Below are 230,686 nucleotides of genomic sequence, written 5' to 3' on the forward strand. Positions count from 1 at the left end.
TAGAAAATCTTAGTCAAAAAAATTATATAAGTTTGCGTACGATTCAAAGAAAATTAAGAGAACTTAATACTATTTTGAAAAACTATCATTTATCTTGCAGCTTGAAAAAAGGTAATCCGATAGAAGGAGAAGAATACCGTATCCGATACTTTTTTCACTTGATGTATTGGCAGTCATTCGACGAAAATCATTCTGATATATTATCAAGTATAAAAAATAAACGTCAACTATTAGAAAAATTTGCGAAACATGCGCCATATACGCGTAGTATAGATAGAAAGAAATGGATCAGCCTACTAAGAATTTCGTTGCAACGAATGAAACAAGGCCACCCGATTACGTATGTCCCAGAAGAGATGAACAAATTTGTGCATCCATTGATAACAAAAGAAGAGTTTACGCATTACATACTAGAGCCTTTTTTTGAAGCAAACTTCTGGTCGATGAATCACATCACTCCAACAGAGCAAGCTTACCTTTATTTTATGTTTGGTGTAATGAATACCTATTTGGAAGAAGATTTGTTGGATGCTCCAGATAAAGTACAAGAAAGTTGGGGCTGGATTGAATCGTCTATTGTAGAAAATTTTGAAAAAAACTTCAAGATTTGTTTTACAACTTCAGAAAAAAATTATCTATATGTCAATTTGGCAATGATCCATTTGTATTCAAGGGTTTTTGGGACAAAAAAGAAGGTGGATGCTTTCGGAAAATCAGCAGAAGACAGAGATTTTCAGCATATATTTCCAGTGATGTATCCAATCATGCAACAGTTTTTTGGTGGGGTAGCTCGCAGAATTCCAGAGCTTAATACTTATTATGAAAAGAACAGTCGGTTGATTTTTCAATACTGTATGCTAGTCAGGGACATTTTTATAAAACACGAACAACCTGTCATATTCTATATTCAATCGAAGTACGGTAAAACTCAGGAATTATGGGCAAAGAAAAGGATATTATCTATGACTGAACGCCCAATAAAATATAGTGCATCCGCTGATCAGTTACCTGATATTGTCATTAGCGATTATCCTATCGACAAAAAGGCATATGATCAAACGAATACACAGATATTTTACTGGAATGGACAACCTACAAAAAATGATTGGGCGCGTCTGAAAGCTGAGATCATAAAAATCAGGAATGAGAAAAATAGATCCATATTGGAAAAATTGGATTTCGTTAATTAAGAACAGCAGATTTTTTATGCCAAGATCAAGACATCGCCAAAAGATTGTTTTCTTTAAAATCAACAAGATGACCAGAAAGCAAGAGTTCATTGAGCTCTTGCTTTCTTTTAGTTTTAGGAAGGAACATCCTGATTTTATCTTCGCTAAATCCAGTCAAAAGTTTTGCAGGTTGGTCGTAGATAATCGGTTTTTTCAATAAAGAAGGGGATGTACGAATCTCAAGGTATAGTTCACTCAAACTAAGCTCGTCTATTCTATGAACAAGATTTTTATAACTAATAGAATGAGTAGAGAGCATTTCGGTCACGCCGTTGTTTGTCAATTTTAGTAAGTGGATAAATTCATTTTTGGTTAGTGGTTGACGAATTAAGTTTTGTTCGATAAACGGTATATCATGGACGATAAGCCAACGTTTTGCGCGTCTTGAAGACGAGCAGCCAGAACCTGTATACAATTTAATCATCATACATTCCTCCAATAGCTAAGTATTTATGAAATAATAACATGAAGAAATAGTCGAAAAGTGCCATTTAGAGGTGTAAAATAAGAAAATGTTGTCACGTATAATGGAACTAGCTAGATAAGAAATACTATTAAATCAAGAAAAAAGAAAGAAGGCACAAGTATGTCAAACACAGCCGACGCAATAGTAGTGATCGATTTACAAAAAGGGGTATGTTTTGATTCTTCGCCGATACACGAATTAGAAACAGTGACAGCATTAGTGAATAAAAGAATCAAAACATACGAAACGATTGGGAAACCAGTTATTTTCGTTCAACACGAAGATGATCAATTAGTACCAGGAACAAAACCATGGGAGCTATTGTCGGAATTATCTATTCCTGAGCACAGTTATTTTGTGAGAAAAACCCATGCGAATTCATTTTATAAGACTAATCTGAGTATGTTATTAACTGAATTGGACTGTCATTCGATCGAATTATGTGGGGCACAAACAGAGTATTGTATAGATACGACTGTGAAGTTTGCTCATGGATTAGGATACCAGCTTATGATGTGTAGAGGAGCAACGACAACTTATGATAATCCTTTTATGAAAGCAAAGGAAACAATCGCTTTTTACGAGAAAATTTGGGATAAACGATTTCTGACATTTTTGGAGCAATAAGTTGTTTCTTCGTTTAAAAAAAGCAGAATGGATACTGGTTTATCCATTCTGCTTTATTACGTAAAATGAGAAAATAATCCTGTTCTATTTTTATGGGATAAACCATTTATTTTTTGTATAAAAAATGTTTGCGTTTACATATAATTCTCCTAGAAACATAAAAAGGAGTGAATAGCTTGAGAACAAAACAAGTATTAAAGGGAGCGTTGGTCATTTTATTTGCTGTAAGTACAAGCGTCCCGCAATGGACAGTATATGGAGAGAGCATTTCTTCCGAATCGGAATCTCGGGAGGTAGAAACCACAGAAACTACTGATGCTGGAAATGAAACGAAATCGAGTACTTCACAAACAGAAACAAATACTGAAACAACGGCTGAGACATCTGTTACTAGCACAGATCAAGAAACGACCGCTACCACAGATAACCAACAAACAGAAGAAGCAACAGCTACAAAAATGTCAAACGACGAATCCTCTTCTGCTAAAGTAAGTGACAAAGAGAATGGGACAGAAAATGATGATATCGGTAAAGGTGAAAATTTCAATGGTAAAGAATATTTGAATTACTTCGGTAAACAGATGACAGAAATACTTAATGGACCAACAGAAGACATCAAGTCAAAATTAATAGAGTTATTAGTCACTGAGCTTGCTGTTAATGATTATGGTGTAGATAAAGAGATTATCAAACATCTGATTGCTACTTATCTATTGTACGATATCGCTTTTGCAAAAAACAGTGTGTTGATGTCGATGCTTGGAGGTACAGATGATGGGACAACGCCTACAGAAAACACAGGCTTCTATCCAAATACAAAACAACTTCATCAAACTGTACTAAACAAACAAGATGGCAAAATGATGGATGTATATGCATATTATGTCGATCAAGGTTCAGATAAAACAGTCATGATCCATGGCGGATTTCGAGGGAATTGGAATAACGGGATCGTTACAGAAGAATACAATGATTTTTATAAGGCCGGGTATAATTTATTATTTGTTGATTCCAGAGCGACTGGTAATAGCGGAGGCGATTATGTGACCTATGGACAATATGAGTCAGATGACGTCCTTTACTGGATAAATCAAGAAGTTCGAGAGCGGCCATCTCAAAAGATTTTACTTTATGGTGGTTCGATGGGAGCAGCTACGATGATGTCTGTATTAGCGAAAGATATTCCTGTCAATGTCAAAGGAATTATTGAAAATTGCGGATTTGCATCAATTGATGAACAACTACGTTTTACGTACAGCCAGACAGTAGTCCCCGCACTACCGGATGCCATAAAAAATCAGTTAGACATCATTGGGGATCAAGAGCATGAAGATTTATTTATGGGCCTTTTGAAACAATACTATTTTGATCAGGAGATGCATTTGGATACAAAAGCTGCTCTACCTACGATTGGAATGTCAGATTCATTGCCTAAATTGATTATCCATGGAACAGCAGATGATGTAGTACCTGTGTCTAACGCGCAAAAATTATATGAGTTATCAGGAGGGTATAAAGATCTTTTATTAGTAGAAGGAGCAGGGCATGGAAAGGCACAGGAAGTTGACCATGCTGCCTACACGAAACATGTAACGGACTTTTTGAAAGTAGTGTTCCATGATCAGATAAACGTAAAGTATGTGGATGAAAACAATAAAAGTCTACTCAAAGACCAGGACGAAATCCAGCTTTACGGAGCTTATGGAGAAAATTATATGACAGAGCAAAAGACATTCGAAGGATACGAATTAGCAAATGTTGAAGGACCGACTGAAGGGATTTTTAATGAGACGATACCAACTATTATTTTCTATTACAAAAAAATCCCAGTAGCTCCACCAAAAAAGCAAGATCCGACAGAGAATGCAGACAATAAGGGAAAGAATGAACCTCGAGAGGATCAATCAAGTGATGATACGCAACCGATTCAGATGACAGTGAAAGTACAAAAAAAGACAGATGCAAAAAAAAGAATGTTGCCGAAAACTGGAGAAAAGAAACATTCGCTTCTCATTTATTCAGGTGGATTTTTATCTGTTAGCACGATTATCACATGGATTTGGCGAAGAAAGAGAGGGTAAATGAATGAAATGGTTCAAGCGAATAGTGATTGCAGTACCAGTTATCATCGTAGTTATTTTAGTCACTGTATTTTTGATTAATCAAATCACACCAAAGCCGATTAGCTTGCTTGTTAGAAAACAATTTGACACAAGTGAAAAAGAACAAGTATATGCCCGACCAGATGATTTCCAGCAAAAAATCGAACAAATCGATATAAAAAAAGAAATATCCTATCCTTCAAAGTACAAAAATAATAATATGGATATCTACACACCGAAAGTGGAAAAGAAAAAATTACCGATTCTTTTCTGGATGCATGGAGGCGCATATGTAGGAGGGGATAAAAATGATTGTCGTGATTATTTGGAATATCTATGTTCAGACACGCAGCAAATCATCGTAAATATAGATTATGAACGATCACCGGAAGCAAAACATCCTACACCAGTTATCCAATTGAACGAAGCCATTCAAGCAGCTAAAAAAGAGATAAAAGATCAAGCAGATTGGTCGAATATTTCGATTGGTGGAGATTCGGCAGGTGCACAAATTAGTGGAGAATATTTGTTAGCACTTCAAAATGAAGAAATTAAAAAAGCTGATCATCTTGATCCGACTTTGGAGAACAAGCAGATTACGAAGTTTATTTCTTTGTCTGGTCTGTTGGATCCTTCTGCATTTACTCAAGTAAGTGATAAAATCTCTAGCTTTCTTTATGAAAAATGTGGATGGGCTTACTTTGATAATAAGGACTTTGAACAATCAGAGAAGGTCAAAAGTTTAGCCTTGGTCAGACATGCGGATCGTTGGACGCAAAACACATTCTTAACGGATGGAAATACAAATACGTTTACGAAACAAATGGAAGAAGTAACTTCTGTATTTGAGAAAGCGGGGGTGAAAGTCACAAAAGTAGATTATGCGGAGAAAAATGCTGTTTTGAACCATGAATATCAGTTTGATTTCAGCAATAAACAAGCGCAAGAAACATATCAAAAGTTAGTAATGTTTTTCAAGGAGTAAAGTCTTATGATGCAAAAGAGGTTGTAATCTGTCACTTAGCTCCAAGTCACAAGGAGCAATTTCAATAAACAAGCTTTTCATGGTTTATGAATATTGTAACTTGTGACTGAGGAGTTAGAGATGGCAAGGGGCACCTTTTATTCGAAATTTGGGAATATCACACGATTATTGTCACGATCTCTTTTACGTAAATTTTATAAGTCAGATTTGTTGTTTTGATCGTTTAAAAAAAGCAACAAATCCGAAGCCTGCGGAGGCAAGAAGGGACAAAAAGCCGAGTGGTAAGCAAAAGAATGCTGGTTCCACTAATATTCCGTTGTTATTGATATAAGGCTGGGAACAAAGATGAATAGCAAATAAAATCAATGCACTAGCGAAAAAAAGCAAAGAAATATGGATAGCTTTCATAAGCAGCACCTCCTTTTTTATAATTGTATGATAAATAGATTAAGAATCTATAAATGTGACAAGTTTGTTAGGATGTGAATAAAATGATCATCTAGCGAACTTGAAACAAAGATGGCTAATGATAAGCAATTAATGATTCAGCAATCAGATAGGTACAAAGTTTACCATCATACGTCTAGACCAATAATAGAAAATATGGGAATATAATAGAAAAGATTTAGGATACCCCCAAAAGAATTTCCCCAAAAATTCGATGTATCCTAAACTTTTTTATTTTACATCACAATCATATCAACTGTGAAATAAAATTACAAATGATAACCTAAAATGAGGCCAAAAGCCAGTGTTATCAAGGAAATACTTAATTTACCAAAATTTTTTTTAATTTTTTAGAAAATAAGAAACAAAAATAATAAAAAAAGAAAAGATAAATTTTTTACTACTGTATACTAACTTTGTTATCGCATCTAACAAGTAACTCGAATAATACCAATACAACCTTCTCCAAAGATGCGATGACATACGTTCTAACCCACCGACTATTGATGTTCTGTACCACCCTTGCAGAACCAAAAAAGCCACTACCAAATATTTGGTAGTGGCTTTTTTTGTTTTATGGATTTTTCGCTTTTTCTGTTATGGTGCTATTCTTTGATTTCAGAAATCGTATGTCGAACTTTAGCGATAGAACGACGTGATTCTTTTTCGTTGTAAAACATCAAAATCACATATAGAGAGTCCAAAATGCTTAGTTGAGAAATACGGGAAGCTAAAGCTTCAGATCGGAATTCTGTTTCTTCAGAAATAGAAATAAAAACGACATCGCCAAGTTTAGCAAGGGAAGAATTAGCTTGGCTAGTAATAACGATTGTTTTTGCTCCAGTTTTTCTTACGGTTTCAGCAATATGGATTGTTTCTTTTGATTGCCCTGTGTGAGAAATCAAAACAGCACAGTCTTTTTCCGTCAATAAAGAAGCTTCCATCAATTGAATATGGTAATCCGTGCTGTGAGAAGTTGCGATAGGGGAACGCAAAAATTTATGATAAGCGTCAGTTGCTACAATCTCTGAACCGCCAACACCGAAAAAATAGACACGTTTAGATTCATTGATAATAGTAGCCGCTTTTTTTAGATCTTTTTGTTGTAACAACTTTTTTGTGTCATTTAAAGTTGAAATACTAGACTCGAACACCTTTTGCGCCATAGTGAGCTCAGTATCTGTTTTCTGAATATTTTCGTGGATAGAAATAGCAGATAGATCATTTTCTTGGATCAACATCGCCATTTTGAAATCTTTAAATCCATTATAACCAAGTTTTTTTGTAAATTGAAAAAAAGTAGAGTCAGCAATACCTAGTTCACTTGCTAAATTGCTAATCGGACTATGACTTACTTTGCTTGGATTTTCTAAAATATAATCGGCGATAGCCTGTTCTTTTGGGCTGAAGTCGTTGTACATTGTTTTGATTTGTAGTCTTATGGAGACGCTCATGAGAATTCCTCCTTTTCATAATAAGATTATCATTTTTTCCGTTCTCATTAATGTTAAAGATACAAGGAGAGTAGGAAAAAATCAAACAAAAAATATTTTTGTAAAATCTATTTACAAAAAAATATTTTTTTGTATAATGAGGGTATAAGAAATGGAGGCGCTATCATGGAAATTGGTGTAATTGGTTTGGGAAAAATGGGATTGAATTTAGCTTTAAACTTAAAAGAGCACCATCACAAAGTACAAGGACTCGACATTTCAAGTACAGCTGTTAGTCAGGCAAGAGAAAATGACATTCCTGCTTATCAAGAGATCTCTGAATTTCTAGCTACTTTTGAGCAGAAAAAAATCATCTGGTTAATGCTTCCTGCTGGAGAGATAACCGAAAACATGTTAAGAAAACTTTTTCCAAAACTCGGACCAGGAGACATTATTATTGAAGGCGGAAACTCTTATTATAAAGATTCAATCCGTCGAGCAGAAGAGTTTCAGAAAAATGAAATCGGTTACTTGGATTGTGGGACTTCTGGAGGAATCGAAGGAGCACGACATCAAGCCTGCTTAATGATTGGAGGAGATAAAGAAACTTTTCTATCCGTGGAACAATTATTCAAAGATGTAGCAATTGAAAGAGGATATCTGTATGCTGGTGCATCCGGAAGCGGACACTTCTTGAAAATGATCCATAATGGAATCGAATATGGAATGATGCAAGCAATCGGTGAAGGATTCCAACTTGTACAAAAAAGTGAGTATGCTTTTGACTTGGAACAAGTCGCACGTGTTTGGAATCATGGTTCGGTGATTCGCGGCTGGCTGATGGAAATCATGGAAGATCAGTTAAACGAACATCCCAATTTAAGTAATTATCGGGGAATCGTTTCTGCATCAGGTGAAGCAAAATGGACGGTTGAAACAGCGCTAGAAATGGCTGTTCCAGTTCCAGTAATTGCAACTAGTTTGTTCATGAGGAATCTTTCACAGGAAGAAGATAGTTTTTCAGCAAAAGTAGTTTCAGCACTAAGAAATGGGTTTGGCGGACATGAAATAGTTGAAAAGGGTGAGTAAAATGCCAGATTATCATATAGCAATCGTTAATTCCAGCAGTTTCGGAAGAGTCTTTCCACACCACTTGGAAAGATTAAAGTCAGTTGGAGACGTTCATTTCTTTACTGTTGATCAAGAGATTCCAGGAAAAGAACTAGCGGAGTTACTTAAAGGATTCAATATCATTATTGCAAGTGTTACGCCATTTTTTCGACGAGATTTTTTTGAAAACAAAGATGAACTGCTATTGATTTCCCGACATGGTATTGGTTACAACAATATTGATTTAAAAGCAGCAAAAGAACACCAGACAATCGTATCTATCATACCTGCTTTAGTTGAACGAAATGCTGTAGCAGAAAATAATATAACTAATTTGTTGTCCATGCTTCGACGCACGACACAAGCACAAGCAAGAGTCAAGGACGATCGATGGGAAGATCGGGCGGAGTTCGTCGGTAGGACGCTGTTTAACAAAACAGTTGGTGTGATTGGTGCAGGAAATACCGGAAGCGGAGTAATCGAAATTTTGCGTAACGGTTTTCGCTGTGATGTTCTAGCTTATGATCCTTACAAATCAGATTTATACATCGAAAGCTTTGGTGCAAAAAAAGTAGAACTTCAAGAATTACTGGAACAATCAGATATCATTTGTTTATGTGCGAATTTGACAGAAGAGAACTATCACATGATTTCTGATAAAGAAGTCGATCAGATGAAAGAAAATGTTTATCTATCTAATAGTGCAAGAGGCGCTCTAGTTGATGAAGAAGCGATGATTAATGGTCTGAAAAGCGGAAAGATCGCAGGATATGCCACAGATGTTTTAGAAGAAGAACCGGGACGTCAAGATCATCCGTATTTAGCGTTTGAACAAGTAGTGATTACGCCACATATATCGGCCTACACAAGGGAATGTTTAGAAGCAATGGGTGAAAAATGTGTCAGAGATGTCGAACAGATCAGTCAGCACCTTCTTCCTGAACGTTCTGTCCAGACAAAGAGCAACTATATAAAAGGATGATGAAGAAAATGGTGAACGGTTTAAAAGTGAAAACAGGCCCTCAATTTTATTTATATGAAGAAGGTGGTATTTCAAAAGTTTCTGATCTCTTGAAATCATACGGCGCGAAAAGAGTACTGGTCACCCACGGAACGGTATCATGGGAAAAGGCGCTACCTAAATTAGTATTTTTGAATGACGAAACGATTCAATTTTTTTATCATCGTTATTCTGGAGAATGTAGTTATGCTGAAGCCAGACGAATAGCTACAATCATCAAAAAAAATGAAATCGATTTCGTAGTTGGCGTTGGCGGAGGAAAACTGACCGATCTAGTGGGTTATAGTGCCAATCTTGCAAGAATCGATTTCGGCGTCATCCCTACTTTAGCTAGTAATTGTGCTCCATGGACACCTCTTGCTGTCATGTATAAGGAGAATGGACAAGCAGAAGGGAAAACAGAACACTTTTACAGACAAGCTGCTTTTTTTATAACAGATCCCCAATTAGTGATTGATTCCCCTGTTCCATATTTCATTGCCGGGTTAGCAGATACACTAGCAAAATGGTATGAATCTGAGCTCATCTTAGAACAAGATTTTTTGCAAGATGAATCATTTTTGAAGCTAGCACAAGATACTGCGAAGATCTGCAAAGAAGAGATTTTGAATCATTCTGCTAAAGCAATCCAAGATATGGCACAAAGAAAACTGACATCGGAGTTCAAACAGCTTTCAGAGATTATCTTTGCTGTTGCTGGTTTAGTTGGAGGATTAGGAGATAAATACGCAAGAAATGCGGCAGCACATGCTATGCATGACGCTATCAGTAAATATATTCCGGAAAGCCATCGTTTTCTACATGGAGAAAAAGTAGCGTATGGGATTTTCTATCAACTGGCACTAGAAGGTCGCTGGGAAAAAATAGACGAGTTATATCCTTTGTATCGGGAATTAGAACTGCCGGTTTCTCTAGAACAAATGGGATTATTTCCGAAAGATAAACAGATAATAGATAAAATGGCTGAATTTATTGATTCGAAAGAGAAAGTGCATTTGATTCCTATAGAGGTAACACAGAAATCACTGATACAGTCAATGATGGAACTGGAAGGTTATATCAGAAAGATCTGAAGGAGGAGGACACATGGAAACATTAAGTGTAGTACAAAGTTTGTTGATTGCTTTATGGGTAGCCGCGGTTATGTCCCGCTGGTTAGGTGGAGGAGCCACGTTGACCTTACGTTTTTCTCCTTTGATGACTGGATTAGTCGTCGGGTTGATCATGGGGGAAGTTGCACAAGCGATGATTGTTACAGCCGCTTTGCAAATGATTTATATGGGGGTTTTTTCTCCAGGAGGATCAATGCCAGCTGAACCATCTATTGCAGCAGCTATCGCAGTACCAGTCGCATTATTAGGGGATCTGTCGCCAGAAGCAGCGATTGCCGTTGCGGTGCCAGTCGGATTGCTCGGAAGTTACTTGTATCAGTTTCGTTTTTTTATCAATACTTTTTTAGGTAAATATACAGACAAAGCTGTAGAAGATTTGAATACAAAAGCTATGGCCCGATCAATTATTCTTTATCCAACGGTTGCCTCATTTTTATTATTCGTTCCGCTTGTTTTCATTGCTTTATATTTAGGGGCGCCATTGATCGCTGATGTAATCAAAGCTTTAGAGGGAACAGTCGTTATCCACATTCTTGAAGTAGTAGGTGGAGGGTTAGCGGCAATCGGTATCGCTACAACTGTATACGTTATCGGTCGAAAAGATTATCTGGTCTTTTTCTTCCTTGCTTATTTTATGAGTGTTGTTTTGAAATCTTTAGATATTACGATGGTTACTTATGCCATTTTTGGGATTATTATCGCTTTGATCTTTGTCCAGTCGCAAAAAGGGAAACAAGTACAGCCTGCCACAAGCAATAACAATTCAGCATCTTTTGATGACGAAGATGACTATGATGACGGATTTTAATTTAGGAGGAATGGGAAATGGCTGAAATAATGGATAATCAAACAGGTGCTCCTGAAGAAATCACGAAAAAAGATGTAACAAAAGCCTATCTGAGATGGCATTTTGCAAACGAAATTCCTCACTCTTTTGAACGTTACTTGGCGCCATCACTACTATACGGAATGATGCCAATCTTGAAAAAACTTTATAAAGATGAAGACTCTTTAAAAGCAGCATATAAACGGCAGTTACTGTTCTTCAACACTCAATTAAGCTGGGGTGGCGGTGTGATTACTGGCCTAATGTCTTCTATGGAACAGCAAAGAGCAGAAGAAGAGTATGAAGAAAAAGAGATCTTGATGCAGGATGACTTGATGTATAACACGAAAGCGGGATTGATGGGGGCACTAGCAGGAATCGGAGATGCAATCGATTCAGGAACCGTCCAATATATTTTTATCGCAATCGCGGTACCTTGGGCACAACAGGGAAGTCCTTTAGGCGCACTTTTTCCTTTTATCTGCTTTGGGTTGTATCAGGTTTTACTAGGGGTATTTTTCGCAAGACAAGCTTTCACTATGGGCCGTAATGCTACAGGCCTAATGCAAAACACTGGTGTTCAGACAGCGATTGAAATGCTATCAGTTTTAGGGTTGTTTATGATGGGGGTGCTTGCGGGAAACTATGTAAAAGTAGAATCTTCATTGAAATTTGCGATATCCGGACGTGAGTTTGTTATACAGGAAATTCTTGATCAAATCGTGCCAGGGATATTACCTTTAGCTGTCGTAATGGGTGTGTACTTGTTCTATACGAAAAAAGGATTGAAAGTCACACAAGCATTATTATGGCTGACTGGAATATTAATTGTGCTAGCAGGAATCGGTATTTTATAAAAAGAAGGGAACGTGAATAAGATGGGTGTAGTCAATTTAGCGCGTGTGGATGAGCGTTTGATCCATGGGCAAGTAATGGTAACGTTATCTCAAAAAAGTGGAGTGAATTCCATTTTTGTTGTAGACGAAGTTGTAGCAAAAGATAAATTTATGAGAGATCTTTACAAAAATGCAGGAAGCCGTACAGGACAAAAAACAATTGTCATTACACCAGAGAAAGCTAAATTCTATTGGGATGAATATCAATTTAAAGAATACAATTGTATTTTGATCGCAAAAACAGTCCAAACGATTTACGACTTAGTAAAACACGGAATCCCCATGGAAGAATTGAATATTGGAGGGATTGCTCAAAAAAATCCTGATACAGATCTTTTAGTGACGAAATCTGTTTATTTAAATAAATCAGATGCTGAAAAATTGAAAGAAATGAATGAACAATATGGCGTAAAGAATGTTTATTTTCAAGCCACTCCATCTGCACCTAAAACAGGATTAAAAGATGTATTGAACAAGTTTGATTTGTCATAAACAAATGCTTAGAAAAAAGATAAAGAGGGCGAAAAAATGAAGAAGAACGAGATGTTTCGTGATTGGGAATTTCGTTATCGCTATATTTACCGTAAGCGCCGTACAAAAAAGAGTAAACAGCGTTTTCTTTCAGCATTAGTATCAGATATTTACAGTATGAGAACAGATGTGACAGTCATTGCTTACGATACGCTAGCCTACCGATCAAAAAATATTTATGTTGGAGATATCGAAAAAGCAGAGAAAGTTATCTGTACTTATTACGATACACCCGTTCATGCATTAGGAAGTTATTTCATGTTTGATTGGAAAGACCAAAGGAAAAAAACAATCTACTCTATATTATTGTCCTTCATTTTGTTGTTCAGTTTAGGTTGGTGGGGAATGATGATATATAACAAAAATCCTCATCACGTATTCGATCTGCTATCCGTACAAACAGGTATCACTGTACTAGCATTTGGGAGCTACTTTTTCTTATTGGGAAAAGCAGCTCGCGGATGGCCTAGCAGACAAACTTTTATTCGAAATACTTCATCCATATTAACGATGCTAGAAATGATCCGTACGATTGATGATCCGAGTGTAGCGTATGCGTTTGTTGATGAAGGCTGTTATGGAGAAAAGGGCTTAGACAGCGTGAGATCGGGTATGAAAAAAGAGGCTATTCTTTTTTATCTAGACTCTGTTGGGGCAGATACACCGCTACAGTTTTCGGGAAATTATTTTTCAAATAAAGAACAGTGGCTGAAACAAGTTGATAAGTTGAAAGAAAAAAACGTCAATTATATTTTTAGTGCAAGAAAAAAGCAAGCGCAGTTCTTCTATTTGACCAAAACAGATTTACGAGGGAAAACATTTAATTGGCAAAATGCCAATCAGATTATTGCTCTTTTTCGATAAGTAAAAAGTGCAAAACAAGGAGTGAGAAGACTAATGTTGGAAATCATGATCGTTACACATGGTAAGTTGAGCGAAGGACTGAAAGATGCGGCGGAAGTAATTGTCGGGACATCGAGCCATATTGAAACAATGTGCTTAGAGTCTGGGGAGGACATCCAAACATTCGGAGAGAAGGTCAAAGAAAAATTAACTATGATCAACACAGCAGAACCCATGCTAGTATTTGTTGATCTAATTAGCGCAAGTCCGTACAATCAAGCGCTCTTGGCAGTCAATGAACTGACTGAAGAAAAGAAAGCAGCCACTTATGTCATAGGGGGCGTGAATCTGCCAATGTTGTTAGAAGCAATCAATCATCAGATGCTTCACACACCGATAGAAGAAGCGGTGGAACAAATTGTCAAACAAGGAAAAGATAATTTAACTGTTTGGCATGCTTCAGCGGAAGAAAAAAAATTAGATGAGGACGATTTTTAGAAGGAAGGCTGAAAAGATGAAGTGGGGATTTAGATGGTATGGTGAAAAAGGGGATTCGATCCCATTAAAATATGTTCGCCAAATACCGGGAATAAATGGGATAATTGGAACTTTGCTGACTAAAATGCCTGGAGATGTTTGGGAGATTTCAGAAATTGAGGAGTTGAAAGCATCTGTTGAGAGCCAAGGACTGGAACTGCTTGGAATTGAAAGTGTAGCGATCCACGATGCAATCAAGGCAGGGACAGATGAACGAGATTACTATATTGATAACTATATACGAACAATCAAAAACTTGTCTCGATGTGGGGTTCGATTGATTTGTTATAGCTTCAAACCAATTTTTGGATGGGCGAAAACTGATTTGTTTAATGAAAACAACGATGGAAGCTATTCTCTTTTATACGATCAGAAAATCGTCGATCAGATGGAGCCAGGAGAAATGTATCAATTGATACACAGCCAGTCAAAGGGATTCAAATTGCCGGGTTGGGAAGAAGAACGGTTGAAAAAATTCGCTCAGCTGGAAAAACTGTATGAAGGAATGACCGAAGAAGAATTATTTGAAAATCTGACTTATTTTTTAGAAAAAGTGATTCCTGTATGCGAAAAAGCAGATGTAAAAATGGCTATCCATCCAGATGATCCGCCATGGGAACTTTTTGGTTTTCCTAGAGTGACGAAAAATCTTGGCGACTTGAAGAAAATTCTAAATGCAGTAGATTCTCCATATAATGGACTAACGCTGTGCACAGGATCTTTAGGGGCAAATCCGGAAAACGATTTAGTTGAAATCATCCATGAGGTAGGTTCGCGCATCCATTTTGTCCACTTCAGAAACGTGGAGTTTTTAGGAGAAAGAAAGTTCAAAGAAACGGCACATCCCTCTACAGAAGGCTCCCATGATATGTATCATATTATGAAAGCGTTGGTGCAAGAAGGGTTCGACGGTCCTATACGCCCTGATCATGGTAGAACCGTGTGGGGTGAAGTGGCTATGCCTGGATATGGCCTGTATGATCGTGCAATGGGACTCACTTACATGCAAGGTCTATATGAGGCGATAAGTAAGGAAAAACCACTGGGAGAGCATTATGAATAAAATCAAGCTCTTCATCTTTGATATGGATGGCCTTTTATTAGAAACTGGACGTTTAGCTTATCGTGCTTATGTAAAATCAGCACAAAAGTATGATTATGAAATGCGTAAGGAAGTCTATTATTTACTAACTGGCCAAACAGAAATGGCGATAAGAGAACAAATGGGCATTTTGTACGGAGAAGATGTTCCATATATCAAATGGCGAGAAGCAATCAATCAATATAAAGAAAAAATCGTGAAAGAAGATAAGAGAGTATATACGAAAAAAGGAACAGAAGAAATTTTAGCTTTTGCAAAAGAAAGAGGAATCCATACAATCGTGGCTTCGTCTAATACACAGGTAAAAGTAGAAATGTATTTAAAAATGGAAAATCTATATGCCTTGTTTGATCAAATCATTTCAGGGGATGATGTAAAAAAAGGGAAGCCGGAACCAGAGATCTTTTTGAAAGCTTGTTCAAAAATGAATATTCCTCCAAGTGAAGCACTTGTATTTGAAGACTCGATTGCAGGGATCGAAGCAGCAAGGCGAGCGGACATTTTGTCTTTTCTCATCAAAGATCATTTGATAGGGTTGCCCGATCATAATGGGAAGCATAAGTTGAAAGTAGATGTAAGTTTATATGAATCCAATAAAGCAGACTATGAATTTTATGACCTGCATCAAGCAAAACGATTTTTAGAAAGTAAAGGGTTGTATCTCTAATAAAGAGGACTATTTTCTAGTCCTCTTTATTTATTGTCCTGCACAACTGAGGGAACAGATGAAAAAGAAGTAATTTTTTATTTTGAAGTATCTACCTTATTTGTAGTGAACAATTTAGAACAAACACAAAACGCATCTACTGTTATCTACCAGTAGATGCGTTTAAAGAGAAGAACGAGAATCGTCCATATGAGGGTTTCCACTCCTTATGCAGATTTTTTTAATTCTTGCACTGCTTGTTCGATCGTAACACCTGTCGCTACATGATTGGTATTTTCTTTGTCAAAAACGACAAATAGATTCAAATCTGTATCCAAGGTTACTCGATATTGTATATCTTTGTTATAGAATGTCATAGCCATTCTCCTTTCTTTAAATACTTGCTGAAAGGCAACGAACGCGTTGATAACGAAATTCCATTTATAAGTATACCACCAATTGAAAGGTTTTCATAGTTAAGAAATTTTAAAGTCAAAAAGCAAATAAACAAGAAAAAAAAAATGAATCAAACGCGGTTATCCAACTTTTTTATTTCTTCGAAGACTACAAATTTTATATTTCACTACATTATCCTTGTGTTATTAGAAAAAGCATGATATATTAAATGAGTAATCTATTTTGAAACGTAATTTGAGCGATATATCTACATAGATAAAACTCCTTTTGCCTATCAAATATTTATTGCAACGAAAAAACGTACATTGATACGTATCAGGAGGAATTTATTTATGAATAACGGTACAGTAAAATGGTTCAACGCAGACAAAGGTTTTGGCTTTATCACTGGTGAAGATGGAAATGATGTATTTGCACATTTTTCAGCTATCCAAGGTGACGGCTTCAAAACTTTAGAAGAAGGCCAAGCAGTGTCTTACGATGTTGAAGATGGTCAACGTGGCCCTCAAGCAACAAACATTGTTAAAGCTTAATAAAAATTGACTTTTAACCGTCTTTTCTTTCGAAAAGACGGTTTTTTTGTACGAAAAAATTCATTGGTCGTTGAATAGGCTGAATAGTAGTGTATAAAACAATTTTGTGGAGCGTGAGGCTTTTATGGTAGAGGAAAATACGAATAAAGTGATGTTGATAAAAAGATTCCTATCTTGAATATGAAACGAGATGTCTTGAAAATGAATGAGTTTGACCAATCATTATCCTATCGAAATTTACAGTTTCGTTCGATTGGTCTGTCAATTAATGAAAAAGTAAAAAAGAATATGTTCTAGGAAGAGGGCGGCACATCTACATTTTTAAGTAACGGACAGTTCAAATATCAAGCATTGAAAGAGGCTATCCTACTGTTTGAAGGAATACGAGTATATAAAAACGACAAAGAGGAAAAAGTAGTTCATTAAATCCCTTCAAGTGATGAAAGAATGAGATCTAATAAAACCTGATCTTTCATCTGTTTTTTTAATAACGTAATAATTTTTTTATTTTTTGTGCTTTCGCCGTTATTGTAGAGTGATTTAGCATTCTTATTTTTAAAAATAACTGTGTTACATATTAAAAAAGGCATAATAGTTATAAGTTTTTTTAAAGAATATTTAGAAATTATTAATTTTCGTCTGAAAACAAAAAAAGAAAGCGTTATTATTTTAGTCTATTTTCAGGGGGGAACCTTATGATAAAAAAACTATTTTTACTATTAATATTAACGCTAGCAATGGCAGGTTGTTCTGACTCTGGCTCAGCAACTGAACTGATCACAAAATCAACTGAAGCCACGACAGAGGAGTTAAAATGTGGAAACGATCACAGTGACTACAGAGGCTTAAATCGACGATGCATGGGAATATTAGGCAGAAGCAATTGTAAGCATCGATGTAGTAATCGAAGAAGGTGTAGAAGAAGCAACAGAAAAATCAAAAGAAAGATCAAAAGAAGCAATCTGTGCTGTGCATCGTATACAGACGTCGAAGATGCGGTACTTTTAAACCACGTCAGGAGATGTTCATTTATGTCTAGGGAAGCTGGCGATGAACCAAAACTAGAGTACGCTTTTAGTTTTGCACGTGAGGATGAAGATAACCTTAAAACTTACGACATTTTAGCTTGATCTAAGATGGTTAAAGCTTTTTAATGAAGTAAGAGGAGATAGAAGGCTTTTCTAGTTATATTAGGTAAGATAAATTCCTTTTTGCTCCAAATTTGCTAAACATTCTGCTAGATAAACTTCATCGTGTTCCGGATAAATCGGCACGTTGCGCTCTACAGTAGGTAAATCAAAAAATGCTTCGCATGATTTGCCACGATACATAGGATTTTTCCACTCTGGTGCTGGGCTGTAACCACGTTTTTCCATTTCATCCATGACAAGCTGATGATATTGGAATAATCTATAAGGAGAATAGTGAAAAACATAATCCACAGTAGCATGTTTCTTTCCCCAGCCATTTCCTCTTAATGCACAGCATTCCCGATGTTGTCCTAAAAGCTGTTGACGAGGAAGCTTTGAAATCAATTTTTCATGCCATAATCGCATAGAAATGTCTCCTTTATATATAGATTGTTAACCTTAGACGTTAAATGAAAAAACCAGCAACAAGGCTGGAAAAAATCACTTCAGTTTGCTTGCTGTTTCTGAGCGACCAATTAGGTAATCAACGGAAATATCGTAAAAGTCAGCGATATAGATTAATTCAATGATGCTTGGAATTTCTTCTCCTTCTTCGTACTTACGATATTTGAATAAAGGAATACTTAACGCGCTAGAAACAGCTACTTGAGATAAAGATCGGCCAGTTCTTAAGAAATTCAGACGACAACGTAAAGTATCCAGTAAAATAGCTTCTTCGATACTCATTTAATCACCTTTCATTATAGTAGAATAGTTATAATGACTATAGAAAGCTACACATGCAATCAATAGTACTCAATGTTTTTTATTTAAACGTATCAAATAAAGAATGACGATCAATAAAGACAAAACCAGTCCTGATAATTCTTTTATAAAAACACTATCGGGTTCAAAGTAGTTGTAATTAAAAACTTTCCACATAAAGTAGATAGCCGGAAGAGTCAAAATAGCTAAATAAAACCGTTCTTTGTTCCAATTCATAAGATAAACAATACTTGCGACCAGTGCGACCGCAGGCACCCAAAACAAAACTCTCACCAACGTAATCATGTAACGGACTCCTCAACGATTCATATAATAAAAGATAACATGTTATTGCATACATCACAAATGAAATGCTAGGAAAATAAAAGAAGAATAGATCAATGAAAAATGAAAAAGCAGAACAGTTTTCTGCTGATAAGCAGGAACTGTTCCGCTGAATGTGTCTTATCTATCGAGAAAAAATCAATGGATTGATATCTAAGTAATTCAATACATATAAAAAGAGGACGATCGCATTCACTAAAAAGGAAAGAATGATGATCCCATAGCGAATGGAAACATATTTAACAAATACTTTTGTTTGAATACGGGCATATCTTTTTCCTTTATAGCTGAGCATCATGACAAGAAGCAAAAGGGTAATCACACCTTGAAAAATCATTCCAATAAACAGAATTCCTGAGGTTTGATAATTTAATTGGAGAAAATAAGCTGCTGCCGCAACTAAATCGAATAAAATCGCAATAAATGGCAAAATAATCACTCCTAACATTGAGAATAAATAAAAGAATAACATTTTTTCTAAAATAAGCAAATAAAAATTAAAGTAACAAAATAGTTATGACACAAGTAAAAGAAATAAGAATAACAATATTATTTTACTTATATTTTGGAACTTGCGAGAGTTTATCATCCGTGCTATAGTTGAAAAGTAACAAAAATAAATTTTATTTATGATGTACCTTTAGCTCAGTTGGTTAGAGCAGACGGCTCATAACCGTCCGGTCGTAGGTTCGAGTCCTACAAGGTACATAAGAGGTTGTGAAATCAGCGTTTTGACCTGAGTATTAGAGAAACAAACGGAAAAATAGTTCCTCGTATTTTGCCGTTTGTTAAGCTAATACCGAGGGTCAGCTGATTGAACACCATTTAAGAAAGAGGTCGTGAGCCTTCCGTTTCACTATGTGTCATAAAAAAGCCAATCTACTTTGATAGAAAAAGCACGTAGGACTAAAACAGTTCTGCGTGCTTTTTTTATTGTGTGTTAAATATCGTAAATGAAGATAGATATTTTTATGATTCGACGATAGAGACGTTGAAATCTTTCAACAGCTCTAAAGCGGATTCTCCGTGTTTTCTACTGGAGACTAACATTGGATCAACAAAAAAGTCTGCTTCAGGAAAAGCACTCTGCAGGCCTATCAGATTAGAGAGTACACACAAGTTTGTTTCAATCCCGACTACTTCGATCTCTTTTTGTTCTTCTTTGCTTTCAAATAAAGTTTCCTTGATTTCAGCTAAAGTTTCAGGTGGAATCGTAAAGTAATACTTTTTAATCACTCGTTCATTTTCTTGTGGAGAAAGAAGAGGGATCAATTGCAAATCTTCTCGTTCTTCTTCTTTGTCCTTCAGTTCAACTGGAATATCCCGTGTGAAGAGAATATATTCATTATTTTGGCGTGCTTTAGCTAATCTTTGAGCAATACGTTCTGCCAATTGATCTGACTCTGGAATATAAAATTCGCTGTTTGGATAAAGAATATGATTTTGCATATCAATAATAACTAACATTTTCTTTCCTCCTACATTCATATCGTCATTTTATTCTTTTTAATAAAAGTTTTTTAAAATATAAGCAACACCAGCTTCTTCATTCGTCAGCGTTACTTGGTTTGCAATTTCTTTTACTTGTCGCTGTGCATTCCCCATCGCAATACTCAACCCGCTGTAATTCAACATAGCAATGTCGTTTTCTTGATCGCCAAAAGCCATGATGTCACTCGATTCGATTCCAAGGTAATCCGCCAGAAAAACAAGTGAATGAGCTTTAGTGATACCTGTAGGCGTGATTTCTAAGAAATGCGGATCAGAGAATACTGATTGGATACCATCTGCTTGCAGATCTCTTTGTAGCTTCTGTAGTTTTTCTTCACTCTTATCTGTTAATGCTAATTTAAGATAGCTAAGAGAAGGATCTTCCAACATATTTAAAATTTGATCAAAAGAATGGTTCTGTAAATTGAAATGTTCATAATAAGGGTCATCTTTGACTAGATTTGATTCATCGAATGTCAGCTGATCATCTTGGGTTTCTCGGCTAGCAATGATGGATATTTTCGCTTCTTGAGCATAGAAGAAGGCTTTTCTCAGTGTATCGCTATCTATTTTTGAACGTCTGAGAACTTTCGCCATTTTTCCATCCTTCATTTCAGCAATCAGTGAACCATTGGAAGAAATCAAATAGCCACCGATTCCTAATTCGGAAAAAATATCTTTAGCAGAAATGCTGTTCCTTCCGGTAGCGACGGTTACGATTCCGCCATTTTCATCAAATTTCCGAAGTGCTTGGATATTTTCTTCTGGTATCTTTCCATTTCGATCAAGCAAGGTACCGTCTAAATCAATCGCTGCTAGTTTCATTTTATCTTCCTACTTTCTTTTTACATATCTATTTTTCTGTTACCTTAAGATTAAATGAGAATTTAAAAAAATGAAACTAACTTGCTTTGTCATTATGAATTTTTTCAAAAAACATTCTTAAGAAAAAGGTGGCTATATATAGTAGTTTTTGGTCAATACCTTTGAATAAAAAGCCATGAAAAACGAATAGTTAGCGCTTACTAATGCGTTTTGTGATAAAAAATTTTTAAAATATTCAATGAAAACAAAGCATATATTTTGCTTTAAAACCAAATGAGGAATATTCTAGATGTAGAACAGGTTAGAAAAAGATTAGAAAAAGGAGTGATTTTGATGGAGAAGAGATACGGCGTAGTTCCTGTGGTAACTGCTTCAGACGAAAATTATGCTCCTTACTTGAGCGTGATGATCGCAACTGCATTAGAAAACTGCAATAAAACAAGACGCATAAAATTTTATGTGATTGACGATGGTCTATCAGAATATAGTAAAGAAGGATTGGAAGAAACGGTAAATAAATATTCAAGTAATGCAAGTATCCAATTCCTGACAGTGGAAAAAGATATCTACGAAGACTTCCTAGTCAGTGACCATATCACAACTACCGCTTACTTAAGAATTTCTTTACCAAACTTATTAGCTAAAGAGGATTATAAGAAAGTCCTTTACTTAGATTCAGATGTGTTAGTACTAGACGATATCGTAAAACTATATGATGAGCCGTTAAATGGAAAAACAATCGGCGCTATTATCGATCCAGGCCAAGTGAAAGCTTTGGAAAGATTAGGAATCGATTCCGATGACTTGTACTTCAATTCAGGAGTGATGGTGATTGACATTGATCAATGGAATAAAAAAGAAATTACAGAAAAAACTATCCATTACCTCAGTGAAAATGGCGATCGAATCATCTATCACGACCAAGATGCTTTGAATGCTGTACTTTATGAAGATTGGGAACAACTTCATCCAAAATGGAACATGCAGACTTCGCTGATTTTTGAACGTCATCCAGCACCAAATGAAAAATATGAACGTCAGTATAGAGAAGGAAATGAAAAACCTTCGATCGTTCACTTTACAGGACATGATAAACCTTGGAATACGTTGAAAGATCATCCGTATACCAATTTATACTTAAAAAAATTAGCACACAGTACTCTAACGAAAGTAGGCGAGATCAATGAATAAAAAAGAAATAGCAGTAGTCGCAAGTTGTAACACAAAATTCGTACCACATTTAGCTGCATTATTTGTCTCAGTATTAGATAATTGCAACCCGTCTAAATTTGTTCGGTTCTATGTGATTGACGATGATATCGATTTTGAAAGTAAACAGCTTTTACGCTTCTCAGTGAAAAACGCACGAATGAACTCAGATGTGGAATTCTTGAAAATCAATAAAGAATTCTTTACAAATGTGGTAATCAGCGATCGTATTCCAGAAACAGCTTATTATCGTATTGCGATTCCGGAATTGTTCCGCGGCACAGAAGTTGAACGTATCTTATATATGGATTGCGACATGATCGCTTTACAAGACATCTCTAAATTATGGCGTCTTGATTTTGGGGATTCAATCGTAGCAGCTGTTGAAGATGCAGGGTTCCATCAACGACTGGAAAAAATGGAAATTTCAGCTAAATCAATGCGTTATTTCAACTCAGGTTTGATGCTGATCAATGTGAAAAAATGGTTAGATGAAAATATTACGCAAAAAGTATTAGATTTCATCGAACATAATCCAGAAAAATTACGATTCCATGACCAAGATGCATTAAATGCTATCTTACATGACCGTTGGTTACCACTTCATCCGCGTTGGAATGCACAAGGCTATATCATGGCAAAAGCAAAAAAACATCCAACAGCAGCAGGTGAACGTGAATACGAAGAAACTCGCAACAATCCTTACATTATCCATTTTTCAGGACATGTGAAACCGTGGAGCAAGGATTTTGAAGGGCCAACGAAGAAATATTACGAAAAATATGCAGGGATGACGGCTTTCCGCTGTGTAGCTAAATTCCCTAAATATCCAAAATACGCAAAAGTTCAACCAAAAACAGATGTAGTTGTTAAATAATAGAAGACAACAACTGAAGAGGGGGAGTAGGAATGGAAATTACAATGTCTAAAAATGCAGTAGAGACGTTAATTGAAAAGGTTGGGGAAAATACAAAAATCGCACTCGCGCTTATCAATGATTCCGATCCATTTTTAAGGGACAAAGGTGCTTTTGCAAAAGGCAGCTTTTTTCAAATCATTCCTTTTGTTTCGGAATTTGGAGAATATGCGACTAAAATCGAGCATCCATTATTGGACATCTATACATCTAAATTAGAGCAAAATTATTTCGGTAAACGATTGAACATGGACTTCAACAAACAGCTTGACAGCTTTTCATTAGAAAATGAAATCGCAGTACTCGATTATAATATCAAATTAAAGAACTGCTTCTTCAGCTAATAGTTTCGAGAAAGTCCAAAAAGGAGGTATACATTGAGATACTACTTTGTGGATGAAGAAAAGAATGTAACAGAAACAGATGAAAAAAAATATAATTGGCTCGTACTTGATAGTGCAAAGCCCGAAGAGATTGAGCAAGCAATCGAAGAATTCGAGCTTCCTGATGATATTTTCGTAGGAACCGAATATCCGGAAGAAGTTTCTCGGATGGAGCGCCTTTATGAGACGAAACTAGAGCATCCATTTTCTTTGGTAGTGATTAATCTAGATCAGTCAGATAATCGTATCGAAAAAAAATTAACGCCAATATCTTTTGTACTTTCCGATAATCTCTTGATTACTTGTATCGATAGAAAAACCGAATTTGTGGATCGGCTGCTGACAAAGCATGGAAATCATTTAAACTCGTTTGAAAAGATCATCACGTATACATTATTAGATATTTACACCCATTACGTGAAAGAACTAAGAGAGATGAAAAAGCGAATTGACGCTTTGGATAAAGCAGCTCGTAAAACAACGGAAAATGAAGAACTGTATAAACAGGCAGATCTTGAAAGAGACATCGTATATATCGATCATACCTTAAGAGATCAACGGGAAACAATGGATCAATTATGGAATTCTGAAACTTTCATCAAACGTTTAGATGATGAACAGCTACTCTATGATGTCCATTTGAGACAGCGACAAACAGAAAAAATGATCGAGATATATCGAGATTTATTAGAGAGTATTGGTGATCTATTCAACGGGATGATGGACAATAATCTAAATCATATCATGAAATATCTAGATTCAGCTGCATTAATCATTTCCGTTCCGGCGTTGTTCGCAGGGATTTGGGGAATGAATACAGGAGGATTACCGGGTAAAAGTTCTGCTCTAGGCTTTATACTCGTAGTCTTTGGCTCTTTGATAGCAGCAGTAGTTTTAGGTTACCATTTATACCGGAAAGATTATACAAATTAAAGAATCTATTTAAAACAGGTATCAAACAAAGAAATTTGTTTTGGCAATACAATTTAAAAACTAGGAGGAATACAGCAATGACAGAACCAAAATTAATCGACCCGCGAAACTTGTACCATACGGAGAAATTTCCTAAACAAGATCAGGATACACCCGCTTTACAGCAGAATATGATTCCTGTTCCTGATTGCGGAGAAGAATCCTATGAAGGCAATAATCAACTAGAAAACCGCCGTGTACTAATCACTGGTGGAGATTCAGGGATCGGTCGTGCAGCAGCGATTGCATTTGCTAGAGAAGGGGCAGATATCGCTCTTCAATTCTTCCCAGGAGAAGAAAAAGATGCAGAGGAAGTAGCAAAATACGTGAAAGATGCAGGACGTAAGATTGTCTTACTACCTTTTGATCTTCGTGACGAACAAGCACCTAAAGAAATCATAGATAAAGCCGTGAGTGAACTTGGCGGGCTAGATACGATGGTACTAAACGCAGGACAGCAAATTTCTTGTCAGTCTATTGCTGAGTTACCACTTGAGCAAGTCAAAGACACATTTATGATAAACATCATCGCTATGTTTGCTTTAGTGAAAGAAGCTGTTCCGCATATCCCAGCAGGAGGAGCAATCGTAACAACAACTTCTGTTCAAGCATTCAATCCAAGCGAACATTTATTAGATTACGCAGCAACAAAAGCTTCAATCGCTAACTTTACGATCGGTTTAGCAAAACAGCTTGCACCTAAAGGAATCCGTGTAAATGGTGTAGCACCTGGTCCAATCTGGACACCATTACAACTAGACGAAGGACAACCTTCTGATTCGATCCCTGAATTTGGTCAGCAAAGTTTACTAGAACGTGCAGGTCAGCCAGGAGAATTAGCACCAGTTTATGTTTTCTTAGCATCGAATAAAGCAAGTTATGTTACAGCCCAAATTTACGGAGTAACTGGTGGAGAAGCGATCAACTTATAAGAAGTTGATCGTTTCACCCCTATGAGGAGGTGCGAAAATGAATAAAGGTGTAAAAACGATCGGAGTGATCGGAACGTTACTTTTGCTATCTGTGCTTTTGTTTGCGATACTATTAAGTGCAACCTATCCATTGCCTTTTCAGCTAGAGAAGTTTCGATTCTTTTCCATCACTAATTCATACGTGCAACAATATGTATTTTGGCTTGCCGTTGCATTTGCTATTTTGACAATTATCACGTTACTTGTTTTCCTGTTTTATCCAAAAACAATCGGAAACTTTCTACTGAAACATGGTGATGGGGAGTTGACGTTGGATAAAAAAGCAATTGAAGGAATGGTTCGTTCTCACTTGCATGAAGATGAATTCATCCATTCACCAAAAGTAAATGTCAAAGCAACGAAAAACAAGATCGCCGTCAATGTAAAAGGGGAGTTGAAACGAACTTCAGCACTCATTGGTAAAACAGGAACATTGATGAAAGAAATCGAAAATGAAGTACAACACATATTGGGAACAAAAGAGCCAGTGAAAGTATCGGTGAAATACACAGGCTTTGAAGAACCAGCTAAACGAAGCAATGACCGCAAACGAGTAGAATAGGGGGGGACCAAAAATGAAAGAACTATTTTCGACATACAAGCTCCCTATCATCTTTGGGGTACTTGGATTGATATTAGCCGTTTTATGGATCACCGTGGGCTTTTTCAAGACCTTATTGATCTTGATCATGGCAGCGATCGGCGTCGCTATCGGTTTTTATCTGAAACAAACGAAAATCTTAGATCACTATTTTAAATCTTAGGAGGAAACATCCATGAATAACAATAACAAAAATAATAACAATAAAATGAACAAACAAAAACCAGTGTCTGCACATCCAGACCCAACGACACCAAACCAATCAAATGGTGTGAACGATGAAAAGAACAAAACAGCACCAGTATCTGCACATCCAGATCCAGTAGTCCCTAACGTTCAACAAGGAGTAGAAGAGAAGAAACATGATGCAGAAAAGCATGCACCTCATCATCCAGGAACTCCAGAATCTAAAGTTCCAGAACAACATGATGCAATCGATCCTTCTAAACCTGTGGAAGAGCAAAAACATCCTTCTGACCATGCGAAAGCACAAGAAAAACTTAGTTCTGACCACACAAACGGACAAGGAAAACTTGGTTCTGATCATACAAATAACCAAGGAAAGCATGATTCTGAACAGGAAGATTCAATGCGCGGTGAGCTGAATTATGAAGATAAAGTTGTGCAAAAAATCATCGGAATCGCAATTGAACAAGTAGACGGTTTATTATCTGCAAACGGTGGTTTCTTCTCTAATGTGGCAGGAAAACTTGTGAATACAGATAATGTAACGGCTGGGATCGAAACAGAAGTCGGTAAAAAACAAGTAGCAGTTGATATGGATGTCATTGTGGAATATGGCAAAGATATCGAAAAAATCTTTGAAGAAATGCAAGAAGTAATCGGCAAAGAAGTAAAAAATATGACACACTTAGAAGTGATCGAAGTCAACGCTAACGTAGTGGACATCAAAACAAAAGAAGAATTTGAAAAAGATCAAGAAACGGTGCAAGACAAAGTAACTGACGCAGCGAAAAAAACCGGTGAATTTGCTTCGAATCAAACAGATAAAGTAAAATCAGCAGCTGGAAGCGGCGCACAAAAAGTAAAAGAAAATACAGAACCACGGGTTCAGTAATAAGGAAGTAAAACATTAGGAGGAACGAAACATGGGATTTATTTGGTCACTTATCGTCGGAGGAATTATCGGAGCAATTGCAGGAGCAATCACGAATAAAGGTTCTTCGATGGGGATTATTGCAAATGTCGTAGCAGGTTTAGTTGGATCAGCACTTGGTCAAGCATTGTTAGGTTCTTGGGGACCAAGTATTGCAGGAATGGCAATCGTGCCATCATTGATTGGTGCCATCATTTTAGTACTAATCGTATCATTCTTTGCTCGAAAACTGTAAAAAGACTTTTAAAAAGAGGTCGTGAAAAAGCTGTTCTTCATCAAGTAATAAGAACAGCCAAACAAAAATAGCTTCTCATATTTTTCATTTGGTTGGGCTTATTATCGAAGATGCAAGCTTTTGAACACCGTTTAAGAAAAAGAGGTCGTGAGCCTGCCGTTCAGCTACGAGTCACAAAGAACAATTTCAAAAAACAGCTGCTCATGTTTGATGAATATTGTGGCTTGTGACCGAGAAGCTGGCAGGAGAACACTGTTTATACGGAATAAGGGGCTGTGACAAGATTTTTGTCACAGCCCCTTATTTGTGTAGGTAAATTCCCAATTAGATTTTTAAAAGTTTTTTAAGGGAAACCCAGTATGTTAACCAGTTTTTCCTTAAATGTGTCTTTATTGATACAGAGAAGCTTCTTTAATAAAATAATGTCTCCCTAAATTTTCTTGAGAAAGGAAAGGTAAACATACAAAATAGTACGACCACTTGAAAGACCCAGATGATCCACAAATAGATCGTATGATACTGATGAAGTAAAAAGCAATGGATCAGAAACTCAAAGAGATTGAAAAAGACAAGGAAGAAATAATATCTCTTTTTTACTCTTGTCTGTTTTAGCCAATAATAGCTCGTAAAGTAATCTAGACAAACAAATAGAAGTAAACAAAGTTTCGTAAGAGCAGTAATCGTATCATGTTGCTCTGCTAGACGATTGACGAGCAGGAAAAATGTTGGTAATGGAATATAGATCACGAGTAAAGAAAGAAAAAAGTAAACAATAAATGGCATACTATTCCTCCTAATTGTGTGAGTTCGCCCTCATTTTAAAATAACGATATTTGTTTGTGAAGCTTTTTCGTGTCGTAACAAATGTTATCTAATGTGTTTTTAAATAAATAATCATTATTATCAAAATAATGTTAAAAATAAAAAAGAACAGTCCATCACTGTTATTCAAATCATTTTATCAAAACTACATAGTAAATGGTAAAAAGCAACATGACATAATATATAGAAGGCTTTACAGTATATATGGGAGTTTACTAAAAAAGAATGGAGTAAGAGTTAACACAATGGGCCATTAGCTGAAGTTTTAAGCACTTCAAGGTATGAAACAGAATGGCCTGTAATACTACATGATTATTTAGATTGCTCAAACTGCTATCAGTCTGGTGGAATGAATAAAGTATTATACTAAAAGCAGATCCAACTACAACGTAACAGGAAACCAGTTGTATCAGGAAAAGTGATAGTACATGGAGAAGAAAAGGCCCCCTTTGTATGAGTCAGTACATATCTTATTTATAGATAAAACGGTATTCAATCGAAATAAAAAATCTGAATAATAGACGTAAATAACTTCTAAAAGTCTCACACATCTATCATTCAGATTATTTTTTATTTACTGTTTGTTCTACTTTATTTTATTCTTCTGGTATAGTATTCGAGTCATTTTTATAGGTCAACAAATCACCTGGTTGACACTCCAAAACTTGGCAGATTTTTTCGAGAGTGGAAAAACGGATGGCTTTTGCTTTTCCATTTTTTAGAATAGAGATGTTTGCCATCGTAATGCCCACTTTCTCACTCAATTCAGTCACACTCATTTTTTTTTGAGCTAATACTACATCTAAATTAACGATAATTGCCATGTCGCACCTCACACTGTCAAATCATGATCTGTCTTAAGTAAAATCGCATGTTCAAGCAGTTTTTCCAGCACGCTTGTTAATGTGTATACTGCAAAAGGAATGAATACGACAGCGATTCCTACCAACATCAAACCTGGAGCATCGTCTAAATCCGCTACTTTCATAAATTTAGGAAGTAAGCCAAAAAAGGCGAAACCAATAAACAAAATGGTTCGTTCGATTTTTTTTAGTATGTTTAAGCTTTGAGTGGAAAAAGCTTGGTTATCTTCGATTTTTTTCAATAGTTTCAATAAGAAATAAGCAATAACGATCCCTAGGAAAAGGGCAAAGTAAATGACAGAAACAAATAATGTGGTCTGCCAATCAAAATTGAATCCTTTTTCGCTTGTAGCGATCTGAGTGTAAAAAAGTACGCCGAACAAAATAAATACGGCACTTATACCTAAAACGACAAATTTTAATAGCAATGTTTTAAATTTCATTTTTATCCCTCTTTTATCTTTGATAGCTAAAATATAGCAGAATAATTATTGCAAAACAACTATTTTTTATCGAAAAACAATAAAAATATATCGTTTATAAAAAAATGATAGAGTATGAGGGTGTGGAGTGCATTTAACAGCTTTTTTTGATTGTAAGAAACATTTAAAACCAGTTATTTTAGATTCTATGTGTGTCTCTTCTATAATGCTAGTTTAGATGCCTGGGATTATATTGGACAATACAGTTGGAGGATTTTTTATTATCTAGCGAAGAGAAGTGTAAGTTAACAGAACTGTATGAGAAAAAAGACAACTACGTAGTAGCTAACCGATTCATTAATTTTTTCAAGTTCATGTTTATTTACGTATCAGAATTTTTCTTATTCAATGGTTTGGTGTAATCACCACTTATTTGTCCTTTATTGCTTATACAATGTTATACAAAAGGAAAATCAAGATTGACGCATGGGGTGGTACTATCTAGCTGAAATAGCTTAATAAGCGCAAGTAGATGCATTGGATTAGTTTATAAATCAAAAGTGTTAGAGGTATTAAGAAGAAGTAGAAAAATAAAATGGATTGCCGAATAAAAAGTACCATAAATCCTAAAACATGTGCCAACAGATAGATGGCACATGTTTATTTTTTTCGATAATTTTGTAACAAAAATACGAAGATGAAAAAGAATAGAGATTCCCATAATGTAGTAGTCCAACTGAATTCTTTACTGATACCAAATACCATATTTCCTAGATTTGATACAATCAAATAGCCAATCGTTATGATCAATGAATAGTACAATCTTTTCATCATAGGACATACCTCGTTTTTATTTATAAGAATAGTATAAACCAAAGAAGTGAATAAGAAAAATGATAATATAAAAATAAAGCAAGAACGCATTAAAGTAACTAAAGTTATTTATTGTATTTTTTAATTCTCCGAAAAAATTTAATAAATAAATAGAATCTTGTAATAATAACTGAGCATAATCTTTGCAATTTTTAATCTTGAATAATATCCTTTAAGTATAGCCAGCAATCAAAAGTAAATAGAGAATAAGTAAGCAATTGTTATTTCAGTATCAGACTGGCAATAAAACGCCGTTATGATCCAACAATGTTTGGTAGCGCTTTATTTACTGGTGCTATGCTAACTGTTCGCTATCTATACTGTGATTGTCGGTAGAGTTATTTACAGGGTAAAAATAAGTTTATAGGAGGTGGAAAATGAATAAGGGGTTAAAAATAATCGGTGTTATCATGAGTTTACTGCTACTTTCAGTATTTCTAGCGATTGCGTTGATCAATGCGCCGTATATTATGCCTGAACAATTGGAACGATTTCGCTTCTTTACTTTAACGAATTACTACATGCAACAATATATTTTCTGGGCAGCTGTAGTATTTGCCGTTCTTGCTATTATCATCTTGCTAGTCGTTCTTTTCTATCCAAAGTCAAGAGGAACTTTCGTTATGAAACGGGAAGATGGCAAACTAACAATCGACAAAAAAGCGATCGAAGGGTTGGTACGTTCCCATTTACACGAAGAAGAGTTCATTCATTCACCTAAAGTACGGATACGTTCATCGAAAAATCGAATCCATATCCATGTCAACGGAGACTTGAAACGAACTTCTTCATTAGTAGGGAAAACAGGTGTATTGATGCAAGATATCGAAGAAGAAGTAACTAAAGTACTCGGAACAAAAGAAACGGTCAAAGTGGCAGTCACATACAGCGGTTATGAAGAACAAGAAGATACAAGAGACTACAAGCACTCTCGAGTGGAATAGGAGGGCCAAATAATGAAAGAACTATTTTCAGCATACAAGCTCCCTATTATCTTTGGGGGTCTTGGACTACTGCTAGCTGTTTTATGGTTAACGATTGGATTTTTCAAGACATTGTTGATCATAATCATGACAGCAATTGGCGCAGGAATCGGTTTTTATTTGAAACAGACAGGAATAGTTGATCAATTTTTTAAATCATAGGAGGAAACAAAGATGGAAAACAAAAACATGAATACAACGAATGGATCAGTTTTGGCAAATGAAAAAGGAGAAAACCGCATGATGAATGGTGAATTGACTTATGAAGACAAAGTCATCCAAAAAATCATCGGTTATGCATTGAAAGATGTAGATGGTCTATTGACATTAGATGGCGGATTTTTCTCAAATATGGCTGAAAAATTAGTCAACACAGATAACGTAACAGCAGGTATCAATACAGAAGTAGGTAAGAAACAAGTAGCTGTGGATCTAGATGTGATCGTAGAATACGGTAAAGACATCGAAGATATTTACAACCAAATCAAAGAATTGATCAGTACTGAAGTAAACAATATGACACATTTAGATGTTATCGAAGTGAATGTGAATGTTGCAGATATCAAAACACAAGAAGAATACCAAAAAGATCAAGAAACAGTACAAGACAAAGTAACAGAAGCAGCAAAATCAACAGGACAATTTGCTTCACGCCAAACAGATAAAGCAAAATCTGCTGTAGGCAAAGGTGCACAAAAAGTCAAAGAAAATAACGAACCACGTGTACAATAAGAAGTAAGAAGTCAGTTAGGAGGAATTTAAAATGGGATTTATTTGGGCATTAATCGTCGGCGGTATCATTGGAGCAATTGCAGGAGCAATCACGAATAAAGGATCATCAATGGGGATCATCGCAAACATCATTGCTGGTTTAGTAGGTTCAGCAATTGGACAAGCTTTACTAGGAACTTGGGGACCAACAATTGCAGGAATGGCTATCATTCCATCATTGATCGGTGCAATCATTTTAGTATTAGTCGTTTCATTCTTTGCACGTAAATTATAAGCAAATTGAAGAAAAACTTATGTTGAAATGAAGAACAAATTTGAGAACCGTAGCGACACTCGCTGCGGTTCTTTTTTATATATTTTATATGAAGTATTCTTTATTCCTTATGAAAAAATATCTTTAAAAATAAAAAAAGACGAAAATAAACGGTTTTCTATAAAAAGAAGACCGTTTATTTTTTGTCTTTATTTGTGTGAAAAACGAAAAAGAGCACAACACATCAAGCTTTTATTAATTGTCTGTCTTTTATAAATGCAAGTATTAATTCAAAAAAACAGAAGAAAAAAACAACTACACCTTCTTTTATACTCGTAATCGTAGAAAGGAGGCGAAAAAAATGAATACATTACCTATCAATACAGGAGATACAGCATTCATGATTTTATGTACAGCAATGGTTTGCCTGATGACTCCTGGTCTAGCTTTTTTTTACGGCGGATTAGCACGGAAGAATAATATACTAACGATCATGTCTCAATCTTTTCTCTCCGTTGGGATAACAACGATTATGTGGGTATTTGGTGGATTCGGATTGGCCTTTGGACGGGATATCGGCGGTGTTATTGGAAACCCGGCAGATTTCTTTTTGATGAGACATGTTACAAGCTTCCCCAACATGTTTCATGGTGCAACGATTCCATTTTTAATGTTCTTTCTTTACCAACTGATGTTTATCGTGATTACCGTTCCTTTGATGACAGGAGCTTTTGCAGGGAGATTGAATTTAAAAGGCTATATTATACTTGTTATTTTTTGGAATCTGCTGATTTATTTCCCTGTTTGCCACTGGATATGGGGCGGCGGATTTTTGGATCAGATGGGATTTAGAGATTTCGCTGGTGGAGCAGTCATCCACACGACAGCTGGATTCGGCTCTTTAGCATGTATCCTCACACTTGGTCAAAGAAAGATTCCTTTAGGAGAAAGAAGTCAGCATAGCAGTCTTATGGCAGCTGCTATCGGTACAGGACTGCTTTGGTTTGGCTGGTTCGGTTTTAATTCCGGTGGTGCACTTCGAGCAGATGAACAAGCAGTCAATGCATTTGGTTCAACATTCATCGCTCTTGCATTTGCGATGATTACTTGGCTGATCATTGCAAAAGTAAAAGGAAATGGCTTTGATTTTGTCGACGTACTAACAGGATCCGTTGCTGGATTGGCAGCCATTACGCCTTGTGCCGGTTATGTAGAAGCAAAAAGTGCCATGCTGATTGGGGTCATTGCGGGTATCGTCTGTCATGCTGCTGTTGATTTTCGTAAAAAGAAACAATGGGATGATGCACTTGATGTGTGGGGTGTTCATGGCATGGGCGGATTCACAGGTACGATTCTGATAGGGATCTTTGCATCTAACAGCCATCTACTAACGAATCCAAGCAGCTGGTACTTCTTAGGGATTCAAGTGATTGGTGTCATCATTACTGCCGTGTATGCCTATGTGCTGACAACAGTGATTTTAAAATCGGCGATGCACTTTACAACGATCACTACTACAAAAGAAGAACAAGAAGAAGGATTGGACTTTTTCTTCTTTGGCAACAAACTCAATTGAAACAAATTCAAATAGAAAAGAGGAAGATTCATGCAACAAAGCAAAACGAAAATTCCTGCAAAAAAATTAACGTTCTTTGGCTTTTTGGCTATGACCATCTCAATGGTCGTTTCATTATATGAATATCCCACATTCGCGACCTCAGGCTTCAGCTTAGTATTTTTCTTGTTATTAGGCGGTTTGCTATGGTTTATCCCTGTGGCATTGTGCGCAGCAGAGATGGCAACGGTGAAAGGATGGGAAAAAGGCGGTGTCTATACTTGGGTCAGTCGCACATTGGGAAAACGATTCGGTTTTGCCGCAATCTTTTTCCAATGGTTTGAGATAACAGTTGGCTACTTGACCATGCTGTATTTCTTAACTGGTGCATTATCCTATGCAACGGGTATTGGTGCTATACAAAACAATAAATATCTGAAATTGGCAATCCTATTGATTATTTTCTGGGCTATTTTACTCTCACAGTTAAAAGGAACCAAATACACTTCATTGATTGCTCGGATCGGTTTTGTAGCTGGTATCTTGTTGCCAGCATTAGTCTTGTTTGGCTTAGGGACCCATTATGTCGCTTCAGGCGCTCCACTACAAACGACACTGTCTATGAAAACATTGATTCCTGATTTTTCGAAATTGCCTACGCTGGTTGTTTTTGTTTCCTTTATTTTAGCATATATGGGCGTAGAAACATCTGCCAGTCATGCAAATGAAATGGAAAACCCTAAAAAGGATTATCCATTAGCAATGTTTGTATTGGTTATTCTGGCAATCATTTTAGATACTTTTGGCGGATTGACCGTCGCTACTACAGTACCTCAACATGGTTTGTCTCTTAATACAGGGGTGATTCAATCGTTAGAATTCCTATTAAGACACATTGATCCAAATCTTGCATGGATTGCGAAAATTCTTGCGATTCTTGTTTGTTTAGGTGTCATCGGAGAAATTGCTTCTTGGGTAACCTCTCCTTCAAAAGCACTTCACGTAGCAGCAGAAGAAGGATTACTTCCTGAATATTTTGCAAAAGAAAACACACACGGTGTTCCTGCTCATTTGATGATCGCAAATGGGATCGTTGCAACAATCTGGGCAGCCGTCTTTACATTAAGCGGCGGGGGGAATAATCTTTCATTTCTTGCAGCGATGTCATTGACTGTTGTAATCTACCTGATGTTGTACTTTATGTTTTTCGCGGGCTATTTGAAGCTGGTTTTTAAAGATGACAGTCTTGAAAGAGCCTATCAGGTTCCAGGCGGAAAAGTTGTAAAAGTAATCGTTGCTTGTTTAGGTCTTTTGACTTCACTTTTTGCTTTTTGTATCTCATTTGTTCCACCTGCTAGTATCGCAGCTGGACAGCACGGGATTTATGAAACGATTCTGATTGTTTCTTATCTTATCGTCTTAGTTATTCCATTTACGATCTACGCATGCCGTCATAAATTCCAGCATGCAGAAAAATAAAAAATGAAAGCTGGTTATTCAAATGGAAGTAAAAGAATTAGAACAATTGATTGGAAAAAATTTCCACTATTATCAAACAGGACAAGTGGCGGATTACATTCCAGCATTAGCTGAAGTGGATCCTAAACAATTAGGTATGGCGATTTATGATTTGGATACAAAACAACTGATTGAGGGAGGAGATGCCGATGTGCGCTTTGCCATCGAAAGCATGTCAAAAGTTCCCGTATTGTTATTAGCAATCAAAGACAACGGAATAGAAAAAGTCTTTCAAACAATCAACACGGAACCAACCGGTTTTGCCTTCAATTCTATCATGAATATGGAAATCAATCATCGCAAACATCCAATGAATCCTTTTGTTAATGCAGGAGCGATTGCAACAACCTCGTTGATTGCCGGTAAAGATGCAGATGAAAAATTTGAGCGAATCTTGTCATTTATGAAAGAGATCTGTGATGATCCTAATATCACATTGAATGAAGAAATCTATCATTCTGAATCAAGAACAGGTGATATCAATCGCTCTCTTGCTTACTATATGAAAGGTAATCAAATGATCGAAGGAGACGTACCGGAGATACTCGATGCTTATTTCAGACAATGCTCCCTCAATGTCACCGCTACAGGCATAGCAAAATTAGCTGTTGTGCTGGCAAATAAAGGAATTGCTCCTTGGAATGGCAAACAAATCATTACTGAAGAAAGTGCTACAATCGTCAAATCAATTATGACAACTGCTGGTTTGTATGATGAATCAGGAGAGTTTTCCGTCCATGTTGGTGTACCTGCAAAAAGCGGTGTAGGCGGCGGGTTGATGGCAGCTGTGCCAAATCGTTACGGCATAGGTGTCTTCAGCCCGGCACTAGATCCATTTGGTAACAGCGCAGCTGGTATCCAATTGTTGAAAGATGTAGTCAAAGAACTAGACGCTGACATCTTTGAATAACCATTCTTGAAAGAGGCTGGGGTAAAAGTCCAAACGGCTCAAAGCTACCTACAATGAGGCTGAAATTGTGAGCTTGTTTGACTTTTGTCCCAGTTTCTTTTTTTATTGGTTTTTGAAAGGGCTTTTCTAAATAAAAAGGAAACAAAAATACGATTTACAGATATGATTAAATAAACTCATAAGAAAAACTGGAGGCGTGTATCAGGAATGCTGGAAAATTACATCGAGCGAAATATATTTAGAAAAGTGTATCTGTGTGAACAATTATTTGAATTCCAAGAAATAGATATCGAACAAACAGCTATTTCACTAAGGGTGACTACACCAACGATCCTTCACGATCTAGAAAGTCTAGCCGAGTGTCTAGAATATTGCATAAAAGAACAAGTAAGAGAGAAGCATAAGTATAAACTCGTATTCAAACATGGTATTGCTCTTTCTGAGCTCACACAGTTTCTGTACGGTCAATCTTATTTTTTAAAGTTTTTAAGTTATTATTTTAATGGTATATTCACGAGTACAGAACTGGCTGATCTTGAATTTATTTCTTTGAGCAAAGTATATACAATCAAAAAAATCGTATTGGATTTTTTTAAAGAAAATGATTATTTGAAAAATAAAGAAATCATTATCCCAGAATTTGACTCGCGGAACATCTTGCTAGCTTTAGTACGTTATGTCAATTGGGAAGGCTATGAAAATAAAAATCCGTATGTAGAAGAAGCTTGTAACGAGTTGATTGATTATGTAGAGACTCATTTTTTTAAAAGAAGATATTCGGAAGATGAAAAGTCCTTTATCATACGAGGAATAGAGATCGCAATCGGAAGAAAGGCATTTCCCCTTGGACTGAAAGAAGAAGATAAGAAAAGCGCAGAAACGAAGCCGTTATTTCAATTAGTCTGTCAAGGATTGGAAGAGCAAAAAGGAATTCTAGACTTACAAGAAGAAGATGTCTATTATATTTTTTCTTTGTTCAACAGTAGAAATTATACCAATGAGAACATGGAGCTGTTAAGAAAAGATTTCGAAGTTGTTTATAAAAATTTTGTTCTCAATGACCTATCACTGAATGAATTGATTTTACAGATTATTAGTATCGCTGAAATCGACGATGCAGAAAATTTTATTTTCAAGCAATCCTTTTTACAATTTGTCCGTACGTTGTGGGCAGATGGACAAGTATTTTTACCGGAAAGGATCTATCTTCTATCAGAAAAAGAACAACTTCTGTACGGAAAAATTGTAGAAATATTGGAAGAGTGGAAAAAGAAAAATCAAATCCAACTAAGATGGAATGAAAATTTCATTCGAAAATTCGTCAAAAGTCTTTCTTTGATCAACAGTGAACAAGCGGGGAGACAGGAAATAGAAATTTTTGTTGTTTCAGAAAGTTCAGTCAAACAATTTTTTTATCGAACCCAATTTCATTTGTATGCGGAAGAAGGCATCGCTGAAATAAATCCTATTTTATTTCGTTCATTAGAAGAATTGCCTGATGAATGTCTATGTGCGAAAAAAAGAGTGGTTTTGTGCGATGCTGCTAGCTATCAAAATGGATTAGAAACTGAAAAGACAAAGATCTATCCAATCTCATTAAAAGGTGCAAACATCCATTTGTATCATATTGCTCAGGAACTTCACCTATTAAAAAAACATATTTCTTGATGAGATCTTAATTAGGAGACCTTCTATAAAGCTTTTTAATTGTCTGTAGAAGGTTTTTATTTGAGTCCTGATTCGTGCGAAGATCTACTTATATAACAAGCTTTCTCTGAAATTTTTTTAAAATGCTATTGACTTAGAGTCAACTCTAAGTAGTAGAATAGATAAAGTGTAACAAATCTATTTTCATTAAAAGAAGATAGTACGGAGGAGAGAATGTATTATGAGTACAGTATTACATGTATTGGATGCAATCAATAGCCCCGCAGATGTCAAAAAATTATCTGTTGAGGAAATGAAACAGTTGGCAGAAGAGATGCGCCAAAAAATCTTGCAAAAGGACAGCGATGTAGGTGGGCACGTTGGTCCGAATCTAGGTGTAGTAGAATTAACGATTGCGTTTCATTATGTATTTGATTCACCAAAGGATAAAATCGTTTGGGACGTTTCCCATCAGTCTTATGGTCATAAGCTTTTAACTGGTCGAAAAAATGGTTTTGAAAAAGGACATTACCGTGAAGTGAGCGGATATTCCAACCAACATGAAAGTAAACATGACTATTTTACAGTGGGGCACACATCTACATCTATCAGCTTAGCAACAGGTTTAGCTAAAGCGAGAGATCTGAAGAAAGAATCAGGAAATGTGGTAGCATTTATCGGTGACGGCTCCCTGAGTGGTGGCTTAGCTTTTGAAGGATTGAACAATGGTGGTGTTTTACAATCCAATCTAATCGTATTAGTAAACGATAATGAGATGTCTATTGATGAGAATCATGGCAGTTTATATAAAAACTTAGCTGAGCTTCGTCAAACCAACGGTAAAAGCAGCAATAACCTATTTAAAGCAATGGGATTTGATTATCGTTACGTGGATAATGGAAACGATCTGGAAACGGTGATCCGTTTATTTGAAGAAGTAAAAGATATTGATCATCCGATTGTACTTCACGTCCATACGGAAAAAGGTCGCGGTTATCAGCCGGCAATCGATAATAAAATGAAATATCATTGGCGTGTACCATTTGATCTGTCCACCGGGGAGGCAAAGCAGGTAACTTCTGGAGAAACATTTAATATGATCATCATGGATTATTTGGATAAGAAAATGCAAACAAGTACAGCTCCTATTGCCGCAGTCAATGCAGCGATACCAGGCGCCTTTGGACTGAAAACATTCCAAGAAAAACATCCAGATCATTATTTTGACGTGGGGATCGCTGAACAGCACTCTATCACTTTCGCTTCTGCTTTGGCTTCTCAGGGAGTACGTCCAGTCGTCTTCCAATCAAGTACTTTCTTGCAACGGGCATATGATCAATTATCACATGATTTAGCGATCAACGAGAATCCAGTGATTATTTTAGTCGGTGGCGGAACGATCTCAGCTAGTGACCGAACACACCAAGGAACATTTGACATTCCTTACTTATCAAGTATCCCGAACATCAAATATCTTGCTCCAGCAACAAAAGAGGATATGATCTCTATGCTAGATTGGGCGTTCGAACAAACAGCGCAGCCTGTAGCAATCCGAATTCCTACACATGGTGTAGAACATGGTACAGCTATCGCAAATGATTATAGTATTCCAGCCTATCAAACAGTAAATAATGGAGGAAAAGTAGCAATTTTAGCTTTAGGCGGTTTTCTTGAATTAGGAAAAGAAACAGTAAAAGCTTTTAGAAAAAAAGGAATCGAAGCAACGTTGATCAATCCAGGAACGATCACAGAAAATGACGTAGAAACATTAGATAAATTAAAAGAAACACATGAATTAGTCATCACATTAGAAGATGGTAGTTTGTCAGGAGGATTTGGCGAAAATATCAGTCGTTATTATGGTGATTCTTCAATGAACGTATTAAATTTTGGTGCAGAGAAAGAATTCACGGATAGCGTTCCTGTAGGGCAGCTTTATGAACGTTATCATTTAACACCAAAACAAATCGTTGAAGATAGTCTGCGTGTCTTGAATATTCAATAATTCATTATGCTCACCATCCAGATAATTGTTTATACTAGTATCTGGATGGTTTTTTCATTATAAAAAGCAAAGGGGTGGATGTTATGTATCAGCAAGTAGAAGAATATGTCAAAAAGTTCCAAGAAAAATATCCTAGTTATCAATCAGAAAAATTAGGTTTCTTTTCATTTGGGGATACAGAAAAAATGGCAGACGAGTTGAGCGAACTAGTTGTAAAAAAGATAAAGACTGGTACATCAAGTGGTTACGATCTGTATAAACAAGAGAATGAGCCTTTACCAAAAGTTGGTCAATTAGACGTGGTCCTGAATGGAAAAAATGAACCAGTTTGTATCATCAAAAATATAAATGTGACCATCTTGCCTTTTAGTGAAGTCACGAAAGAGCATGCTTGGAAAGAAGGAGAAGGGGATCGGACATTAGCTTATTGGCGGAAAGTCCATGCTGAGTTTTTTAAACATGCTTATAAAGAAGCGTTGAACATAGAATTTACAGAAGAGAAGCTGGTCGTATACGAAGAATTTGAAGTAATTTTCTTTTAGTAAGAAAGGTCTGCTGAAAGAAATAGCTCATTATTGACTCCTGAATAGAAAAGGGTTACATTTTTATATGAAGCTGTATTTTTATATAACATTACTGGAGGAGATATTGTGGATACACTGGAACAAATCAAAGGCGGAGTCGTCGTTTCTTGTCAAGCTTTGGAAAACGAGCCGCTACACAGTTCTTTTATTATGGGGAGAATGGCTTTGGCTGCAAAAGAAGGCGGAGCAGTTGGTATTCGAGCAAATACGACAGAAGATATCAATGAAATCAAGCGAATCGTTGATTTACCGGTAATAGGGATTATCAAAAGAGATTACGATGGGTCAGAAGTGTTTATTACTGCGACAGAAAAAGAAGTGGAAGAACTTTTGGAGACGCAAGCAGAAATCATTGCACTGGATGCAACTTCTCGTAAACGTCCGACAGAAAAAACAACTGCTGAACTTGTCCAAATGATTCACGAACACGGTCGGTTAGCTATGGCAGATATTTCGACTTTTGAGGAAGCGCTTCAAGCGCAAGAAGATGGTTTTGATCTTTTGTCTACGACTTTAGCAGGCTATACAGAATATTCACGAAAGACGCAGACACCTGATTTTGATTTATTGAATCAAATCATAGAACAAGTCGATATCCCAGTAATTATGGAAGGACATACTGACTCTCCTGAACAAGTAGAGAAAGCATATGAATTAGGTGCTTTTTCAGTCGTAGTTGGATCTATTATCACCCGTCCGCAATTGATCACTAAAAGATATGTCGAAGCCGCAAGTAAAGCAAATAACTAAAAAACACGCACGGCACAGATTCTTGACAAAAAAGAAAAATTGATAGATAGTTTAAAGCAGATTCTAAGAAGATGAAAAAAGCATTACTTTTCATTTTGTCTTCAAGATCTGCTTTTTAACGAATTTTATAGAAAGAAGGCGAAACCATGTTTGAACGGAGTCCTTCAGAATTGACAGAACGTGAAAATTACAAGTTGCTGATTGGTTCAGTCATCCCTAGACCAGTAGCAGTAGTAACGACTAAATCAGCAAAAGATATAGTGAATATCGCACCCTTCAGTTACTTCAATATCGTCAGTTCGAATCCACCCATCTTATCCTTGGCGATCCAGAGAAAACAAGATGCAGTAAAAGACACAGCAAAGAATATTCTTGAGACAAGAGAAGCTGTTATCCATATCCTTGATGAGGACAACGTAGAAGAAGTAAATAAAACAGCAGCCAATCTGCCTAATGAGGAAAGCGAACTGTACCTGACTGACTTGACTTTAACTGATTCAGTAATCATTTCAGTACCAGCATTGACAGAAGCAAAAGTTCGTTTTGAAACATCCTTATATGAACATGTCGAGATACGGAATAAAAATAAAGTAACAGCTGATTTATTTTTGCTAGAAGTACAGAAATATCATTTAAATGAAACAGTCTATGATGATAAGACAGGAAGGATCGATCCAAGAAAATTGAATGCTGTAAGCCGTTTGGCAGGAAATGATTATGCAGCAATAGGAGAAATTTTCACGATTGCACGTCCCGAATAAAAAGGAGCACTAGTTATGTTAAAAATAAGCTATAAACCATCGACAGATTCAAAAGAAATGAAAAAAGAATATGAAACAGTGAATGATTTTCTGCAAGGGCAGTACTTAGAAGTTCCGCCATTGCAAGACCATTTTGTCGTTACTACTGTTACTTTAGATGGTAAGGAAATAGAAATGCCAGATCAAACGATTAGCGGATTGTTTAATTACTTTAACAAATAAACATTTATTCCGAAAAGTGAAAAAACATATAAAAAAACACATAAAACTAAAAAATTATCAAAGAATCCTGGTGCAACTGAAAGAATTTGCAACGGGATTCTTTCAACTTATTTGTTATTTTTTTCTAAAAAATATTAAAGATTGTTAAATTTCACTATTTCATTTCAAATTCCATTGCCTAATCATTAGGAAAAGTCTATCATGAACTCGTAAATAGAATATAGTAATAACCTTGTTAGGTGAGGCTCCTATACAAACATAGGCTGTTGCCCAGAAACGTCGAAAGTCGCCAATGGGTAAAACAGAAACTGTCGGATTAAGGCTTTTTCCAATAGCTAAGAATGTTTTCTTTACGTTGTATAGTGCTAAAACTCGGACGATGAGATGATGCTAGGTCAGAATTCTTGTTCGAAAAGGTTTCTGACCTTTTCTTTATATTTTTGTGACTGACTTATTTGATGAGACAAACTCGCTCCTCACCTGACAAGTGGATTGCTGTGTGAGGAGGAGATGCGGTGAAAAAAAGAAAAAAGATCGATTGGTGGATTTTGGGTCCTTATTTGACTTTGTCCATGATCGGTCTTTTAGAAGTATACAGTGCCAGTTCTTATCGTTTATTGCAAGCCGATGAAAATACAAAAAGTCTATTATTGCGTCAACTAATTTTCATATTTTTGAGTTGGAGCGTGATCTTCTTAGCTCGTTCAGTCAAACTACACTATTTACTTCACCCTAAAATAGCAGGATACGGTTTAGCCTTATCGATTTTCTTTTTAGTATTAGTAAGAATAGGGATATTCGGTGTCACTGTCAACGGCGCACAACGTTGGATCTCTCTGTTTGGCATTCAATTCCAGCCTTCTGAACTGGCAAATCTTTTTTTGATTTTTTATTTAAGCTGGTTTTTTCGTGACGGAAATAGTAGCCCAAAAGATCTAAAAAAACCATTCCTGATTACAGTAGGTATAACTTTTCTGATTTTATTTCAGCCAAAGATTGCTGGAGCATTGATGATCCTTTCGATTGCGTGGGTCATATTTTGGGCAGCGGCGGTTCCATTTAAAAAAGGGATCTATCTAATCGTTACTTTTTCTGCATTGCTGATTGGAGCAGCAGGCGGGGTATTATATTTAGGAAATAAAGGTTGGCTTCCACAGATGTTTAATCATGCTTATGAAAGGATCGCGACTTTAAGAGATCCTTTTATCGATAGTCATGGTGCGGGCTATCAAATGACCCATTCGTTTTATGCACTATATAATGGTGGCATATTTGGGCGGGGATTAGGAAATAGTATCACAAAAAAAGGGTATCTTCCAGAGACAGAAACAGATTTTATTTTTTCGATTATTACAGAAGAGCTTGGGCTAATCGGTGCATTGTGTGTGCTTTTCTTATTGTTCTCATTATGCATGAGAATCTTTTGTTTAAGCAGTCGCTGTAAAAATCAGCAAGCTGGATTGTTTCTTTTAGGATTCGGAACTTTGCTATTCGTTCAGACGATAATGAACGTGGGAAGTATCGCGGGGCTGATGCCAATGACTGGTGTGCCATTGCCATTTGTTAGCTACGGAGGAACAAGTTATCTGATCCTTTCTTTAGGAATCGGAATCACGTTGAATATTTCTTCAAAGATACAGGCCGAAGAGTTGCCGCTCTATCGACCTGAAAAACAATAAAGAGAAACTGAGAAACTCTCAGTTTGAATTATCATAAAGTACAATCTTTTATTTTTCAAGCGAGAGGTTCTTTTAGAAAGAGGAATTCGCAATGAAAGTATCTCAAAAAATCATATTATCTATTTTGTTACTGCTTACATTAGTAGTTGGCTATTTTTCGATTGAGTTTATCCATGGATTTTCGTCTGCAAAACAGAGTTCAACTGTGAAAAAGGTAGAGCCGAAAAGTGTCCCTACCACACTAAATGTGGCTTTGATTGGTTCAGATGCTCGTTCGAAAGACGAAAACGGTCGCTCGGATTCACTTCTGGTTGCACAATACAACCAGAAAACACAACAAGCAAAACTGATCTCTATCATGAGAGATTCATATGTCGATATTCCAGGTTACGGAATGAATAAGATAAATGCAGCTTACTCTTATGGGGGAGTTGATTTATTAAATCAAACATTAAAGGAAAATTTCAAATTTGAAGCTCCCTATTATGCAAGTATCACATTTCAAGATTTTATCGATTGCGTTAATGAACTGTTTCCTGGTGGAGTCAAGATCGATGCAGAAAAATCTCTAGATTTAGATGGCGTATATATAAACAAAGGAGAGCAAGTGATGGATGGTAATACTTTACTCCAGTATGCTCGATTTCGGGAAGACAAAGAAGGAGACTTCGGGAGGATCAGAAGGCAGCAGCAAGTGATCAAAGCTATCTCTCAGCAGCTGAAAGACGTAACTTCAATATTCAAGCTACCCAAAGCGGTTGGGAAATTACTTGGTAGTATCCAAACGAACCTTCCAGAAAGTGTGCTTCTGGATTGTGGTATGGATTTCCTCAAAGACAATAATAAAAAGATCGATACATTATCCGTACCAGTAGACGGCAGTTGGGACTTCAACGACAATACGCCTTCCGGAAGTGTTCTGGAATTAGATTTGACCAAAAACCAAGAAGCAATCAAAAAATTTCTGAATAATTAAGTAAAGAAAATAAAAGAAGTTAGAAATAACAATCTATGTTATGTTCTGACTTCTTTTATTATGTTAGAATAAACAGGGATAAATAGTGAAAATAAAGGAATGACAAGCAAGAGAAGGAGGAAAAAATGAAAAGAAGTGACAAGCACGGCAAAAATCGAACAGGCGCTTATATTGCCGGCGCAGTGATCTTAATAGCAGCTGCGGGTGGCAGTTATTTTTACTACCAGCACTATCAAGAAAACCAAGCAGTAGAAGCTGGAGAAAAGACGGTTGAGCAATTTGTCCAAGCTTTGAACAAAGGAGATTATAACAAAGCTGCAGAAATGGCATCAAAAAAGGCGGCAAATAAAAGTGCATTATCTGAAAAAGAGATCTTAGAGAAATACCAGAATATATACGGTGCTGCTGATGTCAAAGGACTTCAGATATCGAAGCTAAAAGTAGATAAAAAAGACGATTCTACTTATAGCTTCTCATATAAAGCAAAGATGAATACCTCATTAGGTGAATTGAAAGATCTTTCTTATAAAGGAACATTAGACAGAAATGATGGTCAAACCACGATCAACTGGCAACCCAACTTGGTTTTTCCAGAAATGGAAGGAAATGACAAAGTAAGCCTGACCACACAAGAAGCAGCAAGAGGGAATATTATAGATCGAAATGGTGAACCATTAGCAACAACAGGCAAACTAAAACAATTAGGAGTCGTTCCAAGTAAACTTGGAGATGGAGACGAAAAAACAGCCAATATCAAAGCGATTGCTTCCTCCTTCGACTTAACAGAAGATGCTATCAATCAGGCGATTTCACAAAGCTGGGTACAACCCGATTACTTTGTCCCATTGAAAATCATTGATGGAGCAACGCCAGAACTTCCAGCTGGAGCTACCATTCAAGAAGTAGACGGCAGATATTATCCTTTGGGTGAAGCAGCTGCTCAGCTGATTGGTTACGTGGGAGATATCACAGCAGAAGATATTGATAAGAATCCAGAATTAAGCAGTAATGGAAAAATCGGTCGCTCAGGTTTGGAGATGGCTTTTGATAAGGATCTTCGTGGGACAACAGGTGGGAAATTAAGCATTACAGATGCAGACGGTGTAGAGAAAAAAGTTCTGATCGAACATGAAGTTCAAAATGGCAAAGATATCAAATTGACAATCGATGCGAAGGCACAAAAAACAGCTTTTGACAGTCTAGGAGGAAAAGCTGGGTCAACTGTTGCGACAACGCCAAAAACCGGTGATCTTCTTGCGCTTGCTAGCTCTCCAAGCTATGATCCAAACAAAATGACAAACGGGATCTCACAAGAAGATTACAAAGCTTATGAAGAAAATCCTGAACAGCCATTCATCAGTCGATTTGCGACAGGTTATGCTCCTGGATCTACGTTTAAAATGATCACAGCAGCAATCGGTCTCGACAACGGCACTATCGATCCAAATGAAGTGTTGACGATCAACGGGCTTAAATGGCAAAAAGACAGTTCTTGGGGATCTTATCAAGTAACGCGTGTCAGTGATGTATCACAAGTAGACTTAAAATCTGCTTTGATCTATTCCGATAATATATATATGGCACAAGAAACGTTGAAAATGGGTGAGAAAAAATTTCGTACAGGCTTAGATAAATTCATTTTTGGTGAAGACCTTGATTTGCCAATTAGTATGAATCCAGCACAAATTTCTAATGAAGATAGCTTTAACTCAGATATCTTGCTAGCTGATACTGGATATGGACAGGGTGAACTTCTAATTAATCCTATCCAGCAAGCAGCAATGTATTCTGTTTTTGCCAACAATGGCACACTTGTCTATCCTAAATTGATTGCAGATAAAGAGACAAAAGATAAGAAGAATGTCATCGGCGAAACAGCAGTACAAACGATCGTGCCAGATCTGAGAGAAGTTGTGCAAGATGTAAATGGTACAGCACATTCTCTTTCTGCTTTAGGGATTCCGTTGGCAGCGAAAACTGGTACAGCGGAAATCAAAGAAAAACAGGATGAAAAGGGGAAAGAGAACAGTTTCTTGTTTGCTTTCAATCCTGATAACCAAGGTTATATGATGGTCAGCATGTTGGAAAATAAAGAAGATGATGATTCAGCAACCAAACGAGCACCGGAACTATTGCAATACCTCAACCAAAATTATCAATAAAAAATTGCTTTTTAAGTACAGTAAAAGGACTGTGGCGTTATCGTCACAGTCCTTTTTTCAAATAAACGGTTTTCACGATGTCTCTTTCACAACTTCTTTTTGATTTACTCACACTTCATAAACTTTCTTTGTAAAATATTTGAGAACAAGTGGAGAAATAAGTGTACTTAATAAAATCACGATAACTAAAGGTGAATAGTACTGTGGTTCGATCAATTGACTTTGCTGTCCAATTTGTAAAATGATCAAAGCCATTTCTCCACGCGAAATCATACCAGCACCGACCATCAATGAACTATGTTGAGAAAAACCGGCAATCTGAGCACCAAAATAACCTCCAAGCAATTTGGTCAAAATCGCTACAAGCGTCAATATAGAAATAAAGAGTAGTTGTTCACTAAAGTCAGAAAAATCAACTTCTAATCCTACACTGACAAAAAATACTGGTATAAATACTGCATATCCTAAAGCCTCTACATTGTGGTATACTTCTTCTTTAACCTTTGTCTGACTGACAGCTATCCCAGCAAAAAAAGCACCAATGACAGAGCTAAGCCCAACAAGATCCGCTACGTAAGACATTCCTAAACAAATAACTAGCGATACGATGATAATAGAAGAATTTGCGTACACTTTTTCTGCAAATGAAAGTAGGAAAGGCGCAATCCATTTGACTAATAAGAAAATAAAAACAAAATAAATTAGCTGTTCAATCAAAACAAGCGGTAAAGAAGCATTGCTAGAAGCTTCCCCCGTTAGAAAAGATAGGCTGAAACTTAGAACTAAAACGACTAAAATGTCATCTACCACAGAAGCACCCAAAATTGTTGATCCTTCTTTTGTATTCACTACGTTTAGTTCTTTTAATACTTCTACTGAAATACTGACAGAAGTTGCCGCAAGAATAATCCCAAAGAAAATCGCTTCATTTCCCGAAACTTGGAATGCTTCGCCTGTCAACCAGCCAAAAACAACCGGGAAGATGATCCCAAGCAAAGCAACGAACATACCAGGTCGGAAATATTTTTTCAAAAGAGATAAATCACTTTCCAGACCAGCTAAAAACATTAATAAGATCACACCAATCTCCGAAAAGTCATGGACTAGAATATCAGGTTTGACCCAATTCAATCCAGCTTGGCCTAGCAAAACACCAACAAGTAATTGTCCAATCACTGCTGGGATACCTAATCTCCGCGAGATATGTGAGCCAATCGTTGTTGAAATCAATATCAGGCATAAAATACCAATAAATTCCATTCTCATCATTCCTTTGTATAAAATATAGCCCGAACTTAGCATAACATACATTATTGAAAAAATAGGAAAATATACTCACAAAAAAACCAACAATCCAAAAGATTTTTTTGGATTGTTGGTTTTTATACGGTCTATTTTAATAACTAAAAATGATTAACGTATAGTCATTTTTCTTATTCTGATGAAATTGATAATCTCCTGGATGCCCATGAAAATCAAAATAAAGCCGAATATTTGGAATAGAAGCATCAAACTTTTGAATGGATTGAACAATAAGACGAATCCGCCAATCAACAACAGAATACTATAAACACTCCAACTTTTAGCTTTTGTATTCATGCTGAAGAACAACTGGAACAAGCTGTTGATGATAACAGCTAATCCAAGAAGAATCGGCAGGATAGAAACGATTGCAGGTGCAAAAGCATAGACGATCAGAGCTAAGATCAGGAAAAAAAGACCACTGAACAGACCGATACTCCAAGAACCTGTTTTCCTTTTAAAACGGTAAGCCTCAAAAAGATTCAACAACCCAAGCAAAACAAGATAGGCGGTGATCAGATAACCGATAAAATGAAAAACAGCAGAAGGGTTTAGCACAATCGCAATCCCAGAAATAATATAAACAGCAGCTCTTAATAAGGCGTATTTTTGAATATTTTGTTTAATCGTCTCAAACATATAAGAAAACCTCCTTTGACTTATTTTAACGTGAACTAGTCATTTTACCAAATTAAATGTTACAAAATGAGCGAAGGAGAAGAATATCTCTGGAAAAATCAACTTCTGAGGATCTTTTCCATTTTTTTGCCTTTTGCTAGCTCATCGATCATTTTATCTAAATAACGAATTTCTTTCATCAAGTTATCCTCGATGTCTTCTACTCGTACACCACAAACAACACCTGTAATCAAGGAACGTGAAGGATTGGGGACAGGGGCTTCCGCAAAAAATTGTTCGAAAGTCACTTGTTTTTGTAGTTGATATTCTAGTTCTGTTTGGGAATAACCCGTCAGCCAACAAATGATTTCATCTACTTCCTCTTTTATACGATCTTTTCTCTCCGCTTTTGCTACATACATAGGATAAACGCTTGCAAAACTTGTCGTAAAAATACGATTTTGCGCCATAATCAGTCACCTTTCTTTTTTTCAAATTATTTACTACTTATAGTATATAAGAAAAAGAGAAGAAAAAGCGATTATTCAAAAAAACAAAAAGGATTGTGACAAAATTCTTGTCACCATCCTTTTTTCCGCTCTCTGACTTTTTACAATCTTCATAGCTCAAGTGCGCATCAGATAATCGAATGCTCCTAAAGCTGCAGTAGCTCCTGAACCCATTGAAACAATGATTTGTTTGTATGGACTATCTGTACAATCACCAGCTGCGAAAACGCCGGGGATATTCGTTGCGCCATTTTTCTCGGTCACTATTTCATTTCTTGGATTCATTTCGATCGTTCCATCTAGCCAATCCGTATTAGGGAGTAAGCCGACTAGAATGAATACTCCTGAAACAGCTAGTGTATGCATCTCCATCGTACGGCGATCGATATAGGAGAGAGATTCTACCTGATTCGTACCGCTGATTTCTTTCGTCGCTGCATGTTTGATAACAGTGACATTCGCAAGAGAGACTAGTTTATCCTGTAAGATTTGATCTGCTTTTAATTCTGGTAAGAATTCTAGAACATATACATGTTTTGCTAACCCAGCCAAATCGATTGCTGCTTCAACACCAGAATTACCACCACCGATAACAGCAATCTCTTTTCCTTTAAATAAAGGGCCGTCACAGTGTGGGCAATAAGCAATTCCTTTATTTTTAAACTCTTTTTCGCCTGGTACATTGATAGAACGCCAGTGCGCACCTGTCGCGATGATGGCGGTTTTTGCTTTAAGTGATATACCGTTAGCTAAGCCAATATTAATAAAATGTTGCTCTTTATTTAAGGAAACGGCCTGTTGATTCATCATAATGTCGATAGGGTAACTACGCACATGACTTTCTACTTGCTGCATCAATTTTGGACCTTCTGTGTAAGAGGTACCAATCATATTTTCAATCCCTAGTGTTTCAACGACTTGTCCGCCGAAAGAATCAGCGACAAGTCCTGTACGGATTCCTTTACGTGCTGCATAGATAGCTGCACTACTAGCTGCTGGTCCACCGCCAATCACTAATACATCATAAGGTTCTTTTTCAAACAACTCTTCTTCAATCAAAGGGCCAGTGATTTTTTCAACAATTTGTTCGATCGTCATGCGTCCGCTACTAAATTCTTCTCCATTTAAAAACACAGTTGGCACTGCCATGATTTTTTTATCATCGATTTCTTTTTGGAACATCCCACCTTCAATCATCGTATGAGTAATATTTGGATTTAATACAGCTAATATATTCAATGCCTGTACAACGTCGGGGCAATTATGACAAGTCAAGCTAACATAACTGTCAAAATGCAATGTTTGTGTTATTTTTTTGATTTTAAGACTCAAAGATTCACTGATTTTCGGTGCCCGTCCACTAATTTGTAACATAGCCAGTAAAAAAGAGGAAAATTCATGACCGAGGGGGATACCAGCAAAAACGATTCCACTTTCTTTGCCAACTGGATTGATAGAAAAACTAGGTGTGCGCATCGAATCTCTTTTTTCCCAAGAGATTTTAGGAGACATTTCTGCTATTTCCTTCGTAAATTCAGCTAGTTTTTGACTATTTTCACTATTATCCAAACTAACAGAAAAAACAATAGGAGATTCAATCAGTGCTAAATATTGTTCGAGATTTTGTTTAGTTTCTTTGTCTAACATATCCACCACCTAAATCTTTCCAACAAGATCAAAACTTGGTTTCAATGTTTCGCCACTTTCTTTCCATTTTGCCGGACAAACTTCACCTGGGTGGGTACGTACATATTGAGCAGCGCGAATCTTATCAATCAGTGCACTAGCGTCACGACCGATTCCATCTGCATTGATTTCCATAGCTTGAACGATTCCGTCTGGATCAATAATAAATGTTCCTCGCTGAGCTAATCCTTGCTCTTCATCCAAAACATCAAAAATACGAGAAATCTGATGAGACGGATCACCGATCATCACGTATTCGATTTTACCGATAGCATCTGATGTATCATGCCATGCTTTGTGAGTAAAGTGGGTATCGGTAGAGCAAGAAAAGACTTCAACACCTAAAGATTTCAATGTACTGTATTGTTCTTGTAAGTCTTCTAATTCAGTAGGACAAACAAAAGTAAAATCAGCTGGATAGAAGCAAAGAATACTCCAGTTCCCCATAAGATCTTTTTCACTGACTTCTAAAAATTCTCCTTGATGATAAGCATGTGCATTAAATTCTTCGATTTTTTTCCCAATCAATGACATAGTAAAACCTCCAATAATAATTATTTATTTATAATTATTGTAATTTAGTTGGAGTTGCAAAGTCAATGGATATTTTGTTATTTAATAAAGATTACTCAAAAACGAAGGTTAATTATAAAAATAGAAGAGGTCGCAAGAAAATGCTACTGCTGGAAATACTCGGGATAACGTTGAGTAACAGTTTCCTGTTCTTTCAGCATCATGTGTAAGTGCAATCCCGTTTGAAATCGAGCTTCTTCTGGTTTTTTATCAACTAAAGCCTTGAGTAAATCATAATGTTGTTCCATGATCGTTTCCCATGGAAGCCCCTGAATGGTCACTCGTAACCAGCGGAAACGTTCTAAATGGGTATTATGGTCATCTAACCAGTTCCAAACTTCTTTTCTTCCTGCAATTTCGAAACAAGCTTCATGAAATAAATTATCTGCACGGAAAAAAGCGCGTTCGTCATTTATTTTGACTGCTTTTTCTTGTTCTTCTAAAATCGTTTCTAGCACTATTCGTGTTTGTGTGTCCAATTTGGAACAACATTCAATCATGATTTGCTCTTCCAACTGTTCTCGGACAAAGCGAGCATTTTCTGCAGAAACAAGATTAATTTTTGAAACATACGTACCACTTTGAGGTATCGTATACACGAGTTCTTGCTGACGTAGTTGAATCAATGCTTCGCGAATGGGAGTCCGGCCGATAGCAAGATGTTCCTCCAGTGCCTTTTCAGATATTTTCCTTCCAGGTTCTAAGTCAGCATAGATAATTTGTTTACGAATCGCTTGATAAGCTTGAGATTGCAAGCTGCTTTTCATCTTTATTCCTCCAAAATCATTTCTATGAACGTAGTATAACAGAAGAGGTCTGAAAAACAATCTGGTATGTCACATTAACTAGTAAATTTGTATAAATAGTAAAATTTTGGTTGACATAGCGATTTTTATTGCATAAAATTCACTTGAATACAAAAACTAATATGTTAGTTTAGGAGGGGAAAAATGATTGATTTAAACAACTGGAGGAACTTTATCCCTGAATTATCTCAAAAAGAAGTAGAAATACCTCATTTTGACCGTGCATCATTAAGAGAAAATGGACAAAAAAATCCTGTCTGGATCCATTTCGGTGGCGGAAATCTTTATCGAGGATTTCATGCAGAAATCGCTCAACGTTTAGCGGATCTAGGCGAATTGTCCACTGGTGTCATTGTTTGTGAAACATTCGATGAAGAAATAATTGAAAGGGCTTACCAAGATTTTGATGATTTGATTCTTGAAGTGGTCATGCCAAGCAGTGGAGAGTTCGTCAAACGTATATTAGCTGCGACAGCTGACAGTCTGTATTGTCATCCAGATTGTTCTGAACACTTTGATAAGATGATTCGACACTTTGAAAATCCTAGTTTACAATTAGTTACTTTTGCTATTACTGAAAAAGGTTATCGATTGAAAGATACAAATAATAAATATATAGGACCGATTGCAGTCGATATAAAAAATGGTCCAAAGAAGCCATCACATACAATGAGTATTCTTGCTGCGCTACTTTATAAACGTTTTTTATCTGGAGCTTGGCCGATTGCACTTGTCTCTACAGATAATTTTTCACAAAACGGTAGTCAATTACGTACTTCTTTGCTAACGATCGCAAAAGAATGGCAAAAGGAAGGTTATGTACAAAATACATTTATCCAATACTTATCGAATGAAGAAATTGTTGCGTTTCCATGGACGATGATTGATCGTATCACCCCGAATCCTTCCTTGTCAGTTAGCAAAATGTTGGCAAAAGAGGGCTTTTCAAATATGTCGATTTTCCAAACCGCAAAAGGAAATAATATTGCTCCATTTGTCAATACAGAGGACATCCATTATTTAATCATGGAAGATCATTTTCCCAATGGACGTCCGAAATTCGAAAAAGCTGGGGTATTCTTGACTGATCGTGCAACGGTAGATAAAGCAGATACGATGAAGGTGACGACTTGCCTTAATCCTTTGCATACGTCTTTAGCTATTATGGGTTGTTTACTGGGGTATAGGAGCATAGCTGAGGAGATGAAAGATCCAGATTTATCGCTGCTAGTTTCTGAAATCGGGTACAATGAAGGCCTCCCAGTTGTGGAGTCTCCAGGTATCATTGATCCAAAGATCTTTCTGGAAGAAGTAATTACTGTGCGCTTTTCTAATCCAAATATTCCTGATATGCCTCAGCGAATCGCCACGGATACCTCTCAAAAGGTGGCGATTCGTTATGGTGAGACGATTAAAAAATATATGGAAATAGAAGTTAAAGACCCGCAGACACTTGTATTCATACCATTGACTCTCGCTGCTTGGCTTCGATACCTTATTGGCATTGATGATCAAGGAAAACCATTCATCCCGAGTCCAGACCCACTATTGACAGACTTTCAGCATAAGCTTTCCGATATTCAACTGGGTACGCAAGATACATCACATATTCATGAGAAAATGGCTCCTATTTTGTCAAATAAAGAAATTTTTGGTGTAGATCTTTACCAAGCAGAGCTTGGCAGAAAAATAGAAGAAATGTTCATCAAGATGGTAGCAGGACCGAATGCCGTACGAAAAACATTACAGGATTACTTACAAGAACATGGAGGAAATTTATCATGGAAATGACTTTTAGATGGTACGGATCACAGGAAGAAAAGATTACCTTAGATGAAATCAGACAGATTCCTGCGGTCAAAGGGATTGTAGGCACATTGATGGATATACCAGTAGGAGAGGTATGGCCTAGGGAGAGGATCAAAGAACTAAAAGAAGAAATTGAGTCTCGTGGGTTAACACTAAAAGTAATTGAAAGCGTCAATGTGCATGATGCCATTAAAATTGGATTACCTTCCCGTGAGCAGTATATCGAAAACTATAAGCAGACAATCCGAAACTTGGCAGAATATGGAATAGAAGTCATCTGCTATAATTTTATGCCTGTATTTGACTGGGTGAAATCTGACCTTGACTACCGCTTAGAAGACGGCTCATCCACGTTAGCTTTTATATCTGATGATATTCCAGATGATCCAAGAGAAATCGTCGCGCGCATCGAACATTCCAGCAATGAATTTGAATTGCCGGGATGGGAACCTGAGCGCTTAGCTCATATCAAATCCTTGCTTGAAGCCTATGCATCAGTAGACGAAGAAAAACTTCGAGAAAATTTTGCCTATTTTCTCCAATCAATCATCCCAACATGTGAAGAGGTAGGGGTCAAAATGGCTGTACATCCAGATGATCCGCCATACTCGATTTTTGGATTACCTCGAATCGTAAAGAATCGAGAAGATTTAGATTGGTTGTGCCGCATAGTAGACAGCCCTTATAACGGAATCACTCTTTGTACAGGGAGTATTGCAGAAGATCCAGAAAATGATGTATATGGGATTTTAGCAGAATTTTGTCAAAGAGATCGAATCCCATTTGCACATGTTCGAAATATTAAATTTTTAGCTAATCGAGATTTCTATGAGGCACCGCATAAATCCGAATACGGTTCATTAGACATGTACCGCATACTAAAAACAATGTATGACAACGGATTTAACGGATACATCCGTCCTGATCATGGAAGAATGATCTGGAATGAGACAGGAAGACCAGGATACGGCTTATATGATCGAGCATTAGGTGCTGTTTATCTAAATGGATTATGGGAAGCAATCGAAAAAGGAAACAAAAGTAAAGATAATTAGTGAAAAAAACTGTAATTTTATTATGTAAATAAGAAGGATGTTCAAATTCTTGATACATAAATCCGGAGGTTGTTAATAAGCATTCGGATTTATGTATCTTATTTGGTCTAGGAAGTAACTTGATTTTCTTTTTTCGATTGATCCATGAGTGCTTCTTCTTTTAATTCAAAGATATATTCTGAGATCCTCATAATCACTTTTTTCCAGTCTTCTGGTGTGATGATTCCTTTTAAAATATAGATTTTTTTGATATGAGAAGGCAATTGTTTCAAAGGGCAGTCGCTGATAACGATGTTGCAGTTCTCCATAAAATCATTTTGTATTTTGATCGATTCATTTGAAAAAATTTGTTCTATCTTAACGATCAGATCTTTACTGATATAGAAATCACGCGTATAGTTCACACCAATCACAATTCGCGGCTGTTTTTTGTAGCGATCATACAAATGTACTAGGTCTTCAACCATCCATTGCACATTTTCCTTTTCTAAAATAACTGGTAACAAGTGTTGATTTTGTTCTCTGAAATCCATATAAAATTGTTCAATGGCGGTTTGGACTTCTTTCAACACGCTATGTTCTTGATAAAGCATGAAAGTAGGAAGGGGTGTATTTGGTTGATTGAAGTTAAGAAATCCATTATAAAGTTTATTTCGTGCGAATGCCAATGAGTAAAGAATCTTTTCTTTTTCAGGTATAAACAAATCAAATACAGTACAAAAGGACTCCACCATTTCTCTTGAATAAAGAACATGAGGAACGTTTGCTTTTTTTAAAAGTTTGTATTGCTCCAAGCTTGTTTCTTCCGATTCGATTTTCGTGATAGAAAGTCGAGCTAAAATATTCACTAAGATGCGTTGTTCGCGACAAATTGGCAGATTAGGTCGCAAAATATCTACAGAGGGATCAATAAAAAAGTCAATATATTCATACTCTGTGAATTCTTTTTGTACGTCTTTCACAGAAGTTGCAGGAAAATTCTCTTTACATATTTTTAATAGAAAATATAATTTATCTATCATACCGCTATTTAGTCGGTCAAGTACTTCTTTTTTAAAAAAAGTATTCATCATAAAAGCCACTACTTGCGGATCTTCATCATAAAATTCTGTAGCAGTACTTGAAAAGATGTTCCAATAAATATCTAATGCTGCATATTGAATTTGTACCTCTTTTCCAGAAAAAGACTTTCTGCCATTATTAGAAAAGGAGATAGACAAACCGTACAATGCTAAAAATGCATTAATCTTTTTCATTTTCGTATACAAATAAGAGGCACTATAGTTTGTTTGCTGACTTAAACTGATAATCGAATTTGTCTGACAGCTGAACAAAGAAGTCAAGATCTGATAACTGACTGATTCGTTGCAGTATCTTCCAAATAGACGATAATAGCAGTAAGCCGGATCAATTCCTTCAAAATTCAACTTTAAAAAAGGTTTTTGCTTATCAATATGCAGTTCTGTTAGATTGAGACGCTCAAAGTCTTGTTCTAATTCTTTGATGTATAGTAAAAAATTTGATTCAGACATATGGAAATGATCTGCTAAATATTGTGTAGTAATAAAGAAACGATGTTCAGATAGGAAAAGAAAAATATCTAATTTTGTATTGCTTTTTTTCTTCAAGAGAAACGTTTTAATCGCTTCTTGAGTTTGCATGAAAGAGGCTCCTTTTTACTTAAATTGTTAAAACTTGAAAATATTACTGTTTTTTTCATAAATTTAGACAAAAAAACAGTAAACATATAGGTAGAATCTCTACTATCTTATTTCTTGCATACAAAAAAATCAAGGAGTGAGAGAGTTATGAGATATTCAACCATCTTAATATCAACATTTGCAGCCTTAAGCTTATCGCTTACTATAAATCAGACAGTCCACACAGAGGAGATAGAAACAGCCAAATGGACAGAAACCAAGTGGGCCAACGTCAATCGAATTACCTTTCAGGATGAATTTTCATCCTTCAATTCAGGAGTCGCAAAATTAAGAAAAGGACAAACAGCGACCATCAAAGCAAAAATTGACTATTCAGGAGACTTAGCACCTATACTACAATCAGCTGTTACATTTGAGAATGTTGATCCCGCTTTGTCGATTGGCTATGACGAGAACACTTTGACTATCCAACACAAGCAAGCGATATTTACCTTCACCGTTACATTAAATCAGGACTTGTTAAAACCAGCGCTTTTTACTGTCAAGGTATCAGATGGACTACCGAACGATCATCATCATTTAACGCCGTATAGTCAGCGGCAGACAATTGAGCAAGATTCAGCTATCGACTCAGGAGGAGATCTTGTTGAAGAACCAACAGATAAACCAGAAAATGAAAATAAGCCAGAAGTACCGCCTACAGAAAATCCAGACGGAGAACAGAAACCGGAAATAGAACCTGGAGAAGAACCCGATACAGAAACTCAACCAGAGCCAGACAATGAATCAAAACCTGAAATAACCCCTGGAGAAAAACCAGAGGTAGCCCCAGAAGAAAAACCAGATGTAACTCCAGAACCAGATACGGATTCTGGAAACCAAACAGTACCGGAAACAAATCCAGACACAGATAATGAAACTGAAAATCCAGAAAAACCAGAGGTAGATCCAGAAGAAAAACCAGAGGTAGATCCAGAAGAAAAACCAGATGTGACTCCAGAACCAGATACGGACGCAAGAGACCAAGGAATACCAGAAAAAATAAACAAAAAAACAATTCAAGAGGATGGAAAAAAAGAGAGTAAAAAATCAAATCTAGCAATTCTAAAAATAAATGAAGAGCAGCTGAATAAAAAATCACGAATATTTGATAGCGCCCAATCAGCTGAAACCTTAAAAAGTAGCAAGGATACAACCTTTGCTAGTCCTGAAACGAAAAATAAACAGCTACCAAAATCCGGAGAGTCACAAAACAAAGTTATACTGTGGAGCGGAATCATTCTATTAAGTATAGCAACAATGCTTTCTGCAAAAAGATTTAAACAAAACAGATCTCTCTAACATTTGAATAATGTCTGTGAACGCATTTTTCAAATAAAAAGAAATATCCAGAAAACGACCCCAAAATACCAGATTGAAATCTGATATTTGGGGTCGTTCATACTTTATCTTTCTTCATATTTATTTTAAGGGATATCTGTTTCTTTTGGAAGATGGTTCGGGATCTTTTTCACTTTCAATACATCTAAAAAGAAGGTAAAGATCGGAATGCCGACAATCAAGCCCCAAACGCCAAAGAACCGTTCGCTAACAAGTAAGACCACAAATGTATAAAAAATCGGCAGTTCTGTTTTGCTGGACATCAACTTCGGATTCAGCACATAAGACTCAATTAGATGGACAATCAAAATCGTAATCAGGATATAAACAACATCTCGGATGCCTCCTTGGGAATAAGCTATGAAAGATAGAGGAATACAAGAAATGATAACACCTGCTACTGGGATCAGACTTAAAATGAAAATCATGATCGCTAAACTCAGCAGCTGATGAAAGCCAAATACAGCCAAGGCGATTGTAGTGAGCAACGTGTTTAAAAGAGCGATAACAAATTGAGCTTCTAATACCAAACCAAATGTATTGACAAACTTATCGGCAAAATAGTAAATATCTTGAAAGAACCAAGAAAATTCACTTTTTAAAAACAATCTTGAGAATACAATTGTTTTTTTCTTTTCAATCATAAAAAAGAAACTTAAGATGAATGACATAGCAAACGCCACTGCCATTTTTCCTATATCCTGTAAATAGCCAAGCGCAATCGAAGCGCCATTTTGAAGCTGTTCAAAAAAATCGTTTCGCTCAATATAAGTATGGATATATTGTAAAACAGGATCTGCATCTTTTGGCTGATGCTCGTAAAAATCAATAACGGACTGGATCATATCAAATGTTTGATGAATAAGCATCGGGATATACTTTGTGAATGCCAGATAGATAAGGTAAACGATCAGTGTATAAATCATGATAGCTAAAACACCTGTAGGGATTCGGACAAATCGCTGAATGATTTGAACAAGATGAATCATCAAATAAGTAAAGATAAATGTGAGCAAAATGGTTGTAATCATACTTCTAACTAAGAAAAGAACAAAAACGACAAATAATAAAACAGTGAGACGGCGTATTTTTTCATTCGCCAAAAAACGCTGATAAACGGTCAAATCGACAACCTCCAAATAACAAAAAATAAACACGTTATTCATTATATGATGGAATATGAAAATAAGAAAGAGAAAGAGCAAAAAGAAAAACCGCTAAATGACGTTATCTTATGAGTTGGTTTTCCTCATAAAATCGTTCATCTAGCAGTTTCAGCCCTTTTTCTGGTCTTGATGAAAATTATCTAGCATTTTTCGGGTCAGATGTTGCAGTGTATCCAATTCTTCCTGTTCAAGTGGAAGATAAGACTTGATCTTTTGTGGAATACCTTCTGCTTGTTTTTGCAACGCAGCACCTTGAGGAGTCAGCGTAACATTTACGATTCTTTCATCACCCGTTTCACGCTGACGATTAATATAATTTTTTTCTGCTAACTTTTTTAGTAAGGGAGTCAGCGTACCAGAATCCAGACACAAATCATTTCCTAGCTCTTTCACTGAAGTCTTTTTCTTTTCCCATAAAACTAACATCACAAGATACTGGGTATAGGTAAGATTCAGCGGCTTGAGGAGGGGAGTGTAGTGTCTAATGATTTCCTTAGAGGCGGCATATAAAGGAAAACATACTTGATTAACTAAATATAGATCTTCCATTTTTCCACCTCCGCTGTTTTACTATAGTGTATCATAGCGGATTTACACAAAAAAGTCTATTCACTAACTGCTTTCAGAGTAACTTCTATATTTCCAGCTGTAGCTTTTGAATACGGACACACTTTATGCGCTGCCTCTAATAATTCTTGCGTTTCTTCCAGAGAAAGACCTTCGATAGATCCTTCAATCTCTACACCTAAGACAAAGCTCGTTTCACTTTCTGAATAAAGGGAAACTTGTGCACTGACAGTAGAAGCCCCAGAGATATTTTTTTGCTGTTTGATCAATTCTAATGCACTGTTAAAACATGCACTGAAACCAGCTGCAAACAATTGTTCAGGGTTGGTTGCATTTTCGACGCGTTTACCAGGAGCTGCAATATTCAATTCGAATGTACGATCGGGATTATGAACTTCTCCAGAGCGTCCGCCTGTGTTGATCATTTTCGTAGAATACATTTTTTTCATAAAATTACCACCTTTAATTATATTTTATACAATTGAATTTTACACAATATAATTGTGAAAAGCAAAGAAATGGATTGGCATAAGATAAATAAGAGAAAGCACATGAAACAGACGCGCTTTCTCGAATAGCAAACATATACAAAAAATATCAGAGACAAAAACTAATCTCATCATAAACATTACATATATTTCTCAAAAAGTTGTTTTCTTTCTTCAAAACTTACTTCACGATGGACCTGATGAAGCATCCATAAATAACCAAAAGGATCTCTGAACATTGAGTTAGTCACACCAAAGTCCATCATTTCTGTCATTTCTTGAATCTCTACACAGCCATTTCGTAATGCTTTATTATGTGTGTCCTCGATATCAGAGACGATGATATTGAACCAGATCGTATTTGGATGTTCAGCAGTAGGAGCAGTCAAACCAAGAGACGTGTTTTCATCCAGCATATGGAATCTCGTGCCATACAAGGTAAAAATGACTTCATTATTGCCTCTAGGGTAATCTGTTGCCTCAATCAGTTGTATTTCATCAAAGATTGTTTGATACAGTTCTAGTGCTTTCAAACTATCATTTAATACAAAATCGATTTCCGTTCCTTTATGCATAAAGATCTCCTCTCCTTTTCAGTCGAACAGTTACTAGATTCTTTTATTATACCAGTTAAAGAAAACGCATTCAAAAAAATAGCGGATTTACTTACCAACTCATTCGATTGGATGATAAGTAAATCCGCGTCCCATTACTTCTGCTACGCTGCTGACAATGACAAAGGCACTTGGATCGATTTCTTCTATCAATGGTTTCATTCGGGAAAATTCATGATCAGTCACAACGATCAATAAAACCTCTTTTGACTTTCGATTATACCCGCCTTTTGCCTCTAGCAGGGTAAGGCCACGTCCAATCTCAGCACTTAAGCGAAGGCGGATGTCTTCCAAATAATGTTCACTCATGACCATAACAGATTTCTTTCGATTGATACCTGTTTCGATATAAGTCATGACAATTGAAGTGATTGCAATAGATAAAATAGCATAAAGAAACTCTTCTATTCCAAAAACAAACAGATTAAGAGAAACAACGAATGCGTCTGTAAAAAATAAGCCAATCGAAGTATTCAAGTGGAAATATTTTTTAAAAATGAGGGGAGGGATCGTCGTACCGCCGCTAGAAGAGTTGTTTTTATATAAAATCGCAACTCCTAAAGCAAAAATCGCACTTCCAAAAATGACAGACAACAACCGATCTGAAGTAATCATTGTTTCTGGAACTATTGCAATGATTAAAGGAAAAACCAAGCTTCCGAAAAGTACTTTAAAAAAGGGTTTTTTACCTAAAAATAGAAGAGCTAGTACCAACATAACGATATTCAACACTAAAATAACTATAGCTCGGTCAAATCCTAAAGCAGCTTCCAGTAATATTCCTAGACCGCTGACACCTCCAGCAGCAATATGATGAGGCCCTAAAAACATATTGATAGCGACTCCTAATATGAAGAGGGCAAAAATAATTTTAATGTATGTCCATATAAATTGTCTCGTTTCTTTCATTTATCCACTTCCTTAATTCATTAATAATACTCTTATCTTATTATAACTTACTTTTCACCTTAAGTTAACTTTAATTAATAAAAAAATTAGGCTAGTCTAAATTATTATGTTTCATTCTTCTAGAATATACTTCTACGTTAAAAACTGTTAAAAAACTTTTACTTTAGAAAATTGGAGAAATTGATCGCTTAAGATAAATTCAGGACACTAAATAGTACAGGAAGTAGATTAAAACTTTTAAAAGTTTTAAGTCTATCTATTTGGCAAGTTTAAAAAATAAAAATTCGGTATCAAAAAACTGTTACCGATAACATTTTTGAAAGCGTTGTCTTTTGTTTCTCTATCACTTATAGTGATGACGTCATATTAAAACACAAGGAGGAAATCAATGGATACAGCTGCAATTTATCATCGACCGGAAAGTGAATATGCATTTCTATATACGAATACAAGATTTCGTATTCGGCTTCGTACTAGGAAAAATGATATCAAAAAAGTATATGTGCTTTGTGGAGATCCATATACCATAACAACTGAAAAATGGTATCAAAAACAACGACCAATGAAAAAATGTCTAAGTACCAATGTTCATGATTATTGGGAAATTGAAGTGACGAGCGAAACAAGGCGCTTACAGTATGCGTTCCATGTTGTTGGGGAAGATAACACGGACTGTTTTTACGGTGATCAAGGAATTTTTCCTTATCGAGAAAATGTGATTACTGAACCAAATTTTTATTTTCGAATACCTTATTTTCATCAAATCGATCGATTCACTATTCCAGAATGGGTAAAAGAAACAGTATGGTATCAAATTTTTCCCGAAAGATTTGCAAACGGGGACAAAGCAAATGACCCCGAACACACTTTACCTTGGGGAAGTAAAGATCCAGACCGAGAAGACTTCTTCGGGGGAGATTTGCAAGGTGTGAGGGATCATTTGGATTACTTGACGGACCTTGGCGTCAATGGCATCTATTTTTGTCCCATATTTAAAGCCACATCCAATCATAAATACGATACGATTGATTATTATGAGGTGGATCCCGCTTTTGGCGATAAAAAACTTTTAAAAAACTTGATTGATGAAGCACATAAAAGAGGGATACGTATCATGTTCGATGCTGTATTCAATCATATGGGTGTCCATTCACCACAGTGGCAAGACGTTCTCAAAAACGGAGAAAAATCGATCTATAAAGACTGGTTCCACATCCGTTTTTTCCCAGTAGATTCTTATCAGATGACTGACTTACCAGAAACTGCTGAAAATATCCCATATGATACTTTTGCTTTTACTCCATTCATGCCGAAACTAAATACAGCAAATCCAGAAGTGCAAAAATATTTGCTGGATATCGCAACTTATTGGATAAAAGAATTCGATATTGATGGATGGCGTCTTGATGTTGCTAATGAAGTCGATCATCATTTTTGGAAAAAATTCAGAGAAGCAGTTACAGAAATCAAACCAGACATCTATATCCTTGGAGAGATTTGGCATTCCTCTCAAGCTTGGCTGCAAGGGGATGAATTCCATGCAGTGATGAATTATGCATTTACAGATTCGATTAAAGATTATTTTGCAAAAAAGAAAATCACAGCTTCACAAATGGTCAGTGGAATGAATCATCAGCAAATGCTTTACAGAGATCAGGTGAACGAAGGAACATTCAACTTATTAGATTCTCATGATACTGCCAGGATCTTGACCCTTTGCCAAGGTAACAAAGAATTGATGAAGTCTGTGATGGCCTTTATGTTTCTTCAAAAAGGGTCTCCTTGTATCTATTACGGGACAGAAATAGGGATGACTGGTGAAGATGACCCGGATTGCCGCAAATGTATGATATGGGAGAAGGAGGAACAAGATCTAGAGCTATTCGGTTTTATAAAAGAACTTGTTTCTCTAAGGAAACAGTTGTCTAAGATTATTTCTGAAGGTTCTACTCAGTGGCTAATAGTAAATGATCGTGAAGATAAGCTCTATTTCACACGGGAACTAGAGGGACAGATCATCTATGTTTACTTTAATCAGTCAAAAGAACCTTGGGTAGTAGAACAGGAAAATGAGGTGATTCTTAGTCAAAATTGTCAGTTGTTAGAAGACGGGAAAGCAGAGATACGACAATACGGATTTTTGATCATGTGTTGAAAACTGTTACCGGTAACAACAAGAAAGCGTTTGCAAATGAAGATTTGTGCCCATTATAATAAGGGTGTAACAGCACGTTGAATACACAGGAGGAAATGAAGATGAAAAAAAGAAGTGTGAAACAGTTGGGTTTAGGGTTAATCTCTTTAGGAATCTTAGGCGGATTAGCGGCTTGTGGCAATGGTAACTCTTCAGCAGAAGGGGAAGCCGATGAAGGAAAAACGTTAACAGTTTCCGTTGATTCTGGATATAAAGATTATATAAACGAAATAAAAAACACTTTCGAAAAAGAAAACGATGTGAAAATCAAGCTAGTAGAAAAGGACATGTTCGATCAGTTGGAATCATTAGCGTTAGATGGGCCTGCTGGAAAGGGACCTGACGTTATGATGGCAGCATATGACCGGATCGGTGCGTTAGGACAGCAAGGACATCTGGCGGAAGTAAAACTGGGAAATGAAGCAGCTTACGATGAAACAGACAAAGCCCAAGTGACTTATGATGGAAAAATCTACGGAGAACCTGCAGTAATCGAGACCCTTGTTTTGTACTATAACAAAGATTTAGTCGATACAGCACCATCAACGTTTAAAGATTTGGAGAATCTATCCAAAGACAGTCGTTTTGCTTTTGAGTCAGAAGCAGGAAAAAATACAGGATTTTTAGCTAAATGGACTGACTTTTATTATTCCTATGGTTTAATTGCAGGTTACGGTGGCTATGTATTTGGTGATGATGGTACAAATCCTTCAGATATCGGTTTGAATAATGCAGGTGCTGTAGAAGGAATCTCTTATGCAACAGATTGGTTCAAAAATGTTTGGCCAAAGGGAATGCAAGACATAAAAAGTGCAGGAGACTTCGCCAGCCAGCAATTCATGTCCAATAAAACTGCAGCAATCATTGACGGTCCATGGCAAGCGCAAACATACAAAGAAAACAATATCAATTATGGTGTAGCCAAAATTCCTACTCTAAATAATGGACAGCCTTATCAACCGTTTGGCGGAGGAAAAGGATGGGTAGTCAGCAATTATGCTAAAAACAAAGACCTCTCTCAAAAATGGCTTGATTATGTAACGAATCAGGAAAATCAAGAAAAATTCTTTGAAATGGTAAATGAAATCCCTGCAAACCAACAAGCTAGGGAAACAGCAAAGGCTAAAAACGATGAATTAACAACAGCTGTGATTGAACAATATGAAACAGCTCAAGCGATGCCAAACATCCCAGAAATGGGCGAAGTTTGGACAGGTGCAGAAAACTTGATGTTCGATGCAGCATCAGGTTCAAAAACACCAAAAGAATCCGCAGATGAAGCAGTAAAAACAATCAGTGAAGCCATAGAACAAAAATACTGATTAAAATGATAACCGTCCATTTTTATAAAAAATGGAACAGGTGCTTCAGATAAAAGTGGCAAGAGCGAGATGGAAAATTATCTTGCTCTTGTTGCCATTATCTTAAAAGCAGTTTGCGGTTTAGCAAGTTTAGAGGGGGCATTCAGATGCAGCAAGATAAAACAAGCAATATCAACGAAAAAAAAATCACGCTTTGTTCACTTATTCCAGGGATGGGGCAGTTTGTAAATGGCCAAGCTTTTAAAGGTATCGTTTTTTTCGCCATATTCGTCCTATTCATTGGTCAGATGCTTCTGGGCGGATTTCATGCATTGGTAGGATTGGTTACTTTGGGAAGTATACCAATGGAAGATCATTCATTATTTATTTTGATTGAAGGCACTTTGCAATTCATCATTACAATCATTTTCTTGATTTTTTACGGTTTGAATCTTTTAGACGCTTATCGAGTAGCGAAGATGCGTCAAGAGGGCAAAAAAATCAATCGGACGATGAAGGAAGTCATACATAATATAGGTGATGAAGGTTTTCCTTATCTATTGACACTTCCCGCTTATCTTCTCATGATTTTTACGATCATTTTCCCAGTCCTAGTTACATTGTTCACTGCATTTACTAATTATGACTTCAATCATATTCCACCAGCCAGTTTGATTGATTGGGTAGGGGCTAAAAACTTTTTTAGTATCTTCTTTTTAAGCTCATATCGTAATACTTTTTTTGCAGTCTTTTCGTGGACCGTGATTTGGACTTTATGTGCAACAACTTTGCAAATCACCCTTGGTATTCTCACAGCGGTTGTTGCTCACCAGAAATTTATTAAATTCAAACGTATTTTCGGTATCATTTTCTTATTACCATGGGCGGTCCCAGCTTTTATTACTATCATGAGTTTTTCGAATATATTCAACGACAGCGTAGGAGCCATCAATACTCAAGTGATTCCTTTCCTAAACCAGCTTCCTTTTGTAGATATCAGTGCAATCTCTTGGAAAACAGATCCCAACTGGACGAAAGTAGCAATTATCTTAGTGCAGGGCTGGTTAGGATTTCCCTATATCTATGTGATGGTTACAGGAATCTTACAATCGATTTCAGAAGACTTATATGAAGCAGCAAAAATCGACGGAGCAAATGCATGGCAGCGCTTTTCAAACATCACGCTTCCTGCTGTCTTCCTAGTGGCAGCGCCAACATTTATTACACAGTATACGGGGAATTTCAATAATTTCTCCATGATCTATCTGTTTAACAATGGTGGTCCCGGAAGCGTAGGCGGAGGAGCTGGTTCTACTGATATTCTTATTTCCTGGATCTATAAACTTACGACTGGAACTTCTCCGCAATATTCTATGGCTTCAGCAATCACGTTGATTATCTCCATCATCGTTATCTGTGTGTCATTGCTGGTATTTAAAAAGACAAATGCGTTCAATATGGGGGATTAACAATGAAAAAATTTCATTCGAGTGCTCGATTCCAAAAACGACTTTCTCACTTTTTTACTTACTTTTTTCTTTTAATACTGTCAGTCATTATCATCTATCCGCTTTTGATCACAGCAAGTACTGCCTTCAAGTCAGGAAATATTGCAGCTTTTAGTTTAGATCTTTCAAGTGACTGGACTTTAGGAAACTTTACTCGGCTATTCAGTGAAACACTTTACGGGACTTGGTATAAAAATACGTTAATCATCTCTGTCCTAACGATGATCGTACAAGTAACTGTAGTAACTTTAGCTGGCTATACGTATAGCCGTTATCGTTTTATCGGCCGCAAATCAAGTTTGATGTTCTTTTTAGTGATTCAGATGGTACCGACTATGGCAGCATTGACTGCCTTTTATGTCATGGCTTTCCTATTAGAGGCGCTAGATAAGTACTGGTTCTTGACGATGATCTATATAGGCGGTGGGATTCCAATGAATACTTGGCTGATGAAAGGATACTTTGACACAGTACCAATAGATTTAGATGAATCTGCTAAACTTGATGGGGCAGGGCATTTCAGGATTTTTTTCCAGATTGTATTACCGCTTGTCAAACCGATGCTCGCCGTTCAAGCATTATGGGCTTTTATGGGACCTTTTGGGGATTTCATGTTAGCTAAGTTCCTGCTTCGTACACCTGAAAATCAGACTGTTGCTGTCGGCTTACAAACATTTATTTCTGATGTGACAAACCAAAGAGTCTCTCTTTTTGCTGCTGGGGCAATTTTGATTGCACTACCGATTTGTCTATTATTCTTCTTTTTACAAAAGAACTTTGTTACCGGCCTGACATCTGGCGGAACAAAAGGATAGGAGCAGAGTATCATGCAAACATTTCCGTTAAACTATTTTTCCGCATTACGTACGCCAACTCAAGTGTTTGCGGGACGCAAACTATTATCATGGCCTAAATTTTTCTTGATATTTGTATTTTTAGTTTCCTTGATGGTTATGCCTGTGACTCTTTTTTATGCCAATCAGATCCAAGCGATTCCATTAGAACAATTTCTATCCGTTCATTCGCTGATCGATGAACAAGGAACCAAAAAATTTTCTGAACTTGAATTATCTGAAACTGGGTTACAATCATCGCAACAAACGATAGCTGTGACCCCTGAAATTTTGGTAGGTGTGTCTTTATCTGAGAAACAACAATCCGATCATGGAACTTTTATTGATTTTGAGAAGGAACAATGGGTGATCCAACAAAAGGATAAATCTGGTATACGCCGCTATACGATGAATTATAGCCCATCTTTCCAACCAGATTCTGTACGTACGCCCGAAGATTTCCAACGATTTTTAGAAAGAGAATTTTATGCCAGTAATCGTCCAACAATCATTTTATCTTATAGTTTAAGTCTTGGTCTTGTCCTACTTGTCATGACGAGTCTCATTTTATTCGGGGCTTCCTTTTTCTTGTGGATGACAAGAAAAAGCCAACTTTCATCCATTCATACATTCAAAGAGAGTGCAAATTTGATGCTGAATGTTATGGGAATAGGTTCCATGGCAGCAGCAGTTGTAGGGTTTATCCACTTTGACTTTATCTTGATGCTAAGTGTCCAAACAACGATAACTGTCTTGCTGCTTTTATGGGTTTTTGTCAAAACAAGATTCAAAGATAAGCGTGTCGAATGACAAGTTTAAACGATTTATGCGACAATGAATGTGAAAAAAATGAAAAATAAAGTAGTTTTTGAAAAATTTCTGAAAAAATTAAACTTCTTAGTTGATTCTTTTCTTTTTTAGTATTAACGTAATAGGGTAGTTTTTTTAAGGAGGAAAATCATGTTAGAGAAAACTTTATACAATCAATTATTTTCACGTTCTTTCTCGCTCCCTGTCGAAGTAAATTATTGGGACGGTACAACGAAACAATACGGAGATACGGACACTCCTCCCCAAATCAAAATCAATATCCATGAAGAAATCCCAATGAAAGAGATTACAAGTAACGCTTCTTTGGCACTAGGAGAAGCCTATATGGATCATCGAATCGAGATCGAGGGAAGTATCCAAGCATTAATCAACGATGCTTATCAGCAAGCAAACAGCTTTTTACGAGGAAAAGATTATCTAAAATGGCTGCCAAAGAAAGAAAAACATACGAAACAAAAAAACAAAGAAGATATCCATGCGCATTATGACTTAGGTAACGACTTTTATAAACTTTGGCTAGATCCAACTTTGACTTATTCTTGTGCTTATTTCAACACACCTGAAGATACGTTGGAACAAGCACAAATCAATAAAGTCCATCATATCTTAGACAAACTCTTTATCAAAGAAGGCGAAACGTTGCTTGATATCGGTTGTGGCTGGGGAACATTGATGTTCACTGCTGCCAAAGAGTATAATGTCAAGGCAACTGGGATCACACTAAGTGAAGAACAATACGATTTGATTACCAAAAGAATAAAAGAAGAACATTTAGAAGATAAATGCCGTGTATTATTAATGGATTACCGCGAACTAAAAGGCGAAACGTTTGATCATATCACAAGTGTAGGTATGTTCGAACATGTAGGTTCTGAAAATCTTGAAGGTTATTTCAAAGTGGTAAAAGATTTATTGAAACCAAAAGGAACAGCTTTGATCCATGGAATCAGCCGACAACAAGGCGGTGCGACAAATGCTTGGATCAATAAATATATTTTCCCTGGCGGTTATGTCCCTGGTGTTACTGAATTAGTTGATAATATTACAAAAAACGATTTGCAACTGATTGATTTGGAAAGCTTACGTCGTGACTACCAATTGACATTAGAACATTGGACAAAGAATTTTCATCAAGTCCAAGATCAAGTCACGAAAGAAATGGGTGATTCCTTCTATCGAATGTGGGATCTATATTTACAAGCTTGTGCAGCTTCATTTGAATCAAGTAATATCGATGTGATTCAATATTTGCTTGTTCAACCTGGAAACAATGACATCCCAATGCATCGTGCATAATTGAGGCAAAAGTACTGTTTAAAGACTATTTAAAAAGAAGCTAAGTTTTATGATGCTCCAGAAGTGAACTTTTTTGTCTAACTTCTAGGATTGTCTCTAAAGCTTAGTTTCTTTTTCTTTATATTTTCATAATAAAAATTTGGTTCTTTAATTTTTAAACATGACAGAAAATTTTTTCTTCGTTATACTTGTAATAGAATACTATTTTATAACAAAGGGGATCGAATCAATGAAAAAAACTGTTATTTATACTAGTTTATTTGCAGCTTTGTTTTTAGCTGCTTGTCAATCAAATACCAATCAAGGCACATCTGGGAATACGTCTTCCAGTAGCGAACAGCGCTCTTCACAGGTATCGGACTCCTCAACAAAAGCAAGCACATCTTCGTCTAGCCAGACAAAAAGTTCTAGTGAAGCAAGTACTCAGTCAGATATCAAAGTGTCTGCAGCTCGTGCGATCGAATTGTTCCAAGATAAATACCCAGATACTGCAATTACTAGTTTGGAATTAGATAGTGATTGGGGATCTTACTTCTACAAGATAGAAGGTGTCGATGATCAAAAAGAATACGAAGCAAGAATTGATGCTCAAAATGAAAAAATGGAGACAGAGAATCCAGAAACTCTAGATCGAGATGAACAAAATGGTCAAAAGAAAAAAGAAGATGGTCTGGATGTTGATAAATTGATCACGATTGAGGAAGCAGCAAAAATCGCCGTCGACAAAGTAGGAAGCGGTACGGCAACAGATTGGGATTTGGATAAAGATTTAGGTACTACTTATTGGGAAGTCAAAGTAAAAGACGGCAATCAAAGTACATCAGTCAAGATCAATAGCCAAACAGGCGAAGTACTGTCAACTGAACAAGATGATTAAGAATTTCTTCGGAAAACAAGAGTTGATTTTTCTTTTAGTCATGATACACTAGATAAAATAACTTGTTTGAAGGAGCGATTTACTTGAGTTTAGAAACGACCTTTGCCAATCATATCTTTGCCAATCCTTTGATGAATGCATCTGGTGTCCACTGCATGACTACCCAGGAATTAGATGAACTGGCTCATTCAGAAGCAGGAGCATTTATCACTAAGAGCTGTACGATCAATGAACGAAAAGGAAATCCCGAACCACGCTATTTTGATGTTCCTTTAGGGAGTATCAATTCTATGGGACTTCCAAACCTAGGTTTTTCTTATTATCTAGAGTATGCTCTTGCGTATGAAAAAGTGCAGGAAAACCAAAATCAACCGTTATTTTTTTCCATTGCCGGGATGAGTGTCCAGGAAAACTTGGAAATGCTTGAGAAAATAGAAAAAAGTGGGTTTAATGGGATCACTGAATTAAATTTATCTTGTCCCAATGTGCCTGGAAAACCACAACTAGCTTACGATTTTGAGGCCACTTATGAAACACTGAAAGAAGTATTCAGTATCTTTTCTAAGCCTCTAGGAATCAAATTGCCTCCTTATTTTGATTTTGCTCATTTTGATCAGATGGCTGATATCTTGAATCAGTTTCCATTGACCTATGTCAATGCTATCAACAGTGTGGGCAATGGTTTGTATATCGATACAGAACAAGAAGCAGTAGTCATCAAACCAAAAGAAGGGTTCGGCGGCATTGGCGGAGAGTATATCAAGCCGACTGCTTTGGCAAATGTTCGCGCTTTTTATACACGTTTGAAACCAGAAATCCAAATCATTGGTACAGGTGGGATTCGGACAGGACAAGATGCATTTGAACATCTGCTATGTGGCGCAAGCATGTTACAGATTGGTACCGAGCTTCATAAAGAAGGGCCGGAAATTTTTTCTAGAATCATAAAAGAATTAACGCAGATTATGTCAGAAAAAGGATATACGTCAATTGACGAATTTAAAGGCAAATTACGCACCATTTCATAGCAAAGAGACGAAGGTCATGATTGATCTTCGTCTTTTTTTATAAAAAACACTCGTCTGTTCATTCCTGTGCAAGCGTACTCATTGTATGTTAGACGAACTTGTGGGAAAATAACAGAGGCAAAAAGGAGGATAATATGAATGATGCAACAGAATTAGCAAAAGAGCTTAAAGAAAAAGAATTTAGTTTTCAAGAACTAGTTACGGATATACAGAAAAAAATAAAGAAGCAAAATCATGAATTGAATGCGTTTGTCGCGCTTGAACCATTCGAGAGTAATTCCCACGAGCTATTGATTCCCCAGTCAGAAAAAGGGCCATTGGCTGGTATCCCATTTCCTTTAAAAATGCTCGGTCAAGAAAAAAAGGGATGGCTAGCTACTTCAGGATCTCGTTTATTTGAAACACACCGAGCTTCTCATACATCTAATTATGTGCGGCAAGCAGAAGCGATAGGTCTAGTTCCTTTTGGACAAACCAATGCGCCAGAGTTTGGTTTCAAAAATATTACAGACCCAGTCATCTATGGCCCAGCAAGAAACCCTTGGAACCTTGAATGTACACCGGGCGGATCAAGTGGAGGAGCTGCTGCTGCAGTTTCATCAGGAATCGTTCCTTTAGCTGGTGCTAGTGATGGCGGTGGTTCTATTAGAATACCCGCTTCGTTTTGCGGATTGATTGGGCTGAAACCTTCACGAGGGACGATGCCAGTTGGTCCATATGCTTGGAGAGGATGGCAAGGAGCTGCTATTGATTTCGGCTTGACAGTTTCTATGAGAGACACGGAGGCTTTATTTTATGGGATGAGAAGTATCCATTCCGGTGCGCCATATCAAGTATCACCAGTTGAGTGGCAAACACATCCAAGAAAAAAACGGTTGAAGATAGCTTTTTGTGTTGATTCACCGATCCATTCACAGATTAGTGAAGAGGCAGTACTTGCTGTAAAAAAAGCTGTAGATTTCCTTGAAAAAGAAGGGCATGATTTGACAGAGATTCCTTACCCACTAGATGGTCGTAAACTGATCACGTCTTATTATCAGATGAATGGCGCAGAAACAGCAGCAATGATCCGCTCGATTGAAACAGGCATCCAGCGAGCTGTCAGAAAAGAAGAACTTGAACCCATTTCTTGGACTTTGTTCCAATATGGTCAGAAGCTCTCTGCCGCTACTTACATCGATTCTCTGCATGTATGGGATGAAGCAGCAATTGTCATGGAAAACCTACATCAAGAATACGATCTATTCCTTTCACCAACGACTGCATTTACCGCCCCTAAAATCAGCGAAGATTTGCAAAGTGATGCGATAAGAGCACAGATGGAACACATCAGTGATTGTTCTGAAGTAGAAGCTTTAGACGTTGTTTCTTCCATGTTTGAGGAGAGCTTGAAGATCACACCTTATACACAGTTGGCTAATCTGACTGGACAACCAGCAATCAGCTTGCCTACTCATTTGACAAAAGAAAACATGCCTCTAGGAATCCAATTTATGGCTGCCAGAGGAAGAGAAGATTTGCTATTTCAAATCGGCTATCTATTTGAAGCAAATCATCAGTTCCATTTACCAAATCCATGGAAATAGCAGAAACAAGGAGAAGAAGAATGAAGAAAAAAAGATTGTTTGCTCTAATAACTAGTGCCTTTTTTATTTTAAGCGCTTGCGGTACAGCTGCCGCTAATCAGGAAGATAACAGCTGGAGTAATGTAGAAAAAAAGAAAGAATTAGTAGTAGCGACTTCTGGCACACTGTTTCCCGCATCTTATTATAATGATCAAAATGAATTAGTTGGTTATGACGTAGATTTGGCAAAAGAGGTGGCTAAACGGTTAAATGTCAAAATCTCCTTTAAAGAATACAACGTGGATGGACAAATCACTTCTGTTTCAAAAGGAGAATCAGATTTTGCTGCGAACGATTTTGGTATCACAAAAGAAAGAGAAAAAAAATTCTCCCTTTCAGAGCCTTTCAAATATTCATTTGACAGTATGATCGTACGAAAAAAAGATGATTCAGGAATCCACTCACTTGAAGATCTTAAAGGGAAAAAAGCAGCTGGCGAACCCAATACTAGCTATATGCGTTTAGCGGAAAAACACGGAGCTAAATTAGTCACATATGACAATGCCACGAATGATCAGTATTTAAGCGATGTAGCAAATGGTCGAACAGATGTTATTCTAAATGATTATTATCTGCAGAAAATGGCTGTATCTGCTTTACCAGATATCCCTGTAAAAATACTGGAGAACGTTTATTTCAATGAAAACGAAAGTGGTTTTTTATTGAAAGAAGGAAATGATGCTCTGAAAAAGAAAATCGATGGCGTATTAAAAGAGATGAAAGAAGATGGGACGACAAAGAAAATATCTGAAAAATATTTTCAAACTGATGTTTCAGTCAAACCGAAAGAAACGATGGCTGAGTCGGTGAGTGAGTGATGTACTTTCCTCTAATTGATTTTTCCCTCATGTGGACTTCGCTTCCTTTCGTACTGCAAGGCTTGGTATACACATTAGGGATTGGCTTCGTGTCGTTTCTTTTAGGAAATTTGGTAGGGTTGCTTTTGACAGTTTTAGGTCTTTTGGATTGGCTGCCTCTGAATGTATTTATTCGTTTTTATTTATCGTTCTTTAGAGGCATTCCCGCACTAGTCCTGCTGTTTCTGTTATATTTCGGGTTACCTTATCAATTAAGTGCCTTAACGGCTTCAGTCATCTGCTTTACGATTACCAGCAGTGCATTTATTGGTGAAATCTATCGAGGATCACTAGCAGGCGTTTCTTCAGGTCAGTGGGACGCTGGTTTAGCTTCTGGTTTTTCTTTCTTTGGGGTATTGAAATATATCGTTTTGCCGCAAGCTTTTCGAATCTCGGTACCGGCACTCAGTAACGTAGCTATGGATCTAGTGAAAGGTACTTCGTTAGCAGCAACAATCACAGTGCCAGAAATATTTCAAAAAGCAAAGATCATAGGCGGTCGGACATTCGATTATTTTTCTCTCTATATTTTAGTTGCACTGATTTATTGGGTCATTTGTATCGGGATCGAAAAAGTGCAACAGTATTTAGAAAAACGTTCTATCCATCAGTCAATCTGAAAAATAGAAATGGTGCTAGCGTGGCTGGCACCATTTCTATTTTTTGTTTCTTGTATATTCTGCCTAGTATTTTAAAACCATTTCATGTAAAATGTAAATCGAAAATATGTTCGGAGGTAGAAAACATGAAGACCCCGCTAACCATCGAAATAGAATCCTCGTTATACCAATATTGCATCGAGCAAGGCGGCTTGGTTGTAGAAGAAGTCACGATGCCTGATGACCAAGGAATTGTAGATACGCTTAGCTGCTTGACAAAATTTGATGGAAGCCGAGAATGGCGATGCTATGAGCTGAAAGTGACAAAAGCAGATTTTCGCTCTACAGCCAAACTGTCATTTGTTGGACATTATAATTATTTTGTTTTACCAAGTAAACTATATGAAGAAGTAAAAACTGAAATCCCTACAGGAATAGGTGTTTTAGTGTATCGTCCGTACACGGTTGAAGAGGAGATGCCTGCCTCTGGTACATTTCTGATTGCGAAAAAAGCAGCAAAGAAAGAGCTTGCTGTACCGGAAGAAGCTTTGACAAACCGCTTCATGGCTTCTTTATTCAGGGAAGTAAGAAAAGCAAAGCAAATGGAGCGAGGCGTAAAATATTTTCCAACAGATCAATTGTACAAAGAATTGAAAAGACGTTCAGAAAATCAAGATCCATTTTCTAACGAACGATATTATGAACGGTTTTTAGAGGAAATAGCTAGTCAGGCAATCAATGAGTTGCAAGAAGAAGTTATCGCGCTTCAGCATGATTATGAATATTTGAGGCAACAACAGCAGATCCGTCGGTTGCCTACAGAGCCATTGGAGTGAAAAATATGTACTATCCTTATTTAAGAGGAAAACAATTTGATCTATTAGCATTAAAAGAAGCACTGTCGCGAGGATTGCTCTCCAATAAAATCCAACCAGTGATCGAACCAGTACGTGATTCCGCTACGCTTAAAAATGTGATCGAATTATTTCAAAAAAAGCACCATCCAATCGCTGTGATCCAAAATCCCCAAGTAGGACAATTCAAATTATTCGATCAGCATGTGCACAGTTGGACAGTCAAAGAAAATAGCTCTGTCGTCCCTGCACAGATCTTAACGCCAGAAAATCTCAGTGAAGTACTGGATTCACCTCCAGCGTTTCTTGTTTTCGATGGACAGCACTACCCAAAAGATACAGAGGTGTGGAAACAGCTGGCAGGAGTTGATTCGAAATTTTTGATACCAGATACTAGTCGCTTTCGCATCTGGCTGCCCGAAAACAAAATTGTGATCCGTGACTCTTTTCAAACGAGAAAGCATGTTGAAAGTTATGCAGATAAAACAGATGACTTTTTTAGTGATGACTATCTTTTTTTCCACGCAGACGGATATATTGGATTTTCTGATTTCACGATCGAAGGTAGCCGTTATTTCGATAAAGGGTTCCCTAGCCGAGCGCTTGCTATCCATCTAACGTATATTGATGCTTACGGCAATATACGCGTGAAACATTTTGTCTCTGACAGTAACGACTCTGCTAAAGACCAAGCATTGAAGTTTCTTGAAGCAGGAGATAAAATGAAAAAATGGATCATGCGTCACCATCATCAACTCTTGATTACTTCAGGAATGATTGAATTATTGGCTCTTTACCAGCAACAAAAATTCCCTGGACTGGGAGTGTTGAAAAAGTGGTCACTTATGCATCATTTGGAACTTATTAGTCACCTGCTAGATCATCCAAAAGATTGGCTTAAATATTATTCAAAAGTTCAGGAACTATATGAAGTGATCCAATGATTAGATAATGTAAATGAAAAAGGAATAGAAAAGAGGAAACTGGATGTATATTCGGCAAACAAGGAAAGAAGAAGTAGAAGAAGTGGTAGAAATCATTAATGCCGCAGCGGATTTCATTGCTTCGCAAGGCTCTCCTCAATGGCAAAACGGGCAGAAACCAACAAAAGAAACGATTTTGAACGATATTGAAAGAAAAGAAAGCTATGTATTAATAGTGGAAGATCAAATTGCTGGAACAGCTGCATTAGTCTCAGGCGTGGATCCCGTTTACACAAAAATAGATGGTAGTTGGAAAGAATCAACTGGTCCTTATTTATCGATTCATCGTGTCGCTTTAGCAGAAAGTACTCGAGGAAAAAAACTAGCAAAACCGTTCTTAGAACATTTGTTGACGATTGCAGCCAGCAAAAATATCCAAGATATCCGTATCGATACTTATCCAGCTAATGAACCGATGGAAAAGACCATCTATTCTGCTGGATTCACTTATCAAGGGATGATTGAATTTCCTTTTGAACACGGCGAAAGAAAAGCATATCAAATAATAATCATCTGAGCAAAGATAAAGACATTAACACTACTGAAAAAAACAATCATATGATAGCCAAGAGGTTGTAACAGAAGTGGCCAGCTTCAAAAAACAAGAAAGAATTTCCGAAAATGCTTCTCAAATTTTTGTGGAATTTTAGCGTATTTTACGAAAAAGCTGCTTTCTGAAACTCCCTTCATCGAGAGGTCGTGACATAGCTTTTGTCACGACCTCTCGGCTTATCCTACGAGTATTATTCGATACATTTATATCAATAATCCTTTTTTTATTTTATCTGCAGCTTCTTGGAACGCTCCATCGTTTGACACGACTAAAAGTGAGGGGATAGCTTTCAAACGTTTCAACTGTGCTAAATCTTCTACATAAACCGCCAGTCTGGCTGAAATCTGTTCAGATGAATCTCCACGTTTTTTCAGGCGCGATTGCAATGTTTCTTTAGAGATCGTAATAAAGATAGGACGGACTACCGTCCCGAAATACTCATATAAATGCCAAAAACCATTTGCTGTCAAAACGGCGTAACAATTTCCTACTGTCAGTTTCTTTTTAATTTCTGCTTTACTGGAACCATATTTATGTTGAGCATATTGGTCCCACTCTGCAAATTCATTTCCCTTGATCATCTGATTGAATGTATTGTCAGAAACAAAATAATAATCCTCTTGATCTTTTTCCCCAGGTCTTGCTGATCGATTCGTGTAAGTAATGATCTTTTGTTCCGGCTGAAAAATAGCTTCTGCGAGTGAAGTTTTTCCAGAACCAGAAGGACCGATAAATACATAGCAATAATTCATTGTCATTTCTCCTTTGATGATTGAACAAGTGAAAAAGCTTTGGAAAATATTTCCAAAGCTTTTAAAAGCAACTTTGCTTTTTTGTATATTATACCAGCAAGCCGGTCACAATAGCACTTAAAAAGCTGACTAAAGTCGCTGTTAGCAAAATTTTCAATCCGTGTTTTGCGACAAGATTTCCTTTTTCTTCATTTAATCCCTTCATCGCACCAGAAATGATCCCGATAGAAGAGAAGTTGGCAAATGAAACGAGGAAGACAGATATAATTGCTGTTGTACGCTCAGTAAAATGGAAATTACCATTTGCTAATTCTGTCATAGCAACAAATTCATTTGTAACCAGTTTAGTCGCCATGATACTACCGGCATCCACTGCTTCTTTCCATGGGATTCCGCTGATGAAGGCAAGAGGGGCAAAGATGTAACCTAGGATCTCTTGGAAAGTGATGCCGAATATCCCGTGAAAGATAGCATTGATCATGGCAATCAAAGCAACAAAACCGATAAGCATAGCAGCAACCGTGATCGCCACATGGAAACCATCAAGAATGTATTCTCCCAACATTTGGAAAAATGTCTGTTCTTTGTTTTCTTCAATGATCAGCTCATCTTCTTTTTCTTCTAATACATAGGGATTTACAATTGAAGCCAGAATATAACCGCCAAATAAGTTCAAAACAAGGGCAGTGATCACATATTTAGAATCGATCAGTGCCATATAAGATCCGACGATCGACATAGAAACTGTAGACATAGCCGATACACTCATGGTGAACAAACGTTTCTCAGATAGGAAGGGTAATTCCTTTTTTATGGAAATAAAAACTTCCGATTGTCCTAAAATAGCAGAAGCTACTCCATTATAAGATTCCAATTTGCCCATCCCGTTGATTTTACTTAATCCTAGACCAACAGCTTTCATAAATAATGGAAGAATCTTGATATAGCGTAGAATACCGATAATAGCAGAAATAAATACGATTGGCATCAATACGGAAAGAAAGAAAGGTGCACTTCCTTTATTTGCTACACCGGCAAAAACAAAGTCAACACCTTGCCCAGCAAAAGCAAGAAGGTGATCAAACATTTTTGCCAATACAGAAACAACCGCTGTACCAAAAGTTGTACGTAATAATACGAAACCAAGAACAAGCTGTAAAACGAACATCACAATTAGTGGTTTCAATTTGATTGCTTTTTTATTACTGCTGATCAAAAAAGCAAGCCCTAATGTGACAAATAAACCAATAATACCTAATAAATAACTCAAATAATCACTCCTATTCCAAATTCCGTTTTATTTTACCTGTTTTGCAAATAAAATACTAATCTTTAGTGAAATTTTCATTACTTTTTTAGAGTGAAACGCATTCATTTTCCATTAGAAAATAAAGCGAACAAAATAAAAGGTTCAAAAAGTGTAACGTCTTAGTAAAGTCTATAAAAAACGAAACTATTGATTAAGCTAATAGTTTCGTTTTCAACATTTATAAGTAAACTTTTTCTATTGGTAATATAGATTTTCGGAAGGGTAGACAGGTGCGCAGGTAATATCGATTCCTAGTTTTTTCAATGTTTGTTCATCATTTTTATTGACCATCACAGTAGAGTGGGCTTGGGCTCCCTCAAGTTCAGCTAGTTTATCATAAGCAACTTGAGCGATTGGATTCGTTACTGCACTGATTGATAAAGCGATCAAGACTTCATTGATGCTTAGTGCATCCAAAGAGGAATGAAGTGTCTTTGATTTCAATCCTTGTATTGTTTCAAGAACTAATGGTGACAATAAAGGAATGTCATCTGCGATATGGGCTAAATGTTTTACTGCATTTAAGATAACTGCCGCTGACGCATCCATCAATGAACTTGTACGCCCGGTAATGATGACTTCATCTGGTAATTCGATTGCAATCACAGCAGAAGGATCTTTTGTAGGACTTTGCGCTTGAATCTTATCTGCATAGTCATGGGCAGGGACTACCACGTTTCGGTCTTCAGGACGTAAACCGACTTCTTCCATAATCAATTTGATTCGATTAACTGCTTCTTCGTCGATCAATCCTTTTTTGAAGTCGCATTCTGTTTGGAAATAACGACGGATGATTTCTTGTTTAGAGGCTTCTTGGACAACGGTATCATCCACGATCCCAAATCCTACACGATTCACACCCATGTCAGTAGGAGATTGATAAACAGATTCTTTACCAGTAATTTTTTCAATAATACGTTTGATTACAGGAAATGTCTCAACATCCCGATTATAGTTCACAGCTACTTTATTGTAGGCATCAAAGTGGAAGGAATCGATCATATTGACATCTTTTAGATCGACTGTGGCTGCTTCATAAGCAATGTTCAGCGGATGTTTCAACGGAACATTCCATACTGGGAAAGTTTCGAACTTGGAGTAACCAGCTGCATGTCCTTTTTGGCTTTCATGATACAGTTGGTTCAAGCAAGTAGCGAGCTTTCCACTTCCTGGGCCAGGAGCTGTCACTACAACGATTGGTTTAGTTGTTTCAATATACTCATTTTTTCCAAAACCATCTTCTGAGACGATTTTTTCTACGTTGACTGGATAGTCTTCGATTTCTGAGTGTTTATAGACCTTGATGTTTCGTCTTTCTAGTTTATTGATAAAGACTTTCGTGGCAGGCTGTCCACTGTAGCGAGTGATAACAACACTGTTGATTAATAAGCCATAACCACGTAATTCATCGATTAACCGCAAGATATCCATATCATAAGTAATCCCATAATCACCACGGATCTTATTACGTTCAATATCTCCAGCATAGACGCAAATCAGTATTTCAGCTTGATCTTTCAATTTTTGCAGCAATTTGATTTTCGCATCTTCTTCAAATCCTGGAAGTACACGTTTCGCATGCTTGTCGTCAACTAGCTTCCCACCAAATTCTAAATATAATTTGTCATAGTGGTTCACTCGTTCCAAAATATACGCTGACTGCTCTTCAATATATTTTTCTGAATCAAAACCAATTTTTTTCACTAGGTTCCCTCCTTAAGTACTAAAGCATTTTTTCATTTTTTTGAGAATTCGTCAACTGGAAGAGCGAAATTCCTCAAAAAAACAAAGAAAATGGTTTAAACCAACTTGTCTAGATAGTTATTCATTGGTATGATAGTTTTTGATAAGGAAGGTGCTACATGAAAAAAAGACAGAAAAAGAAAAACGCATATAAACACTATATCCGTTCGATTTTTACCGGTTATGAAAGAATGCTTGAAGATCCCGAATTGGAACAATTGACGTTTACTTATCTAAACGAAGAAACGCAGCTAACTCGTGATGAGCATCAGCGCATTCATTTCACAACAAGAGATCTGCCTAGTAAATAAAAAATAAGATAAAGGTCATTGGATTCGATTCTGTCCTATCAGATGGAAAGACTAGTTGATCGAAAAAAAGGCTGTACCAAATTTTGGTGCAGCCTGTTTTATGGAGCATTGCCCGCTCTTTTTTATAACAATTTTTTACAGAAAATGGTACTATTGAAGTATTAATAAGTGAAAAACAGATGAGTAAGAGGAGGCAAGTAGTATGAAAGAGCCAGATACAAATGCAAATTATGAGCCAGACGAACTAGAGGAGACGAACGCGGATCAGGATACAGGACAAGAATCGTCTTCTTTTTACGATATCAAAGAAAAAGCAAGCATGAATCTTTCCCAATTATTAGAAGACTTACAGGCTTTTGAAAAAGCTGTCCGCGAAGAAGATATCCCTGAGATCTACCGTTTATACAATGGCCGATTGAATGAAGAATTAAAAAGAAGCTCAAATGAAAATCACGAGATCGATCAATTGCTGATGCGTAAGATCCATGATCGTTTTTTACAGGAATTTCCTTTTATGGAACAAGTAGAAAGCATCTCGCCAACGATGAGCTATTACAAAATCGGCACTTATTACCATGATCGGCCCACGGTCGGTATTGATGCAAGTCTGCCAGAAATTTTTGTTTTGCCTAAGATCGATGAAGAGTGGGAGAAATATTCCCAACCGGAGTCAACGGACTATGACAAAAAAATCAATGAGCTAGACGCAAAGGTGATCACTGCTCAGACAGAAATTGAACGTTTAGATGAACAAATAAAAGAAATCAATCGACAAATGACTGATTTGAACGACAATAAAGGATTCTTGAATCGTAAAAAAATCGAGGAAGAAATTCAAGAATTAGAGAAGAAGAAGCAAGTACTATCTAATGAAAAATTAGGCTGGCTTCCTTATATTGAGACGCCTGAAACAATCCAGCAGCAAAAAGAAGCATTGAAGCAAGAAGCAAGAGCGGACCAGCTTCGTGCAGCCATCGTAGAAAAAGAACAAAGGCAAATCAGACGCTATTTCGGTAGCAAAGAGGGATTCGGTCAAGCAATCCATGAATTCTTGATGAATTATCTTGGCAATGAGAATCCTAATAATCAATCTAATGAAGGAGGTTCCGAGTATGAATGAACACGATGAAGCAGAATGGACAAAAAATGAAGAACAAACAGAAGATCATGAAGAAACGAACACTTCATTGGAAGAACAAACAAGTAATCCTCTGGATGACACAGAAGAAATCCCTATGCTAGAGGAAACAAAAATACACGAAAAAGAAAAAGTAACTCCGACGAATACGAATACTGCAGAAAACACCCATGCTTACGAAATAACTGAAAATCCCGGGTATTTAGAAGGAAAAGAGCAAGATCATCAAGATATCGTCAGTTTGATTGAAACAGCGGAAGCAGAATTAGCGGATTTACGTATGAGAAAAGATTTGATCGAATCAGATTTTCCACAATTATTAGAATCATATGATCGTTTTATATTGAATGAAGAACCAATCTCCACGATCGGAAAGACAAGCCTGATCGAATACTTCACGTATGAATTACTGAAACCGTTGAATGATATTGGTCTGGAACGGTCAAATTCAGCTTATGACACATGGAAAACAAGACATTTTTCGATCAATTATACGTTGAATGGACAAAACGAATTAGTCTTTTCCTTTGTATTACCGACCATCGATCAACGATACCAAGTGGAATCGATGAGTCTCCTAAACGTATCACCAGAGACAATGGAAATCAATGTCCAAGATGACCGGGTGCTTTCTTTGATCCGACACTGGTCAGTGGATCGAGTATTCTCTGCAGGGCAGATCACGATATTCAATCACAAATTGAATCAATTATTAGCCCATGCAAGAACACTTGGTTTTACCGTTAATCAGACATTACTAGACAATACGAAGCCACTTCGTTTGAATCTTCAGAGCGAATTTGAATTGACGAATGAAGTATTGGATGATATTTTTATCGTGGCAATGAAAAATCCATCCTACGATATGGAAAAGATCAACGAAACTACTTATCAAGTACGATTAGATAAAGGACAGTCTTTAACGATAACAACAAACGAAAAAGATCAAACAGTCTTGTCGATCTCATCTGGAGACTACCCACGATCTGTCATTGATTTCTTTATCAATTACGAATTCTTGGTCCCGTTAATGGTGAGAAAGTCCTGATTGGATAAGTTGGATTACCAGATGTCATTCAGATAATTCTGTTCCAAAGGACTTGCGGCAGTTATCCAGAATAATTGTCACAAGTCTTTTCTGTATGTACTAAATGGACGTGAATAACTTGCTGATGAAGGAGGGATTTCATTAGGAATGTCCACAAATAAAATAGCACAGCTTAGCTTATTGTCTGCTGCTTGTGTAGCAGGTAGGATCGCTTTTCAATTTATTCCGAATTTCCAGCCAATGACTGCTATTTTTTTATTTATAGTACTTTACTTAAGCTTAAAAGATGCGTTAATTGTCATGAGTCTTTCTATTGCAATCAGCAGTTTTTATTTTGGTGTTGGACCATGGGTCATCGGCCAATGGATCAGCTATACTGTTGTTCTGAGTTTGTTTTCAATCGTCTGCTTGAGAAAAACAGTGCAAAGGAATCTATGGTTAAAGGGAGTCTGTTTTTTTCTGGCGGGCATGGTTTACGGAATAGGTATGACCGTTTTTGATACGCTGTTATATCGTTTGCCTCAACCTTGGATCTATTACCTTCAAGGGGTGTCGTTTGATTTGATGCACAGTATAGGCAATGTTGTGTTCTTTCTTGTTTTTCTGCCAGTCGTCAAACGTTTTTACAATCATTCAGGAGGAAAAAATGAAAAAAATAATTTATAGTTTGCTTGCAATGAGTGTCAGTATACTCATTTTGACAAGTTGCAGTACAACCTATACACAATTGGCTTCCAACCAAAAGGAGGAAGTAAAAACATCGCAAAAAGCAACAATCACGTTACAAGAAAATGGTCAAAACTTTTCGGAAAAAGAAGTGGTCTTCAAAAAAGGCGATGATTTACTGAGTATTTTGAAACGAAATTTTGAAGTCGAAGAAGATAACGGCTTCATCACTTCGCTTGAAGGGCACTCACAGGATGAGAAAAATCAACTCTATTGGATGTTTACTGTGGACGGGAAAAGTGCTACTACTGGTGCCAAAGAGATCAAATTGAATGATGGACAATCGGTCATTTTCAATTTGTCTAAACTATAAGTTTCATAAAAAACTGTTAAAGGGCGAATATTGCCATAATTCAGTGAGTTCAGTTGATGAAAGAAGGAAAATAACATGGAAAATTTTAAAAAAAGCGGAATGTTTTCCGTAATTGCTGCTCTAGGGGCTAATATTCTAGTGGCTATCAGCAAATTTGTCGGCTATGCAATCAGTGGCAGTGCCGCCATGCTAAACGAAAGCATCCACAGTATCGTTGATTGCAGCAATCAGATTTTGCTGTTATTCGGTGATAAACAAGCCAATAAAGGACAGAGCGAGTTGCATCAATTTGGTGAAGGACGAGCAAAATACTTTTTCAGTACAATCGTCGCAATGATGCTTTTCTTCGGCGGTGGGGCACTTGGGGTGATGGAAGCTTTTGAAAAGTTGACGCATCCATCCCATGAAGTGGGTAATCCGATCATTGTTATAGCAATACTGTTATTTGGTTTGGTAATCGAAGGAAGTTCGTTACGCGTGGCAATGAAAGAAATCAAAGAATTGAATACTGAAAAACTTTCCACGATGCGCTTTTTGCGCGAAAGTCGACACAGTGAAATACTGATTATTTTTACGGAAGACTTGTGTGCTGTAATCGGTTTGGTCTTGGCTTTAGCAGGAACAATATTGACTTATGCAACCGGGATTGCTGCATTTGATGCGATCAGCGGATTGCTGATCGGTTTCTTGCTGATGGGAGCCGCCATTTTCCTAGCAAAAGAATTTTATAGTCTGATCATCGGTGAAAGCGTGACAGCAAGCGATTTGTCAAAAATCAAGTTAGCCTTTGAACGACCTGAAATCAGTCGGCTAATTGATATCAAAACAGTTCATTTAAGTCCAACGGAGATTTTAGTTGCAGCAAAAGCAGATATCGTTGGTAACAAAGAGAATGAAGCTTACTCGGTCATCAACGATATTGAAAAAAATATGCGTCAGTCTCTTCCTGACAAGAAGATGTATATATACATTGAAACAGATAAATATGACCCAAATTATTCTCGTAAATAAAACGTTTATTCATGAATTGAAGCAAAAATGAGAAAAATATAATCTTGTTTTTAAATAAAACGGCTACAATTTAGCGAATTTATGTTACAATGAGTCCGCTGTTTATTTGTTGTAATTAAAGGAGATATTTTAATGAACAAAAAGAAAAGTGCGCCATGGCTTCAAGCTTTGCATGCAGTGATGCCACTTTGTATAAGCTATATACCAGTAGGATTAGCTTGCGGAGTATTGTTGCAAAAAGTTGGATTTGATCCTCTCTTATCAGGACTGTTATCGATTCTGGTCTTTTCCGGTGGCGCGCAGTTTTTAGTTGCATCTATGCTTACGACGCAAGCATCATTTGCAACGACATTATTGATGGTTTTCTTTTTAGAATTACGCTATACATTATTAGGAGCAAGTCTTGCCGGTTTTATGAAAAAAGAAAAGCGGACGTTTTTGGCTGTCTTTTCTCAATCACTGAATGATGAAAACTATGCGGTGAACTACTTAAAGTTTTCAACTGACCCTTCCTGGAATAAAAGAAAGGCTTTATATGTCAATTGGTTCTCAATGACTGCATGGGCCGGTAGCAATATGATCGGTAATTTTTTCGGCTCGGTGATTCGAGTAGATGCTGACCTTGTCCATTTTGCTTTGACGGCCATGTTCATTTTCATGTTTATCATGCAGATGAAAAGCGCACTACTGATCTTTACAGGTTTATTCTCAGGCGTATTAGGGGTCGTATTCATGGTATTATTCCAAAATACTTTCGGATTGATTGCAGCAACAGTCATTGCTTCATTTGCCGGATTTATGCTGGAGAAGGCATTCAAAAAAGAAAAAGCTAAGAAACTAAGAGACCGCGGTAAAGATGTCAATGAGCCGCTCTTCAACTTCCCGGAACAGGAGGCCAATCACCATGACTAAACTATATTTGCTACTTTTAGTTGCTTGTCTGTTCATCGTGGCATATATCCCGCGCTTGTTCCCGATGCTTTATTTTACTCATCGAAAAGTGCCATCCTGGTTCAGTGACTGGATGAAATATGTACCGGTGGCATTATTTGCGGCGTTAGCTTTTAAAGATGTTTTCATTACTCACGAACATCTGGATATTGCTTGGAATATTAAAATAGCTGCAATGATTCTAGTAGCAGGCGTGGCTTACAAAACACGTTCGATGGCGTTGTCAGTTTTGACAGGACTTGCGTCTGTCTTTCTGCTGTCTATGCTTTAAACTGTTTTATTTTATTAAAAACAGAGATTGCGACATAAGTTGTTCAAACTGATCTATCCGAACTGCATTTGCAACAGTCAATTCTGGATGCAAGTTTATTCGTAGGGATAAAAAAGATTAGTGTTGGCTTATGATGCAAGCTCTTTTTTATTTTAGGAATTAGAGAGGGATTTGTCCTTCTATGATTTTTTGCTATAATAGGGAATATGTTTATTTTATGAAAGAATAGTTGAGGGAATTTAAATGAATAAAAAATTGATGCAAGGAACATTTTGGCTAACCTTTGCTAATCTTCTATGTAAAGTTTTAGGGGTAGTCTATTTGATTCCCTGGCTAAGTATGATGGGGAACAATCAAGATGGTATGCTTGCTACGACATTGTATAATGTTGGCTATCTTCCTTATGGATTGTTCCTGATGCTTGGTACAGTCGGATTTCCAAATGCGATTGCAAAAAAAGTAGCTGTAGCCACAAAAGAAGGAGATAACGCTGCTTGTCGGCTGATTTTTAGAAGTACGATCAATATCATGTTTGTCATCGGTATCGCCTCTGCTGCACTGATGTATTTATTTGCTCCTTTACTAGCCGGAATCAGTCCGATTGCTAACGTTAATAATGGGATACTAGCTATCCGAAGTTTATGCCCATCTTTGATTGCTATCCCAATTCTTAGTGCAATGAGAGGATATTTCCAAGGAAAAAATGATCTGCGCCCTTATGGAACTTCTTTGATTATCGAACAGGCTGTGCGAGTGATCGTTATCTTGGCTGGTACTTATTACTTGCGCGTATTGACTGACGGAACCATATTAGAAGCTGTATTGATCAGTACAGTCGCTTCTTTCTTCGGTGGGTTAGCTGCGATTATCCATATGTATATCGTCGGACGCAGAAAAGACTTCTTCGAACTTAAAGATTTTTTGATTTCCAGCCGTTATTTCGAAAGAGAAAACCGATCTGCCTCTGTCTCTATCATTCGGGAAACACTACCGTTTATTTTTGTCGGCTCAGTCATTACTATCGTTCAAATGATCGACCAAGTAACGATGAAACCACTGCTTCACTTTTTCCGTCCAGAGATCGCAGATCAGCAACTGGAATTCTTATTCAGCCGTGCTTCTGTCAATCCAAATAAATTGACATTGATCCTGATCTCCATGGTAGGAACAGTAGCTATAAGCAGCTTGCCAATATTAAGCACGATGAAGAAAAAAGATCGGATACAAATCGAAAAAACAGTAGGAGATAGTTTTTCGATTGCGTTATTGATTCTTCTTCCTTCATTGACTGGAATGTCTTTATTAGCTGGACCACTATACACATTGTTTTTTGGCTATGATCCTGAAAGTGTCGGATATTTCCAAATGGCTTTGCTAGCTTCTTTGTTTTTCTCTTTATTCACGATCCTATCTACGATGCTTCAATCTTTGAATCACCATCGTTTTGCGATCCGATTAACTGTAGAAGCAATTATCCTGAAAGTCATCTTCCAAGTAATCGGATTAGGATTAGTTGGCGGATACGGGATGAGCTTATCAAATGGCTTAGCATTCGGTATTGTCTTTGTTCGCGGCTATCACTTTATGTGCAAAGAATACCGAATAGCACCTTTAGCAAAGATCAGCAATTTTTTCTTAAAAACTTTCCGCTCCACCCTGATTATGCTTGCAGTATGTTTTGCCGTTTTCTTTTTGCTGAATCAGCGATTGTCAATGGAATCAAAAAGCTATGCAATGATTTATTGTGTGGCTGTAGGAAGTATTGGCGGCTTAGTATTTTTATTTTCTCAATTCGGAAAAAATGGGTTTCGAATGTTGAAAAATGTTAAACATCATAGCAGAAGCAAAGAATAGGTTAACTAATCGTTTTTTGCTGTCACTTGAAAAACGGCAACTCGTATGATTACGCTTGTCGTTTTTCTATTTTCCAATTTTAGTTTCATATCTAATCTTACTTATGATATAGTTATAAGGTCTGGAAAAATTCTTTGAAACGAGGAAATTAAACACATGAAACTTGCAGTAGTTACAGATAGTTCGGCATATCTGCCGGAACGTATCAAGAACCATCCCGACTTATTCGTTATTCCAATCCCTTTGATTATGGATGGGAAAATTTATAACGAAGGAATCGATATCGAAGCGGATGAATATTATGGACTTTTAAAAAACAGTAAAGATTTTCCTACTACTTCACAACCTGTCGTAGGGGAAGTTTTGGGTTTATATGAGGAATTGAAAGAGAAAGGGTATGACACGATTTTAAGTATCCATCTTTCTTCAGGGATTTCTGGCTTTGTCAACACATTATTTGCGATGAAAGATGACATCAGCGGAGTAACGGTCATTCCTTATGACTCTAAGATCACTAGTATGCCGATGGGACACATGGTAGAAGCTGCCTTAGACTTAAATGATGAAGGTCAGTCCCTTGATGAAATACTTGCACATATCGATCGAATCCGAGATAATACCTACGCTTATCTGATTGTAGATGATTTGAACAATTTAGTACGAGGAGGACGTTTGACAAATGGTGCAGCGCTGATTGGCAGCTTATTAAAAATCAAACCGATCCTGACATTTTCTGAAGGGAAAATTGTTTTATTCGAAAAAATCCGTTCAAGTAAAAAAGCATTTGCTCGAGCTGAAGAAATTATTGGTAGAAGAAATAACGAAATACAACCGCCAGTCAAACTTTACGTGATACATGCAAATAATTTAGAAGTAGCGATTGCGGAGAAAGAGAAATTGCAGAAAAAATATCCAAATGCAGAAATCGAAATTGGTCATTTCGGACCAGTCATTGGTACACATTTAGGTGAAAAAGCCATCGGCATTGCCATTTCAGCGCAATAATTCCTTTTATTCAAAAAACATACCAAAAATATTCCAACATCATCTTGGACTTTCTACATGTTACTAATGAGCGTGTAAAAGAACGAGATGGTGTTTTTATTTCTATCAATGAAGCTCTTTTTCTTTGCAATCCTCACTTCAATCCTCTATAATGTCGCATATAGTTTAGTAAATGAGTAAACTACTAATTTACTTATTTACTAAAAATAAAAGGATGAGGAGTTAAAATAATGGAAATACCAACAAATTTAAAACATAAACCAGTAATCGTTGTAGAAGACTATGATAAAGTTGATGGAAGAAATGCATTAAATACGGATGCAAAAGGGCTTTCACTGGGCCTTGCTCAGTGGAATGATCGTGGAAAAGTCGATATCTCAGGCAAGGTATGGCGACATACTGGAGAAAAATGGTCACGACAGTCGGAAGAATTACCAATCACACGTATTTTAGATTTAGCGATCTTAGCTGCGCAAGGAAGTTTATACTTCCAAGATGCTTATCGTTATGAAAAATTTTATGATCCAGAAAATCCAGTCGTAGACATCATTGGATTACAAGGGAACCGAATGACGGTAGAAGTAGATACCAAAAATCCAAAGATCGATGAAGACATCATTTTGTATTACGATACACTACAAAAAGACGGAGAACTGATTGGGGAACGATTCCGTATTTTAAAACGTCTTTTAGATGAGCTAGGATATTAATAGACAGAGATGATCAAAAGGGGAAGAGAAGCATGGAGAATTTCTCACTAACAGAAAACCGAACCTTTTCACGGCTAGAAAAGCAAATGATCTGGAAGAAACCGAAAAGCCATCGGACAAGTGCAGAAGAATGGCGGATCGCCTCCGAAATCAAAGGGAATTGGCAAGATCCTGAAATGAAAATCAGTAACGTACTTTTGGAAGGAGATGCCGGGTCGGGGAAGACACAATTAGCCAAAGCACTATCTGCTGATCTGCAACTTCCCTATACAAAAGTGACCTGTTTTGCAGATATGGACAAATCAGATGTTTTCGGAGCCTTATTACCTGTAGTAGATTCTAATAAGGAACAAGACCAAGAATTACTAGAAGCTATTTACCAAACAGATACACTTGAAGCTGTACTGACACTGATCCAGAACCATTACGGCATTGATCCTTTTTCTGCTAAAGAAAAATTAGCAGAGCTAGTTCAAAGGATCGAAGCTGATTATCCAGATGCAATCCATTACAGCTATTACCCTTCTGAAATCGTTCGAGCGATTGAAAAAGGATATTTATTAGAGATTCAAGAGCCGACTGTCATCCGAGATGCCTCTGTTCTTGTGGCACTTAACTCAGCGCTCGAACCAAATGGGATGTTGAATTTACCGACAGGAATCATTCGTCGCCATCCAGATTGCGTCATTGTGATCACTACAAATCGAAATTACCAAGGAAATCGCCCATTAAATGAATCTTTAAGAGATCGGATGCAACATGCGGAAAAAATGGATCTTCCTGCCTTAGAAGTCATGGCAGAACGTGCGATGGCGAAAACTATGATCCAAAAACAAGAACTTCTCTTAAAGATGGCAGAGATTATCCGTTTGTTGGATGAAACTGCAAAAGCTAACGCCATCAAAGGTGTAGCAGGAATGCGTTCTTATTTTTATTGGGCAAATACCTATAAGCAAGGACAAGATTTACTCCAGTCGATTTATCCAAAAGTTTTGTATAAATTATCCACTGATTCAGATGAATTGGCAATTCTTGAACAAGCTTTGTCTGACAGTGGATTGCTACTGGAACTTCAGGACATATTGAGAAAAGAAAAATGGGGTCATCCTCAATCTGAGCATACAAAAGGAAGAACCATTAGCGCCGAAGAAGCAAATGAACGAAACATCACTGAAAATGCTGAAGAAATTCTGCGCTTAGATGAAAAGAAATCGTTGTCTGCTGAAGAACCAAATGAGGGAGAAGAGAAACAAGAAGAAACAATAGAAAAAAACGAGATTCCTCCTCAAATGCAAAAAGAACGCAGTAGCGATATCGAAGGAAAAAATCAAAAAGAACAACAAACAGGAGATGATTCTCAAGAAATGTCTGCTTCTGACATGGAAGCACATGATAAGGAAATCAAGAAGCAACTGAATAAAGAAGCGCGACAAATCATGAAGGAAACGATTCATGAAAAAGAAGGTCTCATCGTTCACCGACCAGCTTTCCAAGGAAAAACGCCGGAAGCACGTGAGCTACACATGCAAGTAATGCCAATAGTAGAATCACTTAGCCGGCAAATTTTAGAGTTACTGGATAATGAACAAACAGAGACGTACCAAAAAGGAAAATACGAAGGTCAGCGGTTCAATGCAAGCAAAGTAGCATATGGTGATTTGAGAAATTTTGACAAAAAGAACCCGCCACATGAGCAACCTTCTTTAGCGGTAGCTGTACGGATCGATGAATCTGGGTCAATGATACGGGATGATCGGATCGAAGCGGCAAAAAAAGCAGCGATTGCCATTGCCGAATTTTCTAAGAAAGTCGATATCCCATTGTTGATTTACGGAGATACAGCAGACCGTTCGTCAAGAGAAAAGACTTCTTTGTTTTCTTATAAAGAATTTGAAGACGGATTTCAATGGTTAAATGAAAAATTAGTCACTATGAAACCAAGGCAAAACAATCGTGATGGTGCGGCACTTCGTTTAGCAGCAGAAAAATTAAACAGACAATCCGCAACAACCAAACTGTTGCTTAATATTAGTGACGGTCAGCCAAAAGCGTTGCCGGATTATACAGGCAAAAAAGCAAAAGAAGATATCCAGTCTGTTTTGAAAGAATATGAGCGTCAAGGAATCTTATTTGTCTCCGCAGCTATTGGCCAAGACAAAGAAGAAATCAAGTCAATCTACGGTGAAAGTCGTTTTGTAGATATTACTGACTTGAATGAATTTCCCAAGCAAATGATTCAACTGATTGCCCGCTATCTATGATAAAATAAAGCTCAACGAACGCACTTAGCAGATTCGTTGAGCTTTTCGTTTCTAGTTACCGGTAACAAGGATACTTCTAAAATAGAATCGGTTATAATCAAGAGGGACCGTTAAAGGAGTGAAACGATATGATACAAGAACAAAAATGGTGGAAAGAAGCAGTAGGCTATCAAATCTATCCTGCTAGTTTCAAAGATAGCAACGGCGATGGTCAAGGAGACATCAATGGGATCCGTGAAAAACTTAATTATTTGAAAGATCTTGGTATCGGCTTTATCTGGATCAATCCGATCTATCAATCTCCATTTGTCGATAATGGTTATGACGTAAGTGACTATCAAGATATAGAAGAGAGATTCGGAACGATGGAAGATTTTGATTTATTGCTAAAAGAAGCACATGAATTAGGGATCAAAGTGATTATGGATCTTGTCATCAACCATAGTTCGGATCAGCATCAATGGTTTGAAGAATCGAAAAAATCTAAAGAAAGCCCGTATCGCGATTATTACATTTGGGTCGACGGGGTAGATGGCAAAGAACCGAATAATTGGACATCGATTTTCGGCGGTTCTGCTTGGGAGTATTCTCATGAAACTGGACAGTATTATCTGCATGTTTTTGCAAAAGAACAACCAGACTTAAATTGGGAAAGCGAGAAATTGAAAGAAGAACTATTCAATATGATCCGATGGTGGTTGGATAAAGGGATAGATGGATTTCGTTTAGATGCGATTTCTCATGTAAAAAAAGATGAATATTCAGTAAAAGCCACAGAGAACCCTTTCTCACCCTTTCAAAATGTCTCAGGAATCGAAGAACATTTGACCGATTTGAAACATGTTTTTGAAGAGTACGATATCATGACTGTCGGAGAAGCAAGTGGTGTCACTGCAGAAGAAGGACCACAATGGGTAGGGAAAGACGGTTATTTCGATATGATATTCGAATTTGATCATATCCATATCTGGCAGCAAGAAAAAGAAGGGCAATTAGATGTCCTTAAATTGAAACATGCATTAAGCGCTTGGCAAACTTCATTGGATGGTATCGGATGGAACGCTTTATATATGGAAAACCATGATGTTCCTCGTGCCGTTTCAGTGTTTGGAGATACTCGTCCCGAGTTTTGGGCTATGTCTGCAAAAGCAATCGCTATGATGTATTTCTTTTTGCAAGGTACGCCATTTATTTATCAAGGACAGGAAATCGGAATGACGAATATGCCCTTTGAATCGATCGATCAAGTTGATGCAGTAGATTCGAAAAGACTTTATAAAAGGCTGCTTGCGGAAGGTAAGACAAGAGAAGAAGCATTGGATATCATTCGTGAAACAACGAGAGACAACAGCAGGACACCCATGCAATGGACTTCGGAACAATATGCTGGTTTTTCTACACATGAACCTTGGCTGATCACTAATCCAAATACCAAAACGATCAATGTAGAACAACAAGAATATGAACCAGAGTCGGTCCTGCAATTCTATAAGAACATGATCCGCATTAGACAAACCAATAAAGGTCTGATATACGGTTCTTATAAAGAATATCTTCATGAACATCCACAACTTTATGTCTATGAAAGATATTTAGAAGATGAACAATATCTTATTATGGTAAACTTAACAGAATCACTTGCTGACTATGAACTTCCAAAAGAAGCAGATCAGTCCTGGACATTACTCTTGTCAAATTCCTCTAGCGGAGAATTTGAAGCTAAAGGCATACTAGCACCTTATGAAGCTCGGTTATATAAAACAAACAAGTAAAACTTCCTCGTTAAAGTTCATTAGTTGGACTTTGCGAGGAAGTTTTTCAGATTGCTCTGTCAATTACTCATTTCAATAATTCGCTCTAGGACCACCGATATATTTAGGACGAGAGCGAAGGGCTGTCACGTGAGCTTGTCCAAGGGTTTTCAAACGAGGTCTGACTGGTACTTGGACATGTTTGATATGCATACCGATTGATGTGTCACCGATATCGATACCGGCTTGTCCAACTACGTGTTCCACTTCGACAGGATCATTGAACTGGTCAAAAGCAGCAACAGAACAAGCACCTCCAGCATGTAGTGCAGGAACAACAGAGACAATTTCGAAATTTTTTGCTTCTGCCACTGTTCGTTCTACTACTAATGCTCGGTTCAAATGTTCACAACCTTGGACAGCTAGCGCAATTTCTTTAGGATCCAACAACTCTTTTAACGTACGGATGATCCATTGACCAACTTCCGCACTGGAATTTTTTCCAATATGTCCTCCAACGACTTCGCTTGTGCTGCATCCTAAAACAAAAAGATCACCTTTTTTCAAGTGTGCCTCAGCCAATATGTCATTAACTATTTCAGTCAATTGGTCTTTTAATTCTTTTTCTGACAACTTCATTTTCTAAAACCTTCTTTTTCAATTAATATTGCTTCCGTGCTTGAATACGTTGAAGACTTGCAGTTATAGGAAAGGCAAGTCCCATTCCAATCAGATTTTGGAAGATGTTTCCTGGTATAGAAGCCACTCCAGCCGGCCAATCATATAAAATCCAACCGGCGATACCATAGCCGATGATCATAACTAAGCTTCCTAATAAAATCCCTAATCCCCACATACGAGTAGAAGATTTGCTGAAAGAACCAGCAACATATCCTTGTAACCCGTGGATCACTAATGAAAAAACTGCCCACTGCGGATATCCTGAAATCAAATCGATCAATAGACCACTGGAAGCACCAACAACTAATCCACCCGTTGGACCATAAAGAAAAGCAGCGGTATAGATCCCGGCCTCGCATAATGTCACAAATCCATTCGTAGCCGGTACAGGGATCAAAATTGTTAATGAAAGGGCAACTGTCAACGCAATCAGCATAGCATAGATCGTTAATTGCTTAGTTTTCATTTCTCATTCCTCCTTTTTGAATACCGCCAGACCAGACGCTTCCGGTATGATCGTTCATCAGCACGCCATTAGAAATACAATGGGCAACAAATTTTTTACTTTCTGCTACTGCTTTGGTAAAATCTGCCCCTAACACAAGATTCGCTGTTATTGCAGAAGAAAAGGCACAACCGGCCCCGTTTACTGTTGTAGTGTCGATTTTTTTATGAGAAAATACCTCATAATGATCAATTGAATAGAGAAGATCCACAGCTTCATCTCCAGCCATCCTTGTGCCGCCTTTGATCACAATGTTTTTTGTTCCTGAAGCAGTGAGTTCTTTAGCGAGATGGATCATTTCTGTTAACGAAGAGGGAAGAGCTTGACCAGAAAGTAAAGCAGCTTCTGCCAAATTAGGCGTAATCATCGTAACAAGTGGAAAAAGTTCTTCGATGAGCTGCGAAATATACAATTGATTGATCACAGCTTCAGTTTCTTTGAATGCCAAAACAGGGTCTAAAATGATTGGGATATTTTGTTTTGTTTTTATGAAGTCTCGAACAACCATGATTGCTTCACTTGAATTCAATAACCCAATTTTGATACCATCTAATGAAGTCATTTTATCAATCGAAACTAACTGTCGTTTAAGCAATTCCAAAGATATAGATTCCAGCATAAATCGCTCATTAATATCTAGTGCCCCTATAGAAGTCAAGGCGCTTAGTCCGAATAGACCAAAATTCTCAAAAGTTTTTAAATCTGTTTGGATTCCTCCACCAGCAAATGGATCAGAACCGCCAATTGTCAAGATTCTTTTCATAACATTTTCCTCCATGAATAAGAGTATAACGAAATTTTCAAAAAAGAAAAACAGCCAATTGGCATATTTTTATCTCATCCAATTTAAAAAAACAAAAAGAAAAGAAAGACCAAAATGGATCTTTCTTTCCTTAAATAGTTAGGACTTTTGTGATTTTAATTCTTTCTCGATTTGAAGCCGTTGCACTTTCATTGTAGCTGTTCGCGGGATTGCATCAAAATCACGGATGATAGGGACGTTCAAGCGAGGAAGTTCATGGACTTGCTCCCACCATCGATTCCAATCCATTTCTTTATCAGGAGCTAAAGCAATAATCGGTTGTGGAGAATGATTTTTATCCCTTACAATCACTACTTCTGCCAAAAAATCTAACGAATCTAATAAAAAGTCTTCAATAGCTAATGTACTATTGATCGTTTCGATCAAATCCACTTGCCGATCTTTCAAAAATAGGTGGCCATGCTTATCCATAAAACCGTAATCTCCGCTATCCCACCAATCGCCATAAACATTTTCCTGGAACCGTGCATCTTCCTTGTAATAAGTCAAAGCCCGTCCTTTAGACAGTAATTGTATATGACCATCTGTGTTTTCAGGTAGGACATTCCCAACTGAATCTGTAATCCGAGCGCTTGTCATGTCTTCCAGTCCAACGCCCATATCTCTTGCATCACTTGTTTTCAAACTCTCTAGTGTATGAGCCTTAAGAATCATTGGTCCGCATTCACTTTGGCCATATACTTGAAGAAATACCGCATCCTGTGCCATCGACGTTCGCAAAAATGTCTTCATTGTCTGGTTATTTATAGCATCAAAAGTGGAGTGATAGTATCGGATACCCGAAAAAGCTTCTGGATGCTCCTTAGCAGTAAAACGCCACTGAACAAAGTTATTCGGATGGGTCTCTAGTGCAATTGGCCGGTGAGCTTCCAACATATGAACAACTTTTGAACTTTGTGCGTTTGCTAAAGGCATCATAGGAAATCCCATGGACATCAAAGAAGAGATACCAATATTGAATCTGGAATGCACTGGAGAGATGTGAAAAGCGATTAATTTCTTTTCCGAAATTTTTGTGAAAACTGTTTTTTGCCATTTCGTCCGCCATCCCATAGAATGAGCAGAATGACAAATAAGTTTAGGGATACCAGTTGTACCAGAAGTATGAGTCATATAAGAAATTTCATTTTTGTCTAAAAATGATTGAGAAACAGACAAAGCAGGTTGTTCCATTAAATAAAGAATAGGAATCTGTTTTGATTTTGTTCCATTTGAAATTTCTCTCACTCGCTTTTTTGTCTCATCATCAAATAAAATGAAAGGGTCTTCTAAACGATCGATAAATACTTCCATTGTTGTTGTTGGTAGATGATAAGAAGTCATGACAGGCACTGCACCAAGGTAAGACACAGAAACAGCTAGAAGGTATGTGTCAAAAGCGGAACTCTTATAAATAATAACTTTGTCTCCGGATTTCACTCCAAGATGAGCCAATTGATAAGCCCGTTTCAACACACTTTCGCAGCATTTTTTGTAAGTTGTTTCAAGTCCTAATTCTGGGAAAGCTGAAAGTGGCTCATCAAAGATAATCGGGGTCTCGGAAAAGTTAGCTGCAGCTTCTTGAAAATTCGTAAATAAGTTCAAAGGGGAATACATTATGGTCTCCATCATTCACACTCCATTATCTTTTGTTAAGTAATATACAAATTCAAGATAATCGTAACATAATCCTTTATATAATAACATAGTTTATTGTGAAAAAAAGATCATACATTTGTTTTATATGGAAGAAACCTGAACGAATGCCGCTAATTCGTGATAAGAAAAATCAACCATCTTTTCCCAGATATCTTGAAAAGAATGGGATGAGAGGTATCGATTACCACATAAATAATTTACCGCGTCAGCATCATCTAAATATAGTTCTGCATAATAACGATATGTTTTTCTGCATAGTTCTGGCGATACGTTTTTATATACTGTAATTTTGCTCAAAATTTGGCGAATAGTCCGAGGAGAAATTTGCTGATCATGTGAGGAACGAAAAACAAAAGAATTTTCGTCCGTATTTTGTGCTGTTAACTCAAAATAGTTCTCCAGAAACGGCATCGCTTCTTTTGGTATTGGTACTTTATTCAGTCTGTTTTCTTTTCTATTCAGATTAAGAATCTGCTTGGTCAAAGATACATCTTTACGTTTAAGTTCTACTACTTCATGGATCTTTAATCCGCAATACAGAAGAATGGCAGTAATTGCAAGGTTCCTCGGTCGATTCTTTTCTTCAAAGCTAGCTTCTCTGCTTGTTCGAAAGCCTTCAATCGGGATAAACAAATGCTCAAAATCTTTGAAAAGTTCTGCATCGATATATCGCGGAGCTGCTTTGGTTGTTTCCGGTAAACTTGTACCCAAAAGAGAAATCTCTTCTTCAATCAGTCCTTTTTGATACAAAAATCGTAAAAAATGATTTAATGAATATTGCTTCCTTGAAATCCCGTAATAGCTATTTTCAAACAATTGCTCCGTTTCTTGGTTCGCTGTAGTTTGGAACGAACGAGTATGTCGATAGATTTTAGCTAAGAAATTCTGATAATCTTGTTTTTCTAAATGGATAATCAGCTGATCATCCACTTCTTCAGAAAATACTTTTCTCAAATAATCAGTAAACAGATGAAAATCTTTTGCGTATTCATAGCGACTGCCTAATGAAAGGGAAGAACGATTTTCTTCTAAAAACTGTTGAAAGACGGAAGGGAGCAAGTGTGTACGTTGCTTTAACTTTTCTTGCAGTTGTTTTCTAGTTTTGCTGTCCATTACAAATTCCCTCCAATAGTGTTCATTTTCTATATTTTACCGCATTTCATTAAATGAAGATAGACAGTTTGTCTTGATCTTAGGAAGCAAATTTTTAACTGTCTTTTAAAAGTACTAGCTAAAAGATATGAAGTAAGAAGATACATTTTTAGTTATTTTATTAGTGCAGTCATTCTTTTGATCTTTTAATTGATTTATCCTCTTTTTAGCTATGTGGTTACTTCATGAGCAATGAAATGGATTTGGTTCGTTCTAATGGCAGGAGGCTCTTTCTTTTATTTCCGAAAAATTAGAAAACATTTTTTCAGAATCGATTGGCTCTCCATTTATTCAATAATGGTTTGTCTAACGATATTGTTGGGATAATTCTTAAAGAAGTATTAGAAATAGTTGGTACTTCATTACTTTACATAAAGATTTATTCTATGGTAGGAGCAATTATATTGAGAATTAATCCTTTTTTATATAAGTTGTTTGCTTATTGATGGATTGGATAAATTAAACCATCACAACGAGTGGAAATTATATGAAATTTTTCATAAAAATTCATATAGAAACAAATGACATTTTATTAGAATATGACTTTCATTAACATAAATATTTTCAAATTTCAATTAAATTGTTTTAATCAAATTCCAATCTAAATATTTGTAGAAAACAATCGTCTCCTATAGAATAAATTTATAAGTAACAATATACCAATCATAAATCTATTTGCTAGGAGGAATTTACATGGAAGAGAAAAATTTAACGGTCATCGGAAGCTATAGTACGAGGGAAGAAGCATTATCAGTAATTGAACGGTTGCGTAACGAAGGGTATGAACGAGATGATATCGTTATTTATACTACTGATGAAGCAGCATCTAGACTAGGATTTGACGGATTGTCTGGTATAGATGTTGAAACAGATGAAAATCGGATGGATGGTGAAGAAGACCGTTCTTTATGGGAAAAAATAAAAGATACTTTTTCTTTTGATACCTATGATTCTGAGACGGCTACACCAGAAAATGATCCTTTATATCAATATAGAGGAGATATTTCTGATGGAAAATTTGTCATCACAGTAAAAGGCTATCGTCAGCCAGAAACAACAGAAGATACAATGGATACACAAGATACTGTTAGCCCAGCAAGCACAATGGGGACTGGATTAGAAACTGGCACTGGAACAGATCCAATGGACGTAGGTGGCACGACAGGCTTTCAAAATACAACGGATCCATTGAATATGACACCAGGAACTGATCCGATGGACGTACCTGGCGAGACTGATACAATGGGTACAAGCAAGACTGAAGACATCGATCGCAAACCAAATCTAGATGATGATACAATTCAACTAAAAGAAGAAAAATTAGATGTAAATACACATGATGTGACAACTGGAGAAGTGGACATCCACAAACATGTGGTCAACGATACTGAAACGGTAGAAGTACCGGTCAAACGTGAAGAAATCGTCATCGAACGCAAACCAGTAACAGATCAATCTTCACAGGGAACAGACGAAAACTTGGAAGATGACACGATTACTATCCCAATCAAAGAAGAGCAAGTAGATGTAAGCAAACATACAGTTATTCGTGAAGAAGTTGGGATTCATAAAGAAGAACATGAAGATGTTGAAAAAGTGACAGAAGATGTTAGCCGAGAAGAATTGGATATTGACACAAGCGGTGATGTACACATTGAAGACCGCAATAAAAAATCGTAAGCGTAAGCTAAAGAGGTTGTGACAGAAGTGGTCAGCTTAAAGAAATTTCGGCTTATTTCCGAAGAAGCTACTTCTGGAACACCGTTTATTCGCAACAAAAAAGGGCTGTGACAAGATTTTTGTCACAGCCCTTTTTTAGGGATAAGCATTATTTTTTAGGCTTCAACGGCAATTGGACTTTAAAATCGACTCCTTGTGGAAGATAATTGGATACAGAAATTTGTCCATGATGCTGTTCGATTACCTGTTTTGCAATTGCCAAGCCAAGCCCGTATCCGCCAGTCTCTTTCGCCCGAGATTGATCTTCCCGATAAAATCGATCAAAAATCCTTGCTTGATCTTCTTCACTGATAGAAGGGCCAGTATTCTTTACGTGAATCAGCCATTCTTTATGGTTAACAGATGAGTCCAAAATAATCTTATCTTCTGGATTCGTATATTTTAATGCATTATCCAGCAAAATAACCAAAACTTGATGGATTTTTTTTTCGTCAATTGGTACTTCTAATGTTGCATCGTTATGGAGAATAAACTCTTTTCCATCTATGGTGGCCATCTCTTGAAATGGTTTAACAAGTTGTTCGATATATTCTTGTGTATTGATCATTTGCTTTGAAAGCAGCTGCTGATCAGAATCATTCCGAGCGATTGTCAGCAAATCCGAAGTCAATCCAGTGAGGCGCCTCGTCTCTGACAATGCTTGAGCGATGCTTTCGGATTCTTCAATAATAGTATGATTAGGCTTGGTAAAAAGATGTTCCAAACTATTTTGAATAATCGTTAACGGTGTGCGCAATTCATGAGAAGCATTCTCAACAAATTCTTTTTGTCTTCTCCAAGAAAGAATAATAGGGCGCATGCTTAGACTAGACAAGTAATAACTGATACCAATAGAGAGAATCCAAAAAACAATCATACACAAAATCATAATCGTGCGAAAAGTCGCTAATGAATTCTTGATTTGATTTGTATTTTCTAAAATTTGGATGTAGGCAACGCCATCTTGATTCGTCTCCGCTTTTTTCGTAATCGAACGGAAAGAGAGGGCAGATGAGCCACTGTCTTCATTTAATTCAATATTTTGGATGGTATTCAGATTTTTCGTATCCATTTTTAATTCTTTGATTTGGTTGAAACGCCCACCAATAGCTGCTTTATTCAATATCTCACCATTTTTAGACCACAAGATCACTTGAGTGTTAAAACGGTCATTTGATGGTTCCATTAATGGCTGTTCCATGTTTGTTCTGTTTTGTTCCGTTTGAGTCGGGTTTAAAAAGGGATCGCCTTGCTGATATCTTTGTATCTCTAATTGTACTGTTCGAGAATCAAAATTTATTTTCTCTAATGACAGATCTGTTTCTCTGTATGCAGATTGGTTTAATATCTGTAAAGTAATGAATCCCAAAAGAAAAAAGATAAAAGCAAATGCTGCTACATTTGTCGCAAAAAAGCGACTACGTTGCTTTCGTGTAATATCTCCATTCATTGCATCACACCCTTTGCAGTATATAACCGACATTACGTAAGGTTTTGATTTCTTTATCCAATCCAGTACTTCGCAGATGTTTTCGTAAGTTGCTCATATAAACTTCAATAACTGTAATCGTCGTATCAGAATCAAATCCCCAGATCCGGTCAAATATCTGCTCTTTTGTCAAAATGATTCCCTTATTTTGTAAAAAATAAACGAGCAATTCAAACTCTTTTCCTTGTATGGGCAAAACTTGTTCTTTATACAAGACTTCATTGCTTTTTAAATCACAACTGATATCCTTATACTTCAGAACATTTTCATCAAAGAGACCTAGCGAGCGTTTCAATAATGCTTTCACGCGCATGATCAGTTCTTCTCGATAGAAAGGTTTTGTTAGATAATCATCTGCACCTCGTTCAAATCCTTCAATCTTATCTTCCAAACTATCTTTTGCAGTCAAAATCAATACTGGAGTCTGTATTTTTTCTTTCCGTATTTTTGCTAACACTTCATATCCATTCATTTCCGGCATCATCAAATCCAAGATTGCAAGATCATAAACTCCACTTTCCAACTCGAACAGTCCTTCACTACCATCATAAACTTGTGTTATCTCGCCGATTGCAGCGAGTATTTCTTTTATATTATTGGATAATACTTTATCGTCTTCTACTACTAATAGTTTAATCATTTTCCCACCTCATTGATTTGGTCACTTTAGTTTATCATGGAAAGCATAAATAAGACTTAAATAAATTTTTTATGACTCATGTTAAGGTTTTATCGAAAGATGTCTTAGACAATTTATTAATAAGAAAAAAACAACATAAGTGACAAAATGTCACTTTGGAGTTACACTATTCAACGAGTGACATTTTGTCACTATCAATCTATCATAGGGAGGAAAAACAAATGTTTCTAGCTATCAAAGAAATTCGCTATTCTAAATTACGATATGGCTTGATCGTCGGTATTATGTTCTTGATTGCGTATGTCGTATTCATGTTGTCAGGACTAGCGAATGGACTTTCAGAAGAGTTTAAAAAAGCAATCGATGATTGGGACGCACAAGAGATTGTTTTGTCGGAGGATGCAAATCAAGTATTTGCAGCTTCACAATTAACAAGAGGAGATCTGAAATACATTGAAGGAGGAGAGAAAGCACCAATCGGATTGTACAGCGGAGCAATCAAAGGAAAAAACAAAGAAAATGTTACAGTTTTCGGCACAACGAAAGAAGCATTTTTATTACCAAAACTCACGAAAGGGCATGAATTTAAAACAAAGAATGAAATCATCATCTCTCAAAATCTGGCTGATTCAGGCTATAAAATTGGAGATACGATCAAAATTGGCAGTTACGACGATCCTTTGACGATTGTCGGTATCTTTCCTGAAACTTATTACACAGTTTCTCCCGTCATCTATGCGTCCCTAGATACGTGGACTGCTTTGAAGTATGGACAACAGCCGTTTGCTTCTGAAGAAGAACAGCCGATCAATGGGATCGTAATAAAGGATTCAGCTAAAATTTCGAAAGAAAAAGCATCGAAGGGTCTACAGTTATTAACTATTGGGACATTCATTGAAAGTATTCCTGGCTATTCTGCCCAAAATATGACCTTAAATGCGATGATATACTTTTTGTTCTTAGTGGTTGCTGCCGTGGTCGGTATTTTCATGTACGTGATGACACTTCAGAAGACTGCTATTTTTGGAGTAATGAAAGCACAAGGGATCAAAAATTTCTTCATCGCTAAATCTTTAGTAGCACAGTCCTTTATTGTTGGGGTGGTAGGCGTTCTGCTTGCTCTTTTGTTTGCTTATTTGACTAGTCTGATTTTACCAAGCGCGATGCCTTTTGCTGTTTTTTGGTCACAATGGTTGCTATATAGTGGGATTTTGATCATTGTCGCAATGCTAGGCGGATTGTTTTCGATACGTACGATAACCAAAGTAGACCCAATTACAGCAATAGGAGGTTAATAAAAATGAAAAAAATATTAACGATGAAAAAAGTTACCAAAACATTTGGTTCTGGTCATACAAAGGTCTCAGCTTTGAAAGCAATTGATTTTTATGTAAAGGAAGGAGAATTCGTCAGCATCATTGGTCCTTCTGGTTCAGGTAAAAGTACTTTCCTTACCATTTCAGGAGGATTGCAAACACCGACTTCCGGAGAAATAGTGATCAACGGTCACTCACTAACTGAGCTTCCAGAAAAAAAACGAGCAGATTTACGCTTTAAAGAAATTGGATTTATTCTCCAAAGCTCTAATTTGATTCCTTTTTTAACGGTAAAGGAACAATTTGAACTAGTTGACCAAGTTACTTCAAAAAAAGAAGATTCAACAAAAATCGATTCCTTGCTGCAATCTTTAGATATCCAGTCACTTAAAAATAGTTATCCTAAAGACCTTTCTGGTGGAGAAAGACAGAGAGTGGCAATTGCTCGCGCTTTATATAATGAGCCAAGCTTGATCTTAGCAGACGAACCAACAGCTAGTTTGGATACCGATCATGCATATGAAGTCGTCAAATTACTAGTTAAAGAAGCTCATGAGAAACAAAAAGCGACTATTATGGTTACTCATGATGTCCGTATGATTCAATGGAGTGATCGCGTTTATCGAATGGAAGATGGGTACTTGACAGAAGAAGAGAAAAAGAAGGAATGAATCCTTCATGACAATGAAGGGCTATCCACGTATAATCAGAGATAAAGGAGAGATGTGGATGCCAAAAGAAACTTTTTTCAATTTATCGAACGCAAAGAAACAGAGAATCGATGACCTATTACTGGAGATATTTTGCTCACAGCACATCAGCCAAGTCAAAGTCTCAGAGATCGTTGACAAGATGGGGATGTCGCGCGGTGCTTTTTATAAATATTTTCAAGATTTGGAAGATGCTTATTTGTATACGATCAAAAGCAGTTCTCACATAGTCCATCAAGATATCTTAAAATTCATTAGCGAAAACAAACAACATTTCTTTTTGGGGATCGAAAAATATTTAGAGTGGTGCTGCGACTTAGATCACGAAAGTATCTATTGGCAAAGGTTATACTTGTTAACACAGCGAAATGATCAGCAGACAACCAAACGTAGAGAACTATCGGCTGATTCTCCAATGAACGAAAAATGGCTGGAATTATTAAGAATCAATCATTTCTCCATTCAATCGTCGGAAGAAGCAGTTAGTTTCCTATACTTTTCCATGACCCTCGTAATGAACACATTGACGGATCTCATTGCAAATAATTGGACAAAAGAAGAGTTGTTAAAAGACTTTCGCTATAAATCTCGTTGGATTGCTGAAGGAATACAATAAAAAGAAACAGCTATGTGAATTTGTCCTGAAATTTTTATCAGGGTGGTTTATACATAGCTGTTTTTTGATTATTCATAACTCGAATAAGCGGATGAGTTCTTCTTCATTTGCGAATGACACACTATCATCAATCAATATATGAGGAACATGGGCATTCAAAATGGGTTGATTCGTAACGATCAGATCATACTCGAGAAGATTGTATTTCGACAGCTGATCTTCAGTAATAGCAGTTGTCTCAGAGTGAATTTTATGCACAGCAAGAATATCACTGATATATTCTTCAATATATTGACTATGTCGAAGACTTAAGTCACTGATGATCAGTATTTTTTTATCAGAAGTATAATGGTGAATTTCAGGATTACCGATAAGCATCCAAAAGATATAGCTAGATAAATAATAAATCAGATTCTGATTCAGTAGAGTGGAATAAAATTGAAGTTCTGCACGAAATCCAGCATATAGACGTATCTGGCGGTGTTGCATCTGCTGTGCAAAGTAAGTTGCACGGATCGTCAAATGAGTCGTATCGTATGGGAAAATACGGGAGAAAAAATAAATTTGCGTTAATAATTGAACAACATATTCTTCGTTTTTTTCTTTGCAATCAGAGGATGAAAACGAACAGTAGGACATATTTTTTCGTATCTGCTCACTGATTTCATTTTTTTCTTTCTCCGAAAATTCTGAAAAAATCGTATTGACAAAATAGTTCACTACTTTTATATAGCTGCTGTACTTCAATTTTCCTAAGAGATTTTTCAAGATTAAGAAGTCTTTTTTATCGATATTTATCAACTGTACATAAGAGTCTCCAGCTTTCCATTCAAATGGAGTTCCTTGGGATTCTCTCATGAGATGCACAACAAAATACATAATAAAGAAAGATTGCTCATATGGGCTTTCTTCCTGAAATAAATTCAACTGACAATTATTCTTGACCATAATTTCTTTGATCTTCTTTTTTTCGATTGGAAATGGCAACGTGCGTCTTCCGTAGTAACTTAAAAAGAAAAAGGTGACAAAGATACGCAACTGGAGCTCACTTTTAAGGCTAGTTAACTGAAAACCTTGGTCAACGATCACTTTTAATAAATAGCTTTCTAAAATTTGATTGCATTGTTTCAACTTACGTGTAAAAGAAGACCGGCTGATGGAAATTTTTTCACAATAATACTCAATCGTTTTACCCGGATTGACAATAATCTCATTTAATAAACGACTGTTTGTAGAACTTTGCGACATTTCCATCAGAACATTTAAATAAGCTGGTACATTCAAATGTTCAAGACGATACCCCAATTTTTGTGAAGATTGAATCGTTACATCCGTTCCCCAGCGGATTTTGATCTCTTCGATATACCTTACAAATGTAGATTCTGAACTACCAATTCTTTTGGCAAGTTCTTTTTTAGTCATCCACTTGTCAGAAATGGACAGAATTCGAATGATTTTTTCCATCTTTCTATAGTTTCCTTCCAACAACCTGATCATATGTTTTTCTCCCTCAACCCTTTTCTTTCAATGAAACGCTCATTAATCGAAGGAATCAACTTCATAAATGAAACCAATTGGTATGAAAATTGGTGTGATTCCCTTTAGCGCCCTTCGTATAATAATTATCATATTAAAATAAATAAAATTATGTAACGCCTGTTTATTTTAATAATTTTCACTATTCACGTCAAAACAGAAAAAAAGAAAAAGGAGGGGAAAAATGACGACCACAGGGAAGAAACTGAAAGTTATTTTCATGCTGATAATATTGAGTTTATCAAACTTTGTGCCATTATCTGCAATAGCAGACACTACAGATGATCCAACAGTTTTAGAAACAATTTCAGCTGAAGTCATTTCGGATCAGTCTGGAAAAAAAGCACTGAACATCAAGCTAAATGCGAATAACACCAGTGCTGAAAAGATAGAAAAAGAAATTGGTCTAGTCGAAAATTACTTAAGTGATGTGGAAAGAAAAGAAGGAGATGGCTATGCTTATCAGGTAAATAGCGGGAAAATTACGTTGGAAATCTCATCAAACACTAAACAAACTATCGATCTGAGTTTTCCAATCGATCCAGCACTTTACCACAGCCAGGCAAACAAGCTGATCGTCGATAATAAAGAATATGACATTATTGATGAGACAGAAAATAAGAAAGATACAGATGTGTCAGTACCAAAGGCAGACGAAATAGAAGAAGAATCATCAAAAGAAAACGAAAATTCTGTCAGCTCATTTACATTGCCTACATTATCCTTGCCAGCTGTGAGTGTGCCATCTAATCAAACGATTCCTACAGAATATACAACAGATGATCAGGGCACTTATCCTAAAGCCAGTTGGCAACCTACAGGAAATACAAATGTTCTTGATCATCAAGGAAATAAAAACGGAACAAATCAATGGGATGGTATAAATTCTTGGAATGGAGATCCTAATGATCGGACCCATTCGTATATCGAATATGGAGGAACGGGTAATCAAGCAGACTATGCGATACGAAAGTATGCAAAGGAAACAAGTACACCCGGATTGTTTGATGTTTATTTGAATGCTCGTGGAAATGTACAAAAAGATATCACGCCTCTTGATCTCGTATTGGTCGTAGACTGGTCAGGAAGTATGAACGACAATAATCGGATCGGTGAAGTAAAGATTGGTGTCGATCGTTTTGTCGATACTTTAGCAGATAGCGGTATCACAGACAAAATCAATATGGGATATGTCGGCTACTCAAGCGAAGGATATAGCTACAGTAACGGTGCAGTACAGATGGGTTCATTTGATTCAGTGAAAAATCAAGTAAAATCCATTACACCTTCACGGACAAATGGTGGTACTTTTACACAAAAAGCACTAAGAGATGCAGGAAACATGCTATCCGTTCCAAATGGACATAAAAAAGTGATCGTTTTGCTGACGGATGGTGTACCAACATTTTCCTATAAAGTACAGCGGGTACACGCACAATCAAGCAGCAATTATTACGGAACTCAGTTTTCTAATACGCAAGATCAGCCGGGAAATACTTCTCGAATCTCAAATAGCTATTATGCACCTGACCAAAACAATCTATCCAGAAGAATCGACAGTACGTTTATCGCAACCATCGGAGAAGCGATGGCACTCAAAGAACGAGGAATCGAAATACATGGTCTTGGCATCCAACTTCAAAGCGATCCGGCAGCTGGTCTCTCAAAAGCAGAAGTAGAGTCTCGTATGCGACAAATGGTTTCATCAGATGAAAAAGGCGATCTTTACTATGAATCAGCTGATCATGCAACAGATATCTCTGAATACCTAGCCAAAAAAGCTGTACAGATCTCAGCAACTGTAAGCAATGGACAAATAAATGATCCAATCGCAGAACCATTCATTTATCAGCCTGGTACACTTTCAGTCAAGAGTGTGGGGACAAGTCCTACAACGGTCACTCCATCTATTTCCATAGAAGGAAATACCATCAAGAGCAATCAGATCTATTTAGGAAAAGACCAAGAAATCCAAATCCATTACCAAGTGAGAATCCAAACAGAAAATGAGGACTTCCATCCAAATTTCTGGTATCAAATGAACGGCAGGACAACTTTCCAGCCAAACATTGATACCAATGAATTAGCTGAATTCGGTATACCATCTGCTAAAGCTCCCGGAGTCAGTCTTCACATCAAAAAGTTATGGGAAGAATTTGACAACAATCTAGCTGATCGTCCAGATCAAGTTACTTTTGAGATTCAACGGGAACATACGACAAATGCTGCAGCTTGGAAAAACGGATATATTCGAATCATTAAACCAGCTAAAGATACAACAAATACGTGGGAACGTGCAGACATTGACAAATTATCTGCAAATAGCGGAGAAAGTTATCAAGAGATATTATCACTACCTCAATACAATAATCAAGGTCAAGCATTCAGTTACCAAACAATCAAAGAATTACCTGTACCAGGATACGATTCTCAACAAATAGATGCAATGACATGGAAAAATACTAAACAATTCACACCGTTAAACTTGAAAATAACGAAAAATTCCTCTACAGGTGAAAAGAATCTCATCGGTGCTGTCTTCAAATTAACAGGAGATTCTATTGATACTTTACTAACAGATCATGGCGACGGAACCTATTCTCTTCCAGAAAATGTCAAATTGCAAAAAGAAATGACCTATACGCTGACAGAAACAAAAGCTCCAGAAGGGCATGAATTAAGCAAAAAGACTACTTGGGAAATCAAGATCGCTTCTGATGGTACGGTAACCATTGATGGAAAAACAGTCACTACTTCCGATGATACGATCCAGTTGACCATTGAAAATCCTTTTGTTGAAGTTCCTGTAGCAGTACGTAAGTATGCGATGCAAGGGACGGACAAAGAGATAAATCTTAAAGGAGCAGCATTTTCCCTACAGAAAAAAGAAGCAAATGGTACTTATCGGCCAATTGACAGCCAAACAACGAATGAAAAAGGTCTTGCCAGTTTTGATTCACTCACACCTGGTAAATACCGAGTCGTTGAAACAGCTGGTCCTGCCGGATATGATACTTCGCCGGGAAATTATGAATTCCAAATCGATAAATATGGAAAAATCATTTACACGGGAAAAAATACCGAGATGACAAATAATGTATGGACGCTCACTCATCAAAATCGACTAAAAGCGTTTGATCTAACGGTACACAAAAAAGAAGACAACGGACAGACATTAAAAGGAGCCAAATTCAGACTGCAAGGACCAGAAATGGACTTAGAATTGCCAAAAGATGGACAAGAAACAGATACCTTTCTATTCGAAAATTTAAAACCTGGAACTTATACGCTGACCGAAACTTTTACACCAGAAGGATACCAAGGTCTAAAAGAGCCAGTTACTATAGTTATACACGAAGATGGGTCAATTCAAGTGGATGGACAAGATCATGAATCTGTTCTGTCACCAGGAGCCAAAAACAACCAGATTTCTTTAGACATCACGAATCAGGCAAAAGTACCATTACCTGAAACGGGAGGAATTGGCCGTTTAGGAATCTATCTAGTAGGGATGATTGGTTGTGCGTTTTCTATTTGGTATCTTTTTTTGAAAAAAGAAAGAGGGGGCAGCTAAATATGAAAAAACTTGGTTGGCTTAGTGTGTGTCTCTTCTTGTTACTATTTAAACCAGCTTTTACTCAGGCAGCAACAGAAACAGAAACAGAAATGGTTCAGATTACTTTACACAAATTGCTTTTCCCAAACGGGCAACTGCCGAAAAATCATCCAAATGACGGACAAGAAAAAGCGTTATTACAAACGTATCGAGGATTAAATGGTGTCACATTCCAAGTTTATGATGTCACAGATTCTTTTTACCATCTACGGGAAAAGGGCAAAACGGTAGAAGAAGCACAAACAGAGATCGCAAAAAACGGTGCGTCTTCCGGTACGTTTACCGCAGAAGCAACAACTACAACTCTTAACAACGAAGATGGTATCGCTTCTTTTTCTCTGGCCGCTAAAGATCAAGAAAAAAGAGATAAAGCGTATCTTTTCATTGAATCCAAAGCACCAGAAGTCGTCAAAGAAAAGGCAGAGAATATGGTAGTTGTTCTTCCTGTACATGGACAAAACAATCAAAAACTTTCAACTATCCATTTGTATCCTAAAAATGAAGAAAACGACTACCCTGATCCACCTTTTGAGAAGGTATTAGAAGAGCCTAGAAATGATTTTACGATTGGTGAAAAAATCACTTATTCCTTGCATACGACAATTCCTGTAAATATCCTTGACTATCAAAAGTTCGAATTGTCAGATAGTGCGGATGAAGCATTAACGTTTTTACCTAATAGTTTAACGATTTCATCGAATGGAGAAAAGCTGACAGAAGGCTTTGTCATACACAAGAAACCTCACGGATTTGATGTTTTATTTTCGATCCCTTCGTTGGAAAAATATGCTGGAAAAAAACTGACCATTTCTTATCAGATGCAACTAAGCAGTACAGCACAGGCGAACAAGGAAATCAACAACAACGGAACACTGGATTTTGGTTTTGGTATCAGTACAAAGAAAGTCTCTGTATATACAGGGAGTAAGCAATTTGTCAAAATCGAGACAAATAAACCAGATAAACGATTAGCTGGCGCAGTATTCCTTATTAAAAACAAAGCAGGAAATTACCTCCAGCAAACAGCCAACGGATACAAGTGGACAAAGAACGAAGCAGATGCGCTTCACCTGATTTCCGATAAAAATGGCGCTTTTTCAATTTCCGGGTTGAAAACAGGAAGTTATCGATTAAAAGAGATCGAAGCACCTTCTGGTTATATTTTAAGTGAAACAGAAATTCCGTTTACCATTTCAACTTTTCTTTCTGAGGATAAAGAGGCGGACAGTATATTGAAAGTAGTCAATAAAAAAGAAAATAGCCGTCCATTTCTTCCAAAAACAAACGAAACGAAAAATACACTTTTAGGCGTTGTTGGTATGGTATTCGCAAGCTTTGCAATCTGGTTGTTTATCAAAAAAAGAACAGGAGTGAAAAAATGAAAAATCATAAAAAAATAAACGTTATGTTAGGAGTACTTTTCCTTATTTTACCATTACTCACAAACAGCTTCGGCGCAAAAAAAGTGTTTGCAGAGGAGACAGCAGCTCAAGTCATCCTTCATAAAAAGAAAATGACTGATTTACCCGATCCTTTAATCCAAAACAGCGGGAAAGAAATGAGCGAATTCGATCAATACCAAGGATTAGCCGATATTTCATTTTCAGTTTATAACGTCACTCAAGAATTTTATGCGCAACGAGATAAAGGAGCGTCCGTGGATGCAGCAAAACAAGCAGTCCAGTCTTTGACTCCTGGTACACCAGTTACTTCAGGAACGACAGATGCTGATGGAAATGTCACTTTATCTTTACCTAAAAAACAAAATGGGAAAGATGCAGTCTACACGATCAAAGAAGAACCAAAAGACGGAGTGTCAGCTGCCGCAAACATGGTTTTAGCTTTCCCTGTATATGAGATGATCAAACAAGCAGATGGCTCTTATAAATACGGGACAGAAGAACTAGATACTATCCATCTCTACCCTAAAAATACAGTCGGTAATGATGGAACGTTGAAAGTTACAAAAATCGGTACTGCCGAAAACGAAGCACTAAATGGAGCAGAATTTATTATTTCTAAAGAAGAAGGAACACCAAGCGTCAAAAAATACATCCAAAGTGTCACAGATGGATTGTACACTTGGACAACTGATCAAACCAAAGCCAAACATTTCATTACTGGTCATTCTTATGACATCGGCAACAATGACTTTGCCGAGGCATCTATTGAAAAAGGCCAGTTGATCGTTAATCATTTAGAAGTTGGAAAATATAATTTAGAAGAAGTAAAAGCTCCTGATAATGCGGAAATGATTGAAAAGCAAACAATCACGCCTTTTGAGATCCTGGCAAATAGCCAAACACCAGTAGAAAAGACCATCAAAAATGATACGTCTAAAGTTGATAAAACAACACCTCAATTGAATGGAAAAGATGTCGCAATCGGTGAAAAAATTCAATATGAGATTTCTGTCAATATCCCATTAGGTATCGCTGATAAAGAAGGAACGCAAAACAAGTACACAACATTCAAACTTATCGATACTCATGACGCTGCTTTAACATTTGATAATGATTCTTCAGGAACGTATGCTTATGCCTTATATGATGGAAATAAAGAAATCGACCCAGTAAATTATTCTGTCACTGAGCAAACAAACGGATTCACGGTTTCAATTGATCCGAATTATATTCCTTCATTAACTCCTGGCGGTACATTGAAATTCGTTTACTATATGCATTTGAACGAAAAAGCAGATCCAACCAAAGGATTTTCTAACCAAGCAAATGTCGATAACGGGCATACAAATGATCAAACACCACCGTCAGTCGATGTCGTTACTGGGGGCAAACGATTTGTTAAAGTAGATGGTGACGTTACATCAGATCAAACACTTGCTGGAGCAGAATTCGTCGTTCGTGATCAAGATAGTGACACAGCGAAATATTTATCGATCGACCCATCCACAAAAGCCGTCAGCTGGGTATCGGCGAAAGAATCAGCAACGGTTTTTACAACCACAAGTAACGGTTTAATCGATGTGACAGGTCTAAAATATGGCACGTACTATCTGGAAGAAACGAAAGCGCCAGAAAAATATGTTCCATTAACAAACCGTGTAGCATTTACTATCGATGAACAATCTTATGTAACAGCAGGACAGTTGATTTCTCCTGAAAAAATACCAAATAAACACAAAGGTACACTTCCTTCAACAGGCGGTAAGGGAATCTATGTGTATATCGGTGCAGGAGTAGTCCTTCTATTGATTGCTGGACTGTACTTTGCTAGACGCAAGCACAGTCAGATTTAGTCTTTTTGCAAGAATTGGAAAAAGGAGCAGCGGATTACGCAAATGCTCCTTTTTCTTTTATTATCAAACAGTCATCACAAGGAGAACACAAATGAAACCAAAGAAAAGGAAACTTCTAGATCTGCTGATGCTTTTCTTGCTTCTCTCAGGAATAGGGATACTAGCTTATCCATTTGTTAGCGACGCGCTGAATAATTATCTGGATCAGCAGATCATCTCTCATTATCAGCAACAAGCGGTCAAAGAAAATGAAGAAGTCATGGCTAAAATCCAAGAAAACATGACAAAGAAAAACCAGCAATTAGCAAAAGAAGGTGGAAATCCAGGTGCAGATCCCTTTACTAAGAAAAAAGAACCTGCGAAAAAGGATAGAACCTATTTTGAGAAACATACGATCGGTATTTTGACGATCCCTGAGATCAATGTCCATTTGCCAATTTTTGATGAAACGAATACTGTGCTGCTAGAAAAAGGTGCCTCATTATTGGAAGGAACGTCTTATCCTACGGGGGGAGAAAATACACATGCCGTTATTTCCAGCCATCGAGGACTGCCTCAAGCAAAGTTGTTCACAGACTTACCGAAACTGACTTTAAGTGATTCTTTCTATATCGAAATCAATGGCCGGACACTCGCTTATCAAGTCGATCAGATCAAGACGGTAGAACCGACTGATACAAAAGATCTGAGAATCGAAAAAGGGCAGGATTTCGTGACACTCCTAACTTGTACACCTTATATGGTCAACAGTCATCGCTTACTTGTCAGAGGGCACCGGGTTCCTTATCATGCAAAAGAAGTTCAAAAAGAAGTACAGAAAGTATCCGAGAACAAACGATTTTTCCTGTATGGATTGTTAGCTGCATGTATACTGATTTTCCTCCTTCTTATATATCTTTTTCGTCAATCGTTCAAAATAAGAAACAGAAGTTAGCTATTCCTCATTTCTATAATATATCTATTCGAATCGTTCCGTAAACAAACAGGCTGAAGTTTGAAAAAGAAAACTTCAGCCTGTTTTTATGATGATATCAAAGAGAGCCTATCAAACACTATCTTTCTTATTACTAAATGAGGATCTTTTCTTAAGTTTTCCGATATTCTTTAAGAAGGCCTTTTTGCATCAATTCTTGTTTGTTTTTCAAGTTGCGGATATTCTCTTCAAAATTTTGAGAATATATCACTGAGAATAACGTATTTAATACGTAATCGAAGGCAATTTGAGAGGAGAAAGTCGCTACTTTAGCAAAATCATATTCCTCCTGCGATATAACAAGACACATATCAGCCTGTTTAGCCATTTCTGAATGCTGATTTCCGGTAATCAGCAAGGTAGGGGCCTCTACATGCTTCAAATAGGTCATTATTCGTTCATAATGATGGATGCGACCGCTGTAGCTAATAAAAATGGCGCAATCCTCGCTAGTCAAATTGGCTGCATTCCAAGAAGAATCACTGTATTCTTCAGCCATGATCAAAAACTTATTCAACTTGACCATTTTATTCTGGAATTTCCTTGCCGTGATTTGAGAATCACCTTTTGCAAAAAGAAAGATTCGCTGTGCCTTGTTCAATACTTTACCGATTTGATCTAAATCTTCATGTTCAATCTGCAATTGTGCTTTTTTTATTGACTGGATCGATAAATCCGCCATTTTCTTTGCAATTTGCTGAGTGCTATCTTCACTTGAAAAAGGAAAATTAGGATCAATCGTTTGATTGAACTGAGCAATCAATTGATGAACTTCCCGCCCCAGCTCGAAACGGAATTCTTTAAATCCGCTGAATCCCATTTTTTTGCATAAACGAATGATAGCTGAATGGGAAGTATACGTAGCTTTTGCTAATTCTTCAATCGTCATGTAGACTGCAGCTTCGATATTCCTACGGATGTAATCGGCAATCCGTTTCTCTGTCGTGGTAAACAACTCTTGTTTTGTTAGTTTTTCTTCAATAAGCATGATCTGACCTCCAAATTCTATCTTACTGATAAACACTTGGTTCCGCTACTATCTTTTTGATTTTTATCCTTACTTTGAACATTAATTTCACCAAACCGAATGATAACAAGTGTTTTTCTGAACTTTTTTACCAGAATAGCTATTATAAATACTTTCTGCGCTTTTCTAGGATATACTGAAAACATCAATAAAAGGAGGCACCACTCATGCTTACAATCGCTTATCTTGGCAATGGAAAGAGTACAAATCGCTATCATTTGCCTTTTTCAAGAAAACTTACGAACAAAATCAATATCAAAAAAATTTTTTCCCCATCTGAACCAGTGTGGAAAACATTCGAAGACATCGAATATACTGATCAGCTGTCTGATCTTTGGGATGATCCTGAGATCCAATTAGTTGTCATCACTACACCTAGTCAATTTCATTATGAATATGGAAAAATGGCACTCGAACATGGTAAGAATGTACTAGTAGAGAAACCTTTTGCAGAAACGTCAAAGGAAGCAGAAGAGTTATTTGCATTAGCAAAAGAAAAAGGGCTATTTATCCAATGTTACCAAAACAGACGGTTCGATTCTGACTTCTTGACAGTCCAAAAAGTAATCGAAAGCGGAAAATTAGGGGATATTTTAGAAGTAGAAATGCATTATGATTATTTCAGACCGGAAGTACCAGAAAATACGCATGAATTTTCTACTGCGAACAGCTATTTATATGGACATGCTTGTCATACAGTAGATCAAGTTCTTTCTTATTTCGGCGAACCAGATGATATCAGCTATGATGTACGTCAACTTTTAGGGAAAGGACGAATGAATGATTACTTCGATCTGGATTTTTTCTATGGAAATATGAAAATTTCGATAAAATCCAGTTATTTCCGCATCAAAGAACGACCAAGTTTCGTCGTTTACGGAAAAAAAGGGATGTTCGTGAAACAAACAAAAGATCGACAAGAAGAACATCTGAAAATGTTTTACATGCCTGATCATGAAGACTTTGGTATCGATTTGCCCGAACATTATGGTGTATTGACCTATATAGATGAACAAGGGAGTTATCATGAAGAAAAAGTAATTTCCGAGGTTGGTGATTACAGCCGTGTCTACGAAGGGATTTACGAGACATTAGTTAATGGCGCAGAAAAAGTCATCAAAGATGAAGAAACAATCTTACAAATGAAAATTTTGGAAGAAGGAATCAAAAGCATTCAAGAATCAGAAGGAAAAATATGACATATTTGTAAGAATCGGGTTTGTTTTTTGACGCATAAACTGTCTTATTGTACGATGAAAAAGTATAGAACTACTAGGAGGAACCAACATGACAAATTATGACGGTGAAAAACACAAACGATTAAGAGGTTCAATGGCCCCTAAAACAGAAGAAGAAGTGGCTTTAGCAGGAACTAATTCTGGTGAAACAGAAGACAAAGAAGAATCATTAGCTGGCACAAACTCTGGTGAAACAGAAAATAAAGAAACAGCTTTATCTGGTTCAAATTCTGTAGAAGAGGAAACAAAGCCTAATGAGCCCAATCACTTTGAAAAAGATATCGAAAAAGCGGTTGAAGATGTCAAAGAAAAATTTGAAGAACTGACCTCAAAAAATAAACATGATCATCATTGATCGGACGAAATCAATTCATAAAAGCAGGAGACATTTGGTCACCTGCTTTTTTTCTGTATCCATTCGATAGAAATCGTTCGGTACAGTCGTAAAAAAAATCCAACTGTAAGTTGTACCAAACACCCCTCGATTTAAAAGCGCTACCATACTAGAATATAAGTAGGAGGTGAACAGCGCTGTGAACTACAAAATTAGTTATCTCCTGAAAACACCAAGAGAAATCAGTCTAGAAAAAGCAGCAGAGATCATCGAAGTAAATACAAGCGAGGCGATCAAACAATTAACTCCTTTTGCCGAATATGTGGATGATACCCGTATCCGTATAAAGAAATTCCGAGCAATCGACTGGGCAGAAAAATTTTTGGATATTACTCGATTTGAAGCTGTGTATACCGAACAAGAGCGAAGAGATCTTCTTTATTTGATGGTTTATTCGACTGCAACGTCTGTTTCTGTTTTTCATTTTCAAGATTTTCTTCAGGTTTCTAAAGGGACAGTCCTGTCAGATATCAAAAAGATAAGAAATGAATTAGAAGTGGAAGATTGTCAGCTGTCGTATACTAGGAAAACTGGTTTTAGGCTGCTAGGGTCAGAAGCAATATTAAGAAGAGAAGCAAAAAATCGCACTGCTCGTTTGATGCAGTCACTTGCTGGAAGATTTGGGCTCACGTATTTAACCGCAACCCTTTCCATTGATTATTACGCCAAAGTTAGAGATTTGCTAGATAAAACGATTTCACTATCAGATCTTCGATTCGCACCAAATCGAATGGATGAATTAGCTTATTATTTGAGTTTGACAACCATTCGAATTGGAAAAACATCCATGGAACTGGTAAAAGATGCTGAACTGTTGGCTTCTCTTGCAGTCACTGACATTAGTCGACAAGTATTGACTGGCCTTGGCTATTCCGAACATCAAAATTCGGAGATTATATTTTTCTCTCTTTGCTTAGCATCGATCGTTGAAGGAGATGTCCAGGAGCCTGCACTTGATTTTTTGCTGGAATGTTCTTCAGAAGTCATCCATCGCATGGAATTCCTGATGGCCGTAGAATTTGCTTCGTTTCGTGAATTATTGATGAATGTCTTTTATCACTTGGTCCCTGCCTATTTTCGTATTTCCTATTCTTTTTATTTACCTAATGTGATGATCGATCAAATTAAGCATCAATATGCTTCCATCTACGAAATGACAAGAAAAGCATTACTTCCGTTAGAAAGACGAATAGGGAAGAGCATCCCTGAAGAAGAGATTGGTTTTTTCACTATACTATTTGGCGGAGAGATCAGAAAAGCGGACGCAGAAGAAAGAAATAGAAAAATAAGAGCCGTGATCGTCTGTCCAAGTGGCATTAGCTCTTCATTGATCTTAAAAAGTGAACTTCAGCAATTATTCCCGATGATCTTTTTTACAGAGACTAATTCAGCTGACCGCTTACACGAGGTTGACGAAACTTCTTACGATATTATTTTTTCTACTGTACCTCTCACACTTACTGATAAGAAAAAGTCTCTCTATGTTCTGCATCCAATCATGACTGACTTGGAAAAAAATCAGCTGATCAATCAAGTACAAAGAGATTGGCTGATACCAGGATTTTCAATGCCTTCTGCCCAAGAATTGTTGTCGGCGCTACTGCCTTATATCGAATTAAAAGAAGGCGTAGACGAAGAAAAGCTCTATCAAGTATTAAATCGTAAAATGAACAAACTTTTAGAAAAGAAGGAGGATCAACGTCCTATGCTATCTGAATTATTAACAGAAGAAATGATCCAATTATCGGATCAACAAAAAAACTGGCAAGAAGCAATCACATTTGCCGCACAGCCGCTATTATCAGAAAATAAAATAGAAGAAAGTTATATCAAAGCTATGATCGAGCGCGTGGAGCAGTATGGTGCGTTTATCCATATTGGCGATCACATCGCATTACCTCATGCTCGTCCAGAAGATGGCGTAAACGAAGTAGGGATGTCTTTGCTGAAACTTCAACAACCTGTGGATCTGCTTGATAATCCAGCCCATCCCATTAGTTTGTTCATCTGTTTAGCTGCTATCGATAATGAGGCACATCTTCGGGCTTTGGCAAATTTAACAAAGCTACTTTCTAATAAACAAAATCTTCAAGATTTATTACACGCATCAACAAAAGAAGAAATATTAGCGATCATAAGAAAAGGAGACGAATGATATGAAAATTTTTGCAGTATGTCAAAGTGGATTAGGAACAAGTTTTATGGTAGAGATGAACATCAAACAAGCACTTGCAGATCTTGGAGCAGATGTGGACGAGTTTGAAGTAAGTCATACGGATGTTGGAAGTGTATCTAGCGATATGGCTGATTATTTCTTCATTGAGCATTCTTTGAAAGATACGCTAACTTCTATACCTGATGAAAAGCTCGTACCTTTGCAATCGATCATTGACAGCGAAGAAGTAAAAGAAAAAGTAACGAAGATCTTGTCAAAAGAATAAAAATGATTCAAGGGAGGAACTATCAATGGATAAATTGTTGAATTTGTTTGTGTCAATCGTCAGTCAGCCCTCCATCCTCGTTTCTTTGATTGCACTGCTTGGTCTCGTTCTTCAGAAGAAGAAATTTTCAGAAGTGATCCAAGGAACTATCAAAACATTTGTCGGATTCCTAGTACTGATCGGCGGTGCTGGTTTAATCAGTAATTCACTAACCCCTTTTGCTTCGATGTTCCAAACAGCTCTGCATACTCAAGGAGTAGTTCCTAGCAATGAAGCAGTAGTGGCGATTGCTTTGCAACAATACGGTACACCTACTGCTTTGATCATGCTAGTAGGGATGATCGTGAATATTTTACTTGCTAGATTCACAAGATATAAATTCATTTTTCTTACAGGTCAAGCAATGCTTTATGTTTCTTGTCTAACAGCAGTCATTTTAGTAAGCGCGGGGTTTACTGCAAATTTGTGGATGATCTTATTAGGCGGGGTCTTCGAAGGAACACTATTAACTATTACGCCTGCTCTTTGTCAACCGTTTATGAAGAACATCACTGGAAACAATCAAGTTGCGTTAGGGCATACCGGAAATATCGGTTATGCTTCTAGTGGATGGATCGGAAAGTTTTTTGGAAACAAAGACCGTTCTACAGAGGACATAAAGATTCCTAAAAGTTTCAGCTTTTTGCGAGATTCTACTGTATCGATCATGCTCTTGATGTCGATCGTATATGTCGCACTTGCTTTGTTAGCTGGTCCTGGATTTGTTGAAAGAGAACTAAGCAATGGAGACAACGCTGTAATCTTTGCACTGATCCAAGCTGGAACATTCACAGCTGGGTTTGTTATCGTCCTTCAAGGGGTTCGAATGGTGTTGGCAGAAATCGTTCCAGCATTCCAAGGGATTGCTAAAAAACTCGTACCCGATTCTAAACCAGCATTAGATGTTCCTATCGTTTTTCCATATGCACCTAATGCTGTATTAATTGGCTTTTTTGTTAGCTTCTTTGTAGGAACACTATCCATGTTTGCTATGATAGGCTTGCAAACTACAGTTATCATTCCTGGGGTAGTAGGACATTTCTTCTGCGGAGCTGCTTCTGGTGTCTTCGGCAACTCGACTGGCGGTAGAAGAGGGGCGGTATTAGGTTCTGCTTTCAATAGCTTATTGATTAGTTGGCTGCCATTATTTATCCTTCCAGTATTAGGAGATCTTAAAATCGCTTCTTCTACATTTGCCGATACTGATTATCTAGTACCAGGACTTGTACTTGGGAAACTAGGAGAATATGGTCAAATAGCCTTGACAGTTGGAATCATCGCTTTCTTTTTACTTGTCGTATTATCTAGCTTTCTTTTTGCCGGAAAAAGAACAAACATTGTTTCTAAAGAACAGAATTAAGCAAACTTCAAAATAAAAATTGCTTGGACAATATCAGAAGAAGATTTAAAGTCTTCTGATATGTCGCAAGCAGTTTTTTGTTTTATGCATTTATTTTTGAATAGCTTGTTAAGACAAGTGGCTGTTTTGCTAGAAGAGGATAACTTTTACCATTCATTTTCACTGTTCCGCCTGTTCTATCAGAAGTAATCACGATCTTATCTTTTGTTTTTTCAAGCGAAATCTTTCCATCTTTGATAGGTAGCGTACAATTCAGTGTTTCAAATGAATCTAGATTAGGTTGTATCATAAATTCTTCATAACCTGGCTTTGTTGGATACAAACCGATAAAATAGCGTCCTAAAAGATAGATTGGGCTTGCTCCCCATGCATGGCATAAGCTTTTTCCATAAGGATCTCCATACATACTGTACTTTTCATTTCCTGTTTGAGTAGGGTCGTATTCTTCCCAGAAAGTTACCGCATCATGAGATAACATCCCTCCCCAATAATCAAGAATCGTTTGGTAGACGATATTCGTCTGTCCGAGTTTGCATAAAGCATCTTGTTCATAGAATTTGAAATATGGAGTAGTAATCTGTGTGATAGTGTCATTCAATAAGACATTCTTTAAGATCGATTGCTGTTGGTCTTTGTTAGCAAAATCGAATAAAACAGCGAAAATATTCGCATGACGCGTCACATTTCTTCTCCCAGATTCATAGCAATCGATAAAAGCGCCAAGTTCTTCATCCCAAAAGTAGTCAAATAGGTTTTGTTTCAATAGTTGATATTTTTCTTGATAGAGATGAGTATGATAATTTTCGTTCTCTCCATATGTTTCAGCTAAGATATCTCCGCAAGTGATCATGGAATGATAGGCTTTCAGTAATAAGACTTGTTCTGCAGCAAGCGTTCCTTCTTTATCCATTTCAGACCAATCAATAAATATCCAATCTTTTGCTCTCCCATAAATAAACCCTAATTCATTCGTTTGCTCCATCAAGTATCTCATTAATGATTGCATCTTAGGGTAGACGATGCGTAAAAATTCATAGTCTTTCGTCATCATATAGTGGTTTTCGATACCAATCAACCACAAGATCGAATAGTCAACGATAGTATTCATATGCTGCTTGATTTCATTTTGTCCTCTTAATGCTAATATCGTTCGTTTATTGATTTCCTCGTCAAAAAAAAGATATTGATTGATCATGAATGATTGATACGCATCTCCAGACCAAATCCAGCGATCTCGTTTGATACCGTCGATAAAAAACAAATCACTACATAACTTGAAGGTTTCTTCTGATACTGACCAGATCTGATTCAGTAAAGAAGAATCGCTTGAAAAAGCAGCTTGTTTCGAAAGAGATAAAAATTCATGAAAAACTTGAAGTTGAACCATTCCAGTAGAAACCTCTGGTATAAACAAATAACGAAAAGCGCGTTTACGAGCTTTCATTTTTCTTGTCATTCCTATTTGCTTATAGTAGCAATAATCGATATCCATAGCTTCTACATCGGACTCTCCATAACATAGAGTGATAGATTCGATGTGGTCATCCAGAGATATTAGTTCTACACAGCCATTCACTGCTCGCCCAAAATCGAATAAGATTCCTCCGCCAATCTCCGTTTCAGTGACTGGATGGACGCATTCTTTTTGATAATAGATTTGATTTGGGTCTTTTGCGATATCGACATAAAGCGGACTCCAGCCAGCTGGATATTCTTCAATAAAATTACTTGCTGTCCAGCCAATATCTGATTTTACTTCGTCTCCCTCGATAAACATCGCTGGTAGCCCTGATGTATGTCCTACAAAGATACGAATTTTTGCTTTACCAGCTGGACAAGTCAGCCATTTTCCACATGGATGTTTTTGTCCATTAATTTCTACATACCCAACTCCTTGGATCGTCACTTTAAACATGGAAGGTTGATCAAGAAAGTAATATCTCTTAAACTTGACGTTCCGATGGCAATCATCCATGTACCAGTACGCTGGCCAGTCAAAACCTCGTTCTTCCCGTTGGAAATTTTGTAGCAGTCCATGGCGGATCTCAAAGTCTCCAGGATACCAAAGCCATCTATCTTTATGTTTTTCATTTGTCATTTTACACGACCTCCATCAAATTTATTTTGTTGTCAATTGTTCTTTTATTTCTTCATCTACTCTTATCACTGTCTTTCTATTCGTCCTGTGTACTACTAGAAGGCTAATAAGCGCGCTAATCAACAGCAAGATACTGCCATTGACGAAAACAGCAAGTGTTTTACTCCCAAGAGAAGCAAAAGAGAGAAAGAGCAAACCATATGGTGCAATGAAAGTACCTAAATTAGCGCCAACCAATAAGATTGAAGTATTGAAACTCTCCGCGTACTTGGGCGCTTGGATACTTACTTGGTTGAATAAGTAAGGAATGAATAACGAAAAAGAAATTCCTGTTAGGATCGCACCAAACCCAATCACATACAGGTTTATCACAGTGGCAATCAATACAAAGCCGATTCCCATCAGTAGTAAAGAAAGTGTAAGCATATAGCGATGTGCTTTTGTCTGAAGCCAGCCAAAACAAACTCCGGCAGCCATACTTGCCAATTGCATGATTGTTAAGATATTCGCTGCATTAGTTTCGTTTCCTAGAGAATAAGTCGTCAGGACTGTGGCTAATTTAATCGATACAGCATTATATACCACGATGACCAGCAAGAGAAAAATACCATAACTAATCATTTTAGGATTCGTTTTGATTACTTGTCTTGTTGGGGCTGTGCCATGTGATTGAAGTTCAGTTGTTTCAGGTGTAGGAACAAACAAAACAAACAAGACAAGAATAGGTAAGCTGATGGCGTAGACTAAAAAGGTATATTGCCAACCGAACTGTACTAGCTGTCCTGCAACAAATGTCATTAAAGCTGCACCAAATCCTTGAAATGCACTTTGAAAACCAATCATAGAGGCTCGTTCATCTCCGTGATAAAAGGCAGCAATCATGCTGACTGCCAAAGAATTGATCAATCCAAAGCCAATACCTAGTCCAGCTCTTGAAGCTAAGACAATACTGTAACTTTGTGAGAAGAGGGGGAGGATACCACAAATCGATGCAATCACTAATCCGATGATCACAGTTTGTTTTTGTCCGATTTTCCTAGCAATAAAACTACTAATCAAAACAAAAATAGTGACCATAAAAGAGGGAGCAGTCGTTAATAATTCAACAGCAGATAAAGAACGCGTGGCATAAGTAGCTGACATACTGGGAATTGCAGACGTGACTGCACCAGCAGAAGTCAGAATAAGAGAGACTGACAGCAGAGAAAATTTCATCATCTTTTTATTCATAAGCATGTTCCTTTCATTTTTGTAAGCGCTTATCAAAAATATAGTATGAAGTGGTTATTCTCTCAATAGCGGAATCACAGGAAGTTCATGTCCCAACCATAGAAAGTCTTTATGAAACCAAAAATAGCTTTGCATATAATAGCAGTACAGCGTAAACTAATAAGCGAAAGAAACCACTTACAAAAAGGAGGGAGTCAATTGGAACTAGCTGAATTAGACATTTTTTTGCGTAACGAAGAATCAATCGAAACTCTGCAGCGTGAACAAGGAATGAATATCAATGATTTAAACTTAGCTTACCATCTTCAGACACCGCCAAAAATCCACCGAGGGGATCTATTTCAACAGGGAAATATTCATATCAGTAAACACCGTCGATATGCGGAAGTTCCCGAGCATACACATGATTTTGTTGAAATCAATTATATGTATAGCGGTACATGTTTACAAATTATCAATGGAGAAAGGATAGAGATGGAAGAAAGTGATGTGGTGATCATTGATAAAGAAGCTACTCAAAGAATCGAATACACAGGGCAAGAGGATATTTTAATCAACATCTTATTAAAAGAAGAAACCTTATCTACAGAGATATTGAATCATTTGGCAAGCACAAATAATCTACTTTCTTCTTTTTTGATCAATGCATCAAAAGAAAAAGGGGAACATACACAATTCATTCATTTTCGCGGCGGAAAAACAAGTCGTTTGACGCATTTGATTGAAAATATGCTGTTGATTTATTTTGATACATACAGTCATAAGATCCGTTCGTTAAATCTCTATACATCACTATTACTGATCGAATTGACTCATTTATTAGAACAACAAAGCTTTTCATCAGCAGATGGATGCGCAGAAAATGAGATGCTTAGAGTATTAGATTATATCGATAAGCATTTTACTTCTTGTACGTTAAAAGAAACAGCAGCTCATTTTGGCTACAATCCGGTCTATCTTAGTAATAAATTGAAAATGTATTTTGATGCTTCCTTTCAAGAACTGGTTCTAAAGAAAAAATTCGACTTTGCGTTGGAATTGATTCAAGAAACGAGTTTTTCGTTGGAAGAAATCGCTAATCGTATCGGATATAAACAAACGACTTCTTTATTCAAATTATTCAAAAAGTATTCAACATGTACTCCCAATGAATGGAGAAACAAACATTAAGAAGAAAATCTTTCACTAAAGTATATGAAGGAAAATTGTTTTAGGTGCGATTGCTGTCTTATTATATCGTTGCAGCGAATTTTTTTGGATTTATTTTCAGTTCTAAACTTTTGGTTGTATTATCAGGGGATATAGGTGTAAACATTTGTCATTTATCTGTTATGCGTATTCAGGAATTCGTTTCCATCAAAAATTATAATAACAACTATTATAATTAACATGTTGATAAAATGAATAAACAAGACTATACTTTTCATGAAAGTAACAAATAGTTATGAAAAGGAGCTGTTTATTCATGAAAAAAACAAGTCGTAAAGTAGTAATCGTCGGTACAGGTTTTGTTGGAACAAGTATCGCTTATGCAATGATCAACCAAGGAATCTCTAATGAATTAGTATTGATCGATGTGAATCAAGAAAAAGCAGAAGGGGAAGCATTGGACCTTTTAGATGGTATGGCTTGGGGCGATGAAAATGTGGCTGTATGGTCAGGTGGCTATGAAGAATGTAAAGATGCTGATATCGTTGTTATCACAGCTGGTATCAACCAAAAACCTGGTCAATCTCGTTTAGATTTAGTTAAAACAAATGCGTCAATCATGCGCCAAATCGTAAAAGAAATCATGGGATCAGGATTCGACGGTATTATCGTTGTTGCTTCAAACCCAGTAGATATTTTGACATATATCGCTTGGAACGAATCTGGTCTGCCAACATCACGTGTTATCGGTACTGGAACAACATTGGATACAACTCGTTTCCGTAAAGAAATCGCATTGAAATTAAAAGTTGACCCACGCAGCGTCCACGGCTATATCTTAGGTGAACATGGTGATTCAGAAGTTGCTGCATGGTCACATACAACTGTCGGTGGTAAACCAGTGTTTGAAATTGTAGAAAAAGACCATCGTATTGCCCAAGATGAATTAGATGTGATTGCTGATAAAGTCCGTAATGCTGCTTATGAGATCATTGATCGTAAAAAAGCAACTTACTATGGTATTGGTATGAGTACTGCACGTATCGTAAAAGCTATCTTGAATAACGAACAAGCTGTATTGCCTGTATCTGCTTATTTAACTGGTGAATACGACGAAAAAGATATCTTTACAGGTGTGCCATCAATCGTTGACGAAAATGGTGTTCGTGAAGTTGTTGAATTATCAATCAACGAAGAAGAAAAAGCAATGTTCAGCAAATCAACAAGTGCTTTAAGAGAAGTATTGAACACTGTATTATAAGAAACAATGAATATGAACTAAAAATCCTAAAACTGCTTAACAGCTGAAATAGCTGTTAAGCAGTTTTTTATTGATATCTAATAGGTAAGCAAATAAACAGAATGGTTAAAATTAATCGGTCCAAAAATGTATCCGTACATATGAACATATGAAATTTAATCTGTTGATTACAATAAGCGAATCGTTATCAATGTTTATCTGTGGTTAATTAAAAAATCCTTCCGCAACGGCAAATACAATGATTCATATCTAATTCGTTCATATTTGATTAACTGAATAAAGAAACTGGTTTTTATCATTCAATTAAACGACAAAAAAATAAGAAAAACTGCAAAATTTTTTTATAATTTTGCATAAGCAGATTTTGATGGAAAAATGACGATTTTTGATAAAAAACCGTTCGAGAGAGGTTTATCATTTTTTGAATCTACTTTGTATAATATACATTATGTAAACTAAAATATATAAAAAACCAGTCCACTAGTTCTAAACCACTATTTCCTACTATCCACTCTTTTGTATTCCTTTTAAATCAATTATTTCAAAATTAATCCATATTTTTATGAAAAAACTATTTTGTATGATTAACCATACAAAAAAATCAGCATATTCCTTAATGACATGCTGATCTAATTGAGAAATAAAGTTTTTAATTCGTTCATTTTATTGCGGTTTGTCGTAAATAATTGGTTATCTTGGACTTTAGTGAATCGAAATCCAATGAACTAGTGGTAATCATTATGATAAAATCAACAGCTTCTTGACGAGAAAAAGCAACTGGACAATTATTCAATTGAAGAAACAACAACATGGCAACAAGAGCAGTTCGTTTATTGCCATTATGAAAAGGATGTTTTTTAGCTAAATTAATTGCTAAAATCGCCGCTTTTTCATAGACTTCGGGATAGAGTTCTTGATTAAATACTGCTTGTGAAGGCTGTTTAACAGCCATATCTAATGCATTGGCATCTTTTACACCGATCATTTCGCCTGGCGAGTGACGTAAAATAACTTTCGCGTTGATTTTGATAATTTCTTTAGTCGAAAGATACCTCATAAATCAACCAAATCTTTTAACGCGTCTTCATATTGATTCATGATCGAATCAACTAATGAATCAATATCAGGTTCTTCTTGTGCTTTGATCATTCGTACAGAACCATCAGATTGAAAAACATAACTGATTGCGTCACCTGTCTGCACACCCATGAATTCTTTTACTTCTGGTGGGATAGTTGTTACATCGCTATTGCCAGATTTTCTAATTTTATACTTTTTCATTTTTTTCATATTTCGCCACCCTCTATACCATTCTCATTCTATAGTAAGTACATTATATCCAAGTATATACTTTTAATCAATGTATATACTTTTATTTTGCTTTTTCTTACGAAAAAATGACAAAGAAAAAAAGTTTGTGACATGACTTTTGTCACAAACTCTCGTATTCTTAACCAAAATATTGATGAAATACTTGTGTAATAACTGGTAGAAAATAAATAATGATCATAGCCGCTACCACCATCAACAATTGTTTTCGCTGTTTCTTTCGCTTTAGCATGCTTGTCGTTTTATGAAAAAAATAAGTAGCGCTTTTAGCTCCTGCAGTCAAAGTCGATAAAATCAACGTTGGTGAATATGCTGTTTGATTGTGCGTCAATGACAACAACTTCGTCCCGTAATCAGGATACTTTAGAAATGCTTGGTACACAGCCACAATCGTAATTGCTCCCATAAGATAATTTAAAAATGAATGCACTTTTTTCAAATAAAAAAACTCCTTGCTATCTATATAAAATCAGCCTACCCCAACATTTTTGCTTGATTGACTGATATTTTTTAGTTTTATTGGTATTTATATTCTCACTTTTCGGAATAAATATTCTGCTATTTCATTGTTTTCATTTACTCTACTTCGTTTTCATTATTTTTTCTTGATGTTTCTTTGTTTCCATCAACTGCTTTTGTTCCACTGTTTTCGATCCAAGGAAAAGAAAAACCGATTGTCATATCTTCTTTTAATACTAAAACTGCATCGAATTTCCCTTTTTTACCAGTAAAACCTTTGACAACTTTACTTGTCTTTCCTTTTGAAAGCAAATCTCTGAGATTCGTTTTAGTCAGCTTCTTTTTAGCTACTGTTGGCCACAATTTGAAGTCGCATTCCGGATTCAAGCATGTAGCGATTTTAGGATAAAGCAAGACTATCCCCTTTTTACATTTTGGACATCTTCCTAATTGATCGTTTTTCTTCTCCATCGCTTTTATCTGTCGTGTCCCGCTAATCTCATCTGAAAAGTCTACCTTGTCGATTTGATTAGGAACTTCTGCTAATAAATGTAGGATGAATTTTTTGATATTCTCTAAAAAAACAGATGGTGTCCCCTCTTGTTTACCAATTTTTCTTAAGTACCCTTCCCAGCGCGCAGTCATTTCTGCGCTCGTCAGTAATGGTTCATTGGCTACTGCCTTACAAAGAGTGATTCCTTTTGGCGTAACAGTTATTTCGTTTTTATTGACTTCGATGTAATGCTTCTGCTTAAGATTTTCAATGATATTGGCTCGTGTAGCTTCTGTCCCTATTCCTTCTACTTCTTTGAGAATTTCTTGCGCTTCATCATTATCCAGCGTTTTTCCTGCAGTTTTCATTGCTGTGATCAACGTTCCTTCGGTATAGGGTTTTGGAGGTTGTGTTTCTTTCTCCATACTTTTCAGTTCTACTTCTGCTTCTTCATTTTCTACGATAGGAGGAAGAGTCTGAGCTTCTTTCTTTTTTGACTTGATGCGTAAGATTTCCTGCCAACCTTGCTGTAATGGGATCTTTCCGATGCTTTTTAGCTTTAATTGCTGTACGCCCGTCATTACAATCGTCTCTTCGTAGATATAATCTGCAGCAAACATAGCCACAGTAGTGCGCAAAACTTGCAAATAGATTGCTTGCTGTAATTTGGAAAGCTTCGCAAAGCGTGCAGGAGTCGGAATCGTCTTTGTCGGAATAATTGCATGATGTTCTTGAACTTTTTTCGCATCGACATATCGTTTCTTTGCTTTGATCTCAGTTGTCTGTACTTCTTCTATTCCTAAAAATTTTTTATAATTTTGCAGATGTTTAACCAGATACTGATGCTCATTTTCTGTAATGTAAAAAGAATCCGTTCTTGGATAGCTTAGAAACTTGCTTTCGTACAATCCTTGAGCAGCATCAAGTGTAGCTTTGGCACTTGCTTTCATTAGCTGATTCATCTTTGTCTGCAAACTAGATAGTGAAAATAAACGTGGACTATGCAACCTCTTTTCCTTTTTCGTAACTTCAAGAATCCGTCCGTTTTGCTTACCTAAATGCGCTCCAAGTTTTTCTATTTCCTTCGTTAACTCTTCTTGGGTTTTAAATGCTTTTTTTGGTACGATTTTTCCAGAAAACTGCCCTTTGTTTGTCGTAATTAAACCTTCTCCTTCAAAGTACGTTTCTTTTTTGAAGTGTTTGATTTCTTCTTGCAGCTGATAAATCATATAGAGTGTCGGTGTTTGTACACGACCAAGAGAAAAACTGCCATCAATCCCTTTTCGTTGAAGTAGCAAGCTATATAATGGACTTCCATTCATTCCAATCAGCCAATCAGCGTTCTGCCTTGCTTGCGCTTCTTTATATTTTGGAAAATAGTTCTTCCCAGGTTGAAGATTCTTAAAACCATCATAGATTGCTTCTTTTTCAAGAGAATTGATCCACAAACGTAAATAGTTCTTTTCCTTAGAAAATGCGTTTGCTTGTCGAATAATCGACCACGCGATGGCTTCACCTTCTCGATCACCATCTGTTGCAATAATGATGGTATCAGCTGACTGTAACTCTCGTTTTACGATCGAAAATTGTGTACGTTTGTCCCTTGGAACTCCGTAACGGAAGGTTTCTGGGAAAATAGGCAAATTTTCTAACGACCATTTTGCCCAACGCTCTTCATAAGCTCCTGGAGCAACCATATCTACCAAATGTCCAAAACCATAAGTGATGGTTACTTCACCAGCAAACAATGGATCGCTGATTTCATAATACCCTTCATGTCGCTTTCGCTGTTGGAAGGTTTCGGCATAGGCTTTTGCTTGTGAAGGTTTTTCAGCTAGTATCACCGTCTTCATCTTCTGACCTCCGTTACTTGATTTTTGCGGACTTCTCTATTATGGAACATATTTTCGCATCTGGCAATAAAAAAAAGATACCGTATAGTCGAAATAGGAACAAAAAACATCAAGCAAACAAACGATGTTCCGTTTGCTGCATGATGTTTCCAAAAAATATTCATCTTTAGCTGTCACTCTTGGTTGATCTGCCAGTTGATGCCAAATCGATCAGTTACCATCCCATACAATTGAGCCCACGGAACAGCATCCAGTGGCATCTCAATCTTACCACCCTCAGCTAAGCTTTCAAATAGGCGCTTTGTTTCTTCTTCATTTCTTGTCTGGATGACTAAAGAAACATTATTTCCCACAACTAATTCAGGACCAATTCCTTCTGGCGTATCTGCAAACATAACTAATGTATCATAAATGTTCAGCCGTGCATTCGTGATTAGATTTTTTGCTTCTTCTGGCAAGTTCATTTGTTCTATTCCAGGCATTTCACCGTATGTGGTGATACCTGATGCTTCAGTCTCAAAAACTTTTTCATAAAAAGCGATGGCTTCACGCGACTCATTTTTGAAGTTCAGATAGATATCCAATGTAAACAGCTCCTCTCTTGGTTAAATCTACCATAAGAAAGCGTTTTTTACGAGTGAATCGTTTGATTGATTCATGACAAAAGCCTTGCGCAGCTTCTTCTTGATCTTTTTTATGATCATTTATTCAAAAAATCTGTAATAGCAGATTGATTCATTTGATTATCAATTTCAAGAATACTGCCAGCATAATCACTTTGCCCATAATTCCACGAACCGTCTACTGGCACACTTATTCGATCAATGCCACCAGCTCCTCGTGCAATCGAAAAGAGGTTTTTCGTCAAGAACCAAGCAGTGACATCTGTGGATGTATACCCTAAAGCTTTACCAGCTGCATAAGGTGCACGGATCAGATTCAATGGATTCTTCAATTGGCTGAAAATAGCGTTCATTACTTGCTGTTGGCGTCTGACACGGCCAAAGTCTCCTTGTTCATCCATTCGGAAACGTGCGTACTGCAAAAGAACATGTCCATCCATCTTCTGGACCCCTTTTTTAATATCTACACCATCCAGATTCAGATCTTTTTCTGCATCGATCTTCACTCCGTTCATGAATAAGGCATCGATCACTTTTTCAAACGATTTGAAATCGACTTTCGCATAGTATTGACAATCGATTCCAAAATTTTCTACTAAAGTTTGACGCACTAGATCGGCTCCTCCGTATGCATAAGCTGAATTGATCTTATTTTGTCCTACCCCTGGGATCGTAACGAAGCTGTCACGCATAAAAGAAATCAGTTTCGGCTTATGGGAAGGACCATCCAACTGTAAGACCATGATCGTATCGGCTCGCCCGGCATCTTCTCCGCGTGTATCACTTCCAAGGATCAAAATATTATGCGCACCATTCGTCGCTTTTTGCCCATGAAAGGTTTCTGAAGTCGCTGCCTCTAAGCTTGTGTCGTGTTCAGCTACATATTTACCAATAAAAAATGAGATACCTGAATAAAGGATCAAAACAAGCAAAATCGATAGAATGATTTTTTTCCACGATCGCTTTCTTCGAGGTTTTAACGGTTTGTTCTTCTTTTGCCGATTGAAAAATTTTTTATTTTTTTGTTGTTCTTCTGCTCTTGGTGCATCTCTGTATATCTGTTGCTCGTATTGGTTCAAATGTTCAAATGAATGCTGCTCTCTTTCATAAATACGGGTAGCATCTTCCTCATTTTCCATACGCGTTCGTTTTCGTTCTCTTCTAGCAAAAATACTCCCCGTATCCCGCTTCAGAGGTTTCGCCTTCTTATGGATGTCCTTATAGCGATCCATCCGACTCATTGTGGTTCCTCCTCGTTTCTTACTGATAAATAAAGGATACGATAACCAATCGACAAAAGCCTATCATTTTTTGATAATTTAATAAAAAATAACGAAATAAATGCTTCGATACATAAAGGATTACTTTTCTTGAGACCGTTTATGCGAGAATAAAAGATCTTTATCTATTATCCTTTTTTAATCAAACAGCTTTTCAATCACATGGATCGGCATCTTTTCCTTTGTCCATAATTCAAACGCGATTGCTCCTTGGTAGATCAACATGCCAAGTCCATTGTATCCTTTTGCTCCTACTTTTTTTGCTTCTTTTAATAAACGTGTTTCTCTAGGTGCATAAATCAAATCAAAAACCGCTAGATCCTCATGCATCATGCTTATATCTAAGAGCGGTGACTGATTGATTTTCTTTCCCATCCCGATATCTGTTGCATTGACTAGAAGACAGCTTTCTTTCAAGTCTTTTCTTAATTGATGCGTATCGGCAAAGTCACGAACTTTTATCTTACAAGAAGTTCGATAGCTGAGTTGTTCGAATGTTTCTTTTACTTGAGCGAATGTTTGGTTGTTTCGTTTATAAACTACGATTTCCTCAGCGCCGTCTAACGCTGCTTGAACAGTGACTGCCTTTGCTGCACCTCCAGCTCCCAGTAGAGTCATTTTTTTCTTTTTGATCGAAATCCCAGCTTCTTGCACGGATTGCATGAAGCCCGCACCATCGGTATTATAGCCAATCAAACGACCCTTTTCGTGCACGATCGTATTCACTGCTCCGATCAATTGCGCTTCCTGGCTTACCTCATCCAGATAAGGAATAACCGCTGTTTTATTCGGCATCGAAAGATTTACACCTAACATATCAAAAGTTCGAATACTTTCGACTGCTTGCTTCAAATTCATTGGATTTACTTGGAAAGCTAAATACACCGCATCGATGTTGTTTGCTTCAAAAGCAGTATTGTGCATCAAGGGGGATAAACTGTGAGAAGCCGGATCAGCAAAGAGCCCAGCTAATTTGGTTTGTCCAGAAATCATCTTATTCCTCCTTTGTTCTTACTTCAATAAAAAAAGCCACTTAGCGTTTGATACGAAAAAGTACGAAACGTCTAGGTGGCAAAGTAGCAAATTCTTTTCTCATCGTTTACTTGTCAGAGCAAAGAATATTCTATTTAATTGTTAAAATCATTGACTACGTGATCCTACAAAACACCCAAATATGTTTAATTGTTTATTGTTTTAAGTATAGGATGAATCAAAGGAAGATGTCAATGAGTTTTCAAGTCCTTCTACTGAAAGGAATTTTTCTGTCGAAATCAATCCACTACTTCTTCAAAGAACTGCAAAAGGTCGCCCATTGTCAAATGTTGCTTTTCTTTTTCAGAAATATCTTGAACGATTTTCCCTTTTTGGAGTACGATCAGACGATTTCCGTATTTCAAGGCGTCTTCCATTCGATGCGTGATCATGAGACAAGTCAATTTTTGTTCATTGATCCGCTGATTTGTTAATCGCATTAATGCTTTAGCTGTTTTAGGATCTAAAGCTGCAGTATGTTCATCTAATAATAGTAACTCAGGAGCTGTGATCGTCGCCATCAGCAAGCTTAATGCTTGGCGTTGACCACCAGATAATTCACCCGCTGGAGTATCCAAGTGTTGCTCTAGGCCATTACCGACTTCTTGACATAGTCTGAAAAAATCTTCTTTTTGATTTTTCAAGTTACGTAAACGGAATTTCCGTTTTTGACCTCTTTTTTGTGCAAGTAGCAAATTTTCTGCTACTGTCATCCGAGGAGCCGTTCCCATCTTGGGGTCTTGGAAAACTCGAGAAAGGAATCGTGCTCTTTTTTCTTCTGAATCTTTTGTGATCAGCTGATCTTTAAAAGAGATTAATCCTTGACTGAGTTGAAGCGTACCAGCGATCGTATTGAACAGTGTGCTTTTTCCAGCACCATTCCCGCCAAGGACAGTGATGAAGTCCCCTTCTCTGATTGTAAGGTTAATTTCATCCAATAGTATTTTCTCTTCATTCATTCCATTGTTTACGACTTTTCTGCCATTTTTGATTGTCAATATATCAGTCATTACTATGCCTCCTTCTCAAAACCCGTTTTTAAGTTCAGTGCTTTCTTCAATTGCGGGATCATCAGACAAATAGCTAAGATGATAGCGGAGAACAACTTCAGATAAGTCGTGTCAAACCCTAGTTTGATTACTACTAAAATCAATAGCTGATAAATGATACTGCCGACAACAATAGCAATCAATCTTTCTGCTAGCGTCAATTCTTGGAAGATCACTTCACCGATGATGATGGAAGCAAGACCGATGACGATTACGCCAATCCCTTTATTTACATCTGCATATCCGTCGTTCTGGGCAATCAGCGCACCGGATAATGCAATGACACCGTTCGACAAAGTTAAACCTAAAATTTTCATACGATCGGTTTTTATCCCTAACGACCGAGCCATCGTTTCGTTGTCTCCTGTCGCAATATAGCCTTGACCCAAATCTGTATTGAAGAAGAATAGCAGTACAGCAATCAAGATGCCCAAAGAGATGAAGCCAAGAAGGACTGTGTCAAAGTAATCAGGTAACCCAAAGCGATGGAAGCTGTCTTGTAGAATCGGATGATTCAATAAAGAAAGATTTGGTGTTCGCATCACAAACAAAATAACTGAGTTCAATCCTGACATCACTAAAATCCCTGCTAAAATAACCGGTATCTTTCCTTTTGTATAAAGTAACCCCGTAACGAGTCCTGCTATCATGCCAGCACCTACGCCTAATAATGTAGCTACAATCGGCGCTACCCCATGAGTAATAGCTGTCACACAGACAGCAGCACCTAATGGGAAGGACCCTTCTGTCGTCATATCAGGAAAGTCTAAGATCCGATAAGTCATGAAAATCCCTAATCCTAATATTGCCCAAAGCATGCCTTGTGAAATAGCTGATACGATCATTTGTCATCCTCCTTAGATGTTTCTTGCTGCGAGTCATCTGTAATGATTTTGGCTTTTTCCTTCATCGATTGGGGAACAATGATTCCTAAGCGATCAGCTTGAGATTGATTGATCACTGTATCCCCTTGATCAAATGTATAAACAGGCGTCGTTTCCGGTTTTTCTTTTCCACTCGCAAGTTCTGCTGCCATCTTACCGCTTTGAAGCCCTAATTGATATTGATTGATCCCGATTGTTGCTAGTCCACCTTGTTCCACCATTGTATCCACAGATGGAATGACGGGGATATTTGCTTTGTTTGCTTCTTTTACCACTGTTTGCATCGCATTGGCAATGGTATTATCTAATGGAACATAGATAAAATCGACTTGTCGGCTCATCACTTGAACGGTTTGTGCAATCTCATTAGTGGAAGGCACCGCATATTTTACTGATTCTAACCCTTCTTTTTTTGCAGCTTCTTCTGCTTGTACTACTTGGTATTTTGAATTATCCTCTGAAGAAGCATACAAGATTCCGACTTTTTTTGCATTTGGCAACAAATCAGAAGCAAGCTTGATTTGTGAAGCAACAGGCGGCTGATCAGAAACACCTGTTACATTACCACCAGGTTTCTCTAAAGAAGCGACTAATCCAGCCCCCACAGGATCCGTTACAGCACCTAACACAACTGGGATCGATGAAGTCGTGTTTGCTAATGATTGAGCAGCAGGTGTTGCGATTCCAATCAAGACATCTGGATCAGATTGTACTAGCTGTTGACTCATTGTGGCTAGCTTGCTCTGATCGGCTTGTCCATTTTGAAATTTGATCTCAAGATTTTCTCCTTCTTTTAATCCTTCTTCTTTCAGACCATCTTTGATTCCTCGATAAATCTCATCTAATGCCGGATGGCTCACGTATTGCAGTACCCCAACAACTGTTGTTTTTTTTGTCTGGTTCGTCGAAGTACTTTCTTTTTCGCCTGAGGCTTTTCCATAAATAAATGCGCCTGCTAAATAAACTAAAATAATTACTACAACTGTTATTAATCGTTTGTTTTTCATTTTTTTCCTCCTGCAAAGTCAATCTTTTTATTTATTATAATTAGGCAAGTATCCAGTCTACAAAAAAAGACAATGGCCAAAGCGGTCATTGTCTTTACACAAAAAACCGCATAGATTCTAATCTATGCGGCAGTCAATGTTCATGTCTAGCATAGATACAAGCTTTAGAAATGCACTCTAAAAAGTTGTATCTATGGGAAAGTCTCACCATTAATACAACTTATCTACGCCAGCTGCGCCAATTTTTTTTGTTTTCTGCTGAAATACGTTTTGATAAGTTCATTACAGGTCACCCTTTCCTTAAGAATTGATTTAAGTCTAATCGAATTTTTGAATTTCGTCAACTATATTTTTTTATTTTTTATTTGTTATTTTGAAGATCAAACATCACTTGTTCTGATAATTAAAAATAGCGCTATATAGACCCACCGTTTCATCGCGCCAATGTCTCAATTAGCAATCTCGGAATTTTGGGAAGTTACTCCCGTTCTATCCAATTCTTCTTCTAATTGTTTGATATTGGCTAACGGAAGTCGATTCAGTTCAGGGATCAACTCCTTATCAAAATCAGTTATTCCTCCCTTACCCGCAGTTATCCGATTTGCTTCTTTTCCTCCATCAAAGAAAATAAATGTCACTTCATCCGTTCGTATGTTATATTTTTGTTCCAGTTCATGTACATCATAAACGATCGGATAATAAAAGATCGGTCGATTCAATTCTTCCATAAGCTCAGGATCATTAAAAACATCAAGCATGTCCTGATAGGTTTTCCCGTTCGGTTTGCTGAACATCACCGATATCGCCCGGCTTTGTTTGATTTTCTGATCAGCTTTGCTGTAATCAAAAGGTTTCAATTTGCTGGTTGGTATAGACGAATAAACGAGACTATTTACTTGCTCTTCTCGGATTTTTTCCGGCAATAAAAACATTGCAACTGTTAACAGCAATGATAAGATGAGCAGAAAAACAAGACGTCGAAAATACTTACTTGGATTTTCTGCGAATGACACTGAGAAATGTTCATTCATTTCTTGTACTCTCGATTTAACTACTTCCCAAATAACAAACACCTTCTTTTCTACTTTTTCTCCTATTTTTTATTATACCTAAAAATTTGGATTTCAACGATAGAAACACTGTTTTTTATGTAATTAGTCCAAGATTTTTCTAGACTTTTGCTTTACTATTCGGCCAAATTGGTTTTTCTTCTTTTTTTCGTTATAATGAATATACTTATGAAAAGAAATGAGGAATGAACCATGTCCTTTGATGGTGTATTTACCCACGCGATGGTCAACGAATTGCGTGAAACGTTACTATCTGGCCGGATCTCGAAAATCCATCAGCCTTATGAAAATGAAATCGTGCTGGTGATTCGTTCACGCGGCAAAAACCATCGATTATTATTATCTGCGCACCCAAGTTATGCTCGTGTACAGATTACCCAAATCGATTATCAGAATCCTGATAATCCGCCTAACTTCGTGATGATGCTTCGAAAATATTTGGATGGCGCTATTTTAGAAGACATCGAACAAATCGAAAATGATCGAGTGATCCATTTCCACTTTGCTAAACGAAACGAGTTGGGTGATCTACAAAATATCATATTGATCGTTGAATTAATGGGACGTCATAGTACGATCGTCTTAGTTAATCGAGAAACTGGAAAAATACTGGATGCGATCAAACACATTGGAAGCTCTCAAAACACTTATCGTTCTTTGCTTCCTGGTGTAGAATATGTTGCTCCGCCAAAACAAGAGGTCTTGAACCCATTTAGCTCCGAGAAAGAAAAAATTTTTCAGCGGCTTTCCCAAACTGAACTAGAGCCAAAAGCAATCCAACGTCAGTTTCAGGGAATCGGTTTCGATACCGCTCAAGAGCTGACCAAAAGATTACTGGAACGTCCTAATGAAAAGATGGTTGTATGGGACGAATTTTTCTCAGCCATCAGCCATCAGCCTATTCCTACTTTTTACGAAACGGAAAATAAAGATTTTTTCACACCGATTGCTTATCAGGTATTGTCCGAACAGGCATCTGCTGTAACAGCTTATCCAACACTCAGTCAATTATTAGATAGCTATTATCACGAAAAAGCAGAGAAAGATCGGGCAAAACAACAAGGCGGAGAACTGATTCGAAAAATCGAAAATGAACTAAAACGAAATAAAAATAAATTGAAAAAACGTGAACAAACACTCAAAGAATCCGAAAACGCTGAGAATTACCGTAGAGATGGCGAACTACTTACTACTTTTCTGACACAAGTACCACGCGGCGCAAAAGAAGTTGTTTTACCTAATTATTATGAAGAAGATCGGCCAATCAAAATAGCACTAGATCCGGCATTGACACCAAATCAAAATGCACAGAAATATTTCCATCGATACCAAAAGCTGAAGAACGCTGTTAAGCTGATTGGCGAACAAATCCAAGAAGCCAAAGATGAAATCCAATATCTTGAATCTGTCTTATCTCAACTGGAAATTGCCGGTCCAATGGATATCGAAGCAATCAAAGAAGAATTGACTTCAGAAGGTTACCTGAAAAAGAAGAACTTAAAAAAACAAAAACGTAAGAAACCATCTCAGCCTGATCAATACTTTTCTTCTGACGGAACGCTCATTCTTGTTGGTAAAAACAATCTTCAAAATGACCAGCTGACAATGAAGACAGCTAAAAAAACCGACTATTGGCTTCATGCAAAAAATATACCCGGTTCGCACGTCATCATTAAAAGTGACAAGCCCTCAGATGAAACAATTACAGAAGCTGCCGAGTTAGCTGCCTATTTTTCAAAATACCGATACTCTGCCCAAGTGCCGGTTGATCTTGTACAGGTAAAGCATATCCGAAAACCAAATGGCGCCAAGCCTGGTTATGTTATTTATGAAAACCAAAAGACGATTATCGTGACACCAGAAGAAGAAAAAATTACAGCTATGAAACAAAACAGGTAATCAATGAGTGTTTCTAGAATCATATTTGCGTACTTTCCCACAACAGCAATTAGTTATAAATTGTTTGCTACAAAAAGAGGAGTTGTGACAAAATTCTGTCACAACCCCTCTTTTTTGATCAACGGTGTTCAATAAACAGCGTTCTCATCTGCTTTTCTTAGCTCTGCTGGTCCAGTAACCGAGTAAGCTCTTTGATAAATCTTTGAGCGATTTCACTGAGCGGACGTTTCGCCGAATAAATGATATAAAATTCATTTAGTTCGCCTTCTGCCAAAGGGATTAACCGCAAATGCTCGCGAATCCCTCCAATCACAATACCAGATCCTGAAGCGTAAGCATCAGTTTCAAGAACGATATTCATCAAAGTCCCTCGATCACTCGTATAAATCACTGTTTCTTGATCAGGGATCTCGATAAGGTCTTCATAAAAATACGGGAAATTATTTCCATCCTGTGTAAAACGAACTTGAGGATAAGATAACAATTCTTCTTTGGTGATCTCTGCGTGTTCAGCTAATGGATGTCCTTGCCTTAAAAAAATATGCGTTTTGAATTTTCCAATGCTTCGGCCACTTAGCTCTCCTTGTTGTAAATATCTTCTGATACCAGCTTGATTATGCTCATTCATATAAATAATACCGATCTCACTGTGCTGCTCTTTGACTTCTTCGATCACTCTCGCTGTTGTCGTCTCCATGATCCGGAATTGTTTGATCTCGTCTTTGAATTCCTCGAGTAGCTGTGCGGTCAAAGGACCTAAGAAATCATAATGCTGGGCAGCGATCGAAAAATTGTCTCTCTTTTCACTCGTTAGATAGTGAGTTTCTAATGTATCAAGCTGGACCAATATTTTCTCGGCACGATTTAAGAAGTCTTGCCCTTCTTCTGTTAAATATGCCCCTCGATTCGTTCGAGTAAACAGCGTGATCCCTAACTCGGTTTCTAATTCTTTGATACCAGCTGAAAGACTTGGCTGGGAGACAAACATTTTCTTTGCCGCTTCTCTGAAACTACCATTGTTTGCTACAGCGACCACGTATTTCATCTGCTGAATATTCATTGCTCAAACTCCTCGAAATAATAAATTTCTCTTTCATTCAAGGGCTGGATTGGTCGGTTGTTCGGTCGAGCATACTGACCATCGAAGGGGAGAAGAAACTCTTGGTTCAGTTTTCCTACATGATCCATTACAAACCATTGGATTGGCCCGCTGGTAGGCGGAGTTGTCAATGAGCCAATATAATGGAAATGGCTTTTTTGCTCCGGAAAGAACACATCCGGATTTACCCAATGCTCATGTTTTTCTAAGTTCCAACTTTCCCCATTTTCTTGATTATACAGCCAACCTTCCTGTACCATTAGCTGGTACATGACACCCACAACTAGATTCTCTTTTTTGCTGTTCATATGAACAAAATGAAATTCAATATCTTCCTGTTTTCCGTTGATGATATGTTCAGAAGGTAAGTGGAAATGAATATCTGTCAAATAATAGCGTTCTTTCTTGAACTCTACATAACTGAGTTGGTCAAAAGGTACTAAATGAATCGTGTTTTTGAATTCCTTGTCAGTAAACCGTTGCTTTTGATAATGAAAGGAAAGCGTGTCTCCTTCTATTTTGGTTTCTTCCCCCTTGGTCAAATGAATAGGCGACTGCAATGGAAATTCCGCACCTCTCGCAAACCAATCACATAAACTCGCCCAATTTTCCGGACCTTTGTCTCCAGAATAGCCCCATTCGACATCCATATTCTTTTTCAACTATACTTCCCCCTGCATCTCATATCATTTTTATTTTTCTTCTTTCTTTACAATCGTTGAGACGGTTTCTAAAAACGCCTCTTTTCCATAAAATTCCTGGTTCAATAGTTCCGGAAATATCTCTTTAAAGAAATACTGAACAGAAGGCCGATGTTCAAAGCTTTTAATCGTAGTCACTGCCTCAATGAACATCTCCTTATAAACTTTTTCCGGGTTATTTTTGATGATTTCATCAAAAGATTCATAAAGAAGGTCAACCTTATCTGAAATGGCTAATAGTTCTCCTTCTACGGTTTCATCTTTTCCTTCGAACAACCGACGGCGATAAACTTCTTGGAACTCAGCTGGAATCTCTTGGTTGATGAATTCGTCCGTCATCTTTTCTTCAACTGTTTGCAGCATCCCTCTTAACTCTTTGCTTGCGTATTTCACCGGCGTTTTGATATCACCAATAAAACGCTCTGTGTAGTCATGATTCAATGATTTTTCATAGAGCAGTTTCCAATCGATCGGTTGTCCATTCGCTTCTTCAATGTCTCCTAGAACTTGCGCAATAGATGCTACACGATACGAATGTGCTGCAACTGTATGCTCTGTATATTTAAAAAATCCAGGTGCCCTTGTGATCGTCTCTAAATTGTTCAATCCTAAAATAAATTCATTCAATCCCATAAAAGTTACCTCCCTTTGAGATTTCTTTTTCCGAATATCATATCATTAAATAACTGATATTCGCAACATTTCCGCTCTTTACCATTTTTGAAACAGCTCCCTTACCAAAAAATAGAGAAAATCTATATATAATAGAAAAAAGAGAAGAGATTATTCTCTTCTTTCTGCTAACCAGTCTTAGAAAAATGAATTTTAAAAAAATCAAAAACTGATCACGATAGAAGTTTCTTTTCATACCTGATGAAAAGATGCTTCTCGCAATCAGTTTTTGGATTTTTGCTATTCCAATTGATGATTCTGGAGACACAAATCGGATTTCTCTATCTTCATCAAGCGCGCTTAAATCTGCCAATTTTCAGGATCTTTTTTCCATTCTTTTAGCAGAGTTAATTCTTGCTCATCGATATAACGATCTTCTAAAGCTGCTTCAATCAATACAGAATAATTGGTCAACGTCATAAGAGGGATTTCGGCTTTTTCGAAATTTGCTTTTCCTTTTGGCAACTCATACGTAAAGATAGCCGCAACACCAAGGATATCCGCACCTTCTCTTTTTGCTGCTTCAGCTGCTTCCAAGACACTTCCGCCTGTAGAAATCAAATCCTCGATCACAACCATCTTCTGACCTTCAAATATACGTCCTTCGATTTGGTTACCTTTCCCATGATCTTTCGCCTTACTTCGAATATAGACCATTGGCAAATCCAGTATTTCCGCTACCCATGCGGCATGAGGGATTCCTGCTGTTGCAGTTCCAGCAATCACTTGTACTTCAGGGTAAGCTTCTTTGATTTTGCTTGCTAATCCTTTTGCGATCTCTTTTCGGACTTTTGGATAGCTCATCGTGATTCGGTTATCACAGTAAATTGGGCTTTTGATTCCACTTGCCCATGTAAAAGGATTACTTGGATTTAAAAATACTGCTTCAATTTCTAATAAGTCTTTTGCGATACTTTGTTCAACATTCATTTTAGGTTAGCTCCATTCTGTTTGAATCGTTTGATATGCTTTATAAGGATTAGTTGACTGAGTGATTGGTCGACCTATAACGATAAAAGTTGAGCCGATCTCTTTTGCCTGAGAAGGTGTGACTACTCTTGTCTGATCTCCTGCGACTGTTCCTTCTGGTCTTATACCCGGAGTTAAGCAAACAAATTCGTCTCCTGCCATTTCTTTGATCGCTTCTACTTCCCAAGCAGAAGAAACCACACCATCTAATCCTGCTTTTTTGGCACAGCTAGCATAATGGATCACACTTTTTTCTAAAGAAACTTCGATTAGTTGATCGGCATGCATTTCTTCTTCACTTGTAGAAGTAAGCTGAGTGATAGCTAGAAGTAGCGGACGTTTTCCACCTTCTGGAGTCCCCTCTTCTAATCCTCGCATTGCCGCCTCCATCATACGAATACCGCCAGCGGCATGAACACAGGTGAGATCAACACCAAGCTTTGCCAATCCCCGCATTGCTTTTTCGACCGTATTCGGAATATCGTGAAGTTTCAGATCTAAAAATACATTATGACCAGCCTCTTTTAGATAACGTACGATTTCAGGTCCTTCTTGGTAGAACAATTCCATTCCGATTTTCACAAACAATTTTTCTTCTTTCGGGAAAAATCGAAGAAAGTCTTCTACCTCTTGCCTAGTTGAAAAATCTAATGCAATAATTGGTCGTTGGTCTAGTTGATTCATCGTTCACGTTCCTCTCTCACTTCTTTTATTAATCTTTCCAGCGATTCGATGCCTAGTTCGCTCATTCGCACAGGGAGCTCTTTAATTAGTTTAGGACAGATATACGGATCGGTGAAATTCGCGGTCCCTATAGCTACAGCACTTGCTCCAGCCATAAACATCTCAAGAACATCATCCACTGTCTGCACGCCGCCCATCCCAATGATTGGAAGGCTGGATATACTTGCTACTTGGTGAATCAAACGAATAGCGACAGGCTTGATTGCTGGTCCGGAGAGTCCACCTGTTTGATTGGCTAAAATCGGTTTTCTTGTCTTAAGGTCAATCCGCATACCAAGAAGAGTATTGATCATCGTAAACCCATCTGCCCCTCCAGCTTCGATTGCCTGAGCGATTGGAACGATGTCTGTTACATTTGGGGACAATTTGACATAGACAGGAACAGAAGAAACTTTCTTTACTGCTTGTGTTAATTGAAAAGCAACATCAGGATCTGTTCCAAAAGCAATTCCGCCATGTTTGACATTTGGGCAAGAAATATTCAGCTCGATTGCTTTCACATTTGGCGCTTCGCCAATTTTGCTACAAACTTCTACATAGTCTTCTTCACAAGCACCAGCAACATTTGCGATGATGGGTAACTCATTGTACTCCTCTAATTCTGGAAGAAGTTTATGCATAACAACGTCTAGACCAGGATTTTGCAAACCAATTGCATTCAACATGCCAGATGGTGTTTCCGCCACTCTTGGTGTGGGATTGCCAAAGCGGGCATTTGGAGTCGTTGCCTTGACCATGATCGATCCAAGCTGATTCAAATCATAGTATTTTCCGTATTCTTTGCCAAAACCGAAACAGCCGCTTGCCGGCATGATAGGATTTTTTAATTCTAGACCGGGGAGCTTGACTGCTAAAGGATTCTCATTCATATAATTACCTCTCCTATTTTAAAAATCGGTCCTTCGTCACAAACTTTCACACTTTTTGTTCCTGTTTCATCTTCCGGCGTATGACAAACGCAAGCATAGCAAGCCCCTATCCCACATGCCATGCGGGATTCTAATGATAACTGGACATTTTGATGCGAAGAAAACAGCTGTTCCACTGTCTTCAATAACCCGTTTGAACCACATGCAAAAACAGCTGTAGGTTCCGTCTTCGTTCCTAACAATAAATTACCGACATTTCCGTGCATACCGTATGTTCCATCGTCAGTAGCGATTCTTGTTTCTCCTAGACGATTAAATTCTTTTTCATAATAAACGACTTCATGTGTGGCAAAACCTAAAAAATGCGTTGGCTTAATTCCTTTTTCGACTAACTGTTTTGATAACTCATATAGAGGAGGGACACCGATTCCTCCACCGATTATAAATACTTCGTCTCCTGTATGAAGATTGGACAAATCAAAACCATTGCCTAAAGGACCCATGACATCTAAATGGTCTCCGGCAGAAAGAGTAGAGAAGACTCTAGTCCCCTCACCTTCCACCCGATAAATGATACGGCAAGTATTTGTTTCGTGGTCGATATGATTCAAGCTAATCGGTCGGCGTAATAGCAAGTCTGCACGCGGCACGAGAATATGCAAGAACTGTCCTGGTTGCTGCATTTCTTTTACTAGATCACCTTTCAATGTCATTTCAAAAATCTTTGGTGCCAGCTGTTTTTGCTGAACGATTTCCATCATTTCTTGTTTCATCTGTCCCCTCCTGCAACGGTTTTTCGTCTTTTTGTCTTAACATGTGCTCGCCGTTAAATAGGGTTAGTTGAAAAAGCACGGGATTCCATCACTCGAACGATCGCATCTGCTGTGTCTAAAGAAGTAAACAATGGAATACCATGTTCAACTGCTTCTCTTCGGATGATGAAACCGTCTTTAGAAGCATTTCCCCGATCTTTATCAATCGTATTGACAACCACTTGTGTTTTACCATCTCTTATTAAGTCGACTACATTTTTTTCTGCTGCTTCCTCAGAAATTTTCGCTACTGTTTCAACGACCAGACCATTTTTTTCGAAATAAGCAGCTGTATGTTTCGTTCCTATCAGACTATAGCCAATTTCTGTAAAACGTTTAGCTAATTCTAGTGCTTCTTCTTTTGTTTCGTCCGCAATCGTAAATAATACGGCTCCATATTCAGGCAAGTGTAATCCAGAAGCTTCGAATGCCTTGTACAAAGCTTTGTCTAATTGTCTGTCAGATCCCATTACTTCTCCAGTCGATTTCATTTCAGGCCCTAAGTAAGTATCAACTTTCTGCAATTTCGTAAAAGAAAAGACAGGTGCTTTAACATGAACTTCTTTTGTTTCTGGATAAAGTCCGTTTTCATAACCAAGTGTCTTTAGTTTCTCTCCCAAAATAGCTTTCGTCGCAATTTGTGCCATTGGAATTCCTGTCACCTTACTTAAGAATGGAACAGTCCGACTTGCTCGAGGATTGACTTCGATCACATAAACCTCATTTTCATGGATGACAAACTGGATATTCATCATCCCGACACAATTCAAACCTAATGCTAAGCGGATCGTGTAATCTTCGATCGTTTTCTTGATCGATTCAGATAATGTTTGAGGTGGATACACAGCCATTGAATCCCCTGAATGGACACCAGCACGCTCAATATGCTCCATGATCCCTGGGATGAGTACTGTTTCACCGTCACAAATCGCATCCACTTCGCATTCACCGCCAAGCAAGTAACGGTCCACTAGTACTGGATGTTCTGGAGATGCTTTCACGGCATGTTCCATGTAATCTTCTAAATCTCGCTGGTTTTCAACGATTTCCATCGCACGTCCGCCTAATACATAGCTTGGACGAACAAGAACTGGATAACCAATTCTCGAAGCGATAACCACGGCTTCTTCTTTACTTGTAGCAGTATCCCCTAAAGGTTGAGGAATATCCAACTCTTTCAGCGCTTGCTCGAATAAATCACGATTTTCCGCACGATCCAAGTCTTCGATCGTTGTCCCTAAGATTTTTACACCAGCAGCAGTCAAAGGTTCGGCTAAGTTGATTGCTGTCTGACCACCAAATTGAACGATTACTCCTATCGGCTGTTCTAGCTCGATCACATTCATCACATCTTCGAAGGTCAATGGCTCAAAATATAATTTATCCGAAATAGAAAAGTCAGTCGAAACTGTTTCAGGATTGCTGTTCATGATGATTGCTTCGTATCCTGCCTGCTGGATTGCTTTGACAGAATGCACAGTCGCATAGTCAAATTCAACCCCTTGTCCGATACGGATAGGACCAGATCCCAGTACTAGAATTGAGGGCTTTTCTGATCGTGAACTTTCATTTTCATATTCATAGGAACTATAAAAATAAGGTGTTTTTGATTCGAATTCCGCTGCACAAGTGTCAACCATCTTATATACAGGAATCAAATCATTTTCTTTTCTCATCTGGCGAACGGCTTCTTCGTTTATTTCCCACAGCTCCGCCACTTTTTTGTCTGTAAAACCGTTTTGTTTCGCTGTTTTCAGTATCTTGTCATCCAACGGCTGCTGTTTCAACTGCTGTTCGATTTCTACGATATGCAACAGTTTATCTAAAAAGAATAAATCGATTTTTGTCAAATCCGCTAATTCTTCTATGGTGTACCCTCTTCTAATAGCTTCAGCTACATAAAACAGGCGATCATCTTGTGCTCGAACCACTTTTTGGATTAGGTCATCGTCCGTGATGTCTGCCAACTCAGGAAGTTCGATATGGTGTGTACCGATTTCTAAAGAACGCACAGCTTTCAATAAAGACTCTTCGATATTCCGACCGATAGCCATCACTTCACCAGTTGCTTTCATCTGCGTGCCTAAAAGCCGTTCTCCGTTTTCAAACTTATCAAACGGCCAGCGAGGAATTTTAGCTACAACATAATCTAATGCAGGTTCAAATTCTGCAAAAGTCGTTCCTGTAACAGGATTTTTCATTTCGTCTAATGTTAATCCAAGCGCTATTTTAGCAGCTAGCTTAGCGATCGGATAGCCAGTCGCCTTACTTGCTAACGCAGATGAACGAGAAACACGCGGATTGACTTCAATCACATAATAATTAAAACTATGTGGATCAAGAGCGAGTTGGACGTTACAGCCTCCCTCGATCTTAAGTGCTCGAATAATCGAAAGAGAAGCATCACGAAGCATTTGATATTCATGGTCAGACAATGTTTGACTAGGGGCAAATACGATAGAATCACCTGTATGGATACCCACCGGGTCAAAATTTTCCATATTGCAGACAACGATTGCATTATCAGCCGAATCTCTCATCACTTCATATTCAATTTCTTTAAAACCTGCAATACTTCGTTCAATCAAACATTGGGTAGCGGGGGAAAGACTTAATCCATTTTCTGATACGATACGTAATTCTTCTTCATTTTCACACATACCTCCACCAGTTCCGCCTAAAGTAAAGGCTGGACGAACGATGACAGGATAGCCGATTTTATTTGCAAAATCTACAGCTTCTTCTACTGTATTGACGATTTCAGACTCGGGGATTGGCTGATTCAATTCTTTCATCAACTGTTTGAATAGATCACGATCTTCTGCTTGATCGATCGCAGAAAGCTTTGTTCCTAGAAGTTCTATGTTCAATTCTTCTAAAATACCTGATGCTGCCAGCTCCATTGCCATATTGAGGCCTGTCTGTCCGCCTAAAGTTGGAAGGAGAGCATCTGGACGCTCTTTTCGAAGAATCCTTGATACAAATTCAAGTGTGATCGGTTCGATATATACTTGATCTGCCACTTCTTTATCCGTCATGATCGTCGCAGGATTAGAATTTACTAAAACCACTTCATATCCTTCTTCTTTTAAGGCAAGGCAGGCTTGTGTTCCTGCGTAGTCAAATTCTGCGGCTTGACCAATGATGATCGGACCAGATCCAATCACCATAATTTTCTTGATATCTGTACGTTTCGGCATCTGTTTACTGCTCCTTTCCTGCGTCCATCATTTCCATAAATTCATCAAATAAATGTAGTGCATCATGCGGACCAGGGGCAGCATCTGGATGAAACTGCACACTGAAAGCGGGATAATCTCTGTGTTTGACTCCTTCTACTGTTCCGTCATTTACTTCTACATGAGTTACGATGAGTTTTTCTGGATCAATCGTGGCTTCATCGACTGCATAGCCATGATTTTGAGAAGTAAAATCAATTCTTCCGGTCGCTACTTCTCGTACCGGGTGATTTAATCCTCGATGTCCGAATTTCATTTTATAGGTATCTGCACCGTTGGCTAAAGCAAATAACTGGTGACCGAGACAAATACCAAAAATCGGTACTTTTCCTTGGATTTTTTTGATCATTTCGATTGCTTCTGGCACATCTTTTGGATCACCAGGTCCATTCGTCAGCATGACTCCGTCTGGTGATAGCGCTAAAATCGTCTCGGCATCTGTGTTATAGGGAAGTACTGTGAGGTTACAGTTTCTTTTACTCAATTCTCGTAAAATACTATGTTTCAAGCCGAAGTCAATGACAATGACTTTCCGACCTGTTCCTGGACTTGGATAAGGTTTGTTAGTTGAGACTTGCTGCACTTGATTGGTTGCTAGAACGGTTGCTTTCAGCTGATCAAATGCATGTTCGAAGGAATCTCCAGCATCAACGATACTAGCTTTCATCGTTCCGACTTCACGGATTTTGCGAGTAAGGGCGCGCGTATCGATACCTGATATTCCAGGAATTCCTTTTTGTTTCAAAAATGAATCTAGCGTCATTTGGTTTCGCCAGTTTGAAGCTACACGTGCATGTTCTTTTACTACTACTCCTTTGCATGTTGGAGAAATCGATTCATAATCATCTCTATTTACCCCATAATTACCCACCATAGGATAGGTAAATGTAATGATTTGACCGTTAAAACTTTGATCAGTGATAGTTTCTTGATAACCAGTCATACTTGTTGTAAAAACGATTTCTCCGAAGACACTAGCATCTGCACCAAAAGCCTTTCCTTCGAAAACTGTTCCATCTTCTAATATAAGCAAACGTTCCATACTTTTATTCTCCCTTCTGCCACACAAGTTTTCCGTTGACAAAAGTCATTTGTGTTTCGCCTTTTACTTTCCAGCCGATAAAAGGTGTATTCTCCCCTTTTGATAAAAAGTCTTCTTTATCGATCGTGCAAGTTTGTGTAATATCAAAAACTGCTACATCAGCGGGGGCACCAACCGTTAGCGTTCCTGCATTCAAACCAAAAATCTCAGCCGGTTTAACTGCCAACCAATTGATCACTTGTTCCAACGTGAATCGACCAGTTTCTACAAAATGAGTATAGATCAGTTGAAACGCTGTTTCGCTTCCTACGATACCAAATGGTGATTTCATGAAACTTTGGCTTTTTTCTTCTAATCCATGGGGGGCATGATCTGTAGCGATGCAATCGATCGTACCGTCAAGCAAGCCTTCGATCAAAGCTTCTCTGTCCTCCCGTCCTCTTAGTGGCGGGTTCATTTTCCAAAAGCCGAAATCTTCGAGAATATCTTCGTCGATCAAAATAAGATGATGGGGTGAAACTTCTGCTGTTACGTGGATTCCTGCTTTTTTTGCGTCTCTGATTACACGGACACTTTCTTTAGTAGAAACATGGCAAACATGGTAATGAACACCAGTTGCTTCAGCTAGCAACAGATCTCTAGCAATTTGAGAAGACTCGGTTACGCTTAAGATCCCGGGAAGACCAAGTTCTTCTGCCTTCTTGCCAGCGTGCATAACGCCGCCAAATAATAAAGATTCATCTTCTGTATGGGCTACTAGGGCTTTATTGTTTTTTGCAGCTTCTTTCATAGCCAGATACATCGTCCCAGCTGTTTGGACACCTACACCGTCATTTGTGAAAGCAAAAGCACCTTCTTCAATCAGTGCTTCTTGATCAACTAATTTCTCACTTCGCAGATTTTCTGTGATTGGCGCATACTGCAATACCTTCACAACTGCATCTTTTCTAATGATGTCATATACTTGTCTCAGCTTTTCTGCCGTATCAGGTACAGGATTTAAATTCGGCATCGCGCATACAGTAGTGAAACCACCACGAGCAGCTGAGCGAGTCCCAGCTTCGATCGTCTCCTTGTATGTAAATCCTGGCTCTCTCAAATGAACATGGACGTCCACTAAACCAGGTGTGATCAATTGTCCCTTTGCATCAAACACTTCATCAAATTCGGCTTCTGAGAATCCTGTACCGATTGCTTTGATTCGCCCATCTTCTATCCAAATTTCTGCTGGTGTCGTCATATTTTTTCGTGTATTGATCTGACCGTTTTTAATGAGTGTTTTCATTTTTTCATCCTCCTATAATTACGCTTTTCCATTTAGCACTGCTTCTAAGATTGCCATTCTGACGAATACTCCATTGCTCATTTGCTGAACGATCCGCGACTGTAATCCTTCCACTAATGAATCAGCTAATTCTACATCGCGGTTAACTGGTGCTGGGTGCATAATGATTGCATGTTTTTGCAACTTCTTCGCACGCTCAACTGTTAACCCATGTTCCTGATGGTAGCCTTCTTTTGAGAAACTTTCTTTTCCATCATGGCGTTCGTGTTGCACCCGAAGCATCATCATGACATCAACTTGATCTAGTAGTTCATCCAATGGCATATAATGTCCGTACACTTCGAATTCATCGTCGTACCATTCTCTAGGACCTGAGAAGAATACTTGTGCGCCTAGACGTTTTAACATCTGCATATTGGATTTAGCTACGCGAGAGTGAGTGATATCACCTACGATGGCAACTTTCAGACCTTCAAAATGACCAAATTCTTCATAAATGGTCATCAAATCAAGCAAGCATTGGGTTGGATGCTGTCCGCTTCCGTCTCCTCCATTGATAATCGAACACTGGATTGTTTTACTTTGTATCAGTTCGTCATAATAGTTCTCATCACCATGACGGATAACCGCTACGTCTACGCCTAATGCTGACATCGTCAGTACTGTATCGTATAGTGTTTCCCCTTTTTGGACAGAGCTTGTGCTTGCTTCAAATTCAATCACTTCTAGCCCTAGTTTTTTCTCCGCTACATCGAAGCTTTTATGTGTGCGAGTACTATTTTCGAAAAAGAGGTTTGTAGCAAAGTACTGGCGCTTTTGCGGAGTCCAATTAGCACCTTGCTTGAATTCCTGCCCTCTGCGGATCAAGCCCATAACTTCTTGATCAGTAAGTGCCTCAACGGTCAATAAATGCTTTAAGCTGATACGTTCTGATTTGATGATCATAATGTTTCCTCCTTAGTTTTCTTCGCTTCGTGAAGTTTCTGGTAAGATAAGATTTAAAATGATGCCAAGTACAGTTGCTAATGCCATTGCCGACAATGTAAATGTGCCTACTTCAAAGACGAGTCCGCCAATTCCTACTACTAAGATAACTGAAGCAATCAACAGATTTTTCTTTTTATCAAAATCGATTTTGTTCTCGATTAAAATCTTCATTCCACTTGCGGCAATTACTCCAAATAAGATAAAACTGATTCCTGAGATGACTGGTCCAGGGATACTTAAAATCAAAGCGCTTAATTTTCCTACGAATCCTAAAATGACTGCAAATACTGCAGCTCCACCGATCACAAACACGCTATGGACACGTGTGATAGCCAGAACACCAATGTTTTCACCGTAACTTGTTACAGGAGGACCTCCGACAAAGGCTGCCACGATTTGTGCTAACCCATCACCTGTCAACGTCTTATGAAGACCCGGTTCTTCAAAGAAATTACGTTTAGTTAGTTTATTCAATACCATAAGATGGCCGATATGCTCTGTCATCGTCACAAAAGCGATGGGTGCCATTGTTGTGATTGCTCCAAGATATAGCTTTGGTTCATATTGTACAAAGGGAATCTCAAAGTTAGGAACAGCAAACCAGGCAGCGTCTACGATTGGCTTAGTATCCACGATTCCAAACAGCAAGGCTACGATGTATCCGCTAATGATACCTAGTAAAATCGGAATCAATCCGAGAAAACCTCTTAGCCACATGTTGAAGAAAATTGTTAATCCTAATGTGATCAGCGCTACAGCAATATACTTGAAATCATACGTGCCCTGATTATACATAGCATTTGTTGCTGCATTTGCCGCAAGTCCCAACCCGATAACCATGATGACTGGACCGACGACGATTGGAGGCAAGATTTTATCCAGCCATGCTGAACCGATCTTTTTGATGATCAGCGCAACAATCAAATAGACTAATCCAGTTGTGACTGCTCCTTGTGCAATCGCTGGATAACCATCTGTTTTCATCAAAAGCTGCATCGCTGCAATGAAAGCGAAGCTGCTTCCTAAGTACGCAGGTATCTTTCCTTTAGTAGTAAATAAGTACACCAATGTACCTAGTCCTGAACTGACTAGCGCAATACCTGGATCGATACCTACTAAGATGGGGACTAACACGGTTGCTCCGAACATCGTGAACAAGTGTTGTAAACTTAATCCTACCCAATGTCCTGGGGTTGGGCGATCGTGGATATCTAACACCACGTCATCATTATGAAATCCTTTTTTCTCCGACATGTTTCTCTCTCCTCTAATCTTCCTCTTTCAAAATCATGATGCGATCTTGTCCATCAAGCTCTTGCATCTCTACTAAAATCTCTTCCGCCCGAGATGTTGGAATGTTCTTCCCAACATAATCTGCACGGATTGGCAATTCTCGATGCCCACGATCGACCAGGACTGCTAATGAAATTTTTCTTGGTCTGCCAAAATCCATTACTGCGTCCATTGCTGCTCGAATCGTTCGTCCTGTATACAAAACATCATCAATCAAAATAACTTCTTTTCCTTCTAAGGAAACTGGGATGTCAGAAGAATGAAGTTCCGGTTCTTCTGGATTTTCTTTTTTGTCATCTCGGTATAAAGTGATGTCCAGTTCTCCTACAGGAATATCGATATCTTCTAGCTGCTTCAGGCGTTCGGCAATTCTTGATGCAATGTAGATTCCTCGTGTTTTGATACCTACCAATACGATATCTTGGATACTATGGTTTCTCTCGATAATCTCATAAGTAATTCGAGTCAATGCTCGCTTCATGGTTACCTGATCTACTACTTCTTTTGCTTGCATTTTCATTCCCCCTACTTTTTTGCATAAAAAAACTCCTGCCCTAAGAGGACAGGAGGAATGTTTAGACTGAGCGTATACTGATACACTGATAGCTATACTATGTCAATGAGCAATCTACTTATGGCGCACCATACGTATCCTTGCTCCCACCCTTCTTAGCCTCACGGGACTAAACTTAAAGGAATTCTATTAAGTTTTATGCTTTCGTTGTTAATTACTATACCGTTATCTAAATTAAAATGCAATGTTTTTTCTTAATTTTTCTAAAGTTTTTTCAAAAACTTCTGGAAGAGGTGCTTCAAAGATCATCTTTTCGTTTGTAGTCGGGTGCGTAAAACCTAACATTTGCGCATGGAGAAACTGACCATTGCCTTTCAAAGTTTTCTTCGGTCCGTATACTGGATCTCCAGCTAACGGATAACCGATATACTTCATATGCACACGGATCTGGTGTGTTCTTCCGGTTTCTAGTTTTAATTCAACCAGAGTAAATCCTTCGAAACGTTCCAATACAGTAAAATGTGTGACAGCCGACTTCCCATCTTCTCTTATCGCCTGCATTTTCCGGTTTTCCTTCGAACGGCCGATTGGCGCATTGATGGTTCCTTTTTCGTGAGGAATCTCTCCATGGACTAAAGCAACATATTTGCGCAAAGAGGTCTTATCTTTTAATTGCTGAGCTAATGATTCGTGTGCCTGGTCATTTTTGGCAACCATTAGCAGTCCGGAAGTATCTTTGTCGATTCGGTGAACAATACCTGGACGAATAACGCCGTTGATCGTAGAAAGATCCTTGATATGGTACATCAGCGCATTGACCATTGTGCCATGCGTATGACCTGCTGAAGGATGAACGACCATTCCTTGAGGTTTGTTTATCACCGCTACATCTTCATCTTCGTAAACGATCGTCAACGGGATATTTTCTGGGACCACATCTAATGTTTCTGGTTCGGGGATCAAGACAGTAATCTCGTCTCCTTGTTTTACTTTGTAATTTGCTTTGACTGGCTGTCCATTGACAGAAACCGCTCCATTTTTCAGCCACAGCTGAATTTGCGAACGACTGTAATCGGTGAATAAATTAGTCAATACTTTATCGATCCTACCAGATTCATGGTGAATCGTCGTTTTAAGTTCTGTCATTTTTTTCTTTGATCCTTTTCATCTAAAATAATATAAATTAATATACAAATCACTCCACATACAAGTGTCACATCTGCTACGTTAAAAATCGGAAAGCTCATAAAATCTGTCTGGAACATATCTACTACATAGCCAAGACGAATACGGTCGATAAAATTGCCAATCGCACCAGCTAGAATCAAACTCAATCCAATCATGAACCAGCGATTACCTTTTTCACGATTTTTAATCATCAATGTGAGAATCACAACGACTGCAATGAGTGTCACTATAGTAAAGAACCACATCTTCCCTTCTAGCATACTCCATGCGGCTCCAGTGTTTCGAATATGATTCAGTGACAAAATACCTGGTATAAGATTTTTCGTCTCTCCAAGCGCTAGATTATCAGTGATCCACCATTTGACCAACTGATCCACTCCTACTAGCAAAGCGCTGAATATCCAATAAATAATTAACAAAAAATCAATCCTTTTCTATTTGTTTATAAATATCACGAGGTCGTACGATCCCGAGCAGATTACCATCGGGATTCCCATCTTTAGTGATAAGTACGGCTTCCAAAGTCCCTTGCTCACGAAACATCGCTTCAACCTCGTAAATATGTGTTTTAGCTGGAACAAAATGATAATTTGTGTACTTTCCGTTTTGGATGATCAAATCCAACGCTCGTTTATTTGTTAAATCAACCGGACCTTTTTGGCTTTCTTTTGCTAGCCAAAACCCGATATTACGTAAAGTAATCAATGCTACAAATTTTCCTTTATTGTATAACGGAAATTGTGAATACCTTTTTTCTGCTACTATCTTTAACAGTTCAAGTAACGGAAGATCTTGTTCAAAACCTGTTACACGTTTTGCAAATCGAGGCAGCACGGTTTCAGGCTGAATCAGTTCTTGTTCGATCAGCTGGATTCGCTTGACTGTCCAATCATTTGGCTCTGCAATGACAAAATCGACTGCGATCCGATCATGGACGATCGCATTCCTTAACTGAGCAAGCTGTAAAAGATCATCTTCGTATTTTCTGATCATTAATTGTTTTCTTTGAGCTAGGCGTCTGACAAGTTCGGTAAATCCCATATTTCGTGCATTTCCCATCTCGTCTCTCATCCATTTTTCGATTCGATTGAAACTGATTAAAAAAAGATCAGAGTTTGCCATAACTTTCCTCCTTGATCAAATATGCCCGGTTTTTTATATAGAAAAAGAACGCAATCAACACAATAACTGCAAAAAAACTGAAAAATAAATTTTGTAGGAAAACGGCCCCCAACCCAGTTGCTAGAAATAAAAACGGATAGATTTGAAGAATCAAGTAATTCATTGTGATCACATAAGCAGGCTTTGCTTCTTTCACTGTATAAACGGGGCTTTTTAGCCAATAAAAGGTGACCTGCATCGTAAAGGGCACTTCCAGATCAAGCGTTATCTTTTGTTCATGACTGAGAACACTGCGTTTTTCATTGTTGATTCTTAATTGAATCGAGCTACCCATACCGTAAAAACCGGTTTTTCTTATAAATGTCGTTTTCATCATACCCTCCTATTATGCTTTAGTATAGCTCAAAATACAATAAAGAAAAAGAATGATCCTAGTGTAAACAAAATTAATTCCCTATCGTCTAAAAAAAGAAGCTGTAGTCAAAATACAGCTCCTTCGATGGTAGATTATAATCAAGCTTAAAACAATCCCAACACTTCTCCGTCATTTGTCACGTCCATATTCAATGCAGCAGGTTTTTTAGGCAAACCAGGCATCGTCATAACATCTCCAGTCAAGGCTACTAAAAATCCTGCCCCTAATTTTGGGATGATTTCGCGGATCGTGATGGTGAAATCTTCCGGTGCACCTAGCAGTGAAGGATCATCAGAAAATGAATACTGTGTTTTTGCCATACAAATCGGCAGTTTGTCCCATCCATTCTTCGTAAACTCTTCTATTTGTTTTTGCGCTTTTTTGCTGAAAACAACACCATTTCCTCCGTAAATTTTCTTGACGATTGTTTCTGTCTTTTCTTGTATCGTTTCTTCTAGGCGGTATAATGGCTTGTAATTAGCTTCTTTTCTATCAATCAATCGTACTACAGCTTTTGCTAAATCAACGCCGCCTTCTGCTCCATCTGCCCATACACTCGCTCTCTTGGCAAGAATCCCCTGATTTTCACACAAGTGCTCCAACAGTGTGAGTTCATTGTCTGTATCTGTTACGAATTCATTGATTGCGACGATCACAGGTAGCTGATATTGTTCCATATTACGTATATGGCGCTTTAAATTTGCAAAACCTACTTTCAAAGCATCAAGATTCTCATTTTTAAGTTCATCTTTTTTCATTCCGCCATGCATTTTCAATGCACGGACAGTGGCGACAATCACCACAGCATCCGGCGCTTTTTTCAAGTTAGGTACTTTGATATCTAAAAATTTCTCTCCGCCAAGATCTGCACCAAATCCTGCCTCTGTGACAACGTAATCTGCTAATCTCAATGCTGTCTTGGTAGCTAAAATACTATTGCAGCCATGAGCGATATTGGCAAACGGTCCCCCGTGGACAAAAGCTGGTGTTCCGTAAATTGTTTGTACAAGATTCGGCTTGATTGCATCTTTCAGCAGTAATGCCAGAGCGCCTTCTGCTTTCAAGTCTCCAGCAGTCACAGGCTGACGGTCAAATGTATAGCCGACAACGATCCTTGCAAGACGAGCCTTTAAATCTTCAAGGTCTGCCGCAAGACACAAGATAGCCATGATTTCGCTGGCAACTGTGATATCAAACCCATCTTCTCTTGGAACACCTTGGATTGGCCCACCCAAGCCAACAATTACTTTACGCAGTTCACGATCATTGAGATCGACTACCCGTTTCCAAATCACTCGGCGGGCATCGATGTTCAATTCATTTCCTTGATGAATATGATTATCTAAAAGAGCAGATAATGCATTATTAGCTGTTGTGATAGCATGCATGTCACCAGTAAAATGCAAGTTGATATCTTCCATAGGCAATACCTGTGCATATCCTCCGCCTGCAGCACCACCTTTGATTCCCATCACAGGACCAAGTGAGGGTTCTCGCAATGCAATAACAGATTTTTTATTGATTTTATTGAGCGCGTCTCCTAACCCTACAGTGATCGTTGACTTTCCTTCGCCAGCTGGTGTTGGATTGATGGAAGTAACTAAGATCAAATGCCCCTCAGCGTTATCCTTTGATCGATTGATTCCAGAAAAATTGATTTTCGCCTTATATTTCCCATACAGTTCCAAATCGTCTTCCTTAAGATCTAATTTACTAGCCACTTCAACAATCGGTTCTAGCTCTGTTTCTTGTGAAATTTGCAGATCATTCTTCATTTGATTACCCCTTTTCACGAACTTTATTCAACAAAATATCTTCTTTGTTAAGATATGCCAATTATACCTTTTTTTATTCAGAAAAAAAACATAAAATTACAGGTTTTTAATTTATTTGACGTACTTATAAATACTCTTTATAATGAAGGCTATGATCAGACTTTAGAAAGGTCGTGAGTGCTTTGACCACAGGAATTGTAAAATGGTTTGACAACAAAAAAGGATACGGCTTTATCAGTTATGATGACACAGAAGAAATTTTTGTACATTTTACTGCGATTGAAGAAGAGGGATTCAAAACTTTGGAAGAAAATCAAGTGGTCGAATTTGAGATCATCGAAGGGAATCGAGGAACACAAGCTGCCCATGTCAAGAAAGGCAACGTTCAGACTACCGATACTAGTATGCATGAATAGATAAACAAATAGAGTGAGACGCTAAACGGGATGAACCGTACGTCTCACTCTTTTCTTTTCCTGTAAAAATTCGTTTTTTTAGGTTCTGATTTTTAAAATTAGCTTTTTCTTTTTTTCGTATAAGGATAAGGAATTGATTCTGATTTGGGTCCGTTTTTTTCAAAATGATCAAAAAGGACTACTTGATCTTTTTTTCGCATCATGAAAACAGATGGGGCTTTCTCATCTTGCAACATCATTTGCACCCCAGTATTAGTTGGCGTCAAAGATCGAATCTGTCCGACAGATATTTCTCGGTCTTTCCAAAAAGCAGCATAACGTATAATCACAGAGTTTGATTTTAAAATAAAAGAACGCCGCAAACCTAGAAATAGAAAAACAAGAAAAATACCTAAAACAAAATTGCTTTTCCAATAAGGACCTGTGTTTTCTAAAGAAAGAATCAGACTAAAAAACAGAATGATCAAGGTCAATGACCAATAGATGATCGTATGTGCCAGTTCAGGCTGCCATCGAATATTTTTTTTCATTCTCTAACCTCTCACCGATTCAGTAATGATATAATCTTACCATAACATTAGTTTGAACAAAAAGGAGAATCTCTTTTTATGTTAAAAGTATACATTGATGCCTCTACAAAAGGCAACCCTGGTCCTAGTGGAGGTGGAATCTTGATTGTCTATCAAGGTAAACAAGAACAGCTATCTATCCCGCTTTCTATAGGGACAAACCATCAAGCAGAGTTCGAAGTCTTTTTAAAAACTTTAGAATTTCTAAAGAAAAACGACTTACAGAATGAAACGATTTTCTGTTTTTCAGACAGCAAAACACTAGTTTCTACGGTCGACAAAAACGCAACGAAGAACGAGCTCTTCCTTCCCTACCTTCAAAGAATCCAAGAACTTCTATCCGAATTTTCTTTATTGATCCTGCAATGGTTGCCCGAAAACAAAAATAAAGGAGCAGATAATCTTGCACGTCAGGCTCTCCATAAACAATTAAAAGAAAAAAAGACTCTTTAAATTAAAAACTTTAAGGAGTCTTTTTATAGTTTCTCATTTAATATAAAAGATAATTGTGATCAAACGTAATTTCCAATTGGTAATCTCCGATTTTTTCTTCTATTTGACTACGTAAGATTCTTTCTAGTTCTGTATCAACAAACTGGAATTTCTCAGGGACCACTACATCAAATTGCAGCGTTTTTCCTTGATGAATTACTCTAAAATCATGAATATTAAGCCCTGTACCTGTTTCAAGAAGAATTTGCTTTAACTGCCGCAAGATATTATAGTATTTTTCGTTATCAACAGGCATTGGATCCAAGTGACAGACAAGTTCCACATCCAAAGACTTTTTAAAGTCTTTTTCTATCAGATCAATAATCTTATGAGCCACATTCAAATTCATTGATTCATCTACTTCGATGTGGACTGATGCAAAGCGTTTATTGGGTCCATAGTTATGCACCAATAAATCATGATAGCCAAGTATATCATCGCAAGCATTTAAATGCTCTTCCATTTCTTCAATCTCTGCTGGCGTTGGGCGACTTCCTAATAGTTCGTATACAAAATTTCGAAGCATCGTCAATCCACTATAAAGGATATATAATGCTAAAGCAAAACCTATATATCCATCAATACGCCATCCAGTTACCCATTCGATTGCTGCTGAAAGCAATACAGCCAGTGTAGTAAAGACATCATTATAACTATCTGTTGCTGTAGCTCTCAATGTTTCAGAATCAATGGATTGCGCAATAACCTGATACATTTTGCCTTGTGCAAATTTCAAAAAGATGGAAATGATTAGGACAAAAAAGACGATGGGTGTTAAAGAGACATTTTCTGGATGGATGATTTTTTCAGCAGAAGACTCTAAAAATTGAAATCCTACATAAGTAATGATGATCGAAACAAATAACCCACTGATATATTCGAAGCGTTCGTGTCCATAAGGATGTTCCTGATCTGCTGGCTTTGCAGCAATTTTAAATCCGATCAAAGTCAATATGGATGAAGCAGTATCTGATAGACTGTTCACTGCATCAGCCATAATGGAGACACTTCCTGAAAAAAGCCCGATCATTAGCTTAGAGACAAACAAGATCAGATTCGTAACCAATCCTAAGATACCCGCTAGTACTCCTTTTTTTGTCCGCTGTTGCGGTATTTGTTTCTTTTTTTCTTCTTGTTTCTTAGCCAAGTTTTTTACCCCTTCTAGTTTGCTTGTTGCTCAGGTAAAAAGATGGAGAGGACGATTGTTTTCCTCTCCTCTCTTCCTTTTTCTATCTATCGTGCGTCCTATTACTATTAAAAGATGGTCATTATTCTGGTTTCAACGGTGTTGCTGCAAATAACGCTTTTGCTAGTAATGGTGTTATGATTCCCGCACCTATTGCTTCTGGTATCCCATTGATTGCTGCAACCCCTGCTAAGGTTTTAAATAAAAGAGCAGAATCTACACCATAGGCATCTGCCGTTGCACCTGTATAAAATAATCCCATGAATCCTAACACTAAGACTGTATTGACCAATGAACCCAGTACCCCTGCAAAGGCTGAGCTGATCGTTATTGATTTATTTTTTTGATAAATCCAGTGGAAAACCAAGCCTGCTACTAAGCCAACAAGTACTCTGGGAACTACCGAGATAATCGGATTCGTGAACACTAATGTATCAAATGGCGTTGTTGGCATGGCATAGGCACGAACAATTGTAGCGATTCCCCAAAACAAGCCAATCACCATGCCATCTTTTGGGCCTAATACTACTGCAGCAATAATTACTGTGATATGGATAATTGTTAAACTAATGAATCCTAATGGAATAAACCCCAGCCAAGGAACCATCGCTTGTACGATGATGATTGCTAACAAGATCGCACGTAAGACTAGTCGAAAGGTCTTATTTCTACTATTCATTTTTTCACCCCTTTTTATTTATACTAATCGTAAAAATTTCTGTCACTTTCGTCAACTAAAGACCATCCGAATCCGACCATTTGATTAGATGCGCCAGCCAATTGAAAAAAGTATGAGGGCAAGACTTGTTTGTCTTCGCCCCCATAATCATGTTTCGTTCAATGTTTGAACTTTTGTTTTTCTGTCAAACGTAAACGCCCTATTGTTGCGCAACCCATTCTTTCGCAGCTTTAAGTGCATCTGGAATACCAGCAGGATTTTTCCCGCCAGCTTGTGCCATGTCTGGACGTCCACCACCGCCACCGCCTACTTTCGGTGCGATTGCTTTAATCAAGTCGCCAGCTTTTAGTCCAGCTTCATTTGATTCTTTCGTCATTGCCGCTAGCAGACTGACTTTTCCTTCTTGTTCGTTTGCTAAAACAAGAATATCTGAAATATTTTTTTGTTTCCATTGGTCAGCTAATTGACGCAGCTGATTCATATCTTTCACTTTTACTTGTGCTGCAATGATTGTTTTTCCATTGATCGTTTCTGGATCTTTGAATACATCACCAGCTTGTTGATTCGCTAATTTGCTAGCTAATTGTTCATTTTCCTTTTGTAGCTCTCTTACTTGCTGTTGCAATTGTTCCGCTTTTGAAACAACTTCTTTCAATTGAGGTGATTTAACAATTGTTGCTACTTGTTTTAGTTGTTTTTCTTCTTCTTCAAGTAGTTCGTACGCTTCTTTACTTGTTACAGCCTCGATTCGTCGCACGCCTGCACCAATTCCTGATTCAGAAACGATTTTGAAGATTCCGATGTTTTCTGTATTTGCTACATGTGTGCCTCCGCACAGTTCGATTGACCAGCCGCCAATATTTACTACTCGAACGTCATGTCCGTATTTTTCACCAAACAAAGCCATTGCACCCATGTTTTTGGCTGTATCGATATCTGTTTCAATTGTTTCAACTGGGATAGCTTCCCAGATTTTTTCGTTGACGATTCTTTCCATTTCAGCTAATTCATCTGAAGTGATTTGACCAAAGTGGGTAAAGTCGAATCGTAAATGTCCAGGAGCGACTAAAGAACCAGCTTGATTTGCATGCTCGCCAAGTACTTCTTTCAATGCCTTGTGCAGTAGATGGGTTGCTGTATGGTTTTTGATGATCCGATTGCGCATCGATTGATCGATCAATAGATGATAGGTTTGTCCTTCACTCATTGGTGCTTTTACTTCTACGGTGTGCATAAATTGACCATTAGGCGCTTTTTGAACATCTGTAACAACTGCTACGATTTCGCCTACTTCATTCATGATCCATCCTTGATCCGCTACTTGCCCACCCATTTCTGCATAGAAAGGTGTTTGATCAAAGATCATTTGAGCTTCACCTTCTGCGACTTCATTCAAAAGAGACTCACCTTTAACGATGACCAATAATTGACTATCTGATTCTTGTTCTGTGTATCCAATGAATTTACTTTCTACTTTGATATCTGTCAATAAAGCAGATTGTACCCCCATTGATTTTTCAGTACTGCGGGCAGAGCGAGCACGTTCGCGTTGTGCATCCATTTCTTTTTCAAAACCAGCATGATCAACTTTCAGTCCTTCATCTTCTGCCACCTCTTCCGTTAATTCTACCGGGAAGCCATATGTGTCGTATAGTTTGAAGATGTCTTTTCCTGCTAGAGTCGTCCCGTTTTCGTTTTTTACTTCTTGGATCACTTGATTTAAGATTTCCAAACCTTCATTGATTGTTTCATTGAAACGTTCTTCTTCTGTACGGATAACTTTTTCAATAAATTCTTTTTGTTGAAGTACTTCAGGATAATAACTTACCATGATTTCCCCAACAACAGGGACTAAACGATATAAGAATGCTTGTTCAATACCTAATTTTTTCCCATGCATGACAGCACGACGAAGCAAACGGCGTAAGACATACCCTCTCCCTTCATTCGATGGCAATGCACCGTCGCCAATAGCAAATGAAAGGGCGCGAATATGATCTGCGATTACTTTGTAAGAAATATCTGTTACTGGGTTTTCACCATATTTTACTTGTTTGCTTAGCTTTTCTACGGCGTGGATAATAGGCATAAACAAGTCTGTCTCAAAGTTCGTTGGCGCATCTTGAACGATTGAGACCATGCGTTCCAATCCCATCCCCGTATCAATGTTTTTATGAGGAAGTGGTTCAAATGTGTTATCAGGCTTATGGTTGAATTCTGAAAATACTAAGTTCCAGATTTCTAAATAACGTTCATTTTCTCCTCCTGGATAGTTTTCAGGATCGTCTTCTGCTAAATCGTTATAAGCTTCTCCACGGTCATAGAAAATTTCCGTATCCGGACCACATGGGCCTGCACCGATATCCCAGAAGTTGTCTTCTACATCAATAATGTGATCTAGTGGCAGGCCAACTTCTTCATGCCAGATGCGTTTTGCTTCTGTATCTTTTGGATAAACTGTTACATAAAGTTTTTCTGGATCGAATGCCATCCATTTTGGATCAGTCAAAAATTCCCATGCCCAGTGGATGGCTTCATTTTTGAAATAGTCACCAATCGAAAAATTACCCAGCATCTCAAACATCGTATGGTGCCGTGCTGTTTTACCGACATTTTCGATATCATTTGTTCGAATAGATTTTTGGGCATTTGTGATTCTTGGATTTTCTGGCACAACTGAACCATCAAAATATTTTTTCAATGTTGCAACACCAGAGTTGATCCACAATAAGGTTGGATCGTTCACGGGGATCAAAGACGCACTAGGTTCAATCGTATGTCCTTTAGATTGGAAGAAATCAAGAAACATTTGTCGAACTTGTGCACTACTTAATTGTTTCATGTCATTACCTGCTTTCTATAAATTAAATACAAAAAAACACCATCACAGCCAAGGACGAAAACTCGCGGTACCACCTTGATTGCAATGATGTGTAATCATTACCTCTTAAACTCGATAACGCTGAGCTGCGTCGGTATTTCTACCAAAATAGAAAAAGGGAGCAATTTGATTAGTGACTATTCTTTTTTCAGCCAAGAAAGAATTTTCTGTGAGTCTTAAAAAACAAATCATATCCTTTTCGTACTTAATTAGTATACGCATTCTATTGATCACTGTCAATATCTCAATTTTTATTTTCATTTCCTTTTGGTCATACTCCACGATTTTTGGTACGATAAGAATAAAGGAATCAATACATCTCTGCTATTCATGACAAGGAGGAATATGATGAAAAAAATAGTTGGAGCGGATGAATGGATACGCGCAGCTAGCTGCTTTTTGAGATATCAAGTTTTTGTATTAGAACAAGGGATTCCTGCAGAACTAGAATTCGACGGAAAAGATATCCCGCAACAAACCTATTATCTATTTCTTGATCAAAAAAGACCAGTAGCTACTTTGCGTTATGAAAAGAAAACACCTACTTGCTTCAAGCCGGAACGATTTTGCGTAGCAAAAGAATACCGAGGAAAAGGGTTAGGCGGTCAGTTGCTTGAAGCTGCTGAAAAACGGGCGGTTTCAGAAGGTTGTCAGACTAGTTATGTAGTAGCTGAAATGACGGCTGTAGATTTTTATGAAAAACAAGGGTATCATACTTGCACAGAACCTTTTATTGAAGATGAAGTACTTTGTATCGGAATGGAAAAAAGTCTAGCTTAAAAACAAGAGATTGTGACACGCCTTTTGTCACAACCTCTTGTTTTTTATTTATGTGAATTTTTCTTATTTTTACGAGCAGTACGGCTTTGCTGTCTGCGTTCGATTTTGCGTTCTTTTTTATTTTTTTCTGCAATTGCCCAATCGATTTTTTTCTTATAACCAGGCTTGATCTTTTTCTTTTTCTTCTTCACAAGACCAATCAGCGTGGGATCTAATACATCTTTTGATTTTTCTCGTTTGGCACGTCTATTACGATCGTATGTTTTGACGATTTCCCCGTTTTTGATTTCTTTTGGTTCAAATGAGACGCCCAATTTTTCTATCGCATCAATGGCTTGCTCATCATTTGGCGAATATAACGTAATGGCCGTTCCTTTTAAGCCATTACGTCCAGTACGTCCGACACGATGGATAAAGAAGTCTAGATCTTCTGGAATTTCTGCATTGATAACATGAGAGACACCTTCGATATCGATCCCTCTAGCAGCTAAATCAGTCGCTACAACATATTGATACTCCAGATTCTGTACTTGTCGCATCACTCGTTTTCTCTCTCTTGGGGTGATGTCTCCATGAATCTTTGCTACTTTCAAGCCTTGGTTTTTCAAGTAATCGGCAATTTCATCCACATGCTGTTTTGTATTGGCAAATACGATTGCTAAATAAGGATGACCAATTGTCAGCAGTTGATAAATCATTTGATTCTCATCTTTACCTTTTGTTGAAATCAGCCAATTTTCAATGTCTTCAGAAATAACTGCTTTTGGTTTGATTTCTTCAATGATTGGATTTTCCATGTATTTTCGTAAGAATGGACGAAGTTTTTCTGGAATAGTGGCAGAAAAAACTAAAAACTGCAGCTTTTCTGGTAATCGACTTGCAATTTGGTCTACTTCATTTAAAAAACCCATATCCAATGTCATATCCGCTTCATCGACAACAAATGCAAATGCGGTGTGAATCTTCAGCGCTTGTTCATTCATCATGTCTAATATTCTACCAGGCGTGCCTACTACAACCTGTGGCTGTTGGTGATGCAGACGATTTAATTGACGCTGTTTGTCTGTACCGCCGACAAAATTCGAGACACGGATCTCCGGTGTAGAAAATTTAGCGATTTGTGTAGCTGCTTCATAGATCTGTGCAGCTAGTTCCCTACTTGGAGCTGTAATAACAACTTGTACTTCCTCTTTTTCTGCATTGATTTTTTCAAACAAAGGCAACAAAAACGTATGTGTTTTTCCTGTACCAGTTTGAGATTGCCCAATGATATTTTTTCCTTTTGCAATTAAAGGAATCAAACGTTCCTGGACCTCTGTGGGCTGTTTGAAGCCCTTTGCGGTTAACGCTTCATTGATAAACGGTTTGAAGCGGAATATATCAAAATTATTCATTCGTGCACCTCTTCTCTTTAAATTATCACGACTTTGGCATTATAACACAGACAAAGCGTTTTTGCTCAGCTAATTTCGAGAATCATCATCCTTTGTTTGGCCAATCGTGCTAACAGTATATGTGTGACTAGCTTTTTCATAAAACAGAATCCGTTTTTTTCTCAAAAATGATAGCAAGATATTTAAAATAAAAATACCTTGTAGTAACAAGACACCGAGAGAAATGAATACTGCACTCATCTGCAACACCGTATTCGTTGTCGAATTCATGATTTGCTGAAGCAACTGCCCCAACCAGCTTAAACCATAAAAAAGAAAGTACAGATACCCGTAGCGGATCATCAATGCTTTTAAAGAAATTCGTTCGCGGTCTTCTTCCACCAAACGGATACGCACAATTTTTTTGCCAAGTGTCCATCCATTGGTTATAAACGGTACAATCATAAAGTATACCCCTACTTCTAATAAAAGCCACCAGATATGAGAAGTAACTGCCCCTGAATCGAACGCAAGTTTAAAGAAAATCGCCGCTACCAAATTAATAAGAGATAAAAATGTCCAGTCGATCAAATAAGCGACCAAGCGTCGAGTCAATGAGACAGTCTTTCCTTTTTCATAAGAAAGTTCATCCATTCGTCTTCTTGTAGGAAGCATAAATGTAAATAACGGCGTAACGACAAAACCAATGATTCCACCCAATGTATTTGTCACTAAATCATTCACATCAAATAAGCGGTATGGTCTTGGGTAGATAAAATAAAGTCCACTTAGCTGCGTCAATTCAAAAAATAGAGAAAGGCAGAAACTAGCAATCATCGTTTTCATAAAAGAAAGCCGGAAATAATATCTTAAATAAATGCCAAATGGTATGAGTAATAAAACATTAAAAGCTGGTTCCAAAAATACACTCTGCTTCATTGCCGGCAGGTAGGTACTAGGTTCAGACAAGACCAATACCGTGTTGTCTCTGAAATGTTGCCATGAAGCAAATAAATGCAGCTCCATCTTTGGCCCTGTCATTTGGGCAACCGTCTCCTTTGCCGGAAGTGGTAAGATCACCAAAAAATACGCACACAATAAATAAAAAACGAAAGAATACAAAATAACTGCCCTTGTTACTAGAAATGTTCCATACTTTCGATATTCATAAATAAAAAAAACAGATGAGATCGCTAAGGCTAAAAATGGAAAAACAATCAGCGCAAAACGAATCGGTTCGATATAACTTGCCATATGACTCCTCCTTGATTCTTTGTATCTCTCTTATCTTAGCAGTCCTTTGCTGTTTCAAGCAAGTAACGAGGCTATTATTTCTCATTTCTTTCAAAGTAAAGTAAGATAAACACAAAGGGGGTGTCGAGATGCTGAATATGTACTTTGTTTTTGGCGTACCTATTTTTTTACTGTTCCTTTATGCTACGATCGCTTATGTAAGAAAAAGAACTACAATTCATTATTTAGGATTTATTCTCCTGATTATTTCGGGTTTCATGCTAGTCTTCAATCTTCAGACTTGGCAGCAAGCACTTCTTGAAATGGATAAAATGACTCCACATGCTTTGTCTAAAGTGCTTGGCTACCCTGTCTATCTGATTTGGCTTCCCATTTTCATTTCTGGTTGCTTGGTTTTATTAAATATTTATCGCGGCGTACGCCGAATAGTTCAGTTACGCAAATCAAAGTAAAAGGCAGAAATCGGTTGAGCCCGATTTCTGTCTTTTACTTTGCTATTTCATCGTAGACAAAACGACATTTACGTGATCAAAATTAACGAGTACTTTTGACATTTCTTCCACGTACTCCTCATTTAAATAAAATATTTTGTTTGGCAGAGAAGTGCAGTTCTAATAAAATTCGAATGTTTTAGCTATCTACGTTTTAAATAGAGATAAATCGGGATACCAGCAAGTGTCAATACTATCCCCATCGAAGCTAAAAAGGTCTGAGTGATAAGCGTGCTTGATACGATAAAAGTCCCTCCAATGATTGCTACTAGTGGAATAAACGGATACATTGGAACTTTGTATGGTCGAAACAAATCAGGTTCTTTTTTACGAAGAAGAATGACACCAACAAAGACCATCGTATAAAAAATCCAAATGACAAAGATCAGCATATCCGTTAGTGTATCAAAACCACCGATCATCATCATGCCAATAGCGATGACTAGCTCTAAGATACCTGCGGCTACAGGAACTTTAGTTTTATCATGAAGTTTAGCAAAGAGCTTGCTAAAAGGCAGGTTGTTTTCTTTTGCCATAACATAAGGGAGACGCATTCCAGTAAGGGTATAGCCATTGATGGTTCCATAAACAGAAATCAAGATACCAACTGTGACCAGTCTTCCACCGAAGCCGCCAAAAATCATTTTTGCAACGTCACTTGCCGCATTGCTGTTTCCTGCGACTCCGTCGATAGATGCGGTTCTTAAGAACACCGCATTTACTAATAAATAAACGATCATGATTCCGATGATTCCTAAAGAAATTGCTTTTGGCAAATCTTTCGCCGGCTTTTTCAATTCTCCCGAAATATTTCCTACGTGTATCCAACCGTCGTATGCGAACATCGTTGCTAGCAAGCCCGCTCCCAAGGCTGAGAAAAATGAAAGATTTTCTCCTGCTTGGATCGGAAACAGTTGGAAGTCTACTCCTTCTTGTCGGAACAAACCGAAAATGACGATCACAAACAAAGGGATAAGCTTGCAGACAAGCGTAATCGACTGAAAAGCCCCTCCAGCTTTAGAACCTAAAAAATTGATCAGCAGGATCGATACAGCAGCTGTAACAGCTACGGGAACAATCATTGACTGGGAAAGACCAAATAGATTGACGAACTGTGTACCGAAAATGATCGACAAGGCTGCTACATTTGCTGGAAAATAAATCACGACTTGCGCCCAGCCCAATAAAAAAGCTGCTGTATTTCCGTAAATCCGTTCGATATATTTAATCATCCCTCCTGTTTCTGGAATAGCAGCTGCCAGTTCAGCTCCTGTTAGTCCTGCACAGACAGAAATCATACCACCGAGAAACCAAGAAAACATATGCAAACTGGCGGATCCTGTAACTTCTGCTACGCTTGCGGCTTTAAAAAATACCCCTGCACCGATCACTGTGCCCATAACAGTCGATAAAGCAGTAAAAAATCCCATCGTACGTTTTAATTCATTTTCTATTTTTACTTCTTTTACTGGCGTGGCTTGATATTCTTCCATCCCTTGTCCCCTTTCATACCATAGCCAATCCCAAAAGTATAAAAAACTTTTTGGATGTTGTTCTTGTTTTATACCGTCTCTACCAATTTTTCTTTCAGTTTTTCCAACATATCCTTTGTCATAGCATCTAAGTCGTATTTCGGCGAAAAGCCCCATTCCTCTTGCGCACAAGAAACATCTAGTGAATTTGGCCAAGATTCTGCTATTGACTGACGTACAGGATCCACATCATAATCCATTTCAAAATCTGGTATGATTTTTTGAATAGATGCTTTGATCTCTTCCGGGTCAAAAGACATCGCCGATATATTGAAGGCATTTCGATGAACCAATCGATCAGGATCTGCATTCATGAGTTTTATAATGGCATCGATCGCATCTGGCATATACATCATATCCATTGATGTACCTTGATCAATGAAACTAGTGTACTTTCCTTCTTTGATTGCTGAATAATAAATATCGACTGCGTAGTCTGTCGTACCGCCTCCTGGCAAGGTTGCATAAGAAATCAATCCAGGGAAACGGACACCACGAGTATCTACGCCATATTTCACATAATAATAATCACATAGTAGTTCTCCAGCTACCTTCGTTACCCCATACATGGTTGTAGGACGCTGAAGAGTATCTTGTGGGGTATGATCTTTTGGAGTATTTGGACCAAACGCGCCGATTGAACTTGGCGTAAAAAATTTCAGCTGGAATTCTCTAGCGACTTCCAATGCATTGACCAGCCCAGTCACGTTCAAATCCCAGGCTAATTGTGGTTTTGCTTCTGCAACAGCTGACAAAAGAGCAGCCAAATGAATCAATGTGTCCACTTGATATTGTTCTGCTATGCTGCGCATTTTTTCGTAATCCATTACATCTAGGATCTCAAAGATATCGTTTTTCTCAATGACTTCAGGCATGCGTATATCTGTCGCAATGACATTTTCACTGCCTAGTTCTTGACGTAGCCGCGTGATCAACTCTGAACCAATTTGTCCTAAACATCCTGTCACCAATACTTTTTTCATGATGATCCTCCCTGATCTTTTTTACTACTATCTTCAGATGATTAACAATATATGCGTGAACATGTTCTCTAATTTTAAATAGACGAAAAAACTAAATTTAGTTAAATAATTTCCATTTCTTTTCCTATTTTTTGATAAACTGCTACTGCTTCATCAAGCATTTCCCTCGTATGTTCCGCAGTCGGCATATTTCTGATCCTGCCTGTCCCAAGAGGCACAGTTGGATAAACGATTGGTTTAGCATAAATCCCATGTTCGATCAGCTTCTTAGAGAAAGTCTGAGTCACTTTTTCGTCTCCCAAAATGACTGGAGTAATAGGTGTTTCAGACATACCGATGTTATAGCCTACTTTTTTCAATTCTTCTTTAAAATAATTAGCATTTTCCCAAACTTTTTCGACAAGTTCCGGATGTTCTTGCATCAAAGTAATCGAAGCCAATGCAGCTGCAGCTGCACCTGGAGTTAGCGAGGTAGAAAATAGGAATGGCCGACTTCTAGCTTTCAACCAGTCGATTAGTGTTTTCGATCCAGCTACATAACCCCCAACAACACCTATAGCTTTCGATAACGTGCCCATTTGCATATCGATTTTGTCGCTTAATCCAAAATGCTTGACGGTTCCTGCACCTTTTCCAGTTACGCCTGAGCCGTGCGCATCATCAACGTAGGTGATCAGTCCATATTTTTCAACAATCGGAATAATTTCCGGCAATCGTGCAATGTCTCCATCCATGGAGAAAACACCATCTGTGATATACATGATTTTTTTATATTTCTTACTTTCTATCGCTTCCTTTGCTTTTTTCTCAAGGTCTTTCATATCTTGATGTTTAATTCGGATGATTTTTGCTCCGGATAAGCGGCAACCGTCAATAATAGATGCATGGTTTAATTCATCCGATAAGATAGCATCTTCTTTTGTCATTACTGCAGAGATAGCGCCCATATTGCAGTTGAATCCAGATTGAAAGGCGATTGCTGCTTCTGTCCCTTTGAATTCTGCGATTTTTTCTTCTAATTGCTGATGGATTTTCAGCGAACCATTGATCGTTCGGACTGCTCCTGCTCCTACACCATAAGTTTCGGTTGCTTCAATACATGCTTTTTTCAATTCTTCGCGATTGGCAAATCCAAGATAATTGTTGGATGCTAGATTGATCATCTTTTTTCCGTCTACGATGATACAAGCACCATTTTCACTTTCTAGTATGTCGATCGTATTGTATAACCCCTTTTCTTTCAGTTGATCCAATTCTTTCTCTAAATACATTGTTAGTTCTTTGGAAGACATTGTCTCCACCTCCATATTCATCTGTCTTGCAGAACATACCAAACATATATCGTGTCATTCATCTACAAAGCAAGTATGCCATATTTTTGATAACGCTTACACTGATTATGAGAATTATTTAACCACATTTTTTATTTACAGTATCTTTTTACTTTCAAATGACTTATATAGTATGAACAATTACCTTTTAGATAATGATCTATTTTACTCTACCTGGGCAGATAAATACAACACAACCATTGATAGAAGCCCTTTCGTTAAAATCAATTGTATTCTGAATATTTAATTTATTTATTGCATAGACCAATAAAAATACATAAAATTTCCATCTTCGTTTATCAGCAATTTTTAATTTTACTCTCTGAATATTTCTTAAAAGTTTTACTTGTTGAATTCGAAAAAAGGACTGTGACAAAAGTCTTGTCACAGTCCTATTCTTCCGAATAAACGGTGTTCTCCTGCCAATTCCGAATCACAAGTTACAATATTCATCAAACATGAGAAGCTATTTTTTGAAATTGTTCCTTGTGACTCGGAGCTGAACGGCAGGCTCACGACCTCTTGGTAAATAGTGTTCCAGAAGTAACTTTTACGGAAAATGATCCGAAATATCTTGGAGCTGACCACTTCTGTCACAACCTCCATCATTTTTTGTTATTTTTGATCCAATTGTCTGGAGTAAAATTTTCATCGTCAATAGACCATTCCAGAAAAAATTCTTCTAAGAATTCACGCATGAAGGTTTCTCTTCGTTTGGCTTCTTCATATCCGTAATCAGTATTCATTTTATCAGACAGCAAGAACAGTTTTTCATAAAAATGATTGATCACTGTCGTGCCTTTTCGGTAATTTTCTTTGTCCTTGAATGTTTGCGGATACAGTTCAGGATCAAAAATCGGGTGCCCATGTCCACCGCCGAAATAAGCAGTACGCAAAATGCCGATTGCTCCTAATGCTTCGATACGATCAGCGTCTTGAACGATCTTACCTTCCAGAGATAGTTCGGCCGCTTCAGAGAGATTTTTAGAAAAGGACATATTTTCGATAATGGAAAAAATCATCGAGATCTGTTCCTCTACTATTGGCAAAGAGCGAAGGAATACACGAAGCTGTTGCTTTGCCTCGTTCTCATTTTTAACGACTTTATCATCAATCGTATCATGTAGGTAAGCTGCTGCAAGCGTCACAAAGCGGTCTGCCTGCGGTTCCGTCTCCAAAATTTTTTCAGCTAACTTGACAACTCTTTTGGTATGATCGCTCCCATGTCCTGTTTGATCATGCGCTAATTGGTCCATACTATAATCAGCGATCACTTGTAATTTATCCATTCGTTCCACTTCTTTCTTAAGTAAATAGCTGAAAACATCTATAGATTAGATGAATTTCAGCTATCTTTGTAAATTGTATTTTATTTTACCTGATATACATTAAAATACAGATCTTTCATATAGTCGATCAGGTATTGCGGATTAAGCGGTTCATGTGTTGCATCCATGATTAATTGATTTGGTTTTCTAGATGCACCATATTGATGGATATGCTCTGACATCCAGTTTTTGATTGGAGAATAATCGTCTGACGCTAGAACATTTTCCACATCTATTTCTTGCTGCAAAGAATGAAGTAATTGTGCCGCATACATGTACCCTAATGCATAAGAGGGAAAATAACCAAAGCTTGCACCTGACCAATGAACGTCTTGTAGGATGCCTTCCACATCATTTGTTGGTCGTATTCCCAGATACTCTTCATATTTTTGATTCCATATTTCAGGTAGTTCAGCAACATCTACCCCTTCATTGAAAATCATTTTTTCGATTTCATAACGAATGATGATATGGAGAGGGTAAGTCAAACTGTCTGCCTCGATACGAACCAAACTTGATTTTGTATGGTTCAATGAACGATAAAATTTGTCAAAAGGAATATCATCGAATGTTCCTTCTGCACATTCTTGAAAGAAAGGATATTGCTTTTTCCAGAAGCTGCGACTACTTCCAATAATGATCTCGTTAAACAACGATTGTGATTCATGGATACCCATTGATGTACCTTCATAAACCGGTGTATACGCATATTTATCATCGATGTCTTGTTCATACATACCATGACCAGCCTCGTGGATCACTCCAAAAACAGCCATTTTGAAATCTGTTTCGTTCCATCGTGTCGTGATTCGTGCATCATTCGGATTAATTCCAGTCATAAATGGGTGGACAGTGTCATCTAAACGACCACGGCTAAAATCATAACCAAGTTGTTCGATTACTTTCACTACAAATCTCTTCTGTTGTTTTTTCGTCATTCTCCGATTTAAAAAGTCTGTTTCAGGTTCAGTCCCTTTTTCTTGGAGCGTACGGCGGATCGAAAGAATTCCTTCTTTAAGCTGATCAAATACCTTATCAAGGATTTCGACAGTCATCCCGGGTTCGTATTGATTCAGCAAAACATCATAATTCGTCTTTTCATCTTTTCTCCAGTAAGGTATCAACTGTTTTGTTAATTCAATATTTTGATTCAATGCGTGTTGAAAATCAGAAAATTGTTGTGTTTCTCTAGCTTTTTGCCATTGTCCGTGTGCTGAAGAAACGGCAGCTGTATATTTTCTCATAAGATCTTCCGGTACGCGATGTTCCAAATCATACTCTTCTTTTACTTTGGCAAAAACGGCAGTTCCAACTTCCGACAATTCTTCCGGATGTTCAGAAAAATAGCGAATGGCTTCTTTGATTTTTGGACCGATTTTTTTTGAAAAATAAATGCTGTAAAGATAGCTGTCTACTTCACTTCGGTATGCACTAGCTTTTTCAGGCATACCTGTTTGTGTATCCCAATCGAGGATTCCTAAAGCTTGTTGTAGAAGATTGATTTCTTTTACTTCTTGTAAAAACTCTTTTTCTTTCATTCCCTATTCCTCCAAACATCCAATTGAATGAATCAATTAGTAAGATTATTCGTCTTTCTCTTTTTTTCTAGGCGGACGAGTTCCCCAATACTGGAATAGATCCGTACGCAATGCACCATTGTACAATTTTCTTTTTTTGGTTGCTTTTTGTCCGTAAAATTCCTCAAACGCTAAGTCGCTAGTCAAGATATATTTACTCCATGTTTTTAATGGACGGAACACATCGCCCATTTCTTTATATAATTTTCGAACGGTTTCTTCTTCTCCTAGACGTTCCCCGTAAGGCGGGTTAGCCACGATGACCCCGTATTCTTTATCCGTTTTGAAGTCTTTGACTGCTTGTTGCTTAAAGGTAATAGAAGAGCCTAATCCGATTTCTTCTGCATTGGCTTTGGCAATTTCAATCATCCGTCCATTGATATCTGAACCAGTAATATCTAATTCAATATCATAATCTGCTTTTTCTTCGGCTGCTGATCGAACATTTTCCATGATTTCTTGACTGAACCAATCCCAAGATTCGCAAGCAAACTCACGATTGAATCCTGGTGCGATATTATGGCCTATTAAGGCTGCTTCAATACAAAGCGTACCTGAACCACATACAGGATCATAAAATGGACGGTCTTTTCGCCAATTTGTCAACATAACAAGTGCTGCTGCCATGTTTTCTTTCAATGGTGCTCCACCTTTTTCTAAGCGATAACCACGTTTGAATAAACTTGGTCCTGTCGTATCCAGAGTTACCATCACATGGTCTTTCAGCAAAGCTACTTCCAACTGAAAATGTGCGCCAGTTTCCGTCAGTGGTACAGAAGCTGGACGGTGATAATAGGTACGGAGACGTTCAACGATTGCTTTTTTTGTGATCGCTTGGCAATCAGGTGTGCTATATAGTTTCGACTTGATCGATTTTCCAGCTACAGGAAAAGCTGCATCTAGTGGAAGAAAATCTTCCCAAGGCAATGCTTTTACGTTTTCAAACAATTCATCAAACGTATACGCATCGAATTCCCCAACCACGATTTTTACTCGATCTGCTGTACGTAACCATAAATTAGCTGTAGCGATCGTTTCCATTGTTCCTTCAAAACGTGCACGTCCGTTCTCAACTTGGCATTCGATTCCAAGATCTCTTAATTCTTTACCAACCAGTGCTTCTAGCCCGCTTGCCGCAGTTGCGACGAGGTTGAACTTCCTGTTTTTTTCCATACACAATCTCCTTATTTATAAAAAAAGGAGGTGGGACATCAGTCCTACCCCACACTTTTACTCAAATTCCGAATAACCGGTGATACAAAAGTTTGTTTTGTAATAAGAACGACTCATCTGAAGTATTGAAAAATAGCTTTCAAATGTTTTTCTTGTTTCTTATAACGCATTACTTTTGTCACGACCTAATTCCCTGATGTTTGCGGTTTTCTATAAGCCATGTTCTGTACTTTGCTTTTCCAGGGAGAAAAAACAAAGCGGTAACCATCTATCTGCAGTTATACTGCCTTTTTGTCCTGTTCTTCTTCCAGACAAAAAGCGCCCCTACCATTGTTTGGGTTGCTCGCTCGAGGGGTTTACCGCGTTCCACCGGATGGGTTTCCCCAGCCGCTTCGTCACTGTGGCACTTTCAAGGATACTTAAGCATAGCCGAAGCCTTAGCTTGTTTTCCTGCCGTTACTCCAAAGAGTACCTTAGCTTATGGTTTCGCTAAGCACGAACACTACAGGCATCACAGCCTGTGCGAGCATGGACTTTCCTCAGCCTGATCAAGTCAGACCGCGATTACCCGAAAACCGCAAATTCATTAATCAAAAATTAAAATTGACGTGTTTTTTCATTATCATCTAAGCTTGTGTCTGCATTTGTGTAGTTATTTGGATTAGGTTGTGCTGGTTTGACTGCACTTGCTTGTTGATCAAGCTTTTTACCAAATACTTCACGTTCAAGATTTGACAAGCGTTTTAAGATATCAAAATTGGTCACTGCTGCGCTCTTTGGTGCCTCTGTTTGTTGCACGCGTGTTTGAGCTGCTCCTTGAGTTTTAGATAATTGAGCTACTTTTGCACTCAATCGATCGTTTTCTTCTTGTAAAGCAAGGAGTTCTTTGCTGTAAGTTTCATAATCTTTGATGATATTGTCTAAGAATTCATCAACTTCAACGGGATCATAGCCGCGCATTTTTGTTTTGAATTCTTGTTGTAAAATGTCTTTAGGACTATAAACCAAATTCGCCATATTTACACCTCTAGTTTTCATTTACGTAATAACATTTCTACCTTTTTCATTGTATAGGAAAAAAGTTGATAAATCAAACACAATATCGATTATTCACTAAAATTTTGAAGATCGTCCATACTGATCAGCCGAATTTCGTAGGGATGATCTGCTTGGTAATTCTGTGCATCTTCAAAAAAATACTTCGTTTTTCCAGGGAATTCTTCATCATAGATCAGCAGACAGCCCACTGTATGTTCAAGTATAAAACGAGTGTGATTCTTTAGCTGACTAGGTGATTGGTAGGGTTGATGGCTAACAGCTTCGACATAATCTGCTAATTGTTCTGCTAATTGTTTTTTTTCTTGGTTCCCTTCATTCCAGTTATTACCAAAATCAGAAAAAGGATACAAAATACCAAGAGATAGTTCCGGATATTCTTCTTTCAATTCCGCTACTATTTGCACAGCCCATAGTTCGACGCCTAGATTTCCACTAACGAGTACCCATTCCAGCCCTTCTTCTGCTAACTGACGGAGTTCTTTTTTTAAAACATTTTTAACAACTTGGATTTTAGGATCATTTTCTTTAAAAACACCGAGTTCGAAACTTCGATACCCAGACACATAGATTACTTTTGACTTATCCATCTCAGATTCCTTTTCTTTCTATCCGCTTTTTTGCTATAATGTGGCCTAGGAGTGTGATTAAAGATGGTATTGCGCTATCCAAATGGCCAACCTTATTATAAGAATGCCTCTCCCGTCGAAAAAATTCAAGAAAAAAGAAATCAGATCACTGAATTCGGCAATCGGGGGATGCACTTTGAAGAAGCAATCAATGAAAGTAATAAATATTATCTTTCCCGCGGGTTGGCGGTTATCCATAAAAAGCCTACCCCTATCCAAATCGTGAAAGTAGACTATCCTAAGAGAAGTGCTGCTGTGATCAAGGAAGCCTACTTTACCCAAGCCTCAACTACAGACTATAATGGCGTCTATCGAGGCTTTTACTTGGACTTTGAAGCAAAAGAAACCAAGAACAAAACATCTTTTCCCTTTAAAAACTTCCATGCCCATCAAATCGAACATATGAAAGCATGCCTCGAACAAAACGGGGTCTGCTTTGTCTTGTTATGGTTTTCGTCTTTGAAGCGCTGTTTTTATTTGAATAGTGTTCATTTGATTGCTTACTGGGACGCCCAAAAGGAAAAAGGACGCAAATCACTACCTTTATCTTTGATCGAAGAACTAGGAATAGAGATCAAAACTGGTATTTCTCCGCGGATTCCTTATTTGGACGCGGTTGACTTCTATTTATCAACATTATCTATTGAAGGAGAAAGCAAGAATGGCAAATGAACAAACTAGAAGCTCTAGACGACAGAAACAGCCTACTCCTAAAAAGAGTGTGAAGAAGAATTCTGGCAAAGGTTCTGGAAAGTCCTCTGGAACACATAAAAAAGGATTATTTATCAAGATCCTTTTAGGAATACTCTCATTTTTCTGTATCCTCTTTTTAGCAGGTGTAGGACTTTTCTGGTATTACGCAAAAGATGCGCCCGAATTGACGGATAAAAAATTAGACGCTACCGTATCTTCCAAACTATATACACAAGATGGCGAACTATTCGAAGATTTAGGCGCAGAAAAGCGTGAAAAAATTTCTGCGAATGAATTACCGAAAACATTAGAAGATGCGATCGTGTCGGTAGAAGATCGCCGTTTTTATAAACACATCGGGGTTGACCCTATTCGGATCATCGGTTCTGCCCTCTCTAACTTTACCTCTGGCGGACTGCAAGGCGGAAGTACTTTGACACAGCAATTGATCAAACTTTCCTTCTTCTCCACTAGTGCAGAGGATCAGACCCTGAAACGCAAGGCCCAAGAAGCGTGGATGGCTGTAAGATTGGAACAAAAAAAATCGAAACAAGAGATCTTGACCTACTACGTAAATAAAGTGTATATGTCAAACGGCTTGTACGGGATGGAGACAGCTTCTGAGATGTACTTTGGTAAGAAATTATCAGAACTTTCTTTACCGCAAACAGCATTGCTTGCTGGGATGCCTCAAGCCCCTTCCGCCTATGATCCTTATGTTTATCCAGATCAGGCGAAGAAAAGACGAGATACTGTTTTGTATACGATGCTTCAAAACGAAAAAATCTCTCAAACAGAGTATGATCAAGCTGTTAATGTACCGGTAACGGATGGTCTGCAAGAACTAACTCAATCCGATGACAATACTAAGATCGTCGATAATTATGTCAAAGAAGTCATCAATGAAGTACAAGAAAAAACAGATAAGAATGTCTACACAGACGGTTTAGAGATTTATACGAATTTGGATCTGGACGCCCAAAAGAAACTATATGATATCGTCAACACGGATCAGTATGTCTCTTACCCAGACGACGAGATGCAAGTTGCCTCCACCCTTATCGACACCAATACCGGGAAAGTAAAAGCCCAGATTGGCGGACGTCACATCGCAGAAGACGTAACTTTAGGAAACAACTTAGCAGTGAATACTTCCCGTGATTTTGGTTCTACGATGAAACCTGTCACAGATTACGGACCAGCTTTTGAATATTTGAAATATTCTACTGGAAAAACTATTACTGACGCACCGTATAATTATGAAGGGACTTCGACTCCTGTAGGAAACTGGGATAATCAATATATGGGCACCATTACTTTACGCCAAGCACTTTACTTATCCCGTAATGTTCCAGCAGTCAAATTATTCAATGAAGTCGGTTCAGATAAAGTGGCATCTTTCTTAAAAAATCTTGGGATCGAATACAGTACGATCCATCAATCGAATGCGATCTCTAGTAATACGGAAGAACAAGATGGGACAAAATACGGAGCTTCTTCCTTAAAAATGGCAGCAGCCTATGCGGCTTTCGCCAATGGAGGGACTTATTACAAACCTCAATATGTTAATAAAATCGTCTTCCAAGACGGAACAGAAGAAACTTATGAGCCAGATGGAAAAACAGCCATGTCTCCAGAAACAGCTTATATGATCACAGACATTTTAAAAGATACGATCACTGAAGGTACTGGTACGAATGCGCAAATCGCTGGGTTATATCAAGCCGGTAAGACCGGAACATCCAATTACACAGATGACGAGTATGCAAAACTTGGTATTTCTTCTGGGGTGTATCCAGATATCCTATTTGCGGGCTATACGCCAAATTATTCGATTTCCGTGTGGACAGGTTACAATAAAAAAATGACACCTGTCACTTCAGAATCGTCACACGTAGCCTCTGATGTTTATCGCGAGCTTATGCAGTATGTTTCAGCTAACGTGACAAATACAGACTGGGAGATGCCAAGCGGATTAATTCGTGTGGGCGGTGAACTGTACTACAAAGATCAATATACAGCTAGATCGAATGCAATTACACCATCAACAACTATTCCATCTTCCAGCTATGTCCAGACTCCTGGAAGCTCAACAACAGAGACAACGACTCAAAGCTCTAGCTCTACTAGTCAAAGCGAATCAACTGCTGAGTCCTCAAAAGAAAGCACGACAGCAGAAACAAGCGAGCCAGCGTCTTCAACAACGGTTCCTTCTTCTTCATCCGAAGAAAGCTCGACACCGTCTTCATCTGCTCCTCCTGCTTCTTCCAGTGATCCAGCAACTAGCGGAGCGGATGCTGCAAATGACCATACACCATCCAGTAGCACCTCAGCTTCTGGAAACAGATAGTAAAAAAGAAACCACGTCTACAAGCGTGGTTTCTTTTTTGTGTCTATGTAAAAAATAGCTACAAATAAAAATCATGTACCAAGCTGTTTTACATGATTTTTTATAAGACTATCCAGCATATACATGTGTGATCTAACATTTAGCTTAAAAATTAGAAAATCCATTTTTCTTTTATCATTACATATACTTTATCCATTTACTTGTTTATAATTAAATCGGCTAAATACACACTAGTCTTTTATTTAGTGCCACTTCTTAATAATCCCATTGTTATTATCAAATAAAAAATACAATATATGGTTTTGAATAATTTTTTGAAAGAAGGCTTCATTTTGAGTTATCTGATAGTATGCTTAATTATCATAATTTGTCTGCACCATCTTTTTTTATCGAAAACAATACCTCGTTATTCCAAGAATAAAAAAGCTGAAAAATTTAGTTTATTATTAAATAAATTTACTTTAATTGCTCCTATCCTTGCATTTATTATTTTTTCTGTACTTTTAAGCACTACCCTTAAAGGAAAATTTATGGAAAGAAGCTCTCATGCAATGATTCTCACTTTTTTATGGTTGTTGTTCACCAGAATCTATATTTTTCTGATGAGCCTGAAACCGCCCAAATCCATTAGTTTATGTTTAGTTATAAATGGTATTTTTTTATTATCACTTATCATTTTTATTACACCTTTAGATAGATACGTCACTTATTTATATAATCCTTTGGAATACTGGACTTATTTTATAGGTATATTGGAAGGCATTATTTTCTACATCGGGTATTTTCCCAAGAAAAATAACAGCATTTATTTTTATCGCAATAAATTGTAATAAGTTACCATCCTAGCTACTGAGTATGTACATTTACTTTTTCATGCAAAAAAGATAAACGAAACAGCTTTTCTCCATGATAACAAGATAATTCATACATTTATTTGCAATTAAAGAAACCACGTCTACAGGCGTGGTTTCTTTTTTAGCGTCTTTTCTTTTAGACGCATCCGATTTTTCCCATCTTGACATATTGATAGCAAAGGACATACCTCGCACTTGGGATTTCTTGCCGTGCAATGATATCTACCGAAAAAAATCAGTGTATGATGTGTCTTTACCCATAATTCTTGTGGTACTTTCCGCATCAGTGTTTCTTCTACTTCCATGACCGTAGCATCTAGTTTGCAGATCCTCAGGCGTTTTGAGACACGTTCCACGTGGGTATCTACTGCGATTGCTGGTATCCCGAATGCATCCCCCAATACGACATTTGCTGTCTTTCTGCCTACACCAGGAAGAGACATCAATTCTTCTCTTGACGTTGGCACTTGCCCATCGAAACGTTCAATCAGCTGCTGTGCACACGCTTTGATGTTTTTTGCTTTATTTCGATACAAACCAATCGTTTTTATTTTAAGAATGATTTCATCGATTGAAGCTTCTGCTAACGCATCGGGTGTCGGAAAAGAGGCAAACAAATCTGGCGTTGCTTTATTCACTGATACATCTGTCGCCTGGGCACTTAAGATCACTGCAATCAATAACTCAAATGGATTATTGTGCTTGAGTTCTCCATGTGCTTCGGGAAACATTCCATACATCGTTTCTAGAGCTTCCATTGTTTTTTGTTTGCTTAACATATTCCGCTATTCCTCCAACCAATTTTTCAGTGAGACTTTCGGCAATTCTTCTTGTTGAGCTGACTGTTCTACTTCTCTTTGAAGAAGCTGCTGTTTTCTTCGTTTTTGGTCTTCTTCCACTTGTTGTTTTGTACGTAGATTTTTTCTTTCCCACGATAGCAAAATGCGGTCAACGTAATTAAAACTATAAGCCTGATTTAATACGGCTTCCCGCAGTGCTAGTTTCAAAATTTCCGGCTGATAATGATCTTCTTCTAGCCATTGACCGATTCGCTGGAACTCGATCGAAGAAAGCGGGCGTCCAAATTCTTGTTCAAATAATTGATACACTGACTGGATTTCTTTTTCTTGTGTTTTTTCTTCGTATTTTTTTTCTTGTGTTTTTAAATACTCACCTAATAGATCATAGATGGGGTAAAGATTATATCGATCTGCTTTTTTACCGTTGACAATCGTCGTTTCTATCTTGATAAACCCATTTGTTACGAGACGATCCAGTATTTGAAAAATCTGATCTTGCTTGATTCCCATATCCATAGCAATCATCTGCAAATCAGGGAAAGTATCTCCTTCAAGCTGTGCCATATGCAACTGTAGAACAAATAAAAATTCTTCAGATTGTAGACCGATCCTATGGTAATTTTTAAGTAAAAGATTAGATATAACTGTTTGTCCAGCGCTTAAGTAATTTTCTAAATTCAACATGATTTCTCCTCCGCTCAATCACAGTATACGTAAAAAAAACATGGGAAGCAAGAACAGGTTTCTTTTCTATTTACTTCACTGATCGGTCAGATTTACAATGTCGTCTACTTGATTTTTGTTTGTTCATGTTTTTGATGCGCATCTTCACTTTTCGGAATAAATAAATCAAGTAGATTTCGCTGTTCCTTAGAATGTTGACAAGGAAACAAAATTACTATACACTATTTTTGTTTCCAAGTTAACATTATTGCATAAAGGAGTTTTTACATGTACAGTTTCACAAATAAATATTCTAAAGTTTTTGGATACGTCTCTGTCTTATTCACTGGATTAGGATTTACTATCGTCAGTCCTGTACTTCCGTTTTTAACGCTGCCTTATTCTCACTCCATACATCAGCAAGCTTTCTATATCACTTTGCTCATGTCTGTTTATGCTCTAGCTGCCTTCTTATCTGCCCCCATTCTCGGTAGCTTAAGTGATCATTTTGGGCGTCGTCCGATCCTTATTATCAGTTTATTAGGATCAAGTATCGGATATTTGCTTTTTGGTTTAGGAAATTCGATATGGATGTTGTTCCTTGGTCGTATCATTGAAGGATTGACGGCAGGAGAAATCTCCACCTTATATGCTTACTTTGCCGACATCACGGAACCTAATGAAAGAACCAAAGTTTTTGGATGGATGGGTGCTTTAGTCGGTATAGGAACAACGCTGGGTCCTATTATAGGGGGTCTATTAGCTGAGTTGGGGAATTCTGTTCCTATATTTATTGGAGCACTCTTTACTTTCTTAAATGCCGTTTATGGCTACACATTTTTGCAAGAAAGCCTTCCAATAAAAAAACGTTCAGTAGATTTAAGTTTCTCCCATGTAAGACCTTTTCACCAATTACAACAATTATTCAAGATTTCATCCGTTATTCCTTTATTGACAGCAGGTTTTGCTGTTTGGTTGGCAGCTGGCTCTCTTCAATCTATCTTTTCTCAATTTTCGATTGACGCCTTTCAGTGGAAGGCTGGGTTGGTTGGTTTAAGCTTCTCTTTGATTGGAATCTTGGATACTGTCTCGCAATTGTTCATTATGCCTCGATTGCTCAAAAAATTTTCAGAACAGCAGATCACAAGAATAGGGATGTTCAGTGAAATCCTCGCCTATCTATTCATCACATTATCTGGAATTCTTCTACTGCCGATTTTGTTTTTATTTGGGATTATCTGTTATGGTTTCGGTGATTCTATTTTTACTCCTGTATTCAATGGCCAACTATCCAATTCTGTCTCAGATAACCAGCAAGGTCTTGTAATGGGCGGTACCCAAAGTATACAATCTCTATCGCGCGTCATCGGCCCGCTAATCGCAGGACAGCTTTATGCTGCAGCACCATTTCTTCCAACGGTATTCGGATTTTTGCTTATGATTTTTGCCTATTATCACTACAATAAAAAATAGTAGCTTCATTTGCTACTTCGTATAAATTCTCTGTATCGACCGATAAAACGAAATACTGTGTCAAATTCTTCTTTTGACATATTTTCAAATACAGTAGCATCTCGCTGTACCCATTTTTGATGGAGTTGCTCGTGTCTATTCCTTATTTTTTGTCCGATTGGCGTCAATTGAAAATAGATTTCTTTTTTATTCTCTTCGCTTTGATAAGTGTTTATGATCCCTTTAGCTATCAGTTTTTTTGTTAGCTTACTGATGGCTCCTCTAGTCATATAACTAGCATTCGCTAATTTTGTCACGTTAGGATCAGGGATTTTCCCGATATGTTCAATCACTTCTAGTTCATTTAGAGTAAATCCTGCAAATTCTTTTTCCATTTCTGGTTTATTACGATGAATAATCTCATTAGCTAAATCCAGATATTCTTCTATTAGCAGTTGTCTTTTATCCATTTCTACACCTTCTTTTTCTTTCATTATATTGTTTTTTTGTTTCCTATTCAACAAAGATAAAAATATTTTGCAGGAAAACCCAATCTGAAACCAAGAAAAAAAGGGGTTGACAAAGCTTGTCATAACCCCTTTTTCTGATTAAAAGATAGTAAAGAGACAGTCATCGGTAATTGTGATGATTTTTTGTCATCACTTAAGGATGAGCGGCCTTTTCAAAAACTGTCTTTAAAGATCATCATCAGTTTCTAGCACATACGGCTGACCTTCATATGTGTACTCTGTATTCAATGTGCCGTCGTTTTCATCTGAGTAGATGCGTCTACTGAAAGGAAAACGATGAGAAACATTATCTTTGGCGTCTTTTGCTGGCATCGTGTAATATTCCTCTTGCGTTTCATTCAACTGAGAGAGTACTTGATCTGCCAACTCATCAATATTGATCGTTGATTTCTTCGAAGCACTTTTATAATCTTCTAAAAATGCATCTTGTTGGACAAAATATTCTTTATTCATCTTCTTTCTCACCTTTCTTTTCAAAATCAAATAAAGCTGCTTGTTCTTTTATGTAACAGCTTTATCTTTGCTGCTTATTGTGACAAAAAATTCGAAGAAAGACAACTAATTGTACTTTTCACAAAAAAAGACAGAGGGTCGTGACAAAATTGTGTCACAACCCTTTTTCTTTATTGTGCAGTTTCGATTTCGCCTAGCGCTGCTTGTGCAAGTAGGTTCAAGTAATTCCATGGGCGGTCAAAATGTGGTTGGAAGAAGAAATCTGAAAGTGCGAGATCTTCTACAGTCATTTTATTTTGAACAGCTAAAGACATGGTATTTGCTGATTGTGTAATGTCGTATTTGGACATGAACTGAGCACCTACGATACGATTCGTTCCTTTTTCATAGACTAGCTCCATCATTACTTTTTCAGTAGTTGGCATGAACTCTGGACGATAATTATCTTCAAATACAGTCGCTTGGACTTCTAGATCGTTCAAAGTTGCGCTTTCTTTGGTCACACCTGTCGAACCGATCGTCCAGCCAAATAGGTAAAGTCCTGAAGTTCCTTGAGTACCACGATACGCCATTTTATGATCTGTCAAGTTATTTCCCACAAGCAAACCTTGACGAACGGCATTTGTTGCCAAAGGAATATAGTTTTGCGTGCCACTTGGATTGTAGTTGACTACTGCAGAGTCTCCAGCTGCAAAAATGTCTGGATCACTTGTCTGCATGTATTCATTCACTTTGATTGCCCCGTTTGGCAGTGTATCTACTTTTCCTTCGATCAGTTTTGTATTTGGACGGAAGCCCACACATAAAATGACCATATCTGTATCAAATGTATCTGTTGGTGTAGCTACTTGTTTCACTTTTCCTTCTTCATCTGTGATAAATTCAGTAACATTTTCGCCTAGCGCAAGAGTAACACCGCGGTCTGTCAATTCTTTTTCTAAGATATCTGTGAATGGTTTATCTAGATATTTATTCAAGATGCGATCTAATCCATCAATCAATGTCACTTGTTTTCCAGATTCGACAAAAGCTTCTACTAATTCAATACCGATATATCCACCACCAACAATTACTACACGTTTTGCTTCTTTCGCTTGTGCAATAATTTCATTTGCTTGATTGTAGTTTTTGCATAGGAGTACATTTTTCGCATCGATTCCACTAATCGGTGGGATAATAGGCCATGAACCAGTTGTCATCACTAATTTATCATAAGAAACCGTTTCTGTTTCTCCTGTTTTCAGATCTTTTGCCGTTACTGTTTTATTTTCTGTATCAACGTCTGTTACATCGTGTTCCATTTTAACTGTTGCTCCTAATGAAGATAATTCTTCAGGATTTGAGTAGAACAAGCCTGCTGGGTCCTTTACTACTCCGCCGACATAAAGTGCGATACCGCAAGATAAGAAAGAAATATTGTCATTTCTTTCATATACTGTCACTTCTGCTTCTGGGTGATTTTTTAAAATACTTTTTACAGCTGCAGTACCTGCATGTGTACAGCCAATTACTACTACTTTCATTTATGGTCCCTCCGATTAACATTTTGTCCTTCGACAAAACTACTATAACAGAAATAAAACGGATACAACAGTTTAATGCTTGTGAATTCACAAAGGTTTGTTTGTAGTTTCATTCCTTTTCAAGCATAAGAACCCAATATCTACAAGATTCTTATTGTGATAACATTCACTTTGATATCTAAGATTGTGAATAAAAGACAAAAAAATAAAAAAGCTAGCGTTTTTTTTACACAGCTAGCTTTTTTTAGGTATAACACTTGTAGAAACTGTTTTTACATTTGCGCCTTTTTTGCTGACTCTTTACAATCCGGACAGAGTCCATACAATTCCAACCGATGTTCATTAATCTCAAAATCAGTCAGTCTGCTCGCAGCCATTTCTATATCTTCAAGCCCTGGGTAATGAAAATCAACAATCTTACCGCAGTTTTCACAAATTACATGATAATGACGCTTTGAACTGAAATCAAATCGGCTAGAAGCATCGCCGTACTTCATTTCTTGAACAAATCCAATCGAAGTAAATAAGCGAAGGTTATTGTAAACAGTCGCAACACTCATATTTGGAAACCGATGTTCAAGTGCTTTATAAATCTCATCAGCCGTTGGATGGGAATGATGTTCAATCAAATATTCTAAAACCGCGTACCGTTGAGGTGTGATTCGAATGTTCTCTTTTTTTAACTTTTCGATAACCTCTTCGACTAACTTATTTTCCATGTAAACACCCCACGTTGTTATTCTCGTCTTATCATACTATTTTTACATTTTAAAATCCACTTAACATGAAAAGAAAATTCAATTTTATTGTATTTTAATGAAAAAAGACGTAAAACAGTCGCGTTCACTATTCTACGTCTCTATTCAAATAATTTTTCTCATCATAAATTTTTGTGTGTTCTTTTCATCTTTAAAAGTTTTTTACATAAACCTATCTGGAGAAAAACCAAGTGCCTTATATCTCTTGGTAAAGGGCTGTAGATAAATAACGTTCACCATTGTCGGGAACCACAGCTAATACCTTCTTGCCTTTTCCTAATTCTTTTGCGACTTTTAGCGCGGCAGCAATTGCAGCGCCAGATGAGATGCCTACTAAAATCCCTTCTTTTCGCCCAACTTCTCTAGCTGTTTCCATCGCTTCGTCTCCACTAATAGAAAGGACTTTATCATACACAGAAGTATCCAGTGTTTTAGGAACAAAACCTGTACCGATTCCTTGGATTTTGTGAGGTCCCGCTTCTTTCCCTTCTAAAATAGCAGATTCTGCTGGTTCTACCCCGATTAATTCGATTTTCGGATACACACGTTTTAATTCTCGGCCAGCGCCAGTGATCGTTCCTCCTGTACCGATACCTGCAACAAACGCGTCCAAGCCATTTACTCCAAATGCTTGATGTATCTCAGGACCAGTCGTCTTCTCATGCACAAGAGGATTTGCTTCATTTTCAAATTGTAATGGTAAAAAGTAGCCGTTTTCTTTTGCCAAACGTTCTGCTTCTCTGATTGATCCAGAAATACCATCCGCACCAGGAGTCAAAATCAACTCTGCGCCGTACCCTTTCATCAATAAACGTCTTTCGATACTCATCGTCTCAGGCATCACGATGATTACTTTATATCCTTTTGCAACTCCTACCATCGACAATCCGATTCCTGTATTTCCAGAAGTAGGTTCAATGATAGTATCACCTGGTTTCAGTAGACCATCGTGTTCTGCTTTTTCTATCATACTTAAAGCAATACGATCTTTTACACTTCCTCCTGGATTAAAAAACTCAAGCTTTACAAAAACATCTGCTGAATCTTCTGGTACGATTTTATTTAATTTGACGATTGGCGTTTTGCCAATCAATTCGGTGACTGAGTTATAGATAGCTGTCATCTTCAATTCCTCCTTGTCTTTGCTCTTCTTACTTATCATAATACAATCTGTTCATTTATGGCGAGTGATTCGTCTTTGACTAGCAAAAAAAAGACAAAGATATACCATATATGGTAGTTTCTTTGCCTTTTTATCTAAATCAAACGTTTAGTTCTTGACCAACTAATAAAGAATAACTGGACATAGACATGCCATTTTTCGCCATTAGATCATCAACAGACATGCCAAATTTTTGTGCAATATCCCATAGCGTATCACCTGACACGACTGTATATGTCTGACCATTATTTGTATTTACATCTGTTGTTGAAGATGATGACGTTGAAGTCGTCGTAGTAGTCGTTGTTGTTGTACTTGTGGTTGTTGTAGCCGAACCTGTTGATGGCGTATCAAAACGGGTTAAATTATAAGTATTAATCAATGAGTTCAATTTGGCCCCATAATTTGGATCGGTAGCATAACGACCTGTCAAGTACGCTGTTGCATCATAAAAACTTGTTGTATTGCTTTTCCACACGCCAGCATAATGATAATCGCCCGTGGAAAAACTGGTTGAACGAAGAACATTCGCATGGTCTTGGAAGGATTCCCAATAAGAAGAATATTTTCGGAATGGTTCATTCATCGTTACCCATTGTCCGTTTACATATTCTTTGGTTGCCATATAAACGACCTGTCCGTTATAGCTTCCTTTCACACCGAATAGATTATAATTTGGCGCACTAGCTAATCCGGAAGTGCCATATGCACTTTCCAACAACGCTTGAGCGATCATGACTGAAGCATACAAGTCATTACTTGCAGCAACTTCTGACGCAGACCAGCCGATTTGATCGATAAACGCTTGAGGATCAGCGACTGTTTGAGATCCTTGTTCATCTGCATGAACATGTTGCGGTACCGCTGTAACCATCATCGGCCCAACTAAAAGACTCGTTCCAATTAAAGGAGCAATCGCTTTTTTATTGATCACCATTTTTCTTTTAGGTCTATGGTGTCGGGCACTGCGGGTCTTCAGCTCTTGCATTCAAATTCCTCCTCAAAATAAAAAAACTTAATAAAAAGTTCTCTTCTTAAAACAAACTTAATTAATTAAATTATACTTTTAATTCTCAAGAAACACAAACTAATCCGAAGAATTCTTTGTTTTGTCATTTAAATGTAACATAGCCGAAAACGAAAAGTAATATTGATTTATTCTTCTAACACATAAAGAACAGCTGTCTCCAACTTGCAGACAGCTGTTCTTATCAGTCAAACAATTGCTTGGATCTATGATAGTTGATTGTACGTATTCACGACATTTTCTACTGTAAATCCAAATTCTTCTAAAATTTTAGTGCCAGGGGCAGATGCACCGAAATGATCGATTGTAATCGTTGCGCCCTCTGTTCCTACGTAGCGTTCCCATCCAAATGATGCAGCAGCTTCGATAGCCACACGTTTCTTCACTGATTTAGGAAGTACACTTTCTTTATATTCAGAAGATTGTTTTTCAAAGAGGTCAAAGCTTGGCATAGAAACAACAGAAACATCTTTGCCTTTTTCAGCCAATTCTTTTTGAGCTTTCACAGCCAAATCAACTTCAGAACCTGTTGCAATCAAAATACCTTCTGGTGTTTCTCCTTGTGATGGAGAAAGAACATACGCGCCTTTTTTCACCATTTCATCTGCTACTTCTTTTGTAGAAGGCAATACTGGAAGGTTTTGACGACTCAATACAAGGATAGTAGGCGCATCTGTTGTCTCCATCGCTACTTTCCAAGCAGCACGTGTTTCATTTCCGTCTGCCGGACGAATCACTTGAACACCAGGCATGCAGCGAACAGATGCTAGTTGTTCAATCGGTTCGTGCGTTGGTCCGTCTTCTCCGACAGCAACCGAGTCATGTGTTAAGACGTAAACAACAGGAGTATGTTGGATTGCTGCTAAACGAACTGCTGGTCTTAGATAATCGACAAAGACAAAGAATGTTCCACCGTAGATACGAGTTCCGCCATGAAGTTGGATACCATTCATAGCCGAAGCCATTGCAAATTCGCGGACACCGAACCAGATGTTGCGTCCTTCATAATGTTCAGGAGTGAAATCTTTATCTGCAGCCACCATTGTATTATTGGAACCTGACAAGTCCGCTGAACCACCCCAGAAGCTTGGTATAGCTTTCGATAATTCTTGGATGACTTCTTTACTTGAAACACGGCTTGCTTGACTGCTTCCAACTTCATAAGTTGGCAATTCTGCATCCCAGTTTTCTGGTAGTTTGCCATCAAAAGCATCTTCAAATTGTTGTGCTAATTCAGGATAAGCTTTTTTATAATTGGCAAACATTTCATTCCATGCATCTTCAGCTTTTTGTCCTTCTTCTATCATCGTTTGATGGAAGCGGGCAGCTACTTCTTCTGGAACAGTGAAATCTGGATACTCCCAACCATAAACTTCTTTAGCCATCTTGATGCCATCTTCACCAATAGGAGCACCATGGACAGCAGATGTTCCTTCTTTAGGAGCACCATAGCCGATGACTGTTTTTACTTCGATCAATGTTGGTTTGTCTGTTTCAGCTTTTGCTTCTTCAATCGCTTTAGAGATTGCTTCTAGGTCATTTCCGTCTTTCACTAAGATATGTTGCCAGCCATATGCTTCATAGCGAGCACCAACGTTTTCTGTGAAAGCTTTTGAAGTTGGACCGTCTAGTGAAATATCGTTTGAATCGTATAAAACGATCAATTTCCCTAGTTTCATATGACCTGCCATCGAACTTGCTTCTTGAGATACCCCTTCCATCAAGTCTCCGTCACCGCATATTGCATACGTATAGTGATCCATCACATTAAAGTTTTCTTTGTTATACGTTGCTGCAAGGTGCGCTTCTGCCATTGCCATACCGACAGCCATTGCAATCCCTTGTCCTAATGGCCCTGTAGTGGCTTCTACACCATCTGTATGATGTACTTCAGGATGTCCTGGTGTTTTAGAATCCCATTGACGGAATTGTTTCAAATCATCGATTGTCACTTGATAGCCAGATAAATGAAGCAAGCTATACAACATTGCTGACCCATGTCCTGCCGAAAGAACGAAACGGTCGCGGTCAGCCCAGTTTTTTGATGTCGTTGGATTTACTTTCAGGTGTTTTGTCCATAACGCATATGCCATAGGTGCTGCGCCCATCGGCAATCCAGGATGTCCTGAGTTTGCTTTTTGGACTGCTTCAATACTTAATGTACGAATTGTGTTAACGCCAAGTTGGTCAATTTTGTCAAACAAAATAACCCCTCCTATTAATTTAGGTTTTTTTTACCTTTATTTCTTACACTTTCATTCTATAAGATGTCACACGAAAAAGCAATCTTTTTCAGTATTTTTTACTAAAAGTTGTCATTTCGGTTGTGTAAGCCTTTTTTCTTTTGGATTTCTTTTAATTTTTCCGGGGTCACGTCATTGCCCTCAGGATCGACGACTTTCATTCCTTCGATATGATGACGCATACCGGAACGAAAAGCTTCCAAATACTCTTTGCGTAAGTTGATTTGTTCTTGTTCTTCGGCTTTTGAGAGACCATTTTCCTTCTTTTTACGTGCAAGTTCATTGATCCGCTCTATTTTTTCAGGTGACAGCATGCTCAGCCCTCCTTTTACTCTCCTTCATATTATATAAAAACTGAAAAAAAAACAACTAGATAAACTAAATAAAATACGAACATTCGTTTGATTTAGCGCTTTTTATATGGTACTATTTATTTATCAAGTGAAAGAAGGTGTACCTTGTGGCCCGACAAACTGAATCAAGACAAATCGAAGTCTTACGATATATCCATGAACAAGTAACCCAAAAAGGATACCCGCCGACTGTCCGTGAAATCGGGGAAGCTGTTCAGCTTTCTTCTACTTCTACTGTTCACGGTCATCTTGCACGGCTTGAAAAAAAAGGGTTTATCCAAAGAGATCCGACGAAACCTCGTGCAATCGAGTTGACAAAACAAGGTTTAGAAAAGATTGGGATTCGTCCAACAACTATTCCAGTACTTGGCGTCGTAACAGCTGGAGAACCCATTTTAGCAGTAGAGGATGCTTCAGACTTCTTTCCAATCCCTCCTAATCTTTCTTCCGAAGAAGGCAGTCTCTTTATGCTGACAATTCGTGGAGATAGTATGATCAATGCTGGGATCTTGGATGGTGACAACGTGATCGTTCGGAAGCAAGAAACTGCTCAAAATGGCGATATTGTCATTGCAATGACTGCCGAGGACGAAGCGACTTGCAAACGATTCTATAAAGAAAAAAACTTTTTCCGTCTGCAGCCTGAAAACGACTTGCTCGAACCAATCATCTTAGATCAAGTATCTATATTAGGACGAGTAGTAGGACTTTATCGTAGTCATATCTATTAATTGCTACTAATTAAAAGAAAACTTTTTAAAAAGAGTTTGAGACGATGGTCTCAAACTCTTTTTTCGCCCGGGTTCTTCTTCTTTCAAATTTTTATCACTTCCCTCTTTACAAACCGAACAAATATTCGTATACTAAATATACGAACAATTGTTCGCATAAATTAACGAGGTGAGAATTCATGAAATCAATGAGACGTCTTGGCTTAGTATTAACTGTTTTGTTTTTAGGTATTATTATTGGTAATTTCGGCATACGTCCAGCTTTACTTGTGTTTGTTCCGTTATTTACTTTGTGGTTCATGTTGTGGGATGAAAAGAAGTACCGTCAATCTGAGCGGCGCAGAATTCATGAAGATCATTTCTATCATGAGCCCTACTACAGATCCAGGCAATCATAATAAGGATTGACTGCTAATTATTCAAAAGACAAGAAGTTAAACTTTTACGGGGGTGTGACAAAAAATCGGTCACATCCTTTTTTCGAATAAACGGTGTTCTAAAGCCATTTTTTCGGTATTAAGTCAAATTGCGGAAAAAGTGATTTTTTAAACTTCTACTGGTCTTTGCTTGTTTCCATTTATAAAAAAATAGCGACCCTCAAAAGTCAGATAGAGAATCTGACTTTTGAGGGTCGCTTTAAAATCGCTTCTTTAAGAATAACATCAAGAATAGCTTCTTTTTTCTGCTTAATATTCCATTAATGTAATGATGTCATATCCTTTGATTTTGTCGCGTCCATGGAGATCCATCAATTCGATCAAAAATGCGCAGCCTACGACTACACCGCCTAATTGTTCGATCAGTTCGATCGTCGCTTTGATTGTTCCTCCAGTAGCTAGCAAATCGTCACAAATCAGCACACGTTGACCTGGTTTAATGGCATCCTTATGCAATGTCAATGTATCTGTTCCATATTCTAATCCATAAGTCACTTCGATGGTTTCTCGAGGTAACTTCCCTTTTTTGCGGACTGGGGCAAAACCGACTCCTAACTCATAAGCAACAGGACATCCTACGATGAATCCACGGGCTTCTGGCCCAACTACCATATCAATTCGTTTTTCTTTTGCATAATTTACGATTTGTTTAGTAGCTTCCCGATAAGCGTCACCATCTGCCATCAGTGGGGAAATATCTCGAAACACAATTCCTTTTGACGGATAGTCGGGAATACTGGCAATATAATCTTTTAAATCCACTCTTTGTTTCCTCCTAGGTTGTTAACCATTTCTTTATGGTAGGAATATCGCTCAAAAGCAAAAATTCCTCAACTTTGATTTTATTGAGCCGCCGCTGGTATAATCTGCTCTCAGTCAAAGGATGACTTTCTGGGCTAGCGACTTTTTGTAAAACACCGTTCTCTATTGTAACAAATTTCAATTCAAAAAACACCTGTATCATAAAAATTAATAATTTTTCAGGGATACGCAAATATTGAGCTATTGCTTTTATTTTATGACGTATATCAATTCGTTCTTGAGAATGGATCAGTTTAAACAATTTTGCGTACTGTTCTCTTGTGCCTACCCCATTCAAATAGGCCTCATCAGGCGAAATCCCCATCAGATAAACACGATTGAATGAATAAGACCGAAAAACTTCTTTCAGATCCGCTAAATCATCTGGACAATCCATAATAACTAGAGAGTTCGGTTTTCTTTTTTCAATTATTGCCTTTACAGAATCTAGTCCTTCGAAAACAATCGCAGCTTCCTGGATAATCTCAGGCACGAATTTCAACGTCGAAGAATCAAATGCTAAATAAAGGCTACCTTCCGACGTTCGGCTCTGTTCACGGAAACGTTTTGCCCGCCAATCAAATACTTGCAGACCACCCACAGAAAAATCAGATACCATCAGCTGCGGTTTCTTACGCCCGTTCCATTCATTGATCGAAAGCTTTCCTACCACATCTACCTGATTATTCAGCAGTTCTTCTTCTTGAGTACCAAAACCAAAAGCGACCGCATCAAGCTGACTCGATGCATCGGAAAGGACAAATTTCAGATGCTGTTGGTTTGCTCCGATTCTTTTGATATTTTCTGCTTGGACTTGTCGAAATAAAAACTGAGGCAAAGGATTATCCGTACCAAATGGCGCCAATAGTTTCAGCTCATCAATTCGCTCTACTGTTACTTCATTTGGCAGCAATACTTCATCAATTCTCAACTCAGGCCCTCTCATCAAGTCAATTTGATGATCGACTATATATTGGTTCATCTTCTCCTGTAGTATAGTGACATTTTCACTTGGCATCGTTAAACCGACTGCTGCATGATGTCCTCCGAAGTAAGTAAATAAATCTCGCATCTGGTCAAGCATTTCAAAAAGATTCAAGGCTTCAATACTACGTCCAGATCCTTTAGCTGATCCATCTTCTTTTAAAGTAAGGACAAGCGTTGGTTTACCCGTTTCATTCATTATTTTCCCAGCAACAATGCCCAAAACGCCTTCATGCCATCCTCGGTTTACCAATAGATGGATATGATTCTCCTTATTGACCATCGCTAATGCTTCTTGTGTTATCTGCTCTACGATTGCTTTTCTTTCTTCATTGATCTCATTCAATTTTTTTGCTTGAACGGATGCTTCCTCTTCATCAAACGTCGCAAGTAACGAGACGGCAGGACGTGGATCGCCCATCCGACCGATTGCATTTAGTCTGGGAGCAATCGAAAAACCGATCGTTGTTTCGTCTGCGTCCCTCATTTTTACGCCGCTTTCTTCAAATAGCGCCTGAAGTCCTATCCGTTCTGAATGATGAATGGCATCGATTCCTAATGAAACAAGGATTCGATTCTCATCAGTCAATGAAACTAAATCGGCGATCGTTCCTATCGCTACTAAATCCAAAAATTCTACAGGCGGTTCTTCCAATAATGCAGAAGCTACTTTGAATGCTACTCCGACTCCTGCCAAATCTGGAAATGGATAGTGCCCCGCTGGATGACGAGGGTGAACAATCGCATAAGCGTCTGGTAAATTCTCAGGTAGTTCGTGATGATCTGTAATGATCACGTCTACACCAGCTTGCTGAGCGTATGCTACCGCATCATTTCCTGCTACCCCGTTATCAACAGTGATGATCAACTGGATTCCTTCTTCGATCTTTTCTTGGTATACCGATTGGTTTGGTCCATACCCATGCTCAAATCGATTTGGCAGGAATACTTCTACTTCTGCACCAAGTAATTCCAGTGTTTCTTTCATTACCGTTGCACTGGTGATCCCATCTGCGTCATAATCACCGTAAACGAGGATTTTTTCTCCACTGATTACAGCTTCTTGGATTCGGCTGATTGCTTTATCCATATCGTGCATCAGATACGGATCATGTAATTCTTGTTCCTTTGGATGTAAAAATCGGTTGATATCCTTTTCCTCATGGTAACCTCTTTGCCACAGTAACTTACCGACAAATGGAGATAATTTCAGTTCACGGATCATTTGGAGAAAGGATTCAGAAGGCTCTGTCTCGCTTAACTTCCAATCAAAATTTGCTTGTCTCACTTTCTCACTCCTAACTTAATTATTATAGCAAAGGAAATCAGCAAAAAAAAGCAGAAAGAAAGAATAAAAACAGATCAGATCCGCTAGACAGATGTTCAGCAGGACCTGATCTTTTGTACGACCATTTATGAAATATCCCTATTAGTCAAAATAATTGAAGCTTTGTTTGGGCGATTGAGTTTTTTGTTCTTCCGGCGCTTTCAATTGACTGATTTGTGCGGTTTTCGCTTGTAACTCCGCCTGATAAGCAGCTTCCAACTCCGCACGTTCGTTTCTAAACTCGCGTTGCTGTTCTTCTTTTGCTTCTTCAATTTTCTTTTGAAGTTCTGTTTGATATTCTGACATTTCCTGAGTCAGCTGTTTGATTTGCTTTTTTTGCTGCCATAGTGTTGCCGAAGCAGTCAAAAATACAATCAGTGCACCAATCAGCGCAGAACCGATGATCACTAAGATCAATGGCGCAGAAAAGGAAGTGAAGCCAAAACTTACAGGAACATTTTTATTGTTCAATACAGCAAAAAGAACAATAATCAAAACTAAAACAAATCCAAGAATCACATTGCTTTGCTTTTTCAATTCCTTCACCTACTTTTTGTTAAAAATTCCGCTGGCTAAATAATCACCAATCGTTGGAAACAGCGTATAAAATTTTGATGCAACTTCTAAAATAAACGGTTGATTGATTTCCCGTTTTGGATGTCTCATATTGCGGACGATCATTTTTGCCAACTTGGCAGGTTCTAAAACGATTTGTCCGACTTTTTCCAAATAGCTTCCGCTTGGATCAGCCTTATCGAAGAAATCTGTCTCGATTGGACCTGGATTCACTGTCGTAACAGCTACGCCAAGTGGTTTCAATTCTAATCGCAAAGCGTTGGAGAAGCCAAGGACTGCAAATTTCGTGGCAGAATAAACCGTTGATTTTGCAGTTGCCATTTTTCCAGCCATAGACGCGATATTAATGATATGACCTTGTCTTCTTTCTGCCATATCGATCGCAAATTTTTGTGTCAAAACCATCATTCCTAAGATGTTAACTTCAAACATATCGTATGCTTTTCCAAGGTCGAATGTAAGGAAGTCTTCGAAAATCCCAAAACCCGCATTGTTTACCAGAATATCGACGCGCCCGACTTCTTCCATCACCTTTTCATATAATTCGTCCACGCTTTCAGGATTGCTGACATCTACCTTGAAAGCATAAGCCTCTTTGCCGCTCAAGCGTCTGCACTCGTCTCTGACACCTTCTACAAATGCCATTCTTCGTGCGCAACTTATAACGATTGCTCCTTGCTTTGCTGCTTCATAACAGATTTGTGCGCCCAGACCGCCTGAACTACCTGTTACTAAAACAACTTTATCTTCTAAATTCATGCCTCTTCCTCCTCGCGAAATGGAATCTCAATGCTATCAAAATCTTTCATGATCGTCGTGTTTTCAAACACTTCTTGTGCTTCTTTTTCAAGCTCTAAAGCTGCTTTTCCTAAATATCTCGCACTGATATGAGTAAGTAGCAGCCGTTTTGCCTGCGCTTCTTTTGCAACTTCAGCAGCTTGATGAGTCGTGGAATGGAAATAGTTGTGCGCCATTCTTGCTTCATCTTTATTAAATGTGCTTTCATGTACCAGAATATCGCTATTTTCCGCAAGCACAACGGAATTATGTGTTTTTCTCGTATCGCCTAAAATAGTCACGATTCGTCCTTTTTTATCTGGACCTACGAAATCTTTTCCATTGATCGTCCGCCCATCTTCTAGTTGGATCGTTTCACCTTGCTTCAGTTTGCCGTACAGTGGTCCAGCTGGAATACCTAATTCTTTTAGACGATCCACCTGCAATTCTCCTTTATGATCATGTTCAACCACACGATAGCCAAAACTGTCGATCCCATGATTTAGTTTTTTTGTATAAACAGAAAATTGCTGATCAGTAAAAATCGGGGCTGTTTCATTTAGCTCAATGAATTTCAGCGGATAACTTAAACGCGTTTGCGAAATACCTAAAGAGACTTTTATGTATTCCTCTATCCCTTTTGGCCCGTAAATCTCTAATGGCGTATCCCCACCTTGAAATGACCGGCTGCTGATGAGCCCGGGAAGTCCAAAAATATGATCGCCGTGTAAATGTGTAATGAAAATTTTACCGATTTTTCTCGGACGAATAGTCGTTCGCAAAATCTGCATTTGCGTGCCTTCGCCACAGTCGAACAACCAAACTTCATTGCGCTCGTCTAAAAGTTTCAATGCTATACTTGTCACATTTCTATGTTTTGCAGGAACACCTGCACCTGTTCCTAAAAATTGTAATTCCATAATCTACCTGACTTTCTTTAAGTTCCTCTTTAATTTTAGGGTAAAAAGAAGGGATAATCAACCGTAAGTCGAGAATGGGTTCAAATTAAAAATAACGTTCTAAAGCGATAGCGCTTTCTTTGAAAATTACTATAAAAACAGCAGCGAACCCGTTTGAGATCCTCTGCTGTTTTTTATTAATTTGAAGATCCAGAACTTTCATTGTCGTTAGAAGTTTGCGGATGTTTGTCCTTCCAAGTCTTTTGTGCAGCTTCTTTCGCATGATTTTCAGCTTCTTTCGCATCATGCACATCTTTTTCGACATCTTCATAATCCAAGCGGGTAATTTCTCCGCCTAATTCCATCATTACCAATTGATTCAGTGGGCGATTGTCCTCTTCATCAGCAATCAAGATCAGTCCTGTAGCTCCTTCACCGATTTTATTTCCTACAAAGTCGAACACGGTCTGGGCATCTTTTATTTCTTTGGCATCTTGTGTCGCACCGATCATTCCTCCGGCAAACCATCCTAATAAAATCCCTAGCGGACCACCTAATACACCAACCAACATTCCGATTAATCCACCCGTAGAAGATTTGTTATTACCGGTAAAGTCGATAAAATCTTCTATTTTGAATTGATGTGTCCCATTAGGATCATGGCTGACAACTGCCATCTGTTCTCCTTTAATCGAACGAACAGCATGTAACTTTTTGATTTCTGAAAATGCCTGATATGCCTGGCTTTCTACTTGAAAATTTAAAATGATTACTCGTTTGCTCATTAAAAACGCCCCTTTCATACCTTCTTGTTATTTATTTTACCTTTAATTGTAAAATAAGAAAAGAAAAGCACTCTTTTTTTCCAATAAAATAGGGCTGTGACAAAAGTCGTATCACAGCTCCTTTTTCCGAATAAACGGCGTTCTTGAAGCTGACCACTTCTGTCACAACCTCCCTTAAATCTGAATCTATATTTTTTGGTATTTGTTTTTATTTGCTTGCCTATTCGATAAATTCAAATTCAAACTCACCGATACGTACAAGGTCGCCATCTTTCGCACCGCGTGCCCGAAGAGCTTCATCCACACCCATACCACGTAATTGACGAGCAAAACGCATCACTGTTTCATCATGATCGAAATTCGTCATTTGGAATAATTTTTCGATCTTCTCACCAGATAAGATCCACGTTGCATCTGAATCACGATCGATTTGGAACTCAGGACCTTCTGGATTGAATCCATAGTGTACAGTTTCTTCTTCCAGTTCTTCTTCGTACAATGGGAATTCTGGCGTTACTTCTAACAAATCTGCTGTAGCATTCAATAACGCGTCCAATCCTTGTCGAGTCACTCCAGAAATTGGAAATACTGGGATGTCATCAGCAAATTCATCTTCTTTTTCCTTGTTCAGCTGTTCTTTGAATTTCACTAGATTTTCCTGTGCATCCGGCATATCCATTTTGTTTGCCACGATGATTTGCGGACGCTCTAGCAAGCGTAAGTTATAAGTAGATAATTCTTTGTTGATGGCAAGATAGTCTTCATAGGGATCTCGTCCTTCCATCCCACTCATATCGATCACATGTAAAATTACTCGTGTTCTTTCGATATGACGAAGGAATTGTGTACCCAGCCCAACACCTTGCGAAGCTCCTTCAATCAAGCCTGGCAAGTCTGCTGCGGCAAAACTTCTGCCATCACTTGTAGTAACCATTCCTAGATTAGGGACGAGCGTCGTGAAATGATAAGCGCCGATTTTTGGACGAGCAGATGAAATAACGGATAGTAAAGTCGATTTCCCGACAGATGGAAAACCTACAAGTCCAACGTCTGCCAATACTTTCAATTCTAGTTCGATTTTTCGCTCTTGTCCTGGTTCACCGTTTTCAGCAATTTCCGGTGCAGGATTCCGAGGAGAGGCAAAACGGATATTCCCTCGTCCACCGCGTCCACCTTTTGCCACAACTAGTGTTTGACCATTTTCAATTAAATCTCCTAAAAGAGCACCAGTCTCCGCATCTCGGACAGTGGTTCCTTGTGGTACTTTAACATAGGTATCTTCTGAACCACGACCGTGCATCCCTTTACTCATCCCATTTTCACCTGGCTGCGCTTTGAAATGGCGATTGAACCGAAAATCCATCAATGTACGTAACCCTTCATCGACGATCAAGATGACATCGCCGCCACGACCACCGTCTCCGCCAGCCGGTCCGCCGTCAGGAACGTATTTTTCGCGACGAAATGCAACCATTCCGTCTCCGCCCTTGCCAGCTTTCACATCGATCGTTACTTGATCTAAAAACATGGACATAATTAAGTCCTCCTATTATTCATTTATTTATTTGACTGCCTGAATTTCCACAATAAACAAAAGTCTTACTTATTTTATCGGTGAAATCTGATTTTGTCTATCATTTCAGCAAAAAGATTGTTACCTTCTTCTTTTTTTATCATTTGGTAAGGTTTCCAACCTTTTTTCTGCTACCAAGTATAATTTTTTGACAAAATATTCTTTGCGTAGCAGAATAACAGTGTATTAATTGTATTAATTGAGGATGCCGTTTCACAGCACCCCTAATAAAGGAGGAACTTTTGATATGACAGTAAAAGTAGGTATTAACGGATTTGGGCGTATTGGCCGTCTGGCTTTCCGCCGCATCAAAGAAGTCTCAGATGATATTGAAGTAGTAGCAATCAACGACTTAACAAGTCCAACTATGTTAGCACAATTATTGCAATTTGACTCTACTCATGGTACTTATCCTGGCACAGTTACTGCAACAGAAGACTCAATCGTAGTGGATGGCGAAGCAACTCGTGTTTATGCAGAACCCGACGCAAGCAAAATCCCTTGGGCAAAAGAAAACGGTGTAGATATCGTACTAGAATGTACTGGTTTTTATACATCTGAAGAAAAAGCAAAAGCGCATTTAGATGCTGGTGTCAAACGAGTAGTTATTTCTGCCCCAGCTGGTGCTATGAAAACCATCGTCTATAACGTCAATGATGATACATTAGATGAAAACGACAAAATCATCTCAGCAGGTTCATGTACAACAAACTGTTTAGCACCTATGGCTTATTTCTTAAATAATGAATTTGGGATCGAAGTTGGTACAATGACAACAGTTCATGCCTACACTTCCACACAAATGCTCTTAGATGGACCTGTAAAAGGCGGTAATTTACGTGCTGCTCGTTCAGCTGCTGACAATACTATCCCACATTCTACTGGTGCTGCGAAAGCAATCGGCTTAGTTATCCCTGAGCTACAAGGAAAATTACAAGGACACGCACAACGTGTTCCAGTCGTTGATGGTTCATTAACTGAATTGGTTTCAGTATTGAAAACAAAAGTAACTGCTGATCAAGTAAACGAAGCAATCAAAAAACACACAGTTGACAATCCTTCATTCGGGTATGATGACCGTCAAATCGTTTCTAGCGATGTCATTGGAACAACTCAAGGTTCGATCTTTGACCCAACGCAAACAGAAGTAACAACTGCTGGTGATTTCCAACTTGTTAAAACTGTTGCATGGTATGACAATGAGTATGGATTTACTTGCCAAATGATTCGCTTACTAGAAAAATTCGCTAATTTGTAATTTGATAGATCAATCGATAAAAGAAGCCTTTGACTGGATCCAGTCAAAGGCTTCTTTCTTTTCATCCCCTACTTTTAAACTCGTTCAATGAACATATTGGCTTAAAAATTGTTGGACTACTTGCTGATATTTTTCAGGATCTGTCTTGTATGCTTCCGCATGCTCGGCTCCTTTTACAACATACTTTTCTTTTGGTCCCTTCGTTGCACGATAGACCTTATCTAACATTTCAAATGGTACAAATGTATCTTCATCTCCATGTATAAAGAGCATTGGGCGCTGGTTTTTCTTCAATTGTTCCACTGCATTTGCTTCACCGAAAAAGTAGCCAGCACGGACTTTTGTCACTAGACTTGTTACTTGCATAAGCGGAAATGCTGGAAGACTAAACATATCGTCTAGCTGATAGGCAAGCTCATCATGGACGGAAGAATAACCGCAATCTTCAATGATTGCTTTCACATTATCTGGTAGTTTTTCTCCGCTAGTCATCATAACTGTTGCTGCTCCCATGCTGACACCGTATAGAACGATTTCTTGCGATTTTCCATTGTTTTCTAGCACTTTGTTTATCCACTGTACATAGTCTTTACGCTCTGGCCATCCAAATCCAATGTAATCCCCTTCGCTTTTTCCATGTCCTCTTGCATCAGGAACAAGGACATTGTAACCCATATCATGAAACATCTTTGCGTAATTGGTCATCGTTTCAGCGTTTCCCATATAGCCATGAGCCACAAGAGCTGTTTTTTCACTTTTCGTTTCAGCAGGAAGATAAATCGCTGATAATTTCAGACCGTCTTTTGAAGTGATGGTCCAATCGCTTCGGTTTTCTTTTGAACTAAACCATTTATGTGCATCCGTTTCTTTGGATGTCTGTGTTGTACCAGGTGTATCTTCGTCTAAAAAGTCTTTCTCAGAAGGCACAACAGCATAATTATAAAAATAATTCCCTGCAAACACTAACGCAACAATCAGAGCTAAAGCGACGCCTAAAAGGATTTTCATCCAAAGTTTCATAAATCATCCATCTCATTTCTCTTTTTTCATATAACCTTGAATTAGTATAATCAAAGAATCTCTACTATGCAATGTTCATTTTTATAACCTATAAAAAAACAAAATAAAAAAGCAGAAATAACTGGCTATTTCTAGCGGATTATTTCTGCAATAACTAATTATCTATTTTTTATTTTCAATTAATTTAAAGCTTGACCATGGTTTCAAAAAGTCAAGGAGGAATAATTCGTCATCGGAGATTCTTCCTACAACATTGACACGTCCGTCGTTTTTCATATCCTTCAAGGCGATTTGTGTTTCTCCTTTGTATTGACCGTACCCTTCATTGTCAATCAGTACATCCCCATGATGCATATCTCGCGTATTATGAGGCGGGAAATCTTTATCTTTGTAGTATACACGAGTCATCGTTGAACGAAGGATATATTCTGAGCGATCCCCTCGATAACTATGAAGGTTATCAAACAAGCAGATTCGTTCGTTTTCTGTAATACCTTCTTCCGTATCTACTTTCAATGTTGGATAATCCGCGTTAAATGCTTCTGCCATTTCTTTCAATTCTTCTTCACTTGCGTACGCATTTCCAATAGAAATATCATCAATCAATCCTGTAAGGATTAAATGCTTCACTTGTGTCGCAATTTCAAGATCTCGGTGGTCTTCCAGCGTGCACAAGCCATCTTGCGTAGGCCAAGGGCCAAACTCAGCAGATTGCGAATTGACGAATGCCATCGTATTCAAATTATATTTTCTGAATTTTTCTGAACAAAAAACAAAGTGTTCGTATCCTAAACCAGAGTATCGATGAGGATAAAAATTATGAGAACCTAATAAATTATCCGTGTTTGGCGAATAACTCATGATGTTGTCAACGTAATTCGTGCCCGAACTCATATTGATCTCGATTTTGATACCAAAAGGATTGCGCGTCATTTTTGCTTCTTCTGCTCCTGTGAATCCGATATCTAAGCGGACCCCGTAGGCACCCATCTTATGGAAAAAAGATAAGTCATCGTAAGAAATCTCCAACTGTTCAAATAACGCTGGATTGATATCAACCATTACTTCCATGCCTAGGCTATTCGCGTAATCAACTACTTCTTTAAATTCTGAAAGAACTTTTTCTTTATCATCATTGATCTGCAGCAAACTGGTAAAAACCCGTTTATACCCATACTTATGAGCTAAATCCAAGTACGCTTTGTCCTTTTCAAATGTTGACCGTTCTGGATAAATCGAGATTCCTAATTTTCCCATATTACCATTTCCTCCTGCATCTTTTCGTTTTTGTATCCACTTACATTATAGCAAACACAAAGTAAATGGTCTACACCTTTTCTTTTTCTTTTAAAATAAATGATAAATTCCAATAATTTAAGTAGGTATTTTCCCTCTATTTTGTTATCATTAAAGATAACAAAATAGTAAATTGGAAAGGAACAGTTATGAAGAAAAATAAAGTTATTTTAAGTATTAGTTTAGCAGCAGCATTGCTGTTTGCTGCTGGTTGTTCTGCAAACAACACGACTTCTTCTAGTTCGTCTACAGAAAGTTCAAAAAGTACATCTACTGCGGAAAGCACGACTGCCAGTAGCGTCGATTTGAACGCATTGGAATTACCACAATTGACGAAAGATGTCGCCGAAAATGAAGATCTGGTCGAAATGGTGACGAATAAAGGCACAATCAAAATCAAATTATTTCCCGAATACGCACCAAAAGCGGTTGAAAACTTTATGACACATGCAAAAGACGGTTACTACAACGGACTGACTTTCCATCGCGTCATCAAAGATTTCATGATCCAAGGTGGCGATCCTAAAGGCGATGGCACTGGAGGGGAAAGCATTTGGGGAGAAGGATTTGAAACAGAGATCAACAACCACCTTTATAATATAAGAGGTGCGTTATCTATGGCTCGCTCACAAGATCCTAACAGTAACGGCAGCCAGTTCTTTATCGTTCAAAATACAGATGATATGCATGATGGTCTTTTAAAAGACGACTATCCTCAAGCAATCATCGACGCTTATAAAAACGGCGGTTATCCTTCACTAGATGGCCATTATACTGTCTTCGGCCAAGTGATTGAAGGAATGGATGTCGTGGATGCTATTGCAAATATCGAAACAGATAGTTCAGACAAACCAAAAGAAGAAGTAAAAATCGATAAAATCAATATACTGCAAGAAGCAAAACAAAAATAAAAAAATAACGTCTGAATCCCGCATAGATGACAACGTATGCTAGGATTCAGGCGTCTTCTTTTTACATAAAAAGCAAGTAAGCTTCCTTTTGTTTTGCTATATCAGGTTTTATAGTCAAGCATTTTGGTTGACGATGAACGTGAACTCGCACTCACAGACTTTTTTATCATCTACATATGCTGCAGATAACGCTGTACCGACTGATCCCTTCATTTTTGTGATTTCAAAATGACATTTCAGCACATCTCCTGGAACAACTTTTTGACGGAATTTGGCCTTATTGATCCCACCGATATAAGCTCTTTTTCCTAGAAACTCTTCTGATTTTAGGATAAGTATCGAACCTGCTTGTGCCAGTGTTTCTAGAATCAACGCACCCGGCATCACTGGATTGTCAGGAAAGTGACCTTGGAAAAAATCTTCATTGATTGTTACATTTTTTGTCGCAACGATCTTTTTTCCTGGTTCTAAAGTATCTACATAATCAATATAACAAATAGGATAACGATTAGGGATCAAGTCCATTACTTCAGTAGCAGATAATACGTAAGACATAATTAAACTCCTTCTTTCAGGCAATTGCCATTTTCATTACTTTGACTATCAAAGTATCATATTCCTAAATATTTAGCAATCTTTTTTTAATTTAAGAAAAAATAGTTTGACAATCAAAACATTTTGACTAATAATTAAGAAATCAAGAAGTTATTTTAGCTATTATTCTCTATTTTTTACGACTATCAAATTTTTATCAGAAACAAAGGAGAGTCATTATGTCATTTCTAGAAGGAAAAAAAATCGTCATTATGGGCGTCGCTAACAAAAAAAGCATTGCTTGGGGTTGTGCTGAAGCAATGTTGAAACAAGGGGCAGAAATTATCTATACTTACCAAAATGAACGAATGAAAAAATCATTAGTCAAATTGGTCGGCGAAGAAGCATTCACTGTAGAATGTGATGTTTCTAGCGACGAAAGCATCGAAAAAGCAATGAATGCCATCGGTGAATATGCTGGGGAGATCCACGGCCTTGTCCATGCAGTTGCTTACGCCAACAAAGAAGAATTGTCCGGAAATGTGTCTGATATTTCCAGAGACGGCTATCAATTAGCTCAAGATATCAGCAGCTACTCTTTAATTGCTGTATCAAAATACGCACAACCGTTTCTTGCACCAAATAGCGGAATCGTTAGCATGACTTATCTAGGTTCAGAGCGCGCAATCCCGAATTATAACATGATGGGTATCGCGAAAGCTTCTCTTGAAGCAGCTATCCGTTATTTGGCAGCTGAGTTTTCACCTAAAGGCATCCGAGTCAATGGTATTTCAGCTGGAGCAATCAAAACATTAGCTGTTACAGGGGTTAAGGACTATCAAAAACTGATCCAGTTATCTGAATCTCGTACGCCTGATCAGCAAGGTGTAACGATCGAAGAAGTCGGTAATGCTTGTGCTTTCTTGATCAGTCCTCTTTCCAGCGGAATCATCGGTGATATTATCTACGTTGACAAAGGTGTCCATCTTTCATAAACTTTTGTTGCATTCTTTAAAGTAAAACATATAAAAATCAGGAAAAAACTTTTTAAAGTCTCTTCCTGATTTTTTTTTTTACGTTTTTTTCAACTCGTTACTTTGAAATTATTCCACGACTTCAATCCAGCCTTCTGGTGCTTCTATGTCTCCAAATTGAATACCTGTCAATTCATCATACAACCGTTTTGTTACTGGTCCTACTTCCGTTTCACTATAAAATACATGAAGATTGTTATTGTGATAAATCCCACCGATTGGAGAAATAACAGCCGCTGTACCACATGCACCAGCTTCTGCAAATTGATCTAGATCATCAATGAAAATATCTCCTTCTATTGCTTGAAGTCCTAGTCGCTCTTCGGCTAATTGCAGCAAAGAGTATTTCGTGATACTTGGTAAGATAGAGGGCGATTGCGGAGTGATGAATTTTCCGTCTTTCGTAATCCCAAAGAAATTTGCTGCCCCTACTTCTTCGATTTTCGTGTGTGTGGCTGGATCAAGATAAACACAATCTGAGTAATCCAGTTCTTTTGCTTCTGTTCCTGGAAGTAAACTCGCTGCGTAATTTCCGCCGACTTTTGCTGCGCCTGTTCCCTTAGGAGCAGCACGATCGTAATCAGATACAATAAAATTCGTTGGTTTTAGCCCACCTTTGAAATACGCTCCTACTGGCGTACAGAAGACGACAAATAAGTATTCTGGAGCAGGATGGACACCAATGTTTTCACCGACCCCAATCAGTAAAGGGCGCAAGTATAATGTAGCGCCTGTTCCATAGGGCGGCACAAAATCTTCATTTGCTTTTACTACTTGCTTGACAGCATCAACGAACATTTTTTCAGGGACCATTGGCATCAGCAATCGTCTAGCACTTTGATTCATCCGTCGACTATTTTGTTCAGGTCGAAAGAGATTGACCTTGCCGTCTTTTCGACGATAAGCTTTTAGACCTTCAAAACATTGCTGACCATAATGAAGCGCTGGAGAGCCTTCATGAATCGTCAGGTAATTATCTTCTGTCAATTCTCCTTCTTCCCATTGTCCGTCTTTCCATTTGGCAATAAAACGCCAAGGAGTTTTGATATAAGAAAAACCTAGATTGTTCCAATCGATTTGCATATACTTACCACCTTCGTTATTTTCTCCACATTTTATCATTATCCATATTATTTGTCATTTTATTTTCAGCTTTTTTCCTTCATTATAGTTATTTTTGCTATTTCCTTTTTTGAAAACTTCTTGGTACAATACAGAAAGAATCAAATTTTAGAAAAGAGGATTTTATGTTTTCATTATTAGCAACTGCCGGTACGACAGACTCTTCTGGCGAGACATTGACAGATCAAGCTGTCAGCAAAGTAAATGCGTTTCAGCGGTTTTGGGACGGGATTGATTGGGACGCCATTTTGGCTGCCTTTATCCAAAAAAGTTTATATCTGGTTTTTTTGATCATCCTTTTTTGGATTCTTCACCGTGTGGGAAAATATCTGATTGATAAGTCTTTTAATCAGTATTCTAAAAAAGCCATTCTAAACGAGAGCCGCTTAAAGACTTTACATAGTCTTTTAAATACTATTTTTCATTATACCCTTGGTTTCTTTTTTATCTATGCAATTTTATCTGCTATCGGTGTGCCGATCGGATCACTTTTGGCTGGTGCCGGAATTGCAGGTGTGGCGATCGGTCTTGGTGCCCAAGGGTTCATGAGTGATGTTATTACCGGATTTTTTATTATCATGGAACAACAGATGGATGTTGGGGACTACATCAAGCTAGCAAACTTAACGATTGAAGGAACCGTCGTATCTGTTGGTATCCGTACCCTTCAGCTGAAAGCAACGGATGGTACTGTCCATTTCATCCCGAATCGAAACATCACCACGATTAGCAATCTCTCTCGTGCAAATATGCAAGTACTTTTAGATATCCGGATCGTTCCTGAAGAAGGATATGACAAAATCTATGAGATTATTGATCGAGTAAATCATACATTAGCTGAAAAATACCAAGAAGAGCTTCAAACTGAACCTTCCATCTTTGGATTAGTGGATCTTGGAAACAGCAATTTTGCGATTCGTACGGTCTGCTACGCATTGAACGGAAAACAATATGCCTTAAAAGAAGAGTTCTTGAGCTCCTATGTCAAAGAATTGACAGCTTCTGGTTTCACGATTCCGAACAGTCCAATTGCTGTCGGAAAATAATTTGGACAAACGATGCAACGAATCTCACTAAAAAGAGCGTGGGACAAAAGTAAAGAACACTTTTGTCCCACGCTCTAAACACGTATAAACGGCGGAAGCAGAAGCAACTCCTTCGGAAATAAGCTGAAATTCACAAAAATTTGAAAAGTAATTTTCGTGAATTCCTTCTTACTTCTTGGAGTTAAACGCTTTTGTCCCAGCCTCTTTTTCAAGATAAAGTCAAAACTGGTACGCTGTTTTTTCTACTTATTTTTTGATTATCTTTTAGTTTCTCGTTCTTTAGCTCACGATATCGATTTGTTCTTTTAATTCTTCGATTTTCGGAGACAATATATTACGACGTTCTAATTCATGCACCATGAAGTTTACGGCTTTAAGCAGCTCTTTTCTTGTAATGATTCCTTTGAAAATCCGATCTTCTGTGACAACCGGTAAAAAAGGCGAATCGACTAACAAATGGAGTACTTCTTCTAGTTCCCAATTTTCATCAATTGTCGGAACATCTGTTTCTGTCACATCAGCAACCGTTAGTCCTTCTAACGGGTCCATGCTGATTGTTTGCAAGTCAATCATTTTATTGACCACATCTGATAAACTTACTAGTCCTACAAAGTGATCATCTTTTCCTAATACAGGAATTTTGGAATAACCGACCTTCGATAACACAAGTAAACCATGGGACAATGGATGATGATACATAACATTTGCCACATTTTCTGCAGGAATCAAAAACGTTTCCTGATTTTCCAGCAGCATTTCTCTTACTATAGGTCCAATCATCTGATGGCCTCCATTTCTATTTCATTCAACACTACTATTTTACCGAAACCGGATGCAAAATTCATAAAATAAAGCTTACTTTTATTAAAAATTAGAGTTTTTTTATTCAGCGCTCTCTCGAAAAAGAAAAGGCCAACTCTTCAACTGCCTGATGGGCACGGTTATAGTATTGAACAGAAATTTGGTCATCTAAACTTTCGATAAGAGCATATGATGGGATTTGGATCGGGCCTCTAGGCTGAGAAATGCTACCAGGATTCAAAAACAGGATTTTCTGATCCATCTCACAGCCTATTTGATGGGTATGACCAAAAAACACCATATCGGCAGTTGCAGCTCGAGCTTCGATTGCTAACTGTGTCAAACCAAATCGGACATTCGATAAATGACCATGAGTCATAAATACTGTATCCTGACCAGTTTGGATCACTTTTTTCTGTTCGAATCCTGGTCCATAATCACAATTACCTTGAACCACTTGGAATGTATCCCATAATGGGTCAGAAGCTTCTAATTCCGAATCACCACAATGGAAAAAGATATCCACTTCAGAACGATAACGATCTACTAAGTCAACGAGGATATCTCTGTCTCCATGATTATCACTTACTACTAAATACCGCATCTATCTCTCTCCTTCCAGCCATTGTTTCCACTCGGCACTCAATTTTTTCATTGCTTGAGCCCGATGACTGATCTTGTTTTTTTCTTCGCTCGATAATTCTGCTGCTGTTTGTTTCTTACCTTCTGGGATAAATAAAGGATCATACCCAAAGCCATTTTCGCCAGATGGTATACGGGCTACTCGACCGGGCCATTCCGCTTCTACTACAAGGCTGTCTTTTTTGGGTGCCGCGAATACTAATGTACAATGGAATTGTGCTGTTCTTTTTTCATCCGGCACATCTGTCAATTCATATAATAATTTGGCGTTATTCCCCGCATCACTTTTTTGTTCCCCTGCAAAACGTGCAGAATAGATTCCTGGCATACCGCCTAAAGCATCCACTTTCAAACCTGAATCATCTGCTAAGACTGGCTGATCAAGCAATTGTGCAATCGTTTCTGCTTTTAATCGGGCATTTTCTTCAAATGTGCTGCCAGTTTCTTCCACATCTGGCAATTCAGGATAGTCAAGTAATGTTTTTACATGATATCCCGCTTCTTTGAACATATTTCGAAACTCTTCTGCTTTTCCTGGATTTCTTGTCGCAATGATGATTGTTTTTGTTTCTTCTATCCGCTCATCATTTTGAGCAAACTCTGTTAGCAAAGCATGTTTTTGCTCTTTGATCAAATCTTCAATCGCGTTTTTTCCAAAAAAGAGCATTTCATTCAACTGTTCACCATCAAACGTTGCTTCTTCTCCAGTTCCTTGAATCTCCACGAATTTTCCAGATTCTGTCATTACTAGATTCATGTCTACAAGTGCTGCGGAATCTTCTTGGTAATCCAAATCTGTGACGCAAGTCCCATCTGGCAAGATTCCTACGCTAACTGCAGCAAGATGTTCTTTTATTGGATCTTCTGACAATTCTTTTTCTCTTAAAAGTTTTTCAATGGCTAATTTCAATGCCACGAACGCCCCAGTGATACTTGCTGTTCTAGTACCGCCATCCGCTTGGATCACATCGCAGTCTACGATGATACTACGTTCTCCTAATTTTTCCAAGTCTACTACTGCACGCAAGGAACGACCAATAAGACGCTGGATTTCCATTGTTCTACCAGAAAGTTTTCCTTTGCTGCTTTCTCTACGATTTCTCGTACTCGTTGCTCGAGGCAGCATACTATATTCTGCTGTCACCCATCCTGTTCCTGTTTCTCTCAAAAAAGGGGGAACAGAATCTTCTATTGTTGCAGAACAAATAACTGTTGTATCACCAAAACGGATCACAACCGATCCTTCTGGATATTTGAAAACATTTGTTTGAAGCTCCAGTTTGCGAAGCTCTTGGGCTTTTCTCCCGTCATGACGCATCCTTATTTTCCTCCCAATTCAATATGATCTACATTTAGGTGTCCGATTCCAAGCCAGTCTTCAGCTATTTCCTCGAAAAGTTTGGCAGAGCCAGTTGTATAAAACTGGCATAATGTCCGACCATTTTGCGGTGAATTGCTCAGATTGAAATAATCTAACAGCATAGATACTTCACCTACTGTTTCTGCTCCAGAATCGATCAGTTGAACATTTTCACCCACTACATTTTGAATGATGGGGCGTAATAATGGATAATGGGTGCATCCTAAAATCAATGTATCGATTTTTTTAGTCGTTAACGGAGCTAATGTTTCTGCTACGATTTTTTTCGCCACCGATGAATGGTATTCATTACTTTCGACAACTGAAACAAATTTTGGACAAGCAAGACTTGTCACAGTCAATTCTGGTACTTTCTCTTTCAGTGCTTTTTCATAAGCTCGACTTTTTACCGTACCAATCGTACCAATAATGCCAACTTGTTTATTTTGTGTTTTTTTTACTGCCGCTCTAGTACCGGGAAGGATCACACCGATGACTGGAATAGAAAGAGCAGCTTTGATTTCTTCTAAAGCCACCGCAGTTGCGGTATTGCAGGCGATCACCAGCATCTTGATTCCTTGATCCACCAGATAATCCGTCATTTCCCAAGTATACTGGATTACCTGTTCCGCGGGTCTAGGGCCATATGGGCAGCGTGCCGTGTCTCCTACAAATAAAATATTTTCATTCGGTAATTGTTTCAGGGCTTCTTTTACTACAGTCAAGCCACCGACACCTGAATCAATAAATCCGATAGGGCGATTATCTGTCAATCGTATCATCCTTTTTTTCAATAAATTCTATCCTCCCTATTGTGTACTTTTTAGCGTGATTTTTCAAGTGCTCTCCCTTTTTTAAAATAATCAAAACCTCTGCTTTTCTAATTTTAAAGAAAAAAAGCCGGTTGTGACTTTAGTTTGCCACAACCGCTAAAAGAATCATCTATTAATAACTGTACCGTCTCTTTTCCAAGTAACCGGAAAGCAGAGAAAGCGCGTAACATACCACGAAGTACATAAGTGTCATGATGATGAACATCGGAAGCACATAATTGGTGTTCTGTCCATAAATAATACGTGCCTGATGAGAAAGTTCAGGTAAAGAAATGATTACTGCTAATGAAGTATCTTTGATCAGTGAAATCAATTGGCTCACAATTGCCGGGATCATTGATTTAAATGCTTGCGGTAACACGATCGTTCGCATCGTTTCTACATAAGTCAGTCCCGTTGATAATCCTGCTTCCATCTGTCCTTTTGGAACAGCATTGAGTCCAGCTCGGAAAATTTCCGACAACATAGCTGACTCAAAAATCGTTAATGCTGCAACAGCAGACCAAAAGATGTTCATCTGAATGCCGATTTGAGGTAAGGCAAAGTAAGTGAAGAAAATGATCAATAATAATGGAAGATTCCGTATAATGTCAATCACTACACCAAGGATTTTGGAAAAGAAAGGGATATTCGCAAAACGAATCACACCTGTCAGACCACCGATCAAGAAACTAAAAATGATCGAAAACAATGAAACTTCAACAGTAACCTTTAATCCTTCCAATAAAAAACGGATATTCATCCATGAAAAAGCGCCGCTAAAATCCATGTATTTCCCCTCCTTCTATGAACGAACCGCCCATTTTTTCTCAAGATAAACCATTAAGTAAGATAACGGTAGCGTGATAACTAAGTAAAATAACCCAACGATGATATACGTATCGAAGGTATTGAATGTTTCACTGGCGATCAAGTCTCCTTGATACATCAAATCTAAACCAGCTACGATTGCTAAAATAGATGAGTTTTTCACGAGGTTGATAAATTGGTTGCCTAATGGCGGAATAACAATTTTGAATGCTTGCGGTAAAACAATATAACGCATGATTTCTGAATAGGTAAAGCCAGAAGATAGTCCTGCTTCTGTTTGACCTTTTGGTACGGTTTGAATCCCTGAACGTACTGTTTCAGCAATAAAAGCAGATGTATAGATCGTTAATCCAATCGTACCTGCTTGGAATCCATCTAGATTAAACCAATAAATCGGTACGACAACATAAAAAAACATCACGATGATTAATAATGGAATGTTTCTAAAAAATTCTACATATGCCTTTGCTAAGGCGCTCACTACTTTATTCTTTGATAATTGGAAGATTGCCATTAACGTTCCGATAATCAAACTAAACACAAGTGCTAAGACACTCGAAAACAATGTGATCTTGAACCCGTCGACAAAGATTGGTCCATAAGTCTGTATCAATTCGCTCATTGCCTCTCCCCCTTACTCTACTTTTCCTTCAGTTTCATTTGGAAACCATTTTTGATAGATTTTATCGTATGTGCCATCTGCATGCATTTCCTCTAGCGCTTGGTTAACAGCTTTCAAGAAGTTTTCTTGCCCTTTGTTGATCGCAATCCCGTAAGGCTCATTAGTAAATGTTCCACCAACTAACTCATACTCTGGATTTTCATCTGCAATCCCTAACAAAATCGCATTATCTGTAGTCATCGCGTCTCCCTGACCAGATTGTAAAGCAGTGAATGCTTCTGCATAGTTTTCTAATTCTAAAATTTTTGCATCTGGTGCATGCTGTCGGATATTCGCAGCCGATGTAGAACCTTTGACTGCTAGAACCGTTGTAGAAGCATTCAAATCATCTACACTTTTGATTTGACTTCCCTTCTTTACCAACAAAGCTTGGCCAGCATCGAAATAGACATCTGAAAAGTCGACCTGTTTTTTTCGTTCATCTGTGATCGTCATCGTTGCAATAATTGCATCGATATTTCCGTTTTTCAATAATGGAATCCGAGTTTTAGAAGTGACTTCAACAAATTCTGTTTTTCCATTGTCACCAAGGATCTTTTTAGTGATTGCTTTTGCAATATCTACATCAAATCCTTGTACAGTTCTGCTCTCAATATCCATCATTCCAAATAATCGAGTATCATACTTGACACCCCAGATGATTTCATTGGTAGATTTGCTTCGCTCTAAAATATCTTCATTTGCCAACCCATTTCCTTTACATCCGGCTAGTGCAAGAAAAGCAATGCCTAAAAGGAAAATCAGGCGTATTTTTTTTAACCTGCGCATCTTTTTCCTCCTATCAATGATTGATAACTTTACTGATAAATTGCTGTGCTCGGACTTCATTTGGATTTTCGAAAAAGTCTCTCACATTTCTGCTGTCTTCCAATACTTCTCCATCAGCCATGAAGATAACACGATCCGCCACTTCTTTGGCAAAGCCCATTTCATGTGTCACGACAATCATTGACATACCGTCATGAGCCAATTTTTTCATAACGTCTAATACATCACCAATCATTTCCGGATCCAAAGCAGAAGTAGGTTCATCAAACAGCAGCATCTCAGGATTCATCGCTAAACCTCTGGCGATTGCCACCCGTTGCTGTTGTCCCCCGGATAACATGGAAGGATAAGAATCTTTCTTATCTAACATATTGACAGTTTTCAGAAATTTCTCAGCGTTTTTGACTGCAGTTGCCTGGTCTTGCTTTAACACTTTGATTGGTGCTAATGTAATATTTTCCAGAACGGTTTTATTAGGATACAAATTGAAATGCTGGAAAACCATGCCGATATTCTTTCGGACTTCTGTCAACTTTGTCTTTTTATCATGCAAGTCAGTATCATTAATTAGTAGCTTGCCTGAAGAAATCGTCTCTAATCCATTGATACAGCGAAGCATCGTGCTCTTTCCTGAACCAGAAGGACCAATGACAACGACAACTTCTCCTTTCTCGAATTCGAGATTGATATTTTTTAATGCGTGGAACTTGCCATAATATTTATCCACGTGATCAAATTTAATCATTGCCATAGAATTACACTCCCATTATTATTTAGTAAGATTTCTTTTAAAGATGTATAATAAAATACATTATATCTGATAGTTTAGTAATTTGTAAAGTTTCTTAGAACGTTTATTCTTCCATAAATATTTCTTCCATTTCTAATCTATTAGTTATTTTATCCTCTTTCCTTGTTTTTTCATTAGGAACTGTTGTTTCTTTTCAGGAAAAACGGTAAGATATTAAGTGCTCAGACTTACAAATCGTAAAGAGGTGTCTTTTTTGAAAAATATTATTTTAACGGGAGATCGACCAACTGGGAAGCTGCATTTAGGGCATTACGTCGGTTCTCTAAAAACCCGAGTGGCTATGCAGGCAGATGAAGACAACCAACTGTTTGTCATGATTGCTGACATGCAAGCACTGACAGATAATGCTAAAAATCCTGAGAAGGTTTCATCAAATGTCTTGCAAGTTGCTTTAGACTATTTAGCCGTGGGATTAGATCCTGCAAAATCTACTTTATTTATCCAATCACAAATTCCGGAATTAGCTGAATTAACCATGTATTATTTGAACTTAGTCAGCGTAGGACGCGTTCGGCGCAATCCGACTGTCAAAACAGAAATCGAACAAAAAAAATTCGGTGAAAGCGTGCCTACAGGATTCTTTATCTATCCTGTTTCTCAAGCAGCAGATATCACTGCATTCAAAGCGAATCTTGTACCTGTTGGCGAGGATCAAAAACCAATGCTAGAGCAGACACAGGAAATCGTACAAAGCTTCAATCATACATATGGTGAAGTCTTGGTAGAACCAAAAGGCGTATTCCCACCAAAAGGAATGGGTAGATTACCTGGAATAGATGGAAATGGCAAAATGAGTAAATCGTTAGGAAACGGTATTTATATCTCCGATCCTGCCGATGTCTTACAGAAAAAAGTCATGAGTATGTATACTGATCCAAACCACATCCATGTACAAGATCCTGGACAAGTAGAAGGGAATATGGTCTTCACCTACTTGGATGTATTCGGAACAGATAAAGAAGCAATTGAAGAAATGAAAGCTCATTACCGCCGCGGCGGACTTGGTGATGTAAAGATCAAACGATACCTCATTGATGTATTGGAAGCTGAATTTGCACCGATCCGTGCGCGCCGAGAAGAATTGGAAAAAGATCCTTCAGCTGTTATGGAAATCTTACGTAAAGGTAGTGAAGAAGCTGCTAAAGTAGCTGCACAAACACTTTCTGAAGTAAAATCAGCAATGGGAATCAATTACTTCCATTAATTCATTTACTCTAAAAAAACAGGCTGTAAAGGCCTGTTTTTTTATCTCGTCTCTGTGCTATTCCTTTTTTAAAATCAAAAAAAGAGATGTGACACAACTTCGTCACATCTCTTTTTCAAATGTATGGTCTTCAATAGCTACTTGATTGTTACTTACTATATTTTCCCTCTTAGCGAATACTTGCCTCTAGGTTTTCTACCAACGCTTTTTCGACTTTTTCCATTCCTTTATTGATTTCTTCATCTGTCAATGTTGCTTCTGGGTTGACGAATGTCAGGCTATACGCCATGGATTTATGTCCTTTTTCAATGTTTTCTCCTTGATAGACATCAAATAATTGGATATCTGTTAAAAATCTTCCGGCAGCAGAACGGATAACTTCTGTTAATTCCTGATTTGTCACAGTTTCTTTTACAAGCAAAGCGATGTCCCGGCTGACTGCTGGGAATTTTGTCACTGCTTCGAAAACGATCCCTTTTTGAGCAGCTTCCACTACAGCAGATAAATCAAACTCAGCAACATATGTTTCTGGAATATCATAACTTTTTGCAATCGTTGGATGCACTTGACCGACAAAACCAATAAATTTTTCGCCAAGGTAAATCGCAGCAGTTCTTCCAGGATGCATTTCCTTCATTTCTGTCACTGTTTGATAATGGACATCTTCAGTGATGCCTAGTTGTTCAAATAAGTTTTCTAAAAGACCCTTGATGGTGAAAAAGTCTACATTTTGAGCTTTCGTCTGCCAATCTTTTTCTTCCCAAATACCAGAAATAGCGATTGCTGCATGTTTTACTTCTTGCGGCAGATGTGTGCACGGATCATTTTCTTGGAAGAATACCCGCCCAATTTCATATAAAGCAATCTCTGTATTTTTTCGAGCAGTGTTATAACTGATATCATCTAATAGTCCGCTGATCAAATTCATTCGTAATACAGAACGTTCTTCGCTCATTGGCCAGTCCAAACGTGTAATATTGCTTTCTTTTATAACAAACTGTCTTGATTTTTCTTCTGTTGTCAATGCATAACTGATTGCTTCGCTCAATCCGCTTCCTTCAAAGATCGTACGAATTTTACGAGTAGTTTCTTGTTCTTTTGACAAGCTTCCAGCAACCGTTTCTCCACTTGGAAGTGTAGATGGCAACTGGTCGTATCCATAAATACGAGCAACTTCTTCGATAATATCTGCTTCGATTTGGATATCCCAGCGTCTTGGTGGTACTACTACGGAATAAACATGCTCCTTTTCTTCATAGCTAAATCCAAGTGCTTCAAAAATCTCATTTACTTCTTTAACGACAAGAGATGTTCCTAAATATTGATTGATGCGTTCAAGTGAAATCTTCACTGATACGTCTTCTGCTTTGATCTCTGAACCTTTGACCGCACCTTGTAGAACTTCCCCACCCGCAAGAGAAACGATCATTGCTGCAGCAACCTCACTGGCTTCTCCAACAGTCGCATGGTTGATTCCTTTTTCAAAACGTGCAGAGGATTCACTACGCAAATTAAATTGTTTTGCTGTACGACGAATCGAAATTGGATCAAATAAAGCAGATTCTAGTGCAACTGTTGTTGTTTCATTCGTGATCTCTGAGTCTAACCCTCCCATGACACCAGCTAAAGCAACTGGTTCTTTGCCGTTAGTAATGACGAGATTGTCAGTTGTCAATTCCCGAGATTCTCCATCTAGTGTTACTAATGTTTCATTTTCTTTTGCACGGCGGACAAGGATCTCTTTTGATTTCAATTTGTCGTAGTCAAATGCATGTAGTGGTTGTCCGAATAAAAGCAAAATATAGTTCGTCACATCTACTACATTGTTGATTGGACGAATGCCTTCGTTCATCAAAAGATTTTGCAGCCATTGAGGACTTGGCTGGATTCTTACTCCTTCAATGATTCTGATTTGATAAGCAGGAACTGCTTCTTTATCTTCAACTTCCACTTGAATTTTATCGCTAGCAGGACGTGAGGATTCTATCAGCTTTTCGTCATCGAATGTAGGAGTCTGACGATAAATTGCCCCAACTTCATAAGCTACGCCACGCATTGACAATGCATCCGCACGATTCGGTGTGATAGACAATTCAATAATCGAATCATCCATATCCAAATAAGGAAAAACTGGATCGCCATTTACAGCTTCTTGTGGCATATAATAGATACCTTCAGCGTATTCTTTCGGTATAACACTATCTGAATAGCCAATTTCTTGTAATGAGCAAATCATGCCATTTGATACTTGGCCACGCATTTTTCCTTTTTTGATTTTTACATTACCAGCGATACGTGAGTTAGGAAGTGCAACAATCACTTTGATTCCAACCTTCACATTAGGCGCTCCACAAACGATTTGAGACAGCTCGTCTTCGCCAATATCGACTTGACAAATAGAAAGGTGATCAGAATCTGGATGTGGTACGCATTCCTTGACTTCACCGACAACGATTTTTTTCAAGCCTTCTTCTGGAACCGTTACTCCCTCTACTTCGATTCCTGTCACAGACATCTTATCCGCTAATTCTTTTGGTGTTACATTCGATAAATCTACATAACGATTGAGCCATTTATATGAAACTAACATCTTCTTACTCCCCCTTGAACTGACTTAAGAAACGTAAGTCATTTTGATAGAAATTACGGATATCATTCACTCCATACCGCAACATAGCTACGCGGTCTGGTCCAAGGCCGAAAGCAAAGCCTGAATATTCTTCTGGATCGATTCCTGACATCTTCAACACATTCGGGTGCACCATGCCAGCTCCTAAAATCTCGATCCATCCAGTGTATTTACATACGTTACAACCGGCACCACCACATTTGAAACAGCTGACATCTACTTCTACTGATGGCTCCGTAAATGGGAAATAACTTGGACGCAAACGAATTTCACGATCTTCCCCAAACATTTTTTTCATTACGACTTCTAATGTTCCTTTAAGGTCGCCCATCGTGATGTTTTTATCAACAACTAGCCCTTCAATTTGATGGAACTGATGACTGTGGGTCGCATCATCTGTATCTCTGCGGAAGACTTTCCCTGGCGAGATCATTCGTAGAGCACCCTTAGAGAAATCATGTTTTTCCATTGTCCGTGCTTGGACTGGTGAAGTATGTGTCCGAATCAATATCTCGTCTGAAATATAGAAAGTATCTTGCATGTCCCTTGCCGGATGGTCTTTTGGCAGGTTCATCCGTTCGAAATTGTAATGGTCAGACTCTACTTCGTAACCTTCTACGATCTGATACCCCATACCCACAAAAATATCTTCAATTTCTTCCATGATTTGTGTCACGATATGACGTGTACCATGTTTTACTTTTCTACCAGGTAGTGTCACGTCTATTGTTTCTTTTGCCAAAGCTGCATTTAACTCTTCTTCTTCTAATACTTGTTTTTTTCGCTCGATCTCTTCTGTCAAAAGATCTCGGATCTCATTTGCGAAACTTCCGACTTTTGGTCGCTCTTCTGGACTTAGATCTTTCATCCCACGTAATACTTCTGTGATCGGTCCTTTTTTTCCTAACGTTTCAACACGTATTTGATTTAATTCATTTAAATCTTGTGCCGCTGTGATTTTGACGAGCGTTGCTTCTTTCAAGCTCTCTAATTGTGCTTGTAGAGACATGTGCTTGTTCCTCCTTTAAATTCCAAATACAAAACAAAAAGACCTCATTCCTGTTAAGGAACGAGGTCTTCGCGTTACCATCCTAATTTGCGGATAAATGACTTACACCGCACTCTTACTTCGTTAACGACAATTGCCGGTCTGATTTTATCAGACGAACTCGGAAAGTGAACTTCATTTTTCAAACACAGGATCTGCTTTCAGTCTGCGACAGATCTCCCTGAACTGGTTTAGCCAAACTACTCTTTTTCGTCATCGTTCTTTACTTATTCGTATGGACTATAGTTTACAAGATTTTTTTTACAAAATCAACCGCATTCTTCCTCTGTGACCCATTTTTCGCTCCAAACTTGTATTTGACGCATCGCTTTTTGCAAGTCTGCTCCTTTTTCAGTCAAGAGATATTCTGAACGGCTCTTTTCGCTACAGGCAAAGTTTCGAGTGACTATTCCTTCTTTTTCTAATTCCTTCAAGCGTTCGACTAATACTCGATCACTGACCATCGGGATTTTTGCCGCAAGCTCAACAAAGCGTTGCGGACCGTTTTCGAGTAGTACATCGATAATCAATCCGTTCCATTTTTTTCCTAAAATAGAGAATGTTTTTTCAAATTTAGGGCATAAAACGAATTCTGTCTGTGTTAGCTCCATCATACTCACCTCTTCCCAGAGTATAGCATAATCCTTACAAAACATAAGTCAAGTTTGCTCAATTATAATTATTTGTTAATGTTTATAATTTGTTTCACTCGAAGCAAAATTAGGAAAACATTTTCTACTGGCTTATTCAAAGCTTCTGACATTGCTTGTTGGTAAAGTCTTAGCTGTCCTTGATATTTTTGGACGATTGCATCTATTTCTGCTGGATCATCCGGATGTAAAATAAAATCTGTTTTAAAATCATAGATATTGAGATGATCTTTTTCTTCTAGGTATCCATCGACGATTCCGTGGATTAATAGTTCATCTTCTTGATTTGGATAGTCTTGAAATACTTCGTCAGCAGGAAGCAGCATGGAAAAAGGTTGTTCTCGTTTTACGTTTTCTTTGTTGGCAATCAGCTGTTGACCAAGTTCTGTTTGAAAGAACCATATAATAGAAGAAACATCTACTTTTTTCGCGACTTTTTCGTCTACTAACCGTTTCCTTACCAATTCCTGTAATTTTTGATGGATACTCTCTGTAGTTGGCATCTCTAATGGCAGTAATTGCAGTAAAGCATGGGTAGCTGTTCCAACAGCAGCTGCCGACACTTGCCGATCTTTTTGCAAAAATTTTGGTTCTGCTAGTTGTTCTTGCGTATAACGAAATTGACGGGATGCTGCTTTGTTCTGACTGCTTTCCAGAGTCAAACGTGATTCTTGTGTATCATCTGGATCTTCGAATAATCGTTTGATTTCAGATACAGATTGATAACTTGTGGTTTGTGAAGAAGCTTGATAAGGATATTCATATGCCAGACGTTTTTGTAACGAATCTGCTAATAAAGTTTCATCTTCTTTCATCTGCTGATCTAAGTTAACCAGTTCTTTTTCAGCAAGCAACTGTCTTTGTTCAATGATCGATTGCTGATTCATCCATGAAATAGAAAACTGTGCATTTGAATGTTGAAGAAGAGAAGTCGAAATTTCTTCCTCTAAGTATTTCTGCATTTCAGGATGACGGATCAATCCGTAACCAATCCAATTCATTAAGCTGCTTCTGCCCTTCAAACGTAGCGCAGGATCAAAAACCAACTCCTCATGATCAGCTGCTTCAGACCACGTTTGGATCATTTGCTCTTTATTTTTATAGGAACCGACAATGAAAAGCTTTTGTTCTGCCCGAGTCAATCCTACATACAATTTACGCATTTCTTCCGACAACAATTTGTTTTGCTTTGCCAATTTGATGGCTTGAAACGGTAACGTATCATATAACACTCGTGTTTCAGGATCCATATAGCGAATTCCTGCTCCAAGTTTTTCTTCAAAAGCATACCGATTGCGCAAGTCTTGTAAGTTGAACTCCTTTGTCATATCTAACAAAAATACAACTGGGAATTCCAAGCCTTTACTTGCATGGATCGTCATAACGCGAACAGCATTATCTTCTATTGAAATGACTGGTTCTGCTAAGTCTTTATCTTTTTCTTGCATTTTTTCAATGAAACGCACAAACTGGTATAATCCTCTGAAAGAACTTTGCTCGTAAGCTTTGGCACGATCAACCAATGCATAAAGATTGGCTTGTCTCTGTGCCCCTGCTGGCAGACCGACCACATACTCTAGATATCCCGTCTCATAATAGATATCCCATAACAAGTCAGTGATCGAAGAACGGCGAGCAAGTTCTCGCCAATGCTCTAGTTGCTTGCCAAAATGTTCCAGCTTAGCTGCTAATTCATCTTCGTTTGATGCTTGATAAGCAAGCACAGCATCATAGTAAGTATGTGCACGGTCAGCTAATCGAATGCTGGCTAATTCTGGTTCAATCAGACCCACGATCGGCGAGCGCAATACAGCCGTAAGCGGAATATCTTGATAGGGATTATCGATTAATTGTAGCAGCGAGATCATCGTGCGAATTTCTGTCGCTTGAAAATAGTTTTGAGCATCATTCATCTCTAATGGAATATCCAATGTTTTGAAAATCTCTAAAATCGTTAAGTTGTTCTTCTTTGTAGGTGTCAAGAGAACAATGTCTTTGTACTCTATCGGACGACTTTTTTTTGATTTTTTATCATAAATCATAAAGGAGGAATCAATTAATTGACGAATTTTTAGTCCTGTCATAAAAAGTTCGCCTTCTGTTTTGTCTTCCAGTATATCATCCGTCGGAATCTCAATCTCTGATTCTTCCTGTTCTTTTTCATAGATCATGATTTCCGGCTCAAACTGTTCATTCTCTGGAAAGTCTGAAAATCCTTGGATCAGTTTGGCTGCTTCGTCATAATTGATTTGACCCACTGCTGGATCCATTAGTTGTTCAAAAATAAGATTCGTAAAAGAAAGGACTTCTTTTCTAGAGCGGAAGTTCTCAGCCAAAACGATTCGACGTCCGCCTTCTTTCTTTGAGAAATTCTCGTATTTCCCGATAAATAAACTAGGATCTGCTAAACGGAAAGAATAGATGGATTGTTTGACATCCCCAACCATGAACATATTTCCTTTTGTATCATCAGGTTCTCTTAGCCAGTATAAAATGGCTTCTTGTAATTGGTTCACGTCTTGATATTCATCTACCATTACTTCTTTGAATTTTTTTCGATAATGTTTTGAAGCTTCACTTGGCAGCCATGCATCTTTCGTTTTTTCTGTGAGAATCTGCAACGCTAAATGTTCCAGATCATTGAAATCCAGCACACCTTTTTCCCGTTTACGCATACTGAAACCGTCCATGAAGCTTTGCGTGACTTTTGTCATTTCTTCGACTAACGGTAGTGCTTTGTCCGTTAATTCTTCCATTTGGCTTGGGGAAACAGGAAAATAACTTTTACTTATCTGCTGAATCAGTTTTTTTGCTTTATCCCTCATGCCCTTGACTTCATTGGAAATTTCTTTCAATTCTGCTTTCCGACTGCTCTTAAAAGTTGAAAAAGTTAGTTGTTCCAAACCAGCATAAGCTTCTTCTAACCGATCTTGCGAGAACGCTTCATAGATATTCTTGATCTGCTGTTGTTCTCCAGCTACTTGCTCATGCATTTTTTCTAATCCTTCACCTTGTGCTAACTGAGTCATCTGTTCATATAATTGTACACATTGGTATATATCTGCCAAAACTAAAGGACGGATTTGTTCTTGATATAATCGAGATTTCGCTAGCCCCTCAGGCAAACGATAATTATCGCTTAACTGTTCTAGCCATTTTTGGGGGTCAGGGTTGGCACGGGCAAACTCATAAAGAGAAAACACCAGATTCGTCAAGCCGTCATCTGAACGATCATTAGAAAAATTCATTGTTAATTGGAAAAATCGTTCATCATTTTCTGCATAAAGTGCTTCTCTCAGCTCATCCCACACATCCTCCTTCATCAAGATCGTTTCTGTTTCATCTGTTAACATACGAAAGACTGGATCAATATCAATTAAGTAATAATAACGTCGAATAACTGTCAGGCAAAAAGCATGTAAGGTTGAGATATTCGCTGTGGGCAATAAAACTAACTGCTTAGTAAAATGCTGTCTACGTACAGGGTCACTTTCGCTATTGACGACTTCTTGTAATGCCTCTTGAATTCTTTCTTTCATTTCTCTTGCGGCAGCTTCAGTAAATGTCACAATCAATAATTCATCGATATCAAAACCCATTTTTAGTTTTTCAATCACTCTTCGAACAAGCACTGTAGTTTTACCTGATCCGGCAGACGCAGAGACTAATAGATTATCTCCTTGATCAAAAATCGCTTGCCACTGATCATCTGTGAATCGTTCATTTTGCGGTTTTAAAGGAATTTGATTCACTCTTCTTCACTCCTTTTCAATATTCTACGCAGTGCTTCTTCCTTATCTATTTTCTCCAGACGGTGGTAATTATTTTCTTTCAGCATCACATCAAACGTACAGATGCTTCTGAATGGACAAAATTCGCAGGCAATCCGCTGTTTATCTTTATAAGCTGGATTTAGTTTGATTTCTCCGGAAGTAATCGCATCTCCAGCTAACCGCATATTTTCCCGATTATGCGCCATGAATAGTTGCAGTTCTTCTTCCGTGAAAAATTTGTCTTTACTGAAACTACCTTTTTGGTATTCATCTTTCGCATTTTTTTTCACTGGATAGATCAGTGATTGTTCTTTTGCTTCCAGTGAATGATCTAGTACTTCTAAAAGAGCGGGATCATCGACAAAAACGCCATCATAACTAAATTTTTTCAATGTATTCTTCTCTACATCATCTGTCTCCGTCAATACAGGATTATGAACATGTAAATAATATGATCCTGCTGGTTTAACAGCCGCCTTTCCAGTCAAACGTACCGCATCCATCAATGCTACGTCCAGATACGTCAATAATTGCATAGCCATGCCATAATAAGCTTCTGTGACATCGAATGAACGTCCGCTAGATTTGTAATCAACGACGCTTAGCCAAGTATCTTCTTGTTCAGAAGCTACATCGATTCGATCGATTTTCCCTCGAACATGGAGTTTTCCACCATTACTCAACGGTAATTCCAGACCTGTGATACCTTTTGCTCCAGCAATCTGACCAAATAGAATCTCTGTCTGAAGAGGATGCATGCCTGTATTTTTGCTCTGTTTTTGCAAAGCCCATGCCACTTTTTGAATCGTCTGTCCTAACTGGTAGCGGATATAGTTCATTCTTGCAGAACTATCCAATATCTCAAACCGAAGTTCTCCGAATACTTCCTGCAGCACTTTTTCAGTAAAGTCTCTACGCTGCGTATCGGACATATTCACTAAGGATAATTGGTTTGAAAACAGTAGCTTGAAGAAACGATCCAATGATTCATGATAAAAATCACCAGTTGCTGCTGGAGTTAGACCATAAACAGTTCGTTCTTTCAATTTCAAACCAAATTGCATGAAGTATTTGTATTCACAATTATAAAAATTCTCCATACGTGAAATTGAAGTATAAATTTCTTTTCCATAAAGCTCTTCCGCCATTTTTTCTGGCATCGAAACAGGAACATTTAAATGTTCCTGACTTTCAAAAATCTGTAAAGCAAAATTTCGCCATGACGAATTCAGTACTAATTCTTTGAGCTTTTGCCAGTGCTTTGGTACAGGTTTTTTTTCATCTAAAGCTAATCGATAAATCCTATTGACTGTATTGATTCCGCTTCTGTAAGTCCCTACATAACAATTAGGGTCGCTTTCGATCGTCAAATGCTCTTTTCTCTCGACGGGAACAGATAAATATTCTGTGATTCTACGCAAATAAGGAGACATCTTCAGCGAGCCATCTGTGTCATAGCTTTGTGCATAACTAAGATATAATCGATCTGTTCCGGAAAGAAAAACAAGATAGGCTTGGAAAGGCTCAAAAGAGATACTTTCCTTTGATGGGTCGAATAAAAACTGTCCATCTGGCAAGGCCTGATTTAATACTTCTCGTTCTTCACTGGACAACAATCCTTTTGTCTCTTTTCGGTCTGGAAACACTTGATCATTCAACCCTAATGCAAAAGTGACGGCAGCTTGATTTGGTCGAACTAATTCCAAACGATTGATTCGCACTTGGTCGATTGCGGTAGGGATTTTACCATAACTTAGATTTTCTAGACCACTCGTAATGATTTCTTGGAACAGTGACCAGTCAAAAGCCGATTCACCATAAATTACTACATATTCATCCAACAGATCAATCAGCGCTCCCCATGTCTGCTCATGGTTTCTTGCCGCTTCTAAGTTTCCTCTGTCTACTTCCTGATTACGCCAAAACAATAATTGTTGCTGTACGCCACTTTGGATCAAAAATTGATAAAAAACATTTGCGGCCTCTTGTCCTGTTTTGCTTTTCTTTATTTTTTTCAAAAATACTGGTACAGCTTTCTGAAATAATCGTCTAATCGTATTTGACTGTTCTTCCAAATACTGTACGTCTTCAATCTGTTCTGCTTCAAAATCATACGCCACAAACTGCCAGTCTTTTTCACGAGTCCAATAAGTTCCTTGATAATTGTAAGCAAGTGCTACATTTTCAGTGATGTCCAGTTTTTTCCTGAATTCATCTCGCTCTTGTTTCCATTCATCAAGTTCGGTTTCTGCTTCCGTCGACAGAAATAATTCAGTTTTGAAAAAACGCATAATGTCACTTAGCCGATAAGAATAGCGGTCAAGAGCGAACAGACTGTTGATCCATTCGATCAGCGGATGATTTTCCATCATTTGTTCTTCATCGATATAAAAAGGAATTGCCATTTCTTGAAAGATCGGCCGAAGGATATTTCCATATAAAGACATATTTTTTGTCAGCACTTGGATATCACGATAACGGTAGTTTTCTTCACTGACTAGTCGTCTGATTTCAACAGCTAATTGTCGGACTTCTTCAGTTGGATTTTCAGCTTCCCACAAATGGAGATACTCTTGTCCCCCTAATTTGTGTACTGCCGCTTTCTTTTGGCTAGATGTCTCTTCCCACATTGTTTGCAGCAGTTGAAGCTCTGTCGGACGAGTCTGCTCTGGTGCAAATCGGTCCACTAATATAGGGACTTTCCGTTCTCTTGCACTTTGAAAAAGACGGAAATAAAGCTTTCCAGTCTCATGAAAGAGCGTAAGTACTTCTGGAAGATCCGCTGTATAAGGACGATCCAGCAATAAATCGACAACCAATTGCCCCTTTTCCATCATTGCCTGCAGTAATTGATACTCTTGACCATTGATTCGAGAAAAACCACTGACAATAAATTTGATGTTGTTGAAATCTTGTGTCTGCATATAATTTGCTAGTATAGATAGTGCATCTTCATTTGTTAGTGCACGTTGAGTCAATTCGCTGTCATAAGCTGAAAAAATCAGCTTCAAGTCTTTCATTTTAAGTTGCTGGTCTTCTGCATTAGGTGAATCACCAAATAAAAGCATCAGGTCTTCTGGTTGAATATTTCCTGTACGCAATTCACTGTAGAGTTCTTGTAATTGACGAATAAACCCTCTTTTATTGATTTCTCCGCGAAAGATTGTTAATTCTTCCTCATTTTTT

The 230,686-nt window shown here is 37.7% G+C and carries 220 protein-coding genes, 1 tRNA gene, 1 other RNA gene, 1 pseudogene, 1 riboswitch and 1 other annotated feature (2 of these 225 cut by a window edge); of the genes and pseudogenes, 104 read left to right on the forward strand and 119 right to left on the reverse strand.

Annotation, left to right across the window (positions count from 1 at the left end):
- Together IGL70_RS05925 and IGL70_RS05930 are read left to right on the forward strand one after the other, a co-directional pair.
- Window positions 1–107 (forward strand): annotated as a pseudogene (locus IGL70_RS05925) (helix-turn-helix domain-containing protein); its annotated part reaches 118 nt to the left of the window's first position; the annotation flags it as partial.
- Between the two features lie 54 nt (window positions 108–161).
- Window positions 162–1,190 carry a hypothetical protein gene (locus IGL70_RS05930; protein WP_308732884.1) on the forward strand — a complete coding sequence of 343 codons (1,029 nt, stop codon included), beginning with the start codon at window positions 162–164 and terminating at the stop codon, window positions 1,188–1,190.
- A 25-nt stretch (window positions 1,191–1,215) separates the two neighbouring features.
- On the opposite strand, the gene IGL70_RS05935 is transcribed toward IGL70_RS05930, so the two are convergent.
- A complete protein-coding gene (locus IGL70_RS05935) occupies window positions 1,216–1,656 on the reverse strand; it encodes a Spx/MgsR family RNA polymerase-binding regulatory protein (RefSeq protein ID WP_086300056.1) in 441 nt (146 codons plus the stop codon).
- Between the two features lie 159 nt (window positions 1,657–1,815).
- Here IGL70_RS05935 and IGL70_RS05940 point away from each other — a divergent pair, with 159 nt between their 5' ends.
- The 3 genes from IGL70_RS05940 to IGL70_RS05950 all read left to right on the forward strand — a co-directional run bounded on the left by IGL70_RS05940 (window position 1,816) and on the right by IGL70_RS05950 (window position 5,409).
- Window positions 1,816–2,322: a cysteine hydrolase family protein gene (locus IGL70_RS05940; RefSeq protein ID WP_086300057.1), complete on the forward strand. Its 507-nt coding sequence runs from the start codon at window positions 1,816–1,818 to the stop codon at window positions 2,320–2,322.
- 167 nt (window positions 2,323–2,489) lie between these two features.
- Window positions 2,490–4,403, forward strand: a complete 1,914-nt coding sequence (locus tag IGL70_RS05945) for an alpha/beta fold hydrolase (protein WP_104873883.1) — start codon at window positions 2,490–2,492, stop codon at window positions 4,401–4,403.
- A gap of 4 nt (window positions 4,404–4,407) precedes the next feature.
- A complete protein-coding gene (locus IGL70_RS05950) occupies window positions 4,408–5,409 on the forward strand; it encodes an alpha/beta hydrolase (RefSeq protein ID WP_010728342.1) in 1,002 nt (333 codons plus the stop codon).
- Window positions 5,410–5,610: 201 nt separating this feature from the next.
- On the opposite strand, the gene IGL70_RS05955 is transcribed toward IGL70_RS05950, so the two are convergent.
- On the reverse strand, window positions 5,611–5,817 hold the full coding sequence (locus tag IGL70_RS05955; RefSeq protein WP_002296638.1) for a DUF3955 domain-containing protein: 207 nt from the start codon (window positions 5,815–5,817) through the stop codon (window positions 5,611–5,613).
- A gap of 644 nt (window positions 5,818–6,461) precedes the next feature.
- Window positions 6,462–7,310, reverse strand: coding sequence for a MurR/RpiR family transcriptional regulator (locus tag IGL70_RS05960; protein WP_002296639.1), 849 nt, complete (start codon window positions 7,308–7,310; stop codon window positions 6,462–6,464).
- A 165-nt stretch (window positions 7,311–7,475) separates the two neighbouring features.
- Here IGL70_RS05960 and gnd point away from each other — a divergent pair, with 165 nt between their 5' ends.
- The 10 genes from gnd to IGL70_RS06010 all read left to right on the forward strand — a co-directional run bounded on the left by gnd (window position 7,476) and on the right by IGL70_RS06010 (window position 15,934).
- Window positions 7,476–8,378: a phosphogluconate dehydrogenase (NAD(+)-dependent, decarboxylating) gene (gene gnd / locus IGL70_RS05965; protein ID WP_002296640.1), complete on the forward strand. Its 903-nt coding sequence runs from the start codon at window positions 7,476–7,478 to the stop codon at window positions 8,376–8,378.
- A gap of 1 nt (window position 8,379) precedes the next feature.
- Window positions 8,380–9,381 (forward strand): D-isomer specific 2-hydroxyacid dehydrogenase family protein, encoded by a 1,002-nt coding sequence (locus tag IGL70_RS05970; protein ID WP_002296641.1) that lies wholly within the window; start codon window positions 8,380–8,382, stop codon window positions 9,379–9,381.
- Between the two features lie 8 nt (window positions 9,382–9,389).
- Entirely contained in the window at window positions 9,390–10,493 is a 1,104-nt protein-coding gene (locus tag IGL70_RS05975) for an iron-containing alcohol dehydrogenase family protein (RefSeq protein WP_002300139.1), read from the forward strand.
- A gap of 13 nt (window positions 10,494–10,506) precedes the next feature.
- Entirely contained in the window at window positions 10,507–11,340 is an 834-nt protein-coding gene (locus IGL70_RS05980; RefSeq protein WP_002296646.1) for a PTS mannose/fructose/sorbose/N-acetylgalactosamine transporter subunit IIC, read from the forward strand.
- 17 nt (window positions 11,341–11,357) lie between these two features.
- Window positions 11,358–12,215 carry a PTS system mannose/fructose/sorbose family transporter subunit IID gene (locus tag IGL70_RS05985; RefSeq protein WP_002296647.1) on the forward strand — a complete coding sequence of 286 codons (858 nt, stop codon included), beginning with the start codon at window positions 11,358–11,360 and terminating at the stop codon, window positions 12,213–12,215.
- Window positions 12,216–12,236: 21 nt separating this feature from the next.
- Window positions 12,237–12,746, forward strand: coding sequence for a PTS system mannose/fructose/N-acetylgalactosamine-transporter subunit IIB (locus IGL70_RS05990; protein ID WP_104873884.1), 510 nt, complete (start codon window positions 12,237–12,239; stop codon window positions 12,744–12,746).
- Window positions 12,747–13,295: 549 nt separating this feature from the next.
- Window positions 13,296–13,649, forward strand: a complete 354-nt coding sequence (locus tag IGL70_RS05995; protein ID WP_002321678.1) for a hypothetical protein — start codon at window positions 13,296–13,298, stop codon at window positions 13,647–13,649.
- Window positions 13,650–13,682: 33 nt separating this feature from the next.
- Window positions 13,683–14,126, forward strand: coding sequence for a PTS sugar transporter subunit IIA (locus IGL70_RS06000; RefSeq protein ID WP_002296653.1), 444 nt, complete (start codon window positions 13,683–13,685; stop codon window positions 14,124–14,126).
- A gap of 16 nt (window positions 14,127–14,142) precedes the next feature.
- The gene (gene uxuA / locus IGL70_RS06005) at window positions 14,143–15,228 is read left to right on the forward strand and encodes a mannonate dehydratase (protein WP_104873885.1); all 1,086 of its coding nucleotides are present in this window, start codon (window positions 14,143–14,145) and stop codon (window positions 15,226–15,228) included.
- Window positions 15,221–15,934: an HAD family hydrolase gene (locus tag IGL70_RS06010; RefSeq protein WP_104858873.1), complete on the forward strand. Its 714-nt coding sequence runs from the start codon at window positions 15,221–15,223 to the stop codon at window positions 15,932–15,934. Before uxuA (IGL70_RS06005) ends, IGL70_RS06010 begins: the two co-directional genes overlap by 8 nt.
- A 206-nt stretch (window positions 15,935–16,140) precedes the next feature.
- Here IGL70_RS06010 and IGL70_RS06015 read toward each other — a convergent pair whose 3' ends face one another.
- Window positions 16,141–16,290, reverse strand: a complete 150-nt coding sequence (locus IGL70_RS06015; protein ID WP_002296658.1) for a hypothetical protein — start codon at window positions 16,288–16,290, stop codon at window positions 16,141–16,143.
- Between the two features lie 372 nt (window positions 16,291–16,662).
- On the opposite strand from IGL70_RS06015, the gene IGL70_RS06020 reads away from it, so the two are divergent.
- A complete protein-coding gene (locus IGL70_RS06020; protein ID WP_002293303.1) occupies window positions 16,663–16,863 on the forward strand; it encodes a cold-shock protein in 201 nt (66 codons plus the stop codon).
- Between the two features lie 1,190 nt (window positions 16,864–18,053).
- Here IGL70_RS06020 and IGL70_RS06025 read toward each other — a convergent pair.
- The 4 genes from IGL70_RS06025 to IGL70_RS06040 all read right to left on the reverse strand — a co-directional run bounded on the left by IGL70_RS06025 (window position 18,054) and on the right by IGL70_RS06040 (window position 19,551).
- Complete coding sequence (locus IGL70_RS06025) at window positions 18,054–18,419, reverse strand: TIGR02328 family protein (protein ID WP_002296662.1); 366 nt, start codon at window positions 18,417–18,419, stop codon at window positions 18,054–18,056.
- A 75-nt stretch (window positions 18,420–18,494) separates the two neighbouring features.
- Window positions 18,495–18,740, reverse strand: a complete 246-nt coding sequence (locus tag IGL70_RS06030; RefSeq protein ID WP_002296663.1) for a helix-turn-helix domain-containing protein — start codon at window positions 18,738–18,740, stop codon at window positions 18,495–18,497.
- Between the two features lie 69 nt (window positions 18,741–18,809).
- Window positions 18,810–19,064, reverse strand: a complete 255-nt coding sequence (locus tag IGL70_RS06035; protein WP_081156679.1) for a hypothetical protein — start codon at window positions 19,062–19,064, stop codon at window positions 18,810–18,812.
- Window positions 19,065–19,227: 163 nt separating this feature from the next.
- On the reverse strand, window positions 19,228–19,551 hold the full coding sequence (locus tag IGL70_RS06040) for a hypothetical protein (protein WP_002321681.1): 324 nt from the start codon (window positions 19,549–19,551) through the stop codon (window positions 19,228–19,230).
- Between the two features lie 186 nt (window positions 19,552–19,737).
- Between IGL70_RS06040 and IGL70_RS06045 the strand changes: the two genes are divergently transcribed.
- Window positions 19,738–19,811 (forward strand) — tRNA-Ile (locus IGL70_RS06045).
- 261 nt (window positions 19,812–20,072) lie between these two features.
- On the opposite strand, the gene IGL70_RS06050 is transcribed toward IGL70_RS06045, so the two are convergent.
- The gene (locus tag IGL70_RS06050) at window positions 20,073–20,570 is read right to left on the reverse strand and encodes an isochorismatase family cysteine hydrolase (RefSeq protein ID WP_104873896.1); all 498 of its coding nucleotides are present in this window, start codon (window positions 20,568–20,570) and stop codon (window positions 20,073–20,075) included.
- 39 nt (window positions 20,571–20,609) lie between these two features.
- Window positions 20,610–21,419, reverse strand: a complete 810-nt coding sequence (locus IGL70_RS06055; protein ID WP_002296669.1) for a Cof-type HAD-IIB family hydrolase — start codon at window positions 21,417–21,419, stop codon at window positions 20,610–20,612.
- Window positions 21,420–21,752: 333 nt separating this feature from the next.
- Here IGL70_RS06055 and IGL70_RS06060 point away from each other — a divergent pair, with 333 nt between their 5' ends.
- The 9 genes from IGL70_RS06060 (at window position 21,753) to IGL70_RS06100 (ending at window position 27,823) form a co-directional block, all read left to right on the forward strand.
- Complete coding sequence (locus IGL70_RS06060) at window positions 21,753–22,610, forward strand: glycosyltransferase family 8 protein (RefSeq protein WP_104873897.1); 858 nt, start codon at window positions 21,753–21,755, stop codon at window positions 22,608–22,610.
- Window positions 22,603–23,505, forward strand: a complete 903-nt coding sequence (locus IGL70_RS06065) for a glycosyltransferase family 8 protein (protein WP_002298674.1) — start codon at window positions 22,603–22,605, stop codon at window positions 23,503–23,505. The genes IGL70_RS06060 and IGL70_RS06065 overlap by 8 nt, the downstream gene beginning before the upstream one ends.
- Window positions 23,506–23,537: 32 nt before the next feature.
- Window positions 23,538–23,888, forward strand: coding sequence for an iron-sulfur cluster biosynthesis family protein (locus IGL70_RS06070; protein ID WP_002296672.1), 351 nt, complete (start codon window positions 23,538–23,540; stop codon window positions 23,886–23,888).
- Window positions 23,889–23,936: 48 nt separating this feature from the next.
- Window positions 23,937–24,860, forward strand: a complete 924-nt coding sequence (locus IGL70_RS06075; RefSeq protein ID WP_002376595.1) for a magnesium transporter CorA family protein — start codon at window positions 23,937–23,939, stop codon at window positions 24,858–24,860.
- 77 nt (window positions 24,861–24,937) lie between these two features.
- Window positions 24,938–25,831 (forward strand): SDR family oxidoreductase, encoded by an 894-nt coding sequence (locus tag IGL70_RS06080; protein WP_002296675.1) that lies wholly within the window; start codon window positions 24,938–24,940, stop codon window positions 25,829–25,831.
- A 37-nt stretch (window positions 25,832–25,868) separates the two neighbouring features.
- Window positions 25,869–26,432: an alkaline shock response membrane anchor protein AmaP gene (amaP, locus tag IGL70_RS06085; protein WP_002296677.1), complete on the forward strand. Its 564-nt coding sequence runs from the start codon at window positions 25,869–25,871 to the stop codon at window positions 26,430–26,432.
- 13 nt (window positions 26,433–26,445) lie between these two features.
- Window positions 26,446–26,634 (forward strand): DUF2273 domain-containing protein, encoded by a 189-nt coding sequence (locus IGL70_RS06090; protein ID WP_002291274.1) that lies wholly within the window; start codon window positions 26,446–26,448, stop codon window positions 26,632–26,634.
- Window positions 26,635–26,646: 12 nt separating this feature from the next.
- On the forward strand, window positions 26,647–27,549 hold the full coding sequence (locus IGL70_RS06095; RefSeq protein ID WP_104873898.1) for an Asp23/Gls24 family envelope stress response protein: 903 nt from the start codon (window positions 26,647–26,649) through the stop codon (window positions 27,547–27,549).
- A 31-nt stretch (window positions 27,550–27,580) separates the two neighbouring features.
- Window positions 27,581–27,823: a GlsB/YeaQ/YmgE family stress response membrane protein gene (locus tag IGL70_RS06100; RefSeq protein WP_002291278.1), complete on the forward strand. Its 243-nt coding sequence runs from the start codon at window positions 27,581–27,583 to the stop codon at window positions 27,821–27,823.
- A gap of 411 nt (window positions 27,824–28,234) precedes the next feature.
- Here the strand turns inward: IGL70_RS06100 and IGL70_RS06105 are convergent, their stop codons facing one another.
- From IGL70_RS06105 to IGL70_RS06120, 4 genes are all read right to left on the reverse strand, one after another.
- Complete coding sequence (locus IGL70_RS06105) at window positions 28,235–28,606, reverse strand: hypothetical protein (protein WP_010829667.1); 372 nt, start codon at window positions 28,604–28,606, stop codon at window positions 28,235–28,237.
- Window positions 28,607–29,241: 635 nt separating this feature from the next.
- Window positions 29,242–29,469 carry a helix-turn-helix domain-containing protein gene (locus IGL70_RS06110; RefSeq protein ID WP_002295139.1) on the reverse strand — a complete coding sequence of 76 codons (228 nt, stop codon included), beginning with the start codon at window positions 29,467–29,469 and terminating at the stop codon, window positions 29,242–29,244.
- Window positions 29,470–29,477: 8 nt separating this feature from the next.
- On the reverse strand, window positions 29,478–29,951 hold the full coding sequence (locus IGL70_RS06115; protein ID WP_002331739.1) for a DUF2975 domain-containing protein: 474 nt from the start codon (window positions 29,949–29,951) through the stop codon (window positions 29,478–29,480).
- Window positions 29,952–30,590: 639 nt separating this feature from the next.
- Complete coding sequence (locus IGL70_RS06120) at window positions 30,591–30,764, reverse strand: hypothetical protein (protein ID WP_002291299.1); 174 nt, start codon at window positions 30,762–30,764, stop codon at window positions 30,591–30,593.
- A 416-nt stretch (window positions 30,765–31,180) separates the two neighbouring features.
- On the opposite strand from IGL70_RS06120, the gene amaP (IGL70_RS06125) reads away from it, so the two are divergent.
- The 17 genes from amaP (IGL70_RS06125) (at window position 31,181) to pbp4 (ending at window position 47,540) form a co-directional block, all read left to right on the forward strand.
- Window positions 31,181–31,747, forward strand: coding sequence for an alkaline shock response membrane anchor protein AmaP (gene amaP / locus IGL70_RS06125; RefSeq protein WP_010727743.1), 567 nt, complete (start codon window positions 31,181–31,183; stop codon window positions 31,745–31,747).
- Between the two features lie 12 nt (window positions 31,748–31,759).
- Window positions 31,760–31,948, forward strand: coding sequence for a DUF2273 domain-containing protein (locus tag IGL70_RS06130; protein ID WP_002290682.1), 189 nt, complete (start codon window positions 31,760–31,762; stop codon window positions 31,946–31,948).
- A 12-nt stretch (window positions 31,949–31,960) separates the two neighbouring features.
- The gene (locus IGL70_RS06135) at window positions 31,961–32,518 is read left to right on the forward strand and encodes an Asp23/Gls24 family envelope stress response protein (protein WP_002295944.1); all 558 of its coding nucleotides are present in this window, start codon (window positions 31,961–31,963) and stop codon (window positions 32,516–32,518) included.
- Between the two features lie 31 nt (window positions 32,519–32,549).
- Window positions 32,550–32,792 (forward strand): GlsB/YeaQ/YmgE family stress response membrane protein, encoded by a 243-nt coding sequence (locus IGL70_RS06140; protein WP_002290686.1) that lies wholly within the window; start codon window positions 32,550–32,552, stop codon window positions 32,790–32,792.
- Between the two features lie 27 nt (window positions 32,793–32,819).
- Entirely contained in the window at window positions 32,820–33,047 is a 228-nt protein-coding gene (locus IGL70_RS06145) for a hypothetical protein (RefSeq protein WP_002295943.1), read from the forward strand.
- A gap of 85 nt (window positions 33,048–33,132) precedes the next feature.
- Window positions 33,133–34,347 (forward strand): ammonium transporter, encoded by a 1,215-nt coding sequence (locus tag IGL70_RS06150; RefSeq protein ID WP_010727744.1) that lies wholly within the window; start codon window positions 33,133–33,135, stop codon window positions 34,345–34,347.
- Window positions 34,348–34,377: 30 nt separating this feature from the next.
- Window positions 34,378–35,805, forward strand: coding sequence for an amino acid permease (locus IGL70_RS06155; protein ID WP_104873677.1), 1,428 nt, complete (start codon window positions 34,378–34,380; stop codon window positions 35,803–35,805).
- Between the two features lie 22 nt (window positions 35,806–35,827).
- Window positions 35,828–36,754 (forward strand): glutaminase A, encoded by a 927-nt coding sequence (gene glsA / locus IGL70_RS06160; protein ID WP_104873678.1) that lies wholly within the window; start codon window positions 35,828–35,830, stop codon window positions 36,752–36,754.
- Window positions 36,755–36,961: 207 nt separating this feature from the next.
- The gene (locus IGL70_RS06165) at window positions 36,962–38,422 is read left to right on the forward strand and encodes a hypothetical protein (protein ID WP_002295937.1); all 1,461 of its coding nucleotides are present in this window, start codon (window positions 36,962–36,964) and stop codon (window positions 38,420–38,422) included.
- A gap of 220 nt (window positions 38,423–38,642) precedes the next feature.
- Window positions 38,643–40,406, forward strand: coding sequence for a 1-deoxy-D-xylulose-5-phosphate synthase (locus IGL70_RS06170; RefSeq protein WP_104857519.1), 1,764 nt, complete (start codon window positions 38,643–38,645; stop codon window positions 40,404–40,406).
- Between the two features lie 83 nt (window positions 40,407–40,489).
- Window positions 40,490–40,948, forward strand: a complete 459-nt coding sequence (locus IGL70_RS06175; protein WP_002295936.1) for an ASCH domain-containing protein — start codon at window positions 40,490–40,492, stop codon at window positions 40,946–40,948.
- Between the two features lie 108 nt (window positions 40,949–41,056).
- Window positions 41,057–41,740: an N-acetylmannosamine-6-phosphate 2-epimerase gene (locus IGL70_RS06180; RefSeq protein ID WP_002287767.1), complete on the forward strand. Its 684-nt coding sequence runs from the start codon at window positions 41,057–41,059 to the stop codon at window positions 41,738–41,740.
- A gap of 146 nt (window positions 41,741–41,886) precedes the next feature.
- On the forward strand, window positions 41,887–42,501 hold the full coding sequence (locus IGL70_RS06185) for a flavin reductase family protein (protein WP_002297470.1): 615 nt from the start codon (window positions 41,887–41,889) through the stop codon (window positions 42,499–42,501).
- Window positions 42,502–42,516: 15 nt separating this feature from the next.
- Entirely contained in the window at window positions 42,517–42,723 is a 207-nt protein-coding gene (locus tag IGL70_RS06190) for a hypothetical protein (protein ID WP_002287763.1), read from the forward strand.
- Window positions 42,724–42,947: 224 nt separating this feature from the next.
- A riboswitch (M-box (ykoK) riboswitch) is annotated at window positions 42,948–43,114 on the forward strand.
- A 124-nt stretch (window positions 43,115–43,238) separates the two neighbouring features.
- Window positions 43,239–44,402, forward strand: a complete 1,164-nt coding sequence (locus IGL70_RS06195) for an FtsW/RodA/SpoVE family cell cycle protein (protein WP_002331743.1) — start codon at window positions 43,239–43,241, stop codon at window positions 44,400–44,402.
- A gap of 91 nt (window positions 44,403–44,493) precedes the next feature.
- Entirely contained in the window at window positions 44,494–45,378 is an 885-nt protein-coding gene (locus IGL70_RS06200; protein WP_002325723.1) for an LCP family protein, read from the forward strand.
- Between the two features lie 125 nt (window positions 45,379–45,503).
- Complete coding sequence (pbp4, locus tag IGL70_RS06205; protein ID WP_104873679.1) at window positions 45,504–47,540, forward strand: penicillin-binding protein PBP4(5); 2,037 nt, start codon at window positions 45,504–45,506, stop codon at window positions 47,538–47,540.
- Window positions 47,541–47,648: 108 nt separating this feature from the next.
- Here pbp4 and IGL70_RS06210 read toward each other — a convergent pair whose 3' ends face one another.
- From IGL70_RS06210 to IGL70_RS06235, 6 genes are all read right to left on the reverse strand, one after another.
- Window positions 47,649–48,800: a cation:proton antiporter gene (locus IGL70_RS06210; protein ID WP_002298469.1), complete on the reverse strand. Its 1,152-nt coding sequence runs from the start codon at window positions 48,798–48,800 to the stop codon at window positions 47,649–47,651.
- 153 nt (window positions 48,801–48,953) lie between these two features.
- Entirely contained in the window at window positions 48,954–49,481 is a 528-nt protein-coding gene (locus tag IGL70_RS06215; protein WP_002324862.1) for a DUF308 domain-containing protein, read from the reverse strand.
- 98 nt (window positions 49,482–49,579) lie between these two features.
- Window positions 49,580–49,930 (reverse strand): DUF2200 domain-containing protein, encoded by a 351-nt coding sequence (locus IGL70_RS06220; RefSeq protein ID WP_002288180.1) that lies wholly within the window; start codon window positions 49,928–49,930, stop codon window positions 49,580–49,582.
- 156 nt (window positions 49,931–50,086) lie between these two features.
- Window positions 50,087–51,616, reverse strand: a complete 1,530-nt coding sequence (gene ahpF, locus IGL70_RS06225) for an alkyl hydroperoxide reductase subunit F (RefSeq protein WP_002288179.1) — start codon at window positions 51,614–51,616, stop codon at window positions 50,087–50,089.
- Between the two features lie 9 nt (window positions 51,617–51,625).
- Window positions 51,626–52,189, reverse strand: a complete 564-nt coding sequence (gene ahpC / locus IGL70_RS06230) for an alkyl hydroperoxide reductase subunit C (protein ID WP_002288178.1) — start codon at window positions 52,187–52,189, stop codon at window positions 51,626–51,628.
- A gap of 143 nt (window positions 52,190–52,332) precedes the next feature.
- The gene (locus IGL70_RS06235; RefSeq protein WP_002288176.1) at window positions 52,333–52,995 is read right to left on the reverse strand and encodes a GntR family transcriptional regulator; all 663 of its coding nucleotides are present in this window, start codon (window positions 52,993–52,995) and stop codon (window positions 52,333–52,335) included.
- Between the two features lie 183 nt (window positions 52,996–53,178).
- Between IGL70_RS06235 and IGL70_RS06240 the strand changes: the two genes are divergently transcribed.
- Window positions 53,179–54,825: a mannitol dehydrogenase family protein gene (locus IGL70_RS06240; protein ID WP_002288175.1), complete on the forward strand. Its 1,647-nt coding sequence runs from the start codon at window positions 53,179–53,181 to the stop codon at window positions 54,823–54,825.
- Window positions 54,816–55,898 (forward strand): mannonate dehydratase, encoded by a 1,083-nt coding sequence (uxuA, locus tag IGL70_RS06245; protein WP_002296275.1) that lies wholly within the window; start codon window positions 54,816–54,818, stop codon window positions 55,896–55,898. The genes IGL70_RS06240 and uxuA (IGL70_RS06245) overlap by 10 nt, the downstream gene beginning before the upstream one ends.
- Before the next feature lie 107 nt (window positions 55,899–56,005).
- On the opposite strand, the gene IGL70_RS06250 is transcribed toward uxuA (IGL70_RS06245), so the two are convergent.
- Entirely contained in the window at window positions 56,006–57,559 is a 1,554-nt protein-coding gene (locus tag IGL70_RS06250) for a helix-turn-helix domain-containing protein (RefSeq protein ID WP_002288171.1), read from the reverse strand.
- 147 nt (window positions 57,560–57,706) lie between these two features.
- Here IGL70_RS06250 and IGL70_RS06255 point away from each other — a divergent pair, with 147 nt between their 5' ends.
- The gene (locus IGL70_RS06255; protein ID WP_104873680.1) at window positions 57,707–58,900 is read left to right on the forward strand and encodes an LPXTG cell wall anchor domain-containing protein; all 1,194 of its coding nucleotides are present in this window, start codon (window positions 57,707–57,709) and stop codon (window positions 58,898–58,900) included.
- A gap of 125 nt (window positions 58,901–59,025) precedes the next feature.
- Here the strand turns inward: IGL70_RS06255 and IGL70_RS06260 are convergent, their stop codons facing one another.
- From IGL70_RS06260 to IGL70_RS06280, 5 genes are all read right to left on the reverse strand, one after another.
- Entirely contained in the window at window positions 59,026–60,105 is a 1,080-nt protein-coding gene (locus tag IGL70_RS06260; RefSeq protein ID WP_002288167.1) for an AI-2E family transporter, read from the reverse strand.
- Window positions 60,106–60,213: 108 nt separating this feature from the next.
- Window positions 60,214–60,654 carry a MarR family winged helix-turn-helix transcriptional regulator gene (locus tag IGL70_RS06265; protein ID WP_002311986.1) on the reverse strand — a complete coding sequence of 147 codons (441 nt, stop codon included), beginning with the start codon at window positions 60,652–60,654 and terminating at the stop codon, window positions 60,214–60,216.
- A gap of 56 nt (window positions 60,655–60,710) precedes the next feature.
- Entirely contained in the window at window positions 60,711–61,121 is a 411-nt protein-coding gene (locus tag IGL70_RS06270) for an organic hydroperoxide resistance protein (protein ID WP_002288163.1), read from the reverse strand.
- Between the two features lie 179 nt (window positions 61,122–61,300).
- A complete protein-coding gene (locus IGL70_RS06275) occupies window positions 61,301–61,735 on the reverse strand; it encodes a VOC family protein (RefSeq protein ID WP_002288162.1) in 435 nt (144 codons plus the stop codon).
- A 99-nt stretch (window positions 61,736–61,834) separates the two neighbouring features.
- The gene (locus IGL70_RS06280; RefSeq protein WP_002288161.1) at window positions 61,835–62,683 is read right to left on the reverse strand and encodes a YitT family protein; all 849 of its coding nucleotides are present in this window, start codon (window positions 62,681–62,683) and stop codon (window positions 61,835–61,837) included.
- Window positions 62,684–63,071: 388 nt separating this feature from the next.
- On the opposite strand from IGL70_RS06280, the gene IGL70_RS06285 reads away from it, so the two are divergent.
- The 14 genes from IGL70_RS06285 (at window position 63,072) to IGL70_RS06350 (ending at window position 77,986) form a co-directional block, all read left to right on the forward strand.
- Window positions 63,072–64,838: a glycoside hydrolase family 13 protein gene (locus IGL70_RS06285; protein ID WP_047929390.1), complete on the forward strand. Its 1,767-nt coding sequence runs from the start codon at window positions 63,072–63,074 to the stop codon at window positions 64,836–64,838.
- A 101-nt stretch (window positions 64,839–64,939) separates the two neighbouring features.
- Window positions 64,940–66,199, forward strand: coding sequence for an extracellular solute-binding protein (locus IGL70_RS06290; RefSeq protein ID WP_002288159.1), 1,260 nt, complete (start codon window positions 64,940–64,942; stop codon window positions 66,197–66,199).
- A 146-nt stretch (window positions 66,200–66,345) separates the two neighbouring features.
- Window positions 66,346–67,647, forward strand: coding sequence for a carbohydrate ABC transporter permease (locus IGL70_RS06295; RefSeq protein ID WP_002318365.1), 1,302 nt, complete (start codon window positions 66,346–66,348; stop codon window positions 67,645–67,647).
- 2 nt (window positions 67,648–67,649) lie between these two features.
- A complete protein-coding gene (locus tag IGL70_RS06300; RefSeq protein ID WP_002288156.1) occupies window positions 67,650–68,501 on the forward strand; it encodes a sugar ABC transporter permease in 852 nt (283 codons plus the stop codon).
- A 12-nt stretch (window positions 68,502–68,513) separates the two neighbouring features.
- Window positions 68,514–69,329: a maltodextrose utilization protein MalA gene (locus IGL70_RS06305; protein WP_047929392.1), complete on the forward strand. Its 816-nt coding sequence runs from the start codon at window positions 68,514–68,516 to the stop codon at window positions 69,327–69,329.
- Between the two features lie 150 nt (window positions 69,330–69,479).
- The gene (locus IGL70_RS06310) at window positions 69,480–70,646 is read left to right on the forward strand and encodes an SAM-dependent methyltransferase (protein ID WP_002324076.1); all 1,167 of its coding nucleotides are present in this window, start codon (window positions 69,480–69,482) and stop codon (window positions 70,644–70,646) included.
- Between the two features lie 229 nt (window positions 70,647–70,875).
- Window positions 70,876–71,523, forward strand: coding sequence for a PepSY domain-containing protein (locus IGL70_RS06315; protein WP_002295919.1), 648 nt, complete (start codon window positions 70,876–70,878; stop codon window positions 71,521–71,523).
- Between the two features lie 83 nt (window positions 71,524–71,606).
- Window positions 71,607–72,551 carry a dihydroorotate oxidase gene (locus IGL70_RS06320; protein ID WP_002295918.1) on the forward strand — a complete coding sequence of 315 codons (945 nt, stop codon included), beginning with the start codon at window positions 71,607–71,609 and terminating at the stop codon, window positions 72,549–72,551.
- A gap of 134 nt (window positions 72,552–72,685) precedes the next feature.
- Window positions 72,686–74,137 carry an amidase gene (locus IGL70_RS06325; protein ID WP_047929393.1) on the forward strand — a complete coding sequence of 484 codons (1,452 nt, stop codon included), beginning with the start codon at window positions 72,686–72,688 and terminating at the stop codon, window positions 74,135–74,137.
- 20 nt (window positions 74,138–74,157) lie between these two features.
- Window positions 74,158–74,994, forward strand: coding sequence for a transporter substrate-binding domain-containing protein (locus IGL70_RS06330; RefSeq protein ID WP_002298445.1), 837 nt, complete (start codon window positions 74,158–74,160; stop codon window positions 74,992–74,994).
- Window positions 74,994–75,653, forward strand: coding sequence for an amino acid ABC transporter permease (locus IGL70_RS06335; protein ID WP_002321153.1), 660 nt, complete (start codon window positions 74,994–74,996; stop codon window positions 75,651–75,653). Before IGL70_RS06330 ends, IGL70_RS06335 begins: the two co-directional genes overlap by 1 nt.
- A 125-nt stretch (window positions 75,654–75,778) precedes the next feature.
- Complete coding sequence (locus IGL70_RS06340; protein ID WP_002298443.1) at window positions 75,779–76,468, forward strand: hypothetical protein; 690 nt, start codon at window positions 75,779–75,781, stop codon at window positions 76,466–76,468.
- A gap of 5 nt (window positions 76,469–76,473) precedes the next feature.
- On the forward strand, window positions 76,474–77,430 hold the full coding sequence (locus IGL70_RS06345) for a sce7725 family protein (protein ID WP_002295913.1): 957 nt from the start codon (window positions 76,474–76,476) through the stop codon (window positions 77,428–77,430).
- A 43-nt stretch (window positions 77,431–77,473) separates the two neighbouring features.
- A complete protein-coding gene (locus IGL70_RS06350; RefSeq protein WP_104873681.1) occupies window positions 77,474–77,986 on the forward strand; it encodes a GNAT family N-acetyltransferase in 513 nt (170 codons plus the stop codon).
- Between the two features lie 239 nt (window positions 77,987–78,225).
- Here IGL70_RS06350 and IGL70_RS06355 read toward each other — a convergent pair whose 3' ends face one another.
- The 3 genes from IGL70_RS06355 to IGL70_RS06365 form a co-directional block, all read right to left on the reverse strand.
- Complete coding sequence (locus IGL70_RS06355; protein WP_104873682.1) at window positions 78,226–78,774, reverse strand: guanylate kinase; 549 nt, start codon at window positions 78,772–78,774, stop codon at window positions 78,226–78,228.
- Between the two features lie 88 nt (window positions 78,775–78,862).
- Window positions 78,863–80,044: a NupC/NupG family nucleoside CNT transporter gene (locus IGL70_RS06360; protein ID WP_002295909.1), complete on the reverse strand. Its 1,182-nt coding sequence runs from the start codon at window positions 80,042–80,044 to the stop codon at window positions 78,863–78,865.
- A 234-nt stretch (window positions 80,045–80,278) separates the two neighbouring features.
- Complete coding sequence (locus tag IGL70_RS06365; protein ID WP_002295908.1) at window positions 80,279–81,787, reverse strand: DUF1846 domain-containing protein; 1,509 nt, start codon at window positions 81,785–81,787, stop codon at window positions 80,279–80,281.
- Between the two features lie 158 nt (window positions 81,788–81,945).
- Between IGL70_RS06365 and IGL70_RS06370 the strand changes: the two genes are divergently transcribed.
- From IGL70_RS06370 to IGL70_RS06430, 13 genes are all read left to right on the forward strand, one after another.
- Window positions 81,946–82,137, forward strand: a complete 192-nt coding sequence (locus IGL70_RS06370) for a hypothetical protein (RefSeq protein ID WP_002295907.1) — start codon at window positions 81,946–81,948, stop codon at window positions 82,135–82,137.
- A gap of 202 nt (window positions 82,138–82,339) precedes the next feature.
- Window positions 82,340–83,257, forward strand: a complete 918-nt coding sequence (locus IGL70_RS06375) for a coiled-coil domain-containing protein (protein WP_002298438.1) — start codon at window positions 82,340–82,342, stop codon at window positions 83,255–83,257.
- The gene (locus IGL70_RS06380) at window positions 83,250–84,323 is read left to right on the forward strand and encodes a hypothetical protein (RefSeq protein WP_002295905.1); all 1,074 of its coding nucleotides are present in this window, start codon (window positions 83,250–83,252) and stop codon (window positions 84,321–84,323) included. The genes IGL70_RS06375 and IGL70_RS06380 overlap by 8 nt, the downstream gene beginning before the upstream one ends.
- Window positions 84,324–84,470: 147 nt before the next feature.
- Window positions 84,471–84,989 carry a membrane protein gene (locus tag IGL70_RS06385; RefSeq protein WP_002295904.1) on the forward strand — a complete coding sequence of 173 codons (519 nt, stop codon included), beginning with the start codon at window positions 84,471–84,473 and terminating at the stop codon, window positions 84,987–84,989.
- Window positions 84,970–85,362, forward strand: a complete 393-nt coding sequence (locus tag IGL70_RS06390) for a DUF4430 domain-containing protein (RefSeq protein ID WP_002302017.1) — start codon at window positions 84,970–84,972, stop codon at window positions 85,360–85,362. Before IGL70_RS06385 ends, IGL70_RS06390 begins: the two co-directional genes overlap by 20 nt.
- Before the next feature lie 75 nt (window positions 85,363–85,437).
- Window positions 85,438–86,373 (forward strand): cation diffusion facilitator family transporter, encoded by a 936-nt coding sequence (locus IGL70_RS06395; RefSeq protein ID WP_002295900.1) that lies wholly within the window; start codon window positions 85,438–85,440, stop codon window positions 86,371–86,373.
- A 132-nt stretch (window positions 86,374–86,505) separates the two neighbouring features.
- On the forward strand, window positions 86,506–87,285 hold the full coding sequence (locus IGL70_RS06400) for an AzlC family ABC transporter permease (RefSeq protein ID WP_002295898.1): 780 nt from the start codon (window positions 86,506–86,508) through the stop codon (window positions 87,283–87,285).
- Window positions 87,278–87,595 (forward strand): AzlD domain-containing protein, encoded by a 318-nt coding sequence (locus IGL70_RS06405; protein WP_002295896.1) that lies wholly within the window; start codon window positions 87,278–87,280, stop codon window positions 87,593–87,595. The genes IGL70_RS06400 and IGL70_RS06405 overlap by 8 nt, the downstream gene beginning before the upstream one ends.
- A gap of 243 nt (window positions 87,596–87,838) precedes the next feature.
- A complete protein-coding gene (locus IGL70_RS06410) occupies window positions 87,839–89,449 on the forward strand; it encodes a polysaccharide biosynthesis protein (protein ID WP_002286080.1) in 1,611 nt (536 codons plus the stop codon).
- Window positions 89,450–89,605: 156 nt separating this feature from the next.
- Window positions 89,606–90,454, forward strand: coding sequence for a DegV family protein (locus IGL70_RS06415; protein WP_002286075.1), 849 nt, complete (start codon window positions 89,606–89,608; stop codon window positions 90,452–90,454).
- A 230-nt stretch (window positions 90,455–90,684) separates the two neighbouring features.
- Entirely contained in the window at window positions 90,685–91,164 is a 480-nt protein-coding gene (locus tag IGL70_RS06420) for a DUF6530 family protein (protein WP_002286073.1), read from the forward strand.
- 32 nt (window positions 91,165–91,196) lie between these two features.
- Window positions 91,197–93,425, forward strand: a complete 2,229-nt coding sequence (locus tag IGL70_RS06425) for an AAA family ATPase (protein ID WP_002286072.1) — start codon at window positions 91,197–91,199, stop codon at window positions 93,423–93,425.
- 128 nt (window positions 93,426–93,553) lie between these two features.
- On the forward strand, window positions 93,554–95,197 hold the full coding sequence (locus tag IGL70_RS06430) for a glycoside hydrolase family 13 protein (protein WP_010724069.1): 1,644 nt from the start codon (window positions 93,554–93,556) through the stop codon (window positions 95,195–95,197).
- A gap of 72 nt (window positions 95,198–95,269) precedes the next feature.
- Here IGL70_RS06430 and IGL70_RS06435 read toward each other — a convergent pair whose 3' ends face one another.
- The 5 genes from IGL70_RS06435 to IGL70_RS06455 form a co-directional block, all read right to left on the reverse strand.
- Window positions 95,270–95,815, reverse strand: coding sequence for a TIGR01440 family protein (locus tag IGL70_RS06435; RefSeq protein ID WP_002286070.1), 546 nt, complete (start codon window positions 95,813–95,815; stop codon window positions 95,270–95,272).
- A gap of 22 nt (window positions 95,816–95,837) precedes the next feature.
- On the reverse strand, window positions 95,838–96,323 hold the full coding sequence (locus IGL70_RS06440) for an ECF transporter S component (protein ID WP_104765519.1): 486 nt from the start codon (window positions 96,321–96,323) through the stop codon (window positions 95,838–95,840).
- Window positions 96,313–97,125 (reverse strand): hydroxymethylpyrimidine/phosphomethylpyrimidine kinase, encoded by an 813-nt coding sequence (locus IGL70_RS06445; RefSeq protein ID WP_002286068.1) that lies wholly within the window; start codon window positions 97,123–97,125, stop codon window positions 96,313–96,315. The genes IGL70_RS06440 and IGL70_RS06445 overlap by 11 nt, the downstream gene beginning before the upstream one ends.
- Window positions 97,126–97,263: 138 nt before the next feature.
- The gene (locus IGL70_RS06450) at window positions 97,264–98,796 is read right to left on the reverse strand and encodes an AMP-binding protein (RefSeq protein ID WP_086319259.1); all 1,533 of its coding nucleotides are present in this window, start codon (window positions 98,794–98,796) and stop codon (window positions 97,264–97,266) included.
- A 108-nt stretch (window positions 98,797–98,904) separates the two neighbouring features.
- Entirely contained in the window at window positions 98,905–99,936 is a 1,032-nt protein-coding gene (locus tag IGL70_RS06455) for a tyrosine-type recombinase/integrase (RefSeq protein WP_002302025.1), read from the reverse strand.
- Between the two features lie 732 nt (window positions 99,937–100,668).
- On the opposite strand from IGL70_RS06455, the gene IGL70_RS06460 reads away from it, so the two are divergent.
- Window positions 100,669–101,655, forward strand: a complete 987-nt coding sequence (locus IGL70_RS06460) for a DUF2382 domain-containing protein (RefSeq protein ID WP_002295887.1) — start codon at window positions 100,669–100,671, stop codon at window positions 101,653–101,655.
- A gap of 148 nt (window positions 101,656–101,803) precedes the next feature.
- Here the strand turns inward: IGL70_RS06460 and IGL70_RS06465 are convergent, their stop codons facing one another.
- On the reverse strand, window positions 101,804–103,144 hold the full coding sequence (locus IGL70_RS06465; RefSeq protein ID WP_002297809.1) for a sensor histidine kinase: 1,341 nt from the start codon (window positions 103,142–103,144) through the stop codon (window positions 101,804–101,806).
- A gap of 4 nt (window positions 103,145–103,148) precedes the next feature.
- The gene (locus IGL70_RS06470; protein ID WP_002286063.1) at window positions 103,149–103,823 is read right to left on the reverse strand and encodes a response regulator transcription factor; all 675 of its coding nucleotides are present in this window, start codon (window positions 103,821–103,823) and stop codon (window positions 103,149–103,151) included.
- Between the two features lie 221 nt (window positions 103,824–104,044).
- Here IGL70_RS06470 and IGL70_RS06475 point away from each other — a divergent pair, with 221 nt between their 5' ends.
- From IGL70_RS06475 to IGL70_RS06485, 3 genes are read left to right on the forward strand one after another with little or no spacing between them, the layout of a single operon-like run.
- Window positions 104,045–105,118 (forward strand): ABC transporter permease, encoded by a 1,074-nt coding sequence (locus IGL70_RS06475; RefSeq protein ID WP_002286061.1) that lies wholly within the window; start codon window positions 104,045–104,047, stop codon window positions 105,116–105,118.
- Window positions 105,119–105,123: 5 nt separating this feature from the next.
- Window positions 105,124–105,810, forward strand: coding sequence for an ABC transporter ATP-binding protein (locus tag IGL70_RS06480; protein WP_002286060.1), 687 nt, complete (start codon window positions 105,124–105,126; stop codon window positions 105,808–105,810).
- Between the two features lie 7 nt (window positions 105,811–105,817).
- Window positions 105,818–106,465, forward strand: coding sequence for a TetR/AcrR family transcriptional regulator (locus tag IGL70_RS06485; protein WP_002286057.1), 648 nt, complete (start codon window positions 105,818–105,820; stop codon window positions 106,463–106,465).
- A 72-nt stretch (window positions 106,466–106,537) separates the two neighbouring features.
- On the opposite strand, the gene IGL70_RS06490 is transcribed toward IGL70_RS06485, so the two are convergent.
- Window positions 106,538–107,929: a helix-turn-helix domain-containing protein gene (locus tag IGL70_RS06490; RefSeq protein WP_081156401.1), complete on the reverse strand. Its 1,392-nt coding sequence runs from the start codon at window positions 107,927–107,929 to the stop codon at window positions 106,538–106,540.
- Between the two features lie 256 nt (window positions 107,930–108,185).
- On the opposite strand from IGL70_RS06490, the gene IGL70_RS06495 reads away from it, so the two are divergent.
- The 4 genes from IGL70_RS06495 to IGL70_RS06510 all read left to right on the forward strand — a co-directional run bounded on the left by IGL70_RS06495 (window position 108,186) and on the right by IGL70_RS06510 (window position 115,807).
- On the forward strand, window positions 108,186–111,575 hold the full coding sequence (locus IGL70_RS06495) for a SpaA isopeptide-forming pilin-related protein (protein WP_104873675.1): 3,390 nt from the start codon (window positions 108,186–108,188) through the stop codon (window positions 111,573–111,575).
- Window positions 111,576–111,577: 2 nt separating this feature from the next.
- On the forward strand, window positions 111,578–112,999 hold the full coding sequence (locus tag IGL70_RS06500) for a SpaH/EbpB family LPXTG-anchored major pilin (protein WP_104873674.1): 1,422 nt from the start codon (window positions 111,578–111,580) through the stop codon (window positions 112,997–112,999).
- A complete protein-coding gene (locus tag IGL70_RS06505; RefSeq protein ID WP_104873673.1) occupies window positions 112,996–114,873 on the forward strand; it encodes a SpaH/EbpB family LPXTG-anchored major pilin in 1,878 nt (625 codons plus the stop codon). The genes IGL70_RS06500 and IGL70_RS06505 overlap by 4 nt, the downstream gene beginning before the upstream one ends.
- Window positions 114,874–114,964: 91 nt before the next feature.
- Window positions 114,965–115,807: a class C sortase gene (locus IGL70_RS06510; protein ID WP_104873672.1), complete on the forward strand. Its 843-nt coding sequence runs from the start codon at window positions 114,965–114,967 to the stop codon at window positions 115,805–115,807.
- Between the two features lie 151 nt (window positions 115,808–115,958).
- Here IGL70_RS06510 and IGL70_RS06515 read toward each other — a convergent pair whose 3' ends face one another.
- Window positions 115,959–116,834 (reverse strand): MurR/RpiR family transcriptional regulator, encoded by an 876-nt coding sequence (locus tag IGL70_RS06515; protein WP_002295882.1) that lies wholly within the window; start codon window positions 116,832–116,834, stop codon window positions 115,959–115,961.
- 206 nt (window positions 116,835–117,040) lie between these two features.
- Between IGL70_RS06515 and IGL70_RS06520 the strand changes: the two genes are divergently transcribed.
- The 5 genes from IGL70_RS06520 to IGL70_RS06540 all read left to right on the forward strand — a co-directional run bounded on the left by IGL70_RS06520 (window position 117,041) and on the right by IGL70_RS06540 (window position 122,345).
- Complete coding sequence (locus tag IGL70_RS06520) at window positions 117,041–118,072, forward strand: Gfo/Idh/MocA family oxidoreductase (protein ID WP_002286050.1); 1,032 nt, start codon at window positions 117,041–117,043, stop codon at window positions 118,070–118,072.
- Window positions 118,073–118,160: 88 nt separating this feature from the next.
- Window positions 118,161–118,466 carry a hypothetical protein gene (locus IGL70_RS06525; RefSeq protein ID WP_002286049.1) on the forward strand — a complete coding sequence of 102 codons (306 nt, stop codon included), beginning with the start codon at window positions 118,161–118,163 and terminating at the stop codon, window positions 118,464–118,466.
- Between the two features lie 178 nt (window positions 118,467–118,644).
- A complete protein-coding gene (locus IGL70_RS06530) occupies window positions 118,645–120,660 on the forward strand; it encodes a BglG family transcription antiterminator (protein ID WP_080497166.1) in 2,016 nt (671 codons plus the stop codon).
- A gap of 1 nt (window position 120,661) precedes the next feature.
- The gene (locus tag IGL70_RS06535; protein WP_002286047.1) at window positions 120,662–120,946 is read left to right on the forward strand and encodes a PTS sugar transporter subunit IIB; all 285 of its coding nucleotides are present in this window, start codon (window positions 120,662–120,664) and stop codon (window positions 120,944–120,946) included.
- A 25-nt stretch (window positions 120,947–120,971) separates the two neighbouring features.
- On the forward strand, window positions 120,972–122,345 hold the full coding sequence (locus IGL70_RS06540) for a PTS ascorbate transporter subunit IIC (protein WP_002286041.1): 1,374 nt from the start codon (window positions 120,972–120,974) through the stop codon (window positions 122,343–122,345).
- An 82-nt stretch (window positions 122,346–122,427) separates the two neighbouring features.
- Here IGL70_RS06540 and IGL70_RS06545 read toward each other — a convergent pair whose 3' ends face one another.
- On the reverse strand, window positions 122,428–124,443 hold the full coding sequence (locus tag IGL70_RS06545; RefSeq protein WP_002286037.1) for an alpha-L-rhamnosidase: 2,016 nt from the start codon (window positions 124,441–124,443) through the stop codon (window positions 122,428–122,430).
- A 21-nt stretch (window positions 124,444–124,464) separates the two neighbouring features.
- A complete protein-coding gene (locus IGL70_RS06550; RefSeq protein ID WP_002320890.1) occupies window positions 124,465–125,679 on the reverse strand; it encodes an MFS transporter in 1,215 nt (404 codons plus the stop codon).
- Between the two features lie 219 nt (window positions 125,680–125,898).
- On the opposite strand from IGL70_RS06550, the gene IGL70_RS06555 reads away from it, so the two are divergent.
- Together IGL70_RS06555 and IGL70_RS06560 are read left to right on the forward strand one after the other, a co-directional pair.
- Window positions 125,899–126,843 carry an AraC family transcriptional regulator gene (locus IGL70_RS06555; protein ID WP_002296705.1) on the forward strand — a complete coding sequence of 315 codons (945 nt, stop codon included), beginning with the start codon at window positions 125,899–125,901 and terminating at the stop codon, window positions 126,841–126,843.
- A gap of 295 nt (window positions 126,844–127,138) precedes the next feature.
- Window positions 127,139–128,083, forward strand: a complete 945-nt coding sequence (locus IGL70_RS06560) for an L-lactate dehydrogenase (protein ID WP_002289717.1) — start codon at window positions 127,139–127,141, stop codon at window positions 128,081–128,083.
- 658 nt (window positions 128,084–128,741) lie between these two features.
- Here IGL70_RS06560 and IGL70_RS06565 read toward each other — a convergent pair.
- From IGL70_RS06565 to IGL70_RS06615, 11 genes are all read right to left on the reverse strand, one after another.
- Complete coding sequence (locus tag IGL70_RS06565; RefSeq protein ID WP_002306744.1) at window positions 128,742–129,140, reverse strand: type II toxin-antitoxin system death-on-curing family toxin; 399 nt, start codon at window positions 129,138–129,140, stop codon at window positions 128,742–128,744.
- Entirely contained in the window at window positions 129,137–129,373 is a 237-nt protein-coding gene (locus IGL70_RS06570; protein ID WP_002289715.1) for an AbrB/MazE/SpoVT family DNA-binding domain-containing protein, read from the reverse strand. Before IGL70_RS06570 ends, IGL70_RS06565 begins: the two co-directional genes overlap by 4 nt.
- Before the next feature lie 160 nt (window positions 129,374–129,533).
- A complete protein-coding gene (locus tag IGL70_RS06575; RefSeq protein WP_002317704.1) occupies window positions 129,534–129,818 on the reverse strand; it encodes a hypothetical protein in 285 nt (94 codons plus the stop codon).
- A gap of 170 nt (window positions 129,819–129,988) precedes the next feature.
- Entirely contained in the window at window positions 129,989–132,217 is a 2,229-nt protein-coding gene (topB, locus tag IGL70_RS06580) for a type IA DNA topoisomerase (RefSeq protein WP_104873671.1), read from the reverse strand.
- 173 nt (window positions 132,218–132,390) lie between these two features.
- Window positions 132,391–132,801 (reverse strand): VOC family protein, encoded by a 411-nt coding sequence (locus tag IGL70_RS06585; RefSeq protein ID WP_002299733.1) that lies wholly within the window; start codon window positions 132,799–132,801, stop codon window positions 132,391–132,393.
- A gap of 116 nt (window positions 132,802–132,917) precedes the next feature.
- Complete coding sequence (locus IGL70_RS06590) at window positions 132,918–134,081, reverse strand: LCP family protein (protein ID WP_002295866.1); 1,164 nt, start codon at window positions 134,079–134,081, stop codon at window positions 132,918–132,920.
- 177 nt (window positions 134,082–134,258) lie between these two features.
- The gene (gene aroE, locus IGL70_RS06595; protein WP_002324836.1) at window positions 134,259–135,113 is read right to left on the reverse strand and encodes a shikimate dehydrogenase; all 855 of its coding nucleotides are present in this window, start codon (window positions 135,111–135,113) and stop codon (window positions 134,259–134,261) included.
- 278 nt (window positions 135,114–135,391) lie between these two features.
- Complete coding sequence (locus tag IGL70_RS06600; RefSeq protein ID WP_104873670.1) at window positions 135,392–136,162, reverse strand: ABC transporter ATP-binding protein; 771 nt, start codon at window positions 136,160–136,162, stop codon at window positions 135,392–135,394.
- Between the two features lie 2 nt (window positions 136,163–136,164).
- Window positions 136,165–137,046 (reverse strand): ABC transporter permease, encoded by an 882-nt coding sequence (locus IGL70_RS06605; RefSeq protein ID WP_002289631.1) that lies wholly within the window; start codon window positions 137,044–137,046, stop codon window positions 136,165–136,167.
- Window positions 137,043–138,092, reverse strand: a complete 1,050-nt coding sequence (gene trpX, locus IGL70_RS06610; RefSeq protein ID WP_086300092.1) for a tryptophan ABC transporter substrate-binding protein — start codon at window positions 138,090–138,092, stop codon at window positions 137,043–137,045. The genes IGL70_RS06605 and trpX overlap by 4 nt, the downstream gene beginning before the upstream one ends.
- Before the next feature lie 449 nt (window positions 138,093–138,541).
- The gene (locus IGL70_RS06615; RefSeq protein WP_002295864.1) at window positions 138,542–139,165 is read right to left on the reverse strand and encodes a hypothetical protein; all 624 of its coding nucleotides are present in this window, start codon (window positions 139,163–139,165) and stop codon (window positions 138,542–138,544) included.
- Window positions 139,166–139,354: 189 nt separating this feature from the next.
- Between IGL70_RS06615 and efbA the strand changes: the two genes are divergently transcribed.
- A complete protein-coding gene (efbA, locus tag IGL70_RS06620) occupies window positions 139,355–141,061 on the forward strand; it encodes a fibronectin-binding protein EfbA (RefSeq protein ID WP_010727775.1) in 1,707 nt (568 codons plus the stop codon).
- A gap of 157 nt (window positions 141,062–141,218) precedes the next feature.
- Here the strand turns inward: efbA and IGL70_RS06625 are convergent, their stop codons facing one another.
- The 19 genes from IGL70_RS06625 to IGL70_RS06715 all read right to left on the reverse strand — a co-directional run bounded on the left by IGL70_RS06625 (window position 141,219) and on the right by IGL70_RS06715 (window position 159,787).
- Window positions 141,219–142,121, reverse strand: coding sequence for a LysR family transcriptional regulator (locus IGL70_RS06625; protein WP_002288888.1), 903 nt, complete (start codon window positions 142,119–142,121; stop codon window positions 141,219–141,221).
- The gene (locus tag IGL70_RS06630) at window positions 142,118–142,810 is read right to left on the reverse strand and encodes a carbonic anhydrase family protein (RefSeq protein WP_181042710.1); all 693 of its coding nucleotides are present in this window, start codon (window positions 142,808–142,810) and stop codon (window positions 142,118–142,120) included. The genes IGL70_RS06625 and IGL70_RS06630 overlap by 4 nt, the downstream gene beginning before the upstream one ends.
- 42 nt (window positions 142,811–142,852) lie before the next feature.
- On the reverse strand, window positions 142,853–143,494 hold the full coding sequence (locus IGL70_RS06635; protein WP_002288886.1) for a YfbR-like 5'-deoxynucleotidase: 642 nt from the start codon (window positions 143,492–143,494) through the stop codon (window positions 142,853–142,855).
- 37 nt (window positions 143,495–143,531) lie between these two features.
- Window positions 143,532–143,846 (reverse strand): hypothetical protein, encoded by a 315-nt coding sequence (locus IGL70_RS06640; RefSeq protein ID WP_002288892.1) that lies wholly within the window; start codon window positions 143,844–143,846, stop codon window positions 143,532–143,534.
- Complete coding sequence (pyrE, locus tag IGL70_RS06645) at window positions 143,834–144,463, reverse strand: orotate phosphoribosyltransferase (RefSeq protein WP_002288884.1); 630 nt, start codon at window positions 144,461–144,463, stop codon at window positions 143,834–143,836. The genes IGL70_RS06640 and pyrE overlap by 13 nt, the downstream gene beginning before the upstream one ends.
- Window positions 144,464–144,469: 6 nt before the next feature.
- Window positions 144,470–145,186, reverse strand: a complete 717-nt coding sequence (gene pyrF, locus IGL70_RS06650) for an orotidine-5'-phosphate decarboxylase (RefSeq protein ID WP_002299720.1) — start codon at window positions 145,184–145,186, stop codon at window positions 144,470–144,472.
- Window positions 145,183–146,115, reverse strand: a complete 933-nt coding sequence (locus tag IGL70_RS06655; RefSeq protein ID WP_002299718.1) for a dihydroorotate dehydrogenase — start codon at window positions 146,113–146,115, stop codon at window positions 145,183–145,185. The genes pyrF and IGL70_RS06655 overlap by 4 nt, the downstream gene beginning before the upstream one ends.
- Window positions 146,112–146,888, reverse strand: coding sequence for a dihydroorotate dehydrogenase electron transfer subunit (locus IGL70_RS06660; protein WP_002288879.1), 777 nt, complete (start codon window positions 146,886–146,888; stop codon window positions 146,112–146,114). Before IGL70_RS06660 ends, IGL70_RS06655 begins: the two co-directional genes overlap by 4 nt.
- A 53-nt stretch (window positions 146,889–146,941) precedes the next feature.
- Window positions 146,942–150,127: a carbamoyl-phosphate synthase large subunit gene (gene carB, locus IGL70_RS06665; RefSeq protein ID WP_002288878.1), complete on the reverse strand. Its 3,186-nt coding sequence runs from the start codon at window positions 150,125–150,127 to the stop codon at window positions 146,942–146,944.
- 4 nt (window positions 150,128–150,131) lie between these two features.
- Window positions 150,132–151,208: a carbamoyl phosphate synthase small subunit gene (locus tag IGL70_RS06670; protein WP_002288877.1), complete on the reverse strand. Its 1,077-nt coding sequence runs from the start codon at window positions 151,206–151,208 to the stop codon at window positions 150,132–150,134.
- A 4-nt stretch (window positions 151,209–151,212) separates the two neighbouring features.
- Window positions 151,213–152,493, reverse strand: coding sequence for a dihydroorotase (locus tag IGL70_RS06675; protein WP_104873668.1), 1,281 nt, complete (start codon window positions 152,491–152,493; stop codon window positions 151,213–151,215).
- Window positions 152,494–152,511: 18 nt separating this feature from the next.
- A complete protein-coding gene (locus IGL70_RS06680) occupies window positions 152,512–153,438 on the reverse strand; it encodes an aspartate carbamoyltransferase catalytic subunit (protein ID WP_002288872.1) in 927 nt (308 codons plus the stop codon).
- Between the two features lie 12 nt (window positions 153,439–153,450).
- Window positions 153,451–154,734, reverse strand: coding sequence for a solute carrier family 23 protein (locus IGL70_RS06685; protein WP_002288870.1), 1,284 nt, complete (start codon window positions 154,732–154,734; stop codon window positions 153,451–153,453).
- Between the two features lie 13 nt (window positions 154,735–154,747).
- Window positions 154,748–155,287: a bifunctional pyr operon transcriptional regulator/uracil phosphoribosyltransferase PyrR gene (gene pyrR / locus IGL70_RS06690; RefSeq protein ID WP_002295862.1), complete on the reverse strand. Its 540-nt coding sequence runs from the start codon at window positions 155,285–155,287 to the stop codon at window positions 154,748–154,750.
- Window positions 155,288–155,521: 234 nt separating this feature from the next.
- On the reverse strand, window positions 155,522–156,433 hold the full coding sequence (locus IGL70_RS06695; RefSeq protein WP_002295861.1) for an RluA family pseudouridine synthase: 912 nt from the start codon (window positions 156,431–156,433) through the stop codon (window positions 155,522–155,524).
- The gene (gene lspA / locus IGL70_RS06700) at window positions 156,430–156,894 is read right to left on the reverse strand and encodes a signal peptidase II (protein ID WP_002306762.1); all 465 of its coding nucleotides are present in this window, start codon (window positions 156,892–156,894) and stop codon (window positions 156,430–156,432) included. The genes IGL70_RS06695 and lspA overlap by 4 nt, the downstream gene beginning before the upstream one ends.
- Before the next feature lie 4 nt (window positions 156,895–156,898).
- Window positions 156,899–157,597, reverse strand: coding sequence for a CBS domain-containing protein (locus IGL70_RS06705; RefSeq protein WP_002295857.1), 699 nt, complete (start codon window positions 157,595–157,597; stop codon window positions 156,899–156,901).
- The gene (locus IGL70_RS06710; RefSeq protein ID WP_104873667.1) at window positions 157,584–157,970 is read right to left on the reverse strand and encodes a hypothetical protein; all 387 of its coding nucleotides are present in this window, start codon (window positions 157,968–157,970) and stop codon (window positions 157,584–157,586) included. Before IGL70_RS06710 ends, IGL70_RS06705 begins: the two co-directional genes overlap by 14 nt.
- Window positions 157,971–158,116: 146 nt before the next feature.
- Entirely contained in the window at window positions 158,117–159,787 is a 1,671-nt protein-coding gene (locus tag IGL70_RS06715) for a formate--tetrahydrofolate ligase (protein ID WP_002295854.1), read from the reverse strand.
- Window positions 159,788–159,969: 182 nt separating this feature from the next.
- Here IGL70_RS06715 and IGL70_RS06720 point away from each other — a divergent pair, with 182 nt between their 5' ends.
- Window positions 159,970–160,203, forward strand: coding sequence for a cold-shock protein (locus IGL70_RS06720; protein ID WP_002303804.1), 234 nt, complete (start codon window positions 159,970–159,972; stop codon window positions 160,201–160,203).
- Between the two features lie 98 nt (window positions 160,204–160,301).
- Here IGL70_RS06720 and IGL70_RS06725 read toward each other — a convergent pair whose 3' ends face one another.
- Window positions 160,302–160,733 carry an EbsA family protein gene (locus IGL70_RS06725; protein ID WP_002295850.1) on the reverse strand — a complete coding sequence of 144 codons (432 nt, stop codon included), beginning with the start codon at window positions 160,731–160,733 and terminating at the stop codon, window positions 160,302–160,304.
- A 78-nt stretch (window positions 160,734–160,811) separates the two neighbouring features.
- Between IGL70_RS06725 and IGL70_RS06730 the strand changes: the two genes are divergently transcribed.
- Window positions 160,812–161,225 (forward strand): ribonuclease HI family protein, encoded by a 414-nt coding sequence (locus IGL70_RS06730; RefSeq protein WP_002295847.1) that lies wholly within the window; start codon window positions 160,812–160,814, stop codon window positions 161,223–161,225.
- Window positions 161,226–161,262: 37 nt separating this feature from the next.
- Here IGL70_RS06730 and IGL70_RS06735 read toward each other — a convergent pair whose 3' ends face one another.
- The 3 genes from IGL70_RS06735 to alaS all read right to left on the reverse strand — a co-directional run bounded on the left by IGL70_RS06735 (window position 161,263) and on the right by alaS (window position 165,971).
- Window positions 161,263–162,411: a cation diffusion facilitator family transporter gene (locus tag IGL70_RS06735; protein ID WP_002295845.1), complete on the reverse strand. Its 1,149-nt coding sequence runs from the start codon at window positions 162,409–162,411 to the stop codon at window positions 161,263–161,265.
- 121 nt (window positions 162,412–162,532) lie between these two features.
- Window positions 162,533–163,129, reverse strand: a complete 597-nt coding sequence (locus tag IGL70_RS06740; protein ID WP_002295844.1) for an ECF transporter S component — start codon at window positions 163,127–163,129, stop codon at window positions 162,533–162,535.
- A gap of 199 nt (window positions 163,130–163,328) precedes the next feature.
- Window positions 163,329–165,971, reverse strand: a complete 2,643-nt coding sequence (alaS, locus tag IGL70_RS06745; RefSeq protein WP_002299704.1) for an alanine--tRNA ligase — start codon at window positions 165,969–165,971, stop codon at window positions 163,329–163,331.
- Between the two features lie 387 nt (window positions 165,972–166,358).
- On the opposite strand from alaS, the gene IGL70_RS06750 reads away from it, so the two are divergent.
- On the forward strand, window positions 166,359–166,790 hold the full coding sequence (locus IGL70_RS06750; protein ID WP_002295842.1) for a GNAT family N-acetyltransferase: 432 nt from the start codon (window positions 166,359–166,361) through the stop codon (window positions 166,788–166,790).
- A 44-nt stretch (window positions 166,791–166,834) separates the two neighbouring features.
- On the opposite strand, the gene IGL70_RS06755 is transcribed toward IGL70_RS06750, so the two are convergent.
- Entirely contained in the window at window positions 166,835–168,184 is a 1,350-nt protein-coding gene (locus tag IGL70_RS06755; protein ID WP_002289190.1) for a DEAD/DEAH box helicase, read from the reverse strand.
- 69 nt (window positions 168,185–168,253) lie between these two features.
- Window positions 168,254–169,417, reverse strand: a complete 1,164-nt coding sequence (locus IGL70_RS06760) for a VanZ family protein (RefSeq protein WP_010728373.1) — start codon at window positions 169,415–169,417, stop codon at window positions 168,254–168,256.
- Window positions 169,418–169,545: 128 nt separating this feature from the next.
- Here IGL70_RS06760 and IGL70_RS06765 point away from each other — a divergent pair, with 128 nt between their 5' ends.
- On the forward strand, window positions 169,546–169,869 hold the full coding sequence (locus IGL70_RS06765) for a hypothetical protein (RefSeq protein ID WP_002289192.1): 324 nt from the start codon (window positions 169,546–169,548) through the stop codon (window positions 169,867–169,869).
- Between the two features lie 182 nt (window positions 169,870–170,051).
- Here the strand turns inward: IGL70_RS06765 and IGL70_RS06770 are convergent, their stop codons facing one another.
- The 9 genes from IGL70_RS06770 to IGL70_RS06810 all read right to left on the reverse strand — a co-directional run bounded on the left by IGL70_RS06770 (window position 170,052) and on the right by IGL70_RS06810 (window position 179,478).
- Window positions 170,052–171,401, reverse strand: coding sequence for an APC family permease (locus IGL70_RS06770; protein WP_002296108.1), 1,350 nt, complete (start codon window positions 171,399–171,401; stop codon window positions 170,052–170,054).
- Window positions 171,402–171,469: 68 nt separating this feature from the next.
- On the reverse strand, window positions 171,470–172,423 hold the full coding sequence (locus IGL70_RS06775) for an L-threonine 3-dehydrogenase (RefSeq protein WP_002299699.1): 954 nt from the start codon (window positions 172,421–172,423) through the stop codon (window positions 171,470–171,472).
- 101 nt (window positions 172,424–172,524) lie between these two features.
- Entirely contained in the window at window positions 172,525–173,715 is a 1,191-nt protein-coding gene (locus IGL70_RS06780) for a glycine C-acetyltransferase (RefSeq protein ID WP_002289186.1), read from the reverse strand.
- 644 nt (window positions 173,716–174,359) lie between these two features.
- Window positions 174,360–175,043, reverse strand: a complete 684-nt coding sequence (locus IGL70_RS06785; protein WP_002289185.1) for an HD domain-containing protein — start codon at window positions 175,041–175,043, stop codon at window positions 174,360–174,362.
- Between the two features lie 80 nt (window positions 175,044–175,123).
- On the reverse strand, window positions 175,124–176,620 hold the full coding sequence (locus IGL70_RS06790) for a carboxypeptidase M32 (protein WP_002289184.1): 1,497 nt from the start codon (window positions 176,618–176,620) through the stop codon (window positions 175,124–175,126).
- 45 nt (window positions 176,621–176,665) lie between these two features.
- Window positions 176,666–177,832 carry a THUMP domain-containing class I SAM-dependent RNA methyltransferase gene (locus IGL70_RS06795; protein ID WP_002295837.1) on the reverse strand — a complete coding sequence of 389 codons (1,167 nt, stop codon included), beginning with the start codon at window positions 177,830–177,832 and terminating at the stop codon, window positions 176,666–176,668.
- A gap of 208 nt (window positions 177,833–178,040) precedes the next feature.
- Window positions 178,041–178,408, reverse strand: an RNA gene (gene rnpB, locus IGL70_RS06800) — RNase P RNA component class B.
- Between the two features lie 21 nt (window positions 178,409–178,429).
- The gene (gene gpsB, locus IGL70_RS06805; RefSeq protein WP_002295835.1) at window positions 178,430–178,849 is read right to left on the reverse strand and encodes a cell division regulator GpsB; all 420 of its coding nucleotides are present in this window, start codon (window positions 178,847–178,849) and stop codon (window positions 178,430–178,432) included.
- Between the two features lie 89 nt (window positions 178,850–178,938).
- Entirely contained in the window at window positions 178,939–179,478 is a 540-nt protein-coding gene (locus tag IGL70_RS06810) for a DUF1273 domain-containing protein (protein WP_002295832.1), read from the reverse strand.
- Between the two features lie 63 nt (window positions 179,479–179,541).
- Here IGL70_RS06810 and recU point away from each other — a divergent pair, with 63 nt between their 5' ends.
- The 3 genes from recU to IGL70_RS06825 all read left to right on the forward strand — a co-directional run bounded on the left by recU (window position 179,542) and on the right by IGL70_RS06825 (window position 183,390).
- Window positions 179,542–180,189, forward strand: coding sequence for a Holliday junction resolvase RecU (gene recU / locus IGL70_RS06815; RefSeq protein WP_002295830.1), 648 nt, complete (start codon window positions 179,542–179,544; stop codon window positions 180,187–180,189).
- Window positions 180,179–182,560 carry a PBP1A family penicillin-binding protein gene (locus tag IGL70_RS06820; RefSeq protein ID WP_104856104.1) on the forward strand — a complete coding sequence of 794 codons (2,382 nt, stop codon included), beginning with the start codon at window positions 180,179–180,181 and terminating at the stop codon, window positions 182,558–182,560. The genes recU and IGL70_RS06820 overlap by 11 nt, the downstream gene beginning before the upstream one ends.
- 296 nt (window positions 182,561–182,856) lie before the next feature.
- A complete protein-coding gene (locus tag IGL70_RS06825) occupies window positions 182,857–183,390 on the forward strand; it encodes a hypothetical protein (protein WP_104873666.1) in 534 nt (177 codons plus the stop codon).
- 125 nt (window positions 183,391–183,515) lie between these two features.
- On the opposite strand, the gene nth is transcribed toward IGL70_RS06825, so the two are convergent.
- Both nth and IGL70_RS06835 read right to left on the reverse strand, forming a co-directional pair.
- Window positions 183,516–184,193 carry an endonuclease III gene (nth, locus tag IGL70_RS06830; protein WP_002295825.1) on the reverse strand — a complete coding sequence of 226 codons (678 nt, stop codon included), beginning with the start codon at window positions 184,191–184,193 and terminating at the stop codon, window positions 183,516–183,518.
- 6 nt (window positions 184,194–184,199) lie between these two features.
- Window positions 184,200–184,898 (reverse strand): DnaD domain-containing protein, encoded by a 699-nt coding sequence (locus tag IGL70_RS06835; RefSeq protein WP_002289610.1) that lies wholly within the window; start codon window positions 184,896–184,898, stop codon window positions 184,200–184,202.
- A 267-nt stretch (window positions 184,899–185,165) separates the two neighbouring features.
- On the opposite strand from IGL70_RS06835, the gene IGL70_RS06840 reads away from it, so the two are divergent.
- Complete coding sequence (locus tag IGL70_RS06840) at window positions 185,166–186,350, forward strand: MFS transporter (protein WP_104765369.1); 1,185 nt, start codon at window positions 185,166–185,168, stop codon at window positions 186,348–186,350.
- A 5-nt stretch (window positions 186,351–186,355) separates the two neighbouring features.
- On the opposite strand, the gene IGL70_RS06845 is transcribed toward IGL70_RS06840, so the two are convergent.
- The 8 genes from IGL70_RS06845 to IGL70_RS06880 all read right to left on the reverse strand — a co-directional run bounded on the left by IGL70_RS06845 (window position 186,356) and on the right by IGL70_RS06880 (window position 194,339).
- Window positions 186,356–186,922 carry a MarR family winged helix-turn-helix transcriptional regulator gene (locus tag IGL70_RS06845; RefSeq protein ID WP_318654152.1) on the reverse strand — a complete coding sequence of 189 codons (567 nt, stop codon included), beginning with the start codon at window positions 186,920–186,922 and terminating at the stop codon, window positions 186,356–186,358.
- Window positions 186,923–187,024: 102 nt separating this feature from the next.
- Complete coding sequence (locus IGL70_RS06850; RefSeq protein WP_002289544.1) at window positions 187,025–187,312, reverse strand: DUF5960 family protein; 288 nt, start codon at window positions 187,310–187,312, stop codon at window positions 187,025–187,027.
- A 170-nt stretch (window positions 187,313–187,482) separates the two neighbouring features.
- Window positions 187,483–188,835, reverse strand: a complete 1,353-nt coding sequence (locus IGL70_RS06855) for an NADH oxidase (RefSeq protein WP_002330194.1) — start codon at window positions 188,833–188,835, stop codon at window positions 187,483–187,485.
- A 272-nt stretch (window positions 188,836–189,107) separates the two neighbouring features.
- Window positions 189,108–189,554 carry a Fur family transcriptional regulator gene (locus tag IGL70_RS06860; RefSeq protein WP_002289542.1) on the reverse strand — a complete coding sequence of 149 codons (447 nt, stop codon included), beginning with the start codon at window positions 189,552–189,554 and terminating at the stop codon, window positions 189,108–189,110.
- A gap of 235 nt (window positions 189,555–189,789) precedes the next feature.
- Complete coding sequence (gene cysK / locus IGL70_RS06865) at window positions 189,790–190,716, reverse strand: cysteine synthase A (RefSeq protein ID WP_002296093.1); 927 nt, start codon at window positions 190,714–190,716, stop codon at window positions 189,790–189,792.
- Between the two features lie 139 nt (window positions 190,717–190,855).
- Window positions 190,856–191,743 carry a glucosaminidase domain-containing protein gene (locus IGL70_RS06870; RefSeq protein ID WP_002295819.1) on the reverse strand — a complete coding sequence of 296 codons (888 nt, stop codon included), beginning with the start codon at window positions 191,741–191,743 and terminating at the stop codon, window positions 190,856–190,858.
- Window positions 191,744–191,988: 245 nt separating this feature from the next.
- A complete protein-coding gene (gene tkt, locus IGL70_RS06875) occupies window positions 191,989–193,986 on the reverse strand; it encodes a transketolase (protein ID WP_104873665.1) in 1,998 nt (665 codons plus the stop codon).
- A gap of 101 nt (window positions 193,987–194,087) precedes the next feature.
- A complete protein-coding gene (locus tag IGL70_RS06880; protein WP_002295816.1) occupies window positions 194,088–194,339 on the reverse strand; it encodes a DUF896 family protein in 252 nt (83 codons plus the stop codon).
- A gap of 146 nt (window positions 194,340–194,485) precedes the next feature.
- On the opposite strand from IGL70_RS06880, the gene lexA reads away from it, so the two are divergent.
- On the forward strand, window positions 194,486–195,109 hold the full coding sequence (lexA, locus tag IGL70_RS06885) for a transcriptional repressor LexA (RefSeq protein ID WP_002296572.1): 624 nt from the start codon (window positions 194,486–194,488) through the stop codon (window positions 195,107–195,109).
- A 179-nt stretch (window positions 195,110–195,288) separates the two neighbouring features.
- Window positions 195,289–195,507: a hypothetical protein gene (locus IGL70_RS06890; RefSeq protein WP_002297436.1), complete on the forward strand. Its 219-nt coding sequence runs from the start codon at window positions 195,289–195,291 to the stop codon at window positions 195,505–195,507.
- A 288-nt stretch (window positions 195,508–195,795) separates the two neighbouring features.
- Here the strand turns inward: IGL70_RS06890 and IGL70_RS06895 are convergent, their stop codons facing one another.
- From IGL70_RS06895 to obgE, 7 genes are all read right to left on the reverse strand, one after another.
- Window positions 195,796–196,308, reverse strand: coding sequence for an adenine phosphoribosyltransferase (locus IGL70_RS06895; RefSeq protein ID WP_002295813.1), 513 nt, complete (start codon window positions 196,306–196,308; stop codon window positions 195,796–195,798).
- Window positions 196,309–196,321: 13 nt separating this feature from the next.
- Window positions 196,322–198,619 (reverse strand): single-stranded-DNA-specific exonuclease RecJ, encoded by a 2,298-nt coding sequence (gene recJ / locus IGL70_RS06900; protein ID WP_002338264.1) that lies wholly within the window; start codon window positions 198,617–198,619, stop codon window positions 196,322–196,324.
- 141 nt (window positions 198,620–198,760) lie between these two features.
- Window positions 198,761–199,204, reverse strand: a complete 444-nt coding sequence (locus IGL70_RS06905; protein WP_002303793.1) for a LapA family protein — start codon at window positions 199,202–199,204, stop codon at window positions 198,761–198,763.
- Window positions 199,205–199,993, reverse strand: a complete 789-nt coding sequence (locus tag IGL70_RS06910; protein ID WP_002295810.1) for an SDR family NAD(P)-dependent oxidoreductase — start codon at window positions 199,991–199,993, stop codon at window positions 199,205–199,207.
- A complete protein-coding gene (rnz, locus tag IGL70_RS06915; RefSeq protein WP_002295809.1) occupies window positions 199,990–200,931 on the reverse strand; it encodes a ribonuclease Z in 942 nt (313 codons plus the stop codon). Before rnz ends, IGL70_RS06910 begins: the two co-directional genes overlap by 4 nt.
- A gap of 176 nt (window positions 200,932–201,107) precedes the next feature.
- On the reverse strand, window positions 201,108–201,695 hold the full coding sequence (locus IGL70_RS06920) for a hypothetical protein (RefSeq protein ID WP_002295807.1): 588 nt from the start codon (window positions 201,693–201,695) through the stop codon (window positions 201,108–201,110).
- 220 nt (window positions 201,696–201,915) lie between these two features.
- Entirely contained in the window at window positions 201,916–203,229 is a 1,314-nt protein-coding gene (gene obgE, locus IGL70_RS06925; protein WP_104873691.1) for a GTPase ObgE, read from the reverse strand.
- A 286-nt stretch (window positions 203,230–203,515) separates the two neighbouring features.
- Here obgE and gap point away from each other — a divergent pair, with 286 nt between their 5' ends.
- Window positions 203,516–204,526, forward strand: coding sequence for a type I glyceraldehyde-3-phosphate dehydrogenase (gap, locus tag IGL70_RS06930; RefSeq protein WP_002289734.1), 1,011 nt, complete (start codon window positions 203,516–203,518; stop codon window positions 204,524–204,526).
- Window positions 204,527–204,610: 84 nt separating this feature from the next.
- Here gap and IGL70_RS06935 read toward each other — a convergent pair whose 3' ends face one another.
- Window positions 204,611–205,546 carry an alpha/beta hydrolase gene (locus IGL70_RS06935; protein ID WP_002289735.1) on the reverse strand — a complete coding sequence of 312 codons (936 nt, stop codon included), beginning with the start codon at window positions 205,544–205,546 and terminating at the stop codon, window positions 204,611–204,613.
- A gap of 162 nt (window positions 205,547–205,708) precedes the next feature.
- Window positions 205,709–206,803 carry a DUF871 domain-containing protein gene (locus IGL70_RS06940; RefSeq protein ID WP_002295800.1) on the reverse strand — a complete coding sequence of 365 codons (1,095 nt, stop codon included), beginning with the start codon at window positions 206,801–206,803 and terminating at the stop codon, window positions 205,709–205,711.
- Between the two features lie 188 nt (window positions 206,804–206,991).
- Between IGL70_RS06940 and IGL70_RS06945 the strand changes: the two genes are divergently transcribed.
- Complete coding sequence (locus IGL70_RS06945; RefSeq protein WP_002295798.1) at window positions 206,992–207,753, forward strand: peptidylprolyl isomerase; 762 nt, start codon at window positions 206,992–206,994, stop codon at window positions 207,751–207,753.
- 114 nt (window positions 207,754–207,867) lie between these two features.
- Here IGL70_RS06945 and fabZ read toward each other — a convergent pair whose 3' ends face one another.
- Complete coding sequence (fabZ, locus tag IGL70_RS06950; protein ID WP_002309395.1) at window positions 207,868–208,308, reverse strand: 3-hydroxyacyl-ACP dehydratase FabZ; 441 nt, start codon at window positions 208,306–208,308, stop codon at window positions 207,868–207,870.
- A gap of 218 nt (window positions 208,309–208,526) precedes the next feature.
- Here fabZ and fabI point away from each other — a divergent pair, with 218 nt between their 5' ends.
- On the forward strand, window positions 208,527–209,282 hold the full coding sequence (fabI, locus tag IGL70_RS06955) for an enoyl-ACP reductase FabI (RefSeq protein WP_002295795.1): 756 nt from the start codon (window positions 208,527–208,529) through the stop codon (window positions 209,280–209,282).
- A 108-nt stretch (window positions 209,283–209,390) separates the two neighbouring features.
- Here the strand turns inward: fabI and IGL70_RS06960 are convergent, their stop codons facing one another.
- Complete coding sequence (locus IGL70_RS06960) at window positions 209,391–210,443, reverse strand: branched-chain amino acid aminotransferase (protein WP_002321517.1); 1,053 nt, start codon at window positions 210,441–210,443, stop codon at window positions 209,391–209,393.
- Between the two features lie 125 nt (window positions 210,444–210,568).
- Between IGL70_RS06960 and IGL70_RS06965 the strand changes: the two genes are divergently transcribed.
- On the forward strand, window positions 210,569–211,489 hold the full coding sequence (locus IGL70_RS06965; RefSeq protein ID WP_002313813.1) for a mechanosensitive ion channel family protein: 921 nt from the start codon (window positions 210,569–210,571) through the stop codon (window positions 211,487–211,489).
- 279 nt (window positions 211,490–211,768) lie between these two features.
- Here IGL70_RS06965 and cbpB read toward each other — a convergent pair whose 3' ends face one another.
- From cbpB to IGL70_RS07005, 8 genes are all read right to left on the reverse strand, one after another.
- Entirely contained in the window at window positions 211,769–212,269 is a 501-nt protein-coding gene (gene cbpB / locus IGL70_RS06970) for a cyclic-di-AMP-binding protein CbpB (protein ID WP_002295789.1), read from the reverse strand.
- A 106-nt stretch (window positions 212,270–212,375) separates the two neighbouring features.
- Window positions 212,376–212,894 (reverse strand): metallophosphoesterase, encoded by a 519-nt coding sequence (locus IGL70_RS06975; RefSeq protein ID WP_002288030.1) that lies wholly within the window; start codon window positions 212,892–212,894, stop codon window positions 212,376–212,378.
- Window positions 212,895–214,250 (reverse strand): ribonuclease PH, encoded by a 1,356-nt coding sequence (rph, locus tag IGL70_RS06980; protein WP_002319030.1) that lies wholly within the window; start codon window positions 214,248–214,250, stop codon window positions 212,895–212,897.
- Between the two features lie 2 nt (window positions 214,251–214,252).
- Window positions 214,253–215,074, reverse strand: coding sequence for a glutamate racemase (gene racE / locus IGL70_RS06985; protein WP_033602723.1), 822 nt, complete (start codon window positions 215,072–215,074; stop codon window positions 214,253–214,255).
- Between the two features lie 163 nt (window positions 215,075–215,237).
- A complete protein-coding gene (locus IGL70_RS06990; RefSeq protein ID WP_002295785.1) occupies window positions 215,238–215,894 on the reverse strand; it encodes an amino acid ABC transporter permease in 657 nt (218 codons plus the stop codon).
- 15 nt (window positions 215,895–215,909) lie between these two features.
- Window positions 215,910–216,557 carry an amino acid ABC transporter permease gene (locus tag IGL70_RS06995; protein WP_002288038.1) on the reverse strand — a complete coding sequence of 216 codons (648 nt, stop codon included), beginning with the start codon at window positions 216,555–216,557 and terminating at the stop codon, window positions 215,910–215,912.
- Between the two features lie 12 nt (window positions 216,558–216,569).
- Complete coding sequence (locus IGL70_RS07000; RefSeq protein WP_002288041.1) at window positions 216,570–217,385, reverse strand: transporter substrate-binding domain-containing protein; 816 nt, start codon at window positions 217,383–217,385, stop codon at window positions 216,570–216,572.
- A gap of 13 nt (window positions 217,386–217,398) precedes the next feature.
- Entirely contained in the window at window positions 217,399–218,136 is a 738-nt protein-coding gene (locus tag IGL70_RS07005; protein ID WP_002288042.1) for an amino acid ABC transporter ATP-binding protein, read from the reverse strand.
- Window positions 218,137–218,389: 253 nt separating this feature from the next.
- On the opposite strand from IGL70_RS07005, the gene trpS reads away from it, so the two are divergent.
- Window positions 218,390–219,400: a tryptophan--tRNA ligase gene (gene trpS, locus IGL70_RS07010; RefSeq protein WP_002288045.1), complete on the forward strand. Its 1,011-nt coding sequence runs from the start codon at window positions 218,390–218,392 to the stop codon at window positions 219,398–219,400.
- 169 nt (window positions 219,401–219,569) lie between these two features.
- On the opposite strand, the gene pheT is transcribed toward trpS, so the two are convergent.
- The 5 genes from pheT to IGL70_RS07035 form a co-directional block, all read right to left on the reverse strand.
- Window positions 219,570–221,990: a phenylalanine--tRNA ligase subunit beta gene (pheT, locus tag IGL70_RS07015; protein WP_104873690.1), complete on the reverse strand. Its 2,421-nt coding sequence runs from the start codon at window positions 221,988–221,990 to the stop codon at window positions 219,570–219,572.
- Between the two features lie 4 nt (window positions 221,991–221,994).
- Window positions 221,995–223,038 carry a phenylalanine--tRNA ligase subunit alpha gene (gene pheS, locus IGL70_RS07020; protein ID WP_104873689.1) on the reverse strand — a complete coding sequence of 348 codons (1,044 nt, stop codon included), beginning with the start codon at window positions 223,036–223,038 and terminating at the stop codon, window positions 221,995–221,997.
- A 53-nt stretch (window positions 223,039–223,091) separates the two neighbouring features.
- Window positions 223,092–223,303: a binding site (T-box leader), on the reverse strand.
- Between the two features lie 43 nt (window positions 223,304–223,346).
- Window positions 223,347–223,688 (reverse strand): winged helix-turn-helix transcriptional regulator, encoded by a 342-nt coding sequence (locus IGL70_RS07025; RefSeq protein WP_002295781.1) that lies wholly within the window; start codon window positions 223,686–223,688, stop codon window positions 223,347–223,349.
- Window positions 223,689–223,756: 68 nt separating this feature from the next.
- Window positions 223,757–227,479 (reverse strand): helicase-exonuclease AddAB subunit AddA, encoded by a 3,723-nt coding sequence (gene addA, locus IGL70_RS07030; protein ID WP_104873688.1) that lies wholly within the window; start codon window positions 227,477–227,479, stop codon window positions 223,757–223,759.
- Window positions 227,476–230,686 carry the 3' portion of a PD-(D/E)XK nuclease family protein gene (locus IGL70_RS07035; RefSeq protein WP_104873687.1) on the reverse strand. 317 nt of this gene lie beyond the right edge of the window, so only the last 3,211 of its 3,528 coding nucleotides appear in the window; its start codon lies off the right edge, out of view — the gene reads right to left on this strand; the stop codon is at window positions 227,476–227,478. Before IGL70_RS07035 ends, addA begins: the two co-directional genes overlap by 4 nt.

The sequence above is a fragment of the Enterococcus sp. DIV0901a genome, from assembly GCF_051711525.1.
Classification (GTDB): Bacteria; Bacillota; Bacilli; order Lactobacillales; family Enterococcaceae; genus Enterococcus_B; species Enterococcus_B faecium.

Coding starts and splice junctions, on each gene's coding strand:
- IGL70_RS06215 (WP_002324862.1), bottom strand. CDS start 49,481: ATGTTTGAGACGATTAAACAAAATATTCAAAAATACGCCTTATTAAGA.
- trpX (WP_086300092.1), bottom strand. CDS start 138,092: ATGAAAAACAAACGATTAATAACAGTTGTAGTAATTATTTTAGTTTAT.
- IGL70_RS06660 (WP_002288879.1), bottom strand. CDS start 146,888: ATGAAACAAGAAATGATGGAAATCGTTCAGCAAAAACAGCTGGCACCA.
- IGL70_RS06675 (WP_104873668.1), bottom strand. CDS start 152,493: ATGAAAACACTCATTAAAAACGGTCAGATCAATACACGAAAAAATATG.
- IGL70_RS06540 (WP_002286041.1), top strand. CDS start 120,972: ATGGATAAATTGTTGAATTTGTTTGTGTCAATCGTCAGTCAGCCCTCC.
- IGL70_RS06335 (WP_002321153.1), top strand. CDS start 74,994: ATGTACTTTCCTCTAATTGATTTTTCCCTCATGTGGACTTCGCTTCCT.
- IGL70_RS06515 (WP_002295882.1), bottom strand. CDS start 116,834: ATGCTTATTGAAGAAAAACTAACAAAACAAGAGTTGTTTACCACGACA.
- IGL70_RS06330 (WP_002298445.1), top strand. CDS start 74,158: ATGAAGAAAAAAAGATTGTTTGCTCTAATAACTAGTGCCTTTTTTATT.
- pheS (WP_104873689.1), bottom strand. CDS start 223,038: ATGTCTCTACAAGCACAATTAGAGAGCTTGAAAGAAGCAACGCTCGTC.
- racE (WP_033602723.1), bottom strand. CDS start 215,074: ATGATACGATTGACAGATAATCGCCCTATCGGATTTATTGATTCAGGT.
- fabZ (WP_002309395.1), bottom strand. CDS start 208,308: ATGTCTTACGTATTATCTGCTACTGAAGTAATGGACTTGATCCCTAAT.
- IGL70_RS06880 (WP_002295816.1), bottom strand. CDS start 194,339: ATGCTGTCACCTGAAAAAATAGAGCGGATCAATGAACTTGCACGTAAA.
- IGL70_RS05950 (WP_010728342.1), top strand. CDS start 4,408: ATGAAATGGTTCAAGCGAATAGTGATTGCAGTACCAGTTATCATCGTA.
- rnz (WP_002295809.1), bottom strand. CDS start 200,931: ATGGAATTACAATTTTTAGGAACAGGTGCAGGTGTTCCTGCAAAACAT.
- IGL70_RS06130 (WP_002290682.1), top strand. CDS start 31,760: ATGAAAGAACTATTTTCAGCATACAAGCTCCCTATTATCTTTGGGGGT.
- IGL70_RS06050 (WP_104873896.1), bottom strand. CDS start 20,570: ATGTTAGTTATTATTGATATGCAAAATCATATTCTTTATCCAAACAGC.
- IGL70_RS06715 (WP_002295854.1), bottom strand. CDS start 159,787: ATGAAGAATGATCTGCAAATTTCACAAGAAACAGAGCTAGAACCGATT.
- IGL70_RS06350 (WP_104873681.1), top strand. CDS start 77,474: ATGTATATTCGGCAAACAAGGAAAGAAGAAGTAGAAGAAGTGGTAGAA.
- IGL70_RS06560 (WP_002289717.1), top strand. CDS start 127,139: ATGAAAAAAACAAGTCGTAAAGTAGTAATCGTCGGTACAGGTTTTGTT.
- IGL70_RS06345 (WP_002295913.1), top strand. CDS start 76,474: ATGTACTATCCTTATTTAAGAGGAAAACAATTTGATCTATTAGCATTA.
- IGL70_RS06680 (WP_002288872.1), bottom strand. CDS start 153,438: ATGATCATCAAATCAGAACGTATCAGCTTAAAGCATTTATTGACCGTT.
- IGL70_RS06390 (WP_002302017.1), top strand. CDS start 84,970: ATGAAAAAAATAATTTATAGTTTGCTTGCAATGAGTGTCAGTATACTC.
- IGL70_RS06120 (WP_002291299.1), bottom strand. CDS start 30,764: ATGATGAAAAGATTGTACTATTCATTGATCATAACGATTGGCTATTTG.
- IGL70_RS05990 (WP_104873884.1), top strand. CDS start 12,237: ATGGGTGTAGTCAATTTAGCGCGTGTGGATGAGCGTTTGATCCATGGG.
- IGL70_RS06175 (WP_002295936.1), top strand. CDS start 40,490: ATGTATCAGCAAGTAGAAGAATATGTCAAAAAGTTCCAAGAAAAATAT.
- recU (WP_002295830.1), top strand. CDS start 179,542: ATGGTATTGCGCTATCCAAATGGCCAACCTTATTATAAGAATGCCTCT.
- IGL70_RS06295 (WP_002318365.1), top strand. CDS start 66,346: ATGCAGCAAGATAAAACAAGCAATATCAACGAAAAAAAAATCACGCTT.
- IGL70_RS06495 (WP_104873675.1), top strand. CDS start 108,186: ATGACGACCACAGGGAAGAAACTGAAAGTTATTTTCATGCTGATAATA.
- IGL70_RS05985 (WP_002296647.1), top strand. CDS start 11,358: ATGGCTGAAATAATGGATAATCAAACAGGTGCTCCTGAAGAAATCACG.
- IGL70_RS06395 (WP_002295900.1), top strand. CDS start 85,438: ATGGAAAATTTTAAAAAAAGCGGAATGTTTTCCGTAATTGCTGCTCTA.
- IGL70_RS06945 (WP_002295798.1), top strand. CDS start 206,992: ATGAAGAAAAATAAAGTTATTTTAAGTATTAGTTTAGCAGCAGCATTG.
- IGL70_RS05970 (WP_002296641.1), top strand. CDS start 8,380: ATGCCAGATTATCATATAGCAATCGTTAATTCCAGCAGTTTCGGAAGA.
- IGL70_RS06150 (WP_010727744.1), top strand. CDS start 33,133: ATGAATACATTACCTATCAATACAGGAGATACAGCATTCATGATTTTA.
- amaP (WP_002296677.1), top strand. CDS start 25,869: ATGAATAAAGGTGTAAAAACGATCGGAGTGATCGGAACGTTACTTTTG.
- IGL70_RS05960 (WP_002296639.1), bottom strand. CDS start 7,310: ATGAGCGTCTCCATAAGACTACAAATCAAAACAATGTACAACGACTTC.
- IGL70_RS06920 (WP_002295807.1), bottom strand. CDS start 201,695: ATGAGCAAACGAGTAATCATTTTAAATTTTCAAGTAGAAAGCCAGGCA.
- rph (WP_002319030.1), bottom strand. CDS start 214,250: ATGCGTCATGACGGGAGAAAAGCCCAAGAGCTTCGCAAACTGGAGCTT.
- IGL70_RS06670 (WP_002288877.1), bottom strand. CDS start 151,208: ATGGAACGTTTGCTTATATTAGAAGATGGAACAGTTTTCGAAGGAAAG.
- IGL70_RS06810 (WP_002295832.1), bottom strand. CDS start 179,478: ATGGATAAGTCAAAAGTAATCTATGTGTCTGGGTATCGAAGTTTCGAA.
- IGL70_RS06425 (WP_002286072.1), top strand. CDS start 91,197: ATGGAGAATTTCTCACTAACAGAAAACCGAACCTTTTCACGGCTAGAA.
- IGL70_RS06025 (WP_002296662.1), bottom strand. CDS start 18,419: ATGCGATTATGGCATGAAAAATTGATTTCAAAGCTTCCTCGTCAACAG.
- IGL70_RS06015 (WP_002296658.1), bottom strand. CDS start 16,290: ATGACATTCTATAACAAAGATATACAATATCGAGTAACCTTGGATACA.
- IGL70_RS06315 (WP_002295919.1), top strand. CDS start 70,876: ATGAAAAAAACTGTTATTTATACTAGTTTATTTGCAGCTTTGTTTTTA.
- IGL70_RS07025 (WP_002295781.1), bottom strand. CDS start 223,688: ATGGAGCTAACACAGACAGAATTCGTTTTATGCCCTAAATTTGAAAAA.
- IGL70_RS06460 (WP_002295887.1), top strand. CDS start 100,669: ATGGAAGAGAAAAATTTAACGGTCATCGGAAGCTATAGTACGAGGGAA.
- gnd (WP_002296640.1), top strand. CDS start 7,476: ATGGAAATTGGTGTAATTGGTTTGGGAAAAATGGGATTGAATTTAGCT.
- IGL70_RS06440 (WP_104765519.1), bottom strand. CDS start 96,323: ATGAAAACTAAGCAATTAACGATCTATGCTATGCTGATTGCGTTGACA.
- IGL70_RS06870 (WP_002295819.1), bottom strand. CDS start 191,743: ATGCAAGAGCTGAAGACCCGCAGTGCCCGACACCATAGACCTAAAAGA.
- alaS (WP_002299704.1), bottom strand. CDS start 165,971: ATGAAACAATTAAGTAGTGCACAAGTTCGACAAATGTTTCTTGATTTC.
- IGL70_RS06030 (WP_002296663.1), bottom strand. CDS start 18,740: ATGAGTATCGAAGAAGCTATTTTACTGGATACTTTACGTTGTCGTCTG.
- IGL70_RS06570 (WP_002289715.1), bottom strand. CDS start 129,373: ATGAAAAAAATGAAAAAGTATAAAATTAGAAAATCTGGCAATAGCGAT.
- obgE (WP_104873691.1), bottom strand. CDS start 203,229: ATGTCCATGTTTTTAGATCAAGTAACGATCGATGTGAAAGCTGGCAAG.
- IGL70_RS05930 (WP_308732884.1), top strand. CDS start 162: ATGTATTGGCAGTCATTCGACGAAAATCATTCTGATATATTATCAAGT.
- IGL70_RS06590 (WP_002295866.1), bottom strand. CDS start 134,081: ATGAGTCGGATGGATCGCTATAAGGACATCCATAAGAAGGCGAAACCT.
- cbpB (WP_002295789.1), bottom strand. CDS start 212,269: ATGATTGGACCTATAGTAAGAGAAATGCTGCTGGAAAATCAGGAAACG.
- ahpC (WP_002288178.1), bottom strand. CDS start 52,189: ATGTCATTGATTGGGAAAAAAATCGAAGAATTTAATGCACATGCTTAT.
- IGL70_RS06960 (WP_002321517.1), bottom strand. CDS start 210,443: ATGATAAAATGTGGAGAAAATAACGAAGGTGGTAAGTATATGCAAATC.
- topB (WP_104873671.1), bottom strand. CDS start 132,217: ATGAAGACGGTGATACTAGCTGAAAAACCTTCACAAGCAAAAGCCTAT.
- IGL70_RS06165 (WP_002295937.1), top strand. CDS start 36,962: ATGCTGGAAAATTACATCGAGCGAAATATATTTAGAAAAGTGTATCTG.
- IGL70_RS06060 (WP_104873897.1), top strand. CDS start 21,753: ATGGAGAAGAGATACGGCGTAGTTCCTGTGGTAACTGCTTCAGACGAA.
- IGL70_RS06200 (WP_002325723.1), top strand. CDS start 44,494: ATGAAAGTATCTCAAAAAATCATATTATCTATTTTGTTACTGCTTACA.
- IGL70_RS06430 (WP_010724069.1), top strand. CDS start 93,554: ATGATACAAGAACAAAAATGGTGGAAAGAAGCAGTAGGCTATCAAATC.
- IGL70_RS06220 (WP_002288180.1), bottom strand. CDS start 49,930: ATGGCGCAAAATCGTATTTTTACGACAAGTTTTGCAAGCGTTTATCCT.
- IGL70_RS06070 (WP_002296672.1), top strand. CDS start 23,538: ATGGAAATTACAATGTCTAAAAATGCAGTAGAGACGTTAATTGAAAAG.
- IGL70_RS06340 (WP_002298443.1), top strand. CDS start 75,779: ATGAAGACCCCGCTAACCATCGAAATAGAATCCTCGTTATACCAATAT.
- IGL70_RS06455 (WP_002302025.1), bottom strand. CDS start 99,936: ATGGACAGCAAAACTAGAAAACAACTGCAAGAAAAGTTAAAGCAACGT.
- IGL70_RS06035 (WP_081156679.1), bottom strand. CDS start 19,064: ATGATTACGTTGGTGAGAGTTTTGTTTTGGGTGCCTGCGGTCGCACTG.
- aroE (WP_002324836.1), bottom strand. CDS start 135,113: ATGATTTCTGGACAAACCAAATTAGCTGGGCTCTTTGCTGATCCGGCT.
- IGL70_RS06100 (WP_002291278.1), top strand. CDS start 27,581: ATGGGATTTATTTGGTCACTTATCGTCGGAGGAATTATCGGAGCAATT.
- IGL70_RS06380 (WP_002295905.1), top strand. CDS start 83,250: ATGAATGAACACGATGAAGCAGAATGGACAAAAAATGAAGAACAAACA.
- efbA (WP_010727775.1), top strand. CDS start 139,355: ATGTCCTTTGATGGTGTATTTACCCACGCGATGGTCAACGAATTGCGT.
- IGL70_RS06630 (WP_181042710.1), bottom strand. CDS start 142,810: ATGGATGTCGAATGGGGCTATTCTGGAGACAAAGGTCCGGAAAATTGG.
- gap (WP_002289734.1), top strand. CDS start 203,516: ATGACAGTAAAAGTAGGTATTAACGGATTTGGGCGTATTGGCCGTCTG.
- IGL70_RS06840 (WP_104765369.1), top strand. CDS start 185,166: ATGTACAGTTTCACAAATAAATATTCTAAAGTTTTTGGATACGTCTCT.
- IGL70_RS06695 (WP_002295861.1), bottom strand. CDS start 156,433: ATGACAGAACTTAAAACGACGATTCACCATGAATCTGGTAGGATCGAT.
- IGL70_RS06785 (WP_002289185.1), bottom strand. CDS start 175,043: ATGGATAAATTACAAGTGATCGCTGATTATAGTATGGACCAATTAGCG.
- gpsB (WP_002295835.1), bottom strand. CDS start 178,849: ATGGCGAATTTGGTTTATAGTCCTAAAGACATTTTACAACAAGAATTC.
- nth (WP_002295825.1), bottom strand. CDS start 184,193: ATGTTAAGCAAACAAAAAACAATGGAAGCTCTAGAAACGATGTATGGA.
- IGL70_RS06765 (WP_002289192.1), top strand. CDS start 169,546: ATGCTGAATATGTACTTTGTTTTTGGCGTACCTATTTTTTTACTGTTC.
- IGL70_RS06020 (WP_002293303.1), top strand. CDS start 16,663: ATGAATAACGGTACAGTAAAATGGTTCAACGCAGACAAAGGTTTTGGC.
- IGL70_RS06890 (WP_002297436.1), top strand. CDS start 195,289: ATGAAATCAATGAGACGTCTTGGCTTAGTATTAACTGTTTTGTTTTTA.
- IGL70_RS06710 (WP_104873667.1), bottom strand. CDS start 157,970: ATGAAAACGACATTTATAAGAAAAACCGGTTTTTACGGTATGGGTAGC.
- IGL70_RS06170 (WP_104857519.1), top strand. CDS start 38,643: ATGAGTACAGTATTACATGTATTGGATGCAATCAATAGCCCCGCAGAT.
- IGL70_RS06725 (WP_002295850.1), bottom strand. CDS start 160,733: ATGAAAAAAAATATTCGATGGCAGCCTGAACTGGCACATACGATCATC.
- IGL70_RS07000 (WP_002288041.1), bottom strand. CDS start 217,385: ATGCGCAGGTTAAAAAAAATACGCCTGATTTTCCTTTTAGGCATTGCT.
- IGL70_RS06375 (WP_002298438.1), top strand. CDS start 82,340: ATGAAAGAGCCAGATACAAATGCAAATTATGAGCCAGACGAACTAGAG.
- IGL70_RS06775 (WP_002299699.1), bottom strand. CDS start 172,423: ATGAAAAAAGTATTGGTGACAGGATGTTTAGGACAAATTGGTTCAGAG.
- IGL70_RS07005 (WP_002288042.1), bottom strand. CDS start 218,136: ATGGCAATGATTAAATTTGATCACGTGGATAAATATTATGGCAAGTTC.
- IGL70_RS06210 (WP_002298469.1), bottom strand. CDS start 48,800: ATGGAATTTATTGGTATTTTATGCCTGATATTGATTTCAACAACGATT.
- IGL70_RS06505 (WP_104873673.1), top strand. CDS start 112,996: ATGAAAAATCATAAAAAAATAAACGTTATGTTAGGAGTACTTTTCCTT.
- IGL70_RS06605 (WP_002289631.1), bottom strand. CDS start 137,046: ATGATCGTATCAGCTATTTCACAAGGCATGCTTTGGGCAATATTAGGA.
- IGL70_RS06965 (WP_002313813.1), top strand. CDS start 210,569: ATGTTTTCATTATTAGCAACTGCCGGTACGACAGACTCTTCTGGCGAG.
- glsA (WP_104873678.1), top strand. CDS start 35,828: ATGGAAGTAAAAGAATTAGAACAATTGATTGGAAAAAATTTCCACTAT.
- IGL70_RS06115 (WP_002331739.1), bottom strand. CDS start 29,951: ATGAAATTTAAAACATTGCTATTAAAATTTGTCGTTTTAGGTATAAGT.
- IGL70_RS06490 (WP_081156401.1), bottom strand. CDS start 107,929: ATGGAAAAAATCATTCGAATTCTGTCCATTTCTGACAAGTGGATGACT.
- IGL70_RS06040 (WP_002321681.1), bottom strand. CDS start 19,551: ATGTTAGGAGTGATTATTTTGCCATTTATTGCGATTTTATTCGATTTA.
- IGL70_RS06080 (WP_002296675.1), top strand. CDS start 24,938: ATGACAGAACCAAAATTAATCGACCCGCGAAACTTGTACCATACGGAG.
- IGL70_RS06850 (WP_002289544.1), bottom strand. CDS start 187,312: ATGAATAAAGAATATTTTGTCCAACAAGATGCATTTTTAGAAGATTAT.
- IGL70_RS06825 (WP_104873666.1), top strand. CDS start 182,857: ATGGTTTTGAATAATTTTTTGAAAGAAGGCTTCATTTTGAGTTATCTG.
- IGL70_RS06545 (WP_002286037.1), bottom strand. CDS start 124,443: ATGACAAATGAAAAACATAAAGATAGATGGCTTTGGTATCCTGGAGAC.
- IGL70_RS05955 (WP_002296638.1), bottom strand. CDS start 5,817: ATGAAAGCTATCCATATTTCTTTGCTTTTTTTCGCTAGTGCATTGATT.
- IGL70_RS06525 (WP_002286049.1), top strand. CDS start 118,161: ATGACAAATTATGACGGTGAAAAACACAAACGATTAAGAGGTTCAATG.
- IGL70_RS06400 (WP_002295898.1), top strand. CDS start 86,506: ATGAACAAAAAGAAAAGTGCGCCATGGCTTCAAGCTTTGCATGCAGTG.
- IGL70_RS06285 (WP_047929390.1), top strand. CDS start 63,072: ATGGATACAGCTGCAATTTATCATCGACCGGAAAGTGAATATGCATTT.
- pyrR (WP_002295862.1), bottom strand. CDS start 155,287: ATGCAAGCAAAAGAAGTAGTAGATCAGGTAACCATGAAGCGAGCATTG.
- IGL70_RS06135 (WP_002295944.1), top strand. CDS start 31,961: ATGGAAAACAAAAACATGAATACAACGAATGGATCAGTTTTGGCAAAT.
- IGL70_RS06550 (WP_002320890.1), bottom strand. CDS start 125,679: ATGCTTATGAATAAAAAGATGATGAAATTTTCTCTGCTGTCAGTCTCT.
- ahpF (WP_002288179.1), bottom strand. CDS start 51,616: ATGTTAGACAAAGAAACTAAACAAAATCTCGAACAATATTTAGCACTG.
- IGL70_RS05935 (WP_086300056.1), bottom strand. CDS start 1,656: ATGATGATTAAATTGTATACAGGTTCTGGCTGCTCGTCTTCAAGACGC.
- IGL70_RS06770 (WP_002296108.1), bottom strand. CDS start 171,401: ATGGAAGAATATCAAGCCACGCCAGTAAAAGAAGTAAAAATAGAAAAT.
- IGL70_RS06655 (WP_002299718.1), bottom strand. CDS start 146,115: ATGAATGAGAATCCTTTAGCAGTCAAGCTCCCCGGTCTAGAATTAAAA.
- IGL70_RS06405 (WP_002295896.1), top strand. CDS start 87,278: ATGACTAAACTATATTTGCTACTTTTAGTTGCTTGTCTGTTCATCGTG.
- IGL70_RS06600 (WP_104873670.1), bottom strand. CDS start 136,162: ATGACTGATATATTGACAATCAAAAATGGCAGAAAAGTCGTAAACAAT.
- pbp4 (WP_104873679.1), top strand. CDS start 45,504: ATGAAAAGAAGTGACAAGCACGGCAAAAATCGAACAGGCGCTTATATT.
- uxuA (WP_002296275.1), top strand. CDS start 54,816: ATGGAAATGACTTTTAGATGGTACGGATCACAGGAAGAAAAGATTACC.
- IGL70_RS06310 (WP_002324076.1), top strand. CDS start 69,480: ATGTTAGAGAAAACTTTATACAATCAATTATTTTCACGTTCTTTCTCG.
- IGL70_RS06510 (WP_104873672.1), top strand. CDS start 114,965: ATGAAACCAAAGAAAAGGAAACTTCTAGATCTGCTGATGCTTTTCTTG.
- IGL70_RS06940 (WP_002295800.1), bottom strand. CDS start 206,803: ATGGGAAAATTAGGAATCTCGATTTATCCAGAACGGTCAACATTTGAA.
- IGL70_RS06435 (WP_002286070.1), bottom strand. CDS start 95,815: ATGAAGTTGTCAGAAAAAGAATTAAAAGACCAATTGACTGAAATAGTT.
- uxuA (WP_104873885.1), top strand. CDS start 14,143: ATGAAGTGGGGATTTAGATGGTATGGTGAAAAAGGGGATTCGATCCCA.
- IGL70_RS06410 (WP_002286080.1), top strand. CDS start 87,839: ATGAATAAAAAATTGATGCAAGGAACATTTTGGCTAACCTTTGCTAAT.
- IGL70_RS06820 (WP_104856104.1), top strand. CDS start 180,179: ATGGCAAATGAACAAACTAGAAGCTCTAGACGACAGAAACAGCCTACT.
- IGL70_RS06790 (WP_002289184.1), bottom strand. CDS start 176,620: ATGAAAGAAAAAGAGTTTTTACAAGAAGTAAAAGAAATCAATCTTCTA.
- fabI (WP_002295795.1), top strand. CDS start 208,527: ATGTCATTTCTAGAAGGAAAAAAAATCGTCATTATGGGCGTCGCTAAC.
- IGL70_RS06535 (WP_002286047.1), top strand. CDS start 120,662: ATGAAAATTTTTGCAGTATGTCAAAGTGGATTAGGAACAAGTTTTATG.
- IGL70_RS06370 (WP_002295907.1), top strand. CDS start 81,946: ATGAAAAAAAGACAGAAAAAGAAAAACGCATATAAACACTATATCCGT.
- IGL70_RS06305 (WP_047929392.1), top strand. CDS start 68,514: ATGCAAACATTTCCGTTAAACTATTTTTCCGCATTACGTACGCCAACT.
- IGL70_RS06065 (WP_002298674.1), top strand. CDS start 22,603: ATGAATAAAAAAGAAATAGCAGTAGTCGCAAGTTGTAACACAAAATTC.
- IGL70_RS06105 (WP_010829667.1), bottom strand. CDS start 28,606: ATGCCATTTATTGTTTACTTTTTTCTTTCTTTACTCGTGATCTATATT.
- IGL70_RS06240 (WP_002288175.1), top strand. CDS start 53,179: ATGATTGATTTAAACAACTGGAGGAACTTTATCCCTGAATTATCTCAA.
- IGL70_RS06855 (WP_002330194.1), bottom strand. CDS start 188,835: ATGAAAGTAGTAGTAATTGGCTGTACACATGCAGGTACTGCAGCTGTA.
- IGL70_RS06625 (WP_002288888.1), bottom strand. CDS start 142,121: ATGAATATTCAGCAGATGAAATACGTGGTCGCTGTAGCAAACAATGGT.
- IGL70_RS06300 (WP_002288156.1), top strand. CDS start 67,650: ATGAAAAAATTTCATTCGAGTGCTCGATTCCAAAAACGACTTTCTCAC.
- IGL70_RS06910 (WP_002295810.1), bottom strand. CDS start 199,993: ATGAATTTAGAAGATAAAGTTGTTTTAGTAACAGGTAGTTCAGGCGGT.
- IGL70_RS06635 (WP_002288886.1), bottom strand. CDS start 143,494: ATGGGATTGAATGAATTTATTTTAGGATTGAACAATTTAGAGACGATC.
- IGL70_RS06185 (WP_002297470.1), top strand. CDS start 41,887: ATGTTTGAACGGAGTCCTTCAGAATTGACAGAACGTGAAAATTACAAG.
- IGL70_RS06975 (WP_002288030.1), bottom strand. CDS start 212,894: ATGCGGTATTTAGTAGTAAGTGATAATCATGGAGACAGAGATATCCTC.
- IGL70_RS06995 (WP_002288038.1), bottom strand. CDS start 216,557: ATGAGCGAATTGATACAGACTTATGGACCAATCTTTGTCGACGGGTTC.
- IGL70_RS06780 (WP_002289186.1), bottom strand. CDS start 173,715: ATGTCTTCCAAAGAACTAACAATGTATTTAGAGAAAGAATTGGATCAA.
- IGL70_RS06275 (WP_002288162.1), bottom strand. CDS start 61,735: ATGCATAAAGGAACGGAAATCGATTTTGTATTAAATGATAGTTTGAAA.
- IGL70_RS06480 (WP_002286060.1), top strand. CDS start 105,124: ATGAAAAAAATATTAACGATGAAAAAAGTTACCAAAACATTTGGTTCT.
- IGL70_RS06705 (WP_002295857.1), bottom strand. CDS start 157,597: ATGGCAAACTCTGATCTTTTTTTAATCAGTTTCAATCGAATCGAAAAA.
- IGL70_RS06265 (WP_002311986.1), bottom strand. CDS start 60,654: ATGGAAGATCTATATTTAGTTAATCAAGTATGTTTTCCTTTATATGCC.
- pyrE (WP_002288884.1), bottom strand. CDS start 144,463: ATGAATGTTGAACAAAGTATCGCAAAAGACTTATTAGAAATTGAAGCA.
- IGL70_RS06750 (WP_002295842.1), top strand. CDS start 166,359: ATGAAAAAAATAGTTGGAGCGGATGAATGGATACGCGCAGCTAGCTGC.
- IGL70_RS06475 (WP_002286061.1), top strand. CDS start 104,045: ATGTTTCTAGCTATCAAAGAAATTCGCTATTCTAAATTACGATATGGC.
- IGL70_RS06145 (WP_002295943.1), top strand. CDS start 32,820: ATGAAGAACAAATTTGAGAACCGTAGCGACACTCGCTGCGGTTCTTTT.
- IGL70_RS06190 (WP_002287763.1), top strand. CDS start 42,517: ATGTTAAAAATAAGCTATAAACCATCGACAGATTCAAAAGAAATGAAA.
- IGL70_RS06760 (WP_010728373.1), bottom strand. CDS start 169,417: ATGGCAAGTTATATCGAACCGATTCGTTTTGCGCTGATTGTTTTTCCA.
- IGL70_RS06255 (WP_104873680.1), top strand. CDS start 57,707: ATGAGATATTCAACCATCTTAATATCAACATTTGCAGCCTTAAGCTTA.
- IGL70_RS06095 (WP_104873898.1), top strand. CDS start 26,647: ATGAATAACAATAACAAAAATAATAACAATAAAATGAACAAACAAAAA.
- IGL70_RS06090 (WP_002291274.1), top strand. CDS start 26,446: ATGAAAGAACTATTTTCGACATACAAGCTCCCTATCATCTTTGGGGTA.
- IGL70_RS06355 (WP_104873682.1), bottom strand. CDS start 78,774: ATGAATTATTGCTATGTATTTATCGGTCCTTCTGGTTCTGGAAAAACT.
- IGL70_RS06500 (WP_104873674.1), top strand. CDS start 111,578: ATGAAAAAACTTGGTTGGCTTAGTGTGTGTCTCTTCTTGTTACTATTT.
- IGL70_RS06795 (WP_002295837.1), bottom strand. CDS start 177,832: ATGGAAAAAAACAGGAAGTTCAACCTCGTCGCAACTGCGGCAAGCGGG.
- IGL70_RS06520 (WP_002286050.1), top strand. CDS start 117,041: ATGCTTACAATCGCTTATCTTGGCAATGGAAAGAGTACAAATCGCTAT.
- IGL70_RS06385 (WP_002295904.1), top strand. CDS start 84,471: ATGTCCACAAATAAAATAGCACAGCTTAGCTTATTGTCTGCTGCTTGT.
- IGL70_RS06835 (WP_002289610.1), bottom strand. CDS start 184,898: ATGTTGAATTTAGAAAATTACTTAAGCGCTGGACAAACAGTTATATCT.
- IGL70_RS06485 (WP_002286057.1), top strand. CDS start 105,818: ATGACAATGAAGGGCTATCCACGTATAATCAGAGATAAAGGAGAGATG.
- IGL70_RS06450 (WP_086319259.1), bottom strand. CDS start 98,796: ATGATGGAGACCATAATGTATTCCCCTTTGAACTTATTTACGAATTTT.
- IGL70_RS06000 (WP_002296653.1), top strand. CDS start 13,683: ATGTTGGAAATCATGATCGTTACACATGGTAAGTTGAGCGAAGGACTG.
- pyrF (WP_002299720.1), bottom strand. CDS start 145,186: ATGAATCAACTAGACCAACGACCAATTATTGCATTAGATTTTTCAACT.
- IGL70_RS06685 (WP_002288870.1), bottom strand. CDS start 154,734: ATGTCGGAGAAAAAAGGATTTCATAATGATGACGTGGTGTTAGATATC.
- IGL70_RS06420 (WP_002286073.1), top strand. CDS start 90,685: ATGGAAATACCAACAAATTTAAAACATAAACCAGTAATCGTTGTAGAA.
- IGL70_RS06415 (WP_002286075.1), top strand. CDS start 89,606: ATGAAACTTGCAGTAGTTACAGATAGTTCGGCATATCTGCCGGAACGT.
- IGL70_RS06860 (WP_002289542.1), bottom strand. CDS start 189,554: ATGGAAAATAAGTTAGTCGAAGAGGTTATCGAAAAGTTAAAAAAAGAG.
- IGL70_RS06270 (WP_002288163.1), bottom strand. CDS start 61,121: ATGAAAAAAATGTATTCTACGAAAATGATCAACACAGGCGGACGCTCT.
- IGL70_RS05995 (WP_002321678.1), top strand. CDS start 13,296: ATGCTAGAAATGATCCGTACGATTGATGATCCGAGTGTAGCGTATGCG.
- amaP (WP_010727743.1), top strand. CDS start 31,181: ATGAATAAGGGGTTAAAAATAATCGGTGTTATCATGAGTTTACTGCTA.
- IGL70_RS06575 (WP_002317704.1), bottom strand. CDS start 129,818: ATGGGAGCAATTACGATTGTGGCTGTGTACCAAGCATTTCTAAAGTAT.
- IGL70_RS06465 (WP_002297809.1), bottom strand. CDS start 103,144: ATGAATGGAGATATTACACGAAAGCAACGTAGTCGCTTTTTTGCGACA.
- IGL70_RS06740 (WP_002295844.1), bottom strand. CDS start 163,129: ATGAATAGTAGAAATAAGACCTTTCGACTAGTCTTACGTGCGATCTTG.
- IGL70_RS05940 (WP_086300057.1), top strand. CDS start 1,816: ATGTCAAACACAGCCGACGCAATAGTAGTGATCGATTTACAAAAAGGG.
- IGL70_RS06990 (WP_002295785.1), bottom strand. CDS start 215,894: ATGGATTTTAGCGGCGCTTTTTCATGGATGAATATCCGTTTTTTATTG.
- IGL70_RS06730 (WP_002295847.1), top strand. CDS start 160,812: ATGTTAAAAGTATACATTGATGCCTCTACAAAAGGCAACCCTGGTCCT.
- pheT (WP_104873690.1), bottom strand. CDS start 221,990: ATGTTAGTTTCATATAAATGGCTCAATCGTTATGTAGATTTATCGAAT.
- IGL70_RS06470 (WP_002286063.1), bottom strand. CDS start 103,823: ATGATTAAACTATTAGTAGTAGAAGACGATAAAGTATTATCCAATAAT.
- IGL70_RS06565 (WP_002306744.1), bottom strand. CDS start 129,140: ATGAGGTATCTTTCGACTAAAGAAATTATCAAAATCAACGCGAAAGTT.
- IGL70_RS06140 (WP_002290686.1), top strand. CDS start 32,550: ATGGGATTTATTTGGGCATTAATCGTCGGCGGTATCATTGGAGCAATT.
- IGL70_RS06325 (WP_047929393.1), top strand. CDS start 72,686: ATGAATGATGCAACAGAATTAGCAAAAGAGCTTAAAGAAAAAGAATTT.
- IGL70_RS05975 (WP_002300139.1), top strand. CDS start 9,390: ATGGTGAACGGTTTAAAAGTGAAAACAGGCCCTCAATTTTATTTATAT.
- IGL70_RS06250 (WP_002288171.1), bottom strand. CDS start 57,559: ATGCAAACTCAAGAAGCGATTAAAACGTTTCTCTTGAAGAAAAAAAGC.
- IGL70_RS06235 (WP_002288176.1), bottom strand. CDS start 52,995: ATGAAAAGCAGCTTGCAATCTCAAGCTTATCAAGCGATTCGTAAACAA.
- IGL70_RS06445 (WP_002286068.1), bottom strand. CDS start 97,125: ATGAAAAGAATCTTGACAATTGGCGGTTCTGATCCATTTGCTGGTGGA.
- carB (WP_002288878.1), bottom strand. CDS start 150,127: ATGCCGAAACGTACAGATATCAAGAAAATTATGGTGATTGGATCTGGT.
- IGL70_RS05980 (WP_002296646.1), top strand. CDS start 10,507: ATGGAAACATTAAGTGTAGTACAAAGTTTGTTGATTGCTTTATGGGTA.
- IGL70_RS06290 (WP_002288159.1), top strand. CDS start 64,940: ATGAAAAAAAGAAGTGTGAAACAGTTGGGTTTAGGGTTAATCTCTTTA.
- IGL70_RS06055 (WP_002296669.1), bottom strand. CDS start 21,419: ATGAAACTAGCAGCGATTGATTTAGACGGTACCTTGCTTGATCGAAAT.
- IGL70_RS06010 (WP_104858873.1), top strand. CDS start 15,221: ATGAATAAAATCAAGCTCTTCATCTTTGATATGGATGGCCTTTTATTA.
- IGL70_RS06260 (WP_002288167.1), bottom strand. CDS start 60,105: ATGAATAACGTGTTTATTTTTTGTTATTTGGAGGTTGTCGATTTGACC.
- IGL70_RS06155 (WP_104873677.1), top strand. CDS start 34,378: ATGCAACAAAGCAAAACGAAAATTCCTGCAAAAAAATTAACGTTCTTT.
- cysK (WP_002296093.1), bottom strand. CDS start 190,716: ATGACAGCTATCTATAACTCAGTCACCGAATTGATTGGCAAAACGCCA.
- IGL70_RS06935 (WP_002289735.1), bottom strand. CDS start 205,546: ATGAAACTTTGGATGAAAATCCTTTTAGGCGTCGCTTTAGCTCTGATT.
- IGL70_RS06280 (WP_002288161.1), bottom strand. CDS start 62,683: ATGAAAGAAACGAGACAATTTATATGGACATACATTAAAATTATTTTT.
- IGL70_RS06110 (WP_002295139.1), bottom strand. CDS start 29,469: ATGGCAATTATCGTTAATTTAGATGTAGTATTAGCTCAAAAAAAAATG.
- IGL70_RS06755 (WP_002289190.1), bottom strand. CDS start 168,184: ATGAATAATTTTGATATATTCCGCTTCAAACCGTTTATCAATGAAGCG.
- IGL70_RS06845 (WP_318654152.1), bottom strand. CDS start 186,922: ATGACAAGCTTTGTCAACCCCTTTTTTTCTTGGTTTCAGATTGGGTTT.